This window comes from Trichococcus flocculiformis (assembly GCF_963662535.1).
GTDB classification, from domain to species: Bacteria; Bacillota; Bacilli; order Lactobacillales; family Aerococcaceae; genus Trichococcus; species Trichococcus flocculiformis.
On record NZ_OY759718.1, the window covers coordinates 1,524,900 to 1,755,585 of the forward strand.

The following is a 230,686-nucleotide window of genomic DNA, read 5'->3' on the forward strand; positions in this document are numbered from 1 at the left end:
CTTTGTTGTAGTTTTTTGTGATTTCTTGTAAAATGGTAAATATACTAAAGAAAACTGGGGTGTCGCTATGAGTTCGAAAGATGAAACGATGTTGTTCAATTTTGATGACAATCTTAAAAAGAATGTACAAGAGACATTAGCCCTTGTTTATGACGCATTGGAAGAAAAAGGATACAACCCTATCAACCAGATTGTGGGATATCTGCTTTCTGGAGATCCAGCTTATATCCCGCGTCATAACGATGCCAGAAACCTGATCCGTCGTCACGAACGTGATGAAATAATGGAAGAATTAGTAAAAAGCTATCTTTCTGGAACAGGCAGAGTCATCCAATGAGGCTTATGGGCTTGGATGTCGGATCCAAAACGGTAGGAGTGGCTATCAGTGATCCGATGGGATGGACGGCGCAAGGGATAGAAATCGTCAAAATCGATGAAGCTAATGGAGAGTTTGGCCTTGCTCGTATTGCCGAATTGGTTAAGCAGTACGAAGTCGAGAAGTTTGTGCTCGGCTTGCCGAAGAATATGGATAACAGCATCGGGTTTCGGGCGGAAGCTTCCATTGCCTACGGAAAGTTGCTTGAAAAAGAGTTAGGCTTACCCGTCGATTACGTTGATGAGAGATTGACTACTGTCCAAGCAGAAAAAATGTTGATCAATGAAGGAAACGTTTCCCGAAAAAAAAGGAAAAAAGTAATTGACAAACTTGCTGCTGTCATTCTTTTGCAGAATTATCTGGACAGCCAGTAAAGAGAGTGGTTTTTTTGACCTGTTTGCGTTACAATATCCTTTGTTTGAATGAAAAAACAATACTTAGATAAAGAGGTGCATACCATGACTGACCATAATCACGATCACGATCATGACCATAATCACGACCACGACCATGACCACGAGCACATCACTATCGTGGATGAGAACGGAAATGAAGAGTTATTCGAAATCTTATTCACTTTCGAATCAGAAGATTTCGGAAAGTCCTATGTTCTGGTTTACCCTGCAGGAACTCCTGAAGGGGAAGAAATCGAGTTGCAAGCCTATTCTTATGTTGAGACAGAAGATGGCGGAGAAGGCAATTTGGAACCAATCGAATCGGATGCAGAATGGGATATGATCGAAGAAGTCCTGAACACATTTATGGAAGACGAAGATCTTCAATAATAATGTAAGTGACTTGTAAGGAAAACAAGGAAGGATCGGGACAAATGATATTGTCTGGATCCTTTTTTTGTTGCGGGATCGCTTTTTTGAATTTTTGGAATCCGAATGGACACGAACTGAAAATCTGATGAGAAACCTGTCCAAGATGTTCCGGATGTCTATGCAAATAGCGAAAAAGATTCAATTTAGATTGGTTTTCGTGTATAATTACGGAAGTCGAATGGCTAGTAGTGCATAAAATAGCCATATACTCAAGTAAGGAGGGCCTTATCTTTGTCACAAAATGATCAGCAAGAACCTCAAGGGCAACAAAAACTCATTCGTCCTACGTTGGAAAAAGAAGCCGTAGACAAAATGAAAATTCGCAGAAAAGAACGGTCACTAGTGCGGAAAATTGTCTTTGCAATCGTAACGATAGGAATCCTTTTAGGGCTCATCGTTGGCTTTGCAGGCTACAAATATATAACAGATGCACTTCAGCCACTGGAGCCAGAAAGTACGGAAGTTATAGAAGTGGAAATTCCGATAGGGACATCCACAAAAGGGATTACACAATTGCTGGAAGAAGGCAACGTCATAAAAAATGCTACCATCTTCAACTACTACATCAAGACGCAAAATGTTTCTGATTTCCAGGCAGGCTTTTATGAATTATCGCCTTCTATGAGTCTGGATGACATCATTGCGTCGCTTCAAGCAGGTGGCAGCCCTGTCCCGCAATCGAGCGATCATAAAATAATCGTAAGAGAGGGTAATACAATCGAAGAAATCGCAGCGGAAGTCGAAGAGAAGTCGGACTTCACTGCTGAGGAATTCTTGGCGAAAGTAAATGATCCGGATTTTTTGGCGAATGCGACTGCACGATACCCTGATATTTTGACGGAAGTCTCGCAACGCACTGATACGCGTTATCGTTTGGAAGGATACCTCTACCCGGCTACTTATGATTATCTGAACGGAAGCGGTTTGGACGAAGTCATTATGCAGATGCTTCAAAAAACGGATGATGTGATTAGGCCATATGCAGAGCAAATCGCTTCTTCAGGCTATACGCTTCATGAAATTCTGACAATTGCCTCTCTTGTCGAAAAAGAAGGTGTCACTCCGGAAGATCGTGCGAATATTGCCGGCGTATTCTTTAATCGTTTGGAAATCGATATGCCGATACAGTCGGACATCAGTATTCTCTATGCTCTGAATGAGCATAAGGAACTAGTGACTTTCAAAGACCTTGAAATAGATTCGCCATACAACCTGTATAAAAATACAGGAATGGGACCAGGTCCATTCAATAGTCCGAGCGAAGGGTCCATTCAAGCCACGTTGTCACCAGCGGATACAGAATATCTGTATTTTGTTGCAGACACAGAAACCGGTATTGTTTATTTTTCCGAAACATATGAAGAACATTTACAGTTGCAAAATCAATACGTAGATAGCGAATAAGCCGAATATAAGGCGTTTCAAAAAGAGAGGAAGTATACACCAGTGAGAAGACCTATCGTTATTGGGGTGACAGGGGGATCGGGAAGCGGGAAAACCAGTGTCAGCAGGGCCATCTTAGACAAGTTCACCGAAGTTTCCATTTTGCTGTTGGAACAGGATTTTTATTATAAAGATCAAAGCGAGCTACCGTTTGAGGAGCGTTTAAAAACAAACTATGATCATCCGTTTGCTTTTGATACGGATTTGTTCATCAAAGATCTTCAAAAATTAATCCAATACGAGAGCATTGAACAACCAGTCTACGATTACTCCAAACACACGCGAAGTGATCAAGTAATCCATCGCGAGCCGAAAGAAGTCATAATCGTTGAGGGAATCCTCATCTTAGAGGATAAGCGACTGCGCGATCTGATGGATATAAAAGTCTATGTGGATACGGACGATGATATCCGTATTATCCGCAGAATCAAGCGCGACATGGAGTCAAGAGGCCGGACTTTAGACTCTGTCATCCACCAATATCTGACAGTGGTCAAGCCAATGCATCAACAATTCATCGAACCAACCAAAAAATTTGCCGATATCATCATTCCTGAAGGTGGGCAAAATCAAGTCGCGATTGATCTGATGACTACAAAAATTGCTTCAATTTTGTCTGAAAAAGCAGACTAAAAATAAATCACAGTAATATTTTAAAAATATAATTGCTTTTACTGGAATTAAGTGGTATTTTATATTCACTATTAATTAGGCAGCCAATCAACGATATAGAGTTACAGGAAATGATTATTTCTCTTTGGATGAAATGCTGCCTGTTCTGTATATTGTGAATTGAATCATTACTTAAAAGGGGCATATTTCTTATGATCGAAAAAGCATATCCGATGACAGCTGAAGGTAAAGCTAAATTAGAAGCTGAACTTGAAGATTTAAAAGTGAATAAAAGAAAAGAAATCGTTGAACGCATCAAGATTGCCAGAAGTTATGGGGATCTATCCGAAAATTCGGAATATGAATCCGCAAAAGACGAGCAAGCTTTTGTTGAAGGCCGCATCACTACGCTAGAAAAAATGATCCGTTTTGCGGAAATCATCGAAGTGCAAAACGTCGACACTGATATGGTTTCGCTTGGACGCAAAGTGACATTCGTGGAATTACCGGATGGCGATGAAGAAACGTACATTATTGTCGGTAGTGCAGAAGCAGATCCGCTGGAAGGCAAGATTTCAAACGATTCTCCGATCGCTAAAGCTTTGTTGGGCAAGCATATCGGTGAAGAGGTTGTCATCGGTACACCAGGCGGCGATATGAACGTGAAGATCGTCAGAGTGGAGCAAGCTTAGACGCAGCAATCAAGAAGAGGGTAGGACAAAAATCATTCGGAATGATTTTGCTGTCCTATCCTCTGTTTGTTTATGCTTGATTGGTGCGTACGACTTTAGTCGTACGATCCTATCCATCCTTAGCTCACTGCCAAATTATTCAAGGTAATCTATAATAGTGTAAGCAGGTAGTCAGGCTAATATTCAGCAAAAAAGTAAACTAGTTTATGGTATACCACAAAGGAAGGAGGGCCTGAGATGAAAAAGAGTGCCCTGAAATTATTTTTGCTCATGGAAGGGTTATTGGGGTTGGCCGTCCTGTTTCAATTGGTGCAGGATACCGATTTGCTGCTGGTTTTTCTGTTCGGGCTAATCTTCATCAAATTTGGTGCCGCTAAAAGCGAGCGGCGCCAGATTCTTGGCTTGGTAGGCTGGTTTATGGTAGGCATGAGCATACTTTCCACTTTCTCGGTGTGGCTGATGCTGATTCTTCTCATACTGTTCGTTGTTATCCATGGGAAAGGAATCTGGTCTGAGTTGAAGTTGGATTCGTATGTGGACGTTCCTTGGGAAGAAAAAGCATTCCGTACTGTCAAAACGAGAGAACCGGGACAGCGGAGCGGTACCAGAAAGCGCCAGAAATGGATTGGAAACACCAGTATCGGGACGGATGTCTATGAATGGGATGATGTCAATCTGACTATATTCATGGGCGATACAATCATCGATTTAGGGAATACGCTGCTGCCGAAAGAGGAAAATATCATCCTGATCCGCAAGGGATTCGGAAAGACCAGGGTAATCGTACCGTTGGGAATCGGCGTGTCTGTTCATCATTCCACCATCAAGGGCCAGCTATCATTCAACGAAGAAGAAATTGACTTGACCAATGAAATGGTCAAATTGTACAGTCAGGGCTATGATGAGGCAAACAGAAAGATCAAAATAGTGTCCAACAGTCTGCTGGGTGATCTGGAGGTGATCTACCTATGAGGAGAAGCGCTATTTTGATTCTGTTCAGCACGATACTCGGCGTTTTTGCCTTCATCGTGGGTGGTGTTTTATTTGCCCTGAGGCCCTACTTAAGCTACCAGGAACTGATTGAGGTGGATCGTTTTTATGTGCCGGCGTTTCTTTACATCATCGTATTGATGCTGTTTGCTGCTATCGTTGTAACCTGGATCGCCCACCTCTACTTAAAAAATCAAGAAAACCGTATTAAAGACAAACTGCATTGGCTTTATCTCGGCAATTATGAGCATGCGGTATTCAACAAAAAACAGGATAAATCACTATTTTTGGATCAGTACTGCCATGCAATCCATGATGAGATCGAAATGCTCCGGAAAAAGATGTTCAGCTTGTCCCGTGAAGTCCAGCAACTGAGCGCACATCCGCAGCAGGTCGGCAATGAAACGAAAGAAGAAATACTCGAGCAGGAAAGGCATCGCATCGCAAGGGAGCTGCATGATTCCGTGAGCCAACAACTCTTTGCTGCCATGATGATGTTGTCCGCAGTCAATGAGCGAGCAGAGGCTTTTCCGGAAAAAATACAGAAACAGATGCGTCTCATCGAAGGCATCATCAACGAATCCCAGTCGGAGATGCGGGCCTTGCTCTTGCATCTTCGTCCAACCAAACTCGAAGGTAAATCCCTGAAAAAAGGGATCGAACAGTTGTTGGTGGAATTGAAGTCGAAAGTCCAAATCGCGATCAAATGGGAAATCGATGATGTCCACACGATGAGCGGCATCGAGGATCATTTTTTCCGTATTGTGCAGGAGTTGCTTTCGAACACCCTGAGGCATGCAAAGGCAAGTAATCTGGAAGTCTATCTGAAACAAACCTTTCAGGAAATCAGTCTCCGTGTATATGATGATGGCGTAGGATTCGATACCTCAATTGAAAAATCCGGCAGCTATGGCCTAATGAACATAAAGGAGCGCGTGCAAGGGATGGGGGGGAGCCTTAAGATCATCAGTTTCCCCAATAAAGGTACCGTGATCGAAATCCGCATCCCCAATACGAATATGAATAAAAACAGCGCAAGTGCTGAATAGAATAAGCAGAATTTCTGAAAAAAGTTTCTTGAGGAGGGTTCAGTTTGATACGTGTTTTGATTATCGACGATCACGAGATGGTAAGGCTGGGTTATTCGGCCTATTTATCCATCCAAGATGACATTGAAGTAGTAGGGGAAGCAGAAAACGGCTTGATTGGCTATGAAATGGCCTTGGATTTACGCCCGGACATCATTTTGATGGATCTGGTCATGGAAGTTATGGATGGCATTGCTTCGACAAAAGCGATACTGAACGAATGGCCCAAAGCAAAAATTATCATCGTAACCAGCTTCATCGATGACGAAAAGGTTTACCCGGCATTGGAGGCGGGGGCTTCCAGTTACATGCTGAAAACCTCTTCAGCGCATGAAATTGCCGCCGCAATCCGTTCCACTTACCACGGCGAGTCTGTCCTGGAGCCGGAAGTCACCGATAAAATGCTGGAGCGTTTCTCGAAAAGAAATATTCGACCGTTGCATGAAGAGCTTACCGCCAGAGAACGGGAAGTGTTACTGCTCATCGCGCAAGGCTATTCCAATCAGGATATTGCGGATCAACTGTTCATCACACTGAAGACTGTCAAAACGCATGTGTCCAATATTTTGACCAAGTTGGAAGTGGATGATAGAACTCAAGCGACAATTTACGCTTTCAAGCATCACCTGATTCAATGACTCTGAGCAAAGTGTTATAAAATGAGGCTTCCTTATGATAAGATAAATACGATAGAGAGTGGAGAGGGGGCAGGCTGATCATCCGATCAGCGACTAGATGAAAATAGAAATCAGTGAACGCGCACAAAAGTGGTTTGAACAGGAAATGGGCATTTCAGGCAAAAAAGGGGTTCGTTTCCTTGGTAAAGTATACGGCAGCAGCCAAATACATGAAGGGTTCTCCGTGGGGCTTGATGTGGATGAGCCAGTATCTCCGATCGGAAAGGCTGAATACAATGGTATTTTGTATTATGTAGAGGATGCCGATGATTGGTTTTTTAATGGCTATGATCTGCATGTCGGCTTCGACGAGAAACAACGCGAACCGGAGTATAACTTCATCGCACAAAATAAAGAGTAAAATAAGAAAAGCTGAACGGGTTCGTTCAGCCCTGAAAGAAATTTAGGAAATATGTCCACGCAACGTTCCCTACGGTCACCTTGTACTGGGGCTCTAAGGGATGAATCCCTAAGAGTCCCATGCAACTGAGCATCGAAGAGCGCAATTGCTGAGAGACTTTCTGCGTCAGCAGATTAGTCGAACAGTATGTCTTGGCTCGCAGAGACAAGAGGTTCCTTATTCTTTTTTCCGAAGGGCTAACCCGTGAAGCTGGACATCATTTTAGATGCATGAAACATGTTGCAATCTTGTGAAACACCTACGGTGATGCACTTCTGAGTTGAAAAAAATTTATAAATTCCTACATGTTTAAAAAGAGGGCACTGGATTTTTGATCCAGGCCCTCTTTTTGTCTTTGATTCAGTTCTACTATAGTTTTAGACACCCATAACGACGGGTACGATCATAGGACGGCGCTCTGTTTTTTCATACAGATAAGGTTGAATGGCATTCGTAACGGTATCCTTTAATTTTTTCTCGGAGATTGCATCAGACCCCTTCAGCAAAGAAAGCACCTCTTGTCGGACGATGGTCTGCGCTTCATGAATCAGATCGCCTGATTCGCGCATATAGATGAATCCTCGGGACAGGATATCCGGTCCTGCCAACAGATCTTTATTGCGGAAATCGACAGTCAACACTACGACCACCAGACCATCTTCAGAAAGGACACGCCGATCGCGCAACACGATGTTTCCGATGTCGCCGATGCCTTTTCCGTCAACGTATACATCGGCAGCAGTGAAGTTGCCCGCTCGTCTTGCGGAATCAGCTGTCAAAGCAAGGATTTCGCCATTATCGGATATGAAACAGTTCTCAGCCGGAATGCCGACTGATTCTGCTAATTCTGTATGAATCTTCAACATACGATACTCACCATGAACCGGCATGAAATATTTAGGTTTCATCAAGGTCAGCATCAGTTTTTGTTCTTGTTGGCCACCATGTCCGGAGGTGTGCACATTGTTTACTTTTCCGTGAACAACGGCCGCTCCAGCTTCCAAAAGCAGATTGATGACGCGGTTGACGCTTGTTGTGTTGCCTGGAATCGGTGAACTTGAGAAAATGACAGTATCGCCGGGTTGGATGGAAATCTGTCTATGTGTACCATTGGCGATTCGGCTCAAAGCAGCCATCGGTTCACCTTGAGAGCCCGTACACATAATCAGCACTTTATCCGCTGGAAGACTGTTCAGTTCGCGCGTTTCGATGAAAAGATCATCCGGAGCCACGATGAAGCCCAACTCTCTGGCTGTGCGGAAGTTCGTCTCCATGCTGCGTCCGAATATTGCGATTTTCCGACCGGTTTCGAGCGCGACTTCAGTCACTTGTTGCAGTCTGTAGATATTGGACGAGAAGGAAGCAAAAATGATTCTTCCTGAAACTTTTTGAATGATGTTTTTAAGGGATTGACCTACGATTTGCTCTGATTGAGTAAATGTAGGTGTTTCTGCATTTGTGCTGTCGCTCAGAAGCAAAAGCACACCTTCTTCTCCGATTTTTGCCATCTTATGGATATTCGCCGGTTTGCCGTTCGCAGGTGTGAAATCGAATTTGAAATCACCTGTGAATACAATGTTGCCTGGAGGAGTCTTGACCACGATCCCCATGGTATCCGGTATGCTGTGGGTTGTTCCAAAGAAGCTGATGCTGGTTTTACGGAATTTGATGACAGAATCTTCATTGATTTCGTGCAGGACCGCATCCCTGAGTAAACCGTGCTCATCCAGTTTATTGCGGATCATGGCGAGTGCCAATTTGCCTGCGTAGATTGGGACATTCAATTCTTTCAAAAGAAAGGGAACACCACCGATGTGATCTTCGTGTCCATGAGAAATGAACAAGCCTTTGATTTTGGTTTGGTTTTGCACCAAATAACTGTAGTCGGGTATCACATAATCAATGCCAAGCAGATCATCTTCGGGAAACATGATCCCGGAATCAAGAATGATGATTTCATCCTGGAATTGTATGCCATACATATTTTTGCCGATTTCCCCTAAACCCCCGAGGGCAAATACGCCGACTTCATTATTTTTTATATTAGGTTTCATACATTGAACTCCGTGATTTTAAAATCAGGATTTTTTTGCTCATATTCTAAATGGTTGCCTTCCAAAGGCTGGATGAATTCAATGTTGTAGGGGGTATTTTGTTCGACCAATCTTCTGGCTATTACGATGTCGGATGCCTCCACGTAAAGAGATTCCGTGTTTTCTCTGGTAGGTGCATCAAATTTTGCTGGTTGGTATGTTACTTTAAATATCATATAGTTCACTCCATTTTTCTTTTTGTTTTTGATAGTACTGTACTTAAAAATTACAATCTTAGTTTGTTAACTTGGTCAATAGTTGTATTTTTTCATACAATCGGTACTGTAAGTTTACCACAATTAAGGCATTTAGTATAGAAATGACTAGCAAAATCATTTTTGCAGAAGTGCAAGCCTTTCCATTAGTAAGGCAATTCTCTTTCGTTTTTTTTATCAAAAGGAATCAATATTTTTGTAGACTAAAATAGCGAAATTGGCTAGACTAAATAGGAAGGATTTGACAAGACTAGAGAAAAAAGAGTAGAAGCTTTTTTTTTGCTTGAAAAAATCTGAAGAATCGTTTCTATTAAGGTAGGTGTATCGAAATGTCTTTGATTTGGCGTTATATCAGTCGGTATAACAAATTATTTTTAGTGAATGTATTGGGAGCTTTTGGATTCGTGTTTGTGGAGCTGGGCTTACCCACAATGCTTGCACGTTTGATCAATGAAACGGTGGCTGGCGGAGGCAAGGAGAACATCCTTCGCACGACTGTTTTTATGGTCGGCTTAGTTTTGATCGGTTTTGTTGGAAGGGTCATCGTCGCCTATGCAACCGGAAGAATCACAACAAATATGGTAGCAGATATGCGGAATGACATGTACCAAAACATCCAAACATTTTCTCATGAAGAATATGATCGCATCGGCGTGTCGTCATTGGTGACGCGGGTTACCAATGACGCTTTCATTCTGATGCAATTTGCCCAAATGCTGTTGCGTATGGGTTTGATGACTTTCATTATGATGTTCGCGAGTGCTTTTATGATAGCGCGCACGAGTCCGGAACTATCGGTTATCCTATTGCCGGCTTTTCCGGCACTGCTTGTGATGATCTTGGTGATCGGCAAGAAATCGCAACCGTTATCTGAGGCGCAACAGCAAAATCTGGATGACATAAATGGCAACTTAAGGGAATCGCTTTCCGGCATGCGTGTCATTAGGGCCTTCGTAAAAGAAGCTTTTCAAGCTGAACGTTTTGAGGGAGTCAACAACGCATACAGCTTAGTTTCAAAAAAACTGTTTCGTTTGATGGCCTGGAATCAGCCGGTATTTTCACATGTGATCAACTTGATCATCATCGCCATCGTGTGGTTTGGGTCCGAGCAAATCGAGGGAGGCAGCCTCCAGTTAGGTGATATGACAGCTTTCATCGAATACAGTTTCCATGCCTTGTTTTCGTTTCTGAATTTCGCTGTCGTCTTCATGATGTATCCACGCGCCTCAGTTTCAGCGAAGAGGATCCAGGAAGTGTTGGACACAACCAGCAGTATTTCCCCTAACGAAGCAGGTATAACGGAAACCCGTACTCGGGGTTATCTGACTTTTGAAGCAGTCAGTTTTGCGTATCCGGGCAATACCGGAACACCGGTGATCAAAGATATTTCCTTTTCGGCGGAACCAGGTCAAACAATCGCTTTCATCGGTAGCACTGGAAGTGGCAAATCAACGTTGATTCAGTTAATTCCGCGTTTTTATGATGTCACAAAAGGGCGTATCCTGATTGATGGGCATGATGTGCGCGACTATAATCTGAAAGCTCTGCGCAAAAAAATCGGTTTTATTCCACAGAAAGCTTTGCTTTTCACCGGAACGATATCTGAAAATCTTCGCTACGGGAAGTGGGATGCCTCAAAAAAAGAAATCGAAGAAGCGTCCGATATTTCCCAAGCCAAAGAATTCATTGCGCGCAAACCAAAACGTTTCGATGAGCATTTGGCAGAGGGCGGAAGCAATCTTTCTGGGGGACAAAAGCAGCGTCTATCGATTGCCAGAGCCATCGTCCGCAAACCGGATATTTATATATTCGATGACAGCTTCTCGGCTTTGGACTACAAGACGGACGCTATCTTGCGCGCACGGCTCAAAAAAGAGACCGGGAAAGCAACGGTAATCATTGTAGCTCAACGCGTCAGCACGATTATGCACGCAGATAAGATCATTGTGATGAACGAGGGCGAGGTCGTAGGCCAAGGAACCCATAAAGAGTTGTTGCGGAAATGTGAAATCTATTATGATATTGCATCCTCTCAAATGAGCAAGGAGGAACTCGCATGAAAAAAGTGGACAAAAAAACGTTGCTTCGGGTATGGGACTACCTCAAATTTTATAAAATGAAGTTTTTTGGATCCATCCTTTTGAGCATAACCATGACGATACTGAATGTACTGGAACCTTTCATCATCGGATTTGCCATCACGGAAATCGGCAGAAATGTATCGGATATGTTGAAAGGCGTGGAAGGTGCCGGCATCAATTACGATTATTTGTCGAAAGTGCTGCTCATCTATTTTGTTCGGGCGCTGCTTTACCAAGGTACCAATCTCTACTCGCAATTGTTCATGACGGATGTTGTTCAGGACGCCATGCATGATCTGCGTAAGGATCTGAGCAATAAATTGAACCGTTTACCGATTGCCTATTTTGACCGTAACCAATTCGGGGACATATTGAGCAAAGTGACGAACGATGTCGACTCCATCGCCAATGCGTTGCAACAATCCTTGCTGCAGGTGCTGAATGCTGTTTTGGGGATCACCTTCGCACTCATCATGATGTTCACGATCAGTTGGAAATTGGCTCTTACCATGGTCGTGCTGATTCCGTTGGCGAGCACCCTTTCAAAAAAAATCACGCAGCTGTCGCAGCCGTATTTCCGCGGACAGGCGAAATATCTGGGGCAACTGAACGGATTTGTTCAGGAATCGCTCACTGGCTTCTCCATCATCAAGCTTTACGGTAAAGAAGAGGACGCTTTTGATGAGTTCCGTTCGATCAATGAATCCTTGAAAAAGAATGGTTTCAAGGCGGCCTTCATCTCAGGCTTGATGTCTCCAGCCGTGGCATTCGTCACCAATGCCTCCTATATCATCATCGCTGTGCTCGGGATTTTGCAAGCGATGGCTGGAGCGATGACAATCGGTAATGTGCAGGCCATGGTTCAGTACGTCTGGCAAGTGAACCAGCCGATTTCGACAATCACACAATTATCGGCCATCATCCAATCGGCCACTTCTTCCATCCAGCGCGTCTTCGATCTTCTTGATCAGGAAGAGGAGGTGCAAGGTCCAGTGAAAGTGAGTTTGCCGAAGGAAATCCGTGGGGATGTCACTTTTGAGAATGTTTCCTTCAGCTATGACAAAGAAAATCCGCTGATCAAGAATTTCAACATAAAAGTCAAAAGCGGGGAAACAGTGGCGATCGTCGGTCCGACAGGCGCCGGCAAAACTACGATGATCAATCTCCTGATGCGCTTCTATGAGGTGGATTCGGGCGCCATCAAAATAGATGGCTACGACACGAAAGAACTGACCCGTGCTGACTTGCGTTCCCAGTTCGGCATGGTGCTGCAGGACGCTTGGCTCTATAAGGACACGATTACAGGAAATATCCGTTTCGGAAAACTGGATGCAACTTTTGAAGAAGTTGTCGATGCAGCGACTACAGCTAATGTCCATCATTTCATCCAGACTTTGGGTGCAGGCTACGATACCGTCATAAACCAGGAGGCCTCCAATATTTCCTTGGGGCAAAAACAATTGCTGACGATTGCCCGCGCTTTTATCGCCGATCCTAAAATCTTAATACTTGACGAAGCGACTAGTTCCGTAGATACTAGACTAGAAGCTTTGATCCAGAAAGCGATGAAACGCATCATGCAAGGCAGAACAAGTTTTGTGATCGCGCACCGGCTTTCCACCATCCGCGATGCCGATTTGATTCTCGTCATGGACCAAGGCGAAATAATCGAACAGGGCAAACACGCAGAATTGCTGGAAAGAAAAGGGTTTTACTACGATTTGTATACGAGCCAATTCAAAAACGATTCAGAACAAGAGGAGCAAAAAATTTGAAAAACAAAAAATTCATTTTCTTTGATATCGACGGAACATTGCTGAATGATGAAAAGATGCCACTTGATAGCACTGTCCAAGCGTTGCGCCAACTACAAAAGAACGGGCATGAAATCGCGATAGCGACAGGGCGAAATCTATTTCTGGCGCGAGAGGTCATCGATACGTTCCAATTGGACAATTACATCGTCTGCAACGGCGCTGCAGGTTACTTCAAGCATGAACTAAAGTATGAAAATAAATTGGATTTGACTGCATTCGAAAAATTGCTGCAAGTTTCCGATGAGAGTGGTCATCAGGTGGTCTACGAATCAGCGCATGCGCTGGCTCGTCGCCATGAATCAATCGAGAACAACGCAAACGAAGCGATGCGCAGCATCGAGTTCGAAGTCCCTGACCACGATGTGTCTTTCTATCAAAACAATCCGCTTTATCAAGCACTTTTGTTCTACAAAGAAGAAGAGAAAGCAATCTATGAAGACGGCACTTTTCCGGAATTCCGCTTTGTGCGTTGGCACGACGCCGGCGTCGATGTGTTACCGAATCCGGGGTCCAAAGCACAAACTGCTCTGTGGATGGCGAAACACCTGGGTTTTGCGCATGAAGATACCATTGCTTTCGGGGACGGAAACAATGATTATGAACTCATTTCCAGTGTCGGCTATGGTGTCGCGATGGGAAATGCGGTCGCTCCCGTCAAGGAAGTCGCCAAATTTGTCACAAAAGATTGCAATTCGGGCGGAATTGCCTACGCACTTGAAAAATTAGGCTTGATATAGAAGCGAAAATAGGGTATCATATCATTCATAAGGCGTTTTTGCCGAACGCGATTGATACCCTGTTATTCTGGGGGCGTAGCTCAGTTGGGAGAGTGCTTGACTGGCAGTCAAGAGGTCGTGGGTTCGAGCCCCATCGTCTCCATCAAATTAAATTAACAGACCCTAGGAAATTTGATACAGAGCCATTTCTGTGTTTTCTAAGGTCTGTTTTTTTTTGATCATGCAATGGATTATGTAAGACTAAAAATTCATATATGCATAAATATTCATAAGCACGGGTGTATCAATAACTTAAAGAGGCTAGCTAGAGGGAAGAGATGAAATGATGAGAAAAACAAAATATTATATAACGACGAGGACGAATCGGAAAAATTTCCTTTTGAAATACGGTGACTGGATGTTTAAGTATGTTCCGGAGAGCAAAACCTGGGAAGCATCTGATTATTGGTACGAAGAAATTATCATGAACGCTTCTGCAGATTTTGAGGAGATAACCGAGGAGCGCGCGAAAGAGATAATCGCGGACGACGGTGTCTTTTAAATTTGAACACAAAAATGAGTAGCTAATTTTTAAAATTAGCTACTCATTTTTGTGTTCAAATTTAAGTGGAGCAACCTCTATGGAAACTCCATATTACAATTATTGGCAAAAAGGGGAGGCGGGGGCACAGAGCGGTTTAAGTGTGTGTGTATATCCGCGAATGGAACTTTCCAAACTGCCACGCGCATCACAATCGCGAGATAAACGCTCGCTGGACAAGCTATGAGTGTTCCCGGAAGATCGGTATTTCAATGCCGATATAGTTCACCTGTTTATTTTTGCTTCTTTTTCAAGTACTCCGCACGTAATTTTTCAAGTTGCTGCTTTTTGTCAAATTTGGCAGGCGTCTGTTTTTCATGATACTTCGTCACAGCTGCCTGACCTTTGTAATCTAATTGATATTTCCCCATTTTGTTCACCTACTTTTCTTGACCTTAAAGATAATCTCTTCAACAAATAGATTATACCTTATTTTAGTGAAGTTAACCTTATTACTTTATTGTCACTGAATATAATGAATTCACTCTACTGAAGTCGGTAGGTGGTCGGCTATCTAAATGTTATTTTTTTGTCCAAGCCTATTTCTGCTGCAGTCCAATCGAAATATACAGTTGTCGTGACAATTGGCTTTATTCGTAGGGCTTCCAGTTTCAAAAAGTAGTTGACATTATTCCCTGCAGAACGTAATGTGTGAATAATATATTATATTTGGATGAAGAGAGGATGAGGATTCGGGTGAAGAAATCGGTTTTGACTTTCCGCAATGCCAAGCAGAAGAATGAGCGTTTGACGATGCTGACTGCCTACGACTATTCCACTGCCAAACTGATCGATGCTTCGGGCATCGACTCGGTACTGGTGGGGGATTCGTTGGGGATGGTGATGTTGGGCTATGAAGACACCTTATCGGTAACGATGGAGGATATGATCCACCACACCAAAGCTGTCGCCAGAGGGGTAAAGGACGCCTTGGTCGTAAGCGATCTGCCGTTCATGTCTTATCAGACATCCGTCTATGATGCGGTCGTCAATGCCGGCAGGCTGATCAAGGAAGGCCGGGCACAGGCAGTCAAACTGGAAGGTGGTCTTGAAGTCTGTCCGCAGATCAAGGCAATCGTGGAAGCTTCCATACCAGTCATGGCGCATCTCGGTTTGACGCCGCAATCCGTCAATGCTTTCGGTGGATTCAAGGTCCAAGGCAAAGATGAGGAAGCGGCGCGTAGTCTGATCGAGCAGGCGAAGGCTGTCGAAGCGGCTGGCGCCTTTGCGGTGGTGCTGGAATGCATCCCAGCCAAATTAGCTGAGTTGATCACAAAGAGCATTTCGATACCGACCATCGGCATAGGCGCGGGGAACGGCTGCGACGGCCAGGTGTTGGTCTATCAGGACATGCTGGGACTCTATTCCGATTTCACGCCGAAATTCGTCAAGCGTTATGCAGAAATAGGGCCGCAGATGGAGAACGCCATCGAAGACTATATATCTGAAGTGAAAAGCGGCGCGTTTCCGGCAGCGGAGCACACCTTTGCGTTGTCAGATGCGGTCATCGAAAAATTATATTAGAGGAGTAATCACGAATGAAGATTGCAGCAACGGTTGAAGAAATCCGCAGTGCCGTGAAGGCCTGGAAAAAGGAAGGGTTGTCGGTTGGCTTTGTTCCGACGATGGGCTATCTCCATGAAGGCCATCAAAGCTTGATGCAGAAAGCCGTCAGCGAAAATGATCGGGTGGTCGTCAGTATTTTTGTGAATCCGATGCAGTTCGGCCCATCCGAAGATTTGGAAAGCTATCCAAGAGATCTGGAAAAGGATGCCTCTTTGTGCGAAGCCAGCGGAGTGGACCTGATTTTCCATCCCGAGCCGAAAGAAATGTACCATCCCGATTTCAGCAGCTTTGTGGATATGCATGGTCTGACGGAGAGTCTATGCGGGAAAAGCAGACCGGCCCATTTCCGGGGCGTCTGCACAGTCGTGACAAAGCTATTCAACATCGTGCAGCCGGACTGTGCCTATTTTGGACAGAAGGACGCCCAACAATTGGCGGTTATCCAGCAGATGGTCCGCGACCTGAATCTGGACGTCACCGTCATCGGCTGCCCGATCATCCGGGAAGCGGATGGATTGGCTAAAAGTTCGCGCAACAGTTACCTGTCAGCAGATGAGCGTAAGGCCGCACTGGTGCTGAGCCAAGCGCTCGAAGTCGCCAAGCAGTTGCTTGCGAACGGAGAACAGAATGCTGCCATAATCCGCAATGCGATTTCGGAAACGATCCAAGCGGAGCCGCTGGCGAAGGTCGACTATGTGGAGTTGGTGGATGCGCGTACGCTGCAGCAAGTGGACAGCGTCGAGCGACCTGTATTGGTGGCTTTGGCGGTTTATATCGGAAAAACGCGTCTGATTGATAATTTTATCACGGAATAAGTGGGGGAAAAACAATGCAACTCAATATGCTGAAAAGTAAAATACACCGCGCCGTCGTTGTCCAGGCGGAGCTTTCCTATGTGGGCAGCATCACTGTCGACAAGGACTTGTTGGATGCTGCAGGACTGATCGAATATGAAAAAGTCCAGATCGTCGACATCGACAACGGTGCAAGATTCGAAACGTATGTCATCGCAGGCGAACGCGGCTCGGGCATGATATGCTTGAACGGTGCCGCCGCCCGCTGCGTTCAGGTGTCGGATAAGATCATCATCATGGCTTACTGCCTGATGGATGAACTGGAAGCGAAGGAACACAAGCCGCTTGTGGTGTTTGTGGATGAGCAGAATGCCATCACAACAGTCACGCGCTACGAAGAACACGGCAGACTCAGTATGTAGACTATCCGTACAGGGACAAAAAAGCGCAACCGCATCCGGCCAATAGGCCATGATGCGGTTGCGCTTTTCCTATTTCACGGATTGCAGCGTAAATTGAATATCTTTGATGGAGAGTTTCAGTTTTTCGTATTCCTCATTATCCAGCGGCAAAGGGATCTGTTTCTCCAAGCCGTTCCTGCCGATGATGCAAGGCATGCTGAAGGCCGCTTCGCCGTGGCAGTTGTATAAGCCATTGACAGTTGCGGTCACAGGGAAGATGCTTTTCTCGTCCAGCATGACAGCGCGGGCCAAGGCCGCTGCGACTTCCCCGATGCCTGAATTGGTCCAGCCTTTCCAGTTGAAGACATCAGATGCCGTGTGGACCACTTCTTGGCTGACGAATTCCTGGTCCAATGGTATCGCGGGCATTAATAAAGCATCGCTTTGGGAAAGGGTGAGCGCACCCACAGTCGTGCTGCTGAAAGCCGGGAAGGCGGTACTGCCGTGTTCGCCCATGATGTAGCCGCTGACGTTCTTTGGATCGACCTGATAGTGGGCAGCAACAATCTGACGGTAGCGGAAAGTATCCAAAGTCGTTCCGGTGCCGAAAATCTTGCCTTTCGGATAGTTGAACTCATTTTCGGCGATGTAGGTGATTGTATCGACCGGATTCGTTATCAGGATGATGATGGCATCTTTTGTGTACCGGGTGATGCCTGTCATGATTTTGCGTATTTCAATGGCATTCTCTTTGCCCATCAACGCTCTTGGCGGCATATCTTCACCCGGGCGCGGCTTCTCACTGACGCCCGCGGAAATGATGATGATGTCGGCATCGGCGCAATCCGCGTAATCGCCGGCGTATATTTTACTGTTTGTCCGGTAGCTGGCGGCCAACGCATGGCGGTGGTCAAGAGCCTCGCCTCTTGCCGTGTCCTTGTTGCTGTCGATCAGGATGATATCGGAAAATAAGTTGAGGTGACTGCAGTCGGTCAATACCTGGGAACCGACATGGCCGACCCCGATGATGGCTAATTTTGTCTGGATCATAGGTCACATTTCCTTTCGTTTTGAGATGTTGTCATTTATGGCTTGGTGCATTTCCGCAACAGAATAGAAGGTTGGCTCCAGCACCATTTTTTCATCCTCCTGCTTGCGGCGATGGTTGTACCACAAGGTAGTCCAACCGGCAGCCTGACCGCCGATGATATCCGTTTCATACGTATCCCCGATGAAAAGCAGCTCGCCGGGAGTTGCGTTCAAAGACTCCTGAACATGCGCGAAGGCTTCGGCATAGGGTTTTGGGCAACCGATATTTTCGGAAATGAAGATGCGTGCTGGCGGCACCCATCGCTCCAGATTCAAGGCGTTGAATTTTTTCATCTGGTGTTTTTCAGGACCGTTTGTGAAGACGGCAATTGGTATATTTCTATTTTCCAGTTCATTCAAAAGCCGCTCGATACCGGGACTCAACACAATCTCCCCTTGCCTTTTTTGATAGGATTTCTGGAAGTGCATCGCTTCTTCGGCGGTGAGCGGAAGACCCAAGTCGGCGAATGTATGCTGTGTGCGCATGATGTGTGACTCGGCTAGCGTCAGCTCCCCGCTGGAGAATAGGTCGAAGGCGTTGTCACAATGCTCGCGGAAAAGAGCGAAGCTGGCTTCGTTACTGTAGTTGTTCCTAAAGCTGTAATCTGCCAATGTTTGGAAGAACGGCCTTGATGTGTCGTATAGGGTATCATCCAAATCGAATAGAATAGTAAACATTATTGAAACAGTTCCTCCCTTTTGTTATTAAAGTCAGTATAGCATCCAAAATCGGTATTTAAAATGAAATAAAACAAGGACAGCCAGTGCGTGAAGGGTACTGGCTGGCTGAGCAAAGCTCTTTTTGTTGCAAATTAAAATTACGTACAGTATAATAGCATACAATAATGTCATACGATCATACAATAATGGAAGAGGCTGCGGACATCAAGAGTAAAATGCCCATTTGAAAGGGGTGTTCGCCGAAATACAGCATTGGCTGTGTTGGGGTCAGGATTAAGAATCCTGGCACTGTCAGAACGATTTGCCCAAAATCGTTTGTGGAGTACTTTCGGTATTGCGGGCAGAAGGAAGCTGGATTATAGGGCCTTTTGCTTTATAGTCTATTTTTTTGCACAAAAACGGACTGAATTATCGTTGTTATGACGCTCTATGGGTAGAAAGGTGGACAAAAACGTAGTTGGACAAGAGGGTTGTTTAATTTTTTTGAGCATGTAAATAGGACTATAAACATTAGGAGGAACTAGAGATGAAAGTAAAAACATGGAAAACAACAATGGCGGCTTTGATGGGTTTGTTTATTTTAGCGGGTTGCGGTAACGGAACTACTGAGGATTCATCGGCAGCAGATGGTTCGGCTGAATCGGATGCATTCGTAGTCGGAATGGAAGCGGGATATCCGCCTTTTAACTGGACACAAAATGATGACAGCAATGGCGCAGTGAAAATTGATGGCGCTGACGGTTACGCAAATGGCTATGATGTTCAGATGGCCCAAAAAGTGGCGGACGGCTTAGGCAAGGAATTGGTCATCGTCAAAACAGAATGGGATGGTCTGGTTCCGGCATTGGTTTCATCTAAAATCGATGCAATCGTTGCAGGTATGTCTCCGACAGATGAACGCAAAGAAGCAATCGATTTCTCGGATTCCTACTATACAACTGAATTGGTAATGGTCGTAAAATCTGATGGGGCTTATGCAAATGCAACAACTTTGGCTGACTTCGCTGATGCAAAAGTCACTGCACAGTTGAACACGTTACACTATGGCGTCATCGATCAGATTGAAGGCGTGCAAAAGCAACCGGCAATGGATAGTTTCACATCTATGCGCGTCGCATTGGAGTCAGGCACAATCGATGCTTATGTCTCGGAACGCCCGGAAGCAATCAGCGCTTCAGCAGCCAATTCAGCTTTTAAAATGATCGAATTGGATCAAGCGGATACGTTTGAATTATCCGTGGCTGATTCAGAGATCGCAATCGGCTTGATCAAAGAAAGCGAATTGAAAGATCAGATCAACGAGATTCTGAGCGGTATCACCGAAGAAGAACGAATCCAAATGATGGAAGAAGCAATCAAAAACCAACCATCAGCTGAATAATTCTGGTGGATGGGACATCAAAAAGGGGCATAAATTAAATGGAGTTTAGTTGGGTTATCCGCATCATCGAAGAAAACTGGAGACAGTTTTTATCAGGTGCGTGGACAACATTATATATAGCTTTAATCGGGACCATCATTGGGTTGGGAATCGGTCTTATGATTGGTGTCATCCGTACGATTCCGGTTGCTGAATCGGGATGGAAAAAACATGTGTACAATGTGGTGAATTTTTTGCTGTCATGCTACATCGAAATTTTCCGTGGTACGCCGATGATCGTTCAAGCAATGGTCATCTATTATGGCGCGGCTCTGGCGTTTGATATTGACATGAACCGTATCTTCGCAGCGTTGCTTATCGTATCGGTCAATACAGGTGCTTACATGTCGGAGATTGTCCGCGGTGGAATCATTTCCATCGACAAAGGGCAATTCGAAGCAGCCCAAGCAATTGGGATGAACCACCTGCAAACGATGCGCAATGTCGTCATGCCTCAGGTCATCCGGAATATCTTGCCGGCGACAGGGAATGAATTCGTCATCAATATCAAGGATACGTCCGTGTTGAACGTCATCTCCGTTTCGGAATTGTTCTTTACGACCAAATCGATTTCCGGAAATAATTTCCGTTATTTCGAATCATTCTTCGTGGCTTCACTCATTTACTTCGTCATGACCTTCACGGTGACACGCATTCTGCGTGCCATCGAAAGAAAAATGCAAGGCCCTGATAATTATCAGATGATGGGTGCGGGTCAAGACCAATTGACTACACCAGAATTAATGGCTCGCAAAAAACAAGCAGAAAGAGACAGAGCAAATTAATTGCCACGGGAGGAATCATTTGATGGAAAAAGTAATCGACGTACAGCATCTGAAGAAGAACTTCGGTCAGCATGAAGTGCTGAAGGACATCGATTTCAGTGTGAATAAAGGGGAAGTTGTTTGTATCATCGGTTCATCAGGGTCCGGTAAATCGACGCTATTGCGCTGCATCAATCTACTTGAAAAACCGACAGCGGGAGAAATCATCTACAACGGCGAGAACGTTTTGGACTCGAAGCATGATATCTTCAAGTACCGCAGTAAATTAGGGATGGTATTTCAGCAATTCAATTTGTTCAACAATTTGGATGTGCTGCATAATTGTACTGTAGGACCTGTGAAGATTCTGAAAAAGTCCCAACAGGAAGCCGAAAAAATCGCCATGGGTTATCTGGAGCAGGTCGGAATGGGTAAATTCATCAATGCCAAACCGGAGCAGCTGTCAGGCGGCCAAAAACAACGCGTTGCCATCGCCCGCGCGTTGACGATGGAGCCGGATGCGCTATTGTTCGATGAGCCGACATCGGCTTTGGATCCGGAGATGGTGGGCGAAGTATTGAAAGTCATGAAGGATCTTGCCAACAGCGGCTTGACGATGATCGTCGTGACGCATGAAATGGAGTTTGCGAGAGAAGTTTCCGATCGCGTCATCTTCATGGATCAAGGCGTTATTCTGGAGCAGGGAGCCCCTGAAGAAATCTTCTATCATCCAAAAGAGGATCGGACGAAGCAATTCCTGGAGAGATATCTTACAAAATGAAAAAAAGAAGAACGGTTCTGCACTAAATGCAGGTCCGTTCTTCTTTTTTATTCATTTCTTCCTATTCGATGATGATGACATCGTCTGCAACTGCAAAGGGTGCCTGTTCATTGATGTGATCGTAGAACATAACGCCGTTAAGATGATCGATTTCGTGCTGAACTACAATGGCCGCATAACCTTTGTAGCGGGCTTTGTGCGTGGCTCCTTCAGCATCCTGGTAAGCTACCGTAATACGGCTATGCCTGACGACAAAGCCTGGTACTTCACGGTCCACTGAAAGGCAGCCTTCTCCACCTTTTAGGCAGGCACTTTCAATCGAGTGGCTGATGATTTTAGGGTTGAACATAATTTTAGCCAATTCCGGAGGATCATCTTCGTATTCTCCTGGTATCAGCAAAGCAACGATGCGTTTGGATACGTCGATTTGTGGTGCTGCCAAACCAACGCCTGCGCGCAAGTTGAGTTCCTCGGCAATTTTTTCATCCTGACTGTTCGAAAGGAACTCCATCATTTCTGCGGCGATATTTCGATCTTCTGCAGATAACGGAAAAGTGACCGGGTCGGCTGACCTGCGCAATGTAGGATGACCTTCACGGATGATGTTATCCATCGTGATCATGCATGCATTCCTCCTTTTACTGGTTTTTATATTGAAATGATTGGACTTGCAAACTGCAAAACACTTCACGTTACATAGTACACGTTTCGAAAAAAAAAAGCTAGACTCATCTTTTCTCTTGTAATATAGAATGGGTATGTGTAAAATAGAAAAATGAAAAAATGATTACACAATGGTGTGAGGTTTTTTTAACTCTATAGCGAAAGAAGAGATGATTTTTATGACAGCTGCTAAAGATTATATTGAAAAAGTCTATAAAAAGGTTGAAGATAGAGGCCCGCATCAAAAAGAATTCTTACAGGCGGTAAGAGAGTTGTTCGATACGATCGAGCCTGCTTTGGAAAAAAATCCGCACTATATAAAATGGAACATTCTTGAAAGAATGGTGGAGCCTGAACGCATCGTTTCCTTCCGGGTTCCTTGGATGGATGATAAAGGGGAGGTTCAAGTCAACAAAGGATTCCGCGTCCAATTCAATTCGGCTATCGGACCCTATAAAGGCGGTCTGCGCTTTCATCCTACCGTCAATGAGAGCATCCTGAAATTTTTAGGTTTTGAACAGATCTTCAAAAACAGCCTGACCGGATTACCGATCGGCGGCGGAAAAGGCGGATCCGATTTCGATCCTAAAGGCAAATCCGATGCTGAAGTGATGCGTTTCTGTCAATCATTCATGACTGAGCTGCAAAGACATATCGGCCCTACGCTGGATGTTCCTGCTGGCGATATCGGTGTTGGTGGACGTGAAATCGGCTATATGTATGGCCAATACAAACGCTTAAACGGTGCTGAAACAGGTGTTCTTACCGGTAAACCAGTCGTCATGAACGGAAGTTTGGCGCGTACAGAAGCGACTGGATACGGCTTGGTGTACTATACACAGGAAATGCTGAAAGCAAATGGTAAATCGTTTGCCGGTCAAAAAGTAGTTGTTTCCGGAAGCGGAAACGTAGCTATCTATGCTATCCAAAAAGTTCATGAATTTGGCGGAACTGTTGTAGCTTGTTCCGACTCGAACGGTTATATCTACGATGAAACAGGTATCGATGTCGAATTGCTACAGGATATCAAAGAAGTTCGTCGCGAAAGATTGACGGTCTATGCTGCCGAAAAAGCGACAGCGGTTTATAAAGACGGCAGCGTTTGGGACTTCGATCTTAACTATGACATTGCTTTGCCTAGTGCAACACAAAATGAAATAGATAAAGAACAGGCTGAGAGATTAGTCAAAGCTGGCGTTTACTGTGTCAGCGAAGGCGCGAACATGCCGAGTACGTTGGAAGCTGTGGAAGTCTATGCGGACAATAATATTTACTATGGTCCGGCTAAAGCGGCCAATGCAGGGGGAGTCGCCACTTCGGCACTCGAAATGGCGCAGAACAGTGCTCATAGCCATTGGACATTCGAAGAAGTTGACGGTAAGCTACAGGCTATCATGGCAAACATATTTAAGACAGCTGAAAAAACAGCTGAAGAATATGGCATACCGGGAAATTATTTGGCAGGCGCCAACATCGCGGCGTTTGTGCAAGTTGCCGATGCCATGATTTATCAAGGCTTAGTGTAATAAAGCGCAGTACAAATTCAAATAAAAAAGGTCATTTCTTAATTGAAATGGCCTTTTTTCTGTTCATGAGATGAATGAGGAGTTATTTTAATCAAATTTTCATAGTGATGAGATTGTGATTTCATGAATGAATGGAACAACTGGATATGATCCGAGAAAAGATAAAAAATCAACTGTGAAAAACGGAAGAAAATCGATATTTAAAAAGAGGTAGTTGTAACGAATGGACTGTTATACTTTTGAAAGCCCATGCCATCAATGCTTGCTGTTTTGTGTAACAACAGTTTTGTTTTGGTTATAATACAGAATCTTTGTATCTGATTGCGACAATCTGTAAATATACATAATAATGATGTTTCAATATAAAACAAAATAGCGTGATTTTATCCTCGTTAAAAAATGAACAATAAAGAATTGCTAAACGCTTACAATTAAGCAGTGGTGGATTTTCTGTGCACAAAAAATGAAAACTGTCCTTTTACCTTGCATATATCTCGGATGCGTGGTAAATTATTCATGTAACAACTGTGAATTGATACAGTTGAAATCATCTGTATAAACCTCATCCAAAGAGATGAAATATCAAGGGAATAGAGAGGAAAGTGTTAGCATGGCTACAAAACAAACAAAAATCGACATTGACGCATTACTAAGCAGCACGAACACAGATTTTCGCATGGTCCAAATCATGGACGAAGAAGGGAATATTGTAAACCCTGATCTAATGCCAGATCTTTCTGATGAACAATTGGTTCAATTCATGACAGATATGGTATGGTCCAGAATTTTACATGAACGTTCAACTGCGTTGAATCGTCAAGGTAGATTAGGTTTCTATGCGCCGACAGCCGGCCAAGAAGCGAGCCAGTTAGGAAGTATTGCAGCAATTGAAAAAGAAGATGTATTGTTGCCTGGTTACCGCGATGTTCCTCAATTGGTCAAGCATGGATTACCATTGACGCAAGCTTTCCTTTGGTCGAGAGGTCATGTGGATGGCAATAAATATGCTGACGACATCCAAGCTTTACCACCGCAAATCATCATCGGCGCACAATATGTGCAAGCTGCAGGAGTAGCATTGGGATTGAAGAAACGCAACAAGAAAAATGTTGCCATCACATATACTGGTGACGGCGGAAGCTCGCAAGGGGATTTCTATGAAGGAATCAACTTTGCCGGCTCCTACAAAGCACCTGCCATCTTCTTCATTCAAAATAACGGATGGGCGATTTCAACGCCTCGCCACGTGCAGACCGCTGCTCAAACTTTAGCGCAGAAAGCTATGGCTGCCGGAATCCCTGGTATCCAAGTCGACGGGATGGACATCTTGGCTGTCTACGCGATAACCAAAAAAGCAAGAGAATATGCTGTTGCCGGAAATGGGCCTGTCTTGATCGAAACAATCTGCTACCGCTTCGGTCCGCATACTTTATCAGGTGACGATCCGACACGTTACCGTGACACTGCTGAATTGGAAGGCTGGCAAGCAAAAGATCCATTGATCCGCATGCGCAAATTCTTGACGGCAAAAGGTCTATGGTCTGAAGAAAAAGAAAATGAAGTCATCGAATCAGTCAAAGAAGAAATCAAAGATGCCATCAAGGAAGCTGACCAAGCTCCTAAACAAAAAGTATCTGACTTCTTGAAGAGCATGTTCGAAGAACCAAATCAAACTTTAGCAGAACAAATCGCATACTACGAAGCAAAGGAGACTAAATAATCATGGCACAATTAACTATGATCCAAGCCATCACTGATGCGCTTGCAATTGAACTTGAAAACGATCCAAACGTTCTGATCTTCGGAGAAGACGTTGGTAAAAACGGCGGTGTATTCCGTGCGACACAAGGACTTCAAGAGAAATTCGGCGAAGATCGCGTGTTTGATACTCCTTTAGCTGAATCCGGTATCGGTGGTTTGGCATTCGGTTTGGCCTTAGAAGGTTTCCGTCCTGTTGCGGAAATTCAATTCTTCGGTTTTGTTTTTGAAGTAATGGATACAGTTGTAGCGCAAGCTGCACGTACACGTTACCGCATGGCAGGCACGCGTAATCTGCCTATCGTTTTCCGCTCTCCTTTCGGTGGCGGTGTTCATACACCTGAATTGCACTCGGATAACTTGGAAGGCTTGATGGCCCAATCACCAGGTTTGAAAGTGGTTATCCCTTCGAACCCATACGATGCAAAAGGTTTGTTGATTTCAGCTATCCGTGACAACGATCCCGTTGTCTTCTTGGAGCACATGAAATTGTACCGTTCATTCCGTGATGAAGTTCCTGAAGAAGCGTACACGGTTCCTATCGGCAAAGCTGCCATCACAAAAGAAGGATCTGACGTGTCTGTCATCACTTACGGCGCAATGGTCCGCGAAGCTATCAAAGCTGCAGAAACACTTGAAAAAGAAGGCATTTCGGTTGAAGTAATCGATTTGCGTACGGTTGCTCCACTTGATATCGAAACGATCATTGCCTCAGTTGAAAAAACAGGCCGTGTCGTGGTTGTCCAAGAAGCGCAGCGTCAAGCTGGTGTAGGCGCAATGGTCATGTCCGAAATTTCTGAACGTGCAGTGTTATCGTTAGAAGCTCCTATCGGACGTGTAGCTGCTCCAGATACTGTCTTCCCGTTCGGTCAAGCAGAAAACATTTGGTTACCGAATGCTACTGATATCGAGAATAAAGTAAGAGAAATTTATCATTTCTAAGAGCTGAAAGCTTGGACAAATACAATTCCATATCCCATAGAATTGTATTTGTCCGCTTTTGTGCGTCGGAAATCAAAAAATAGACAAATGAAGGGAAGTTAAGAAAATGTCTTTTAAATTCAAGTTGCCTGCTCTAGGCGAAGGTATCATGGAAGGTGAAATCGTTTCTTGGTCAATCAAAGAAGGCGACACCATCAATGAAGATGACACATTATTAGAAGTTCAAAATGATAAATCAGTCGAAGAAATCCCATCCCCAGTATCTGGGAAAGTTTTGAAGATTGTTGCACCGGTAGGTACGGTTGCGGTCATCGGAGATGTATTGGTGGAAATCGACGCTCCAGGTCACGAGGATGAAGGTTCTGCAGCTCCTGCACCAGCAACAGCTTCAGCGGCATCAACTCCAGCAGCACCTGCAGCTTCAACAGGCGGACTGTTCCAATTCAAATTGCCTGCTCTAGGCGAGGGTATCATGGAAGGCGAAATCGTTTCTTGGCCTATCAAGGAAGGCGATATGATCAACGAAGATGACACCTTGGTTGAAGTTCAGAACGACAAATCTGTTGAAGAGATCCCATCTCCAGTGACAGGTAAAGTTGTCCGCATCGTAGCGCCAGTAGGTACAGTTGCGGTCATCGGTGATGTATTGGTTGAAATCGATGCTCCAGGCCAAAACGGTCCGGCTTCAGCAACACCAAAAGCAGCGGCAGCACCTGCAGCAGCTTCAAATGCACCAGCCTCATCAGGCGTAGTTGCAGCAGCAAATCCAAACAAACAAGTCTTGGCTATGCCGTCTGTTCGTCAATACGCACGCGAAAAAGGCGTCGACATCACTTCGGTTGTGCCGACTGGAAAAGGCGGCCGTGTACTGAAGGAAGATATCGATAACTTCAGCGGAGTAGCTCCAGTGGCAGCAAAAGCTGTAGCTCCAGCAGTCCAAGCTCAAGCTTCAGCACAAGCAGCAGTCCAAGCGGCTCCTGTAGCAGCTGCTCAAGCAACACAAGCGGCAGCACCGGCTCAACCATTCTCTTCCAATATGGGCGAAGCGGAAACACGCCAAAAGATGTCTCCGATGAGAAAAGCGATTGCGAAAGCAATGGTCAACAGCAAGCATACAGCGCCTCACGTAACCTTGTTTGATGAAGTTGAAGTGTCCAAATTATGGGATCACCGCAAGAAATTCAAAGATGTTGCTGCAGCGCAAGGAACAAAACTTACTTTCTTGCCGTATGTCGTTAAGGCTTTGGCAGCGACTGTACGTGACTTCCCTATCCTGAACGCTTCAATCGACGATGCTACACAAGAAATCGTATTGAAGAACTACATCAATATCGGTATCGCTACAGACACAGACAGTGGTCTATACGTGCCGAACGTTAAAGATGCAAATACAAAAGGCATGTTCAAAATTGCCGATGAAATCAACAACATGGCTGCTCAAGCCCACGACGGCAAATTGGCAGCTGCAGACATGAGAAACGGTTCTGTAACTATCAGTAATATCGGTTCTGTTGGCGGCGGATTCTTTACGCCAGTCATCAACTACCCTGAAGTGGCCATCCTAGGTGTTGGGACGATCGCGCAACAAGCTATCGTCAATGCAGAAGGCGAATTGGCAGTCGGTCGCGTTATGAAACTTTCATTGAGTTTCGACCACCGTATCGTTGACGGCGCAACTGCTCAAAAAGCAATGAACAACATTAAGAGATTATTGGCTGATCCAGAATTATTATTGATGGAAGGGTGAAAATAGACAATGGTAGTAGGCGATTTCGCAGTTGAATTAGATACAGTTGTTGTTGGAGCGGGACCTGGTGGCTATGTAGCTGCCATCCGCGCTGCACAATTAGGACAAAAAGTAGCAATCATCGAAAGAGAATGGATCGGAGGCGTTTGTTTGAACGTCGGTTGTATCCCTTCAAAAGCATTGATTTCTGCTGGACATCATTATCAAGAAGCTTTGGATTCTTCTGTTTTCGGCATCACAACTGAAAATGTGAAACTGGACTTCTCGAAAACGCAAGAATGGAAAGACAACAAAGTCGTCAAAACATTGACTTCCGGTGTCGAGTACTTGCTGAAGAAAAACAAAGTTGAAATCATCCGTGGAAATGCATTCTTCAATGACGGAGAAACATTGCGTGTCTTCACCGAAGATGCAGCACAAACATATACTTTCAAAAATGCGATCATCGCTACCGGTAGCCGTCCGATCGAAATCAAAGGTTTCAAATTTGGCGGACGCGTTATCGATTCCACTGGCGGATTGAATTTGACCGAAGTTCCTAAGAAATTAGTCATCGTCGGTGGCGGTGTCATCGGTACTGAACTGGGCGGAGCGTACGCTAACCTAGGTGCTGAAGTGACTATTCTTGAAGGTTCTCCGCAAATTTTACCGACATTCGAAAAAGATATGGTCAAATTCGTTGAAAAATCATTCCAAGAAAAAGGTGTCACAGTCGTCACGAAGGCAATGGCTAAAGAAGCCATCGACAACGGAGACAGCGTAACCGTTAAATATGAAGCGAACGGTAAAGAAGAGGTTATCGAAGCTGACTACGTAATGGTTACTGTCGGTCGCCGTCCGAATACGGATGACTTGGGTCTTGAAGTAGTCGGAGTTGAAATGACCGACCGTGGTTTGGTCAAAGTCGATAATCAAGGCCGTACAAATGTAAAACACATTTTTGCGATCGGCGATATCGTTCCTGGTGCTGCTTTGGCTCATAAAGCCAGCTACGAAGCTAAAATCGCGGCTGAAGCAATTGCGGGACATCCCTCTGCAATTGATTACCGTGCTATGCCAGGGGTTGCCTTTACGGATCCTGAATTAGCTACTATCGGCTTCACTGCTGCCGAAGCAAAAGACAAAGGTATGGATGTCAAAGCATCCAAATTCCCATTGTCAGGTAACGGACGCGCATTGTCATTGAACCAGACAGAAGGCTTTGTTCGTTTGGTTACGACAAAAGAAGATAACGTTCTTGTCGGCGCGCAAGTTGTCGGTGTGAATGCCAGCGAAATCATTGCTGAGCTTGGGTTGGCGATTGAAGCTGGAATGAACGCAGAAGATATCGCGTTGACGATCCACGGTCATCCATCCTTATCCGAAACAATCATGGACGCTGCCGAATTGGCTTTGGGCATGCCGATCCACATCTAATTCCAAAATAGTAACAGGTAAAGAGAATCCGGATCCGGATTCTCTTTATTTTTTTTGTCAGGTATAATATAGTAGAAACAAGAATAGATGGAGGGAATAAGATGCAACATTATGACTATCCGTTCGAAGTGGAGTGGTCCAAAGAAGAGATTGTTAAAGTCATCTCCTTGTGGAATGCTGTCGAGCGCGCTTATGAAAGTGGAATCAGTAAAGAGGATTTTATGCAAGCTTACCGTGAATTCAAAACGGTGCTGCCTTCAGTCGGGCTGGAAAAGAAATACGGCAATCAGTTCGAGAAAGAATCGGGTTATTCTTTGTACAAAGTGCTACAGGAAATAAAGAAAAGTGAAAAGAATAAAATCTTTCTAGGGGAGCGTTAAACGACTGGATAAGTCGCGGGTAGAGGAGCGGTAGAAGGGAGGAGCCGGATGGATCAGATCGATAGAAGGCATAGCCTGATCAAGTCTTGGTTACATGAAGCTGCAGACTTGCTGCGGGAATCGTTCAACAAGGAGCTTGAGATTAAAGAAAAAACATCGCGAACGGATCTGGTAACAAACATGGATCGGGAAATCGAGGTGTTCCTGTATGAAAAAATCACTGCGCATTTCCCGGATGAGCGTATTTTGGGAGAAGAAAGCGTAGGACACGATATACAGGATCTGGATGGAATTGTCTGGATCATCGATCCAATTGATGGCACACTTAATTTCATCAAGCAGCGAGCGAATTTTGCCATCATGATCGGCATCTATAAAGACGGTGTTGGTCATTTAGGCTATATTTATGATGTCGTAAGAGACGAGCTCTATTTTGCGATACGCGATAACGGGGCTTATTGCAATGATCGTAGACTGCCGCGGGTGGAGGAGCTACCGTTATCGGAAGGGCTGGTCGCAATCAGTAATCGATTGGTTGTTTCCGATGCGGACGAAGCGCGTAGAATCGCCAGAAACAGTAGTGGGTTGCGCGTCAATGGCTCTGCCGGACTGGAAACGGCTTGGGTTGCTTCTGGAAAATTAGTGGCTTATATCGCGCCTTCCTTGGCACCGTGGGATATAGCGGCAGGGTTGGTCATAGCTGAAGAGGTAGGTTTGGTCTATAGACAAGTTACGGGAGAAAAAATAAATCTGCTCCAGAATAATGCGGTAATTGTAGCCAATAGCTTTGCTTTCCTGGAAATTCAAAATGAATGGCGCTTCATTTTTGGGCCTCATTGAGTATAAATTGAAGTGGACAAGATACAGATCAGTGTATTTTGTTCACTTTTTTTGATTGACGAAAGATGTTAGAATTCCTCACATAAAAAGGCAAGGGTTATGCGATTCTATTATCATATGTTGAAAAAAGATATAATTTTTCTCAGAAAGAGAATGAGACTAAAAATAATAAATGTGAGAAAGATGATTAAAATGATAAAAAAATGAGTATATGAGAGTTTTTTTAATGCTTTTTAATGAGAACGAATCTCATTTTGGTATCGGCGGAAGGTGGTTCTCTCATTTTTCTAATGAAAAATCTTACAAATCTATGTAAGGTTTCTCCGATTGTCAGTGCTTGTCTGCGGTATTTTTTTTAGCTAAAACATTTACATTTGATTAAATTATGGTTATAATCTTCGTATTAAGTGAGATGTATGTGAAACAGATGATAAACGGGGGTTATAAAATGTCAGATTTTAATCAAAATGCCATAGCTTCTTTTAGTTTGCATGGTCATCAATATGAATACTATAAATTAAAAAAATTAGAAAATAATGAAAAAATAAAAATTTCTAAATTGCCTTACTCGATTCGAGTTCTTCTGGAATCGTTGTTACGTCAAGTGGGAGAAAGCGGCATCAAAGAAGAACATGTTGTCACTTTATCTAACTGGAGTGCAACGGAAACGAATGAAGGCGAAATACCTTTCAAACCATCCCGCGTTATCCTTCAGGATTTCACAGGGGTACCGGCAGTCGTTGACTTGGCTTCATTAAGAAAAACGGTTCATGATTTAGGCGGAGATCCAGCGCTCATCAATCCGGAAGTGCCTGTTGATCTGGTCATTGATCATTCTGTGCAAGTTGATAACTTCGGGTCACCACAAGCCTTGATCGCGAACATGAAGATGGAATTCCTGCGTAATCAAGAGCGTTATCAATTTTTGAGTTGGGCCCAAAAAGCCTTCGACAATTACCGGGCTGTGCCGCCCGCTACCGGTATTGTCCATCAAGTCAATATTGAGTATTTGGCGTCAGTCGTCACGGAAAAAGAAATAGACGAAAACAGAAGCTTGGTTTTTCCTGATACATTGGTGGGTACGGATTCCCATACGACGATGGCGAACGCTCTAGGAGTATTGGGTTGGGGAGTCGGCGGAATAGAAGCGGAAGCCAGCATGCTTGGCGAGCCTTCCTTCTTCCCGGTTCCTGAAGTAGTGGGTGTACGTTTCATCAATTCGCTGCAGGAAGCAGCAACCGCAACTGATCTGGCCTTGAAAGTGACTCAGACGTTGCGCGAAATGAAAGTAGTCGGCAAATTTGTCGAGTTTTTTGGTCCTGGGTTATCTTCCATGACTTTGGCAGATCGTGCGACCATTGCCAACATGGCACCTGAATATGGTGCGACTTGCGGCTTCTTTCCGGTCGACGATGAAGTGCTTAACTACTTAACGCTGACAGGCAGAGATGAAAAGCATGTTTCTATAGTAGAAGCATATGTTAAGGCAAACGACTTATACTACCGTGTCGAGAATCCGGAACCGGAATATACTACAGTCGTAGAAATAGACTTGAGCACAATCGAGGCCAATGTTGCAGGTCCGAAGCGTCCACAAGATTTGGTACCTGTGTCAAAATTGAAAATAGATTTCCAGAGATCATTGATTGCGCCAAAAGGCAATGCCGGATTTGGACTATCCGAAGAGGATGCACAAAAAGAAGTTTCATTTGTCCTCGATGGGGAAGAAGTGAAAATGAAGACGGGAGATGTAGCGATTGCTGCCATCACAAGCTGCACGAACACATCTAATCCATATGTAATGTTGAGTGCCGGATTATTGGCGAAACGAGCAGTCGAGTTGGGGTTGAACGTGCCGAAATACGTCAAGACTTCGTTGGCTCCAGGATCCAAAGTAGTTACCGCCTATTTGGATAATGCTGGTTTACTTCCTTACCTGGAAGAACTGGGCTTCAATACTGTCGGGTACGGTTGTACGACATGTATCGGAAATTCAGGGCCGCTTTTGCCGGAAGTGGAAGAAGCAATCAAAAACAGTGATTTGTTGGTTTCTAGCGCACTGAGCGGAAACCGTAACTTTGAAGGGCGGATTCATGCTTTGGTCAAAGCGAACTATTTGGCATCACCGCCATTGGTAGTCGCTTATGCGCTGGCTGGTACGATGAACATCAATCTGAAATCCGATCCGATCGGAAACGGTAAAGATGGTCAACCCGTCTACTTGGCTGATCTGTGGCCGGAAAGACATACTGTGGAAGCGATGATCCGAGATTTTGTAACACCTGAGATATTCAAAGCAGAGTATTTGCATGTTTTTGATGATAATGCTGAATGGAACGCAATCGAAACAAATGATGATGCTTTGTACCAATGGGAAGAGGGATCGACTTACATTGCAAATCCGCCATTCTTCAACAATTTATCGCCTGAACCAAAAGCGATTGAATCCTTGAAGGAATTGGCAGTTTTGGGTAAATTCGGTGATTCGGTTACGACCGATCATATTTCTCCAGCAGGAAGCATCGGAGTCAATACACCGGCGGGGCAATATTTGTCTTCGAAAGGTTTGGGAGTCCGCGATTTCAACTCATACGGAGCTAGACGTGGAAACCATGAAGTAATGATGCGTGGAACGTTAGCAAATATCCGTATCCGCAATCAATTGGTCCCTGCCAAAGAAGGCGGTGTCACTATCTACTGGCCGACAGGTGAAGAGATGAGTATCTTTGATGCATCCGAAAAATACCGCGAAGAGAGTGTTGGGCTGATCATCCTTGCCGGTGATGATTACGGAATGGGTTCATCCCGTGATTGGGCTGCCAAAGGTGTCAAGTTGCTCGGGGTCGAAGCGGTCATCGCGAAGAGCTATGAAAGAATCCACCGTTCGAATCTTGTCATGATGGGCATATTGCCTTTGCAATACCAAGCGAGTCAAGATGCAGAAAGCCTCGGGCTGGACGGATCGGAAAAAATTACGATTGATTTGAACGATAGTGTCGGTATCCATGCCGAAATTCCTGTGACGGCAGTCAAATCAGATGGTCAAGAAATCAAATTCACGACTATTGCCCGTTTTGATTCTGAAGTGGATATGACTTACTACCGTAACGGAGGCATCCTGCCGATGGTAATCCGTAAAAAAATGGGGCTTGCTTATTAAGCAGCAAGCCATCCAATTTGCTGAAGAGAGGTTTTTGAGAGGAGAGAAAAATCATGGAAGTACATAAAGGATTAGCAGATGTTGTCGTATCAGAAACCTCCCTAAGCGCAATTGTTGAGGGACAATTATCCTATTCAGGATATAATATCGACGAATTAGTGGAAAAAGATGCATCGTTTGAGGAAATCATCTTTTTGTTGTGGAATTCAAGAATGCCTAGCCGTGAAGAATTTGCTCAGTTGCAGCACGATCTTCACACGCATATGGCCTTATCTGAAAGTGTCATTGCTTGCCTGAAAATACAGTGCCGTCAGAATCTGCACCCGATGAGTGTCTTACGTACGACGGTCTCATTATTGGGCGTATTCGATCCGTATGCGGAAGATATGGATGAACGTTCTGTCTATATTCAAGCAATCTCGATACAAGCAAAAATTCCGACGATTGTCGCCGCATTCGCACGATTACGCAAAGGTTTGGATCCGATCGCGCCTCGCGAAGACCTTTCGTTCGGAGCCAACTTCCTGTATATGTTGACAGGCGAAGAAGCGAATCCGGATTTGGTCAGAGCGTATAATCATTGTCTGGTACTCCATGCCGATCACGATCTTAACGCATCAACCTTCACCGCACGCGTTGCAGCTTCTACGCTGACGGATGTCTATTCGTGTATCACAAGTGCCATCGGAGCTCTCAAGGGTCCCTTGCACGGCGGAGCGAATGAGCGCGTATTCGATATGCTTTCCGAAATCGCTGAATCCGAAACCAGAGATGTTGCTGGCTACTTGAAAACAAAATTGGACAATAAAGAAAAAATCATGGGATTCGGTCACCGTGTCTACAAAACGGAAGATCCCCGCAAGAAACACCTGAAACGCATGGCAAAGGAATTGACCCAGGAATTTGGGAAAGAAGATTTATATGATCTTTCTTGCGAAGTAGAGGACTATCTGTTGCAGGAAAAAGGCTTGATTCCGAATGTGGATTTCTACTCTGCCACAGTTTATCACTGCTTTGGGATAGAACATGACCTCTTCACACTGTTGTTTTCGATGAGCCGTGTTGCCGGGTGGTTAGGACATGTATTCGAGCAGAAACGTGAAGCGACTTTGATCCGTCCACGTTCAAAATACGTGGGACCCGTTAATCTGACCTATATCCCTTTGTCTGAAAAAGAAACTATTGGAGGTACTGCGCAATGACAGTTGGCGAAAAAATTGTTATGAATGAAACGGGTTTGCATACACCTGATTTTCCGATCATCCCTTTCATCGAAGGGGATGGAATCGGTCCGGAAATTTGGCAAGCATCCAAAAAAGTATTTGAGGCTGCAGTTGAAAAGGCCTATGGCGATTCCCGTAAAATAGTCTGGAAAGAAGTGCTTGCGGGCGGAAAAGCTTTTGATTTGACCGGTTCATGGTTGCCCGATGAGACCATGGATGTCATCAGGGAGCATTTGGTGGCCATCAAAGGACCGCTGACGACACCGATCGGCGGAGGGATCCGTTCCTTGAATGTCGCTTTGCGCCAGACGTTGGACCTATTCGTTTGCTTGCGTCCTGTCCGATATTTTGAAGGCGTACCGACCCCTTTGAAACACCCTGAAAAAACTGACATGGTCATCTTCCGCGAGAATACTGAAGATTGCTATGCAGGGATCGAGTTCGAAGCACAAAGTGAAGAAGCGAAACGGATCATCGAAATTCTGCAGACCCAATTCGGTGTGGATAAAATCCGCTTCCCTGAGACATCGGCAATCGGTGTCAAACCGGTTTCGATCGAAGGTTCGGAACGGTTGATCCGCAGCGCCATCCAATATGCCTTGGAAAATGGCCGTACTTCGGTGACGTTGGTACACAAAGGCAACATCATGAAATTCACGGAGGGCGGTTTCAAGAAGTGGGGCTATGCTCTAGCGGAACGCGAATTTGGCGATAAAGTCTTCACTTGGGCCCAATATGACGCCGTAAAAGCTGCGGACGGCAGAGCGGCAGCTGATCAAGCTTACGAAGATGCGGTTGCGGCAGGCAAGTTGATCATCAAAGACCGGATCGCGGACATCTTCCTGCAGGAGATTTTGATGAACCCTGAGAACTATGATGTCATCGCGACCTTGAACCTGAACGGTGACTACATTTCCGATGCATTGGCTGCTCAAGTCGGCGGAATCGGGATTGCGCCAGGAGCGAACATTAATCAGAACACAGGCCATGCCATCTTTGAAGCGACTCACGGTACCGCGCCGGAATATGCTGGTTTGGATGAATTGAACCCTTCATCGGTGTTGCTATCAGGCGCTATGTTGTTCGATTACATCGGCTGGAATGAAGTCAGCGACTTGATCACCCGTGGCATCGAGAAGACGATTGCGAACAAAACGGTCACACGCGATTTCTATTACCTGATGAAGGATGAAGCTGCCCAAAAAGTCAGCTGCTCCGGATTCGCGGAACTGGTCATCGAAAACATGTAGGAACCCTTCGGAAAAGCAGAGGCATAATCACTCCGGATTATGCCTCTTTTTGCGGACAATTCCAGAAACGAGACAGCTTCTAGAATCCTTGCCGGCTAAAGACATCCATGGTGCAGTGGCAGCCGGAAGAAAAACTTTTTTGAGAAAGCCGTTACATTGAACTTTTTTCTTTCCAAATGGTTCTGGAGGTGATAGACTGGACAAGTTGATAGTTGTCTTCATGAGTTTTCAGCGGGTTTTCACCTATTCCGCAAATGAAAGCTGATGGGAAGTTCAAATTCAGAATTGTGATCGACTATATAATGGCAGTAGCAGTTGGCATATCAAACAGCAGTGAAAAACAAGTAAAATTTTGGAGGAAAACAACAAATGGAATTTAGAAAAGATATTCGTAATGTTGCAATCATCGCCCACGTTGACCATGGTAAAACAACATTAGTAGATGAATTGTTGAAACAATCGGATACATTGAATGCTAGAACCGAGCTTATGGAACGCGCAATGGACTCCAACGATCTTGAAAAAGAACGCGGAATCACAATCTTGGCGAAAAATACAGCCGTACAATACAAAGGCACGCGCATCAACATCATGGATACACCAGGCCACGCGGACTTCGGTGGAGAAGTAGAACGTATCATGCGTATGGTTGATGGTGTAGTGCTTGTTGTCGATGCTTACGAAGGTACGATGCCGCAAACGCGTTTCGTATTGAAAAAAGCTTTGGAGCAAAAACTGATCCCTATCGTCGTAGTAAACAAAATCGACAAACCGACTGCCAGACCGGCTGAAGTTGTGGATGAAGTCCTGGAATTATTCATCGAATTGGGCGCTGATGACGAACAATTGGAATTCCCGGTTGTCTATGCCTCTGCAATGCATGGTACTTCAAGCATGTCAGATGATCCAACTGAACAAGAAGACACAATGGATAACGTTTTTGATGCTATCATCGAACACATCCCGGCTCCAATCGACAACTCTGCTGAACCATTACAATTCCAAGTAGCTTTACTTGACTACAGTGACTTTGTTGGCCGTATCGGTATCGGACGCGTATTCCGTGGCACAATCAAAGTTGGGGACCAGGTATCCTTACTTAAATTGGACGGCACATTCAAGAACTTCCGTGTATCAAAACTGTTCGGCTACTTTGGTTTGGACCGCATCGAAATCGAAGAAGCAAAAGCGGGCGATTTGATTGCCATTTCCGGTATGGAAGATATCTTCGTTGGTGAAACAGTGACTCCTGTTGATCATCGTGAAGCTTTGCCGGTTCTGCACATCGACGAGCCTACATTGCAAATGACTTTCCTTACAAACAACTCTCCTTTCGCAGGCCGTGAAGGTAAATGGGTCACTTCCCGTAAAATCGAAGAGCGTTTGATGAAACAATTGCACACTGACGTATCATTGCGTGTTGATCCTACCGACTCTCCTGATGCTTGGATCGTTTCCGGACGTGGCGAATTGCATTTGTCCATCCTGATCGAAAACATGCGTCGTGAAGGCTACGAATTACAAGTATCCCGTCCAGAAGTTATCATCAGAGAAGTTGATGGCGTAAGATGCGAGCCGTTTGAACGTGTTCAGATCGACACACCTGAAGAATACATGGGTTCCGTAATCGAAACAATCAGCCAACGCAAAGCTGAAATGCAGGATATGCAAAACAGCGGCAACGGCCAAGTCCGTATCATCTTCCTTGTTCCGTCACGTGGATTGATCGGTTACTCTACTGAATTCTTATCCATCACTCGCGGATATGGTATCATGGCGCATACGTTCGAAGCGTATTTGCCAGAGTTGCCAGGAAAAATCGGCGGACGCAGCAAAGGCGCACTTGTTTCTACTGAAACAGGCAAAACAACAACCTACGGCATCATGGGCGTTGAGGATCGCGGAACGATCTTCATCGAGCCTGGTGTGGATATTTACGAAGGTATGATTGTCGGCGAAAACGCTCGTGATAACGATATCGCTGTAAATATCACAAGAGCGAAGCAAATGACGAATATCCGTTCCGCAAATAAAGATTCTACTAACGTAATCAAACGTCCGCGTACATTGACGCTTGAAGAATCGCTTGAGTTCATGGGAGAAGATGAGTATTGCGAAGTAACACCTGAAAGTGTGCGACTGCGTAAACAAATTCTGGATAAAAATGAGCGTGAAAAAGCTGCTAAACGCAAGAAAAAAGCAGAATAAACCTATAACAATTTCTAAGAAAAGCTGAACGGGTTCGTTCAGCCCTGAAAGAAATTTAGGAAATCTGTCCTACTGAGCATCGAAGAGCGCAATAGGACAGATTTATCTAATTTCCGAAGGGCTAACCCGTGAAGCTGGACATCATTTTAGATGCATGAAACATGTTGCAATCTTGTGAAACACCTACGGTGATGCACTTCTGAGTTGAAAAAATTTATAAATTCCTATATGCTGAAAAAAGTGTTCGTGGCAATGGTTGCCACGGACCTTTTTCTCTTTGATCAGCCAGAAGCGACTGGTTGTAGGCGACAGCCTATTTGTTTGGTATAATATACTTGAATGACCATATGTTTTTTGTATCGACCGCAAGAGCTGCGGGGGAGTTCATGATAGAATGCATTAACTTTTGATGGGAGGAATTAAAATGGATAGCATCAATAAAACAACTGCTTTGGAAATCTTGATGCAAGACGCTGAAAAGATCTACAAATTAATCAATAGCCAAAAAGAACACCTTTGTTTTGCGAACTGTCCGGCCTTTGAGGATGTGGTGGATACGCAAATGTACGGATTCTCACGTGAAGTTGATTACGCCGTAAAATTGGAGATCATCTCGAAGGAAGATGGACACAAGATATTGAGTGACTTGGAGGCTTCCTTGAACGCCATGTACACGAATTATTTTGATCAATCGAAAAATGATTCCGCCGACAAAGGGGTTTAGTTGTCCATATGATTAAAAATGCAATCAAGAAAAAATTCTCCTGTATGGATTGGCGCCTGCTGATTCCGTACATCATCCTGTCGGGTTTCGGGATTCTGATGGTTTACAGTTCCAGCAGTTATCGAGCCATGACTGATTACAACAATTCGGAATATTTTTTTTATAAGCAAATCATTTTTGCTTCATTGGGTTTGCTGGGTGCGCTGATTGCTTCCTTTCTGTCCAAACGAATATTCAAAAATGAGAAAACTTTGCGTTATGGTTTGAGAGTTCTTTTCGCCATATTGGCTTACTTGCTTTTATGGCCGGGTACCGCAACAAAAGGCGCGCGCGGCTGGATTTACTTCGGGACAATCGGGTTCCAACCTGCGGAATTCATGAAATTGAATCTGATTCTTTATCTGTCCTGGTTCATTTCCAAACACCAATCCCGCATCAATGCTGTTTTTTACGATACGATGAAGAAACCGCTCCTGATAACGGCGGCAGCAGTGATGATGGTGTTCCTGCAGCCCGATCTTGGGGGTGCTGCCATCATCGCCTTTATCTGTCTGGTCATGTTCCTCCACTGCGGCATCAAAGTCAAATATGGCATTATGACTTTCGGGGCTATCGGAGCGATATACGGACTGATCATCGTCGTGGTGAGGACATTCGGAAGCAGCATCCCTTTCTTCCATTCCTATCAGATAGAAAGGATCACATCATTCATCGATCCTTTTGCCGACATACAGGATTCCGGTTATCAAGTAGTGAATTCTTACTACGCTTTGAGTAGGGGCGGCCTTTTCGGTGTAGGCATCGGTGAAAGCATCCAGAAATCGGGCTATCTGCCGGAACCACACACCGATTTCATCTTGTCCATTGTAGGGGAAGAGCTAGGCTTGGTGGGAGTGGCGTTCGTTTTGGTGCTGTTTTTCTATATGGTCTATCGCATTTTTAAGAATGCGATCAAAATCAAAGATCCTTTTGCCCAACTGGTCTGTACCGGGATCGGTACGATGTTCCTGATACAGGGAGTCATCAATGTCGGAGGTGCGACCGGCTTGATGCCGTTGACTGGAGTCACTTTTCCGTTCGTCAGTTATGGCGGATCCAGCTTGTTGGTATCGGCCGTTTCGATTGGACTGGTCAACAATATGTACATCAATGATCAGATTTCCAAACAACCAAAATAAACAATAAAAAGAGCCGATTTTCGGCTCTTTTTATTTGAGTGGTTGCTCCGGTGGATAAACGTCCGGAATGCTTTTTGTATCTGACGAAAATAGAGTATAATAGTAGGTACCATGGTATTCTTTACCATATTCAACAATCAGAATTCACAAGGAGGGGTAGGCGTGAAATTTTCCATCAAAGTAGTGTCATTGTTCATTGTATTTATATTCATAGCTTATGCACTCCCTCTTTATTTGGACAATGATGAACGTATTGCGCCAACTTCAAGCATCGCGAGGAACGAGCAAACGGCCATTGATGAAAATGAAGGGTATCCTTTGCCGGTTACCGGCTATGAATCCTACATCGGTCAATCTATTACAGCCTACACAGCGAAGCACGGGCAGCCGAATCGCATTGGAAGAGCCTATGATGACAGTGAATGGTGGGTATTCGGGACAAATGCTGCGGACTATATCCAGATTGGTGTCAAGGAGGATGTCATCCGCTCCCTGTATATTTTGGGAAGCAAAATCGAAACGGGTATGTACACAATCGGTATGACCCAGGATAATGTACTCGATGAGGGTTATCTGGCAAGAGATTTTCATCTTACTGTCGGTGATACGCCTTATGAATTAGCTCTATCGAAGCAACAAAAAGAAAGTACGCCGTTGATTCAGTTCGAGAACGACAGCTTTGTTATTTTGCTGTTTGATGATGTGACGAAGACAGTTTATGGGATGTATTTCCTTTCGAATGAGGCATTGTTGGATTTGGAATATTATTCTGTCGTTTCGGAAAAGGCATACGAAGTCGAGCATGATGACTGGGAGCGAAACATGGCTGCGGATTTGGAAAATATCCTTCAAATCAAAAGTATATTGGGCATATTGCGGGAGCGCAGGGGGCTGACGATGTTCGAGGAATCCGAAGAGTTGATTATCGCTGCAAACGAGCTTATGCCGAGTGAAACAGACATCAATGATTTTACGGCAGCCTTCACTTTATCGGATCAACGCATCGAAAGAAAGTTAGTAGATGTTGTCCCGGATAGACGAACGGCCTTTGTTTTTGATGATGACTGTTACAGTGTTCCCGCGCTTTTTCTGAAGGCTCTACAAGTGGATAATGTGATTTTCGACGACTATCTGACTCGTTACGCTGTCACAAGCAATGAGCACTATCAGTTGATCCTATTGAGCGAACAGCCTATCGGACCCTAAATAACGGTTGAGTCAGCCGCATTTTCGAGCTATACTACAAAGTAGACGTCATCAACATACACGAGGCAGGAGAATCAGATGATAATCAATGAAGAATACTTCGCGTTGGAAGACCAAACACTCCAGCTGGTGGAAACAATCTGCAGCGGAGAAACTATGGCATCTTATAAGGAAGCAAGGCGACTTCTTTCACAAAATAAAGCGGCTAACGCCAAGATTAAGGCATTCAATGAAGCGAAAGAAGCATACGAGAGGGTAGAGGCCTATCCTGATTTTGCGCCGGATTATGCTGAAATAAAACAGCGCGTTTACCAAGCCAAACGAATCATGGACTTAGATGAATCAGTCTATCGCTTTCGGACAGCGGAACGCGAATTGCAATTGCTTTTGGATAAAGTTTCCGAGCGGTTGGCGCATGCCGTTTCACCAGATATATTGGTTTCTGCAGGAGACCCATTTTTTCAATCAGGGGATTCTAACATGCCTGCAGCTTGCCAGATACATATTTCCAGTAGGGGGTAAACATATGAGCTTAGAAGTGACCAAAAGGCAAGGCATCGTCGTCTGGGTCTATACCTTGAGACAAATCAAAAATTTAAAGAGATACGGTTATATCCATTATGTTTCCAACAGAATGAAGTATGTCCTGTTGTATGTCGACCAAGAAGAGGCGCAAACCACGGCCGAAAAATTGAACAGTCTGCATTTTGTCCGGAAAGTGGAAGTGTCGCATCGTCCTGAGATCGACATGACCCTGAAGAATGCTCTTCCTGACAGGAAAGATCGTAATAATCCTGAAGTGGAATACCACGAGTCGGCTTTTGAAACAAAGACTTATTCTTTTTAGTGGTGATCGGAAATAAAAAATACTTTTTGTGGGTGAGTGCAGATGCGGGTTATCGCAGGAGAATATAAAGGACGCAGATTAAAAAGCGTTCCTGGCAGCAATACGCGGCCAACAACGGATAAGGTCAAAGAGTCCTTGTTCAACATCATCGGTCCGTTTTTTGAAGGCGGAGTCAGCTTGGACATGTTCGCGGGCAGCGGGGGTTTATCGATCGAAGCAGTATCCCGCGGGATCGATCGAGCGGTGTTGTTCGAAAAGAACCGAAAAGCAATTGATACGATCAAGGAAAATATCGCAATCACGAAAGAAGCGGAGAAATTCACTATTTATGCAGGTGATGCGCGGAAAAATCTGCGTGTCTTCGCGGTGGAAAATCCGAATATACAATTTGCGCTGGTCTTTCTTGATCCGCCGTATGCTGATGAAAAGACAGTTGCTGACATCACTGAAATGATCGCCCTGCAATTGGTCAATGAAGAGACCGTATTTGTCTGTGAAATGGCAAAAGAAAATACGTTGCCTGAACAGATCGGCCCGTACGGAAAATGGAAGCGTGCGGTTTATGGGACCATCGCTATCGAAATGTTCGACTACAATCAGGAAGGGTGATCCCATGAAAAAAACAGCGCTATTTGCGGGGAGTTTTGACCCTTTGACGAACGGGCACATCGATACGATTTCGCGTGCAGCGATTGTTTTCGACGAAATCGTTGTTGCAGTATCGACCAACACATCCAAGCAGTCTTTATTTGACGGTGAGGAAAGAATCCGGTTGGTCGCAGAAGCTTTGCGTGACTTTCCGCAGGTCCGCGTCGTCCGCCATACCGGGGGGCTTACCATTGAAATGGCAAGGGATGTCGGTGCCTGCGCACTTTTGCGAGGGGTGCGAAACGTAAAGGACTTCGAGTATGAACACAGCATCGCCTCGATGAACAAGCTGCAGGCCCCGGATCTGGAGACGGTGATCCTGTTGTCTTCGGAAAACTATCGCTACCTCAGTTCCAGCCTGATCAAGGAAGTCGCGATGTTCGGCGGGGATGTATCCACCTTGGTGCCGGCCAACATAAACGCCGCTATCCTTCAGAAATTCCAGGACAGCGCGTTCAAGGGTAAAAAAATATCGGAGTGAATCGAGCATTTACATAAGGTTAGGAGCGGAGCCGTTGGGTTCTTTTCCCAACCTTTTTTGTTTTGGTGAGCAGATGGATCATTTTTTCGGACGGCTGAATGTTTCTGCGTCTTTTCGCGTATGTTGTCAATGGATGCGAAAGGAGGGATAGTTTGGATGCTATTCGGGAATGGCTTGCTTGCCATAAACAGGAAGTGATCCGGTTTGCCGTTTTGTTTATGTTTATCGCCCTATGTCTCTTTGGCTTGGGCAGATTGATATACGGAAGCACGGCAGAAACCGACACTGGGGAGCTGCAGTTGGATGAAACCTACCTGGCGGCAAACGCTGCTGAGTCTAATCAGTCGCCAGAACAGCCGGAAGAGTCGGAGTCGGTCCAGGAAATCATCATCGTCGACATCAAAGGGGCCGTAACAAATCCGGGTGTATACCGGGCTGAGACCGACATGCGCGTCATTGACATCATTGATTTGGCGGGTGGCTTGAGTGAAACCGCTGATGCCGACACAGTGAATCTATCACAGCGTGTTGCGGATCAGATGGTCATCTATATTCCTGCTGTCGGGGAAGAAGCGGATCGGCCGATTACGGTGGCGGAAAATCCGCTGGCCGAACAAGAGAGCGGAAATGGGGTGGCTGGAACCGAGAAAGTGGACATCAATACGGCGGATGCGGTATTGCTGCAAACATTGAATGGCATTGGTGAAAAAAAAGCCGCGCTCATCATCGCGTACCGTGAAGAGAACGGCTCTTTCCAGACGATCGAGGATATAATGGAAGTTTCAGGAATTGGTGAAAAAACCTTCGAGGGGTTAAAAGATCTAATCACGGTCGGCGCAAAATAAAATTGAATCAAGAGAGAAGCTCTTGTATACTTAATTTTATATATGGATGGAGGTAACTACTGCATGGAAAGAATTCCTTGGAATCAATATTTTATGGCACAAAGCGTATTGCTCTCGCTGCGGAGCACATGTAAACGCTTGGAGGTCGGAGCCACAATCGTCAGGGACAAGCGCATCATAGCCGGAGGATACAACGGGAGTGTTTCCGGCGATGTGCACTGTATCGATGAGGGCTGCTATGTCGTGAATGGGCATTGTGTCCGCACTATCCACGCGGAAATGAATGCAATCCTCCAGTGCGCCAAATTCGGCGCCCAGACAGAGGATGCGGAAATATATGTGACGCATTTTCCTTGTCTACAATGCACGAAGATGATTTTGCAGGCTGGGATCAAGAAAATCTACTATTTGGAAGACTATCACAATGACTCCTATGCCATTCATCTTTTGGATGCAATGGATATTCCTTATGAACAAGTCCCCCTCGATCCGGATTATTTTTATCAATTACTGAAACGAAAAGATCAACAAGATGATGACTCTGCTGCTTGTTGCGGTCATCATGACTGACCATTAAAGGCTATCTGCTTTTGCCTGCCTTGCTCGTCTTCCCGATAACTATTATTGGGTTCAACAAAAATAATTATTTTGCCTGGTTACTGCTAATCGTTATGTTTGTTCGACTCATTTTAATGCAAGAAAAGAGTCTGAATATTATTGCTGGCGCGGTTGTGATCGCAACACTTGCAAGCTTGTTGCTCCATTACTGGTCAAATGCATCTGAGTTCACTTATGCGGAAGCGGAGAGAATCAGAACGGCTGCGCTCCAGTTGGACCCGAACGATATGCGGATCAACGGCGATTTGTTGACAGGGGAAGCCTTGTTGCAATCGGAAGACAAGGAAGAAACCGTTTATTTCTATTACACGATCGAAACGCAAGAGGAGAAGTTCAATTGGGAACAACAGCGATTTCCCCAGCAGGTCGTTGCCACAGTCCGGCTGGAGGAGCCGGAAGCTGAACGGAATCTGCACCAATTTGATTTTGAGGATTATCTGAATGCGAAAAGCATCCATTGGGTCGTCACGGTCGAAGCGATGCAGTTCCGGAGCGAGGATCGTTCTTTCCGGGCCTGGCCAAGCAGCATCAGGAGATCCATCATCTTGATGTTGGAAAAGTTGCCTGCTGTCCAGACGACCGACTACATCCAAACCATGTTATTCAATCAGTCGCATGCTATTGCGGGGGACACTTTGGATGCCTATCGCGGGATCGGTTTATTGCATCTTTTTTCCATCTCCGGTATGCATATCCAACTCTTGTTGACCCAGGCGCGCTTTATCCTGCTGCGGATGAAAGTCAGCCACGAGACTACAAATAAGCTGCTGGTTGTGTTTCTGATCGCTTATGGCGTATTGACCGGATGGGGAATCGGTGTCTTCCGGGCTATCTTCACGCATTTTATTCTTTTGATGGGGAAAATCACTGGGCATCGGATTGAAGCGAAGGATGCCTTTGCGCTTACGGTGATGATTGTTGTTTTATACAATCCGCTGCTGATTTATTCGGCAAGTTTTCAATTGAGCTATCTTTTGGCCGGAGTATTGTATTTCGTGGCTCCGGTCAGCTCGGAATGGGAAATGAACGGGCTATTGAAGGACGTCTGTTTGACGGCACTGATGACATTGGCGTCCTTTCCGGTCGTCGCCTATCATTTTTTTGAGGTTTCGTGGCTCGGGATTTTTGTGAATGTGATCTTTTCGTTCTTTTTTTCTTGGTTGCTTTTTCCGCTGTTTTGGTTGTTGTTCTTTGTCGTGCTTTTTTTTCCGGGAACTCCGTTGCTGGGATTGCTTTGCACCGTGTCCGATAGCTTGCTCACCTTGCTGGAAAACTTCGCTGGAGCAGCCGCGGATTTGGATTTCGCGTCATTGGTTACTGGAAGACCACCCGCTGTTTATTTTGCGCTGGTCTGGATCGCTTTGATTCTGCTCTTGCTGAGCGTTGAAAAGAAACAAAGGGATATCCGGGTGCTCGGTTTCCTGATGGCGGCGGTCGGTTTGTTTTTTTTCGCCCATCAGCTTGATCCTTCCGGAAAAGTCGTCATGCTTGATGTGGGGCAGGGGGATGCCATTTTGATCATAACGCCTTTTCATCGTCGGGCTGTGCTTATAGATACGGGTGGCATGCTGACTTTTGAAAAAGAAACCTGGCAAGTCCGAGAAACAGCGACCACCGCCGGCGAAAAGCTTGTGTCGATCATAAAAGCGGAAGGCGTGAAAAAATTGGACAGGGTCTTTCTGACGCATGCCGATCAGGATCATGTCGGTTCGTTGCGGGAACTAGCCGTAGGGTTGCCGATCGATGCGGTTTATTTCCCTAAAGGAGCGGAGGGGAATGCGGCTTTCGCCGCAGTGCTCCTTGAACTGCAAAGCCAGCATCAAGTGGGTCTCTTCCCTTTATTGGGCAAGGTCGATCTAGAGATTGATGCCGATTTTGTTTTTCACATCCTGGCACCTTTAGCGCCGGGTGAAGGCGGAAATGAGGATTCATTGGTCATCCAAACCAGCATAGGCGGTTTGGATTGGTTGTTCACAGGCGATCTCGGAGAAGAAGGTGAAGAGGTGCTGATGCGGACTTATCCTGATCTGAAGACCGATGTCCTGAAAATAGGTCATCACGGTAGCGCAACATCCAGTTCGGAAGGTTTCTTGGATCATGTCCAACCTGAATTGGCCTTGATATCGGCTGGAAAACAGAACCGGTATGGACATCCGGATGCGCAAATACTGGAACGTCTGGAATTGCGGAATATCCCTATATTTCGTACGGATCGACAGGGCGCTATCCACTTTTTGTATGGGTCAGAAGAAACAGAATGGCGAACCATTTTGGAGAACAAAAAATAAAAATGATGAATGGTGGTCCAAACGTGAATTATACAACGGAGATGTCCAAAATAAAAAAAGGTCAGCTTCAGCCGGTCTATTTATTTTTGGGCAAAGAAGATTTTTTTATAGAAGAAGCGAAGCAGCTGTTGCTGCGTACGGTGGTTGACGAAGCCGACAAGGATTTGAATGTCGGCATATTCAATATGGATGGGACGTTGTTGGATCGGGCTCTTGAAGATGCGGAGTCGCTGCCTTTTTTTGGGGAAAGACGTTTGGTCATTATCGAGAATCCGCTCTTTTTGACGGCCGAAAAATCCAAAAATGGACTGGAACATGATCTTGGTTGGCTGGAGAGCTATCTGGAGAATCCGGCGCCTTCAACGGTTCTGGCTATTTTTGCGCCTTACGAGAAATTGGACAGCAGAAAAAAAATAGCAAAACTTTTGACGAAGAAGGCTGTCACTGTGGATGTTTCTCCATTAGCGGAGAAAGAAGCCCGTAAATTTTTAGGGGACATGATCAAAAATGAAGGTTACCAGATGAACCGCGACGCACTCGAATTGTTTTACGAGCGGATCGAAAATCAACTGTCGCGGGGAATGAGAGAGTTGCCCAAGCTATTTCTTTCTGGATCTGAAGAAAAAAAAATCACCAAACAAATGGTGATCGACTTGATTCCTCGAAATCTGGAACAGAATATATTTGAATTGGTGACACAGGTTCTGAACAAGAACACGTATCTGGCTATCCAGATCTATCGGGATCTATTGCTCCAAAAAGAAGAACCTATCAAAGTCAATGCTATCCTTTTAGGGCAATTCCGGTTGTTGCTGCAAGTGAAGCTGCTTTCAAAAAATGGGTACCAACAAACCGACATCACCAAAGTATTGAAGGTCCATCCTTATCGTGTGAAACTTGCTGTCCAACAAGTGAGGCACCTATCCGAAAAAGTCCTGGCGGATGCTTTTCAGGGATTGGTCGAGACGGAATACAACATGAAGACAGGGCAAGGGCTGAAGGAAATACAATTTGAGTTATTTCTGATCCGCTACGCAAACGCAATGCCCAAGCAGTGAAAAATCATACGAAAAAGACCGAAGACGGACCAGCTAAGCGGGTCTGTCTTCGGCCTTACGTTTTGAAGTCTCTTAAATCAAAAAATTATTTTGCTAATTTTTTAGTTAAACGAGAAATGTCGCGAGACGCTTTGTTTTGATGAATTAAGTTTTTAGAAGCTGCTGAATCGATAGATTTAACTGCTGCCTTCAATAATTCTTCGCTATTTTCAGCGCCTTCTGCTACTGCAGCTTCAAATTTCTTGATAGCTGAACGCATAGCGCTCTTTTGAGCGTTGTTTTTTAGGTTAGCTTTTTCGCTAGTGCGAACACGTTTGATTGCTGAATCGATATTTGGCATTGGGTTCACCCCTCTTTCCTTATTTCTATAACTATTAGGCTGTTTTGCCAACATGCCATATTATACATAATTTTGAGGGGTTGTGCAATAAAAAATGAAAGAGATTCCCTTTTATTCCTTGCGACACGGAATTTCTGTACACATATTTCGTAATTTTTGCGTCAGAATCAGCTAAGGCCATGGTAAAGACTCCAGAGTGTACGAAAGTATGTTTGGGTGGTAAAATAATTGTAACAGTGAGTGAAGAGGTGAATCAGCTATTATGAAAGATCATTTTGAATTAGTTTCCCCATACAAACCAAGCGGGGATCAGCCGGAAGCCATCAAAGAGCTTGTTGATGGGTTGAATCTGGGCAGACGGGCGCAAACGTTGCTGGGTGCTACGGGGACCGGCAAGACTTTTTCGGTAGCAAACGTCATCCAAGCAGTGAACAAGCCAACGCTCGTCATAGCGCATAATAAAACGCTGGCAGGTCAACTGTATGGCGAATTGAAGGAGTTTTTTCCGAATAACGCCGTCGAGTATTTTGTCAGCTACTATGACTATTATCAACCCGAAGCGTATGTTCCCTCGAGTGACACTTATATAGAGAAAGAATCCAGCGTAAACGATGAAATCGATAAACTTCGTCATTCTGCCACCAGTTCCTTGTTGGAAAGGCGCGACGTGATTGTGGTCGCTTCCGTTTCCTGCATCTATGGTCTGGTGAACCCGTTGGACTACAAAGAGCATACGCTATCGTTAAGGCAAGGAATGGAGATGGAACGGAATGAACTATTGCGCAGGCTGGTTGAAATGCAGTTTGAACGCAATGATATCGATTTTCGGCGTGGAACGTTCCGTGTGCGCGGGGACGTTGTTGAAATTTTTCTGGCATCCCGCGACAATGAGGCCATTCGAGTCGAATTTTTTGGTGATGAAATCGATCGGATCAGAGAAGTGGATGTGCTGACCGGAGAAATCAAGAACGATGTCGACCATTTTCCTGTTTTCCCAGCCACTCACTTTGTGGCGAATGAAGAAAAAACCTTGCATGCCGTCGATATGATTCGGGCAGAATTGAAAGATCGCCTGAAGGTGCTGCGCGCTGAAAATAAACTATTGGAAGCCCAACGGTTGGAGCAACGCACCAACTACGACATGGAAATGTTGATGGAAATGGGATATTGCAACGGAATCGAAAATTATTCCAGACATATGGACGGGCGTGCTCCCGGAGAACCTCCGTATACGTTGCTTGATTTTTTCCCGGATGATTATTTGACCGTCATCGACGAGTCGCACATCACGATGTCTCAAATTCGCGGCATGTACAACGGTGACCGTTCGCGAAAGGAACAGTTGGTGGCGTACGGCTTCCGTCTCCCGAGTACTTTGGACAATCGCCCATTGACGTTGAAGGAATTCGAGGAGCGGGTCAACCAGATCATTTATATTTCAGCGACCCCTGGCCCATACGAGTATGAACAAAGCCCATATGTTGCCCAACAGATCATCCGTCCCACCGGTTTATTGGATCCGATTGTGGAAGTGCGGCCAATCAAAGGTCAGATCGATGATCTGATCAGTGAAATCAATTTGCGCGTCGAACGGAATGAGCGGGTCTTCATCACAACTTTGACGAAGAAGATGTCCGAAGATTTGACTGATTATCTGAAGGAAGTCGGCATCAAGGTAAATTATCTGCACAGCGAAATCAAAACGATGGAGCGCGCGGAAATCATCCGTAATCTCCGTTTGGGAGAATTTGATGTGTTGATCGGTATCAATCTGTTAAGAGAAGGGCTGGATGTTCCCGAGGTTTCGCTCGTTGCCATCTTGGATGCCGATAAAGAGGGTTTTCTGCGCAGTGAACGTTCACTTGTTCAGACAATTGGTCGAGCAGCAAGAAACGAGAACGGAAAAGTAATCATGTACGCAGACCGCATAACAGATTCCATGGAGCGGGCGATTAACGAAACCAACAGGCGCCGTGCGACGCAGGAAGCCTACAATGTTAAGCATGGTATCACGCCAAAAACAATCATCAAAGAAGTGCGTGATCGCATCCGTATCTCTCACGCTCCTGAAGAAGGCGACGGTGACGTAAGCATTCTAAGCATCTATCAAGCAATGACGATGGAACAACGCCGCGAAGCACTCGATCAACTGGACCGGGATATGCGGGAAGCGGCAAAAGCCCTCAATTTTGAAAAAGCTGCCGAAATCCGTGATATGGTGTTGGAGCTGAAAGCCGAATACAAAGGATTATAAAAAAGTGATTTTCACTTGCAATCGGTAAGGAATTACGATAAAATAGTCCTTGTATTATATATACGACCTTCAACTTGGTTAAACGATTCACCAACGTTCTACTCAGTTAAAGGTAACTTTATGAAAGAGGTGAAAAAAATGGCAATTTCAAAAGAACTTAAAAATGAAATCATCAAAGAATACGCTATTCACGAAGGAGATACTGGATCCCCTGAAGTGCAAATTGCAGTTCTTACGTATGAAATCAACCACTTGAACGAGCATGCACGCGTTCATAAAAAAGACCACCATTCTTACCGTGGTTTGATGAAAAAAGTTGGACACCGTCGTAACTTGTTGGCTTACTTGCGCAACAAAGACGTTGCACGCTACCGTGAACTGATCCAAAGATTAGGTTTGCGTCGTTAATTTCGTGGCCAAGACATATTAAGCGAGATTCCACTGTGAATCTCGCTTATTTTTTGGGATTTTTCGGACAATGAGTGCAAAAATGCTGAGCAATCAGCTATAATGGAATGAGGCTCCCGCTCTACAGACCGCTACTATACAAATGTGAGCTTATAAGCGTCGGTAGGTTGACATTTGTCTAGTAGTTGGTAGATGGGAAGCATCGCAAAAGGAGAATGATAACATGTCAGAAAAAAAAGTGTTCCAAATGGACTGGGCAGGTCGTTTGCTGCAAGTCGAAATCGGCCAATTGGCTAAGCAAGCCAATGGTGCGGTATTGGTCAGATACGGGGATACTGTCGTATTGACGGCTGCTGTCGGTTCAAGAGAACCAAAAGATACCGATTTCTTCCCATTGACTGTGAACTATGAAGAAAAAATGTATGCAGTCGGTAAAATACCTGGAGGATTCATCAAGCGTGAAGGTCGTCCAAGTGAAAACGCAACATTGACTGCACGTTTGATTGACCGTCCGATTCGTCCGATGTTCCCTGAAGGGTTCCGCAACGAAGTGCAGATCACAAACGTTGTTATGTCCGTTGAACAGGATTGCGCACCGGAAATGGCTGCCATGTTCGGTTCCTCATTGGCATTGGCGATTTCCGACATTCCGTTCTACGGACCGATCGCTGGAGTGAATGTTGGCCGCGTGGATGGCGAATATGTTTTGAATCCAACCGCTCCACAAAATGAAGCATCCGATATCGAGTTGACCGTAGCCGGTTCGAGAGTTGCCATCAACATGGTTGAGAGTAGCGCTGCGATGGTTAATGAAGAAGATATGCTTGGGGCATTGATGTTCGGCCACAAAGCAATCCAGGAATTGTGCGATTTCCAAGATAAAATCGTAGCCGAAGTCGGCAAGGAAAAAATGACCGTCAAGCTTTTGACTTTAAACCCTGAACTTGTGGCGGAAGTGACCACTGCTTACGGTGAAAAAATGACGACAGCCATCATGACAGAAGAAAAATTGGCTCGTGAAGCCGCTATTGAAGATGTGAAAGCTGAAGCAATCTTGTTCTTCAACGAAAAGTATCTGGATGACGCCAACTTTGCTCAAATCTCCAAAGAAGTACGCCAAATCGTGGAAGACATGGAAAAAGACGAAGTGCGCCGTTTGATCACAGTCGACAAAATCCGTCCAGATGGCCGAAAAATCGATGAAATCCGTTCATTGGCTTCCGAAGTCGGCTTATTACCGCGCGTACACGGTTCCGGCTTGTTCACGCGTGGACAGACGCAAGCGTTGTCTACTTGTACATTGGCTCCACTGGGCGAACATCAGATCATCGACGGCCTTGGCATGGTCGACAGCAAGCGATTCATCCACCATTACAACTTCCCGCAATTCTCGGTCGGCAGCACTGGTAGAGCAGGAAGTCCTGGACGCCGCGAAATCGGCCATGGTGCTTTGGGTGAACGTGCGTTGAAACAAGTTATCCCGACAGAAGCCGAGTTCCCTTACACAATCCGTTTGGTTTCGGAAGTATTGGAATCCAACGGGTCCTCTTCACAAGCAAGCATCTGTGCCAGCACGTTGGCAATGATGGATGCGGGTGTGCCGATCAAAGCACCGGTAGCGGGTATCGCGATGGGCTTAGTGATGGAAGGCGAAAACTATACAGTTTTGACGGACATCCAAGGACTTGAAGATCACTTGGGCGACATGGACTTCAAAGTTGCCGGAACAAGCGAAGGTATCACTGCGTTGCAGATGGACATCAAAATCCAGGGGATCACAGAACAAATCCTGACTGAAGCGTTGATGCAAGCGAAGAAAGCGCGGATGGAAATCCTTGCTGAGCTGACCAGCACGATTGCAGCCCCACGCGAAGAACTGTCCCAGTATGCTCCGAAGATCGAAATGATGCAAATCAAACCAGATAAGATCAAAGTCGTCATTGGTAAAGGCGGAGATACAATCAACAGCATCATCGAAGAAACCGGCGTGAAGATCGACATCGATCAAGAAGGTAACGTGAGCATCGCTTCAGCTGATACTGCGATGATCGCCCGCGCTAAACAAATCATCGAAGAGTTGACGCATGAAGTCAAGGTCGGTGAAATCTACGAGGGTACTGTAAAACGTATCGAAAAATTCGGTGCATTCGTTGGAATCACAAAAGGCAAAGATGGCATGGTCCATATATCTGAATTGGCTAACGAACGTGTCAAAGAAGTTGAAGATGTCCTAGCCATCGGAGACAAAGTGAAAGTCAAGGTCATCGAAATCGACAGACAAGGCAGAATCAATCTTTCCCGTAAAGCGTTATTGCCTAAGGAAGAAAAATAAACTGCTGGTTATAAATTGAAACGGTTCAGAACACTCTTCTGTAAAGAAAAACTTCTAAAGGCTGTTTTGAAGCGGAAAAACAGGCACTCCCCCACAAAGGGAATGCCTGTTTTTTGTTGGCGGTAGACTTGGGCCAGATAAGTGATAAAAAGCTTGCCACAATTATTCTAATAATCCTGACTTGTAGAGTAATATTGATTAATTATAGATTTTAATATTAAATCAATGAATTTTTTTCATAAAAGCGTTATTATAAGGTAAAGAGAAACATATTTTTACGCCAACAGTAAACAGATATATTTTTTACCTATATCGTCCTCGTTAATGTAAGCGCTTTTAAATCTTTTGTGTAGTTCGTGAAGCTTCTGTGTAAGTTTTTGTAACAAAGAATGGTATCATCAATATTATCGAAAAACCTGTTGCTCAATCACAAATAAGCACAAAATCGATACTCGGACAGCGCGAAGAAGCAGAGAAATCAAACGGAGCAAGTAGCAAAGTGGCTGATCTGGTTCCGTTAGACAGAAGGAAACAACAATAAAACAGTAAAGGATGAGTGCAATGGTGCCAGAATCTATTTTCTCGCAGGGTCAAATGCCGACGCTTAAAGAAGTGTTGGCTTCAAGGGAACAACGTGCCTTTTTTGAAGAGGAAATCAGCAAGACGAACGCAAATCAGACATTGATTTCCCTTAAATGCAATATTCCTGGACCCGTTAAATATAATGCCATCGTAAGACAGATTTCTGAAATCGGTATCCAAGAAGTTAAAAATGCAATCCAAAAAAATAAATGGAAAGTCACTTATGAAAAATTGATGGATTTGGATACAGGACCAGAATACTTTGTTGTCGTTGATACCTATCCAACAGCCGTGAAGCAAGCCGCCATCATGATAGAAGACGGCAGTTTACTCGGGCAGCTGTTCACGATCAATGTATTCTATCTCGAAGAAGGCAAGATGATCGAGGTGCAGCGAATGGAAATTGGCTATGAACCGAGAAAGTGCATGATTTGCGGGGATGAAGCCTTCGAATGCGAAAATAAGAATGTACATACCAGGGAAGAAATCCAGAAAAAAATCGAATCCATTCTGCAGGAGGATGGGAGAGTCCGTTTGGATTAATAGCCTTATTAATACCCGTATTTCCGTTTTAGACAAATAAAGGCAAAGCTTATGAGCGTCTAAACGGATAAAACTAAATCAGTATCCATTTCGCATTCCAATCAGAGACCTTCGATAAGGACTCTGATTGGAATGTTTTTTACGTAAATAAAAAATAGATTAAAAAATTCTAATAAAGTGTGGTAAAATGCTTAAGTGAAGGATCTTTAAATCCTAAAAAATAGGTAATACAGAAAATGAATGAGTGAGGGATCAATGATGAAAGAGTATAATGTTGCCATTGTAGGTGCTACGGGTGCCGTTGGAGAAAAAATGCTGGGCTTGTTGGAGAATGCTTCTTTTCCGATAAAAAGTCTGAAGTTGTTGGCTTCTAAACGTTCTGCTGGGAAAGTTAAGACATTCCGAGGACAGGAACTGCAGATTGAGGAAACGACTGACGAGTCATTTGAAGGCATCGACATTGCATTATTCAGCGCTGGGGGTGGCATAACGAAGCAATTCTCCCCTGCCGCGATCAAAGCTGGAGCCGTTGTCATCGACAATACGAGTGCTTTTCGTATGGATCCGGAAACGCCATTGGTAGTTCCTGAAGTGAATCCGGAAGACTTGCGCAAACATAAAGGACTGATCGCTAACCCAAACTGTTCCACTATTCAGATGGTGGTAGCTTTGCAACCACTCCGTGAAAAGTTTGGTTTGGATCGTGTCATCGTTTCCACGTATCAAGCGGTAAGTGGCGCAGGATTGCATGCATTGGAAGAATTGAAAGCTCAAACCCAAGCAGTCCTGAACGGTGAAGAGCCGGTTGCGAATATTTTACCTTGTGGTGGCGATAAGAAGCATTTCCCGATCGCATTCAATGCTTTACCGCAAATTGATGTGTTCAGCGAAGGCGGCTACACGTATGAAGAGTGGAAAATGATCAATGAAACTAAAAAAATCATGGGAGACAACGAAATTAAAGTCTCTGCTACCTGTGTGCGTATCCCTGTAATGTCCGGACACTCGGAATCCGTCTATTTCGAAGTGGACGACAAAAACGTTTCTGTCGCAGATATCTGGGAAGTGTTGAAAGATGCTCCAGGAGTTGTGCTTCAGGATGACACAGCTAATCAAGTTTATCCCACAGCACGTGAATCAGTCGGAAAGAATGAAACATTTGTCGGACGTATCCGTAAAGATGTGGATGTCGACAATGGTTTCCATATGTGGGTTGTTTCCGATAATCTATTGAAGGGCGCTGCTTGGAATTCTGTGCAGATTGCGGAAAAAATGATTGAAATGGGTCTACTGTAGAACCTTTGAATAACGGATGAGCAAAGCCTCGTCAACTGAAGAATCGGATATGACTGGGCCTGTCAAAGGATGGACTGGGAAGGGTGTTTGGTTAAACCTCGTTCCCGTTCCGTTCCTTTTGGCAGGTCTTTTTTGTACTTTCAGAAAACCGGAACAGAAACTGAAGCAAATGCTACAATTTTGCCGATAATCATGTATAATATAACAGAGAGGATATCGGTCACGTTTAGCCGGATGCGAAGAAAACGCATTCGCTTGTAGACTCTGAAGACAATTCGGCAAAGTAGCTGCGCTGATTTTCAGGGACGAAAATACGGAGGAAGGCATTCAAACGATCAATATAGATAACAGCATAGAAAGCTGAAAAATAAGAGGTGGTACAATGAGTAAAGTAAGAATAATTTCTCTCGGAGGTGTGAGAGAAAGCGGTAAAAACATGTATTTAGTGGAAGTGGACGATTTAATTTTTGTATTGGATTGCGGTCTTCTTTATCCGGAAAATGAATTATTGGGAATTGACGTCGTCATCCCTGATTTTACTTACCTGGAGGAAAACAAAAATAAGATAGCGGGTATTTTCCTGACGCATGGTCATGCGGATGCCGTAGGAGCATTGCCTTATTTGTTGCAGAATATCGATGCACCCGTGTTCGGTACAGGATTGACGATTGCGTTGGCTAAATTGGCGGTCGACTCCACCGGATTGGCTACGGGATTTGAGGATTATCACGTTATCGATGAGAACACCGAAATTGAATTCGAAAACACCAGTGTCCGGTTCTTCAGAACCACGCATACCATCCCTGATTCTGTAGGGATCTGTGTGAAGACGGAAGAAGGCAGTGTCGTCTATACAGGTGATTTCAAGTTTGATCAAAGTGCATCCCCGATGTATCGGACCGATTACGGCAAAATTACGGATATCGGAGAAGGCAAAGTATTGGCGCTGTTGAGCGATTCCGGTGATGCCGAATCGACTACGGAAAACGTCAGTGACCGCAAGATTGAAGAAGAAATGCTGGATACTTTCATCAACGCTGAAGGCCGTATCATCGTCTCCTGTGTTGCAAGCAACATTTTGCGCATCCAGCAAGTTTTTGATGTCGCTCTCCAAGCGAATCGTAAAATCTTTTTGACAGGACCAACTTTGGTTGAAACAGTCGATGTCGCCATGAAACTGGGGAAACTGGTCTTGCCGACTCCAGATCTGCTTGTGAATGTGAAGAACATCAATGATTACCGTGATGGTCAAGTGTTGATTCTGGAAACCGGCAACAGTGGGGAACCCTTGGAAGCTTTGCAGCGGATGTCCAAAGGCAGACACAAGCAAGTGAACCTTAAAGAGGGTGATTTGGTTTACATCACGACTACACCTTCAACAGCTATGGAAACGACAGTCGCAAAAACCAAAAATTTGATTTATCGTGCCGGTGCGTCCGTGCGTGAAATATCCGGAACATACAAAGCATCCGGACATGCTTCGCCGAACGATCTGAAATTGATGATCAACCTACTGAGACCTACTTATTTCGTGCCTGTCCAAGGTGAGTACCGAATGCAAGCTGCACATGCCCAATTGGCGAATGAAGTCGGCATTCCGTTCAAAAATATTTTCATCCCTGGTAAAGGTGACGTGATCGAATATGCCAAAGGCCGTATGCACATGACGGGACAGGTCCCAGCCGGGAATGTTCTGATCGATGGGATCGGGGTTGGCGATATCGGCAACATTGTCTTGCGCGACCGTAAACTATTATCGGAGGATGGCATCTTCGTGGTCGTTGTGACGATCTCCAGAAGATTGAACAAAATTTTGTCGGGTCCGGAAATCGTTTCGCGTGGCTTCGTCTATATGAAGGCGAGCGAAGAGCTTGTCAAAGAAAGTTCGAATATCGTCCGGGAAGTAGTGGAAGATAACCTGCACACGAAAGACTTTGATTGGGCCAAGTTAAAACAAGAGATACGTGATTCGTTGAGCCGTTATCTTTTTGAAAAGACGAAGCGCAAACCGGTCATTTTACCGATCATCATGGAAGCATCCAATTATCAGAAGAAGAGCTGATGCCCGTTTGCCGTAAAGGCAATGAAACGGATCGTTGTTGAAAAGGAGAGATTCATCTTTATGGGTTCTAATAGTACGAAGGCTTGGATCGAGGCAGCTCTGTTTGCTGTCCTCGCAATCGCCTTGGCATATGTGGCCATGCCATTTGGAGAATACACTATTGTTTTTGCTTTGTTGCCGTTGCTTTTCATTTCTCTCCGCAGAGGAATATTGCTTGGACTGGTTTCTGGAATACTGACCGGCCTCGTTTTGTTTGCGCTCAAAGGAGAGGGAGCGGATGTTGCTGCAGATATCCTGAACCAAGCCGCACCGTTCGTTTTCGTGGGCATCGCCGGTTTTTTCGCGAAATTCACGCAACGCACATTGAACAATAAACGTTTCCCGAATGCAGCCTTGAATATAGTGACGGCATCCTTTTTCGGAACGCTTGTCTATTTTGTCTGGGCGCTGATCTCGGACATATTCCTCAGTGAGGAAGCAGTTCCAGCTGGTGTTTCTGCTTTTGCGCATTTTCTTCCGGGACAAGCGCTATCGTTTGCGGCAACTTTTGCCGTCAGCGCAGTCGTTCTGGTGTTGATTGCAAAATTCGCTCCTAAAGCGTACATTCCAAAAGGCAGCCGTTTCCTGAGCAGAAAAGAAAAATCGAAACTATTAAATGATTAAAACAGAAAGGCGAAGGACGGATTTGAATTATCCGGTCTTCGCCTTTCTGTTTTTGTGGGCTCGTGTGCTATGATATGTAGGTAACATGTTTTGTCATTTTATTGATTTGGAGTGGTCTTATGGGTATTTGGTCAATGATATTTACGGCAATCATCGTTTTAAATACAATTGGTGCAATCATCACCGTCTTTAAAGAAAAAAGAGATGTCGCTGCCACCTGGGCCTGGCTGTTGACGTTAAACCTCTTGCCGGTGGCGGGTTTCATCATCTACCTCTTTATAGGGAAAAAGATGTCAAAAGAAAACATCTATGATATGCGCACGCAAAAAAGCTTGGGCATGTCCCAGTTGGCGAAGGTCCAGATTGAAATGTTGGAGGATGAGGATCTGGCGCAAGGTTTGGTCGAAACCGACTATGCACAAAAAACAGCTATCCTGTTCCTGGAAAGTGATGAATCCATTTTGACGAAAGGGAATAAAGTTGAAATATTCAAAACTGGCGCAGATGTTTTCGATTCCCTTGTGCAGGACATCTATAAAGCAGAAGATCATGTGCATATGCTTTATTATACTTTTCGCTCGGACGACTTGGGGAAGCGGATTCTGGCGGCGTTGGAAGACAGGGCGGCAGCTGGCGTTGAGGTTCTGGTCGTTTACGATGCAATGGGCTGCAGAGGGAATGATCCGAGATTTTTCAATAATCTTGAAAAATTAGGCGGAAAGACGGAAGTATTTTTTGGTTCAAAAATACCTTTCGTTAATTTGCGGATGAACTATCGGAATCATCGCAAAATAATGGTAGTGGATGCAAAAGTTGCTTATCTCGGCGGGTTCAATATAGGCGATGAGTATCTAGGGAAAGGGGAACTCGGCGAATGGAGGGATACGCATATGAAAATAGAAGGCAATGCAGTCTTGACGCTTCAGAGCCGTTTCTTCATGGACTGGAATGCGGTTGCCAAAGAAAAGAACAGGAAAGATTATGCAGAAGCCTATTTCCCGATCGCCGATAAAAAAGGTAACACGGCCATGCAAATTGTGGCAAGTGGACCGGATGACGAAGATCAGACGATCAAGATGGGTTTCTTGAAGATGATCAGCCAAGCTAAAGAATCCATTTATATACAGACTCCTTATTTTATACCTGACGAGAGTCTGCATGAAATGCTCAAAATCGCAGTCCTATCCGGTGTAAAAGTCAAAATCATGATACCCTCGAAGCCGGATCATCCTTTCGTCTATCGGGCAACGGAGTATTTTGCCAAAGACATCGTTGAGTACGGTGCGGAAGTCTATATGTACCAGAATGGTTTCCTACATTCAAAGGTGATGGTGGTCGATGATGAAATTGTATCGGTAGGCACGGCAAATATGGATGTGCGCAGTTTCAAATTGAATTTTGAGATCAACGCTTTTATTTACGATCGTGACGTAGCTGAAGAATTAATCGCAAATTTTGATGAAGATCAGAAGAATTGTATCCGTGCAACCCATGATTATTTCGCAAAACAGTCGAAGGGGCGGAAATTCAAGCAAGCTTTTTCCAGATTACTCTCACCGATACTGTAGACCGAAAGCGTATGGAAATTGATCGACAATCAGAATTCAGAAGAAAGGCCCACAAGCAGTCAAAACAAGCGAGAATGCAATTGTGTGAGATGCATTCTCGCTTGTTTCAGTTGTCATAGTTTTTTACGTTAATGACTTTACCTTGTGCTCCTGATTTCTATAGATGGGTATGCCACCAACTGATGGAATTTAACCAAGTTGGATAGCCAAGACTTGACTGATGTTCAGTAGATAAGTCACTTTTTTATCGGCAGTTGTGAACATGATTTGTCTTTTTGGAGTTACGCGGGAATTGAAAGAACCCCAAACGAGTGATCTGGTATACGATTTCGGTCCATGCTTTTCTTCAATCACGACATACACAGGGTGGTTATTTTCAAAAGCCTGGTTAGCAAAACGGATAACTTGATGAATCGGCATTACTTTGTCCAAGATGGCTTCATTGATGGAATGGACGGATGAGAGCGGGCGCAAGTAGGATTTATTTGAAGGATTCTCATTATTAGTGGATACTGGGTAGATGTAGTTTTGCATGTATGTTCCTCCGAACGTGTGTTTGTCTTGTGTCTTTATTATAAGAACATCTGTTCTTGTTTGCAAGCTTTTTATTTTGCGATCGAACAAAAATTTGGGAGTGCAGATATGTAACTCCACCCACAATTATGTCATATCGGCCGAAAATGCCCCTATTTCTTGCATTTTCGAGTAAAGTAGTAGTATGGAAAAGAACGTGTCGGGAGCACATTAATTTTGCAGGCGAGGGGAAAATTACATCTATTATCCGGCGGAATTATCGAAAAAAATAGGCTATATAAAAGACTCTCCAAGAAGGTTCTGGATCGGTGCAGCGTGCTTGGAGAGTGCTGTTCACAAAATGTTCATTTAATATTTTTGAAGAAATTTCAGAAAGTTTCTTCCTATTAATGAAACTGTAATGATTGTTGAAACCACTGGGAATTGCGTATAAATAGATTTGAACGGCCTTTACATTAACTGTATAATGAAAATACTGACCGGAAAGTTTTTTTCCTAAGGAGAATCAAATGAAGGACGGAGGTGGAATGAAAGATGCAAATATTTGATGAAGTAAAAAAGATTGAGCAGGAAGCAGCTGATCTGGAATTGGATTACCAGAATAAGCTGCGCAAACTGGAACAGAACACGCAAGATAAAATAGGCGAAATGAAAAGGAATATCGAAAAGGAATTAGCTACTTTTCAATCCGAAGAACTTGCGAAAAAATCAGAACAACTGGCAATTCTTAAGAACGCTTCCGCAGAAAGTGAAAAATCGGAAATCGAGAAGTTGCAAACTCGGTTTAAAGCGAAAGAAGAAGAACTTGTGAATGCCGTAATTGGGGAGGTGATGAGGAAATATGGCAATCGCTAAAATGAAAAAAGTTACTCTCATTTCTTTTCACGAAAAAAAAGAGCAGTTATTGACGGCTATCCAGACATTGCAAAGCTTAGAAGTCATCGATTTGCCTGCTGCAAAAGAAAATTTACAATCCTTATCGCCTAAAGAACGAGAGTCAATTGAGCAAAACATCAAGAAAACCGAAAGTTATCTGGAAAATGTCACGGAAGCCTTATCTTTCCTGAAGTCGTATCTGAAGAAAGAGTCTTTGATCAAACAGTATACAAATCCTAGACAATCCTTGTCTTTGGAAGAACTGGAAAAGGCTGTGGGCGAATTTTCTTCCGACAAAGTTCTGGATAAAGTGTTGGGTCTGAAAGCCGAACAAAAGAAACTCGAAGATGCTAAAAAACATCTTTATGAACAAGAGGATTTCCTGCTTTTATGGAAAAAATTATCATTCAATCCGAGAGATACAGCAGTATTTGAACACATCGCAGTCAAAGTGGGCACGATTCCTCAGACGCTCTCCAACGATTACATCACAAACGTGACTTCCAATCCCTTGGTCTATACGGAAGAAATCTTCCAGAACAAAGATTCATTTGGAGCGGCGATTTTCTATGATCCGTCACATGTTATTGATGTAAACGCTTTGTTGGACAGCAATCATTTCCAAGCTTTAACATATGAGTATGATTTGCCGCCTGCAGAGGCATTGGCCGATGTTCAAAGCCGCATACAGGATAACCGTGAAGCAAACAAACAGCTGTTGGCGGATCTTTCCGAAATGAAAGCAGAAGAGTGGCAGTTGATGCTACTGTCCGAATTTTATTATGCAAAACTGCAACGGATCAAGAGCCAACAATTATTGATCAATGAGAAACATCTCTTCGTAATCCAAGGATGGCTTGAGGAAGATAAAGTCAATGAAATCAAGCTGGCGTTGACTGATACTGTCGCAGAGAATGAATATGCATTGACGGTTGATGATGCTGACACTTCGGACATTTCGGTCATTCCAACCGTTTTGAAGAACAATAAGTTGATCACTCCTTTTGAGAATATCACGGCCATGTACAGTTTGCCGAAATATGACGAAATAGACCCCACACCACTATTGACACCTTTCTATCTTTTGTTCTTCGGAATGATGATTGCGGATGTCGGATACGGTCTGTTGCTCCTTATCGGAACATTGCTGGCATTGAAGTTCCTGAATTTCAATAAAGGTATGCGGAACAATCTGCTGTTCTTTCACATCCTTTCCTATCCAGCCATACTGTGGGGGCTAGTTTACGGCTCTTTCTTCGGAGTTCAATTGCCGTTTGTACTTTTATCTACGAGTAATGACGCCAATACGATCCTGTTGATATCGGTAGTATTCGGTATTGTTCAGATCATGTTCGGTTTGGGGATAAAAGCCTATCTGTCCTTGCGCGACAAAAATCCGCTGGGCGCGATTTCCGACAGCATCGGATGGTTGGGTATATTTGTGGGACTTATCTTTATCCTGTTCGGACAGATGCTTTTCCCTAGTCAGATTCTTGTGACCGTTGGTGCTGCAGTTGCCATCACAAGTGCGGTCGCGATCGTGCTTGCTACAGCCATGGCATCAGACAACAAGGCGTTGGGCGCAGGTGCCGGTTTGTACAATCTCTATGGTATTACCGGTTACATCGGCGACATGGTCAGTTACACACGTTTGATGGCGCTGGGTGTGGCTGGTGGCAGTATTGCGGTTGCCTTCAATATGATCATCGACTTCTTGCCAGTGGGGGCAAGATTCACCATTGGTGCGGTTTTGTTTGTGCTACTCCACAGCGTCAACTTCGGTTTGTCCATGCTTAGTGCTTATGTGCATGGTGCACGGCTTGTGTTCGTCGAATTTTTTGGGAAATTTTATGAGGGCGGCGGAAAAGCTTTGGAGCCGTTGAAGACAGAAGAAAAATACATTAACTTAAAAAATAAAAAAGAAGCTTAGTTACTGGAGGAATTATAAAATGGAAAATATGACATGGTTACAATATTTCATCGACAACAATGGTGGTATGATGTTCGCGGCTTTAGGCGTTGCTTTGGCGGTTGGCTTGGCTGGTACGGGTTCTGCTAAAGGGGTTGGTATGACCGGTGAAGCGGCTGCTGCATTGATCAAGGAACAACCTGAGAAATTCGGTAAATCATTGATTCTGCAACTGTTGCCAGGTACGCAAGGGTTGTACGGTTTCGTTATCGGATTCCTGATTTATCTGCAAATGTCACCTGAAATGACCGTCGCACAAGGTTTGTACTATCTGATGGCTGGTCTTCCTATCGCAATCACTGGTTTGACTTCAGGTATCGCGCAAGGCCGTGTATCTACTGCCGGTTTGCAAATCTTGGCTAAGAGAGAAGACCAAAATACAAAAGGGATCATCTATGCAGCCATGGTTGAAACGTATGCAATCCTAGGATTCGTTATCTCATTCTTGATGGTATTGAACGCTTAATTCTCAAAAGCTCCAGAAGAATGAAAGAAAAAGTAAGGAGATGAGAAAGCGTGAAAGATCTACAATCCTTGTCTGAACAGATTCTTAACAAGACAAAAGCAAAAGGACAAAGCAAGCTGGAGGCTGCTGAAAAAATTTCTATCGCAAAGATAGAAGAGAGCAGATTGACTCTGGTTGAACAACAAAAGGCGCGCAAAGCTGCCATTTTGAAAAAAGTTGGCAACGATTTTGATCGTGAGCAACAAACGTTGAAGAATAAAGAACGCAATGCTGTTTTGAAAGAGAAACAGGTCATCTTGAAATCGGTCTTCCAACAGGCTTTAGAAAAAATGAACACGTGGGATGAAACCCATTTTGCGCAATTCCTGAACGGTGTGCTTGCTCAGGCTGGCGATTCGAAAGCCTACAGCATTGTTCCGGGCGCAAAATCGATCGCCCACTTTAAAGGGAATGCGTTGCAGCAGCTGTTGGTCAAATATCCAGCTGTCAAGATTTCTGAGGAGTCCATTCCGAATAAAGCCGGATTCATCCTGCAGGAAGGCGGAGTCGATTACAACTATTGCTTCGATGATCTGATCGAAGATGTAAAGAACGACTTTGCAGCAGAGCTGGCGACTTTAGCATTCCAAGACGAAAAGTAAAGGAGGGGCACTATGCAAGAGATTGATTACAAAGGCGTCAATACGATACTTCGCACCTATGAATTAAAATTATTGGCGGAAGCGGATTACGATCGGATGCTGAAAGCCTCTTCTCTAAAAGATGCCTTGGATGTTCTGAAAGGTACCGGTTATGAGTTTGATGAGAAAGAAACACTGATGAATAAAAATTTTGAAGGTTTTCTCATAAAACACCTGGCGGAAGTCTATCAGGACTTGTTCAGCATCACGCCGGTTGCTGAGATTGTGGAATTATTCGCGTTGCGCTATACCTATCACAACCTGAAAGTGTTGCTGAAACAACGTTTTTCGGGTGAAGATCTGGAGCAGCTGTTGATCCCTATCGGCAAATATTCCATAGCCAGTCTGAAGAAATTGGTCGAAACCGGCGACGGCAACGACGAACATCCGATTCTGATAGAAGGGGTTCAAGAAGCGCTCCGCGATTTCGATGAAGGGCATCGTATCGAAGCGGCTACTATCTTTATGGACACTTATTATTTCAGGCATCTGCGTTCCATCAGCGACAAACTTCAACATCCGAGCATCGCGAAAATGGTAGATGGCATGATCGATCTCTATAACCTTTCGACCATTATCCGAAGTCTGAAACAAAATAAGCCCCGCGGTTTTCTCTATACGGTTTTATCCAGTTCAGGTTCAATTTCGAAACGCGATTTGATTGAAGAATCGATCAACGGACCAAGCGCGGTCATGCGCAAGCATTATTTCAGCAAAGAATACGGCGCGCGCTTATCCAATATGATTTCCGATACAACAAATGAAGTAGACACACAGAAGCTGGATAAACTCGTTGATGAACTGACCTATGAATTGATTGCGGAAGGCTTGTACCAACCGTTCGGTCCGATTCCTTTGTTGGGTTATCTGTTTGCCAAAGAGAAGGAAGTCACTAATATCCGCTTGATTTTGGTAGGCAAAGACAATCAGATAGATGAACAAATATTGAGAGAAAGGATGCGACCTATATATGGCTCATAATATTGCAGTTGTGGGAGACAAAGATTCCATCCTTCCTTTTAAGATTTTGGGTTTCGCTGTATTTGCATGCCATAATGCCCAGACTGCCCGTGAAACGGTAGATCGTCTGGCGATGGAGAATTATGGGATCATTTATCTGACGGAAGAAATGGCAAAAGAAATACCTGAGACAGTGAGTAGGTATGACAGCAGAGTCCAACCAGCCATCATTCTGATTCCGAACCATAAAGGTACGTTGAATATCGGAAAAACCCGCATTCAGGAGAATGTAGAAAAAGCAGTTGGACAGAATATCTTATAATTTGGAGGGGACTTTTTTGAAAAATGGAAATATAATAAAAGTTTCCGGACCTTTAGTTATGGCGGAAGGAATGGAAGAAGCGAATATCCAAGATATTTGCCGCGTCGGCGAATTAGGATTGATCGGTGAAATCATCGAGATGCGCAATGATGTTGCATCTATTCAAGTTTACGAGGAGACTTCCGGTATTGGTCCAGGAGAACCGGTAATCACGACAGGAGAGGCTTTATCTGTTGAATTGGGACCAGGTATCCTGTCGCAGATGTTTGACGGGATTCAGCGTCCTTTGGATACGTTCCGGGAAATCACGCAAAGTAATTATTTGGTGCGTGGAACGGATATTCCATCACTGAAAAGAGAGAACGTCTGGGAATTCAAAGCTACGAAGAAAGTCGGCGATTATGTCGTAGCAGGGGATATTGTCGGTACCGTGCAAGAAACGAAAGTGATCGAGCACCGAATCATGGTTCCGTATGGCGTCTCCGGTAAGCTGACTGCCATTCAGGACGGCAGTTACACGTTGGATGAAACGGCTTATGTCGTTGAAACCGAAAATGGCCCGAAAGAAATGACTATGCTGCAAAGATGGCCGGTACGACGCGGCCGTCCTTTCAAACAAAAAATGAATCCACACACACCAATGGTTACCGGACAACGGGTCATCGACACCTTTTTCCCGATCACTAAGGGTGGAGCAGCAGCTGTTCCAGGGCCTTTCGGAGCAGGAAAAACCGTTGTACAGCACCAAATCGCAAAATACAGTGATGTGGATATCGTCATTTACGTCGGCTGCGGTGAACGCGGTAATGAGATGACGGACGTATTGAATGAATTTCCGGAATTGATCGATCCGAACACAGGTGAGTCATTGATGGAACGAACAATCCTTATCGCCAACACCTCCAATATGCCAGTTGCGGCGCGTGAAGCATCGATTTATACAGGCATTACGATCGCGGAATATTTCCGTGATATGGGTTACAGTGTAGCGATCATGGCTGATTCGACATCCCGTTGGGCGGAGGCCTTGCGTGAAATGTCAGGCCGTCTGGAAGAGATGCCTGGTGACGAAGGGTATCCAGCCTACCTAGGAAGCCGAGTAGCTGAGTATTATGAACGGGCAGGGCGAGTATTGGCTTTAGGATCGGAAGATCGTGAAGGAAGCATTACGGCCATTGGAGCGGTATCGCCTCCTGGTGGTGACACCTCTGAGCCGGTAACGCAAAATACATTGCGCGTCGTCAAAGTATTCTGGGCGCTCGATGCCACTTTAGCACAAAAAAGACATTTCCCATCCATGAACTGGTTGACTTCCTATTCCCTTTACAATACCGAAGTCGGGGAATACCTGAATAATGCCTTACAGACAAAATGGTCTGAAATGGTTCAGCATGCGATGAACCTTCTGCAGGAAGAGTCGGAATTGGAAGAAATCGTCCGCTTGGTCGGTATCGAATCCTTGTCCGAGAAAGACCGTATGACGATGGCAATCGCGGAATCGTTGCGTGAGGATTACCTCCAGCAGAACGCTTTCGATGATGTGGATACGTATACTTCCCGCGAGAAACAATTGGCGATGCTGGATATGATTCTGAGCTTCGAAACAGAAGCACGTGAAGCAATGCGTTTAGGCGCGTACTTCAATGAAATCATTGAAGGTACAGTTGAATTGCGTGATCGGATTGCTAGAAGTAAATACATCAAGGAAGATAATCTTGCCGAAATGGAAAACATCAAGGCGGATATCAAAAAAAGATTGCATGAAATTGTTGCGGAAGGAGGGATGACGCGCCATGCTTAAGGAATATAAAACAGTAACCGAAGTTGTAGGCCCGTTGATGGTTGTTGAGCAGATTGAGGGAGTCAAATTCGACGAGTTGGTTGAAATACAAATGCAAGACGGCGAAATCCGTCATGGTCAAGTTTTGGAAGTCAGCAAAGATAAAGCGATGGTGCAAATCTTTGAAGGCCCAAGCGGTATCAACATTAAAGACACGAAAGTCCGTTTCCGTGGAAAACCTCTTTCCATAGCTGTTTCTGAGGATATGGTAGGTCGGGTCTTCGATGGAATGGGGAATCCGATTGATGGCGGTCCGGAAATCATTCCGGAAATGAGCCTGGACATCAATGGTCAGGCGATCAACCCCGTTGCGCGTGATTATCCGGATGAGTTCATCCAAACGGGAATTTCGGCCATCGACCATCTGAACACACTCGTAAGAGGTCAGAAACTTCCTGTGTTCTCCGGTTCAGGTTTGCCACATAAAGAATTGGCTGCTCAAATCGCTCGTCAAGCGACGGTGTTGAACAGCGATGAAAAATTTGCGGTTGTATTTGCAGCAATGGGGATCACTTTTGAAGAAAAAGAATATTTCATGGAAGATTTCCGCAAGACAGGAGCGATCGATCGTTCCGTCATGTTCATCAATTTGGCGAACGATCCAGCCATCGAACGGATTGCCACACCTAAAATGGCTCTGACAGTCGCGGAATATCTGGCCTACGAAAAAGACATGCACGTTTTGGTCATCATGACTGACATGACCAACTATTGTGAGGCTTTGCGTGAAATTTCGGCAGCACGTCGTGAAGTGCCGGGTCGCCGTGGTTATCCCGGATACCTGTATACGAACCTTTCCACCTTGTACGAGCGTGCAGGCCGTATCATCGGCAAAAAAGGTTCGGTGACTCAAATCCCGATTCTTTCCATGCCGGAGGATGACATTACGCATCCAATCCCGGATTTGACGGGTTACATTACGGAAGGCCAAATCATTCTTTCACGTGAATTGAACAACTCAGGCATCAAGCCGCCGATCAACGTGTTGCCTTCGCTTTCACGTCTGAAAGACAAAGGTACGGGTGAAGGCAAGACAAGAAAAGACCATGCTCCAACCATGAACCAGTTGTTTGCGGCTTACGCAAAAGGAAAACAAGCTAAAGAATTGGCTGTCATCCTTGGAGAGTCCGCCTTGTCCAAGACGGACAAACTGTATGTGCAGTTCACAAAGCGTTTCGAAGAAGAATACATCAGTCAAGGGTTCTATACGAACCGCACAATTGAAGAGACTTTGGCTTTGGGCTGGGAACTGTTGTCCATCCTGCCGGTAACGGAACTTAAGAGAATCAAGAGCGATATGATCGATGAGTTTATGCCGAAGGGAGAGTGATCGTCCATGGCAAGATTGAATGTAAAGCCCACCCGGATGGAACTGTCCAACTTGAAATCGCGTCTGGTGCTATCCACCCGCGGCCATAAACTGCTGAAGGATAAGCAAGATGAATTGATGCGTCAATTCATCAATCTGATTCGAGAAAACAACATTCTGAGGGATGAAGTCGAAAAAGAATTGACCGCCTCGATGCGTTCTTTCGTGGTAGCGAAGTCGCTTCTGAATGAGGCTTTCATTGAAGAACTGTTCGCTGTACCCGCTACGGCGGTTGAGTTGGACATTCAAGAAAACAACATCATGAGCGTCGTCGTTCCCCAAATGAATTTTTCAATGGTTGATCAAGACGATAAATCCACAGATTTACAGTACGGTTACGTCAACTCGAACGGTGAACTGGATGATGCGATCAAAAAGATTGAAGACATCCTTCCGAAATTACTTAAATTAACGGAAATCGAAAAAACATGCCAACTTCTTGCCGATGAGATCGAAAAAACAAGAAGGCGTGTAAATGCATTGGAATACAAAATGATTCCGCAATTGCAGGAGACGATCCGTTACATCCAAATGAAGCTCGAGGAGAACGAACGGTCGAGTATCGTCCGCATGATGAAAGTCAAAGACATGGGCGTTTCTTGATGCCTCCAGAACAAGACAGGGATACCCTTGTCTTGTTCTTTTTTGACATATAGGAATTTATAAAATTTTCCAGAGTGAAAAGTGCATCACTGTAGGTGTTTCACAATTTTGTAAAATGTTTCATGCATCTAAAATGATGTCCAGCTTCACGGGTTAGCCCTTCGGAAAAAAGAATAAGGAACCTCTTGTCTCTGCGAGCCAAGACATACTGTTCGACTAATCTGCTGACGCAGAAAGTCTCTCAGCAATTGCGCTCTACGATGCTCATTTGCATGGGACTCTTAGGGATTCATCCCTTAGAGTCCCAGTACAAGGTGACCGTAGGGAACGTTGCGAGGCCAGATTTCCTAAATTTTTTTCAGAACTGAACGAACCCGTTCAGCTTTTCTTGTCTTTCCGGCGCTTGTGAGAGGCGAGCGCATTCCATCCAAGGGGTGCAGTTGTTGGAAACGGTAACTAATAAAATGTTGGCGGAAGACTCCGGTAAAGGTTTTAACCTTGATGAAATTGTGTTAAACTATGAAATAATAAACAGAACGCCGCATTAGGCTGTACGATGCTATAATAATATAATTGGATGGTGGGCATTAAATGACAGAAAAAGGATTGTTGATTGTCTTATCCGGACCTTCGGGAGTAGGCAAAGGGACTGTGAGACAAGCAATTTTTTCTCGTGGTGAACGGGAGTTCATCTATTCGATTTCCGCTACGACCCGCAAAGCGCGTGAAGGGGAAGTGGATGGCAAAGATTACTTCTTCAAGGAAAGAGAAGAATTCGAGAGAATGATCGCCGATAATGAACTGTTGGAATATACCGAGTATGTGGGGAATTACTATGGTACGCCAATCGACTATGTAAGAAGAACATTGGACACAGGAAAAGATATTTTTCTGGAGATCGAAGTTCAAGGCGCCATGCAAGTGAAGGAACGGATGCCGGAAGGGATATTCATCTTCTTGACGCCTCCTGATATGACGGAATTGGAGTCACGGATCGTAAATCGCGGTACGGATGAATCGCCGATCATCAAACAAAGAATGGAAAAGGCTATTGAAGAGCTCAGTTTGATGCGGTATTATGATTATGCGGTAGAAAACGACACAGTAGAGAACGCGGTCCAGAAAGTGCTTGGCATCATCCAAAGCGAACACTTGAAAGTCTCACGGATTCTGGATACCATCTGTGCGGATGAAAGGGAGTAAAATAATATGATGTTATATCCTTCGATCGATAAATTGTTGGAGCAAGTGGATTCAAAATATTCAATGGTCATTCTTTCCAGCAAAAGAGCGCATGAATTGCATGGTCGCTCAGAACCATTATTGGATCATTACCAGTCATACAAGAATGTCGGACGTGCGCTGGAAGAAGTAGTTGCCGGCGAGTTGGAAATCGATCCGAATTCCATCATCCCTGAAAGATAACCGAATAGGAATGAAAAAAGACTACTGTTTTTGAACTTCAAAATCAGTAGTTTTATTTTTTTGATGCCGAAAAAATCCGAGAAGACTTTATCGGTATAATTTAGTAAGATAGTGGTTAGAAAAAGGAATGGGAGGGTTTTACGTGCAAATTGCAAAAGTGATTGTGGATATACCTGCCATGCAGACCAATCGTCCCTTTGATTATGCGATCCCTCCTGCTATGGAACAAAAGTTGGGCAAAGGGATGCGCGTTGAAGTGCCTTTCAACACTCGCGTCATCCAAGGGTTCATAACGGAAATTTCTGATCACACCGATTTTGAAGGGGAACTGAAAGAAATCATCCAACCATTGGATATCGAGCCGGCATTGACCGAAGAGTTGCTGCTGTTGGGCGAGGAAATGGCGGAAACCGTTTATGCCTATCGGATCCATTGTTATCAGACGATGTTGCCGCCTTTGATGAAGGCGAAGTACGAAAAAGAAATTGAGGTTGTCGATGAATTGGACGAGGAGACTTTCTACGGACTTTTTCAAGGGAAAAGCAAAATGAGTTGGGAAGATGCCGTCGACCGCGGCATTTTGCCGCAACTGATCGAATTGAAGCGAGCCGGGAAGATTGAAGTCAATTACATCCTCAAAAACCAGGCGAAGGCAAAAACGGTGCAGGTTTATTATTCCGATCTGGAAATGGGCAGTCTGGAAGATGCATACCACAGCCTGAAAAAATCAGCCAAGCAACAGCAAGCTCTGTTGGCGGCAATTATGTCCATGAACGGAACTCCGCTGACATCGAAAGAATACAAGGAACAATTCGATATCGGGCCAAGCACGATCCGGACAGGAGTGGAAAAGGGGTGGCTTAAATCAGCGGACCGGGAAATTCTCCGGGATCCCTTTAAGGATAGACAGTTCAAGCAAACGGGAGCGTTGCCCCTATCCGATGAACAAACGGCAGCTTTCCGGATGATGGCTGCCAGCATCAGAGAAGAACGGCACGAAGTTTTTTTGTTGCAAGGCGTTACGGGAAGCGGTAAGACCGAAGTCTATCTTCAACTGATTGCTGAAGTGATCAACCAAGGCAAGACGGCCCTGATGCTTGTGCCCGAAATTGCTTTGACTCCGCAGATGGTCAACCATTTCAAGAGCCGCTTCGGAAACCGCGTGGCCGTGATGCACAGTGCGTTGTCATCGGGAGAGAAGTACGATGAGTGGCGCAAAATTCACCGCGGTGATGCCGATGTCGTTGTCGGCGCGCGTTCTTCCATTTTCGCCCCGGTTCAGAATCTTGGCATCATCATTATGGACGAGGAACACGAGAGCACCTACAAACAGGACGAAAACCCGAAGTACCATGCCCGGAATGTAGCGATTTGGCGTGGGCAGCATAACCGTTGTCCGGTTGTTCTGGGTAGTGCGACACCTTCATTAGAGTCGCGGGCCAGGGCACAAAAAAAGGTATACACCTTGGTCGAATTGAGAGGGCGTTTCAACCAACGCGCATTGCCCCAAGTCGAAATTGTCGATATGCGTGATGAGTTCAAAGCGAACAACCGCAGCAGCTTTTCCATGCTGCTGCAGGAAAAGATTACGGATCGGCTACAGAAAAAACAGCAGATTGTGCTGATGCTGAACAAAAGAGGTTATTCCTCTTTCATCATGTGCCGGGATTGCGGCTTTGTCCTTGAGTGCCCGAATTGTGACATCAGTCTGACTTTGCATATGGACAGCAAAACGATGAAATGCCATTACTGCGGCCACGAAGAAGCAATCCCCAACACCTGTCCGAAATGCAAAGGCCACAATTTTCGTTATTACGGAACAGGAACCCAGAAAATCGAGGAAGAACTGCAGACGCTCTTTCCGGAGGCGCGCATTTTGCGCATGGATGTGGACACCACCCGCAAGAAAGGCGGCCATGAGGCTATCCTCTCGGCTTTCGGGAGAGGCGAGGCCGACATCCTGCTGGGTACGCAGATGATTGCGAAAGGATTGGACTTTCCGAACATCACGTTGGTTGGTGTCATCAACGCGGATACTTCATTAGGATTACCTGATTTCCGGTCTTCGGAAAGGACGTTCCAACTGTTGACTCAAGTCAGCGGTCGTGCGGGCCGCGCCGAATTGTCCGGGGAAGTAATCGTACAGTCGTTTAATCCGGATCATTACGCCATTCTGTTTGCCCAACAGCACAACTACGAAGGCTTTTACCGTACTGAGATGTCGCTTCGTCATAAAGCAGGGTATCCACCGTATTTTTATACGGCGCTCATAACTGTCAGCAACCCCGACGAAAAGAAAGCACAGAAGAAAATTTATGAAATCCATGAGATCCTTCAAAAAAAACTTGAGCCTGACACGATCATGCTTGGGCCATCAAAGGGATCGATCGCGCGAGTGAACAATCGGTATTATTTTCAGATATTAGTGAAATACAAACAGGAAACTAAACTACATCCGGCATTGAAACAGATTTTGGATGAGTCACAAAAAGAAAATGCACGCGGTCTCTATATTTCGATCGATTCAGAGCCGGTCAATTTCTTCTAGGAGGTATACAAATGGAAAAAATCATTTTTATGGGTACCCCGGAATTTTCAGTGCCCATTTTAGAGGCTTTATTACAGCATGAGTATGACGTGATCGCAGTTGTCACACAACCGGACCGCCCGGTAGGCAGAAAGAAAATATTGACACCGTCTCCGGTGAAGGAAGCCGCGCTGAAGCATGGCCTGCCGGTTTATCAGCCGGAAAAAATTTCTGGCTCGCCAGAAATGGAAGAGCTGATTGCCTTGAATCCTGACCTGATTGTGACGGCGGCTTATGGGCAGTTTCTCCCGGTCAAACTGCTGAACGCTCCGCGTTTCCGCTCCATCAATGTGCATGCTTCTTTATTGCCGAAATATCGCGGCGGCGCACCGGTCCATTACGCCATCATCAACGGGGAAAAAGAGACCGGAGTCTCGATCATGTACATGGAGAAGAAAATGGATGCAGGGGCTGTGTTGGCGCAGAGGGCCATCCCCATCACCGAGCAGGATGATGTCGGGACGATGTTTTTGAAGTTGAGCGAACTCGGCAAGAATCTTTTGATCGAAACGTTACCTGATTTTTTCCAAGGCAATCTCGTGCCGCAAGAGCAGGATGAATCCGCAGCCACTTTTTCGCCGAACATCAAGCGCGAAGAGGAACGCATCGATTGGTCCAAAACGGCTGCACAAGTGGCCTTCCAAGTCCGTGGCATGCGTCCGTGGCCAGTGGCGCATACGCTTTTGGATGGGCAAAGGATCAAAGTATGGGCTGGACAAGCTGTCGAAAATAGTACGACCCATGACCCGGGAACAGTATTCGCAACAGACAAGGAAGCCCTCTATGTGGCATGTGGGGAAGGCACCGTCTTCAAAATGACGGAACTCCAACCTGCCGGGAAAAAACGCATGTCAGCGGCAGACTACCTGCGGGGCAGCGTCTGCGAAATCCATGAAGGTACAAGGTTTGAAGCGGATGGACAATAAACTTAAAAATAAAATTAAGCACACAGTACGCTATCTGGCTGTTGATATATTGGAGAGCGTAGAGACTGAAGGCGCGTATTCCAACCTGTTGCTGAACAAAGTCATTCAGTCCGAAAAGTTGTCGCCGAAAGATGCAGGCCTGTTGACCGAGATTGTCTACGGCGTCATCCAACGGAAAATGACCTTGGATTATGGCCTTTCGTCATACATCAAAGATCCCAAAAAACAGCTCTCTTGGGTCAACAACTTATTGCGTGTCTCCGCCTATCAGATGGTTTATTTGACGAAGATTCCGGATCACGCTGTCCTTTTCGATGCCGTAGAGATAGCGAAAGTTAAGGGCCACGCGGGCATCGCCAGTTATGTGAACGGCGTACTGCGGAATGTGCAGCGGAGCGGGCTGCGTGACTGGAAAACGATCAGCAATGTCAAGAAACGAATCAGCGTAGGGGCTAGCATGCCGAAATGGCTAGTCGCTTATTTCATCGAAAAAATCGGTATCGAGGAAACCGAAAAGATGGCGTTCTCCTTATTGGAGGATCCGTTCGTCTCGGTCAGACTGCAATCAAATGAACTGTCCCGGGAAGAGGCTGTCGAACTGCTGAAAACGGATGGCTACGATGTGATCCCAAGTCCTATATCGCCGGTAGGCATCCGGATCCGCGGTGGAAAAATCGTTGACTCGCCGCTATTCAAAGAGGGCGTCCTTACGATTCAGGACGAATCGAGCCAATTGGTCGCGCCGGTCGGAGAACTTGAAAAGGGTTTTCTGGTTTTGGACAGCTGTGCCGCGCCGGGTGGGAAGACGACGCACATGGCCAGTTATCTTTCAGCGCCGGATAACGGAAAAGTCATTGCACTGGATATGTATGAGCACAAGATAAGTTTGATCAACCAAAATGCCGAGCGCCTGCATGTGTCCGATCGCATCGAAACCCGCGTTCTGGATGCGAAAGAAGCCGTTAAAGCATTCGCACCGGAATCCTTTGATGTCATTTATGTTGATGCACCTTGTTCGGGGCTGGGATTGATGCGCCGGAAGCCGGAAATCAAATATGTGAAAAATGCACAGGACTTTTTGGATTTGCATCAAGAACAAATTCTGATTCTGAACTCGGTCAGTTCGTTGTTGAAAAAAGGTGGACGTTTAGTATACAGTACATGTACACTGACTACAGAAGAAAATCAAATTTCTGTACGGACATTCCTTGAAAATCATGCTGAATTTGCAATTGTCCCGATACGCTCCGAATATTTGGATAAAAAATCTTTCACTGCTGAAGGATTCGTGCAAATTTATCCGCATGATTATGGAACGGATGGATTTTTCATCAGCTGTATGGTAAAAAGGTAAATGATAAGAAAGAATTGAGGGGAAAGAATGCAGATAGCCTTCAAAAGTGATAGAGGCCTAAATAGAGCAATCAATCAAGACTATGTTAGTTATTTCATGAATGAAGCCGGACAACCGCTCATGATCGTATGTGATGGTATGGGTGGCCATAAAGCTGGTGACGTCGCCAGTGAAATGGGGGTATCCCATCTGGGAGCAGCCTGGAAAGGGTCCTGTTTCACGAACAGCGAAGAATTGTCCCGTTGGTTGATCGCCAACATTCAGCGGGTAAATGATCTTGTTTTTCAAAAATCATTGGATTACAGCGATCTGGACGGGATGGGAACGACTTTGGTAGCCGCAGCCATTGTAGGCAAGGAAATCGTTTTTGCTAATATCGGGGATAGCCGGGCTTATGTCTACAGAAATTATAAACTCCGCCAAATTACAGAAGACCATTCTTTGGTGAATGAGTTCATCAAGTCAGGTGAAATAACCCCGGAAGAAGCGCAGCATCATCCAAGAAAGAACATTTTGACGCGATCGTTGGGTGTTTCCAGGAAACTGGATATCGATATCATCGCCATGCCGCTTGTGCAGGGGGACCTGTTATTGCTATGTTCCGATGGACTGACCAACATGATGGATGATGAAGAGATCGCCCAAATGCTGAAGGAATGGCTTCCTCTTGAAGAAAAAGTCCTTTCCTTGGTCGATAAAGCGAATGCTGCTGGCGGCCTGGACAACATCACAGTGCTTTTGGCTGATTTTACGCATAGAGAGGGGGAACCGTTGTGGAGGCAGGAAAGAAATTAGGCGGCCGCTACAAAATTGTCAGGCATATCGGAAGCGGTGGGATGGCGAACGTTTATCTGGGACACGATCTGATTCTGGATCGGCCAGTAGCCATCAAAGTGTTGCGATTTGACTTCCGTAACAACACGGACGCTCTACGTCGTTTCCAGCGTGAAGCTCTTTCGGCCACGCAATTGATTCATCCGAATATTGTAGGTGTATATGACGTAGATGAAGAAGATGAATTGCAGTACATCGTGATGGAATTTATCGATGGCACGGATCTGAAAAAATACATCGACATCCAAGGACGTGTTTTGCCGGAAAAAGCGATCCATATCATGCACCAAGTTTTGTCGGCTGTGGCGTTGGCACATAAAAATCGGATTATTCACAGGGACATCAAGCCACAAAATATTCTGATCGATAATCAGGATCGCATCAAAATTACTGATTTTGGTATTGCAGTCGCGTTGTCGGAAACATCAATCACTCAGACGAATACGCTGTTGGGATCCGTTCATTACTTGTCCCCGGAGCAGGCCAGAGGCAGTATGGCCACTTCCAAATCGGACATATACGCTTTGGGCGTGGTGTTGTATGAATTGCTCAGCGGATCAGTCCCTTTCGATGGAGAGTCGGCTGTCAGTGTCGCTCTGAAACATTTTCAAGAACCGATGCCATCCATCAGGGCAAGCCAGCCGGAAATACCGCAGAGCCTTGAAAATGTTATTCTGAAGGCCACTGCCAAGGAACCGCTCGATCGTTACGCTACCTGTGAAGAAATGATGGCGGACCTCGATACCTGTTTGAGCGAGGAGCGTAGGAATGAAGCACCGTTTATGCCAACATCGCTGTTGCAGGAAACCAAAGTGCTCACGCCTTTATCCGCTGAAGTAGTGGCTAAAGCGGATATCGAAAAAACGATCATTTCGCCACCACAGAGCGTGAAAACTGAAGCGATCCACGAGTTCGAGCCAGGGCGAGAAGCAGCTGGAGGCAAGAAAAAACGGAAGAAGTGGCTATTTTTTCTTTTTGCGGTGTTCCTTTTGAGCCTGATCGGCAGTTTTTTCCTTTTCTTTTACAATAACCAGGAAGCAGATGCCGTGACTGTGCCGGATGTGTCCAATATGGACCAAGCTAGCGCACGTCTTGCTTTGGAAGATGTCGGGTTGGTATTAGGAAATATAACGGAAGAATACAATGATGAAATAGAAGAAGATGCTGTCATTGAAACATCACCAAAAATCGGTTCATCCGTTGCAGCCGGTGATGAGATCGATCTTATCATCAGTCTGGGCGAGGAATTGTTCACGCTTCTCGATTATGAGGGCCAAGAATATGAACGTGTATTCGAAGACTTGCGTAAAGAAGGCTTCACGATCGAAAGGACTCATGAATTCAGCAGCGAAGTAGCAGAAGGCAATATCATCAGCCAAAACATTGAGCCTGGCGCGGAGGTAAAACCTAGCGAAACTACGCTCTCATTTCTGGTGAGCGACGGAAATGAATCTTATACGATGCGCGATTTATCGGGATACACGAGAAAAAGCGTCGAGGATTATGCAGGGCAATACGGACTTTCGTTGACGATCACGGAAGCTTATTCAGACACGATTGCAGCAGGTCTGGTTGTAAGTCAAAGTCTTGCCGGCGGATCCGCGTTTGTATCCGGTGATGCCTTGAGTGTGGTGATTTCAAGAGGCCCTGAAGAACCACAAGTGGTTTCCTTCAGCCGTACCATCACAATTCCCTATCTTCCGGCAACCGTATCGGAATCCGCTTCTGAGAGCAACAATGGTCAAGGTAGTGAAAATGCCAACAGCAATGCGAATGTCAGCAGTACTTCTAAAGAACCGAACCATATCGTCATTTATGTGCAGGACGAAGATCATACACTCAGTGATGTATTCCGTGAGTTCGATATTTCAGCAGATGAAGTTGTGACATTAAACTTCCGCATTCTGGAAGGCAGCTCTGCTTCCTACCGGATCGAAAGGGATGGCGAAGTCATCAGCGAAGCTTCTGAATTGACGCAATAGAATTGTATAGGCTACAAAAAATGACAAACATCAAAATGGTTTGTCATTTTTTTGTAGAACAGTGTAGAATAGAGAGAAAGAATCAAACTAGGAGGCGTTGTCGATTTGCAAAAAGGACAAGTCAGGAAAGCAATAAGCGGATTTTATTATGTGTATGTGGATGGTCAAACGTATCAGACGAGAGGGAGAGGAAACTTCCGCGTGAAAAACATGGCTCCGCTTATTGGGGATTTTGTCGATTTCGAAAGTGACAACTTAACGGAGGGCGTTCTGTTGGACATCTACCCGAGGAAAAATGAATTGGTTCGTCCGACGGTGGCGAATGTCGATTGCGGTGTCATTGTGATGTCGGCGATCGAACCGGATTTTTCTTCCTATTTGGTGGATCGTTTCTTGGTTTACCTGGAAGCAAATAACATCAGTCCCATCATCTACGTTACAAAAATAGATCTGTTGGACGACAAGGCTAAAGCTGACATGCTTCAGTATAAAACCTATTATGAAGCAATCGGCTATACGATGATTCTATCGGATTATCCGGATACATCTTCTTTGGATGAACTGGTCCAGACCATGGGTAAAGGGATGGCTGTTTTTATGGGCCAATCAGGCGCCGGGAAATCAACTTTGTTGAACCAACTGATGCCCGAATTGGATTTGTTGACAGGTGAAATCTCGACCGCTTTGGGCAGGGGCCGCCATACGACGCGGCATGTCGAGTTGCATCCGGTTGGGGAAGCGCTGATTGCCGATACCCCTGGTTTCAGTACAATCGACTTGATCGACATTGAAGCGGTCGATCTGCCTTCTTTTTTCCCGGACTTTGAAGCGCTGCGCAATCAATGCCGATTCGCCGGCTGCATGCACATCAACGAGCCGAATTGCCGGGTGAAAGAGGCTGTTGCATCCGGAGAAGTGGCTCCGTACAGATACGAACACTATCTGCAGTTCCATGAGGAAATTGTAGGCCGCAAACCGATGTACATAAAAAAAAATAAGAGATAAGGTGCGTGTGAACATGAAAATTGCTCCATCCATATTAAGTGCTGATTTTGCGAATTTAGAAAGAGATGTCAAGTTAGTCGAACAAGCGGGTGCCGATTACATTCATATTGATGCAATGGACGGTCAATTTGTCGCCAACTTAACTTTGGGTCCAAATATTGTACAGGCAATCCGACCGCATACAAAATTACCGTTGGATTGTCATTTGATGGTGAGTACACCTGAAAAATTGATACCGGCTTTCGCCAGAGCCGGTGCCGATATCATAACGATCCACGTGGAAGCTACTGACCATATCCATGGCGCAATCCAGATGATCAAAAATGAAAATATAGCAGCTGGTGTCGTCATCAATCCGGGAACAAGCGTAGAAGCCATAAAACCCGTTTTGGGCGATGTTGATATGGTGCTCGTCATGACCGTCAACCCGGGCTTCGGTGGCCAAAGCTTCATCGAAAGCACCTTGGGTAAAATTGAAGAGTTAGCTACCTTGCGCGAAAAACATGGCTATCATTACGAAATCGAAGTCGACGGCGGGATTACCCACGAGACGATCGTCAAATGCATCAAAGCAGGGGCTGATGTATTCGTAGCGGGTTCTTACATCTATGACGATGAAAATCCATCCGCTGCCATCAGTAGACTGAAGGATGCCTGCCACAATGCAGTCTGAGAAAGTTGTGATTGTGGTCGGTGGTGACCTGACGGATGTCGCAGCTTTGGTCCGCCGTTATGCGACAAGTCATCGGATGGTGGGCGCAGACCGCGGAGCTTTGAAGCTTGCCGAACTGCTCCCGCATTTTGATGCGGCAATCGGTGATTTTGATTCTGTCACCCCTTCAGAAATGGAAGACATCAAAAAGAAAAGTCTTGTCTGCCGTGTACTCCCGGCACAAAAAGATGAGACGGATACTGAGGCGGCTATTGCTTATGCGATTGAAATGTTCAATCCGGAGGAAATCATTCTTTTGGGAGCTTTCGGAGGGCGTCTGGACCATCTGATGAGTAATTTGTGGTTGGCATTCCATCCACTTGTGAAACAGATGACGGGTAAGGTCAGTTTAATCGACCGCCATAATACGCTGCGATTTTATCTGCCGGGTAATTATGTGCTAAAGAAAGAAGAGGGGAAAAAATACTTGTCGTTCATCGGCATGACTCCGATCAAAGAACTGAAGCTGACTGGAGTTGCCTATCCGTTGAACGGAAAAGATTACGAGTACCCGATAGCTTTGGTCAGTAATGAATTCAAGGACACAGAGATGACGTTTTCTTTTGGATCTGGCCTATTGGCAGTCATCCAAAGCTCTGATAAGCGCGAATAAGGAAAGTGGCCACAACAATTGCGGCCACTTTCCTTAATTTTAGGACGGGAAATAAAAAAAGATGAGCTGGAATCATGACATGGTCCCGGGCTCATCTATATTTTTATACTCTTTCAACTTTACCAGATTTCAAAGCTCGAGCAGAAACCCAAACTTTTTTAGGTTTTCCATCGACTAAGATACGAACTTTTTGTAAGTTTGGTTTGAAAGTACGTTTTGTGTAGTTCATAGCGTGGGAACGGTTATTACCTGAACGGCTTTTACGTCCTGTTACGAAACATTCTTTTGACATTTTCTTTCCTCCTTTGCTGTTACAGAAGCAAAGCTTCTTTCCAATTCATACACTTGATTAATTTATCATAATTTAAAAGTGAATGCAACTGTTTTAAAGGAAAAATACTTGACAGCTGTTTTTTTAATGATGTCATCATCAAATGTCTGTACTATGTTGTCATTGAAAAGGCACTAGTGCTGGATAAGAAAACTGGAAAACGGTGGGAAATCAATAAGAATTGCCGCAAATCGACCGTAAATGAGAAATTTAATCGCAAAAAGTTATTTCTTTTGTATAAAATATGCTATCATAATTTATAATTACGATTGTGTGCATACATTAAGGAGGCTATTATAAATGGCAGTTAAAATCCAAACACAATATGGAATGGTTGACTTATCGAACGACGTGATCGCTACGGTAGTGGGCGGAGCCGCGACAGATAATTATGGAGTTGTCGGCATGGCGAGCAAAAATCAAATCAGAGATAATATCAGTGAAATATTGAAAAAAGAGAACTACTCACGCGGTGTCGTTATTCGTCAAGAAGATAATGGAGTTGCTGTTGATGTTTATATCATTGTACTCTACGGCACTAAAATTTCAGAAATTTGCCGGAATGTGCAAACGCAGGTCAAGTACAACCTTGAAATGATGTTGGGATTTTCCGCAAATACAGTGAATGTGTTCGTCCAAGGCGTAAGAGTTTTAAAGGACTAAAGATTACAGATCACCATTTGTTATATGGTGAAGGAGGATTATAAGGTGAAGAGAACTGAATTAACAGCGGAAGACTTTAAGGCGATGGTCGCAATCGGCGCCGAACGCCTTAGCGAGAATGCAGAATATGTGAATTCTTTGAATGTGTTCCCTGTTCCGGACGGAGACACAGGTACAAACATGAATCTATCATTCACATCTGGAGCTGAACGCGTAAGGCTGTCGAATGCTGCGACAATTGATCAATTAGGAGCGGACTTGGCTAAAGGTTTATTGATGGGGGCGAGAGGGAACTCAGGCGTCATTTTATCTCAGCTATTCCGAGGATTTTCAAAAGCGATCGAAGGCAAAAAAACTTTGAGTACAATTGATTTTGCGGAGGCCTTTTCCCACGGCGTCGAGACAGCTTATAAAGCGGTCATGAAACCTGTGGAAGGCACCATTTTGACGGTTGCGCGCGAATCTGCAAAAGCCGGTATGAAAAAAGCAGAACATACGGATGACATCATCGAATTGATGGGAACAGTCCTCAAGGTGGCGCAGATTGCGTTGGATAAGACACCCGATCTGTTGCCTATACTGAAAGAAGTAGGCGTGGTCGACAGTGGCGGACAAGGGCTGGTGTACATTTACGAAGGATTTATGGAATCGTTGACCGGAGAAAAAGTGAAGTCAGCTGAAAAGGTTGTCTCACAAGCGGATGTCACCGAAATCGCTCACCAAGAAAATTATCATAACGTTTCGCACGCAATTGCGTCAGAAGATATTCAATTCGGTTATTGTACAGAAATCATGGTCAAATTAGGCGAAGGTGAAACCGTTACGGACACTTTTGATTATGACACATTCCGTAATCATCTGAACGAACTTGGAGATTCCTTATTGGTCGTAGCAGACGAAGAAATCGTGAAGGTCCATGTACATACCGAATACCCTGGGGAAGTCATGAACTACGGCCAAAAATTCGGCTCACTGATGAAAATAAAAGTGGACAATATGCGCATGCAACATGATGCAGTCCTTGAAAAAGCCGATACGCCTGCCAAAAAACTTGAAAAAATTCCTTATGGCGTGATAGCTGTTGCTGCCGGCGAAGGTGTGCATGCCCTGTTCAAGAGCATGGGTGTCACCACAATCATCAATGGCGGACAAACGATGAACCCAAGCACGGAAGATATCCTCAAGGCGATCGAAAGTACAAATGCCGAAAAAACAATCATTTTGCCGAACAACAAAAATATTTTCATGGCTGCAGATCAGGCTGCCGAAGTTTCTGATGCGGATGTTGTAGTAGTGGCTTCAAAAACGATCTCGCAAGGTCTGTCAGCTATGCTTGCCTTCAATGAATCAGAAGACTTGGAAACCAATAAAGCCAACATGACTGCCGAACTGGAAAATGTTGTCAGCGGGCAGATCACGAATGCCGTGCGCGACACAGTCATAGATGGATTGGCCATCACCAAGGACGACTTCATGGGAATCGTCGACGGGAAAATCCTGACGGCCGACAAGGACAGAAAAGCCGCAACGATAGCAACCCTGAAAAAAATGATCACGGATGACAGCGAAATCGTGACCATCATTTTCGGGGCAGACAGCGATGAGAACGAAAGCAAAGAGATTGCAGCGGTCATCGAAGCGGAATATGACTTCTTGGAAGTCGAAGTGCAAGAAGGAAATCAACCGGTATACAGTTATCTTCTTTCTGTAGAATAATCTGAAAAAGCTGAACGAGTTTCTCTGTTCGGCTTTTCTTTTTCAAAAAACGGTTGATCTGAGAAATGTCCTGCTCCCAGAAGAAAGGAGGCGAACGGATGGAAGCGGAAGACAACAAGCAATTGGATATTTATGATCCAGTCGGGGAGTTGCCCCATGTAGGACCGAAGAGGGTTGAGGCGCTGCATTCGTTGGGCATTGATACGATCTATGATCTGATCACACACTTTCCTTTCCGTTATGAGGACATAAAAGTCAAAACATTGGACGAAATCGAAGATTCGGACAAAGTGACGCTGAAAGGACAAGTCGTGACGGCTCCGGTCGTCCACCATTACGGTTTTAAAAAAAGCAGGCTATCATTCAAATTAGCCATCGAAGATGCCATCATATCGGTTACCTTCTTTAATCAGCCTTACCTGAAACAAAAAATCATGCTTGAGGATGAGGTTGCGATTTTCGGTAAATGGGAACGCGCACGCCAAACTTTGGCAGGGATGAAGATCCTCGGCAGTTCGAACGGACAGGATGATTATGCCGCCATTTATCATGTCAACAAGACGATCAAACAGCAGACCATCCTGAATCTGATCAAACAGGCGATCGAACTTTATTCCTCGGTCATTCCCGAGATACTTCCGCAGCATTTGCAGCAGACTTATCACCTGATGACCCACAGGGAAGCCATCCGGGCGATGCACTTTCCCAAAAATGATGAAGAATCCGAGCAAGCGAGACGGCAAATCATCTATCAAGAGTTTTTCCTTTACCAAGTGCGCCTGCAGATGCTGCAGCGGAGCCGCAAAACGAATAACCGAGGCATTCCGATCCTTTATGACGTGGACAAGCTCAAGGGATTCATAGCGACTTTGCCGTTCGAACTTACGGATGGGCAAAAGAAGGTCGTCAACGAAATATGCCGGGATCTGCGCAAACCTTATGAAATGAACCGTCTGTTGCAAGGGGATGTCGGCAGCGGCAAGACGATCGTAGCGGTAATCGCCCTGATGGCTACCGTCCTGGGCGGATACCAAGGGGCTTTCATGGTTCCCACTGAGATTTTGGCGGAACAGCATTATCGCACCTTGCAGAGTCTGTTCGAATATACTGATGTCTCCGTCGCCCTGCTTACCGGCAGCACGAAGGCAAAGGACCGAAAAGAATTGTTGAACCGGCTTGCATCAGGGGACTTGCATATCCTCATCGGGACGCACGCACTGATCCAAGAAGATGTCGTTTTTGCCGACCTGGGCCTGGTCATCACCGATGAGCAGCACCGTTTCGGTGTCCAGCAAAGGCACAAGCTGAATGAAAAAGGGAACAACCCGAATGTTTTGTATATGACTGCTACGCCGATCCCGAGGACGTTGGCGATAACCACGATGGGCGAAATGGATGTTTCAGTGCTTGACCAGATGCCTGACGGCAGAAAACCGATCAAAACGATCTGGAACAAATCGGACAAGATCGAAAATGTACTTGAGTTCATTCGAAAACAGATGGATAATGGACAACAGGCGTACATCATCACGCCTCTGATCGAGAAATCCGAATCGCTGGATGTCAAGAATGCGGAAGATGTGCATCAAGCCGTGACGGCCTATTACAAAGGAACGTACCAAATCGGTCTGTTGCACGGCCGTCTCAAGTCCGAAGAAAAGGATCAGATCATGCGCAGTTTCCAAAACAACGAGCTGCAGATCCTGGTATCGACAACAGTCATCGAGGTCGGCCTGAACGTGCCGAATGCGACAGTGATGGTCATCCAAGATGCCGACCGATTCGGATTATCGCAACTCCACCAATTGCGTGGTCGAGTGGGCCGGGGAGACAAAGAATCCTATTGCGTGTTGGTTGCCGATCCGAAAACCGATAACGGCAAGGAGCGCATGCGCATCATGGTGGAGTCGACTGACGGTTTCTACCTGAGCCAACGGGATTTGGAACTGCGCGGACCGGGTGATCTTTTCGGAAACAAACAATCAGGCTTGCCCGATTTCAAATCCGGAGATATTGTACGTGATGCCGTCATCCTGGATATTGCGCATAATGACGCTATCCAAATCACACGCGAACCAGACTTTGAAAGCAATCCAAACTACTTAAGTTTGCGGGAAGCAGTCGAACGCGAAAAAGAGAAGTTGAAGAGACTACAGTGAAACTAACAAAAGTGAGGTATACGATTTATGAAAATCGCTGTCGATGCGATGGGCGGGGATTTTGCGCCACAAGCAATAGTAGAGGGCATTTTAATGGCCAGCAAAGAATTTAATGATCTGGAGTTTTTGCTTTTTGGCGACGAAGCCAAAATACGTAAGGCTTTAGGGGATCAATATGCCGAAGGTGGAAAAATCACAATCGTGCATACGACCGAAAAGATCGAGAGCGATGACGAACCCGTCAAAGCAATCCGTAGAAAAAAACAAGCTTCGATGGTGCTTGCTGCTCAAGCAGTCAAGAACAAGGAGGCCGACGCTTTATTTTCGGCAGGGAATACCGGTGCGCTTTTGGCAGCCGGATTATTGATCATCGGCCGCATCAAAGGGATCGACAGACCTGGCTTGATGCCGATTCTGCCAGTCATCGGGAAAGAAAATGGACAATTCCTGTTGATGGATGCTGGCGCAAACGCTGACTGCAAACCGGAGAATATCTACCAGTTCGGCCTTTTGGGCTCGTATTATGCCAAGTTTGTGCAAGGCATCGAAAATCCAAGAATCGCTTTGTTGAACAATGGTGCCGAAGCAACGAAGGGCAGCGAACTATCCAAAAAAGCCTATGTATTGTTGGAAGAGGACTCTGAACTCAATTTCACAGGTAATATAGAGGCACGGGAAATTTTGCTTGGCGCTGCGGATGTTGTCGTGACGGACGGATTTACAGGGAATGCAGTTCTAAAAACAATGGAAGGTACGGCAATGTCCTTGCTGAAGTTGATCAAAACCCAATTGCTTTCAGGCGGTCTGAAGACTAAAATCGGCGGTATGCTGATCAAGGATTCCTTTTCGGAGATCAAAGATACGATGGATTATTCGAAGCACGGAGGAGCTGTGCTGTTCGGATTGCGGGCGCCTGTCGTCAAGACACATGGATCTGCGGACAAAGTCGCTGTCTACCACACAGTGAAACAGATCCGCAAAATCATCAGTTCCCACGTCATTGATGATGTCGTGAAGCACTTTGATGCAATGAATGACAAGTCCGTAAACCAAATCCAGCCAAAATAAAAAAATATAGACAAAAGATTGGCATATGGGTAGAATAGATGTGAGCCTTTACAAAATATTTCCAGTAAATATGATGTAATTGGTTATGGAACGATAATGGAGGTGTAACGCTTGGCAGATACAACTACTTTTGAGCGAGTAGCCAAGATGGTTATTGAACGATTCGGTGTCGATGAAGCAAAGGTTACGAGAGAGTTGACTTTCCAAAACGACCTTGGAGCAGACTCATTGGATATTGTTGAACTAGTTATGGAGCTGGAAGATGTCTTTGCAGTGCAGATTTCCGATGAAGATGCTGAGAAGATAATCACAGTAGGGGATGCAGTTGACTACATCGATTCTCAAAAATAAGGATCGCAATAATTTAACGACAAAAGCAACATTGACGGTTCTCCAATGCCAATGTTGCTTTTTTTTCAGGCCAAGATGGATGATTATGGCAGAAATATGAAATGAATTAAAAATGGATGAAATGGCGGTTGTTTTTGGATGTGCTTAAACGTATAATGTTAGAAGATATTTCCTCAAGTTTGTTATATAAGCATGAGAGGGGGCGCACGATGGGAATTGGAAGACCTTTGTTGGAGATAAATGCTTTGCATACTGCATTCCGGATGGATGATAACTATTATGATGCAGTCGATGATGTTTCCTTCAGTTTGGGAAAAAATGAAATTTTAGCGATTGTAGGAGAGTCCGGCTGCGGGAAAAGTACCCTCGCAACAACGATCGTCGGACTCCATAATAAGGTGAATACGCGGATTTCTGGAGAAATCATCTATCAGAACCTGAATCTCATCGATCTGAATGAGACGCTCTATAATCGCATAAGAGGAAACGACATCGGGATGGTTTTTCAAGATCCTCTATCGGCCCTCAATCCTTTGATGACGGTGAGCGAACAGATAGAAGAAGTGCTGCTTTATCATTCCAAGATGACAAAAGAGGAGCGTGAGCTGCGTGTGTGCGAACTATTGACCCAAGTTAAGGTGGATGATCCGAACGCAACGGCCGCTCGCTACCCGCATGAGCTGTCTTGGGAAGCGCGCCAGCGGGTTGGAATCGCCATCGCAATTGCTTGTGAGCCTCCAATCATCATCGCAGATGAACCGACGACTTCTTTGGATGTAACTGTGCAAGCTCGAATATTGGATTTATTGAGCGAGGTGAGGGACGAAACGGGTGCCGGAATCATCTTGATTACCCATGATTTGGGTGTCGTAGCCGAGATTGCGGATAGGGTCGCTGTCATGTACGCAGGGCAAATTGTTGAATCGGCCGGTGTTGTCGATCTTTTTACGGATCCAAAGCATCCTTATACCCGATCTTTGTTGCGCTCGATGCCGCAAATGAACGAGACGTGCGATCCGGATGCTGGAGAACTCTATGTGATCCAAGGGGATGTTCCATCTTTGCAACAGTTGCCAAAAAAGGGCTGCCGTTTTGCCGAGCGAATTCCTTGGGTCCCGTTTTCTGCACATGAAGAGTCACCAAAAATGCATGAGGTTTCCAAAGGTCATTTTGTCAGATGCACGTGCCATGAGTCCTTCCAGTTTGAAGGGGAGAGTGATTAAGATGGGACACTTGGAAATCAAAAATTTGAAGGTTCATTACCCGATCAAGAGCGACTTCTTATTCAAGAAAAAGAGCCTTGCAGCAGTTGACGGCATCAGTCTGTTGATGGAAGAAGGGAAAAATTACGGTTTAGTGGGGGAATCAGGGTCCGGCAAGTCCACAGTCGGAAGAGCGATTGTCGGGTTGGAGCGGATCACTGCCGGTCAAATCATTTATGAAGGCATTGACGTGACCGCTGCAATAAGAAAAAGAAAATCGCCCCACAAACGAAATATCCAGATGATTTTTCAGGATTCGAGTGCGAGCTTGAACCCCAAAAAATCAATCGGACAAATCATTTCCGAACCTTTGCATAATTTTGAGCAGTTTTCCCTGCAGGAGGAGAAGAAACGGGTCCTGGAACTACTGGAAATGGTAGGGTTGCCGGAAGATGCACTGCAAAGGTATCCTCACGAATTCACCGGGGGTCAAAGACAACGCATTGCGTTGGCACGAGCGGTTGCGCTGCGGCCAAAATTTGTCATAGCTGATGAACCCATTTCAGTATTGGACCTGTCCGTTCAGGCGCAAGTGCTGAATTACATGAAACGCATCCAGGAAGAGTACAAACTCAGTTATCTTTTCATTTCCCATGACCTTGGCGTCGTGAAGCAGATGTGTGATGAGTTGGCAATCATGTACCGAGGAAGGTTCGTGGAATACGGAGACAAGCAAGACATCTATCGAAATCCTCAACATATCTATACGAAAAGACTCCTTTCCGCAATTCCGAATTTGGATCCAGGCAATCGGGAGTTACATAAGCGTCTACGGCGGGAAATAGAATCAGAATACGAACAAAGTATGGCGAGCTATCTGGCAAAGGACGGTCGTATCAGCGACTTGGTCCCATTTTCGGAAACGCATCGGGTTGCCGTTAAACCATCGAAGGGGGAGTGGTAGCCATGTGGAACAAAATTCTGAGACGCTCCTTGCTTATCATTCCGCAATTGCTGGCGTTCAGCTTGTTGGTGTTTGCGTTGGCACAATGGATGCCAGGAGATCCGTTGACTGGGCGCATCATTCAGGGGATGGATCAGGGCAGCATGACCGCAACTCTGGGTAACCCTTGGTATGTTCGTTATCTGCAGTGGATCGGGAATATGCTCAACGGGGATTTTGGCCTCAGTTATACCTACTTGATGCCTGTGGAAGTTCTGATAGGCGCGCGGCTGAGTAACACACTTTTTTTAGCAACGGTCTCTCTTTTGTTGTCTTACTTGATCGCAGTTCCGCTTGGCATTTATGCAGGACGTTTTAATGACTCCATGGGTGATAAAGTCATTCGGTTATTGAACAGCATCAGTTTTGCCTTGCCCATTTTTATTGTAGCCTTGGTGTTGGTTTGGCTTTTTGGATTCAAACTGGAATTATTTCCGACGCGGGGGATGCCGTTGTTGCCGGAATCTCAGAGTGCGATTGTCTCTATTTGGAACAGGCTCTATCACGTAGTCTTACCGGCATTGACTTTTGCCCTCTCGGCATCCGCAGGCAATATCCAACGGTTAAGATCAGGCATCATCGAAGCCAAACAAGAAGATTATGTACTGACAGCCCGCTCGAAAGGCGTTCCGGAGAGCATGGTTTATCGGAAGCACATTTTTAGGAAAGCGAGTATGCCGGTAACGTCTCTGTTCGGCTATGACATTACCGGTTTCATTGGGAGCAGTATTTTTATCGAGTACATCTTCTCCTACCCGGGGATTGGCCGATTGTTCATCAGTTCTTTAGAATCACGCGATTTCAGTGTCATCGTTGTCTTGTTGCTGACTTATGGGCTGGCTGCTTTGGTTGGCACCTTAGTATCTGACATCATTTTGACCATTGCGGATCCGCGCGTCAGGATGAGGTAGTAAAAGTAAAAAGGGGGGATATGTTGAATACGGAGGAAGAAAAGAAAGCAGGAAGAATGGAAGAGCTGAAGACGGAGATAGCTTCCTTTGCGGCAGGAGAGAACCGTTCGAGCCACGAAATGAATGAGGAAGCAAGGACGGTTGTCGATTTCCGCAGTTTGCTGAAAGAATTCCGAAAAGATAAGTTGGCGGTTATTGCTTTAGGAACGCTCAGTTTACTCTTGCTACTGGTTTTTGTGGGATCCGTTTTTTTTGATGCGAGCCAAGTCATGCAGGTAGATCTATTGAACAGGTACGCCTCACCGGGCAAAGGACATCTGTTGGGTACGGACGAAGCGGGACGGGATGTGCTGGGGCAGCTGTTGCTGGGAGCCCGCACCTCACTGATGGCGGGCACCGCTGTGACAGCCCTGAATGGATTCATCGGAATCGGATTGGGTCTGCTTTCCGGCTATTACGGCGGTTTATTGGATAGACTGCTCATGCGCTTTATAGATTTCATCATGGTACTCCCGGCAAGTGTGCTGGTTCTCGTGCTGATGACCACCCTATCGGAGTACAATCTCTTTACGTTCATTTTACTTATGAGCGCATTTAGTTGGGCAGGGAAATCAAAGGTTTTTCGAAACCGAACGCAATCTGAAACCAAACGTGACTATGTGCGGGCATCCAAAACAGCAGGGACAAACGACTTGCTGATCATGTTCCGTGAAATCTTGCCTAATTTTGGTTCACTTGTCATCATCAACACGACTATGTCATTGGCAAGGAATATCGGGATGGAAACAGGTTTGAGTTTTTTGGGTTTTGGGTTGCCGTCAACCGTGCCAAGCCTTGGCAATTTGTTACGTTACGCAATCTCTCCGACCGTCTTTGAGAACTATTTATGGGTATGGTTACCAGCATCCACATTCATCTTTGCAATGTTGTTGTGCATCATTTATGTCGGACAGGCATTGCGGCGTGCGGCCGATGCTAAACAAATGCAAGCATAATAAGGAGGATGAGAATGCTTAATAAAATGATTGTATCGTTCTTCTTGGCTGCGTTGCTGGGCGGTTGCGGAAATGAGAACATTCTATCGAAAACGGATGGGAACGTGTCCGATTCATCCGTTGTCATACAGGAATTCGACACTGTCATGAACAACGACGATCCTGCCATCACCGGAGGAATGTTGAAATACGCGCTGGTTGCTGAATCTTCCTTCCAGGGTATCTTCAACCCGGTTTTTTCTGAAGATTCTTATGACGAGGAACTAATGGGCTTTTCACATGAATCCATCTTTTCTTATGATGAGGATTTCCAGCTTACCCAGGCCGGCATGGCCACTTTTGTTGTAAATGAAAATTTAAAAACAGTGTCGATCACTTTGCAGGATAATCTGAAGTGGTCTGACGGGGCGGCACTCACGGTAGATGATATTCTTTATGCCTATGAAGTAATCGGGCATCCGGACTATCCCGGTTCTCTTTATGGAGAGGCCTTTGCGAATGTTCTGGGCATGACCGAGTATCATGAAGGTACGGCTGATGCGATCAGCGGAATCGAAGTTTTGGATGATACGCACCTCACCATTGCTTTTAAAGAATTGAATCCATCCATTTTTCAGGCCGGAGGAGCCTTATGGAGTCAACCGCTGCCGAGGCACCAAATTGAAAGTATCCCTGTTTCGAAAATGGCTGGCTCCGCTCAACTGCGTGAACAACCTGTTGGGACAGGTCCATTTCGGGTCAAAGAAATCGTTCCGGGAGAGTCGGTCCTTTTTGAAGCCAATGAATATTATTGGAAAGGGAAACCGAAGTTGGATCATATCCTCGTGGAAGTTGTGGGTTCGGCGACGATTGTATCCGAAATGGAAGCGGGGAATTATGACGTCGCAATCATGCCGACGAGTTCTTACGAAACCTATAAAGATTTTGATAATATAACCTTGCTGGGCAGAGAAGAATTGGCGACAACCTATATCGGGTTCAAATTAGGATCCCGAGATGTTGAAGCCGGCGACAACAGCCTGAATCTGAGTTCCAAAATGGCGGATGCGGCATTGCGGCAAGCGATGGCATATGCGCTCGATAACGAATTTGTCGCTGCGGTCCTTTTCGATGGACTGCGGCAACCGGCAAACGGTATGATTCCATCCGTATTCGAAGGCGTCAGTGCTGATGAGGCGGTTGGCTTCAGTTATGATCCGGAGAAGGCTGCAAGTCTGTTGGATGAGGCTGGCTATCTGGACAATGACGGCGATGGTTTCCGGGAAACGCCGGAGGGAGAGCAACTCGAAATCAACTTTGCGGCAGTTTCAGGGGGAGATGCGGCTGAGACCGTTGTTGCTTACTATATCCAACAATGGCAAGAAATCGGTTTGAATGTCTCGCTCGCCACGGGTAGATTGATTGAATACCAGAAGTTTCATGATATGCTTGCCTCCGATGATTCGTCTATTGATGCCTATCAGGCAACTTGGGACATAGGCATGGATCCTAATCCGACCGAAATGTTCAGCGGCACAAGTGCTCTCAACTACACCCGCTGGTCCAGCGAAAAGAATGATTCTTTGGTGGATCAGCTCAACGTTGCGAGTGCTTTGGATAAAAATGCGCGTATGCGGATCTACCGACAATGGCAGGCGTTGCTGTTCGAGGAAGCACCTGTCATCCCTACTTTCTGGCAGACACAGATTTTTGCCGTCAACAACCGCGTAAAGAACTTCAATATCCGTTATGGTGCAACCAGAGGATGGGAAACCATCGAACTGACATCGGAAGAACCTGTCCGGTAATGTGCATGCAAACAAAATTTCTTAAATGAGCAAGGGCCGGACTTTTGTCCAGGCCTTTTTTTTCAGCATGGAGGGATTTATAAAATTTGTTCAACTCAAAAGTGCATCAACGTAGGTGTTTCACAAGTTTGGAAAATGTTTCATGTATCAAAAATGATGTCCAGCTTCACGGGTTAGCCCTTCGGAAAGAAGAATAAGGAACCTCTTGTCTCTGCGAGCCAAGACATACTGTTCGACTAATCTGCTGACGCAGAAAGTCTCTCAGCAATTGCGCTCTGCGATGCTCAGTTGCATGGGACTCTTAGGGATTCATCCCTTAGAGCCCCAGTACAAGGTGACCGTAGGGAACGTTGCCTGGACAGATTTCCTAAATTTCTTTCAGGGCTGAACGAACCCGTTCAGCTTTTCTTAGTTACGGGTGGACTTTCCGGAAACTAAATTTTCGTGCTAATAGTACACATTTGTCGTATAATCAAAAAGGACGCTATTTTCAAAAGTACTTTGATAATAATGAGTCCATTCAAGGAAAGGAGGGAATGAATTGGAAAAAATAGTCAAACAAATAGCAACTGATTTCTCCATTGTTTTCAGGAACGAGAAACTTTTGCATGAAGCATTTACCCATTCATCTTATGTGAATGAGCATCGTCATCTGGCACTGCAGGACAATGAGCGGTTGGAATTTCTGGGAGACGCGGTCCTGGAAGTCATCATCTCCGATTATTTGTTTCATACTTATGACACGTGGCATGAAGGCAAAATGACCCGTCTGCGGGCGCAAATCGTCTGCGAACCTAGTTTATCTGCTTTCGCGAAGGATTGTCACTTCGACTCTTATATCCGTTTGGGTAAAGGGGAAGAGAATATGGGCGGAAGGCAACGACCAGCGTTGCTGTGCGATGTATTCGAAGCGTTCATTGGGGCCGTTTACCTTGATCAAGGAATCGAAGCCGCCAGAAAGTTCATTAGCCAAGTCATGATCACCAAGTTAAACGAGGATGCTTTTTCACATGTGATGGATTATAAGACCGGCCTCCAAGAAGAACTACAAAAAAACGGGGATGTGGATATCCAATATATTCTTCTGAGTGAAGACGGGCCCGCACATGCAAAACAGTTCGATGTGGAAGTGCGGGCATTCGGAAAAGTGATGGGTCAAGGTCAAGGCCCTAGCAAAAAAGCAGCTGAACAAAAAGCGGCACAAAACGCTTTGGAATCTCTAAAAAAATGAAAAGCAAGTTTCACCGGAAAGGATGTTTTCTTTGCATCTTGAAAGAATAGAAATGTCGGGTTTCAAATCATTCGCCGACAAAACCGTAATCGAATTTGATGAAGGTGTGACAGCGGTAGTAGGACCGAACGGAAGCGGCAAAAGCAACCTTTCTGAAGCTGTCCGTTGGGTATTGGGGGAACAATCCGCAAAAAATCTGCGCGGCAAAAAAATGGATGATATCGTGTTTGCCGGGTCGCAGACACGCAAGCCTGTCAACATTGCCGAAGTTACCCTCATCCTGAACAACGAGGACGGATTTCTGCCGCTGGAATTCAGCGAAGTAAGCATCACCAGAAGATACAACCGCAATGGCGACAGTGACTGTTTCATCAATAAAAAGCCATGCCGATTGAAAGACATAACGGAATTATTGATGGATTCAGGCATCGGAAAAGATTCTTTTTCCATGATTTCGCAAGGGAAAGTGGAACAGATTTTTCAGAACAAACCTGAGGACAGAAGAGTCATATTCGAAGAGGCTGCCGGAGTAGCCAGATACAAGAATCGTAAAACGAGTGCTGAACGAAAGCTGTCCCAAACGGAAGAGCATCTGAATCGGGTTGAGGACATCCTGCATGAAATCAACAGCCAACTCGCTCCTTTGGAAATCCAAAGAAAAACAGCTTTGGATTTCCAGGAGAAAAAAACGTTATTAAGCGAGATTGAAATTGCTTTGACCGCTTCTGAAATTGAGAGGCTGAATGCGCAGTGGCAAATGAGCAAACGCGAGCTGGCTGATTATGACCGAAAAATTAGCATGGAAGAACAATCGCTTGCGGTCACGCAGGCTGCCTTGAAGAAACTCAAGCAAAAGCTGGATGCTTGCGACGAACAGTTGGAAACACTGCAGACCGGTTACGTAACAGTCATCCAGAAATTGGAACAGCTGGAAGGTCAAAAGCAGATTTTCCAGCAACGGGCAATGTACTCATCTAAAAATCAAGAAGAGCAAGCCCAAATCATCGCTGAAAAAGAGGCACTGATCAAGACTGAAAAAGCCAATCTGGCAGCTTTACGGACTGAACTTGCGGCGAAAGTGGAAGTAAGGAAAAATCTCTCTGAAAAAAGAGCGAGCCTTTCCGAAAAGGAAGCACAGCTGACGCAAAATAAGGCGGAGCTTGTCCAACAACTCCGGAATGATTACATCAACAAGCTGCAGGAACAATCCAGCAACCGCAACACAACCGTCCATCTTGAAAAAGAAATGACGCTCGCAACCGAACAAGAGCACCGTTTCCTTTCGAAAGGCGACGAACTCAGGAAGCATCTGCGCCAACTAAAAGCGAAACAGCAAGCGTTGAATGAGGAATACGTCACGTTTGTTGAAGAGAACGCCAATCTGGAATCGGAACTGCAGGACTGCAAACAGAATAGCTTCCAGCTCGTATCCAAACTCCAACAACTGAATGCGGAGTTGGATACCGTAACCCGGAATCTGCAGCAGGCGGAAGCAAGGCGTGAGAGCCAGCAGGAGTTGGACGACAGCTATGCCAGTTATTATCAAGGCGTAAAGGAAATGCTGCGGAGAAGGGAAAGTGTTCCGGGTATCCGTGGTCCCGTCGCCGAATTGATCCAAGTTCCAGAAAAATACACCTTGGCCATAGAAATTGCACTGGGAGCCACTATGCAGCACATCGTAGTAGCCGATGAACGCACTGCATCACAGTGTATCGGCATTCTGAAAGCCCAACACTTAGGGCGCGCCACTTTTCTGCCGATGACAGTCATCCAGGGCAAGTCCTTGCCCGCGTCTGTGCGGGCGACATTAGAAGCCAGCCCCGGATATATCGGCATCGCGAATGAGCTGATCGGTCATGAGGAAATGTACAAAGCGATCGTCAGCAGTCTGTTGGGGACAACGATCGTAGCGTCAAATATCCAGGACGGCCTTCAGATTTCCAAAAAATTGCAGAGCCGTTATCGGATCGTAACCCTGGAAGGGGATGTCATCCATGCCGGTGGATCGATGACGGGTGGCGCGACGAGGCGTCAACAAGAAGCGTCCTTATTGGCCCGCAAAAATAATCTAAATAAGCTGACCGAATACGTGCAACAGCTGTCCGTACAATACAATCAGCTGAAACGGGAGCAAGAAAAATGGTCGCTGCAGCAACAAAGCTTGCAGGAACAATTAGATGACAAACGCCAAAAAGCGACAATCAAACAGTTTGAACTGCAGCAAAGGGAATCTTCCCTGCAGCAAGTGACAGCCGAAATTGCGACGAAAGAAAAAGAATCGGCTGCGCATGAATATGAAAAGCGCATGTTTTATGAAGAGCAAGAAGATAGACAAACGCGATTGGCTCAAGCCCAAAAAAATTTGCTTATCCTTAACAAAGAAATCGATCAGCTTCAAAAGGATATAGCGGAATCCAGCTTGAATGAAGAGGAACGCTTGAAACTGCTGCAGGACGTTCAGGTGAACCGCCAGCAAGCAGATCAGGAGCTTGCTGTCCTGCAAGAGCAGGAAAAGCAATTGCGGCGTGATGTGAAACAGTCGACCGAACGCATCCAAACGGAACAGGAAGCCATCAGCTCATTGAAGGGCAAACAAGATCAAGTCGCTAAGCTGGCCGATACGGAGACGCTCACCATCCAAGAGATCACAACGCAGCTGAAGTCCGCCAGTGCAGAAAAAGAGCGATTCGATGCAGAATTAAGACAATTACGGGAGCAAAAGAAACAAACCGAACAAAATCGTGCTCTTCAGGAAACCGAACAGAACGAAAAAAATAAAAACCTCCAAAAACTATGGAGTGAGCACGCCAAACTGGAGACAAACGCTGGACGCTACGAAATCGCCATCGACCACCACCTTGCGCACTTGAGCGAGGAGTACGGTCTCAGCTTCGAAGCTGCTAAACAAGACCATCACTTGACCCAAGAGCCCGAAGAGGCAGCCCGACAAGTTAAAAAGCTGAAAAAAGACATCGAGGAGTTGGGTCCAATCAATATGGGGGCGATTGAGGAATATGATCGCATTTCCGAAAGATTCATTTTCCTTTCGGAACAGCAAACGGATCTGCTTTCTGCCCGAGGGAATCTCCTGAATACGATGAACGAAATGGACGATGAAGTCCGGTTGCGTTTCAAGGAGACTTTCATCCAGATCAAAAAGCAATTCGAAAAAACCTTCCCGAAATTATTCGGCGGCGGCAAAGCGACGTTGGAGCTGACTGATCCGAACGACCTGTTGGAAACTGGAATTGAAATTGTAGCGCAACCGCCAGGCAAAAAACTTCAGCAACTCAGTCTGCTCTCAGGAGGGGAAAAAGCCTTTACCGCGATCGCACTCTTGTTCGCCATCATCGAGGTCAAACCGGTACCATTCTGTATTTTGGATGAAGTGGAGGCTGCCTTGGATGAAGCGAATGTGTCCCGTTTCGGGAAATACTTGGCGGCATCCACCGAATTGACCCAGTTCATCGTGATCACCCACCGCAAAGGCACGATGGAAGAAGCGGATGCATTGTACGGTGTGACCATGCAGGACTCCGGCGTATCCCGCTTGGCATCGGTAAAATTTGAAGATTACGAAGACATAGGTTAAGGGGATGAAGATAAATGATTAAATTGATAGCACTTGACTTGGATGGCACATTGCTGAATCCTGACAAAAAAATCAGTGAAGCGAACAAACTAGCAATCCATCGTGCCAGGGAAGCAGGCGTGAAAATCGTCCTTTGTACCGGACGCCCACTCATGGGCATCAAAGCTTACGTGGACGAACTGGACTTGCTTCAAGCAGAAGATTACTCGATCACTTATAACGGCGGCTTGGTTCAAAAAAATAAAACATCGGAAATCATTTCCCAAAAAGTGCTGAACTACAGTCAAATCGTGGAACTCTATGATCTGAGCAAGGAACTGAACATCCCGATGAACATGCTGGATCTGGAATTCGTATACGAACCGGAATACCCGCAAGGCAGGGAGTCCTTGTACAAGAGCCTGCAGAGTTCAAGCTTGCCGTTCGTTGAGAAGAAAATCGAAGACTTTCAGGAACAGGATGCGTTCAATAAAGTAGTTTTTTGCATCGCACCTGCTGTACTGGATGAAGCAATCGCGAAGATACCGGCGTACTTCTACAGCAAGTATTCGATGATGAAATCGCGCCCGCTTCTGTTTGAAGTCATGCACCCTGAAGTTGATAAAGGCAACGGTATCGCAGCTTTATGCGATCATCTTGGAATCACTGCCGATGAGGTCATGGCTTGCGGAGATGAAGAGAACGATTTGGCGATGCTGGATTTTGCGGGTGTAAGCGTCGCGATGGGCAACGCACCAGATAAAATCAAGGAACGGGCTAGTTTTATCACGAAAACAAACGGGGAAGATGGCGTTGCACACGCCATCGAAACGTTCGTCTTTGCGTAATTTCAGACTGGCATAAGAGAGGAAGTGTTCAAATGGGATTATTCGATCGAATAAAGCGCGCATTTACAGGTGAAGATGTTGTTCAGACACCGGTAACTGAAGAAAATAAGATTGTCATCGATAAATTCGATAAAGGCATGGAAAAGACACGCAAAAGCTTTTCAGAGAAGATGAATGAACTATTCGCCGGTTTCCGGGAAGTAGATGAAGAGTTTTTTGACGATTTGGAGGAAACGCTGATTTCCGCAGACGTCGGGTTTGATATGACGTTGGCACTATCGGATGTACTGCGTGATGAAGTCAAGATGAAGAACGTGCGCACGGGAGAACAAGTGAAGAATGTCATCATCGAAAAAATGGTCGAAATCTATGAAAAAGGCCAGACGGAATTGCCTACCATCAAAATAAATGAAAATGGGCCGACCGTCATTCTTTTTGTGGGCGTAAACGGAGTGGGGAAAACGACTACCATCGGAAAATATGCTTACCAGTTGAAGAACCAAGGGAACAGCGTCTTGTTGGCGGCCGGGGATACTTTCCGAGCCGGCGCTATCGAACAGCTGGAGGTTTGGGGGCAACGTGTAGGCGTGCCGGTTGTAACAAGCGATGCAAAAAGCGATCCGGCTTCCGTCGTATATGACGCCCTGAAGCAAGCCAAAGAAGAAAATTATGACTACCTGTTGATCGATACGGCAGGAAGACTCCAGAACAAAGTGAACCTGATGAAGGAATTGGAGAAAATCAATCGGATCATCGCAAGAGAAATACCCGGCGGCGCAACCGAAACATTGCTGGTGTTGGATGCCACGACCGGTCAGAACGCTTTGATACAAGCGAAGCAATTCAAGGAGACGACCGATGTCACCGGTCTGATTCTGACGAAATTGGACGGAACGGCGAAAGGCGGGGTCATCCTGGCGATTCGTCAAGAAATGGACATCCCCGTCAAATTCGTCGGGTTGGGTGAAGGCCTGGATGATCTGCAGCCCTTTGATCCGGAGCAGTATATTTACGGATTGGTAAAGGATCTGCTTGAGAAAAAATAAGGAAATAGATCGTCCTGCCTCGTAAGGCACGTTTCATAGTAAGTGCCGACAGAAGCATGGTCAGGCCGGCAATCGCATCGGGATTGCCGGCCTGATTTTGCTTTTTGTTGTGGTGACACTGCTTCAGTGCAATTTATGGTTGACTAAGCTTGGCAAAATCGGTAATCTAATGAAGTGTAAAGATTTTTTCTTGACAATCCGTACGAGAAGGAAGGTATTCTGATGGAACTGGAAAAAACCAATAATATGAATACTCTTTATGAATTCTATAATGTCCTGTTGACAAACAAACAGAAAGGCTATCTTTCTTTGTATTATGGTGATGACTATTCGTTGGGCGAAATCGCTGAAGAGTTCGAGGTCAGCCGGCAGGCAGTGTACGACAACATCAAGCGCACCGAAAAGATTCTGATGGATTATGAACAGAAGTTAAAGCTGGCGCAAAACTATAGACTCCGGAATAAAAAGTTGGATGAATTGGCGAATTACGCCGAAGAAAAATATCCCGACGACAGATCCTTGCAAAGGCTGATCGCAAATCTGGAAGAACTGGATGACAAAGATGAATAAACAGTAAGGAAGTGGAAAATATGGCATTTGAAGGATTGTCCGAGCGTCTCCAAGGCGCGATGACCAAAATCGGCAAAAAAGGCAAGATTACGGAAGCCGATCTTAAGGAAATGATGCGTGAAGTACGTCTGGCTTTACTGGAAGCCGACGTGAATTTTAAAGTAGTAAAAGATTTCGTCAAAAAAGTGAATGAGCGAGCGTTGGGCTCTGATGTGCTCGAGTCACTTTCACCGACACAACAAGTCATCAAAATCGTCAACGAAGAGTTGACGGAATTGATGGGTGGGCAGCAGGAACCGTTCCAATTTTCTGCTAAACCTCCAACCGTCGTGATGATGGTCGGCTTGCAGGGTGCAGGTAAAACCACAACTGCCGGAAAGCTTGCCAACTACATGAAGAAAAAAGAAAATAAGCGCCCGATGCTGGTAGCAGCCGACGTTTATCGCCCGGCAGCGATCAATCAATTGCAGACTTTAGGCAAACAATTGGATTTCCCGGTTTATGCGTTGGGAGCGGAAGCGAATCCGGTCGATATTGCGAAGCAGGCCGTTGAACAAGCCAAACTCGATGGCCGCGATCTGGTCATCATCGATACGGCGGGACGATTGCACGTGGATGAAGTATTGATGACAGAGTTGAAGAACATCAAAGCTGCCGTCAATCCTACCGAGATCCTATTTACCGTGGATGCGATGACGGGGCAAGATGCCGTCAACGTAGCGAAATCTTTCAATGAACAGCTCGGCATAACCGGTGTCATTTTGACTAAATTGGATGGAGATACACGCGGGGGGGCTGCGCTGTCAATCCGATCGGTAACCGGAAAGCCAATCAAATTTACGGGTCAAGGTGAAAAGCTGGAAGATTTTGAACCATTCTACCCTGAACGCATGTCTTCCAGAATTTTGGGTATGGGCGATCTGATGACATTGATCGAACGCGCGCAACAAGATTTTGATGAGACGAAAGCAGCAGAAATGGCTGCAAAAATCCGCGAGAACACTTTCAATTTCAATGACTTCATCGAGCAGATGGATCAGGTCACCAACATGGGGCCGCTTGAGGACCTTCTGAAGATGATTCCGGGCATGAGCAATGTTCCCGGATTGGATCAAATGAAGATAGATCCGAAAGATGTAGCCCATATGAAGGCAATTGTACTTTCGATGACGCCCGCTGAACGCGAAAACCCTGAAATTCTTTCACAGAGCAGACGCAGACGGATCGCGAAAGGTTCTGCAAGATCATTGGCGGAAGTCAACCGTCTGATCAAGCAATTCAACGAATCCAGAGACATGATGAACAAGATGTCCAAAGGTAATTTTGCAGGGATGGAAGGCCTCCTTGGACAAGGCCCTAAAGGCAAAATGGGCAAGCTGGCCATGCAGCAAATGGCCAGACGGATGAACAAAAAGAAGAAAAAGAAAAAATAATTCCAAGTGTAAAGAGAAAACACTTTACAAGCAAATGGAAAACTGGTAATATATAAAAATGTGAGATATAGATATATGGAGGTGTTATATAAATGGCAGTTAAAATTCGTTTAAAACGTATGGGTTCTAAAAGAAACCCGTTTTACCGCGTCGTTGTAGCTGATTCACGTTCTCCACGTGATGGACGTTTCATCGAAAAAGTAGGTACATACAATCCAGTTGTTGAACCAGCTGAAGTTAAATTTGACGAAGAGTTAGTTTTGAAATGGTTAGCTGAAGGTGCACAACCTTCTGATACAGTTCGCAACTTACTTTCTCAACAAGGTATTATGAAAAAATTCCACGACTCTAAGTTAGCTAAATAAAAGGGTGGTTTAAATGCCTGAAATTTCAGATTTAATCCTGACAATTGTCAAACCTTTGATCGTCCACGATGATAAGATGTCCATCGAAATCAAAGAGACAAGTGAGTTCATGGAATATCATTTGCATCTTGATGCCGAGGATGTCGGCCGTGTGATCGGCAAACAGGGACGTGTCGCCAGAGCGATCCGTACAATTGTATACAGTGTCAGAACCAAAGGCACAAAACGTGTCCGCCTTGTGATCGAAGGGGCCGAATAATCTGCTCTAATTGCGGATTCGGTCGTTTCCGATCGGTGGATGCCTAACTTAATAGCGAATAGATAGAAGCGGATGATGATACAGTAGTAGCACTTATCCCTTCTATTTTATTATGTACAGAAATGTTGACAGTACGATTTATGTAAGGAGAGGTGAAAAATGGAAAAATTTTATGATGTCGGAAAAGTTGTGAATACCCAAGGCCTAAAGGGTGAAGTGCGTGTCATTTCCAGCACTGACTTTGCGGATGAACGCTACAAGAAAGGGTCTACGCTTTACCTCTTCCGCGACAACAGTGAGCCGATTGCTCTGAAAGTAGCCAGCCACCGGGTGCACAAGAATTTCAATATGCTGACATTCGAGGGCTACAACCGGATCGAAGAGGTCGAGCCGTTCAAAGGCGGAACCCTGAAAGTTTCGGAAGCGCAGTTGGGGGACCTGCCGGATCATGAGTTTTATTATCATGAAATCATCGGATTATCCGTCGTAAGTGATGCCGGTGAAGAATTGGGTACAATAAAAGAAATTTTGCCGCTAGGGGCTAATGATGTTTGGGTTGTATCCAGACCAGGCCAAAAAGATTTATTGGTTCCGTATATCGCATCGGTAGTGGAAAAGGTATCTTTGGAGGAAAACAAGGTTACCATCCACCTGCTAGAAGGAATGATGGACTGATGAAGATAGATGTATTGACGTTGTTTCCGGCGATGTTTGAAGGCCCTATGTCCGAGTCGATTATCGGAAAGGCCATTGAGAGTGGCCGTGTTTCGATCACTTGCACGAACTTCCGCGATTATTCCGAAAACAAACACAATTCCGTCGATGACTATCCCTTCGGAGGCGGCGCAGGCATGTTGTTGCGCGCGCAACCGATCGTCGATGCGTTGACGGACATCGAGGTTCATTCGCCCGAAACCAAAAAAAGAATTGTCCTTTTGGATCCGTCCGGAAAAACCTTCAATCAGGATCTGGCGGAGGAGTTCGCCGAGGAAGAGCACCTAGTCTTCATCTGTGGTCATTACGAAGGTTTCGATGAGCGCATCAAGCAGCATGTGACAGATGAAATTTCAATCGGGGATTATGTTTTGACGGGTGGCGAACTCGGCGCAATGGTCATGATCGATGCGACGGTCCGCCTCTTGCCTGCGGTATTGGGCAATGAACAGTCGAACAAGACCGATTCCTTCTCGACCGGTTTGCTTGAGCATCCCCAATATACGAGACCCCGCGATTTCCGCGGAGATGTCGTCCCTGAAGTGCTTTTCAGCGGCAATCACCAGAAAATCGCTGATTGGCAAGAAAAAGAATCTTTGCGCAAAACTTGGCTGAGACGTCCGGAAATGCTTGAAAAGATCACTTTGTCGAAAAAACAGCAAACCTGGTTGGCTGAAATTCTTCTCGAAGAAAAAGCTGACAATTAAGCGCAATCGTGCGCCTTGAAATTTAAACAATGTAAACGAGAAATACTTTACACGTCAAAAATATTGTGGTAGAATTCTACAGGTGAGCAGAGAGACTGCTCCATAATACGATATTCCGCTGTGCAGAAGGATTGTGTATGAATGTCGGTTGGAAGGAGAAAAAAACATGAGTCAATTACCATTGATCGAAGCAATAACACAAGGACAATTACGTAGTGATATCCCTGCATTCCGTCCTGGAGACACTGTTCGCGTCCACGCTCGCGTAGTCGAAGGAACAAGAGAACGTATCCAATTATTCGAAGGCGTAGTCATTAAACGTCGCGGATTCGGAATCAGCGAAACGTATACAGTACGTAAAATTTCCAACGGTGTCGGTGTGGAACGTACATTCCCATTGCACACTCCTCGTGTAGCTCAAATCGAAGTTGTTCGCTTCGGTAAAGTGCGTCGTGCAAAACTTTACTACTTGCGTGCATTACACGGAAAAGCTGCTCGTATCAGAGAAAAACGTCGTTAATATCCCGCATGACATATGGAAAGGTCTGGACTTCGGTTCCGGACCTTTTTTGTATAGTGCGATAAGCATAATTCTTGGGGGAAATGTGCTATACTTGTAGCACCATATACGAAAAGAGTGATAGTTTTGACGATATTAGCCGCGCTTGATCAAAAATTCCAAGAAAAAGGCATGCCACTGAAAAGTCATCCCATCCAAAATGGCCAGTATTTGTATCAAGGGAAATTCAATCTCGATAAGGACCATTCTCTGCCGTTCGGTGTAGTCATCGCCAAAGATGAGGCAGAAAGTGATTTTCAGATCAGCTACAGAAAATTAGCTTATCTGAATAATTATGCTGATAAAGTGAAGCTTTTGGAACTGATCAATGAATTGAACCAAACCAAGACTTTTTATTATACACTTTGCCTGGCGGGCGATGGAGAGATTTTCCTTCGGCTTTTGGGCCGCTCGACAACAGATGTCAAACCACTATATGAAATGCTTGTGATCGGATCGAACATCGCAAAGGTCATGACGGCAGAATTAAAAAGTAAATTTCCGTCGCTGGGAAGCGAATAAGTAAGGGCTCGAATGTCAGGCGGAAACTGCAGGAGGAAATATGAAACAAAAATTAATCGCTTTAGATCTAGACGGTACCACGCTCAACAATCAGTCGTTGCTGAGCGTTCGGACCAAAAATGTGTTGGCACGGTTGCAAAAAGATAACCATCTGGTCATGATCGCAACTGGTCGTCCATACAGAAACAGCAAAGAATTTTATGAGACACTCAAGATGACTACCCCGTTGGTGAATTTCAACGGTGCCCTATGCCATAATCCAACCGACAGTAATTGGCGTAATTACTACCATAAAACACTCAATAAAGATTTCGCGATGGATCTCATCGAACAGCGTGAAGAGATGGGCATCGATTTTATCTGCGTAGAAGGCAAGGAGACGCTTTTCGCATCCACCGCCACGCTGCCATCGAACGAATATTTCCCGAAAAATTTGCTGGCGACGCAGATCACTTCTAAGGACACGTTGTCGGAAAATCCGACTTCCATGAATGTATTTTCCGAGGAACGGAATTTGCATGCTATCCGTGACCGGATTTTGGCGCGTTATGGGAATTCCATTGAAATCCGTACATGGGGCGGTACGATGCCTTGCCTCGAAATCGTATCCGCTGGTGTCCAAAAAGCGCTTGGCGTGGAAGTGGTCGCGAATAATTACGGTATCAAGCGGGAAGATATTCTTGCCTTCGGTGACGAAGACAACGATATGGAGATGATTCGCTTTGCGGGACATGGCGTTGTTATGCAAAATGGTATTGGGGCATTAAAGCGCATTGCAGATGATGTAACCACGCATACGAATCATGAGGACGGCTTGGCAATCTACCTGGAAAAATATTTTTGCCTGTAACAGCCGATCAGAGCTGAAAAAGAGGGATAAATGTGATTTTGATCGAAAGAAAAATCATAAATGATATACCGATTCTGGAAATCGTTGAAGAAGACAAGAAACAAGAAACGACTCCGCTCGTGTTCTTTTATCATGGCATCACAAACCAAAAGGAGAGAGGTTTGGAGCCCGGATATGCATTAGCCAGCAACGGCATGCGGGTGATCATCCCCGATGCCTATCGTCATGGTGAACGCAAAGAGGAAGCCTATGCTGGCGAACCGGCAGCAGAATTCTGGTCGGTAGTCCTGAAAAATATAAAAGAGCTTCCTGACATTGTGGAAGCCTATGTTGAAGCGGGATTGGCAAAAAGAGAAACTGTTTCGGTCACGGGCCTTTCGATGGGAGGCATCACGACCTGTATCGCTTTGACGCAATATCCATGGATCCATTCGGCAGCCTGCTTGATGGGCAGTCCGGATCCGATCGGGTTGTCCCATTGGGCACTGCAGTCCCGCTGGGCGGAAGGTCTGCCTCCGCTCGATGACGAGAAGGTCAATGCGTTGATGGCGCCTTTTGAAAACCTGAGCCTCAAAGAACATCCGGAATCGCTCGTTGACACGCCGTTTTACATCTGGCACGGTACCGCCGACGAGAGTGTGCCGTACGAGCAGATGGAGCAGTTCGTCAACTCCATCAGCGGAGAAGCCTATGCAGATAACATTTGTTTCCGGTCGACAGAAGGTGCCGGACACCGGGTTCCTTACGCTATTTTTGAGGAAATGGCAGTATTTTTAGGTAACGTATATTCGCATTGAATTTCTATGCACAAACTGTTATTATCTAATTAATCCAGAAAGGTAAGAGGTGTTTGCAATGACTGAAGAGACAACTCCCCAATTTTCGCAAGAAGAATTGGAAAGCATAAAAGAACGCGTCTTAGCGGCGCTTGAGCAAGTGATAGATCCGGAATTAGGAATAGATATCGTCAATTTAGGTTTGATTTATGAAGTGGAACTGGAACAGGATGGATTCTGCCTGATCAAGATGACACTCACAACGATGGGCTGCCCATTGGCGGATGTCATCACCGATGAAATTCATCGTGCTTTGAAAGACGTTCCTGAAGTAACCGAAACACAAGTGAAATTGGTGTGGTATCCTGCCTGGACGACAGACAGAATGTCCCGATATGCACGCATCGCGTTAGGGATCCGATGATAAGAAGAGCAACAAAGGAAATCACCTTTGTTGTTCTTTTTTTTCGGGTTATCATTTGACCAATTCTGACCATGGTCGTATACTTGTCCTATAAAAGATATATCAATAGATTTTTTGAGGAGGTCCTAGCATGGAAATGGAAAAAATGACGACAGCCCTGCAGCAGGCAATCGCAGAAGCGCAACGTATCGCCATGGTGCGCAAGCACCAGACCATCGATGTCGCCCATCTGTGGAAAATATTTCTGCAGCCGGATAGTTTTGCGCGCAATTTTTATATCGATTCAGGAGTGGCAATCGATGCATTTGAATCAGCCGTTGATAAGGAACTGGATAAATCAGTGGTGATTGAGGGCACTTCCGTCCAGTACGGGCAAACATTCAGCCAGAATCTGTACAATCTCTTTCTGGAAGCAGACCGCAAGCGGTCGGAGTTGAAGGATGATTTCATCGCCACTGATACGGTGCTTTTGAGCTTGATGACACTGAAAAATCATCCATTGACCAAATTTTTGGTTAATCTAGGCCTGACGGAAAAAATCATCGCGGAAAAAATCAAGGATATGAGAGGGGGAGACCGAGTGACTTCGCAGAATCAGGAAGATCAGTATGAAGCATTGGAAAAGTATGGCATAGACCTCGTGCAAGCGGTGCGTAGCGGAAAACAAGATCCGGTAATCGGCAGGGACGAAGAAATCAGGGATGTCATCCGCATTTTGTCGCGGAAAACAAAAAATAATCCGATCCTGATAGGTGAACCTGGCGTAGGCAAGACCGCCATTGTGGAAGGTTTGGCTCAACGGATTGTGAAAAAAGATGTACCGGATAATTTGAAAGACAAAACAATCTTTTCGTTGGATATGGGCTCATTGATTGCGGGAGCTAAGTACCGTGGGGAATTCGAGGAACGCCTTAAAGCGGTATTGAAGGAAGTGAAGAAAAGCGACGGCCGCATCATCCTTTTCATTGATGAGATCCATACGATCGTCGGGGCAGGAAAAACCGAGGGGAGTATGGATGCCGGCAATCTGCTGAAACCTATGCTGGCCAGAGGCGAATTGCACTGCATCGGAGCGACCACTTTGGATGAATACCGTCAAAATCTGGAGAAGGATAAGGCCTTGGAGCGAAGATTCCAAAAGGTGTTGGTGAAAGAACCGACAGTTTCTGATACAATCAGCATCTTGAGGGGGTTGAAGGAACGTTATGAGATCCACCACAGCGTCAACATCCATGACAACGCCCTTGTTGCGGCCGCGACCTTATCCGATCGTTACATCACTGACCGGTTTCTGCCGGATAAAGCGATCGATCTTGTCGATGAGGCTTGCGCGAACATAAAAGTGGAAATGAATTCGATGCCTACCGAGTTGGATCAGGTGAGCCGCAAATTGATGCAACTGGAGATAGAAGAGGCGGCCTTGAAAAAGGAATCCGATGATCAGAGCAAGAAAAGATTGGCGGCTCTGCAAGTCGAGTTGGCTGATCTGCGCGAAGAATCAAATGAGTTGCGCATGAAATGGGGTAATGAAAAAGAAGAAGTCGAAAAGCTGCGTGCCAAACGGGAGGACCTGGAGGACGCGCGCAGACAATTGGAGGATGCCGAGGCCAATTATGATTTGGAACGGGCGGCGGTTTTGCGCCACGGCAGTATCCCTCAGATGGAAAAAGATTTGGCGGCTCTTGAAAAAGAAAATGCAACCCGAAGGAATAAAGCAGGCAATCTAGTCCAGGAATCGGTCACCGAGAACGAAATCGCGACAGTGGTGGGACGGATGACCGGCATCCCTGTGACGAAGCTGGTTGAAGGTGAAAGGGATAAACTCCTGAAATTGGAGGAAACGCTGCACAAGCGCGTCATTGGCCAAGAAGAAGCAGTAGAAAGTGTCACGAATGCTGTTTTGCGTTCGCGTGCTGGCCTCCAATCGCCGAACCGTCCGATCGGGTCCTTCCTTTTCTTGGGACCGACAGGAGTCGGGAAAACGGAGTTGGCCAAAGCCTTGGCTGAAAATTTGTTCGACTCCGATGAACATATGGTTCGGATCGATATGAGCGAATACATGGAAAAATTTTCGGTTTCTCGACTCATCGGGGCACCCCCTGGCTATGTCGGCTACGAAGAGGGCGGCCAATTGACGGAAGCGGTCCGCCGAAGCCCCTATACGATCATTCTATTGGATGAAATCGAAAAGGCGCACCCGGATGTCTTCAATATTTTACTCCAAGTATTGGATGATGGACGTTTGACCGATTCGAAGGGACGTCTGATTGACTTCAAAAACACCGTCCTGATCATGACCAGCAACATCGGGTCGCAGCTCTTGCTGGAAGGCGTCCATCCCGACGGCACCATTCCGGATGCTGTTGCGAATGAGGTCATGAAAGTATTGAAGAGTTCGTTCAAGCCGGAATTTTTGAACAGAATCGATGACACCATTCTGTTTACGCCTTTAAGCAAAGAAGATGTCAAAAAGATCATCGTGAAAATGGTTAAGGAGCTATCCAGCCGATTGGTGGATAAACAGATCCAGCTTTCCGTTTCTGATGAGGTGACGAGTTGGATAGCGGAAAATGCTTACGATCCGATTTATGGCGCGCGGCCGCTCAGAAGATTCATTTCAGCCGAAATCGAAAATCCCTTGGCGCGGGCCATCATAAAAGGGGAAATTCATGAAAATCAGTCTGTGACGGTGACTTTGGTAGGGAATCAGGTCGGATTCCAGACCGTCGATTTCGATGAATTTCAACAATAATTTGACATGTCTACAAACAGAGAGGAAGTCCTGAAAGGGATTTCCTTTTGTTATTTCTGTATTTGCGGTAAAATGATAGTATAAATTTTCTTATTTTTATGCGTACGACCGTTTGTTGTTTCTTTCGGAACAAAGCAGAAGGAGGCGTTCATATTGCTGTTTTTGGTCATCGGATTTTTGTGTCTGGTTTTTATGCTGTTCACTTCGAAGTATTATCTCTTCGGAGCTGCGGCGATCCTGAGTTTTTTGTTGTATTTCCTGTATTTTGGTAGTGGGAACTGGCTGACGTTGCTACTGTTCCTGTTTGGAATCATGTTATTGGTTGTTGAATTGTTCATACCTGATTTCGGTCTTGTAGGAGTCGCGGGTTTCTTGATGGTCGTAGCCGGCCTGTTTTTGAACAATGAACGCATTTTGGAAAGTGTACTGGACGTAAGCTTGGCAATCATCATTTCCGGTGTGGCCACGTCAGTGCTTTTGAAAAAAGGTTATAAATTCTTGCCGGATCGCAGTAAATTAATTCTGGACACGTCTCTGAACCGGGAGCGCGGGTATTCGTCCAGCAAAGACTATTCCGAATTCTTGGGAATGATCGGAACAGCCACGACGACGCTGCGGCCAGCCGGAAAAGTTGCAATCGGAGGTGTGGTGCTCGACGTAGTCAGTGACGGAAAGATCATATTTGAAGGAAAACAGATTCGGGTTATCCAGGTTGAAGGGGTCAAAATTACAGTTAAGGAGTTGGATGAAGAATGACAGAAGGCTTGATAGGACTCATCTTTATTGCATTGTTTGTCGTACTGGTTTTATCTTTGTTTTTCCGCTTTGTGCCGGTCGGTCTATGGATCACAGCCTACTTTTCGGGAGTGAAAGTCAAAATTTCAAATTTGGTCGGGATGCGCTTGCGGCGAGTGGTTCCTTCCATGATCGTACAACCGATGATTAAAGCGACAAAAGCGGGGCTGATCATTGATATAAATGAATTGGAGGCGCATCATCTTGCTGGTGGAGATGTCAATATGGTCATCGATGCGCTGATTGCGGCGCAACGTGCCGATATTGATTTAGGTTTTGAAAAAGCGGCGGCCATCGATTTGGCTGGTCGTAATGTGTTAGAAGCAGTGAAAATGAGCGTCAATCCAAAAGTCATCGAAACACCGATCATCGCGGGTGTTGCCATGAACGGGATTGAAGTAAAAGCCAAAGCGAAAGTAACGGTACGTGCCAACATTGAGCGTTTGGTCGGTGGTGCTGGCGAGGAAACAATCATCGCCCGTGTCGGCGAGGGGATTGTCACAACCGTCGGCTCTGCCAAGATGCATACTTCCGTCTTGGAAAATCCGGACTCCATTTCCCAAACAATCCTGAAAAAAGGGCTTGATTCGGGTACCGCTTTTGAGATACTGTCCATTGATATCGCCGATGTTGATGTCGGCCGTAACGTAGGCGCCAAATTGCAGGCGGAACAAGCAGAGGCGGATAAGCGGGTTGCGCAAGCCAAAGCAGAAGAGCGCCGCGCTTTTGCGGTCGCAGAAGAACAGGAAATGATCGCAGAGGTGCAAAGGATGCGGGCGAAAGTGGTCGAAGCCGAGGCGGAGGTGCCGTTGGCGTTGGCTGAAGCACTGCGCAACGGAAATATAGGCGTGATGGATTATTATAAAATGAAAAATATCATAGCGGATACTGAAATGAGGAGCAGCATTTCAGAGTTTCCGGCAGATAGAAGCGAACCGGAATGACTAGCCTAACCTTTCTTTTACCGATCTTGTTGCCGATTCTTTTCCTGGTGTTCTTTCTCTCTGTGCTCATATCGATAGTTAAACGGATAAACCGTTTGGCGGAGAATGCCAGACTTCGAGCTGGGACTTCCCAGGCAACTGTCTTGCATCAGACAGTTCGCCAGTCATTTGATGGTGCCGGAAATGAGAATGCGAAACAACTGATCAAAAAAATGGCTACATTGAAGCCTGAGCAGGTCTATGGCTTTTTTCAGGAGCGTTTGCCCGAAAAATATTTGCGGGAAGTCAGCCGGATTTTGACCCACAGAAATTGGCGGAGGGAAATCCTGATTTTCGTAAACCGCGAAAATTTGTGGGAGTTGCTGTTGCGGACGAATCAGTCAAAAAAAGGCAGCGACCACAATGGTGCGAAACCTGCAGCTGAAATCGATGAGGAAGAAGCGTTTACGGACTATAATATGGATCCTACCGTGGGGTTGGCTGATGACTTCACCGTCTTTTCTGAAGATGCTAAAGAATTGAAAACTGCTAAAAGAATGGAGAAATCCACTATTCAGAACAGGAAGAAACGTTCCAGCAATCAAAAAGCATTGATGCGAGCTGTCATTGCCAAAGAAATACTCGATAGGCCGGACTTTGACCGCTAATAGGAAAGTGAAGGAGACAGATGGATGCCCAGAGAAATCGGATTGAACACTTTAGCATACATGCAAAAAGCTGCAGACAATAAAGTGGAACAAAAAGAAATATTGAAGGAAATCAAGGAAATGGGTTTCCCTTTTGTGGAAGTCAGAAGAGAATACATTTTGTCCGGTAAAACGGAAATGAAGGAAATAGCCCAGCAAGCCGCTGACCTGAACTTGAAGGTGTTCTATTCCGTACCAGCAGAACTATTTACAGCAGGCGCGCTGAATGCACAACTAGGCAGCTATTTTGAGGAGGCCGCTCTTTTGAACGCAGTCCAGCTGAAACTGACTTTAGGGGAATTCCAAGGACTCACATCCGTGCTGGCTGAAAAATTACGGGAATTGTTAACGAATTTTTCAGTCCATTTGACAGTCGAAAATGATCAATCCATTGGGAAGGGCAGCCCTGATGTCCTGATGGCGTTTATTGCTGAAGCTCGTAAAGCATCATTGGACATCGGATTGACTTTTGACACGGGTAATTTCGTGTATATCGACATCGATCCCTTCGTTGCAGCGAATGCAATGAACGAAGCGGTAACCTATATACATATCAAAAATGTTGGCTATGCAGCTGAAGGGATCGTTTTGTCCGGGCTGGAAACCGGCTTGGTGGATATGCGCCGTCTTTTGTCGTGTTTTCCGGATTCAGTGCCGGCCAGCATCGAATATCCATGTGGAGGCGGCGAAGAAGCAACTGAAACCATGCGCGCTGACCGCAATAAGCTCCGCTCTTGGTGACGCACTTCGACTAAACCGTTAGGGCCGTTTCGAGGGGTGGGTGAAAGTCATCCATGAGTCGTGCGAATAACGAAAAAATGCAATCCGGAAGCTTCGGATTGCATTTTTTAATAGTGAACACAAGAAAATAGTGTGTGACTATGGTATACTGATTGCCGGATATCTATAAGAAAGAAGTGAATACATTGACTGAACCAGCGATTCGTTATCGCCTTATCAAAAAAGAAAAACATACAGGTGCGCGTTTGGGAGAGATCATAACGCCCCACGGTACTTTTCAGACACCTATGTTCATGCCGGTAGGCACTTTGGCCACCGTAAAGACAATGTCTCCTGAAGAATTAAAGACAATGGGCTCCCAGATCATCCTGAGCAACACGTATCACCTTTGGCTCAGACCGGGCTCCGATTTGGTGGAAGAAGCAGGAGGCCTGCATAAATTCATGAATTGGGACAGAGGGATCTTGACCGATTCAGGTGGCTTCCAAGTCTTCTCGTTAAGCCAGAACAGACAGATCACCGAGGCCGGCGTACATTTCCGCAATCATCTGAATGGTTCGAAAATGTTTCTGTCACCCGAAAAAGCGATCCACATCGAAAATCAGCTAGGTGCCGATATCATCATGAGCTTTGACGAGTGCCCTCCTTACAGCGAAAGCTATGATTACATCAAAGCGTCTGTCGAAAGAACGACAAGATGGGCAGAGCGAGGCCTCGAAGCCCACAAAAAGCCCGATCAACAAGGCTTGTTCGGCATCATCCAAGGTGCAGGCTACAAGGATTTAAGGCTGCAGAGCGCCAGAGAACTGATTTCTTTGGATTTTCCAGGTTATTCGATTGGTGGACTTTCGGTCGGCGAAACGAAGGAAGAGATGAATGGTGTGCTGGATTACCTGACGCCAGTCATGCCGGAGAACAAACCGAGGTATCTGATGGGCGTAGGTGCACCGGATTCCTTGATCGATGGAGTCATCCGCGGAATCGACATGTTCGACTGTGTGCTTCCGACTCGAATAGCGCGAAATGGTACTTGTATGACAAGCAGCGGCCGTTTGGTCATCAAGAATGCGAAATATGAACGGGATTTCCGACCATTGGATGAAAAATGCGATTGCTATACATGCAAAAATTATACACGTGCGTACATTCGTCATTTAATCAAAGCTGATGAAACATTTGGCTTGCGCTTGACCTCTTATCATAATCTCCATTTCTTGATAAACTTGATGAAAAATGTGCGCCAAGCCATCATGGATGATAATCTATTGGAATTCAGGGAAGCATTCGTGGAAGAGTACGGCTTCAACGTTGAAAATCCGAAGAAGTTTTAGATTTTGGGTGGTAGTCTAACTTAAAGTTTGGTAAAGTGGAGGATAGATAGAAATAATCCACAGATGGAGGAAAATGTATGGATACAGTAATCATGATTGCCTTTTATGGGGTATTGTTCGGCGTAATGTATTTCATCCTGATCAGACCACAAAAGAAACAAGCACAAAAAACACAGGATATGCTGAGTCAAATCAAGCCAGGGGATAAAGTAGTCACCATCGGCGGCTTGCACGGAATTGTTGAAGAAATCAATTCTGCTGATAACACAGTCGTATTGGATTGCGAAGGGATTTTTCTGACTTTTGAAAAACGCGCTATTTCACGCATTTCGAAGGTTGCCACAATCACAACGGATGATGCGATTGTCGAAGATTTCACAGCAACAGAAACAGAGCAAACACAAGAAGACAATAACGAAGAGTAAAGCGATTTGATCCATCGGAAAGGAGGGGCGGCGATTGCCTACTATATCAGAGAAACAATATGATCAATTGGAGCCATGGTTCAAATTGAAAGCAACTGAGTTCAATAAACTGGGCTACGAAAACATCCAAGTCGACGATATCTATCGCTATTTCAAGGAATTTTCTTGGAAGCATACTGTCCCTCCACATTATTACCAGCAGATCCGGGATATCATGAAAACGACGGTAAACCATTACTTTGATTTTGTTGCTTTAGAAGCGCAAGTCTATAAGGTCTCTTCATTAGATGAAATCAATTTTGATGATTTCCTATAAATCGTTTCCCGTAAAAAGCACAATACTGCAGAGTATTGTGCTTTTTTGAATACCTGATTTTCTGGCGATCGCTAGTAACATTGATTTAGTTAAGCGGAACAATGATGGATGATTCGGAATGCCGGGCAAATTTTCGTATAATGGTCTTGCGAGGTGATTGAATTTTTTGATGACATCATCAAGTCGGGACATTTTTGGTCCTGTGAAATAAACAAAAATTATTTTTAGCGCTCAAATATGAATCTCTAATTACAAAAAAGAAGGTTTGGATTATTAGCAGGCGGATTTATTCGGTTCAGCGGTCTCGGAATGGCGCAAATTAATTAGATAGGGACGTCTAACGACCACGTCGTTTTTCGCTGCGGAAAAAAATTCAAAAAAATTTTTTTCGGATAAAATCCGAACAATGATAATTATTTCACAATAAGAAAGTTGAGATGAAGACTGTTTCCATAAACTATTTGTGAAAACGAGCAGAGGCATAAAAACCTATTGAACACGCTTACAATGGCTGTTCCGGAAATAAGTGAAAAATATCACATTTATCCGCTTTACAAACGAAATTCCATGAAATATAATAAGCATGTGAAAAGGATAACATATATTTTTAGGAGGATCTCACATGAGTAAAGAAAAAGTAGTTTTAGAGGAGAAAAAACCCATGATGACTGCCAAAGAAGAAATCAGCAACTACACTGCAAAAGCCCAAAAAGCTTTGACTCTGTTTGAAGATTATACCCAAGAACAAGTCGACCACATCGTCCACGAAATGGCATTAGCTGCAATGGAGCAACATATGCCACTTGCAAAAATGGCAGTTGAAGAAACAGGCCGTGGCGTTTATGAAGATAAATGTATCAAAAATATGTATGCCGCTGAAAATATCTGGCACTCAATCAGAAAAAATAAAACAGTCGGTATCATCGAAGACAACAAAGTAGATCAAATCATGAAAGTTGCTGCTCCTGTAGGTGTTGTTGCCGGTATCATCCCAACAACCAACCCAACTTCGACAACAATCTTCAAAGCGATGATCTGTATGAAAACAAGAAACCCGATCATCTTCTCTTTCCACCCAAGCGCAGAAAAATGTTCAGCTGCAACTGCAAAAGTTGTTTACGATGCTGCCATCAAAGCGGGCGCACCTGCTGACTGTATCCAATGGGTAGAAGGCGTATCAATGGAAAAAACAGCTGAATTGATCAACCATCCAGAAGTTGCTGTCGTATTGGCTACTGGTGGAGCTGCAATGGTTAAAGCTGCTTATTCTACAGGTAAACCAGCATTAGGCGTTGGCCCTGGTAACGTTCCAGCTTACATCGAAAAAACAGCAAACATCAAACGTGCTGTAAACGACATCATCGTTTCAAAAACATTCGATAACGGTATGATCTGTGCTTCAGAGCAAGCTGCAATCGTCGACAGCGAAATCTATGATGAAGTCAAAAAAGAATTCCAACTGCACAACGTATACTTTGCTAAACCTGAAGAAATCCAACAATTGGAAGATGTCGTGATGAATGATGCCAAAACTGGCGTAAGACCGAATGTTGTCGGTATGCACGCTCGTAAGATTGCTGAATTGGCTGGATTGAACGTTCCTGCAAACACTAAAATGCTAGTCGCTGAATTACCAGGTGTCGGAGCAGAATACCCAATGTCAAGAGAAAAATTATCTCCAGTATTGGCTATGATGAAATCAGACAGTACAGAGCATGGTATCCAACTGTGCAAACAAATGCTTGATTTGGGTGGCTTAGGTCACTCGGCTGCACTGCATACTCGCCGCAATGACTTGATCGAGCGATTCGGAAAAGAAATGAAAGCTTGTCGTGTGCTTATCAACTCTCCATCTTCTCAAGCCGGTATCGGTGACCTGTACAACAATAACATCGCTTCATTAACTTTGGGTTGCGGATCTTACGGCAGAAACTCAGTTTCTCATAACGTTTCTGCATTAGATTTGTTGAACGTGAAAACTGTTGCTAAAAGGAGAAATAATATGCAGTGGATTAAATTACCAGAGAAGGTTTACTTCGAAGAAAATTCAGTTAGATACTTACGTGACATGAAAGATGTCGAAAGAGTCTTCATCGTCTGCGACGACGGCATGGTCAAATTCGGCTATGTGGATGTAGTCATCGAACAATTGAAGCAACGCAACAACAAAGTATCTTACGCAATCTTCTCGGATGTTGAACCTAACCCGACAACAAACACTGTAAACCGTGGTACTGAAAAAATGCGTGACTTCCAACCGGATACAATCATCGCAATCGGCGGGGGTTCTCCTATGGATGCTGCCAAAGCGATGTGGTTGTTCTATGAGCACCCAGAAAGTGACTTCTTCGGCGCTAAACAAAAATTCTTGGATATCCGCAAACGTACTTACAAGATCAAGGATATGGAAAAAGCGAAACTTGTCTGCATCCCAACTACCTCAGGTACTGGTTCGGAAGTAACGCCATTCGCGGTTATCACAGACAGCGAAACACACATCAAATACCCATTGGCTGATTACGCATTGACTCCTGATATTGCTATCGTGGATCCACAATTCGTATACAGTGTTCCTAAATCTGTAACTGCAGATACCGGTATGGACGTATTGACGCATGCCATCGAATCTTTTGTTTCCGTATTGGCAAACGACTACACTAAAGGTTTGAGTTTACAAGCAATCAAATTGGTATTCGAAAACTTGAGAAATTCATACAATTACGGCGACCAAGAATCACGCGAAAAAATGCACAATGCTTCTACTATGGCTGGTATGGCCTTCGCGAATGCGTTCCTGGGTATTTCCCACTCGATCGCACACAAAATCGGCGGTCAATGGGATCTGATCCACGGCCGTACGAACGCTATCCTGTTGCCGCATATCGTCCGCTACAATGCGATCGATCCGCAAAAACATGCGTTGTGGGCTAAATATGAGTACTTCCGTGCAGACGAAGACTACGCTGAAATCGCTCGCTACCTAGGTTTCAAAGGCAATACGACTGCTGAATTGGTTGAAGCTTTGGCGACTGAAATCACTAAATTAGGTCAAGACATCGGCATCAAGATGAACTTCCGTGAACAAGGCATCACTGAAGAAATGCTTGAACGCGATGCAGACCGCTTAGCTGAATTGGCATTTGAAGACCAATGTACAACAGCTAACCCTAAACAACCATTAATCTCAGAATTGAAAGAAATCATCTACGCAGCCTACAAAGGTTAAGAGAATATAATGAAAAAGCCGGGACGCGCTCCCGGCTTTTTTGCTTACAAAAAATAACTTGGCATTACGGAGTCCGTCGAAATATAAGGGCTTGTCCATCTTGCCCAATGGGTTCCGCTGATTTGTCGTCCATCATCCTTACTAGGTTTTCAAGCCTAATATATACTGAAATGGAAGGGCTTATTTTAAGTTTTAGCCTTGCAATCGATCCAATTAGTCGTATAATATGAAATATAGTTTAGGTTAACCTAAAAAGGAGGGGGCGTATGACGCCGCACAAAGAAGATTATTTGAAAGTAATCATGGAATTAGGTGGAGACAAACAGCTTGTCAATAATAAACAAATTGGGCAGGCCTTATCCGTTTCTGCCGCTTCTGTTACCGAAATGTCAGTCAAATTACTCAAGGATGGCCTGATCAGCCACATCCCGTATCAGGGTGTGCAGATCACCGAAAAGGGACAATTGATAGCAAATAAGCTGATTCGGAAACATCGACTTTGGGAAGTATTCCTCTCGGAAAAATTGGATTTTAATTGGGACGAAGTGCACGAAGAGGCCGAACTGCTTGAGCATGTATCCTCAGATCGACTCGTCGACAGACTGGATGCTTATTTAGGATTTCCTAAATATGATCCGCATGGGGGTGTAATCCCCGACAAAGAAGGGCGGATTGAGGTTTATGAAAGCAAACCATTGACCGAATTGGAAGTCGGTACCCGCTTTATCATCAGGGAAGTGGATGACGATCAAGAATTCCTGGCGTATTTGCTCCAAAAGAATGTAAAGTTAAGCGTACCTTATCTGCTGACAAATGTGGAGCCGTATGAGGGTCCTTATAGCTTTGAGACGCAGAATCATCAGTCCCACCAAATCAGTTTCAAAGCAGCAAGTAAAATTTATGTGCAATGAATCCGGCTAAAGTAAGGAGAACAGTATGCAGATTGGGATCTTGACATTTAAGGAGCCCGAAAATGATAAAAGCAGGAAGATCATCCATGTGGATATGGATGCCTTCTACGCTTCGATTGAAGAAAGGGACCACCCGGAACATCGCGGTAAGCCGATTGTCATAGCGAATCACCCAAGAGAAACCGGTCGCAAAGGGGTAGTGACCACGGCTAACTATATCGCCAGGAAATTTGGAATCCATTCGGCTATGAGTGCGCAAAAAGCATTTGAACTCTGCCCTGAAGCGATCTTTATTTCTCCGCGAATGAATCACTATAAAATGATTTCCCGACAGATCAGAGGCATATTTGCGCGCTATACCGATTTGATTGAACCTTTGTCATTGGATGAAGCCTATCTGGATGTCACCCAGAATAAGCAGAATCTGTCGAGTGCGACTGTGATTGCCCGAAGAATTCAAAGGGAAGTCTGGCAGGAAACCGGTCTTACTTGCTCGGCAGGGGTTTCCTACAATAAATTCATCGCAAAGATTGCTTCCGATTATCAGAAACCGGCTGGCTTGACTGTGATCACACCGGACGAGGCCGCCCGTTTTTTATGGGAGTTGCCCATCGAAAAGTTTTATGGCGTCGGCAAGAAGACCGTCGAAAAGATGAAACTGTTGGGTATTCATGCCGGAGAGGATCTTTATCTTTTTGATCAAAGTGAATTGATTTCACAATTCGGCAAGCATGGATATGTCCTCTATCAACGGGTCAGAGGCATCGACAACCGAGCCGTGGAGCCCGAAAGGGAAAGGAAATCGATCGGGAAAGAACATACTTTTATACAGTTCCTGTCTGATGAGGATCAGGTCAGGGTGGAGCTGAAACAAATCGCTCAGGCTGTCCATGTTGCGCTGCATAACAGCAAGCTGCACGGTCGGACGATGGTATTGAAAATCCGCTACGCCGATTTCGATACCCTAACGCGCAGAAAAACTCGGGTCGATCATTTTTCCCAAGCTGAGGATATTTTTCAACACGCCTGGGAACTTTGGCTGGACCATGGCACCATAGAACGGCACGTACGTTTATTGGGGATCACCATCACTCAGCTTGATCCTATCCATTACGAGAACATCCAGTTGCCGTTATGGAATACAAAGCACTTATAGCGGAAAGTAGTTATTACATTATAAAGGGGAGATAAAAACCATGTTAGAGTCATTCAGTCAATTAAATCCAATCATGCAAGCGTTCATAGCAGGCTTGTTCACTTGGGGGTGTACCATCATCGGCGCCTCATTTGTATTTTTTTTCAAATCTGTTAACCGAAAAGTCCTTGATGTCATGAGCGGTTTCGCTGCAGGAGTCATGATCGCAGCGTCGTTCTGGTCATTATTGGCCCCATCCATCTCTCATGCAGAAGAGAATGGCTACGGAGTTTGGTCATGGGTCCCGGCATCAATCGGATTCCTTTTGGGGGGCATATTCCTGCGCATGACCGATAAAATCGTTCCCCATCTGCATTTGGGTGAACCGATGGAAAACCGCGAAGGGCCCCAGACACAGGCTTCCCGAAATCTGTTGCTGTTCCTTGCCATCACAATCCATAATATCCCGGAAGGATTGGCAGTTGGAGTGGGGTTTGGAGCGGTTGCAGCCGGTATATCCCAAGATAACACGTTATTGAGCGCCGTTGGATTGGCGATCGGTATCGGAATCCAGAACATACCCGAAGGATCTGCTTTGTCCATGCCGATCCGAGCCGATGGAAACAGCAGGCTGAAAGCCTTTAATTACGGCCAACTTTCTGCTATCGTTGAACCGATTGCGGCCGTTATCGGAGCCGCCGCCGTCATATCGATGAGCGCGATTTTACCGTATGCGCTCGCATTTGCAGCCGGAGCCATGATCTTTGTTGTCGTCGAGGAACTGATTCCGGAGTCGCAAACGAACGGAAACAGCGATATTGCAACGATGGGACTTATGGTCGGATTTACGGTCATGATGATTCTTGACGTTGCTCTAGGATAATGAAGTATACATTAAAAGGCCTTCCAAATAGAAGGCCTTTTAATGTATACAAAACAAAATGACATCGCTCGCTTGTAGTTGTATTAATACACTGTTTCATGATACGATGAACAATGAATAATACAGTTTTTATCAGATTTTTCTACAGAGAAAGGTGAGCAACCGCAATGAGGATATCTTTTCACGGGCAATCTTGCGTATGCATTGAAACAGCGGAAGGGAAGCATTTACTGATCGATCCGTTTATAACTGGAAACCCACTTAGCGACCTGGATCCGGACACGGTTCCTTGCGACGTGATCCTGTTGACGCATGGACACGGTGATCATATCGGTGATACAGAGCGGATCGCGCACAGAACACATCCGCTGATCATTTCGACAGTTGAACTAGCAGACTACTTTTCCGAAAAAGGATTCCGCACCCATGGCATGCAACCCGGAGGAGGGCATTCGTTCGATTTCGGCTATGTGAAACTGACGCAAGCAATCCATGGGTCGGCCTTGCCTGTCAATGGCTTGCCGTATACGTTTGGATTGGCAAGCGGCATCCTCCTGCATGCTGAAGGGAAGACAATCTATCATGCCGGCGACACAGCACTGTTTTCCGATATGAAGCTGATAGGGGAAGATTATCCGATTGATGTGGCGTTTCTGCCGATAGGGGACAACTACACAATGGGGCCGAAAGACGCCACCAAAGCAGTTACGTTTTTGAAACCCCGAATTGCGGTTCCGATCCACTACAACACTTTTCCGTTGATCGAACAGGATCCGAATGAGTTCCTCGCCCTTCTGGATGATGGGGTCGGCCTGATAATGCAACCTGGGGAATCCATTTCACTATAATTGAGAAAGTAAGGGAGTAGACTATGGCAACGAAACATGAGCAAATCATTCAATACATCGAAACGATGCCGGTCGGAGAAAAGCTTTCCGTCCGTACGATAGCTAAAAATTTGAACATGTCTGAAGGGACAGCTTACCGCGCCATCAAAGATGCCGAGAACATCGGATTGGTTTCAACAATCGAACGGGTAGGCACCATCCGGATCGAACGCAAATCGAAAGAAAACATCGAAACGCTAACTTTCGGGCAAATCTGTAAAATCATCGATGGTGATATTTTGGGCGGCAAGAAAGGCCTTGATAAGACCTTGAGCAAGTTCATCATCGGTGCGATGCAACGCGAAGCGATGGAGCGATACATTTCACCAGGATCGCTTATGATCGTCGGTAACCGGAATGATATCCAGGAATTCGCGTTGGAAAAGGGCGCAGCCGTCCTTATCACGGGGGGGTTCGATACAGATGAGAGCATCGTCCATTTGGCGGATCAGGTCGAAATGCCGATACTGCGTACGACCTATGACACTTTTACCGTAGCGACGATGATCAACCGCGCCATGACGGACCAGCTGATCAAAAAAGAAATTATGCTGGTGGAGGACATCTACACGCCGATTGATGAGACGAAATTTCTTTCATTGGATGATACTGTTTTCCAGTATCGCAACCTCAATACAGAAAGCACCCATTCACGGTTCCCGATCGTCAATCACAACATGCGACTTGTGGGCATCATAACTGCGAAGGATATCCTTGGAAAAGCAGATACGCTTTCGCTTGAACGGGTAATGACCCGCGATCCGATAGTCGCAAAAACGCACATGAGTGTAGCGAGCGTGGCTCACCGGATGATCTGGGATGGCTTAGAGGTGATGCCTGTGGTGAAAGATAACTTGCAGCTGCTCGGTATCATTTCCCGCCAGGATGTTATGAAAGCCATGCAGCTTGCACAGCGTCAGCCGCAAGTAGGCAATACGATTGAGGACCAAGTCGTTGAAAACTTGTCTTTGATCAGCTCTGAAGAAGGGACTGCTTTACCTTCCTATAATTTCAGAATCACACCACAAATGACGAATAGCCTGGGAACGGTGTCGTTCGGGGTATTGAGTGAAGTGTTGGCGAGCACGACCAAGAAAATCTTGTATACCTTACAGAAACGGAATGCAGTAATCGAGCAGATGGACATCTATCATTTGAAGATGATACAGATAGACAGTGTCATTGAGATTCGCTCGAAAATGTTGGAGTTGGGCAGAAGATCCTCCAAACTGGATGTCGAAGTTTATTTAGAAAATTCTCTGGTCGGCAAAGCAATCGTCATTTGCCAACTGATGGAAAAATCCTAGGAGGGAAGCGAATGGAAAACCCGATTTATGCAGATATAGTCGACAAGATTCAAGCGTATGCCACCATCATCATCCATCGTCATCTGCGTCCGGATCCGGATGCGTTGGGTTCGCAGAATGGTCTCGCCAGTTTGATCAGGCAAGCCTATCCTGAGAAAAAAGTATTTGTTGCCGGCGAAAACGAAGATAGTCTCTCGTATCTCGGCAGTATGGACAGCATCCCGGATGAAGCCTACGAGGGTGCCTTGGTGATCGTCACGGATACCGCGAATCAACCAAGAGTCAGCGATAAACGTTATGTTAAAGGGGAGTATTTGATCAAAATCGATCATCATCCGAATGAAGACCCCTATGGAGATATTTGCCTTGTGGAGACCCAAGCCAGCAGCAGCAGTGAAATCATCGCAAAAATTTCCTTTTCAACTGGTGATAAGCTGCCGATGAATGACGCAGCTGCGCGTCTGCTGTATGCCGGCATTGTAGGCGATACCGGCAGATTCCTTTATCCGGCGACTACGGCAATGACCATGAAAATAGCCTCCAAACTGATGCAATTTGATTTTTCCGCGTCGGATATCAGTCAAATGATGAATACAAATTCTCTGAAAACAGCCAATTTATCAGGTTTCGTTCTGCAGAGTTTAACAATCAACGACGTTGGGGTAGCCAGCATTATCCTTTCCCAAGAAATTCTTGGGAGATTTGGTGCTGTCGACAGTGACACCGCACCGGTTGTTCCTTTGCCGGGCACTGTAGAGGGCGTTTTGTGTTGGGGGATTTTTGTGGAGCAACCGAACGGGACCTATCGTTGCCGTTTGCGCTCAAAAGGTCCGATCATCAATGAAGTCGCCAAACGCCATGGCGGAGGCGGTCATCCGCTTGCAAGCGGAGCAAATGCGAAAGATGAGTCAGAAATAAACGACATCATTTTGGAATTGGAAGAGTTGGCGATCGAATGGCAGAATACGCATTGATGAAGCTGACTTGAATCGAAAAAGGCCGGGCAGAAGCGAAATAACGCTTTTGTCCGGCCTTCAGTTTTATTCGTTGTCCTGTTTTTCTTTATAACTTTGACTCCAGTTGAATTCAGTCCAGTGGAAGCCGTCCTGTTCAAGTAAAGCGTCACTTTCTTTTGGACCCATCGAGTGGCTCTCATAAGCGAAAAGGGTATCCGTACAATCTTCTTGGTCATCCCAAACTTTGCGGATTTGATCAACGAAATGCCAAGATTGCGCGACTTCATCCCAGTGGGAAAAGTTTGTTGGATCGCCGTTCAGGCAATCCAATAAGAGGCGTTCATATGCTTCAGGGCTGTTTGCCTGCGTTTCTTCATCGTAGATGTGATGCATACGAATATTTTTCATCTCAGTTCCTTGACCGACACGCTTGGCGTTCAGGCGTAAGGAGAAGCCTTCCAACGGCGAAACATGGATGGTCAGCACATTCGGTTCAGCGATTTCGTCGACGCCTTCTGTAGGGAAGATGTTCATCGAGACGTGTTTGAACTGGATATGGATGTATGTCTCTTTAGAAGCCATTTGTTTACCGGTTCGGATGTAGAAGGGAACACCTTTCCAACGGAAGTTATCGACTAATATTTTGCCGGCCACAAAGGTTTCGGTTGATGAAGCAGGGTTGACGTTTGGTTCCTCCCGGTAGGCTTGCAAAGCTTTTGCAGGATTTCCGGCATACTGGGCCCTGATAAAGTTGCGGTTGACCTCTTCGGGTGTGTTGTACAGACGAAGAGAACGAAGAGCTTTAATTTTCTCGGAACGCACATCCTCGCCTTGCAAGGAAAGCGGCGGTTCCATAACCAACAAAGCAACAATCTGAAGGATATGATTTTGCACCATATCGCGCAAAGCGCCATTGTTGTCGTAATAAGCGCCGCGTTCTTCCACGCCGACAGTCTCGGAGAGGGTGATCTGGACATTGTCGATGTACTTGTTGTTCCACAGCGATTCGAAAATCATATTGGAGAAACGGACCGCAGAGATGTTCTGCACCATCTCTTTACCCAAATAATGATCGATACGGAAGATTTGATTTTCATCAAACGACTTGCGCAACTTCGTGTTCAATGCATCCGCAGATTCGAAATCCCGCCCGAAAGGTTTCTCTATGATCAGACGGTTGAACCCGTCTTGCGTAAGTAACTTCTGTTCTTTCAGTTTTTCGGAAATGGTGCCGAAAAACTCCGGAGACATCGCCAAGTAAAAAATGCGGTTCCCTGACAGTGAATACTTGGCATCCAAAGATTCGGACAAGTCCTTCAACTTGATGTAGTGTTCCGCGTCATTGACGTTGTGTGCGATATAATAGAAATGAGCAGCGAAAGAAATTGCATCTTCCTTATCCTCGATCAAATCTTTGATGGAATCCAAGACCACTTCACGGAAATGTACATCAGACCATTCTCGTCTCGCTGTTCCGATAACGGCAAAATTATCCTTGATGAATCCTTTTTTGTATAAGCGAAATAATGACGGATACAGTTTGCGGTGAGCCAAATCACCAGTCGCTCCGAAAATAGTGAACAAAGCAGTATTTTGGGTAATCATTACATGCCCCCCTTTAGTATTATGATTAGATTTTATTCATTATATCATTATACTATTATCATTTAGCCTTGGCAACGAAAGAAAGTGTCTGTTTTCATGAGTGTGGTATGTTCTAGAGAGTGTTTTCGCATAAGTTTGTAAATATGTTGCCAATAAATTTATGGGTCCTCCTTTCACATTCTTATTTGAAATTAAGGTTTAAACCTTCTGGATGTGTTATAATGGTAGGGCATAAAATACGCAGAAGAAAAACAAGAGGTGTAAACGTGGAATTTAAAGACTTTCAATTGAAGCCATTTTTGCTGGAGGCAATCAGCAAATTGAATTTCAAAGAACCGACAGATATCCAAAAACAAATTATCCCGATCATTCGGACTGGTAAGAGTGTCATTGGCCAATCGCAAACAGGAACAGGCAAAAGCCACAGTTTCTTGCTGCCTTTGATCGATGCCATCGATCCAGCAAAAAATGAAGTTCAAGTTGTCATCACTTCACCTAGTCGTGAATTAGCTGAACAATTGTACCAAACGGCCACCCAACTCATTTCGAATGCGCCAGAGGAAATCCGTATCGTCAGTTACGTAGGCGGTACAGACAAGAAACGTCAAATGTCGAAACTTATCAACAATCAACCGCACATCGTCATCGGAACTCCGGGCAGGATCCTCGATCTGGTCAACGAGCAAGCGTTGAAGATCCATACTGCATCCAAAATGGTCATTGATGAAGCGGATATGACACTGGATTTGGGCTTCCTGCATGATGTCGATCAGATTGCCGGACGTTTGCCTGAGAAACTGCAAATGCTGGTTTTCTCCGCTACGATTCCAGAGAAACTGAAGGGTTTCCTGAAGAAATACGTCGAAAACCCTGTTATTGTTCAGTTGAAACCGGAACACATCATTGCGCCAGCAATCGATAATCTGTTGCTGTCGACTAAAGGGCGAGCAAAAATTGATGTTCTGTACCAAGTGCTGACAATGGGAGAACCATATCTGGCGTTGATTTTTGCCAATACAAAACAAAATGCTGAGGAAATCGCTGATGGATTGAGACAACGTGGCATCCAGCCAGCTGTCTTGCATGGCGATGTTCCGGCTCGTGAACGCAAACGCATCATGAGAAGAGTCCATAATCTGGAGTACCAATTCATGGTGGCTACCGATTTAGCGGCAAGAGGCATCGATATCGAAGGCGTTTCGCACGTCATCAACTATGAATTGCCGAAGGACATGGAATTCTTCGTACACCGTACGGGCAGAACGGGACGCAGCAACTTAAAAGGAACAGCGATTACTCTTTACGCGCCGGGTGAAGAAAAGGCAATCGATGAACTGGAGAAGTATGGCGTTGTTTTCAAACCAGTCGCTATCGAAAAAGATCAGCTTGTTGAGACCTATGAAAGAAAACGCCGTGAGATGAGAAACGCTCCGAGTCAATTGGAACCCGATCACCGCATCCGCGGAATGGTAAACAAAGCTAAGAAACAAGTGAAACCTGGCTACAAACGTAAATTGAAAGAAAATATCGCCAGCCAGCAGAAGCGAAAAAGAAGAGCCAGCAAAACCCGCAGCCATGGGTAAAACATAAGAAAAGCCAAACGGATTCTTTAGTGGCTTACTTATGCAGCTTGCCAACAATATAATCAAAGAGGCCGCAGCAGATGATCGAAAGATCATCTTGCTGCGGCCTCTTTTTGGGGAGGACCAGTCGTCTCTGAAATTTGCGGGTTTCCTGCTAATCTTTGAGTGCTTTGTAGAAATAGAAAATTCCGATCAGCACGATTGCTTCATCCTGTACCAGCGGATAGAGGCCGAATCCGTTCAACAAGCTGAAGAACAGCACCGGAACAGCGGCTGCTACCAACGCCATCTTCAGGACTTCGCGGAAAAGGAGTTTTTTCCGCATAAATCCTGTTAATACATTCGCGAATAGCGCGATAATCAATAATGTAAGGAGTACACTGAATGAAGAAATAAAAAAACTGAACAAAAACATGATAACGCCGGAAAAGAACTGATTGCTCGAAAAATTATGCAACAATTTCTTGAAAGACTCGTCCGTAATGCCATCGGCCTGTTCATACGGTAATCTGAATGGGACATCTTGAGCGTAAAGGATGAAGGCTTCCTTAGAAAAGACAAGACTCAAAATCAGATCAGGCGATGCTATTTCTTTTTCGAGTTCTCTTTGTGTGTATACTTCCTGACTGTCGAAAGCCAGCAGGACGGTGTCCGTTTTATAGATAAAACCTTTATCCTTAGGTTCGTCCAACAGTAGGGCGCTGTCAGCAATAGTGAATGAAGGTATTTTGTTCGCTATCACACCCGCATCCGCCGAAAATTTTTCCAGGATGGCGTATCCATCCAGAAACAAGGGGATACTGACCGAAAGTGAGAGCAAGCAGAAGAGGAAAAAGGCCGAGCTCTTTTTTAACGTTTTGGCAGCCAGTAATTGTTTTGGCTCCATAAAACTATTTTTGACTAAACTGACGATTGAGATTGTGATCACCGCTTTCTGCATCATACTTACACAGTCTATCGAAAATGGATGCATTTAGCAATCACAAATTGTTACGGCTTCGAGGCATTATTTTTGATAAAGTAAGCAATTGATGATACAGTGAAGTCAGTCAGAAATCACCAAACAATTTTAGGAGGAATTTAACATGGCTTTTACATTACCAGCACTACCTTATGCGTACGACGCTTTGACACCATATATCGATGAGGAAACAATGCACTTGCATCATGAGAAACACCACAATGCGTACATCACAAACGCGAATGCAGCATTAGAAAAACATCCTGAGTTAGCCGACAAAACAATCGAAGAATTATTGGCTGATTTGAACAGCATTCCGGAGGACATCCGCACAGCAGTAAGAAACAATGGGGGTGGACATGCAAACCACAGCCTATTCTGGACAGTTTTAGCACCGAATGCAGGTGGCGAACCTACGGGAGCTGTCAAGGATGGAATCGAAGAAGCATTCGGCAGTTTTGATGCCATGAAAGAAAAATTCTCCGCAGCCGCTGCAGGCCGTTTTGGATCCGGTTGGGCTTGGTTAGTAGTTTCTGATGGTAAATTGGAAATCACCTCCACTCCAAACCAAGATTCACCGATCAGCGAAGGCAAAACGCCGATTTTGGGTCTTGATGTATGGGAGCATGCTTATTACTTGAACTATAAGAACGTGCGTCCTGAGTACATCAAAGCATTCTGGAATCTTGTAAACTGGGATGAAGTCAACCGTCGTTTAGCGGCTGCAAAATAACCGAAAAAAGATATTGCAATCCAATCAAAGGATTCAGGGCACCCGCTCTGAGTCCTTTTTTCATACAGTCATAATATTGTGATGACTGAAAAACTGATTTTGTGGATTTTTCGAGTGCGATTGTTTTACTTTCCGGATGTTATCCATTAATATACATCTTGTAAGATGTATATGAGTAGTGAAAATAAATTTGGAAAGGAGACGCTGTCGGATGGAGGAATCTATTTTTGAAAGACCGCTTGAAGATCAGCTTTGTTTCGAGGTTTATCGAGCAGCGAATGATTTCAGTAGAATGTATAACCGCGCTTTGAAAGAGTTCCGTTTGACATTCCCTCAATATCTTGTGCTGTTGGTTTTGTGGGACGATAATCGGATATTGATCAAGCACATCGGGGAGCGGTTAGGGATGGGGATCGGAACATTGAACCCTATATTGAACCGACTTGAGAAACAGGGTTGGCTCACAAAGGAACCATCGCTTCTGGATAAACGCGCTATCATTGTTGCCTTGAGTGAAAAAGCCGTCACTTCAAAAAAAGCAATTCATGTTGCTATATTGTCGGAAGTGAAAGCTTGTAACCTGGAAGGTATTGATGGCCCGTTTTTGATGAGGCAGTTGAAGCTGCTCAACAACGCTATGAGCCAGGCCGATACCGGGAGTGTCTAAATCAGAACAGTAATTAAATGTGAATAATCGAGTCATTTTTCATTCATTATATAAAACGATAAATAAAAAAAAGGAGATGAATTAATGTTTTTAGCTTGGAAAGAAATTAAACATTCAAAGACAAGATTTTCTTTAATAATAGGCGTGATGGTGCTGGTGTCATATTTGGTGTTTTTCCTGGTAGGTCTTGCCTATGGATTGGCACAGGATAATCGGACCAGCATTGATAAATGGGATGCGGACGGAATCATTCTGACTGATGAGTCAAATACGAACATCAATATGTCCATGATGCCAAAAGGTGCCATCAATGAGGTGGAGGCAGATGAAGCAGCTGTGATCGGCATAGCCCCAAATGTCATCAGGAAAAAAGGAACATCAGGCGATGATGCAAAAATAAATACAACTTTTTTTGGTATCGAATCGGATCAATTCCTGATGCCTGAAGTCATCGAAGGAAAAGCTTTCGAAAATGATGACGAAGTTGTTGCAGACATCAGTCTGAAAGAGGAGGAGGGCATAGTCATTGGGGACACCCTTCAGTTGGCTGGATCGGACAAGGAAGTCGAAGTAGTCGGCTTTACTGAAGATGCTAAGTTCAGCGTTGCACCTGTTCTGTATACGACAGTCTCATCGTATCAGGATGTGCGTTTTGAGCAGATTGACGAGTCTGAGGAGGGCCGCGTCAGCGCGATTGTTGTCCGGGGAAGCGATGGTACGGTCGAAGGGGTGGACACTGGAAATGAAGACCTGATAGTGTATCCGATTGCGGATTACATCAATGAAATTCCGGGATATACTGCTCAGGTGTTGACATTTGGGTTGATGATCGGCTTTTTGGTTGTTATTGCTGCAGTAGTAATCGGCATTTTTATCTATGTCCTTACCATGCAGAAATCGAGTATGTTCGGCGTTATGAAGGCGCAAGGAATATCCAGCGGCTATATCGCAAAATCAGTCGTCGTCCAGACATTCCTGTTGGCTGCAATCGGTGTCGGCATTGGCTTAGTGTTGACAGGAGCGACAGCACTGGTCTTGCCTCCTGCTGTTCCATATCGCACAAATCTATATTTTTTGAGTGGCATAGCTTCCTTGTTGGTCATTATGGCTATGATCGGCGGCGTGTTTTCCGTTAGAGCGGTTGTAAAAATAGACCCATTAAAGGCAATTGGATAGGAGAGACAGCAGATGAAATTAATAGAAATGATAGATGTTTCCCGATCATTCGGTGAAGGGGAATTAAAGATAGATGCGCTGAAAAAAACGAACATAGCCATCGAAGCCGGTGAATTTGTTGCAGTCATTGGCCCGAGTGGGTCAGGAAAGAGTACTTTTTTGACTATTACAGGAGGGCTGCAGACCCCAACTTCCGGTAAGGTCTTGATAAATGGGAATCCATTCAGTGAAGTAAACGAGAAAAAACGAGCCAAACTTAGATTTGAAGAAATCGGTTTTATTCTGCAAGCCTCAAACCTAGTCCCGTTTTTGACGGTCCAAGATCAGCTGCACTTGGCCAATAAAGTTGAAGGCAGTAAAGTTGATAAACAAAAACGCGATGAATTACTAAAAGAATTAGGTATATTCGAATTGAAGAATAAGTTTCCGAGTGATCTCTCCGGCGGTCAAAGGCAAAGGGTCGCAATAGCGAGAGCCCTATATCATGATCCGTCTGTCATCCTTGCCGATGAACCAACGGCCAGTCTGGACACTCAGAAAGCATTTGAAGTTGTCGAAATTCTTGCCCGAGAAACAAAATTAAAGAAAAAGGCGACCATTATGGTTACACATGATGAACGTTTGATAGATTATTGTGATAAAGTATATGTAATGAAAGATGGCATCTTGTCCGAAAGAATCGGCGGATAAACAAATAACGGAATGGAGGAAGAGAAGATGGACAGCATCAAATTGTATTTCCTGACATTTTTTGTGTTCTTTTTAGTGGATATAGTCTGGTTAGGAGTATTGTCGAAAAATATTTACAGCAAGTACTTGGGGCACCTCATGGCTCCGAATGTTAATTGGGTGGCAGCGATAATATTCTATTTCTTGTTCATCGGTGGACTCGTATTTTTTGTGATCCATCCGGCACTTTTGAAAGAAAGTCTACAGTTTGCCATTTTGGCAGGTGGCTTTTTCGGACTGATCGCTTATGCGACGTACGACTTGACTAATCTGGCTACCATAAAAGATTGGCCGGTTATTATCACCGTAATCGACTTGGCCTGGGGAACTTTTTTGAATGCCGCGACAGCTGGGATCACTTACATTGCGGCGCAAAGATTTCTCTATAAATGAATAAAGTTTTAGATGTGGACGGAGGAAGAACGATGAATATTTCAACCCTTGATAGCGAGAGGCTTTACAATTCTTTTTTATCGGGTGCGCATGAAGTCATAAAGAACAAGAACAGTCTGAACGAAATCAATGTATTTCCGGTCGCTGATGGAGATACTGGCAGCAACCTTTCCTCAACCATGCATGCGATCATCATGGACGCAAAAATCTCGGGATCCGTCAAGGAAACGATGAACAGTATAGCTGATGCCGCTTTGACTGGTGCAAGAGGAAACTCGGGCATCATTATTGCCCAATACATCAACGGGATTTTTCTCAGTCTGATGGATGACGAGATGATAACCATTTCTTCATTTGCAGAAACGGTCAAAAATGCGGTCCCTTATGCCTATCAGGCTATTTCCAATCCGGTTGAAGGAACGATCATCACTGTCATTCGTGAATGGGCTGATGCTGTATATAGCCATAAAGATCTTTCGGCAACGTTTTCAGAATTGTTTTCAAAGTCGTTGATTACAGCCAACAAATCTTTGGAGGCGACAACTTCACGTTTGAAAGTGCTCCAGGATTCCAAAGTCGTCGATTCCGGTGCGAAAGGATTTGTCTACTTTCTGCAAGGATTTGCAACATTTTTGCACACCGGAAAGTTGGATTTGAAAGTCAGCGAAGAACAGGAAGATCTTTCTTTTAATGAAGAATTGATCCACGGCCAAGGGGAAATTCGCCATCGCTATTGTACTGAAGCGCTATTGTCCGCGGACTCTATCGATCTGGAAGCGTTGAGGTCGGAATTGGCACTCTATGGCGATTCTTTGATTGTGGCAGGCAACAATCATAAAGCCAGGATCCATATCCATGCCAATGCTCCGGAGCAAGTGTTCCAAGTTTTGCGCAAGAAAGGCATCATCTTGCAGCAAAAGGCGGACGACATGATCAGGCAGAATGAATCAGCTTTTGACAGAAAATACGCTATTGCGTTAATCACCGATTCTATCGCGGACGTTCCGCAAGAAATACTCGATCGTTATCAAGTGCACATGTTGCCGCTCAACCTGAATTTTGACAATACTTCCTATCTGGATAAGGTAACCATGACGCCTGAACTTTTCTACCCGTTGTTGGAAGTGGCCGTCGAGTATCCGAAAAGTTCACAGCCGAATCCGATCATTGTCGAGAAATATTTGGAAACCGTGCTCGCGCATTACGATCAGGTCATTGTTGTGACTGTTGCGAAAGAGCAGAGTGGAACCAACAGTGTGTTTCGGAATGCTGTCTCCAAGAAACTGCGTGAAGGCAAAAAAACCGCTGTTATCGATTCGAAACGGAATTCCGGTGCGCAAGGGTTACTTGTCATGAAAGCAGCAGAAATGATTGCCGCAGGAACACCTTTCGACGAAATCGTATCCGCCATTGAAAAATTGAGGGATCGGACGAACATTTTCGTCAGCGTCAACAATTTGAAATATATGGTAAGATCCGGCCGACTAAGTAAAGTTTCAGGGATCGCAGCGATGTCGATCAATCTCAAACCGGTCGTATCCATCGACACAGAAGGTAAAGGTTCCATCGCGGAGAAGGCATTCAGCGAAAAAGGCAATGAAAAGAAATTGTTCAGATTGTTGGGAAAAATAAACACACAAGAGAAGGTTACGCGGTATGCGATTGTGCATGCCAATAATCCCGAAAAGGCTGAAGTATATCGGAAGCGCAGTGTCGCTTTGCTCGGCAAAGAACCGGAGTACATCATGAATATTTCAACAATCGTCGGAATGAGTGCCGGTGTCGGTACTGTGGCGATTTCTTATATGTGTGAGGAGGAACTATAAGGTTTCCCGTGGTTCTCTAAATGAAAAAAAGATAAGAAAAGCGGCCGGGATATCCCAACCGCTTTTCTTATTTATTTTTGCGATATTTTCTCAATAATAAGGCACCAGCGATGGAAATCACGCTGATGGACAAGCCAGTCATCAGATAAGGGGTACGGTACGCAAATACAACCGTATGTTTGCCCGGGCTGATTGGTACTGCCAGTAAGCTATTCAGAGCGGTAGTTGTTTCTGCAGTTGTCCCATCGATTGTGACCTCCCAACCTTCGCTGTAGGGGATCGTCGTCAACAATATTTCATCTTCAGCCTCGATCACGACAGAACCTGTAATGCGTGTCTGGCTGAACGAAGTGATCGTCATGCCTTCCGCTTGTCGCGCTGAAATGGTTTCCTCGAACAGAGCTTTGTTCAATTCGTAAAGTTTCAGGTCCTGTACCCGTATCGAGTCCTCGAGCAGTTCGATCGTGAAGGTAACGTTCTCCCCCTGCTGGTTGCTTGCGATGTTGATGATCTGATCATTGCGATAGGTCGTATAGTAATCCAGCTTCACATTATTCACATAAAGGTTTGCGTTATCATCGTCGATGCCGGCATCCAGGATCAGATAATAAGGATTGCCGCTGGTAGGGGTGAACTGGAATTCGATCCTTGAGACTGCACCATCCACAGACCGATAGTAGGTTGTGTTCTGCGCATCATCGGCAGCGGATGTGACATTCTGGAAAACGTTGGAATCGAACGGGCGCAATGAAAAATATGGTTTGATACTTTCCTGATTGTTGAAGGCGTCCAACAGTTGTTCCTGCATCAATAGGGGCTGATCATCGATCAACTCTAGACCCAATATGCTTTCGGAAACACCGAATGCCAGTGACAACGCGTATGGATTCTCAAAAGTGGTGGTTCGATCGGTCTCGGAATAAGGACTGTATTGGGTCAAATCCGGGCGGGTGGAGTTGCGTTTCAACCGGTACACGCCGTCATTGAGGTCATAAAATGTTTCCGGCAACTTCTTATCCTGGATGAAGTATTTCACACCGAAAAGCGCATCCGTAAACAATGTCCCGGTTGAGTATACGATAAACCCGTTGCCGTCCGGAAAGCCCAATGATCCGAACAAAGCGGGAATCTCTTTTTCAAAAGTGGAGCTGAAATGATTGATTCCTGCATAATTGGCTTGGAAGCTGTCGTTTTTGGAACGTTGGAACGTTTTTTCGATCCGGTAGAATGTGTCTTCGGGTGTGCGCACATCCGCCAGCATCGTATTCAGATTCGTTTGATAATCAGAGAATTCGTCCTGTTTGACGTAGCCCAACCGGAACAGGTCGATGGCTGCATTTGCCGTCATCTCTGCAGTCACCACGAAAAGCAATGTGTAGGTCAGCCATTTTCTCGGTTGATCCCTGAGCATCAGCAACACTAGGACAAGGACAGAAACGACTGCACTGATCAATACTTGTACAGGCTCCAAAAATTCAAAATCCTTTTTCAGCACATAGATGGCGGTGGCCGCATTCGCGATCAAAAGACAGCAGGCCAGCGAAAAGGGAAAAGGACGATAAGTACGCAACGCCCGAAAACCGTTCAGCAGAAAAAAGAAACATACGGTGAACGAAAAACGGTAAGGGTACCAGATCGGATATTGTCCGGCATGCCAAATTTTATTCAGAAACTGGACGTTCATCGCCAGAAAAAAGAGGGCGGTTAACGCCAGCGAGGTGAACCGTTCTTTTTTTGAGAAACCGGGATGAAAAAAATAATAGATGTAGGCTGTCAGCGCGACAGTTCCGATAAAAAGATTGGGGTGTCCGCTGGGCATTTGGTCAAAATTGAACGCTCCGATATAAAACTTCGAAACGACTTCGAAGGGATCATAGGCGAAACGCCAATCGATCAGCTTGTTGGCATAGCTTGCCTTGCTTCCCAAGAGCGAATAAAAGGTGGGCAGTAGCAGGACGGCAGCAAAGCCAGCTCCCAACAAAGAATAACCGATGAATCGGGCTGATTGTGTGAAGAAATGCTTCAGCTGCGCTTTCAGGTTGTTGGTGCTGACAAGTTCTTGTCTGGAAAATGCGAAAAGGTAATAGAAGACAAGGAAAACACAGATCATGAATCCGATGTAATAATTAGAAAGCAGCATCACTGCGAGAAATAAGCTGTAGTAAAGTCCGCTTTCACCGGATAGCAGTTTCTCTAAACCCAGAATGATCAGAGGCAGGAAAACAAGCCCGTCCAGCCACATGACGTTCAATTGATTGACGATGACGTAACCCATCAGGGCATAGCTCACTGCGAAGGACGGCACCAACAAGCCTTTGCCTTCGAACCGGGAAATCAACAGATGAGCAAAAGTCAGTCCTGAAGCCGAAACCTTCATCAGGATCAAAATGGTCACCGCCAAAGGCAACTGGGACTGCGGGAAAAGCAGAAAAATGAGATTGAACGGACTTATCAGATAGTAAGCCCACAGGCCCAGCATCTCGCCGCCGAATGATTTTGTGAACGAAAAGAAAAGGGCGGAAGGATCGGACAATAAGGTAGTGCGATAATAACTGAAAAAATCCACATATTGCTGGCCGAGATCGACTGTCAACAAGGTGCTGTTGCCGAAAGGATAAACGCCCATAGTGGCATAAATGACCATCATTACAAACAAGGGCAGTAAGAACGAAAGGAAAAGCATATTTTTTTGCGGGGATAGGGTTGTGAAACGCTTCAGCATGCTGCACATTCCTCCTTAAAATGAAATTTTTTTGCGTTCCTGCAGATTCGCCTGACTATGAGTGAACGCTCGGGATAGTTGAAGCGGAAATTTCACAAGTGCTTCTGCTATTTTAGCATATCCCGCTGGTTTTATGAAGAATCCGAGCATGTGTCCGAGTATCCGGACAGGTCACATCTTAAAAATTTGTTGCGTCGTTTGTAATGCTTGCTTTTTTTGCTATAATAGGTTGTCGAACTATGGTTTTAGGAAGGTGCAAAATTGGAAGATAATACCCAAAACAAAAGAAAGAGAAAATCGCATATCCCATTTCGGTTGAACCTGCTCTTTTTTATCGTGTTCTCGCTGTTTTCGGCGGTGATATTCCGATTGGGATACCTGCAGATCGTTCGCGGCGATGAATTTGAGGCTATCGTAAAACGTACGGAAACGACACTTGTGACGGAATCGGTGCCGCGCGGTTTGATATACGACAGAGACGGCAACATCCTTGTGGGCAATGAACCACAGCATTCCATAACCTACACAAGAGGAGCAAACACGACAGCCGAGGAAATGGCAAAGGTTGCCGCTGCGTTGGCGGGTTTGATAAACGTCAGCTTTGAAGAACTGACGGAGCGTGATCTGAAGGATTATTGGATAGCCATAAACAACGAAGTGATGTTGAAGCGTCTGTCGGATGATGAAAAGCTGTTGCCTGGTTCCGAATTGTATGAAGTGGAGCTAGCGAAAATAACGGCGGAAGATATTGCTTATTCGGATGAACAAAAAGAAATTGCCGCAATCTTCAAGCGAATGAACAGCGCGTATGCCTTGTCGACCACCAGCATAAAAAATAAGGATGTAACGGATGAAGAACTTGCCCAAGTGAGCGAAAATTTGTCCGGTCTGTCCGGAGTGGATGTCGCGACGGATTGGGTCAGGATCTATCCCGAGTCCGACTTGCTGAAGAGCATATTAGGAGGGGTGACCAGCGAAAAAATCGGTTTGCCGAGCGACAAAGTCGCCACCTATTTGGCAAAAGGGTACGCCAGAAATGACCGTGTCGGGAATTCCTATTTGGAGCAAGAATACGAGTCGGTGCTCTCAGGCACGAAATCACAATGGGAAACGATCACGAATCAATCAGGTGAGGTTGTGACGCGGGAGGAATCCTATGAAGGAAAAGCCGGGGATAATCTGGTCTTGACCATCGATATCGATTTTCAGAAGGAAATCGAACAGATCGCTACCGATTTCCTGAACAGCAATGTCGATTCTTACAACAACCGGGTGTATATAGTGGCATCGGATCCGAATACAGGTGAGATTCTGGGTATGACCGGCAAACAACGCTCGACCTCAAACGAAATTGTGGATGATGCATTGGGTGTCATTAATGCCAGTTACGGAATGGGATCGGCCATTAAGGGCGCGATGGTGCTGACCGGATACATGAGCGGTGTCATCAGTACGGATAACAATGTCCTCGTCGACGAACCGCTGCAATTCCCAGGTTCGAAATTGAAAAAATCAGTGTTCAACCCGAACGTCGGCAGCCAAGTAGCCATAAACGATATCGAGGCATTGGCCCGCTCGTCGAATATTTACATGGTCAAATTGGCGATGCTGATGGGGGGACAAGTAAACTATGAATCAGGAGACACCTTGAATATTTCCGCAGACCTGATCAATGAGCTGCGCAGTTACTTCGCCCAGTTCGGTTTGGGTGTGAAGACGGGGATTGACCTGCCGAATGAAGGCAGCGGATTGGTGGGGTTCGATCAGACCGCAGTTAACGTTGTCGACCAAGCATTCGGACAGTACGATCTCTACACGACCCTACAATTGTCGCAATACATCAATACCATCGCTAACGGCGGTACCCGATATGCTCCTCAATTAGTTTCAGAAATTCGCAGTACGGATGCGAACGGAGCGCTGGGGGCTTTGGAAACGACTCTGGAGACAAAAGTGATGAATCTGGTTGATGTCGATGCGCAAGCGATGGAGCGTGTCCAGCAAGGGTTTTACCAAGTAACCCACAGCGAGAACGGGACGGCTTATTCGACATTCGGGAAAGATCCGAACGACGTCGCCGCCAAAACAGGGACCGCGGAGGCCATCTATGGTGGCACCAATGATAATCTGAAGGGTGAAATTGTATTCAACTCCACCTTTGTCGGTTACGCACCCTTCGACAATCCGGAAATCACCGTAACCGTAGTGGTTCCTTATCTCAGCACGGATACGGGCCGGGCTACACCGATTGCCAAGAAAGTTTTCGATGCGTACTTCAATACTGGGGACTACGCAACGCCAGCGGAATAACCATCGGCTGACGATTTCAAATGGACACAAAGAAGGAGCCGGAACAAGGATATTGCAATCCTTGTTCCGGCTCCTTCTGTCTTTGTAGAGTGGGTCATTATTCCAGTGTGATCATATCGGCGATGACTTCATAGCCCATGTCCTGGGACAATTGGTACTCTCCGATATTTATTTTCGTGACAAGATTCCGTTCATTCAGGTATTGTTCAAAGACAGCCCGATCGGTAATGAGTCCCGCACTGACCAGATTGTCGATGACGACGGACATCGGTTGTCCGGAAGTGATGACAAATGTGACGGGAGTGTTTGCGGCAGGGGCAGCTGAACTTTCAGCAGTACTCGCGACTTCAGCCGGAGCACTGGATGCCACTTCGGCTCCTTCACTAGGCGCACTGCTTGTTGCTGCTTCATTGAGTTGCTTCTGCAATTCCAATTCCGCCAAAGTACTTTCATATTTCTCTTGATAATCCGTTGAATCGGCAGTTGCTTCTCCGTTGAAGGTGCTGCCAGGAAGGGCTTCCGGATAGAAAAGCTGGAAGCCGGCCAACAGTACGGCAGACAACAAAAAACCGATGGATATAAAACGAAGCTTTTGTTTGTTCACTTTATTTTCTCCTCTATACGATTGATTGCTCTATGTAGTTATCGACAACGAGTTGCACGGTGGTGATAGGGACGGACAGTTGTTCTGCAATCTCATCGAATGTTCTTCCGCTTGTATACAAAGTGATGATATGCTGCTTAGTCAAGTTGTGTACTTTTTTGATGTTCTGCGAGTCTTCGGAGACGGGAATTTCTTTTCCTAATTCCTCTTCCACAGCGATGAGTCGTCTTTTCAATTCATGGATTTCTTCCGTTAATTGTAATGTGTATTCACTCATCTCATCTACGAATTTGCGATCATTATCCTTGACGAAAAATGATGCAAACAGCAATATGATTGCGATTGTCAGCAAGACAATCACGATGGTCCATTGTTCCATCTTTGTCACCTCAATTCTTCTTTTTGACGCCTGATAACATTCTAATGAAATTCGTTTGTTTCTGCAACCTTATCTGGAATTTAATTGGAAGAAAGCTGAAAAAATCGAATGTCCGCATAACTTGTTCAAAAAATAGTGGCATTATTTTTTCGGAAGTGATACAATGAGAAACGCAGAAGATGATTCGATCTTCAATTTTTTTATGTTTGGAGGGAAGAATATGCGGTTAAATATTACATTGGAATGTACGGAGTGTAAAGAACGTAATTACTTATCAAAGAAAAACAAACGTAACAACCCGGACCGTCTTGAAGTGAAAAAATATTGTCCACGTGAAAGACGCGTGACTTTGCATCGTGAAACAAAATAATTAAAATGACAACAGGATATCCTGTTGTTTTTTTATTTTTTCCGGAAGGCTTATTTTAAGCAGAAATAGTGTGCGACAGATTGTTTCTTGAGGAGGTTATTGGATGAAAGAATATATAAGAAAAGAAATGCTTGGGAAACTGAGGGATTTGCCCGCCCAGGATCGCATTCGGATGGAAAAAGAATTGACAAAAGCAGTCTGCTCCAGTCAAGAGTGGAAAGCTTCAAAGACGATAGGCGTCACATGGTCCAATTTTCCGGAAATCGATACACATACAATCATTAAAAACGGACTTGAAGAAGGCAAACGGATGGTTGTTCCCTATTCCGGCAAGAATCGTGTGATGACTTTTCATGAATACTCGCCGGATGTCGCGATGGCAAAAAGCAAATTCGGTATCATGGAACCTGTCGATAAGAGCAATCCGGTTCCGCCTGGAGAAATCGATCTGCTGCTCGTTCCTGGATTGGCATTTTCAGAAACAGGTTTCCGTATCGGGTTCGGCGGCGGTTATTATGACCGCTATCTGGCTGCGTACAACGGACATACCTTGTCAGTGTTGTTCCCATTCCAATTGTTTAAGAATCCGCATTGGGAAATTGAAGCTTTTGATGTGCCGATCCAAAAGTTGTTGCTGGCAACAATCTAGTTTAAAATAGGATCATAATGAAAGGACGTGTCATGATGCGGTCATATAATACCAGAAAATCCTATTTGCCGGATAAATTCTCAGTAACACATTTGTTCTTGGCCATTCAGATTGTTATCTTCCTGCTGATGACCTTGAACGGGGGAAGCACCAATGTACTGACGCTTATTCTTTTCGGCGCCAAATTCAATCCAGCCATCGCGCAAGGGGAGTGGTGGCGTTTGATAGCACCTATGTTCATCCACATAGGCTTCACGCACATTTTGGTCAACAGTATCACCCTGTATTACTTAGGTACACAGATGGAAAGTCTCTATGGCTCTTTGCGTTTTGCGCTGATTTATCTCCTGAGCGGCTTGATGGGGAATCTGATGAGCTTCGCCTTCAATGATTCGATTTCCGCTGGTGCAAGCACCTCGCTTTTCGGGTTGTTCGCTGCAGCCATTGTTCTGGGCCGACAGTTTCCTTACAATTTGGGGATTCAGCAAATGGCCCGTAGTTTCACAATGCTTATTTTCCTGAATTTCTTCTTCGGCTTTTTTTCCGCAGCTGTCGATAATTTTGGCCATCTTGGCGGAGCGCTGGGAGGCGCGTTGGCGGCCGTATTCATCGCAATGCCAAGAACTTCCAAAAGCCAAAACGGACAAAGGTTGCTGTTTCTGATCATTTACTTTGTGAACGCTATATTCTTTGCTTACACGGGTTTTATGCGGGCCGGTTTTGCGTTATACTAGATATAATTTAAATAATTGGAGGAAATGTCATGTATAAAAAATTTATCGGAATAGATTTAGGCGGTACTTCAGTAAAACTGGCTATCTTGACAGCAGAGGGCGATATCCAGCAAAAATGGACCATCCCTACGAACATCAATGATGAGGGAGCGCATATCGTACCTGATATTGTTGCTTCGATCAAACACCATCTGGATCTTTATAAAATGACTGCAGACGATTTTCAGGGTATCGGTATGGGGTCGCCAGGAGCGGTGGACCGTGAAGCAGGCACTGTAGAGGGGGCCTTCAACCTGAACTGGAAAACGCTGCAGCCTGTACGTGAAGTAATCGAGCGTGAAATAGGCATCCCTATTTTTATAGACAATGATGCAAACGTTGCCGCGCTTGGGGAAAAATGGCGAGGCGCCGGTGCTGATGATCGTGACGTCGTATTTGTGACACTTGGCACAGGTGTCGGCGGCGGAATCATTGCGGAAGGCAATCTGATACATGGTACTGCAGGTTCAGGAGGAGAAATCGGCCACATGACAGTCGAACCGGGTGGATTTGACTGTACCTGCGGAAAGAAAGGCTGTTTGGAGACCGTCGCCAGCGCAACAGGCGTCGTCAAATTGGCCCGCAAGCATGCTGAAGAATATGCCGGCAACGCGCAGCTGAAATTCATCATCGACGATGGCCAGGAGATTACTTCCAAAATGATTTTTGATTTGGCAAAAGAGGGAGACGAGTTGGCTGTACTAGTAGTCGATCGCGCTGCCTATTATCTGGGTTTGGCCTGCAGCCATATCGGCAATCTTTTGAATCCGGCTTATATCGTCATCGGTGGCGGTGTATCAGCAGCCGGGGAATACCTTTTGGAGCAAGTAAGAACCTATTTCGCTGACTTCACATTCCCGAACGTCAAGAAAACGACGCATATAAAATTAGCCGCGCTTGGGAATGACGCAGGGATAGTTGGGGCATGTTACCTCGCACTGATGGAAACCAGCAAATAAATCAATCCAGGCAGAAAATCTCTGGAAACTTTTCGGATAGGAAAATGCGGGAGGATGGGGAATGGCATGATAAAAAGGCGACTAGCACCAATCATTCTCTCGCTATCAAGTATTCTTATTCTGACTGCCTGTGCACAGCGACTATCGTATCCTGAGCAATCCGGGGTAAGTGAACAAAGCCTGTCTTCCGGCCCCGACATCCGATCGATTCCTAAGGATGAATTCCTATACACGGTAGGTTGGTTGGACGATACGACTATTCTTCTTGCATTGGAATCAAATGGAGAATACGGTTTGTACAGTCATGACCTGGACACAGGTAAAGAACAGCCGATCCGAACTTTTTCAGATCGGCTTGTTTTTGTCGCGCTTTCCGCAAATGGTCGGCGAATTCTGGTGCAAGTCGCAAATCAACGGGGAAATAATGTTATGATGATCGACAAGTCAGGTAATGCCCTTGCCGAAATTCGTTTTTCCGAGGGACTATTGACGGGTGTTTCCTGGAATCCGGCAAACGAAGGAAAGTTGTTTCTGTCCGCTCAAAAAACAGTGGGCAGTTTGGAAAATTATCTGTGGGATTTATCTTCCGATGAAGCAATGGTGGCACTGCCGGTCACTGGGGAAATGCCGGTTTGGTATTCGGAAAATATGTACCTCCAAAAGAAAACCGCAAATGATGGCGTCTCTGCATTGGTGTTGAGCGACGTTCGTTTTCCCGGCAAAGATACTGTCATCGATCAGGAAATCCTTGCTTACGGTTTGGAAGACGAATCCGTATGGGTAGTGACACCTTCCGATTTCAATGCGGAAGAGTTGTTTGTGGTTTCTTACTATCCGCTTCTGATTGCTCAAGGTTATGTTGCCTTGCCGCGCATCGCAGATGGGAGCAGGCTGATCATCCCGGAATTCGAAACAGGGCGTGACTCGGATGAGATATTTGCTTTGCTTCCGAAACAGGAGTCGGACATCGCTGCCGGCATCACCTTTGAACTCGCAAAAATTGATTTTCCCGAAAACGCTTTGAAGGTGCTGACTGAAGTCGAACGAATGGCTCCGATTTCTGTTTCGCCAGAAGGGAGCTACGTGCTTTATGGGGAGCGTTATGAGTATCTGTACGATGTGGAACGCAATGGCTGGATACAATTGTCGGAATAGAAAAAAAGTCGTTAAAACTGTAGCAATGCGCCTTGCACAAGTGTAAAATATGAGAGCAAGATTATCGAAAGGATGGATTTATTTTGAATTTAACAGGAATTGATATTTTTAATATCGCACTATGGATATTCATCATCGGATATGCCATTTATCAAGCTTATTTTTATTTCCAAAGAAAGAATGCAGCGACAACACTGACTGCAGAGGAGTTCAGAAAAGATCTGCGGAAAGCGCAATTGATTGATGTCCGCGAAAGAGCGGAGTTCGAAGCAGGCCATATTTTGGGAGCGAGAAATATCGCTTATTCCGCCTTCAAGCAACGCTATCCAGAAATCCGCAAAGATCAGCCGATCTATCTGTATGACCAAAACGCCATGTTGAGCGGACGTTGTGCGGCAATTTTGAAAAAGAATGGCTACAAAAATATTTTCATCCTGAAAGGCGGCTATGCCGGCTGGGATGGAAAAGTCAAAAAAGGCATCTGAGTCGATTGAAAAAGGTTCCCGGAATCCGCTAATGGATTCCGGGAACCTTTTTGATTGTTTTTTCCTACATATTTAGGAACAAATAGTACAGAGCGGAAAGGAAAGTTCCTCCGACCATGGTAAGTAACATGATCCAAATGATGAATTTGCTGAATTTATTGAATTTTGAAGAGGTAGCACCCGTTTTCTTTGTCAACATTATTCCCACCTTTTGTTTTTTACATGGCATAGTTTACAACATTAAAATGTAAAAGTAAATGTTGAGAACCGAGGGGAAGAAAAGAAAGCCATTATTTTCAATTGTTTGCTTTCCATTTAAGTAAATTTTTGTTAGGATTAAGATTATAGAATGATGTGTTTATCATGAAGGGAGAATTTATTTATGTCAAAACAGCAAATTGGCGTTGTCGGGATGGCCGTAATGGGCAAAAATCTAGCATTGAACATTGAAAGCAGAGGTTATTCTGTATCTGTATTCAACCGCTCCGGCTCAAAGACTGAGCAAGTGATCGCGGAAAATCCAGAAAAAAAACTGGTTCCTACTTATACAATCGAAGAGTTCGTTGAATCTTTGGAAAAACCAAGAAGAATCATGATGATGGTAAAGGCAGGGGAGGCAACTGACAAAACGATTCAATCGTTGCTGCCTCATTTGGATAAAGGAGATATCCTGATCGACGGAGGGAATACTTTCTACAAAGATACAATCCGCCGCAGCAAGGAGTTGGAAAATTCAGGCATCAATTTCATCGGAACGGGTGTTTCCGGCGGTGAAGAAGGCGCCTTGAAAGGTCCTTCAATCATGCCAGGAGGACAACGTGATGCCTATGATCTTGTTGCACCGATTTTAGAACAAATTTCCGCAAAAGCTCCAGATGGTGAGCCGTGTGTAGCGTATATCGGCAAAGATGGTGCCGGACATTTCGTTAAGATGGTCCATAACGGAATCGAGTACGGGGATATGCAATTGATTGCGGAAGCCTACGACATCATGTTCAAATATCTTGGCATGTCAGTGGAAGAAATCGCGGCAGTCTTCATCGAATGGAACAAAGGCGAGCTGGACAGCTTCCTGATCGACATCACTGCTGATATCTTGACTAAATACGACCCTGCAACAGGCAAGCCAATGGTTGAGATTATTTTGGACCGCGCCGGCAACAAAGGCACGGGTAAATGGACTTCCCAAAGCGCTTTGGACTTGGGTGTGCCGTTGCCATTGATCACCGAATCCGTTTTTGCCCGCTACATCTCCGCTTTGAAGACAGAACGTGTCGCTGCCAGCGAAATTCTGACCGGACCTGCCGCTGCAACTGAAGAAGGTTTGGACAAAGCGGCGTTTGTTGAGAGTATCCGCAAAGCGCTATACTTCAGCAAAATTATGAGCTATGCGCAAGGCTTCGCTCAATTGCGCGTTGCCAGCGAAGAAAATGATTGGGATCTGAATTACGGCGAAATCGCTAAAATTTGGCGCGCAGGCTGTATCATCCGTGCGCAATTCCTGCAAAACATCACGGATGCTTACGAGAAAAATCCTGAATTGCAGAACTTGTTGTTGGATGACTACTTCGTAGAGATCACGAAACAGTACCAAGGAGCTGTACGTGAAGTGGTTGCAACGGCTGTGACTGCAGGAGTTCCGGTACCGACATTCTCATCTGCGGTAGCTTATTTCGATTCTTACCGTTCAGCTGTCTTGCCAGCGAACATCATTCAAGCGCAACGCGATTACTTTGGAGCGCATACTTACGAGCGCACCGATAGAGCGGGTGCTTATCACTTTGAGTGGGATAAAGAAGTGGAAGTTCCACAAGACTAAAGGGATAAAACGCCATTTTGGCCAACAATTACGTCATCCGGAGCTGTGCTTCGGATGACATTTTACTATCAGGATCATTTAATCAGGAAAAATTCCCGACAGTGTGTTAAAATAAAATGAAATTGTAATGGCATGTTGTTATTATTCAAATGAGACATTAGGGGAGAATTCTATGGAAAATAGAGACAAACAAAGAATATTGATTATCGAAGATGAAAAAAATCTGGCGCGTTTCATCGAGCTTGAGTTAAAACACGAAGGCTACGAAACGGAAATTTGCTACAACGGTAGAGCCGGCCTTGAAGCTGCCATGAACCAGGACTGGGATGTCATCCTATTGGATCTGATGTTACCGGAACTGAATGGTATCGAAGTTTGCCGTCGCTTGCGCCCGGTCAAAGATACGCCAATCATCATCATGACTGCCCGCGATTCCGTAATTGACCGCGTATCCGGTTTGGATCATGGAGCGGATGATTACATCGTGAAGCCATTTGCCATCGAAGAACTTTTGGCAAGGGTGCGCGCTTTGCTGCGTCGCATCGATATCGAAGAAGAGCAGCGCAAGGTTAAACAGACGACAGTCACTTATCGTGATTTGACGATCGAAAAAGAAAATCGTGTCGTACGTCGAGGCGACGAGCACATCGAATTGACAAAACGCGAATACGAATTATTATTGATCCTAATGGAAAACATAAACGTTGTCCTTTCAAGGGATGTATTGCTGAACAAAGTATGGGGATACAAAACAGAAGTGGAAACAAACGTAGTCGATGTATATATCCGATATCTGCGCAACAAAATCGATGTAGCCGGCCAAGAAAGTTATATCCAAACGGTTCGTGGCACCGGATACGTCATGCGCTCATAATACTATGCGCAGAATCAATTATATGCCAACCAAAAAAAGAGGAAATCCCAAGTCCATTCGGTGGAAATGGGGTTTTCTTTTAAGTATCGCTTTCTTCCTGCTGTACTTTCTGTCCGCTTTACTCATGCTGAATGTCTATACAGGTTATCATTACGATGAACAAAAAGATGAAGCCGAGAACCTTCTCTATTCGGTCCAAACTGCCTTATCTGAAATTGACACGAAGTTGTCCGTCAACAGTGTCGAAAGCATGTTCGAGAAAATTTCTGTTTCCACCGTGACGAAAGGCCTTCAGTCTGTCGGTAATTACCCGTTTTTGGAGGATCTCAAGAACAGAGGGGCGAACATACGCGTATTTGATACAGAGGGACAGCTGCTCTATGAAACACAGAAGAGCTATACGACATTCATAAAAAATCCCGATACTTATTTACGCGAGACGAAACTGAATAATCTTGAAGCGTTTGTCGCAGGTGGCCCGATCCTAAGTAAGGAAGAGTCCTTTCTGTTGGGATATGTGCAGATCGTTTTTCGATTGAATGATTATCACACTGTGGTCTCGCAGATGAAACAGTATTTCTGGTTAGTGACGGCGATTGTGCTTGTTTTGTCAGCAGCTGCCGGCTACGGCATCGCCATTTACTTCTTCAGGCCGATCAAACAGATGGTCGACACGATGGATGCGATCGAAGAGGATACATTGTCAGAGACCCGGATTAAAATATCGAAAAGTAAGGACGAATTTACCGATCTTTCTGTCCATATAAACGGTCTCTTGGACAAGATGGCATTGTATGTTACTCAGCAAAAGCAGTTTGTGGAGGATGTATCGCATGAGCTGCGCACCCCTACGGCTATTGTTGAGGGCCATCTGAAATTACTGAACCGTTGGGGCAAGGAAGACCCGCAAATCCTGGATGAATCCCTTGCCGCCTCCTTGACTGAAATCCAGAGAATGAAGACTTTGGTCCAGGAGATGCTTGACCTTTCAAGAGCGGAACAAGTAGAAATCCACTATAAAAATGAAGTTACGCCGATCCGGAATGTCGTGCTGCATACGTTCCACAACTTTAAGATGCTGTATCCGGATTTTGTTTTCAATCTGGATGATGATTTGAATCGCGAGATTTACGTGAATATCTATCGCAACCATTTTGAGCAGATACTTGTGATATTGATGGACAATGCCGTTAAATATTCGACCGACCGGCATGAAATCCATCTTTCGATTTCCGAATCCATGTCCTACGTCCAGATTGCTATCCAAGATTTTGGCGAGGGGATGTCCCAGGAAGATCAGCAAAAGATTTTTTCGCGTTTTTACCGTGTCGATAAAGCCAGGTCTCGGAATAAGGGCGGGAACGGCTTGGGCTTGTCGATTGCAAAAGAATTATTGGAAGGCTATAAAGGCGATATCACTGTCGAAAGCGTATTGGGCCATGGATCTGTTTTCCGAATCCAATTGCCGATTCTGAAGAATTATGTACCGGACGAGGAGCTGTAGACGTTGGATAGTAAAACATTTGCCTCGTGCCAAAAATAAACTACAAAAAAGCAGGAAGCCAGCTCATGTGTGAGCCGCTTCCTGCTTTTCTTTTATAGTTGTGCAGTGCTTAAGATCTGGTCTGCTTGCCTGCGTTGCGACCTTTTTTGCCACCAGTTTGTTGATTCTTAGCCGGCAGAGCCTTAACAGATTGCGTTGAGGTTGACTGTGACGCTGGTTTGGCCATCTTCACATTCTTCTTGATTGGACGATCTTTCATTTCTTCTTCGACTTGCTTCTGGATTTTAGGTTTGATCATGTGATTCTGAAGCGCAGTCTGGGCTGCAGCGAAAATACCGCCAGCTAACCAATAAAGAGCCAATCCTGCTGGTGAAGACCATGAGAACATAAGAATCATGATCGGATTCATCAGCATCATTGATTTCATCTGTGACTTGGTTTCCTGAGGCATGCCGATTGTGGAAACGTAGCCTTGGATCACATAGGCCACACCCGCCAGGATTGCCAACAACGGACTGCTGACACCAAGGTTGATGCCAAGGAATGTGCTTTGGGAGATTTCCGGCGTCAGGTTGACGGCCTGATACATAGCTGTAAAAATCGGCATCTGGATAAGAATCGGTAAGCAACCAACGCCGCCTGTCATGCTGATGTTGTTTTCCTTGTACAACGCCATCATTTCCTGCGAAACCGCCGCTTTTTCTTCAGGCGATTGTGCATTTTTTTGACGGAATTGGATATCTTCCAATTCTGGTTTGATATACTTCATTTTCTCTTGTTGTACCATCGTTTTTTTGATTTGGCTAAAGTTCAAGGGCATGATGGCCAAGCGGACAATGATTGTGATGGCGATGATGGCCAGCCCATAATTGCCGTTAAGCATTTCTGCCAGCATAACGATCAAATTGCCTGTAGGTACTACCAAATAGTCGTAAATGAAGCCGGTTGGATTTTTATTCTCATCATATTGCATGCAGCCTGTCAGGACCACTAATAAGGCCATCATTTCTGCGGAAAGCAATAATTTCTTTTTAAGTTTCATCGTTCACGTTCCTTTACAATTTTTCGATAACATTACCACTATACCTGAAGGGGGAAATATATTCAATTGGTTACGCGAAAACTTATATAATTCTCAATGTTGGCGTCTTCAAGTATGGAGCAGCTATCTACTTTGCCGCTTGGCGAGGGACTGCGTTTGACTGCCGCGATGAAGGTATCGATCTTATCGCCAGGTCCGACAGCTTCGATATAGACGCTTCCGTCGGCCTCGTTCCTGACGATGCCGGTAATGCCGATCTGGTCAGCCACCATTTTTGTCATGTAACGGAACCCAACGCCCTGTACCCGACCGCTTACGGTCATCTTGATTTTTTTCATTCAGATTACCTCCAGATTCTAGGATAAGCATACGGTGCAACTTGTAATTTCAGTTTACCGTCTTCGCCAAGAAGTTTCAATCACGATACCTTGCGCGGGAATTTTTTTTCGAGCTGTGCTATACTTTTTGCAACAAAGAAGGTGATAGCGTGTACCAGGTGATACGGACTGAGGGAGAATATGAGCCTTGGTGGTTTTTTGAAGACTGGATGGATTTCATTGTGGAATCGACAGACTACGCCGATTTCCAGGAGGCAGTCGCTGCCTATGAGCGGGCTGCGGAAAAATTATCGGTCGTCTACCCATTCCAAAAAACAAAAGAAACCTACCTGACTGCCTACTGGTCAGACGGAGAAATCCGTTTTTGTGAAAATTGCGATGACGATGTGCAACTATATCATGGACTGATGCTTCTGCAGGATGGGAAAAAACTTCTTCAAGAATGATCGACCAAATTCCAAAAAGCTTCTGTTGCCCGCATTGACGGAAAACAGAAGCTTTTTGTCCGCGTGGATTGATTAAAAAATAGCCTCGAAAAGGGTTCATTTTGTAGTATAATGAACCGATACGGGTAATCAAACGAACAATCTATGGACCGCTGTTTTATGCAAACGGGCAGTGGTTTTGAGTAAAGATAAAAAAGGAGTTGGCATGTTTGGCGAAACGAACGACGACAACAAGAAAGAAAAAGAAGGCCACCGGGCAAAAGATATCTTACGAGCTCATCGGCGTGCTGTTTCTTTTTAGTGCAGCCTTAGGGATCGGGCAACTCGGTTTTGCTGGTATAGCGCTGGCGAATTTTTTCCGTTTTTTTGTCGGTGAAACCTATCCGGTCAGCTTGGCGCTCTTCGGTGCCTATGGTCTGTACCTGATTTTGAGAGGGAAAGGACCAAAAATAAGAAAGAATTGGCTGATCAGTGGCATCCTGCTTTATTCAGCAGCGCTGCTTTATCTCCATTCACAGGCTTTTATGACAATCGTTGCGGAGGGCGCGTCGGTCGTGTCCCTTACGCTTGCACGTTTTTTGACCGATGTCAGGCAAGCTGATACGGCTTCGGAGATGGGCGGGGGCTTAATCGGAGCAGCCTTTTATAGCGGAACCTATTTTTTGGTTTCACAATGGGGCACCTACATCATTATCGGCCTGCTTGTATTTTTTGGTGTGGCGGTCCTATTCGGCTTTACGACGCATGATGTCATGGAAATTGTGCGCAAAGTTGCTTTGATCTTCGGACACAACAGCAAACGAGCGGTGCTTTACACGAAAGATAAAGTGGCCAGCTCGATCATCGATTCGAAAACAGTGAAGAAACCGACCAGATCAAATAGTGTTCCGGTCGACAAGAAGCCTTCGATAGTCGAAAAAGCCAAAAATCAGATCAAAAGCGAATCGGCCGCGAAGCAATTGATGAAGGAAGAAGCGGAAGCTCTGAAAGCTTCGGAAAAGGAAACACTCTCCGCGAAAGAACACGAACCCGTTCAGCTGAAAATCGACAGTTTCCAGCAGCAACTTGAAAAAGCAGCCGAACACAAACATGCGGATAATGAAAAGAGCGCGTCCTCCCAGCAGGCTAATCTGGCAAAGACCACGGCTGCTGGCGATGAGGAAGACAACAATAGTGAGTTGGAGTTTGAAATCACTGCCGAGCAGGAGAATAGGGATTACCATTTGCCACCGGTCACCCTGTTGAATGAAATCAAGGCAATCGATCAATCGAATGAGTATGCGACAATCGAAAAAAATGTCAAAAAGCTGGAAGAGACGTTCGCGAGTTTCGGGGTGGAGGCCAAAGTCACCAAAGCGAACCTGGGGCCTGCCGTGACCAAATATGAAATCCAACCAGCTGTAGGGGTGAAGGTCAGCAAAATTGTAAGCCTCAGTGATGATTTGGCTTTAGCTTTGGCAGCAAAAGATATCCGTATCGAAGCGCCGATACCCGGAAAATCCTTCATTGGTATAGAAGTGCCGAACAGTGAGGTCAGCGTCGTCTCCTTCCGTGATGTCATGGAAGGTCAGAAGCACACCGATAAGCTGTTGGAAGTACCATTAGGCCGGGATATCTCGGGCGTCGTACAAAGTGCGAATCTGACGAAGATGCCCCATCTGCTGATTGCGGGTGCGACCGGAAGCGGAAAATCCGTCTGCATCAATGGCATCATCACAAGCATATTGATGAAAGCCAAGCCAAACGAAGTGAAGATGATGATGATTGATCCGAAAATGGTCGAACTGAATGTCTATAACGGAATTCCTCATTTGCTGACACCAGTTGTCACAAATCCGCGCAAAGCGGCGCAAGCGCTCCATAAAGTTGTGACCGAAATGGAACGAAGATATGAACTATTCGCCGGTACTGGTATGCGCAACATCGACGGATACAACAATCTGATTGTCGAATATAATTTAGAAAACGGGGAAAATAATCCCACATTGCCATATATAGTGGTCATCGTGGATGAATTAGCCGATTTGATGATGGTAGCAAGTAATGAGGTTGAAGATGCGATCACCCGATTGGCTCAGATGGCGCGAGCGGCGGGAATCCATATGATTTTGGCTACGCAACGACCAAGTGTCGATGTCATCACCGGGATCATCAAAGCAAACGTTCCTTCCCGGATTGCATTTGCCGTGTCCAGTTCTATTGATTCGAGAACGATAATCGATGGCTCCGGGGCAGAGAAATTATTGGGCAGAGGCGATATGCTCTTCCGTCCGATGGGGGAAAATAAACCGATTCGTGTGCAAGGGGCGTTCATATCCGACGAAGAAGTCGAGCACATTGTCACTTTCGTCAAAAATCAGCAAGAAGCGAACTATGTCGAGGAAATGATGCCGACCGAAACGGTGGCAACCGCAAGCGATGAACCGGAAGATGACCTCTTCGGGGAAGCGGTAGAATTCATCAGATTGGACGAAACAGCAAGCATTTCCAAATTGCAACGGAGGTTCCGGATCGGTTATAATCGCGCAGCGCGGCTGATCGACGAGATGGAAGCGAGAGGGATTGTCGGGCCGGCCGATGGAAGCAAGCCCAGAAAAGTGAACATTAATGAGAATATATATGAAAATGATGCGGATTTACCCTATGATTCTGAGGTTTAACCCAGACCATACCTACAAATATATGGATATTAAATGAAAAAACGATTACAAAACAAATCAATATCGTTTATTTTTTAGAGAATACATGATATGATATTTTTTGTAAGAAGCTTGTACTTACAAGTTCAAAAATTTGAAGTTTATTGGAGGGGTCATGGTGAAGAAACAAAAATATGTTAGTTTATTGGCATTGGGTTTAGGTGTCAGCACAATCCTGGCAGCTTGTGGCGGAAACGGCGACACGGCTGACAGCAGTGCAACAAGTTCCAGCACCGCAGGGGGAGCGGAAGATAACTTCACTGTCGCAATGGTTACCGACATCGGCGGTGTGGATGACAAATCATTCAACCAAAGTGCATGGGAAGGCCTTGTTGCCTGGGGCGAAGAGAACAGCAAAGAAAAAGGGATTGATGGATACGATTATATCCAATCAAATGCCGATTCGGAATTTGTGACGAACTTGAACACTGCCGTGAACAGTAATTTTGATCTTGTGTTTGGTATCGGTTATAAGTTGAAATCAGCGATGCAGGATGTGGCAACCCAGAATCCTGATACTTTGTTCGCCATCATCGATGATGTCATTGAAGGCGAAAACACAGTATCTATATCATTTAAAGACAATGAAGCTGCTTTCTTGGCGGGTGTTGCCGCTGCAAAGACAACCAAAACCAATCAATTAGGCTTTATCGGCGGACAAGAGAGCGCAGTAATCGATCGCTTTGAAGCTGGATTCGTAGCGGGTGCCAAGTCCGTAAATCCTGAAATAGATGTGAAAGTTGAATATGTCGGCTCGTTCGGCGATGCTGCAGGCGGGAAATCAAAAGCTGCGGCAATGTACGCGAGCGGAATCGATGTCATTTATCAAGCTGCCGGAGATTCCGGAAATGGCGTGTTCTCAGAAGCTAAAGACATTGTAAAAGCTGATCCTTCAAAAGAAATTTGGGTAATCGGTGTTGACCGTGACCAAACAGAAGAAGGTTTGTTGACTCTTGATGACGGCACTGAAAGAAACCTTACTTTGACTTCAACGTTGAAGGGTGTAGGCACTGCAGCTAAGGATATCGCTACATTAACGATGAATGATGAATTCCCTGCAGGAGAAGTATTGAATTTCGGTTTGGCTGAAGAAGGCGTTGACCTCACTGATGGCCAATTGGGTGAAGAAGCTTTGACTGCAGTCGAAGATGCTAAATCACAAATTCTGGATGGAACACTTACTGTTCCGGAAGCTCCAGAAAACTAATCACTTTTAAAATCTTTAAAGAAGCAACTTGATTCCGGTTAAGGATATTGAGTTGCTTCTCTTTTTTCGGTCATAGACCGCTTATTAAAGAGCGTTCCTCAAAGGAAACAAATGTTTATCTTTCGTGATAAACAAAAGTGGATAGGATTTTGGAAATACCTTATAATAGTCGTGAAAGGGTGTTTTAAGGCATTATCTTTTATAAGGGTGTCTCACTGCTGTATGAAGGAATGCATGCATTCAATATTAGTAAGGGGTGGAATCAGCATGGCAGAAGAAAATTATGTCATTGAGATGATTGGCGTAACAAAAGCTTTTGGCAATTATAAAGCAAATGATGATATATTTCTCAGTTTGAAAAAAGGTGAAATTCACGCTTTGTTAGGTGAAAATGGCGCGGGCAAGTCAACCTTGATGAATATTCTCTCTGGCCTTTTGGAGCCGACAAGTGGAGCGATCAAAGTCAAAGGGCAAGAAGTCAAAATCAGTTCCCCTGGTGTTGCCGATAAATTAGGTATCGGAATGGTGCATCAACATTTTATGTTGGTCAAGGACTTCACGGTTACGGAGAACATTATTCTAGGCAGCGAACCGAGTCGACTCGGCGTTTTAAATAAAAAGGCAGCTGCTGGCGTGATAGAAGATCTGTCCAACAGGTACCGCTTGGCAGTCAATCCGTCCGCAAAAGTCGAAGATACTACTGTCGGGATGCAACAAAGGGTCGAAATTCTGAAAACTTTGTACCGTGGGGCGGATGTCCTCATTTTTGATGAACCAACAGCCGTGTTGACACCCCAAGAAATCGATGAATTGATGTCGATTATGAGGGAATTGACGAAAGAAGGTAAGTCAATCATCCTGATCACGCATAAACTGGATGAAATCAAAGCCGTTGCCGATCGTTGCACGGTTATCCGCAAAGGCAAGAGCATTGGTACTGTCGATGTGAAACAGACTTCCCAACAAGAGTTGGCGGATATGATGGTAGGGCGTTCCGTTCTCTTCCGCACAGTCAAAAAGCCTTCGCAGCCGAAACAAGCTGTTTTGGAAATTGAAGGATTGACGGTTAAAGAGAGCCGTGGTCTGGAAGCAGTACGCAATTTGAACCTTACAGTACGGGCCGGTGAAATCGTTGGAATCGCCGGAATCGATGGGAACGGTCAGAGCGAATTGATCCAAGCCATCACAGGCCTTAGAAAAGCTGAGAGTGGAACCGTCAAGCTGAATGGCGAACCTATCACGAACTTGGCTCCACGTAAAATCACCGAGGCCGGGCTGGGGCATATTCCTGAGGACCGACAAAAGTTCGGCCTGATTCTCCCGATGCGTCTGGATGAGAACATCGCCTTGCAGACTTATTATCAGGAGCCTTACAGCAAAAACAGCTTTCTCAACGATAAAGCAATCGAAAACCATGCCATTGAACTGATCAAAGAGTTTGATGTGCGGACCCAAAGTGAAAAATCTACGGCAAGCTCATTATCCGGCGGGAACCAACAAAAGGCGATCATCGCCAGGGAAGTCGATCGGAATCCTTCGTTACTGATCGCAGCCCAACCGACCCGGGGATTGGATGTGGGCGCAATCGAATTTATCCATAAACGTTTGATCGAGCAGCGGGATAAAGATAAGGCAATCCTACTGATGAGCTTCGAATTGGATGAAATCTTGAATCTCTCCGATATCATCGCCGTGATGTTTGAAGGTGAAATTGTGGCCTACGTCAAGCCGGAGGAAACTTCCGAACAAGAACTCGGGCTATTGATGGCCGGCTCTTCTTTGGAAAAAGCACGGGAAGATTTAGAAAAAAACAAGGACGAGGAGGGAAGTCTTCATGAATAATCAACAAGGAGCCACTCGCATCCAAGGGATTATCGTACCTTTACTTTCAGTCATATTAGGTCTGGTAATCGGGGCAATCGTCATGTGGTCTTTCGGTTACGATGCCATCGCAGGCTATTCAGCCATGCTGAAGGGTGCATTCGGATCGCCGTTTTACATAGGAGAATTACTGCGTGAAGCTACTCCTTTGATTCTGGTCGCATTAGGTTTTGCTGTTGCCAACACAGCCGGGTTCTTCAACATCGGTGTGGCAGGTCAAACTTTGTTTGGCTGGTTGGCATCCGTCAGCGTCGCCCAAATATTGCCTGATTTGCCTAAAATGATCTTGTTGCCGTTGTGTATTTTAGCTGGCGTTGCAGCTGGAGCTATATGGGCGGGCATTGCCGGAGTCTTACGTGCCTATTTCAACACTAGTGAAGTAATAGTCACCATCATGCTCAATCATACGGCTTTATACATCAATAACCACATCGTGAGGAATGTTTTGACGGATTCCGGTGACTCTACAGCCAGAATCACAGAAAATGCCAGTCTGAGAGTACCGTTCTTGTCGGAACTGACCCGCAATTCGACACTGCATGCCGGTATCTTCATTGCTCTCATCATGATTGCGGTGGTATGGGTGTTGATGAAGAAAACAACATATGGTTTTGAATTCCGTTCAGTCGGATTGAATCCTGATGCGGCTGATTACGCAGGGATGAATGCCAAAAAGAACATCATTTTGGCCATGCTAATCAGCGGCGGATTGGCCGGTTTAGGAGGAGCAATGGAAGGGTTGGGAAATTTCCAGAACATGTTTGTTCAAGGAGCAATGCCGGCCGTCGGATTCGATGGCATGGCAGTAGCCTTATTGGGAATCGGTAGCCCGATTGGAATCCTTTTTGCTGCACTTCTGTTCAGTACCTTGAAAATTGGCGGAACCAGCATGCCGCTAATGTCCGGAGTGCCGGTAGAGATTGTCGATATTGTGATAGCATCGATCATCTTCTTCGTCGGCGCGAGCTATATCATCCGACTATTGGTCAACAAACTGCCCAAAGTCAATAAAAAGGAGGTGGCGTGAGATGGATTTGCTAGCGGTTCTATCTATTATCGTATCTTCGGCCTTGATCTACTCAGCGCCTTTAATTTTCACCGGCCTTGGCGGAACTTTCTCAGAACGGAGTGGTATCGTCAACGTGGGTTTGGAAGGCACGATGGTAATGGGGGCATTTTCGGCCATCGTCTTTAATCTGAACTATGCCGACAATCTTGGCAAAATGACCCCTTGGATTGCGTTGCTGGTGGCTGGGGCAGTCGGCATCTTCTTTTCAATCATCCATGCAGTTGCCACCATCAACTTAAGAGCGAACCATATCGTTTCCGGAACCGTCATCAATATGCTTGCCCCTGCTTTGGCGGTGTTTTTGACTAAGGTTCTTTATGAAGGAAAAGGACAAACAGCCTTCATCGTCCAAAATTTCGGAAAGACAAGTTTTCCTGTTTTGAAGGATATCCCGATCATCGGGCAGATATTTTTCACGAACACATCAGCTCCAGCGTATGCAGCAATCGCAACAGCGCTTGTCTGTTACTTCATCATCTTCAAGACGACTTTCGGTTTGCGTCTGCGTTCAGTCGGTGAACACCCACAAGCGGCAGATACATTGGGAATCAATGTCTACGTGATGCGGTACGCCGGCGTGTTGATTTCCGGCTTTTTGGGTGGCGTGGGCGGCGCCATTGTCTCCCAGTCGATCAGCTTGAACTTTTCCGGATCCACAATTGCCGGTCAAGGATTCATTGCTATGGCAGCCATGATTTTCGGTAAATGGAATCCTATCGGAGTGATGGGCGCAGCGATTTTCTTTGGTTTTGCCCAGAGTTTGGGAGTCATCGGCAGTTATATTCCGGTCATCCAGAATATCCCTTCCGTCTATCTCCAGATTGCACCTTACGTCATCACGATCATTGTGCTTGTAGGTTTTATCGGCAAATCAAGAGGCCCGGCCGCTAATGGTACGACTTACATCAAATCAAAGTAATCTCTGAAAGTGAGAAGGGTTGGCTCATCGAGCCAGCCTTTTCTTTTTGCGCCAATCTGGGGAGTTGATCAAGGCTAGCTTAATTGAAAAAAAGTCTGAATTAGAGTATAGTTTTCCCTATCGACAAATAAAATAGCTTACAGGACGTGAAATGGATGGAATATAAATTAAAGCAAGGCGTTACGGTCTACATCGAGCCTTCCGACAAATACAAAACCGTATTGATCCAATACAAATTCAGGACGATCTTCAGTGGTAAGACTGCGACAGAACGTTCTTTGGTGAAGAATATGCTGGAAACGAACAGTAAACAGTATCCAAGTCAAAATGAGATGGATTTGAAAATGGCCAGCCTTTATGGGGCGACGCTGCATACACAATCACAGCGCTTCGGCAAGCAGCATGTCGTGACGATGAGCCTGTCCGTCGTCAATGACAAATTCATCGGGGGCGACGATACACTTTTGGAAGAGGCGTTCGCTTTTCTGGAGGAAATCATCTATGGACCCAATGCCAAGGATGGTAAGTTCCATGAGAAGACTTTTCTGAGGGAAAAGGAAAACCTGAATAATTATTTCGAGTCGCTGATCGAAGACAAGTCAGCTTATGCGCGTATGCGCTTGAACCAAGAGCTGTTCGCAGGGACGGATCAAGCCTATCAAGGTATCGGTGATGCCAGTTTCCTTGAGGATATCACTGCGGCCAGTCTGTTTGAATGCTACGAAGAGATGATTGGATCGAATCAACTGGATATCCTTGTTTCTGGAGACGTCGCGCCGGAACGGGTATTGAATATACTGGCTGGACAGAATTTTTCCGACAGAAAAGAGATCGAAAAAGAGGTGTTCTGTTTCCGCGAAAAGAACACGGAACCCGTCATTTCGAGCGAAGCCCAGGATATCAATCAGGGCAAGCTGTTTTTCGGCTTCTCTTCACCTGTTTATTACATGAATGATCATTATTTTGCCGGTCTGGTTTTTGATGGCTTATTTGGGGGATTTCCGCATTCCAAACTGTTCCAGAATGTCCGGGAAAAAGAAAGTTTAGCTTACTCGGCTTCAAGCGGCTTGGATTTTCTGCGTGGAATCATGACTGTCGGTACCGGTATTGAGTTCGATAAACGAGAGCAAGTTGAAGAAATTGTTTTGGCACAATTGAAGGATATGCAAGCGGGCGATTTCTCGGATGCATTGATCGCCCAAACGAAAAGCATGCTGATCAACCACTACAAACAAAATGATGATTATCAGGGCAGAAGCTTGGCGAAACAGTACCAGGATATCCTCATCATCGAAAACCCGCTTTCGCAGGAGCAATGGATTGCCGGTTTGAATGCGGTGACGAAGGAACAGATCGTTGCTGTTGCGGATAAAATGACTTTGCAAGCGATATTTTTCTTGAAAGGCGAGGCTGAAAATGAATAAAGTACACTACGAGGCTCTTAACGAAACAGTCTATACGGAAGTTTTGGATAATGGATTACAGGTGGTTCTGATTCCAAAAAATAAATATTCAAAAACTTATGGTATCTTCACAACCGATTTTGGCTCGATCGATAATCAGTTTATACCGATAAACGGAGATAAGGAAATCAAAATTCCGGACGGTATCGCACATTTCCTTGAGCATAAACTGTTCGAAGGTGAAGTACATGATGCTTTTGAAGACTTCGCTAAGTATGGCGCTTCAGCGAATGCTTTCACTTCATTCACGCGGACAAGTTATCTCTTTTCGGCCACGGATAATATCACAGAAAATACGAACAGCCTGCTTGATTTCGTGCAAGACCCGCATTTCACGGCAGAAGGCACTGAAAAGGAAAAAGGGATCATCGCCCAGGAAATCCGCATGTATGAGGATAATCCGGGATGGCAACTTTTTTACGGTCTGCTCCGTAATATGTATCCCGAACATCCGCTTTCCGTCGATATAGCCGGAACGGTGGACAGCATCCAAGCAATTACGCCGGAATTGCTCCAAATCTGTTATGACACGTTCTACCATCCATCCAATATGAACATATTGATGATCGGTAATTTCTCTCCCGAAGAAATGATGGATACGATCAAACAAAACCAAGCTGGCAAGACGTTTCTTCCGGCCAAACCGATCCAGCGCACTTTGCCGCCGGCCTCGGTCCAGGACATCATTGCGTACAAAGAAATCGAAATGGATGTGCAACGTCCGAAAGTGATGCTTGGGGTGAAAGGCTTGGATGCAGATGTTACCGGTAACCAAGCCGAAAAATACAAAATCTATGGTTCACTGTTGTTGGAATTGCTTTTCGGCCGGAGTTCCTCGCATTTTATTGAGCTCTACGACAGCGGTTTGATCGATGACAGCTTTGGCTACTCCTTCAACTTAGATCGCTCTTTCCATTTTATGGCTGTCGAATCCGACACGGAACAACCGAAGCTGCTGGAAGAAAAGCTGAAGCGGATTCTTTTGGAATGGGAAACGGATGATAACCTGACGAATGAGAAGTTTGATTTGCTGAAGAAGAGCATGATCGGAGAACAGCTACAGGCCTTCAATTCTTTGGAATATATCGCGAATCACTACAGCACCTTGCTTTTTTCTGGAGCCGAACTTTTTGAAGTCGTTCCATTGATCGAAGAAACCAGTCTGGAGGATATCCGTAGATTCGCTCAAGGGTATTTAAAAGAGCAGAGCATGAGCACTTACGTGATCGTTCAGAAGGGAGCGACGCAGCGATGAAGGCTGCTTTGGTGACCGGAGCCTCCGGTGACATCGGAACCTCCATCGCAAGGGACCTCGCAGGTTCGGGGTGGTCTTTGTACCTGCATTATCATTCTAATCAAGAAAAGATCAATCTGCTGCTGTCTGAACTTCAAACTGCCTATCCTGGGCAGGAATTTTATCCGATTTGCCTGGATTTGACCGATGAAGCTGAAGTAACAAAGCTTGCTGACCATATATTTTCGCTCCAAGCGATTGTTTTTGCACATGGCCGGACCGAATATGGCTTGCTTCAGGATATGACTTCCATGCAAATGGATGACTTGTGGGAAATGCATGTCAAGATGCCTATCCTGATCATCCAGACGCTGTACGAAAAAATCAATCGTTCCGGTAACGGCCGCATTGTCTTCATCAGCTCAATCTATGGAGAAGTCGGCAGCGGTCTGGAAGTGCTCTACAGTACCGTCAAAGGGGCGCAGATTGCATTCGTCAAAGCATACAGCAAAGAAGTCGCCTCAATGGGAGTAACAGTCAATGCCATCTGTCCGGGAGCAATCGATACGCAAATGAACACGCATCTGCAAAAAGATGAAAAAGAGGCTCTGCTTGAGGAAATCCCTTTGGGGAGGATGGGAAGACCGGATGAAATCAGTTTCTGGGTATCCCAACTTCTGAAGGATGATAGTCGCTACATGACTGGACAGGCCATTTATGTATCGGGTGGATGGCTCAGGTAATAAAGTATTGGAACTCCTAGTGAAGGAATTTTATGGTATAATATCCAGGGTAACTCGGGGATTTGCAAGTGAAGGCAGGTGAAGAAATGGTTCAAATTGGTGAAATCCTAAAAAGTGCTAGACTTTCCAAAGGGTACACATTGGATGATCTACAGCAAATGACTAAAATACAGAAGCGGTATCTGATTGCGATTGAAGAAGGCGATTACGAGATTATGCCGGGTAATTTCTATGTGCGGGCCTTCATCAAGCAATATGCGGACACCGTTGGATTGGATGGCGATCGCTTGTTGGGGGACCATGCAAGTGTGATTCCGGAAATACATGGCGGTGTTCAAGTGGAGGATTCCGGCTCATTTTCTCCCACTCGTTCCGAGACTAAACGAGCCTCAAAAAAGACGAATTTTAATTATGGAGGCTCCGTCCAGAGCCAGTTGCCGACATTATTGTTGGCTGTTGCCGTAATCGCCATCGTTCTAGTGATCTGGAAGGCTACCTTGAGCGATGACGGTGAGCAGATTCAGACCGAAGTGGCATCCAATATCAGTCAGACAACCTTGGCATCGCAAGAAACGGTTTCAAGCAACACAGAGCAGACAGACAGTGCCGTTGTCGCAGAACAAACAGCGCAGGTGACCCTGGTATCGTCCGCCGATGGTTATGCGGAATATGACATCACCAGCTTGTCGCTGCCCTCAGAGTTGAAAATCTCGGCGGTGGCAGGAGGCAGTTCTTGGATCAGCGTAAGCGTAAATGGGATTGTACAAGAGCCTTCGGGCATCGTGGACAGTGAAAATCCGTTGACGGTTGCACTCCCGTTGAACACAAGCGAGATAGAAGTGGTCGTCGGCGTGATGCCGGCAACAATCATCGAACTGGATGGCGCAGTTGTTGCGATGCCAGCCGATTATCAAGAGATTCAGACCCAAACCTTATCCTTTACCGTCAAAAGTGTGGAATAAGTCAGGGTACATTAAAGGAGTTGCAGAAGTTGAATTTACCTAATAAATTGACAGCGTTGCGGATTTTGATGATTCCGCTGTTCATGATCATCACCTTGTTTCCATTCGATTGGGGTACGCTTGCGGTTGCCCAATCACAGATTGCCGTAAATCAACTGATAGGGGCAATCATTTTTGCCATCGCCAGTTTTACGGATTGGTTGGATGGTTACATCGCCAGAAGGGATGGGTTGGTCACCAACTTCGGGAAATTTGCTGATCCATTGGCGGACAAGATGCTTGTCGCCACTGCCATGATTGTGCTTGTTGGACAAGGATTGGCTCCTTCATGGGTCGTCAGCATCATCATCAGTCGGGAATTGGCGGTTACAGGCTTGCGTCTCTTGCTTGTGAAGGAAGGCGAAGTCATGGCAGCAGCCTGGCCGGGAAAAATCAAAACAGCGACGCAAATGGTAGCCATCATTTTGCTGTTCTTGGATAATTTCCCATTTCAGGCAATCGGTATCCCGGTTGCGGATATCATGCTGTATCTTTGCTTAGTTTTCACCATCTACTCAGGGGTGGATTATTTCATCAAGAATAAGCATGTTTTTGTCGGCTCCATGTAGTTTTTATTAAATTAAGAAGGGCGGGGTTGCATCAGGTTGCGATCCGAACAAAAGGAAACGTAATTCTTTTGTGCCCTTCTTTTTCTTTATCTTTTTTATGCAATTGAATTTTTTGTTGTATTTAAGCGAATACTATGGATGTGAGGGATCAGATATGAATGCAGAAATCATTTCAGTCGGAACGGAATTGTTGATGGGGCAAATAGTGAATTCGGATGCGGCATTCATCGCCAAGCAATTGACCGGTTTGGGCATCGACTCGTATTTCCAGACAGTTGTCGGAGATAATCCGGGGAAAATAAAAGAAGTGATCAAAATTGCTGAATCGCGAAGCGACTTGTTGATCTTCACAGGAGGACTCGGCCCCACTCAAGACGACTTGACTAAACAGACGGTGGCGGACCATCTTGGGGAAGAGCTTGTCATGGATAGAACTGGATTGATGCATATCCGGCAATGGTTTGAACGCTCTGGAAGAAGCATGACGCAGAACAATGAGCGTCAAGCATTGGTATTCAGGGACGGTATAGTCTTCCCAAACCCAATCGGACAGGCGCTCGGTACCTATATTGAAAAAAATGAGAAGGGTTACCTGCTGTTGCCGGGCCCGCCAAGAGAACTTGAGCAAATGTTCCGGCAATCCGTGACGCCATTCCTGTCCGATAAATATGAAGATCAGCAAGTCATCTTATCGAAGACCCTCCGCTTTTTTGGAATCGGTGAATCTACCTTGACAACGCTATTGGATGAAATGATCCGCAATCAGACCAATCCTACGATAGCACCCTATGCCGGGAAATACGAAGTGACCTTGAGAATCACCGCAAATGCCGCAACAGAGGCGGTATGCGAAAAGTTAGTGGATGAAACAAAAGCGGAAATATTGGCGATCGTCGGTGAACACCATTACGGTGACGGCGACGAATCAAGCTTGGCTGAAGTGGTAGGAAAGAAACTTTTGGAGAGCAAACGCTCCCTCAGTGCAGCAGAAAGTTTGACCGGAGGGCTTTTTCAATCGGAACTTGTCAAAGTTCCTGGCATAAGCGAGGTCTTCGCGGGAGGCATCGTATCTTATCAAGCTGAGGCGAAACAACGGGTTCTTGGCGTTCCGGAGCATGTCATAGAAACTTATGGAATGGTGAGCCCGGAGTGCGCGGTTGCGATGGCGGAATGCGCGCGCGAATTGTTTGACACCGATCTGGCCATTTCGTTCACAGGCGTAGCCGGACCTGATCAAATGGAGAATAAGCCGGCCGGGACGGTGTGGATTGCCTTAAGCAAAAAAAATGGACCGACCGCCGTCCAAGGTTTTCGATTTTCCCGCGATCGTCTCGGGAACAGGGAGCAAACCGTCCTGCAGGGGTTTGATATGATCAGGCGGCATTTGATGGATTCTGATTTAGAAAGATAAAAAAACGAACATCTGTTCACTTTATTCTTGCTTTTTTACACAGAAAAGGATAGTATTACGTTGTGGTGTTAATGCATGCAAATGAAAGCTTGGAGGAAACAATTGATGGCTAATTTAAATGATAATAGACAAAAAGCCTTGGATGAGGCTCTGAAAAAGATAGAAAGAAACTTTGGGAAAGGTTCTGTCATGAAACTTGGGGAAAAAGTGGACACAAAAATTTCCACTGTACCAAGTGGCTCATTGGCACTTGATGTTGCGTTGGGAGTAGGCGGTTATCCTAGAGGCCGTATCATCGAAGTGTACGGTCCTGAATCATCAGGTAAGACAACAGTCGCCCTCCACGCGATTGCTGAGGTACAAAAAAAGGGCGGCGTTGCTGCATTTATTGATGCTGAGCACGCTTTGGATCCAAAATATGCTGCAGCTTTGGGTGTGGATATTGACGAATTGCTGCTTTCCCAACCGGACACAGGTGAACAAGGTCTGGAAATCGCTGATGCATTGGTTTCATCAGGTGCTGTCGACATTGTGGTCATCGATTCGGTTGCCGCATTGGTTCCGCGTGCTGAAATTGAAGGCGAAATGGGAGACTCCCATATGGGTCTGCAAGCACGTCTGATGTCCCAGGCTTTACGGAAACTGTCCGGATCGATCAACAAAACAAAAACGATTGCCATCTTCATCAATCAGGTCCGCGAGAAAATCGGTATCATGTTCGGTAATCCGGAAACGACTCCCGGTGGTAGAGCGCTTAAATTTTATGCTACTATCCGACTGGAAGTCAGAAGAGCGGAACAGATCAAGAGCGGAACAGAGATCATGGGTAACCGCACAAAAATCAAGGTAGTCAAAAATAAAGTTGCGCCGCCATTCAGAACTGCTGAGGTGGACATCATGTACGGCGAAGGCATTTCTCAAGTCGGCGAAATCATCGATATGGCTTCAGAGAAAGATATCGTCAACAAGAGTGGCGCTTGGTATGCCTATAAAGGGGAACGCATCGGGCAGGGTCGCGAAAATGCCAAAAAATTCCTGCTGGAGCATCCAGAAATGCGGGCTGAAATCGAGAAACTTGTTCGGGATGAATATGGCATAGGTGACAAAAAGGCTGTAGAGATAATTGCAGAAGAAAAAGACGAAATGATTGAATCGATCGATCTATTGGACGAGTAAACGATGTTTTCAAAGAGGCCGGGATAAAAATCCAGGCCTCTTTCTTTTTTTAGACGAAAAAGGACAACATTGGAACAGAAAAACATGTATTTTGTTGATGTTACCGTTTTATCGTTGACATGTCAGTATTCTACGTTTAGAATGAATTTATGTGTATCGCTTCATTCTGCACATTGTAAAATCAATTTTTATTCATTTTTTTGACAACAAAATTAAATAGATACGGAGGTGAAACTATGGATATATGGACTTTAGCCTTCGCTATCATAGCTTTAATTGTTGGTGTCGTTGTCGGATATTTATATCGAAAATCGAATCACGAAAAAGAAATAGCTGGTGCCAAAAATACCGCTTCCCAAATTCTTGAAGACGCTCGTAAAGAAGCAGAAACAACGAAAAAAGAAGCTATGTTAGAGGCGAAGGATGAGAACCACAAATACCGCTCTGAAATAGAAGATGAATTGCGTGAAAGACGCGGTGAGGTTCAAAAACAAGAAAATCGATTGATCCAAAGAGAAGAAAATTTGGATAGAAAAGATGCCAGTTTATCGAAACGTGAGCAATCTATCGAGTCAAAAGAGGATAATCTTGTCAAAAGACTAAACGCTTTAGTTTCTGAGGAAAATCGCATTCAAGCATTGGTGGAAGAGCAACAGCATGAACTGGAAAGAATCGCTACATTGTCCCGTGAGGAAGCAAGACACATCATCATGGACGAAACAGAAAATCAACTGTCGCATGAAATTGCGGTCATGATCAGAGAATCTGACCAAAAAGCGAAAGATGAAGCAGATCGTAATGCGAAAAACATTATCCTGCAGGCAATTCAGCGAAGTGCGGCCGATTTGGTTTCGGAAGCAACGGTTTCAGTAGTTACTTTGCCTAACGATGATATGAAGGGCCGGATCATTGGCCGCGAAGGAAGAAACATTCGGACTTTGGAGACCTTGACAGGTATTGACCTGATCATCGACGATACGCCCGAAGCGGTCGTATTGAGCGGATTTGATCCTATCCGAAGAGAAATTGCGAAAATGGCTTTGGAGAAATTAATCCAAGATGGACGTATCCATCCTGCAAGAATTGAGGAAGCAGTTGAGAAAGCCCGTAAGGATATGGATGAGCGCATAAGAGAAATCGGCGAACAAGCAACTTTTGAAGTTGGTATCCATTCTTTGCATCCTGATCTGATTAAAATTTTGGGTCGGCTGCATTTCCGCACTAGTTATGGGCAAAATGTCCTGAATCACAGCATCGAAGTCGCAAAACTTTGCGGTGTAATGGCTGGAGAACTAGGCGAAGACATCAATTTGGCCAAACGTGCAGGGTTATTGCATGATATCGGAAAAGCTCTCGATCATGAAATAGAGGGTTCACACGTTGAAATCGGCTCAGAAATCGCTCAGAAATACAAAGAAAATCCGGTTGTGATCAATGCAATTGCCTCCCATCATGGCGATGTTGAAGCGAACTCAATCATATCAGTATTGGTTGCATCTGCTGATGCTTTATCTGCTGCTCGTCCGGGCGCAAGAAGTGAATCTCTGGAAAACTACATCCGCCGTTTGGAGAAACTGGAAGGAATTGCAAACAGTTTCGAAGGCGTTGCCAGCAGTTTTGCTATCCAAGCGGGCAGAGAAATCCGCGTGATGGTCAAACCAGACCAACTTGACGATTCTCAAGCTATACGTGTAGCTCGTGAGATTAGAAAGAAAATCGAAGAAGAACTAGATTATCCGGGACACATCAAGGTTACGGTTATACGCGAAACAAGAGTAATTGAATATGCCAAATAATGAAAAACCAAACGGGACAGCTTTTTGTCCCGTTTTTTGCTTTTTATGACCATACTGTTTGCTGGACAAGGGCGCAACGGCTTATCGAAACAGTCAAAATATGTTACTATAAAAAGACTAGAATTGAGAGAAGAGGCTGAAGATGAAAGTATTATTTATTGGAGATGTCGTAGGTTCAATCGGCAGACAGATGCTGCAGGATACACTCCCACAACTGAAGAAACATTATCGTCCGCAAGTGACCATCGTAAATGGAGAGAATGCAGCTGGCGGCAGAGGCATAACGGAAAAAATCTATAAAGAATTTTTGCAGACCGGTGTCGATGTCATCACCATGGGGAACCATACGTGGGATAACCGTGACATATTCGAATTCATCGGAACAGCCAACAAGATGATCCGTCCGGCTAATTTCCCGGAAGGGACTCCTGGCATCGGTTGGACGATCATAAAAGTGAATCAATTGAAATTAGCTGTGGTGAACCTGCACGGACGCGTCTTCATGAATAGTCTGGATGATCCTTTCCGAAAAGCGGATGACATCCTTGAGCAGGTCCGCAAAGAAACGAATTGCATCTTTGTCGATTTTCATGCCGAAACAACCAGCGAAAAACAAGCGATGGGCTGGTATTTGGACGGTCGCGTATCGGCTGTGGTCGGCACGCACACGCATGTGCAGACAAATGATGCGCGCATTTTGCCTGACGGGACAGGCTATCTGACAGACGCTGGAATGACCGGGGCTTATGACAGCATTTTGGGTGTCGAAAAAGAAATCATCATCCAGAAATTTCTGACGCAATTGCCGATCCGCCACGAAGTACCTGAAAAAGGCCGAAAACTGCTCTCAGGCTGCTACGTTGAAATCAATGACCAGACCGGCAAATGCGTAAAAATCGAAAACATCGTGATCAATGAAGATCGTCCATTTGGAGGGGAATTCTATTGACCCAAGAACTACCTATCGAAGGTCCGACAGAAGTTGAATTAAATAGTCTGATCGAGATACTGAAAAAAAATGAAGTAATCACCCGTTACCAAGAGGTCAAAGAAAATATAAAAGAGAATCGGGCGCTGGAACAATTGATTGAGGCCATCAAAAGCAAACAAAAAGAAGCCGCGGCTTTTGAACATTATGCTAAGCCAGCAGCGGCTGAAAAAACAGCCGCTGAATTAGCCGACCTCAACAAGCAATTGAAGGACAGCATAGCAGTCCAACAATACCGAGAAGCTTTATGGGATGCCAACGAACTATTGGAGAATGTCATCGGTATCATCCAACGCGGCATCGATGACGCTGTCGAAAAAGATGAAGTATGAGGATTGAAGAGATATATTGATAGAGGTGAAAAAATGCCACAGAAGACTAAAAATACGCCGATGATGGAACAATATCTATCCATAAAAAAACAGTATCCGGATGCGTTTTTATTCTATCGTTTGGGCGATTTCTACGAATTGTTCCACGATGATGCCATGAAGGCCGCAAAATTACTGGAAATAACGCTGACGAGCCGCAACAAAAATGCTGATGAGCCGATTCCGATGTGCGGGGTTCCCTATCACGCAGCGGCGGAATACATCCGGAGACTCGTGGAAATGGGGCACAAGGTCGCCGTTTGCGAACAGATGGAGGATGCCAAGCTGACAAAAGGCATGGTGAGGCGGGAAGTCGTCCGGGTTATTACCCCGGGTACATTTTTGAATGAGAATGGCAGCGAGAACAAGGCAAATAATTACTTGGCAAGTGTCTTTCGAAATGAAGCCGGCGGGTATGCGCTCGGATATGTCGATATCGGGACGGGGGAGCTGAAAGTCACCCTCCTGACCAACGAAGATGGCGTATTCAACGAGCTCCAGACGTTGCCGTTCAAAGAGATTGTCCTGGACGCAAAAACAGCTGAAGTCCTGACGGAAAAGTTGGAAAAACAGTTTGGAATCCTGGTTTCTATCCAGGAGAAGCTGATTCCGGAAACGGATGTCCACGATCTGGTTGGGGAATTGCCGCAACAGTCGGAAAAAGATGTGCTAGTTTTGTTGCTGAGCTATCTTTCGGATACCCAAAAGCGCAGCCTGTCACATCTTCAAAAAGCCGTTGCTTATCAAACCGACGCTTTTCTGAAGATGGATACCTATGCGCGGAGCAACCTCGAGTTGTCCGCATCCATCCGGACGCAGCAGAAGAAAGGCAGCCTGCTGTGGACGCTGGATGAAACAAAAACGGCTATGGGCGGGCGGATGCTGAAACAATGGCTTGAAAAGCCGCTGATCAACCTGAGCGACATACTCGAAAGGCAACGGAAAGTGGAGTCGCTGGTCAACCACTATTTTGAGCGGATGGACATCAACGATGCTTTGACATCGGTGTATGATCTGGAACGTTTGGTCGCCAGAGTATCGCTAGGTAATATCAACGGTCGTGATCTGATCCAGCTGAAAACCTCTCTGCAGCAGATTCCAGGGTTGGTCCAAGCCATCGCAACAATCGATGAACCGGATGTTTGGCAGGATGTCATCGGCAAATTGGAATCTTACCCAGAAATCATCGAACTGATTGAACGGGCAATCACGGATAATCCACCTATCCAAATCACCGAAGGCAACATTATCCGCGATGGCTACCATGAGCAATTGGATCGTTACCGCGATGCGATGAACAATGGGAAACTTTGGATAGCGATGCTGCAGAAAGAGGAAAGAGAAAAGACCGGCATCAAAACGCTGAAAATTGGCTACAACCGCATTTTTGGCTATTACATAGAAGTAACGAAGGCGAACCTTGCGGCGTTGCCAGAAGGTACGTATGAGCGCAAACAGACGCTCGCCAATGCCGAACGATTCGTCACACCTGCATTGAAAGAGAAAGAGACGCTTATTTTGGAGGCGGAGGAAAAGTCTGTCGAATTGGAGCATGAGTTGTTTGTCGCCTTGCGGGAGGAAATAAAAGGATACAGCCGACAGTTGCAGGCGCTTGCCAAATTGGTGGCGGAGATCGATGTCCTGCAGTCGTTCGCTCATGTCAGCGAAGCCTATCATTTTTCCAAGCCCGAGTTGAGCAACAGCGACCGCAATCTGTCCATCAAAGAAGGGCGCCATCCGGTTGTGGAACGCGTCATCGGCAAAGACAAATTTGTGCCCAACAGCATTTCCATGGGTGAGGACAATCATATTCTGCTGATCACCGGGCCGAACATGTCAGGTAAGAGCACCTACATGCGTCAGGTTGCGTTGATTGTCATCCTGGCCCAGATGGGTTGTTTTGTGCCGGCCGAGAAAGCCCATTTGCCGATCTTTGACCAAATATTCACGCGTATTGGTGCGGCTGATGACCTCTATTCCGGGCAGAGTACATTCATGGTCGAAATGGTCGAAACGAACCAAGCATTACGCTTCGCGACCGATAAGAGTTTGATCTTGTTCGACGAAATCGGCAGAGGAACGGCAACGTACGACGGCATGGCATTGGCGGAAGCGATCCTGCGTTACATCAATCGCACCATCAAAGGAAAAACGCTGTTTTCGACGCATTACCATGAATTGACCCAACTCGAAGACGATTTGGCGGGGACAAAGAATGTTCATGTCGGGGCAATCGAAAAAGACGGAGAATTGGTGTTCCTGCATAAACTGATGCAGGGTCCTGCAGACAAAAGTTATGGCCTACATGTAGCCAAGCTAGCCGGAATGCCGCATGAATTGATTGCCGAGGCGCAGGTCATCCTCGACTCATTGAATGAACAGCATGTGCTGCATTCAGGTTCGGACTTGTCTGTTCCGGATGATACAATTGAGCAATTGGCGTTGTTTCAGGAGAGCGCGATGCATCCGAACGAGAAGCACGTTCTCGATGAATTGTCGGACTTGGCGCTGGAGGATTGCACACCGATGCAAGCTATGCTGATGCTGGACAGTTGGAAAAAGTTGCTGAAATCGCAAAAAAGTAGGTGAGTAAGATGGCCAAAATCAGGGAGCTTTCCCAAATATTGACGAACCAAATCGCTGCCGGTGAAGTGATCGAACGGCCGGCATCGGTCGTTAAGGAATTGGTTGAGAACGCAATCGATGCCAACAGTACCCAGATCGATGTTTTCATCGAAGAAGCTGGATTAAAGAAGGTGCAGGTCACCGACAACGGCGATGGCATCGCGGCGGATGAGGTGAAACTTGCCTTTACGCGGCACGCGACCAGCAAAATCTATACGCAGGATGATCTTTTCCGCATCCACTCGCTGGGGTTTCGGGGTGAGGCTTTGCCCAGTATCGCTTCCGTCGCCAAAGTTTCGATCGAAACGGCTGTCGCTGATCAGAGCGGCACCTACTTGTCGATAAAAGGCGGCGTCATCGAGGAAGAAAGGCCGAACAAATCCCGTAAAGGGACGACGATCATCGTCGAAGATCTTTTCTACAACACGCCGGCCCGTTTGAAATACATCCGTTCCCTCCAGACTGAATTGTCGAACATCACCGACATCATGAACCGGATCGCCTTGAGTCATCCGGAGATTGCCTTCCGTTTGCATCATGAAGGCAACCAACTTCTGCACACGGCTGGCAACGGCGATCTGCGCCAGACTATCGCGGGCGTTTACGGGACACTGACCGCCAAGAAGATGAAACTGATCGAGAACGAAAATTTGGACTTCAAAGTGAAGGGCTACATCAGTTTGCCCGACACGACGCGGGCAAGCCGCAACTACATCACCTTGATACTGAACGGGCGTTTCATAAAAAATTACGCCTTGAATAAAGCGATCATCGATGGCTATGGATCCAAGCTGATGGTCGGCAGGTATCCGCTCGCTGTCATTGTGATGGATGCGGATTCCTTGTTGTTGGATGTGAATGTCCATCCTTCGAAAAAAGAAATCAGGATCAGCAAAGAAAAAGAACTCGGAGAATTGATCCAGAGCGCGGTCGCTGCTGTTTTGCGGACCGAAGAACGCATTCCGAGCGGCATCGAAAATCTGAAGTTCAAACGCCCGAGTTCAGCTGAACCGGTCCGGACCGAGCAATTGAGCGTCTCTTTCCGGTCATTCGATCAAGAGGTCGTGCAAGAAACGGAAACGAAGCTGCCGGCGATAAGCGAAAATGAGGATTTCCGGTCTTTGGAGACAGCATGGGACAACGGGCCGGTTCATAATGGAAATTCGCAACGTGAACAAGCTTTTATGGGTTCTGAAGTAGTCGCGCCTTCGGAGGGCCTGCCGCCTACAAGTGAAGAACAAGAAGTTTACGCTGTTCCGTTCACTGATCAACCAACGCAGGACCACGATGAACCGAATGCTCCACATGTATCTATCCATCCAAAAAATCCGGTTGCCCATGAAGAACCGATCATGAAAACCGTTCAGAAAGTCGAAGCGGAGGCAGAGAAGGGACCGGCGGGCAAGCGTCCGTTCCCGGATTTGCACTTTTTCGGCCAGATGCACGGTACTTACCTGTTCGCGCAGAATGAAAACGGCCTCTACATCATCGACCAGCATGCTGCCCAGGAGCGAATCAAATATGAATATTATCGTGAGGAAATCGGCAAGGTTTCCACCGATCTCCAAGGGTTGCTGATCCCGATCATCCTGGATTATCCCGCCAATGAATTCCAGTTGATCCAGGAAAATCGGGAAGAGCTGCAAGCGATGGGCTTGTTCCTCGAACCGTTCGGCCAGAACAGTTTCATCGTTGAAAAACATCCTGCCTGGTTCACACCTGGTGAGGAGGAAGACATTCTGAAGGAACTGGTGGAGATGTTTTTGGCTGAAGGTGATATCTCCATCAAAAAGCTTCGGGAAGCCACTGCCATCATGATGAGTTGCAAGCGCTCGATCAAGGCGAATCATTTCCTAAGCGACAAAGAAGCACGCCAACTATTGATAGATCTTGCCGAAACGGACAATCCTTACAATTGCCCGCACGGTAGACCTGTGTTGATTCAATTCTCCAACCAGGATATGGAGAAAATGTTCAAACGGATCCAAGACCCGCACTGAAAGCGTATCATTTCTTATTTCTGCTTAATTATTGTAAAATCAGGATAGTTAAATAACAGATAGGAGTGGAAAAAATGGTGCAAATCAATGACATTTCCGAAATGATGGGCGAACTGAACAAAGAAAGTTCGATCCAAGCCTTGGGCAGCAAAACGGGCGTTGATGCAAGTATTTTGCCGAAATTGGCTGTTGTTGCAATTCCTTTGATCCTTCGGGCATTAAGCAAAAACGCAGAGTCAAAAGCAGGGAAAGATTCCTTATCAGATGCATTGGAAAAACATAAAGGGCAGACCAAAGACGTATCCTCGATTGAAGATGTGTTCAAGAAGGTCGATACAGATGATGGCGATAAAATATTGGATCATGCCTTCGGGGACAAAGATAAAGTCGTGGATCAGATCGCTGCCCAAACAGGCATCAGCAAATCTGAGGTTGCCAAGGTCTTGGCTTCCATGGCGCCAATGATTCTGGGCATGTTGGCTGACAAAAAGGATGCCGATGGATTGGATGCCGATGGTGTGGCCAAACAGACCGACATTTTCTCCAAACAAGCTGAAGAAACAGCCACAAGCAATTTCGACATTACCGATCTCTTTCCTAAGCAGTCCGGAACGACAACTCCTTCGGCTACGGGCGGATTGGGTGGTATTTTGGGAAGCATTTTGGGGAACCTGTTCTGATCAAAGACTAAATAAACAGATAAAAAGCAGAACAAGACTTTTTTGTTCTGCTTTTTTGCATTTTTTGATATACTGGAGCAATGAAAAGAAAGGGGTCTGATACTAAGATGGACAACAAAGAGGAACTATTGAAGCGCTTGACGCCTTTACAATATGAAGTGACACAGAACGAAGCTACGGAAAGACCTTTTTCCGGCGAGTACGATGATTTTTATGAAAAGGGCATCTATGTGGATGTCGTGAGCGGAGAACCATTGTTCAGTTCTGCAGACAAATATGATGCAGGCTGCGGCTGGCCTTCTTTTGCAAAACCGATTTCCACTCTGAAGGAGCTGGAAGACCGTAAGTTGATGCGCAAACGCACGGAAGTCCGCAGTTCTCAAGCCGACTCACATCTGGGGCATGTTTTTGAGGACGGTCCTGCGGAGTTGGGCGGCTTGCGCTACTGCATCAATTCGGCAGCCATGCGCTTCGTCCCTTACGATCAATTGGATGCGGAAGGCTACTCTGAATACAAACAATTATTCGAATAGTCAGCAAAGATAAGTCCCATGGCTACCGGTCCTGGGACTTTTTGTTGCTTCATGCAGACCAAACGATTGTTCCCACATAAATGGCTGATCGGTTGTCATTTCCGTTCGGTTTTATGTTATGATAGGACCGAATGAAAATCAGGAAATGAAGAGTAGGAGTCAGATGATGTACGAATACATAAAAGGTAAATTAGTCTTTGTGGGACCGCTCTATGTGGTTCTGGAGAATGGTGGCATAGGCTACCAATTGCAGGTTGCGAATCCTTTCCGGTTCTCCGGAAGTTTGAACCAGGATGTGACATTTTACATCTATCAGGCAGTCCGCGAGGATGCAATCACCCTGTTCGGTTTCAAGGACTACACGGAAAAACAGTTGTACTTGAAATTGATCAGCGTCTCTGGGATCGGACCGAAGAGTGGCTTATCGATATTGGCGAGCGATGATCACTTAGGCCTGATCCAAGCGATTGAAACGGATAATGTGGGGTATTTGGTGAAATTTCCTGGTGTAGGCAAAAAAACGGCTGCGCAGATCATCTTGGACTTGAAAGGCAAACTCGGGGAATTGCTGCCGGATACCTATTGGCTGGAAGAGCATCCCGTCCATGAAACCACTCGCGGACAGTCTGCTGTCTTGACGGAAGCCTTGGAAGCATTGACCGGTTTGGGCTATTCGGATCGAGAAGTGAAGAAAATACTGCCGCTATTGGAAAAGGAAAACTATTCCAACACAGAAGAAGTGCTTCGTGCGGCCTTCAAGCTACTTTTAAAAGGGTGATATAGATGACAGCTGAAAACAGAATCGTTTCCGGAAATACGGAAGATCTAACAGAAGATTTGATTGAAAAAACATTACGGCCGCAAATGATGGCGCACTATATCGGCCAAGACAAAGTGAAGAATGAACTGAAAGTTTATATTCAAGCCGCAAAAGCGCGCAGTGAAGCCTTGGATCACGTGCTATTGTACGGGCCGCCCGGATTGGGAAAAACGACATTGGCGATGGTCATTGCCAATGAATTGGATGTCCGGATCCACAGCACGAGCGGACCCGCAATCGAGCGGCCAGGCGATCTGATGGTATTGCTCAATGAACTGGAAGCGGGGGATGTCCTCTTCATCGATGAGATCCATCGCTTGCCGCGGATCGTTGAAGAAGTGCTCTACTCTGCCATGGAGGATTATTATGTGGATATCATCATCGGGCAAGGGCCTACAGCCCACCCAGTCCACTTTACCTTGCCGCCGTTCACACTGGTCGGTGCCACGACAAAAGCCGGCAGTCTGTCGGCTCCCCTGCGCGACCGGTTCGGCATCGTTTCGCGGATGGAATATTACAGCCATGAAGATCTCCAGCAGATTGTCCATCGCTCGTCGGATGTTTTGTCCACGAAAATCGATGAGTCAGGCGCTGTCGAAATCGCTTTGAGATCCAGAGGCACCCCGCGTGTTGCCAACCGGCTGCTCCGGCGTGTGCGCGATTTCGCCCAAGTTTATCGCGATGGACTGATCACGAAGGAAATTGCTGATAAGGCCTTAACCATTTTAAGCGTGGACAATAAAGGGCTTGATGACTTGGACAGGCAAATATTGACGACGATGATCCGTTTCTACAATGGTGGCCCCGTTGGTCTTTCGACGATAGCAGCCAACATTGGTGAAGAAATGGAAACGATAGAGGACATGTACGAACCCTATCTGCTCCAATTGGGTTTCCTGCAGCGCACCCCGCGCGGCAGGGTAGCGACTCCGATGGCATACGACCATTTGGGGATATCGTATGATACAGAAAAATAAGTGAGGTATTTTATCAATGAGGACAAGTGATTTTGATTTTTATTTGCCGGAAGAGCTGATTGCGCAGACACCACTGCTGGATCGGTCATCATCCCGGCTTCTTTCCCTGGACTCCAAGACTGGAGCAATCACGGACAAACATTTCACCGACATGGTGGCGGAACTACAAGAAGGCGATGCGCTGGTGTTGAACAATACACGGGTGCTTCCGGCGCGACTGCATGGCGTCAAACCGGATACGGGCGGGCATATCGAAGTTCTGCTTTTGAACAATATCCAAGGAGACGAGTGGGAAACGCTCGTCAAACCAGGGAAGCGGGTCAAAGTCGGTACAGTCATCTCTTTCGGGGATGGACGCTTGACGGCCGAGGTAACGCAATCGTTGGAACACGGCGGACGCATCTTGAATTTCAAATATGATGGCGTATTTTTGGAGATTTTGGAATCGCTGGGCGAAATGCCGCTGCCGCCATATATAAAGGAAACATTGGACGACCAGGAACGCTATCAGACCGTTTACGCTAAAGAAGTCGGGTCAGCGGCTGCTCCGACAGCCGGACTTCATTTCACGGCTGATTTGCTAGAGGAAGTGGCCAATAAAGGTGTCAAGATTGTCTATCTGACGTTGCATGTGGGTTTGGGGACTTTCCGTCCGGTATCGGTCGATGATATTGCAAGCCATGAAATGCATTCGGAATTCTACCAGCTGACGGACGAGGCAGCGCAAGCGCTGAATCAGGTCCGCTCCAACGGCGGTAAAATAGTGGCGGTTGGTACGACTTCTGTGCGAACACTGGAAACGATCGGCACGAAATTTGATGGGGAAATCAAGGCGGACAGCGGATGGACCAAAATTTTCATTTCGCCAGGCTATTCATTCAAGGTTGTCCAGGGCATCATCACCAATTTCCATTTGCCGAAATCGACCTTGGTCATGCTGGTCAGCGCTTTTGCCGGCAGAGACAACGTCTTAGCTGCTTATGAGTACGCAGTCAAAGAAAAATACCGATTCTTCAGCTTCGGTGACGCCATGTTCATCAAATAGAGAAAAACGGAACGGGTTCGTTCAGCCAAAAAAACCTTCAGGAAATTGATCCCTGAAGGTTTTTTCGATTGTAATGCCGTCTTTATAAAGAATTATCGGTTATTTATGGGAGGCCGTCTTCGGCATCAACGCAGAAACAAGAACTACGATCAGCGCGGTAAAGATACCTGTCATGGTTGCGATCATAAAGTCATAGCTGCCGCCGGATAAGGCGCTACCCAGATAAACAGATACTTGCCCTAAGATAAATCCCCAAAAAATGATTGCAATATATTTCATGTCGTGTACACCTCTTCTCGAAATTCATTTTATCACTTTTTCTGAAGATGACAAGCATTACTTGTCCAACGACTTTTTCGCTTCTTGGATTTGGACGCGTACGCTATAATGATAGTATTGATTAGAAAAAGGAGGCTAGAGACATGTCTTTTGTGCATTTGCAGGTCATCAGTGCCTATTCTCTTTTACAGACGACTACCCGAATAGAGGATTTGGTCCGCAGCGCCAAGACAAAAGGCTATCAGGCCATCGCATTGACGGACCAAAATGTCCTTTATGGTCAAGTCGACTTCTTCAAACTTTGTAAAAAGTATGCTATCCAACCCATTCTGGGCATCCAACTGGATTTGCCCGGAATCATCAGTAAAGATCGCACTTTTCCGCTGGTCTTGTTAGCGAAGGATTTTGAGGGCTACAAAAAGTTGATGGCTTTGTCCACGGTCAGGAATCAGGATGTTCCGGACAAGGAATTGTTTTCTCTTTTGGACGATGATTCAAGCCGCATCATCGCGATTACACCTGGAGAAAAGGGGGAAATCGAAAGCTTTTTGAACGGAAATGATCAGCAAAACGCCAAAGCAGCCAGTTTGGCATGGAAAAAAATCTTCGGTCACGGCAATTTTTATTTGGGTGTTCAGCTCCACGAGAAAATGAAGCCAATCATTCCGCGACTGTTGCTTTTGTCGCAGGAGACAAACATTCCGACAACAGCTATGCATGATGTCAGATATCTGGAGCCGAGTGATAATTTCAGTTGCCGTGTACTGAGGGCGATCGAAGCGAACGAAAAAGTGGATTTGCAATCGGAGACTTTGGATGGCACGTACTACTTGCCGTCCTGCGGAGAAATCGAAAGGAAATTCCGGGAAGCAGATTTGGTCGAGTCGGCTGAAACAACCCAGAAAATTGCCGACGAAATTGAAATCGAGCTGCCGCTGCATCAGTCACTGCTGCCGCGCTACCCGTTGCCTCCCGGAACGACACCCCAAGCATACCTCAGAAGGCTCTGCGAAGAAGGTCTACGTCAGCGGATCACTGCCCCGGATGCAGCGTATGAAAAACGATTGGCATACGAATTGGAAGTCATCCATGAAATGGGCTTCGATGATTACTTCCTTATCGTTTGGGATGTGATGGCGTATGCCCGGAAAGCGAAGATCATGCCGGGAGCTGGTCGGGGTTCTGCTGCCGGTTCGCTCGTCTCATACGTCCTGCGCATCACCCATGTCGATCCAATCAAATACAATCTGCTGTTTGAGCGATTTTTGAACAAGGAACGCTACAATATGCCGGATATCGATCTGGATTTTCCGGATAATCGTAGGGATGATATTCTGCATTATGTCCGGGATAAATACGGTTCGGACCACGTTGCCCAAATAGCCACATTTGGAACGCTGGCGGCAAAAATGTCTTTGCGTGATACTGCACGGGTATTCGGACTCACGGTTGCAGAGGCGCAAGCCTGGTCGAATGCGATCCCGAATCAATTGGGCATCAGTCTGGCGGAGGCAAGGCAGAAGTCAAAAGAATTGCAGAACCTGATCAGCACGAACGATGTGAACCGTTTGTTGTACGAAACAGCTGAAAAGATTGAAGGCGTTCCGCGGCATGTTTCCACTCATGCGGCAGGCGTCGTCATCAGCGACAATCCGTTAAGGGACATTGTGCCTTTGCAGAAAAAAAACAGCGAGCTGTATCTGACGCAATACACGATGGGCAACATCGAAGAAATCGGCCTTCTCAAAATGGACTTCCTTGGGTTGAAAAATCTGACGATACTGAACGATGCGGTGCAGTTGGCCAGCGCGGCATGCAAAGAGAGCATCAACATTTGGGAAATACCGATGGATGATGATCGCACGCTCGAAATATTCCGAAAAGCGGATACGAATGGGGTGTTCCAGTTCGAATCCCCAGGCATAAAAAATGTGTTGCGCAAGCTCGGGCCGGAATCGATCGAAGACATTGCCGCAGTCAATGCGCTTTACCGACCCGGTCCGATGGAACAGATTGATCTTTTCGTTTCGCGGAAAAAAGGGCTGGCCGCAATCGATTATCTCCATCCCGATCTGAAGTCGATCCTCGAGGTAACCTACGGGGTAATGGTCTATCAGGAACAGGTCATGCAGGTGGCTTCACGGATGGCCGGCTTCAGCTTGGGGGAAGCGGATATCCTCAGAAGGGCGATAGGTAAAAAACAAAAATCGGCCATTGATGAAGAAAGAAGACACTTCATTGAAGGTTCGCTGCAGCAAGGGTATTCCGAGCAGACAGCCGAGCAAGTGTACGATTACATCGAGCGTTTCGCCAATTACGGGTTCAACCGTTCGCATTCGGTGGCCTATTCCTTCATAGCCTACCAACTCGCTTATATGAAGGCGCACTTCCCGGAAGCATTTTTTGCCGCTTTGCTGAATTCCGTCAACCAACACTCGGATAAGATGAGGGAATACTTCATCGAACTGAAAAGACGCAACATCAGCATTTCCTATCCGGACATCAACACAAGCAACTGGAAGTTTGCCCTTCAGCAGCAGACGATTCAATTCGGCTTGGGCGGGATCAAGGGCCTCAGACGCGATTTCATCCAGGAAATCATCAAAGAGCGCCAAGCTCACGGGCACTACAAGGATTTCGTGCAATTTTTAAGAAGGATACATCCGAAGTGGCTGAAGAACGAAAATATCACACCGCTCATCTTCAGCGGGGCTTTCGATAGTTTCGGGCATTCGCGTGCGACGCTCTTGCAGTCGCTGCCGGGTATGCTGAACAGCATCGATTACAGCGGGAACAACATCGATCTGTTTTCGATACTGGAACCGAAATATGTCGAAACGGAAGAAATGCCATTATTGGAATTGCTGGATTTGGAAGAAGCCGCGTTGGGCCATTCTTTAAAAGGCCATCCGATCGACCAGTTCGGCAAATTATACAACAATGGTGCTGTTGCGTACGTCACCGAGCTGGCATACGACAAGAAAATGCGCACGATGGGCTTGATCAAAGACATCCGCAGAATCCAGACGAAGAAGGGCGATCCGATGGCTTTCGCAAACTTGACAGACAGTACCGGCGAAATCAGCATCACGATTTTCCCCGAGTACTATATCCGATTCATGAAACTGCTGAAGACAAACCAGTTGCTTGTCGTCGAAGGCAAGCTGGAGCGGTCGAAACAAGCCGACAAAACGAATTTTTTGGTCACGCACATCTGGGATGCCGAAGCTTATCAGGAAATGATGGGTCAAAAAAAGGAAAATGTCTTCATCCGTTTGACGGCGGAAAACAACAAGCCTGAATTGTTCAATAAAATGTATCAGGTGCTGGGGAATCAGCGAGGAGATCATCCTGTTATCCTTTACAATGAAATTACCAAACAAACAATGCGTTTATCAGCAGAAAATTGGGTCGCTATTTCTATTGGATTGCTTGAATCACTGAAGGCTGTTTTTGGAAACGAAAATGTAGCTGTCAAATGAAAATAAAAAGTTGATATCCGTACATTGTTTTCATAAAAGCATAAGCTGCCAAAACGGCTAATCCGTTTTGGATGGATGCATCTGCATCGGATTAGCCGAATACGGGCGGTAGTAATAACAATTTGCCTAAATGTGGCGATATTCCGCACAAGAAGCCATTATTTTTCATTGTTTCTTTTTTAACAATCAAAAAAACGTGAAATTAAAAGACATTTTCATAAAAAGATGATAAGATAGTGAAGGACAAATTCAAAAAATATTTAACGCATGATTTTTTTTGGAAATTGAGAGTTTTTAACTTTATTGATGAGGTGAAGTCTAATGAAACGTATTGCAGTATTAACAAGTGGTGGAGATGCACCAGGAATGAATGCCGCTATTCGTGCCGTTGTGCGCAAAGGCATTTATGACGGTTTGGAAGTATATGGCATCAATTATGGTTATGCAGGTATGGTAGCCGGAGATTTCCGTCGTCTGACGATTGATGATGTCGGAGACACAATCAGCCGTGGGGGTACAATTTTATATTCTGCCCGCTATCCGGAGTTCGCAAAACTTGAAGGACAGCTTAAAGGGATCGAGCAGTTGAAGAAATTCGGCATCGATGGCCTGATCGTAATCGGTGGGGATGGATCTTACCGTGGAGGAGCAGCGCTTACTAAATTAGGGTTCCCGACAATCGGTATCCCAGGAACAATCGACAATGATATTCCGGGTACTGATTACACACTTGGTTTTGATACTGCTATCAATACAGTATTGGAATCTGTGGACAAAATCAGAGATACCGCAACAAGCCATATCCGTACATTCGTTGTTGAAGTAATGGGCAGAAACGCCGGAGACATCGCTTTATGGACCGGTATCGGCAGTGGCGCGGAATCCATCGTCATTCCCGAAAAAGAATTCACAATGGAAGAAGTAGTTGCTGAAATCCAGGAAGGCAGAGCGCGCGGCAAAAAACATACAATCATCATGTTGGCTGAAGGCGTAATGTCAGGGAATGAATTTGCAGAGAAACTTTCCGAATTCGAAGAATTCCACACACGTGTCACTGTTCTGGGCCACGTGCAACGCGGAGGATCCCCTTCAGCGAAAGACCGTGTACTGGGAAGCCTTTTCGGTTACAACGCCGTTAAAATGCTGGAAGAAGGCAAAGGTGGAATCTGCGTAGGCGTCAAGGGTGATGAAGTTGTTTTCAATGATATCATCGATACGCTTGAGAACCAAAAACACTTGCCATTGTTGTCACTTTACCAAATCAACAAAGAAATTTCTTTCTAACGAAAAGTTTACTTACGTTTTACAAAATATAAAATGAGGTGCTTATTTTCTATGAAAAAGACAAAAATTGTATGTACAATCGGACCTGCCAGTGAATCTGTAGAAACACTCGTCAAGTTAATCAATGCCGGTATGAATGTTGCCCGCTTAAATTTCTCGCACGGGGATTTTGAAGAACATGGTGCCCGTATCGTCAATATTCGCGAAGCTTCAAAAATCACAGGTAAAATGTGCGCTATCCTTTTGGATACAAAAGGTCCTGAAATCCGTACAAACAACATGAAAGACGGTATCGTGTCATTGATCGCCGGCGAAACAGTTAGAATCTCCATGACAGAAGTTGAGGGTACAAAAGATAAATTCTCAATCACTTACCCAGAATTGATCAACGATGTTGTTGTCGGAAACCATATTTTATTGGATGACGGCTTGATCGACCTTGAAGTGACTGAAATCGACAGAGAGAACAATGAAATTGTTACTTTGATCAAAAACTCAGGCATTCTGAAAAACAAAAAAGGTGTCAATCTTCCAGGAATCAAAACGAATTTCCCGGGAATTACACAAAAAGATACGGAAGATATTATCTTCGGAATCGAAAATGACGTCGACTTTATCGCAGCGAGCTTCGTGCGTCGCGCGAGCGATGTATTGGCTATCACTGAAATTTTGGAAAAACACAATGCAACCCACATCCAAATCATCCCTAAAATCGAGAACCAAGAAGGTCTTGATAACATCGATGAAATCTTGAAAGTTTCTCAAGGTCTGATGGTTGCCCGTGGTGACTTAGGAGTAGAAATCCCTACGGAAGAAGTTCCTATCGCACAAAAAATGTTGATCAAAAAATGTAACGCTTTAGGCAAACCAGTCATTACAGCAACTCAAATGCTGGATTCCATGCAACGCAACCCACGTCCTACACGTGCTGAAGCAGGGGACGTTGCCAACGCAATCTTTGACGGTACTGATGCAGTTATGCTATCCGGAGAAACAGCTGCTGGGGATTACCCGGTTGAAGCCGTTACGACAATGGCTACAATCGCTATCCGTACGGAAGAAGCGATCGTTGGACAAGATGCATTTGCTTTGAAAGCATACAGCAACACAGATATGGCTGAAGCAATCGGTCAATCGGTTGGACATACAGCCCGCAACCTCAACATCCAAACAATCGTTGCCGCTACTGAATCTGGACATACAGCGCGCATGATCTCTAAATACCGTCCGAAATCACACATCGTTGCAGTCACTTTCTCGGAGCGTCAAAGACGTGGATTGGCACTTTCATGGGGTGTGTATCCATTCGTAACCGAAAAACCTGATTCAACTGATGAAATGATGGAATTGGCTGCAAAAGTTGCCAAAGAAGAAAAATTCGCTAAAGAAGGCGACTTGATCATCATCACTGCCGGCGTACCAGTAGGCGAACGCGGAACAACAAACTTGATGAAGATCCAATTGATCGGAACCAAATTGACTTCCGGCCAAGGTATCGGCGACAAATCTGTCATCGGAAAAGCTGTTGTAGCTCTTTCAGCTGAGGAAGCAATCGCTAAAGCTACAGAAGATTGCATCTTGGTGTTGAAGAACTCCGATAAAGACTATACACCTGCATTTGAAAAAGCTGCAGCAGTAATCGTTGAAGCTGGCGGCTTGACAAGTCATGCTGCTGTTGTTGGTATCGCAAATGGAATTCCGGTAATCGTAGGAGCAGAAAATGTGACTGCATTAGTGCAAGACAACGAATTGATCACAATCGATTCTCGTCGTGGCATCATCTACCGCGGTGCAACTACTACCATCTAAGCTGAACTAAATTAGAGAGCATCTTTGGGTCTGGGACGAGAGTCTCGGACCCATTTGCTTTGTTTGAATCCTATCTTCCTGATGATTCCATCGGCAAATAGGAAAATATGCTCAAATATAACAAATATGTCAAGCGCGGGATAACGACACTTTGGAAATCATTTTGTGATATGATAAAATGGAAGAAATACAGCGACGGAAGGACCGTCTGGAGGAGAATTATGAGTAAAGTATTAGGTACAATCATTACGGGTGTGATCGTGGACGAGAACGAAAAGAGTGTCTTCGTTCAGAAGGACGGCATCACTTACAGATTGGATAAAGATGAATCGGAAACAGCATTGCAATTGGGGGACACTGTTAAAGGTTTCGTATACGAGGGCATGAACAAGCAACTTCGCATGACCTTAAAAGAACCAGCTAGCCAAGTAGGAAAATACGGCTGGGGAACAGTTGTGGCAGTCCGGAAAGATTTGGGCGTGTTTGTGGATATCGGCCTTGACGACAAAGAAATTGTGGTTTCTTTGGATAACTTGCCCGACATCAAAGCGCTATGGCCAAAAAAAGGAGATCGATTACTGATTGCCTTAGAGCAAGACAGCAAAGACCGTCTTTGGGGAATCATTGCTGATGAACCGGTATTCCGTTCCATTTCCCGTACTCCGGGTGAGGAATTGAAAAATAAGGACGTCACCGGAACCGTCTTCCGTTTGAAATTAGTAGGAACGTTCATCCTGACGGATGATCATTACATCGGATTCATTCACCCATCCGAGCGGGAGATTGAACCGCGCTTGGGCGAAGTCGTCAGCGGTCGGGTTGTCGGAATCAGTCAACACGGCATGCTGAATCTGTCCTTGAAACCGCGTGCTCACGAAGCAATCAGTGAGGATGCAGCCATGATTCTGGTGTTGTTGGAGCAGAGCCCAACGCATAGCTTGTCTTATTGGGACAAGAGTGATCCAGAAGCAATCAAAGAATACTTTGGTATCAGCAAAGCGCAGTTCAAAAGGGCTTTGGGCCATTTGTTGAAAGCCAGACTGATCATCCAAGAAGACGGACACACTAAATTAATCAAAAAGGATTAGGTCTTCAGCCTGTCCTTAAAGGAGCCGACAGCAGTGACGGAATTGTCATTAAATACCATCAAAAAACAATTGCAAGAGGCAGGATTCAAGCTCACTCCGCAACGAGAAGCGACTGTCAGCGTGCTGCTGGAAAAGGAAAAAGAGCATCTCAGTGCGGAGGAAATTTTCCTGCTGTTGCGGCTTAAGCATCCCGACATTGGCCTTGCCACGGTCTATCGGACTTTGGAAATCTTGACGGAGCTGAACATCACCTACAAAGTTGTGTTTGAAGACGGGTTATCTCGCTACGATTTAAGAAGGACCAGCAATGAACATTTCCATCATCACCTTTTGTGCATAGAATGCGGCAATATCGAGGAAATACACGAAGATTTGTTGGGTGAGGTCGAAAAGGATGTCGAAGCGCGCTATCAATTCGTGGTTAAGGATCATCGTTTGACTTTTCATGGCATCTGCCGGGATTGCCAACAAAAAATGAGGAATAAATAGACTCAAAAAGATGAAATGGGTTAAAGGTTATGGAAGAAGAAATTAATGCATACGGGCGTTATTTAAGGATTGAGCGAGGTCTTTCGGATAACACGATCACCAGTTACCAACGAGACCTCAGAAAATATAGCCATTTTTTGGAAAAGAATGAGATTCATGCATTCGGAGATGTCACCAAGCCGGATGTACTTTTGTATCTTCAATTCTTGAATGAAGAAAAATTGGCCACAGCCTCAATCGGGAGAATGATCACGAGTCTCCGGAAATTCCATCAATACTTGAAGCAAGAGGGATTAATCGAAAACGATCCGATGGTCACCATCCAATTACCGAAAAAACAGCAAAAATTGCCGAAAGTGCTCTCGATGGATGAAATCGAACGTTTGATGGCTGCTCCGGATGTCAAAACAGTCTTAGGCTTGAGGGATCGTGCCATATTGGAACTGTTGTATGCCACCGGTCTTCGTGTCAGTGAACTCATCCACATTACGATGAGTGAAATCCATCTGGATATCGGGTTCATCCAAACAATCGGGAAGGGCGATAAAGAAAGAATTGTTCCGTTGGGGGAGGAAGCCGCCTTCTGGATTTCGGAATATTTGTCGGACAGTCGACCAGCTTTGGCTCACGGAAGGAAAGAGAAGGCTTATTTGTTCCTGAATTTCCACGGCAACGGATTCACACGACAAGGAATCTGGAAAAATCTAAAACAAACCGTGCGGGATGCCGGCATCAATAAAAATGTATCTCCGCACATGTTGCGCCATTCTTTTGCAACACATATACTGGAAAACGGAGCCGACCTGAGGATTGTGCAGGAACTATTGGGGCATGCTGACATTTCTACTACCCAGATTTATACGCACATTACGACAGAGAGAATGGCAGAAATTTATCAAAAATATCATCCTCGTGCTTGAAGTTTACTTGCTCAAGGAAGCTGAGGATCCGGGAGGAATAAAATCATGAAATTTAATCGCATCCATTTGATCGTTTTGGATTCAGTCGGCATAGGGGAAGCGCCGGATGCCGATAAGTTCGGCGATGTTGGATCGGATACGCTTGGACATATCGCAGCAGTCGCTGGGCTGGAAATTCCTAATCTGGAAACATTGGGATTGGGAAACATACGCGAACTCAGCGGCGTAAAGTCTGACAGCGCGTCACTTGGCTACTATACAAAACTCGAGGAGGAGTCCGTCGGTAAAGACACCATGACAGGCCACTGGGAAATCATGGGACTGAACATCCAGTCTCCATTCCGCGTTTTTCCTGAAGGTTTTCCGCAAGAATTAATCCAGAAAATCGAATCTCACACAGGCCGGAGAATTATCGGAAACAAACCGGCCAGCGGGACCGAAATTCTGGATGAGTTTGGTGAGCACCAAATGAAGACCGGCGATCTGATCGTCTACACATCAGCGGATCCGGTGTTGCAGATTGCCGCCCACGAAGACATCATTCCGCTTGAGGAATTGTATGCAATCTGCGAATATGTCAGAGAGATTACATTAGAGGATCCCTACATGATCGGAAGGATCATCGCCAGACCGTATATCGGAACTCCCGGACATTTTACCCGCACAAGCAATCGACACGATTACGCCTTGGATCCGTTCGGGAAAACAACGCTGGATTACTTGAAAGAATCGGGTTATGATGTCATTGCCATCGGTAAAATCAATGATATCTACAACGGCCAAGGCATAACGGAATATGTCCGTACGAAAAGTAATATGGACGGCGTGGACCAGTTGCTGAAAGTCATGGAAAAAGATTTTCGGGGTTTGAGTTTCCTGAATCTTGTCGACTTTGATGCGCTCTTCGGACACCGCAGAGACGTGAATGGTTACGCTAAGGCAATCGAAGACTTTGATGGGCGTATCCCTGAAATAGTGACTGCTTTAGCGGATGATGATTTGCTGTTGATCACCGCAGATCATGGTAACGATCCAACATTCCCAGGGACAGACCATACGCGCGAATATGTTCCATTGTTGGCTTATTCGAAAAAAATGGCGGGTCGCGGCAAGATGAATCAAGGCAAATTTGCGGATATCGGAGCGACCGTATCCGATAATTTTCAGGTGGCCGCTACTCAAAATGGCCGTAGTTTTTTGGATGAATTGAACTAGTGAGGTGTGTGGATATGACAAATAATCAAAATAATATACGAATAGCCGCCAAATTTTTAGAAGAAAAAGGTTTATTGGAACCTGAATTCGGTTTAATTTTGGGTTCAGGCTTAGGCGAGTTGGCCGAAGAAATCACAGATGCAATTGCGATTCCTTATGAAGAAATTCCTTATTTTCCGATTTCGACAGTTGAAGGGCACAAAGGCCAACTTGTTTATGGAAATCTGAGCGGGAAAAAAGTCATCGCGATGCAGGGGCGCTTCCATTTCTATGAGGGGTACGGGCTCGAAGCAGTTACTTTTCCGATAAGGGTAATGAAGCAACTGGGCGTTCACTCGTTGGCGCTGACAAATGCCGCAGGTGGCATCAGTTATGCCTTTACACCAGGAGATCTGATGCTGATCACGGATCACATCAATCTGACGGGCCAAAACCCCTTAATCGGACCGAATGACCCCGAGCAAGGACCGCGTTTCACAGACATGAGCCAAGCCTATGATGCCGAATATCAAGCGAAAATAAAACAAGTCGCTTCGCAGATGGGATTGGATTTGAAGGAAGGTGTTTACCTCGGACTGACAGGTCCGACTTATGAAACACCAGCAGAAATCCGGATGTGCCGTGTACTCGGGGCAGACGCTGTCGGTATGTCCACCGTGCCGGAAGCCATTGTGGCTCGTCATGCAGGTTTGCGCATTTTCGGTATTTCCTGTATAACTAATTTAGCTTCAGGCATGCAAGCAACCCTGAATCATGAAGAAGTCGTCGAAACGACCACCCGAGTCAAAGAAACATTCAAAACATTATTGAAGAATACGTTGACTGCTCTGTAACAAACGGGTAAATACAAAGTGAGAAGGAGATCGAAGTGTTCATTTCTTATAATCAATCATATGAAAAAATAGCTATGGGACTACTTTCTTATGTAACAGATCTAAAAAATGTGGCGAGGCTGAAGCCAGAAATGGAAAGCTACATCGAAAATGTTGATAGGAAGCTCTTCTTGTGGAAAGATGAAGTGACTGATAATATTGTTGCTCTGATAGGTGTGGAAATAAGCGAGGCAATGGTGCTCGTCCGTCATATTGCCGTTTCCCCTTCATTTCGTAGTGAAGGGATTGTTCATCGGCTGTTGGATGGACTGCAACAACACTACCCTACAAGCACAATCAATGGCACGCTGGAAACCGCGCCGTTCATCGCCAAGTGGAACCAGAAACAACTGAACCGAAGTGATGAGGAATCGAGTGGATCATTGTGAGCGAACAAAATGAACTCACCCTCATATTGCCGGATTTTGAGGGACCATTGGATCTCCTCCTGCACTTAATCAAAGAGCTCAAAGTTGATATTTTTGATATTCCGATTACGGAAGTGACTTTTCAATATTTGCGTTACTTAGACACGATGCAGGAGATGAAATTAGATATCGCCGGCGATTATTTGTTGATGGCTGCGACATTGTTGGAAATTAAAAGCCGTATGTTGCTTCCGAAAAAAGAAGTGACTTTCGAAGAGGAATTTTACGAAGAGGGTGAAGATCCAAGGGAAAGCCTGATCCAACAATTGGTGGAATACAAGCAATTTCAGGAAGCCGCCAAAGCGCTTAAAACGATGGAAGAGGAGCGCGGCTTATATTTCACGAAGCCCGCAACAGACCTGGAGGAGCTTCAACAAGCGATTCCGCTTGCCCCGGGCGAAGTTTCAGCTGCAGACCTTATCGCTGCACTTCAGAAAATGTATCAGAAATTGCAAAAAAAGAAGCCGCTGCAGGCCAGAATGGAGCAGGAACAATATACGGTGGATCAGACGATGACTTGGATCATGGAGAAGTTGGACAACCTGCCGCATGATTCTGACCAGAGGCTGCCCTTTACGGATTTCTTTGAAGTGCAGACCAAAGCGCAGATCGTGAATACATTTTTGGCGATGCTGGAATTGGTCAAAGAAAGAAAAATCAATTTTTCGCAGGAAAGCACCTATGGAGAAATTTATATATTACGTAATATGGGAGTTTTAGCAAATGAATAAAAAAGGGGCACTGGAGAGTCTGCTGTTTGTGGCAGGGGATGATGGCTTGAGTATGGATGAGATCACCTCTTTATTGGAGACCACCCCATTGGAAGCTCAAAATCTGTTGACCGAAATGCGGGCGAGTCATAACGACAACATCCATTCCGGTTTGACGCTCATTGAAACCCGCAAAAGATACCAACTCGCCACAAAAAGAGAGTATGCGGAACTCATCAAAATGTACGCTGTTTCGCCATTCGCGACCCACTTATCGCAAGCTGCCCTGGAGACGCTGGCGATCATCGCATACAAGCAACCCTTGACGCGGATGGAAATCGATCAGATCCGCGGCGTGCAGTCAGCAGGACTGGTCCAAAGGTTGTTGCTGAGAGGCTTGATAAAGGAAATCGGACGTTCCGAAACACCGGGAAGACCGATCATTTACGGAACGACCGACTATTTCATGAATTATTTCGGACTGACCACAATTGATGATCTGCCGAATGTGGATGAATTATTCCAAATGCAGGATAATGAATCTTTTGATCTTTTTGATTTTCCTATTGATGAAAATCAAGATAGCCAACTTGCTTTTTTCAAAGCAGATTCCGTCATACCGGAACAAGAATGACCGACAAAAACAAATAAGAATAATAGGTGAATAAATGGAAAGATTACAAAAAGTTATTGCTCATGCAGGAATAGCATCAAGACGAAAAGCCGAAGAACTGATCACTTCTGGTGCAGTCAGCGTAAACGGGAACAAGGTGACAGAATTAGGGGTCAAAGTTTCAAAAAATGACAGGGTCGAAGTGAACGGCATGCCAATCTATCGAGAGCAGCCTGTTTACTACTTGTTCTACAAACCCAAGAATACTCTCTCATCCGTGAAAGATGATAAGGATCGGACTGTTGTTACCGATTTCTTCGATGTTAAGGAGCGGATTTATCCCATCGGAAGATTGGACTATGATACAACTGGACTGCTTCTTTTGACCAATGACGGTGAGTTTGCGAACCTGTTGACTCATCCGAAATACCACATCGACAAAACTTACGTCGCTAAAGTTGGTTCTATCCCTACGCGCTCTGATCTGAACAAATTGGAGAACGGGGTACTGATCGACGGGAAAAAAACATCTAAAGCGCGGGCTAAGTTGATTTCGGCCAATTCCCAAAAAAATACAGCAATCGTTGAATTGACCATTCATGAAGGTTGGAATCATCAAGTAAAAAAAATGTTTGAAAAAATCGGTTGCCCTGTCGAAAAACTGAAAAGGGAGTCATTTGGATTCCTTACCCTCGGTGATCTAAAACCTGGGCAACACAGAGAGCTGAAGGCGTTCGAAATAGAGAAGCTTAAGAATATGGCTCTTGCCAACGAAAAGGCATCAAAAAGGTAGTTTTCTTACACAACGGGAGAGGATGATCACGATGACAAATTCCAGCGGGAAAATATTGATTGTGGATGACGAAGAGCGCATCCGAAGACTGCTGAAACTCTATCTGGAAAAGGATGGCTACGAAACAGCCGAAGCAGAGGATGGTACAACTGCGGTGGAAATGATCCTGAATAACCATTACGATTTGGTTTTATTGGATATCATGCTTCCTGGGATGACTGGCATTGAAGTAGCGAAAGTTGTCCGTAAGGAAAAAGAAATACCGATCATGATGATCACTGCCCGCGGCGAAGAAAACAATCGCGTAGAAGGTTTTTTGTCCGGAGCGGATGATTACATTGTGAAGCCGTTCAGCCCAAGGGAAGTCATGCTGCGCGTCGCTGCCATCCTGAAGCGGACCAAGCCTTCAGAATCGGAATCGAGCACAATCGAATACCCAATGCTGAAGATTTTTCCTGATGCCAGAAAAGTTTTGGTAGACGAAGTGGCCATCAATTTGACTCCAAAAGAATTTGAGTTGCTACTTTATCTTTCAAAGTCCCCGGAAAAAATTTTCACGAGGGAAGTTCTTTTGAAAGAAGTCTGGAAATACGAATTTTTCGGCGATCTACGTACGGTGGATACGCACGTCAAGCGGTTGCGCGAGAAACTGTTGAAGCAATCTAAACCTGTTTCGAAAATGATAGTCACCGTTTGGGGGATGGGTTATAAATTCTCTCCGAATGATGACCATGCGGCAAACGATGCACAATGAGAAGGACGAGCATATTCCTCAAATCATGGGTCCTTTTGACTTTTTTGACTGTAACCATCATGACTTTGATGTATATCGGCCACGCAATCATCAGTGTGAACTCAATCGAAGATACCTATAATAAACTACTGCAGGAAAAGATTACCGCATATAAGGACTCGATCATGTCCGATCCTGAAGGTTATCTCACGCAAGCCAGTGCTGGGCAATCGTTTGATCCCGAAATGTCCTATTACATCAAAATAGCAGATCAGAGCCGTTTCGTCATACAAAACCCGGAACTGGAAGGGCAGTCCGAATTGCTTCTGGAGAATATTTTAATGAATGATCAAATTCTGGATGCAATCGACAGTAACGTAGATGATTTCAGCAGAATCACCATCAAAGACGAGGAAAACAATCCTTTACTTCTGATGGTTTTTGTTCATAAATTTGAGCTGCAGGGACAATCCGGAATGCTCGTCATCGGTTATGATTTAGATGAATTTCAGACCTACCAACTGAACGCAAAAAGTATCACGCTACTGCTGTTGACCGTATATTTGATGGGGACAATCATCTATTATCAGCACCTGATCCGGAATGTTGCTGAGCCGTTGGGGATTATGACGGATATCGCCTTCAAATACTCACGGAATGATTTTTCTAAGCGGATTACGTTCGAATCTTATGACGAGATTTCTGGTTTAGGAACTGCCATGAACAAGTTGGGAAAGACCCTTCAGGCTACGATGCTGATGAACAGGGAAGAACGCGAACTGTTGAATCATCTGTTTGACTCGTTGCCTTCTGGAATCCTCTACTTTGACCAGAATTTCCAATTGAAATTAGTTAACGGACCAGGGCAAGATTTTCTGGATTTTTGGCGAAGAGTTGACCCGGATGCCGAGGCTAAAGCGATGCCGCATCAGTTCAAAGAAATGGTGCAGTACGCTTTCAAAACAACAGCCGGATCGGAAGCGGATCTCAGTTGGTCACAGCGGCATTATAACGTCAAGGTGACACCGGTTATCCAAGCAGATCTGCAAAAAACCACTGGGGTGCTGATCGTGCTGCAGGATGTGACGAATGAAAGGCAATTGGATATTATCCGCGGAGATTTCATCACGAATGTATCCCACGACTTGCGGACACCTTTGCAGATGATCAAAGGCTACAGCGAAGCCATTATCGACAATATCGCTGAAAGCAATGACGAAAAGATAGAAATGGCTCAAATCATTTTGGATGAAACGACCGAAATGAACAAGATGGTGAACAATCTTCTGGATCTATCACGTATGCAAGCGGGTTATGTTGATCTGAACAGGCAGAATGTCGATCTCGCGGATTTCTTCGATCATTTGGCAAGTAGGTTCGAGAACAGTTTTAAAGAAGCCGCTATCCAATTCACTTATGAGCTTGCAGATGGCATCAAAACTTATGCTTTCGACGAAGAGAAAATGAATCAAGTATTTTACAATCTGATCGATAATGCGGTACGATATTCGGCCGAAATCGGCAAACGCAGGCAAAAATTCATACATATCACAATCCGCATGGATGATGTGTTGGACAACGTCATCTTTGAAGTCAGCGATAACGGGATCGGTATCCAAGCGGAAAGTCTGCCGTTCATTTTCGAGCGATTTTACAAAAATGATAAATCTCGGACATATTCGAAGCAAAAAGGGACTGGCATCGGACTTTCAATCGTGAAAACAATTGTGGAAGCGCATGATGGAGAAATTGAGGTCCATAGTGAGCCCGGTGTAGGGACGACTTTCTTGGTGCGGCTTCCATTCCACGCTGTTTGAGAAGAGTGGCCGGATAATACTCTCAAAAAAAACATCTCGAAACCGTAATAACGTGCTTGACAAGCGCTCTTGCATCGCTTATAGTTTATGTATAACAAATATAAATATGATTCGTCTTCAGGGCAGGGTGAAATTCCCGACCGGTGGTGAAAGTCCACGACCTCGCAGTGTTACATTGCGGGCTGAACTGGTGTAATTCCAGTACCGACAGTACAGTCTGGATGGGAGAAGATGGGGTTTCTTTGAATTGCAATTTCAAAGGCTCTATTTTTATGTGTCCATTTGAGGATGATAAGAATAGGGTCTTTTCTATTTGGAGAAACCCATCTCTGAGACAGTCAACAGGGAGGATTCATTAACATGCAACAAAACAAAACAAAAAGATTGGTCGGTATTTCACTATTTGGGGCATTGGCATTTGTGCTGATGTTCATCGCTTTTCCGGTAATTCCAGCATTTTCGTATCTGAAGATCGACTTCAGCGACTTACCGATTCTGCTTTCATTTTTCCTTTACGGTCCAGCCGGCGGAATCATCTCCGCTGTCATCCGATCTATTTTGCACTACCTTCAAACAGGCGGGGATATGGGCTATCCAATCGGGGACTTCGCAAGTCTGTTGGCGACGCTCTCTTACACTTTGCCTGTCTACTACCTATTGAATAAAGCTAAAACAAAAACAGCCGTTATTATGGCGCTATTGACAGGCACCTTGGTGTTGACGGTTGTCTTATCAATAGCCAATTGGTTCATCATCACTCCTTTATATATGTATCTTTTGAACTTTGAGACGGGATCCGTCAAAGAATTAGTATTGGCTGGTATTTTGCCGTTCAATATCATCAAAGGACTTGTCGTAAGTGCGGTCATCCTTTTGGTGATGCCGAAGTTGAAACCTTGGTTGGCGCATAATAAAGTTCCGTTTGCCCAGTAAGAATTTGCGGTTTATGATTTTGCTTTTCCAAGAAAAAGAGGCTGCATCCGAATCAGTGATGATTCCGGGTGCAGCCTCTTTTCGATTATCCCTGTAGCAAAGAGAGTTCAGAATCACTGTTCTGTTGCAGGGAAAGGTGATTCTGAACGCAAGATGGCACCGGTTGGGCATTTGCGATAGGCAGCCAGAAACGCTTCGAAGCGTTCGGCAGGTATCGGAGCATTTCCCGCATTCGCATCCATTTTCGTAAAAGCTATCCCTTCGGAAGTGTAGTCGAAGAGATCCGGTGAAATTATTTGGCAAAGTCCACAAGCGATGCAGTTATCCTGATTTACTTTGGTATAATACATACAGTAACCTTCTTTACAAAAATTTGGTGGTGATGATATGAAAGATTTGACATACATAGAGTATCTTTTTTTGGATTGTATTTCAACCGGGCGCCCCATCAAGGAAGCGACTCTTTTTTATACCCTGATCGGCAAACGGACCGTGTCCACCATGCTCCAGTGCCGCCAATATGATCTGGAAGCCTATTTCACTGTCATGCCGGGCATGAAACCGACAGCCTTGAAAAAGGGTCTCGAGCGTTTGGTTTCGGATGGACTGATCAGCGGAAACGAGGGCGAGGGCTTTCTGCTCAGCGAAGCAGGAAGCGCGAAGAAAGCTGAGTTTTTCAGCCGTCACGCGCATTTTTCTTTAGGAAGCCAACTGGAATTTGCCCTCGTTCAGAGTGTTTTGCGTCGTCGGATGCTGTTTCTGATCCAAGTCCTTTCCGAAATGCTGCACAAAAATAAACATTACTATCCCGTTGAGCGGGAAGCGAAGGAGCAGCTGTGGATGAAGCGCTTGTTGACGCAGCAGGCCGGAGATAAAGCCGCTTTTGCAAGCGCTTATGGGGAAGAATGGCGTAGCTATTTGTCACGGCTGCCTGAAAGGGATGCCGGGCTCTTTGTGCTGCAATTTGAAGGCGCTGACCACTTGAGGAAAACGACCGGTCAAATGGCTGGACTGTTATCGTTCGAGGAAGCCGAAGTGAAAATACTGCTGCACCAAAATTGGCTGAGGTTGTACGGCACTTTGGAAAAAGAACCGGAAAATTTTCCTGTCCTTGCTTCTGTCATGCAGATGACGATAAAGGAAAACGGCTTGGCTTCCGCCAGCGCCGAAACGACCATGGGATATTTCATGCACGGGCATGGCATGGCGGAAATCATTTCGATGCGGGGATTGAAACAGAGCACGATCCAAGATCACTTTGCCGAAATCGCCCTGATCTATCCGGAATTCCCTACACAAAGATTTTTGGATAAGGAGAAGATGCAGTATCTGCAGCAACTCGTGGAACACAAGGTACGTGTTGACTACCGGGAAATCCAAAAAGTATTTCCCGAAATCACCTTTTTCGAGTCCAGGCTGATACAAATAAGAAGTGAGGTTGCGGCTAAATATGGATGAAGCACAATTGAAATCAGAACTACAGAAATACTTCGGCTACCCGGCATTCAAAGAGGGCCAATTGGATCCCATTCTATCAGTTTTGGCCGGCAAACATACGTTGGCCACATTGCCGACGGGAACAGGAAAATCGTTGATATACCAGCTGAGCGGCTATCTTTTGGATGGAATGGTCGTTATCGTTTCGCCATTGTTGTCCTTGATGGAAGACCAGGTCGCCCAGCTGAAATTCATGGGTGAAAAAAGGACGGCCTCATTAAACAGCATGCTGCAGTTCGAAGAAAGGCAAAAATTACTGAGCAACCTGGATCAAATCAAGTTTTTGTTTCTTTCTCCGGAGATGCTTCAGAACCAATTCGTAATGAACCAACTCAAACAGATTCCGCTTGCTTTGTTTGTGGTCGATGAGGCGCACTGTATTTCCCAATGGGGATTGGATTTCCGCTCCGACTATCTTTTTCTGGGAGCAGCAAGACAAGCCTTGGGCAATCCATTGACGTTGGCGCTCACCGCTACAGCGACATCAGCCGTGATGGGTGACATCATCGGATCTTTGCATATCGATGGGAACGCTTTGAACGTATTTGAAGGACCGGTAGACCGTGCCAACATTTATTATAAGGTCGCTGCAATGCCTCCAGAAGAGAAAAATGAACATCTCCTTGAGCTTTTGAAGAGATACCCATCTCCAGGTATTGTTTACTTCTCCAGTAAGGCACAAGCTGATGCGGTAGCTTTCATGATCCGAAAAAAAACAAGTTTGCGCGTAGAAGCCTATCATGCCGACCGGACAAATGAAGACAGAATCACCATCCAACATCAATTCCTTCAGGATGAGTTGGACCTCATTTGCGCCACAAGTGCCTTCGGAATGGGAATCAATAAGGCGAACATTCGCTATGTGATTCATTACCACATGCCGAATTCGTTGGAAGAATATGTGCAGGAGATAGGCAGAGCAGGGCGCGACGGGCAACAGAGTACGGCTGTCCTGTTGTATTCGGAAACGGACTACAACTTCAAATTGAAGATGTTGCAAGGTGATTTTCCTAGCGATTTTACGATTGAGAGTGCAATCAAAAATAAAGCAGTCAATCCCGATTATGGCAGTCCGACTGAGCAAACGTTGCTGCAGCACATCTTGCGTCAGCAGCTCACGAAGGAGGAAGCGAAGCAATTTATAGCGGCCCGGCGAGAATTAAAGCAAAATTTGTTGAAGCGCATGAAGGGGTTCGCCGAGACCGATAATTGCAGACGTGCGTACATCTCCGCTTATTTCGGGAAAAGCAGTCTGGTCAAACCTAGCCACTGCTGTGACAACTGTGGCATAGAGGAACCGCCTTTAGTGGGTACCATAAGGTTTGGGAATGCGTTTCCAACGAAGGCAGTCCCACACTGGGAAAAAATCGTTTCTGACCTTTTTCTTTTATAAAATTTAACCCCAAAATTACGGAAATGTGCTACAATTAGCATGAATCACTTATAGGAGGAACCCGAATGGATAAAAAGAATCGCAATCGCAATAATGGAGAGCCTTGGTCACGTAAATTCGGCGAAGATGAAAATCTGAAGAGCCGGCAGTATTCGCGTTCGGCCAGAAATACAAAAAATAAAGAAGTAGCACCTCTATTAAAAGTATTGCTGTTTCTCTTTTTGGCTATTCTGATTATTCCTTTTGCAACCATCTATTATAATAACCAGAATCAAAATACTCCCGTACCCAAGAGCGCTGAACAAGTGATGATCAACAAAAGAGTAGCCAGTTCCAGTGTCGAGAGCAGCGAAGAAGTATCTTCTGAAGAGCCCGAAGCATCCAGTGAAGTCGCTGAGAGCGAAGCAGAACCGGAATCAACGATTGTGGAAACGCCAAGTTCCAGCACTGTACCCCCAGTGGTCGAAACGCCTGTTGAAACAGTCGAAGAACCCGCAACAACAAACGGAGCGTACAATAATTCCTACACCATCAAAGCAGGCGATAACCTTTATCGGATTGCTGTGAACCATAATATGACATTGGATGAGTTGATGCAGGCTAACGGTTTGAGCAGCACAGAAGCGCAAATCGGTATGGTATTGAACGTTAAATAATGGAAGCCGTCTGATAAGGCGGCTTTTTCAATGAAATCAGATAGAACAAAGTCGGAGGTTTAATGTGAAAAAAATGAATATTGCCATAGATGGTCCCGCATCGGCCGGTAAAAGTACCATCGCGAAGAAAGTTGCGGAACAATTGGGATACATCTATCTGGACACAGGTGCGATGTATCGAACGTTGACTTATGCAGCTTTATCCAACGAAGTCGATCTCCAGGATGAAGAGGCATTGCATACGTTATTGAAAGGGATCAGGATAACTTTTTTGACTGCCGAAAACGAAATGCAACGCGTGTTTTTGAATGATGAGGACGTGACCGATTCGATCAGATCGGAGGAAGTGACCCAAAACGTCTCCTTGGTTTCCTCGTTTGCGAAAGTGCGTGAAGAGATGGTTGCTCGCCAAAAGAGTATCGCACGCTCCGGCGGGGTCGTAATGGACGGCAGGGACATAGGTACCGTCGTATTGCCTGATGCGGAAGTCAAGATTTTCATGACAGCAACTGCAGAGGAAAGAGCGCTGCGACGCTATAAAGAAAACATAGCGAAGGGTATGACCACTTCCTTGGAAGAACTGACGGAAGACATGAAGCGCCGCGATCATTTGGATAGCACAAGGTCGGTTTCACCATTGAAAAAGGCGGAAGATGCCATCGTTCTGGACTCTACACATTTGGAAATCGACGAAGTCGTTAAGCAGATTCTCGGCATTATCGAAGTGAGTCTAAACCCCTTACAAACATTGGATTAACAATACTAGACGATTTTAAGCAAAAATGTTAGAATGATTATATGCAGTATTACGCTTTCAAAAATATGGAGTCAAGGATTAGTTCCTAAGCCGGAAGGCGAGGGAGTTAAGGAACCTAGCCAATCGGTTGCCGCAGACTTTTAGGAGGAATAGTTACATGTCAGATTACATTGAAAACCCAGAGTTAAATGAAGAAGAGTCCAACAACGTTGAACAGACTATGCAAGATGTGTTGGATGAAGCATTATCCATTGAAGTGGGTGATACTGTCAAGGGAGAAGTTTTAAGCATCCAAGATAGACAAGCCATCGTAGGAATCATCGGGGGCGGAGTTGAAGGAGTTATTCCTTACAACGAATTATCCGCAAAACCATTCGATGAAGTTACAGAAATCCTAAACGTAGGTGACGTTGTGGACCTGGTTGTCATCAAACAAATCAAAGACAAAGAAAACGGAAGTTTCTTGCTTTCGAAGCGTCGCATTGATGCTAAAATCGTTTGGAAAGATATCCAAGATAAATTTGAAAACAACGAAATCATCGAAGCGCCAGTCAAAGACGTCGTTAAGGGCGGATTGGTTGTTGATGTCGGCGTTAGAGGTTTTGTTCCGGCGTCAATGGTTGAAGATCATTTTGTTGAAGATTTCAGTTCATATAAAGGTAAAGTAATGACATTCAAAATTGTTGAACTTGAACCTAGCGAAAACCGCTTGATTTTATCACATAAAGCGGTTGTAGAAACCGAAAAAGAAGCTAATAAAGGTAAACTGATGGATGAATTGGTAGCCGGAGACATTGTCGAAGGGACAGTCGCTCGTCTGACCAACTTTGGTGCATTCGTTGATCTTGGTGGCGTGGATGGTTTGGTCCACATCTCTCAAATTGCTCACGAGCACGTGAAGAATCCTGGAGATGTTTTGGCGATCGGGCAATCGGTCAAAGTCAAAATCTTATCAATCGACAAAGAAAATGGCCGTGTATCGTTAAGCATCAAAGACACGTTAGCTGGTCCTTGGGATGCGATAGCTGAAAAAGCTCCGATCGGTGCTGTATTGACTGGTGTTGTCAAACGCTTGACAAGCTTTGGGGCATTTGTGGAAGTTTTCCCGGGCGTTGAAGGTTTGGTGCATATTTCCCAAATTTCACACCAACACATTGCGACTCCGCATGAAGTGCTTCAAGAAGGCCAGGAAATTCAAGTTAAAGTATTGGATGCAAAAGAAGACGAGCAACGTCTGTCTCTAAGCATCAAAGCTTTGGAAGAAAAAGCTGCTAATGAATCAACAGCAGATGATGAAAGAAAAGAGAAAAAAGATAAAAAAGATAAAAAAGTTGAAGAATACGTAGCTGATGATTCAGACGGAAACTTCACATTAGCAGATTTATTAGGCGACAAACTTTCGGGTTTGAAAGACGATTCTGAAGCCTAATCAGCAAGGAAAGTGAACATGTGAGGGCATGGAATTCCATCCATGCCCTTTTTTTGTTGTTATTATTGATGGATGTATGTTATAAATGACATGGATGAAAACATTGATAAGACCAGATACAGTGAGCAAATACCCAAAAAGTTTTGTGATGTAGAGGAAAAGAAAGGCGGAGGTTAGATGCCAAATCCAGTAGTAGCCATAGTAGGCAGACCAAACGTAGGAAAATCAACAATATTCAACAGACTGGCAGGAGAGAGAATATCCATCGTAGATGATGTCTCTGGTGTTACGCGCGACAGAATTTATGCAAAAGGAGAGTGGCTTGGCAAGACATTCAACATCATCGATACAGGCGGAATCGATATCACTGATGAACCTTTTATGAGCCAAATCAAATTGCAAGCGCAAGTAGCAATTGAGGAAGCGGATGTCATCATCTTTTTGACAAGCGTCAGAGAAGGTGTGACGGATGCAGATGAGAACGTCGCAAGAATCCTTTACCAATCCGATAAACCTGTCATATTGGCGGTAAATAAAGTGGACAATCCGGAAATGCGCGCCGAGATATTCGATTTTTACAGTTTGGGATTGGGCGAACCCTATCCTGTTTCAGGAAGCCATGGCTTAGGTCTTGGAGATCTACTTGATTCGGTTGTAGCGAATTTTCCATCCGAAGACGAGAATGCGGAAGAAGAAGATATCATCAACTTCAGCTTCATCGGCCGTCCGAATGTCGGCAAATCATCTTTAGTGAATGCCATTTTGGGGGAAGAGCGCGTAATCGTTTCTAATATTGCCGGTACAACCCGTGACGCTATCGATACGATGTTCGTTGATGAAGAAGGCACGAAATTCCGGATGATCGATACAGCCGGAATCCGGAAAAAAGGCAAAGTCTATGAATCCACAGAAAAATACAGCGTCATGCGTGCAATCCGTGCCATCGAGCGTTCGGATATCGTCATGGTCGTACTGAATGCGGAAGAGGGTATCCAGGAACAAGACAAAAAAGTTGCCGGGTATGCACATGAAGCAGGCAAAGGAATCATCATACTGGTTAATAAATGGGATACTTTAGAAAAAGATAATCATACAATGAAGGAGTTCGAGGAAAAAATCCGTAAGGAATTCCAGTACCTCTCTTATGCACCGATCATGTATGTTTCCGCTGTGACGAAACAAAGATTATCTACTATCCCTGCTAAAATCAAGGAAATCAGCGAAAATCAAAATCGCCGTATTTCTTCATCCTTGTTGAATGATGTCCTGATGGATGCTGTCGCACACAATCCAACGCCGACTGACAAAGGTCGTCGTCTGAAAATATACTATATGACGCAGGTAGCTGTAAAACCGCCGACATTTGTTGTTTTTGTCAACGATCCAGAATTACTGCACTTCTCATATGAGCGTTTCCTTGAGAACAGAATCCGTGATTCGTTCGATTTTGAAGGAACACCATTTCACTTGATAGCTAGACAAAAAAAATAAATTACCTTCACAAAGGCATTAAATCCACTATAATCGTTGCAGTAGCACGGTTTGTGTGCTATTCTTTATTAGAAATATCTTTTCAATTTGACTGCGGTATTTCAGAACTATTTTTGGACCACTCAAAAATAGTTTTCCCATGTTTTGTTGTGTTATCAAAGAAAGCATGTATTCTTCTTCTTTAAAGGAGGTGAAAGGACAACATGGCAAACAAAGCTGAGTTAATCGAAAGAGTTGCTGGAAAAACAAACTTGACTAAAAAGGATGTTACAGCAAGCGTTGATGCATTATTTGAAGTGATTCAAGAAGCATTAAAAGATGGTGAAAAAGTTCAAGTTATCGGTTTTGGTAATTTTGAAGTTCGTGATCGTGCAGCTCGTAAAGGACGTAATCCTCAAACTGGGGAAGAAATCCAAATCGAAGCAAGCAAAATTCCTGCATTCAAACCAGGTAAAGCATTGAAAGATGCAGTTAAATAATTCGTGAAAATGAAGTTGGGGCCTTATGGGGCCTCAGCTTTATTTTTTTTGGCGGAAAATGATGATAGTAATCTGGGCAGGGTGTTCGCTGTGTTGGACAGAGAAAGGTCCGAGGAACAAATAGATACAGATGTCGAACTTTATGATAAAATGTAAAAGAAGAGCACTAGCAAGAAGAGCGTATTGAAGGAGCAGTTGACGAATGAATAAAGAAGCACAGGCAATGATAGAAGCCATTCAACAGAATGAATTGGAGGCGGCTGTCCAACTGTTCAAACAATCAGTTGAACAATCCGTCCTGGAGAACAACAGCGCTGATTTAGCCGAATTGGCAGAAACGATGCACGCCTTAGGCTTCTTGAGTGAAGCAAAAGAGGCATATGGCGCATTGAATTACCTAGCACCGCAAATACAAGAGTGGAATATCGCTTTAGCAGAGATCGCCATCGATGAGGATGACTACGACAAAGCTTTGGATATTCTGCTCACGATCGATAAAGAAAGTGATGTGTACCCGCAGGCTTTGTTGACGATGGCTGATGCTTACCAAGTACAGGGCTTGTATGAAGTCAGCGAAAAGAAAATATTTGAAGCGATGGCGTTGTTGCCGGATGAACCGATATTGGATTATGCACTGGCACAGCTTTACCACTCAATCGGGGAGTACAAGAAGGCGATTCCGATTTATGAGGAGCTTGCATTCGGGAACGGGGAAATCGCATCCGCAACGCAGTTGCATTTTTTCCTGGGCGATTGTCACAATGCTATCGGCGAATTCGAAACGGCGCTCCAGTACCTGGAGCGCATACCGGCTGATGAACATTTTCCGGACAGCTATTTCCAACTCGGCTTCACTTATTTCCAACTCAAGGAATACGCGCGTGCCATCAGCATTTTTAATAAATTGCTCGAAACGGATAATGCTTACCTGAGTGCGTATTTGTACTTGGCAAATGCGCTTGAGGCCGAATTGGAGTTGGAAGAAGCGCTTGCTGTGGTGGAACAAGCCATCAGGATGAACCCTTATCAGCATGAATTTTTCACGACAGCGGCCAAGTTGCAATTGAAATTGAACAGGGAGCAAGATGCGGAACGTAATTTGCTGGAAGCGGCAGCGCTTGAGCCGGACCTTTCCAGTATCCATTTGGCCTTTTGCAACTTGTTGCTGAAGCAAGAAAGGTTCGAAGAATTGATAACGTACATTGCTGACCGTGCAGAACAGGAAGACAACGATCCGCAATACAATTGGTTGCTTGCAGCGAGCCACAATGCCTTGGAGGACTACGCTTCGGCAAACAAAGAATATGAAGCGGCTTATCCGCATTTTGCTGATAATGAGGCGTTTTTGCTGGGGTATGCAGCGTTCCTGAGAGAAGAAGGAAACCGGGATAAGTTGAGTGAAGTCATTCACCAAGGTTTGGCGCTTTACCCTACTAATATGGAGTTGCTTCAACTCCATGATGAACTGCATCATTTCGATCAATAAGTCGTCAACCCATCGGATAGGAGGTTTTAAAATGATGAATCCTACTTTGGAGGAGAAAAAAAATTTTATTTCTTGGTTTATTCAGAATTATCAATTGAAGCGCAGAGAGTCTCTTTGGATACTCAATTATCTGCTCAATCATGAGATTTTATTGAAGAATATCCATCTGATTGAGGAAGTTCATACAACGAACAGAGGAATGGGGTTTGCGGTAGTCGGAAATCCGAAAGAGGCCTTCATGTACTATAAGGACGGAAAGACATTCGAAGATCCCGAACAGGCATTCCATGACTTGCGCTTGAATTGGAAAGAGGACTTTTATCTGGAGTTGTTCTTTGATCAGTCTTACCAGGTGCTCTCATTTTTTGGGGTTTTGGAGGACAATCCATATCTCCAAGAATCCGAAATTTTTGATAAGGATCTGGAAGAAATCGTAGACAAATCCCTGGAAAAATTGGCGGTGAAGGATCGCATCCATTATCTGAAAAAGCAGATCGATATCGCGCTTATCCAATACGATGAAAACAGCTTCAGGAAGTTCACGAAAGAATTGAAAGACTTGGAAGAAAAAAATATGATCTGATAAAACGCGGATATGGCGCGGCATAATTGTGCCGGCAGCGTTAAACGGAAGGGAACGTGTAGAATGAAAATTGTAGTTTCGGGATTTAAAGGCAAGATGGGGACCGCCTGCACAAATATGGTCCTGCGCCAGGAAGACTTTACTTTGGTCGCTGTATATGATCCTTTCGCAACAGAAAAGCAACTGGATGAATTGCCGCAATATGCCGGTAATCCTGTGAGAGTATTCCGGGACAAAGCGACCCTGGTAAAGGAAGTTGAAGCTGATGTATGGATTGACTTTTCCAGACCGGATGCAGCCTATGACAACACACGTTTCGCACTTGAAAACGGTATGCGCCCCGTAATCGGTACTACCGGCTTTTCCACGGAACAACTAGAAGAATTGACCAACTACTCTAAAGAAGTGGGTCTGGGCGGCTTGATTGCCCCGAATTTTGCGATCGGCGCTGTTTTGATGATGGAATTCGCAGCAAAAGCAGCAAAGTATTTCCCGGATGTGGAAATCATGGAATTGCATCACGAGAACAAATTGGATGCGCCAAGCGGCACAGCCATCAAAACAGCCGAATTGATCTACGCAGTGAGAGGCGACCATCCACAAGGTCATCCAGAAGAAAAAGAATTGATTGAAGGTGCAAGAGGGGCTGATTACCATGGCATGAAAATCCACAGCGTCCGTTTGCCGGGCTTAGTCGCGCATCAGCAAGTGCAATTCGGCAGTGCCGGAGAAGGTTTGATCATCCGTCATGATTCTTATGACCGCGACTCCTTCATGAACGGTGTTGCGCTATCCTGCAGAAAAGTAATGGAAATCGATCGCCTGATCTACGGATTGGAAAACTTCCTATGATTATAGAAGCACCGGAATTTCAAAAAGCGATACCGATCATTGAAGCCATTGAACGGGCTGGATATGAAGCCTACTTTGTTGGAGGAAGTGTACGTGACGCGCTGCTGCACCTGGATATTTCGGATGTCGACATCGCCTCAAGCGCAATGCCTGAAGAAATTCAGCGTATTTTTCCGATCACTTTTGATGTAGGCATCCAACATGGAACGGTGTTGGTTTTACATGAGCGGGAGACTTACGAAATAACAACTTTCCGGACAGAATCGAAGTATGAAAAATTCCGCAGACCGGAAAAAGTCGAGTATGTGCGCAGCCTGCAGGACGACTTGAAAAGGCGCGACTTTACGATCAATGCCATAGCGATCGATCGGCACGGAAATATTAAAGACTTCTTCAGTGGGCAGGAGGACTTGGCCAACAAATTAATCAGGGCAGTCGGCAATCCGGAAGAACGCTTCAGAGAGGATGCCTTGCGCATGATGCGCGCAGCCAGATTTGTCAGCCAGTTGGATTTTGAAATCGAACAGGCGACGAAGGAAGCCATTGTCGAGTACCACCCGCTGCTTTCAAAAATCGCGGTGGAGCGTGTGCGTGAAGAGTGGAACAAACTCCTGATCGGAAGGAACCGCAAAGGTGGGATCAAGTTTTTTGTGGAAACGCGTCTATTCCAGATGTGTCCGGGCTTACAAAATAGGGAAAAAGCATTGATCGACCTGGCCTTGTTTCCGCTGCAATTCAAAGGTACAACGATTGCTTGGACTGTATTGATCCATTTTCTTGATCTCAAGGATGAAGTGATCGAGCCCTTTTTACGCCAATGGAAGTGTTCCCGTAAGGAAATCATGGACATTCGTGTTGGTGTGCAGGCGTTGAAAAAACGGCTGCAACAATTTTGGGACTATCCACTTCTGTTCGAAACAGGGATCGAAATCGCCCTGGAGATAGAAGCCATTATCGAGGGGTTCGGCTTGCCGAACCAAAGTGAAAATCTGATCGAATTGAATGTTTCCATGCCGATCCATACGCTGAAAGACTTGGCACTGGACGGAAAAGAGTTGCTTTCATTATTGGGTATCCAACGTGGCGGTCCTTTCGTCGGTGAAATATTCGAAGAATTGAAAACGCTGGTCTTGGCCAATAGACTGGAGAATACCCCATTCGCACTAAGGGACTTCATTACAAAAAGAAGGATGATTTATTTGGATGAGACATTCGAAGTTGACTATACCGTCGGGAAAAAAGATTTAGCGATTGAAGTCGGTTCGGGTACGTTGCCTGTTTTGGCTACACCGGCATTATTGGCCATGATCGAAAATGCTTGTATGGGGATCGTGAAGGAGCACCTCGCAGAAGGGGATACCACAGTAGGGATACACTGTGATCTGCATCATAAAAAAGCCTCTCCAGTCAATGCAGAGATAACAGTGACGGTCAGAGTGACGGAACATAGAGGAAATAAATATTTTTTCGAATGCGCAGCCCGTTCACAAGGCCAAGAAATTGCATCAGCGAAGCACACGAGGGCCGTCGTCAACGCGAATGAATTCATGGAGAGCCTTTAGCAGCTCGACTTACTTTTTTTCCGTCATTAGAAAGGTATTTGTACCTACTTTATAAAAAATATGATAAAATAGTTATATATTCAAAAAGTAAATATATCAGGAGTGATTTCGATGAAAAAAGTAATGACAGGTTTGAGATTTATTTTCAGAAACGGCGAAACATGGACAATCAAGCGTGAATATATCGGAGATTTATGGATCAAGCAAGTCACAACGAGCTACGGTCGAATCGGAAACAGTGATTTCCAAGAAATCCATCCTTGCGAATCTTTGCGTATCGAAATCCACCAAGAAGCAGATCACGTCAACACAAGTGACATCAATCTGGGCGGACTTGAGCAAGGCATGTTCGATCGCGTTGCTAGCCATCAAGACATCGAAAAAATGGATATCCTGTACCAAGATGAGGATCACCCAAAATCCGACGTCATCGTTGAAGTCGACCGCATCTATTTCCCTTACAAAGCATTGGACACTGACGGATTCGACAATGAATACCAATCTTCATTCGTTTCATCCGAAAACAAATTATATATCGTAATCGATCCGGAAAAAAATGTGAAAGACATTTATCCTGACATCGTTTAATGCATCCAACAAAATGGGTCCTTGCCGGCAAAGCAAGGGTCCTTTTTTTGATATCTGACAGCTAATCTGCCCTGGCAGGCCATCAAAAAAATCCGATAATTGTCGTTTATGCGGTAACATTACCCGCGACATAGGATATAATGGGTTAAGCTGCATACAAAGCACGACTCGATCGGAAAGGCTCGTGTTTTTATCAAGAGATATTATCAGGGAAAGTCTTGCAGAAAGAAATACCGGAACAGGAGAAGCTTCTGTTTATTTAGGAGATTATTTTTATGAAGAAAACCTATGCCATTGTCGATCTTGAGACAACGGGATCCAGCTTCAAACGAGGGGATCGGATCATTCAATTCGGATGCACCTTGCTTCAGGCCGACGAAATAATTCAGGAAATCAATATAACCATCAATCCCGGCAGGAAAATACCGGATATCATTGAGAAGTTGACCGGAATCAAGAATAAGGATGTAAAAGAGGCCCCTTATTTTGAAGATGTATGTGACTTCATCTACAACACGTTGGAGGGTTGCATCTTTGTGGCGCATAACGTACATTTTGATTACCATTTTTTGGACAGTTCTCTTCGGGAAGTCGGAATGCCGCCGCTCTCGCTGCCCGCAATGGATACAGTAGAGTTGACGAAGATCCTTTATCCAACCTTGTCCAGCTATCGGTTAGGAGACTTATCGAACTACTTCGTTCTGACGCATGATAATGCCCACGATGCCGCAAGCGATGCTCACGCCACTGCGGAACTCTTTTTACAATTGAAAAAAAAAGCCAATAACTTACCGTTGGTCACACTGGAAAAATTAAATTTTTTGTCAGCGCATTGTCAGGTGGACAACGACTCCTTTTTCCATGAAAGTTATGAGACCGCCAAAGAGATACGCTCTCCGCTCCCGCAGCAAATCTACGTCAAAAATGGATTAGCGTTAAAGGAAAAGGAAATACTCTCGGAACAGACTGCTTACAGAGAAAAAGAAGTGACTGACTTCTCTAAAGTGGCCGTAAGGTTGATGGAAAATCAAGGGCTGGAAATTCGTGCGGAGCAGCTAGAGATGATGCAATCACTTTTTAGCTTCCACCAGGCAGAAACAGCCCTAAATCTGGCGATCGAAGCTGCGCCTGGCATCGGAAAAACCTTGGCCTATCTATTGCCTGCAGCTTATCAGGCTACACCAAAAAACAAAGTGCTCATCAGTACCTCGACGTTGCTTTTGCAAGAACAGATCATGGATGACGAAATAACCCGTTTGCGCAAAATGCTGCCCTTCGAGTTGCAGGTCAGCTCATTGAAGGGTAAGACGAATATCATCCATCTGGAGAAATTAGCTGCTTTGGCTTTAGGGTCTCTCACCAAAAGAGAATCGTTGATCATGATGAGTGTCTTTGTCTGGTTGACCGAAACGGAATCCGGCGATATCAGCGAATTGAGCCAAGCACAGAATTTTGACTTCTTATGGGAAAAACTGACATTTGAGAGCCACGAGGCCCCTTTAAAAGGGAAATGGGCCAATGATGATTTCTTCGCCTTCAATAACAAAAAAGCAGAACAATCCAGTCTGATCGTCACGAACCATTCCTTTTTGAGTCATCACATCGATGGTTTGGCTATTTTTGACCAAACTGAGTCTATAGACTTGGTTCTCGACGAAGCGCATCAGTTTCCGCGCGTCTACCAAGATGCGCACAAAAAAACGGTAGCCTTGTCCATTCTGAAACGCCGTTTGAAGCGATTCGGCTACTTCCTGAGGGACTTTCGAGAGGCGATAGAAAAGGATGCCAATGGCGATTCTTTGGACTATGATTTGTTCAATCTGGAATTCGCGATCGATCAATTGTACCAGGAATGTGCCTATTCAGAAGAAGTATTGATGCGTTCGCTTATCCACGAGGTTGGAGAAAAAGGCGAAGTTTATCTTGATGAGAATTTTCAACTTGAGAACGGAATGAAGAATATATACAAGAAAATTCACCGGTACATACTGGAGGCCAGACTAGCTGCGATGCGTTGCCTGGACAAATCCTGCTTGAGGAATGATCCGGTCATGTGGCCGCGCGCAAAGGCGTTGCTGGATGACTTGGACACGGTACAGGTCAATCTGCAATATTTTTTCCAAGAGCGCGCAGGTACGTATCATGTGCTGCACTTTGCTTGGGATAAGGATCTGCTTTCACTGGAAATCGAAACAAACCAGATTGATTATTCCGGAGAAATCCATTCTAAAATCAAGGACCGATTCAAAAGGACAGTATATTTAAGTTCGACACTTAAAGTGGATAAATCGCTTGATTATTTCAAGAACAAAATCGGTGAAGCTGAATTGCAGGAAGGGCATTTTGATTCACCCTATAACTTAAGTGAGCGGTTGCGGATTTTCCTTCCGGATGACATTACAGCCATTACGTGCTTGGATGATAAACGAGCAGCCAGCCAGATTGTTTTAACGTTGCGGGAAATCGTACTCCCGCAACAGCGCAAAGCTTTAGTTCTGTTTACATCCAACCGCTTGCTCGAAGAGGTCCATAACCAACTCAAAAATGTTGTATCTGCTGAATTTGCTGGGACGGAAATACTGGCTCAAGGATTTTCCGGTAGCCGAAGAAGGATGCACAATCGATTCATGTCAGCCGATGCGGCAATCTTGCTGGGCTCGGCTTCGTACTGGGAAGGCATAGATTTTTCAGATCAGGCAGTCGAAATTCTGGTGATCACCAGACTGCCGTTCGATCCCCCGCATCGCCCTGAAAATGTTGCGTTTCAAGCCTACCATCAGGATCAAGGAAAGAAGGCGTTCTATGAAGAATTTCTGCCGCGAGCGATGATCCGTCTGAAACAGGGTATCGGCAGACTCGTGCGCTCCAGGAATGCCAGAGGTGTCGTCATTTGCCTGGACGACAGATTGATCAAAAGTAATTATTCCAAACGTATGCAACTAATGCTTCCGGAGGGCGTAGGGATCAAAGTAGCCGATCATGATGAAATAAAGACGGAAATTCAGGAATTTCTGAAAAAATAATGCGGTGGGATATTCCCTCAGCTTGCAGTTTAAGGTATCATTAATAATTAGGTGAGATTGCAATAAGGTTTCAAACAAAGATAAGGAAGTGGAAGATGTGAAGAAGAATATCATTGTTGGGGCGATTGTGATTCTTTTCCTGATGATCGTCAGTTCCTACACGATATTTTACCGAAGCCAGCAACCGATGCTGCAGGCGCAGAAAGAAGCAACCGCCATTGCCGAGGAGAACGCCAACATCCAAAAAGTCCAAGATTTTTATTGGTACAATGGATCAGAGACGTATTTTACACTGGCTGGCATCGATGGCAACAATGAAGAATTATATGTCATCATTAAGAAAGACGGCGGTGAAACCACTGTCCTGAACACTGCGGAAGTCGTCACCGAAAGTGAAGCTAAATCAATCACTCAGGCGGATAAGAAGCCTGAACGGATTCTGGAGGCAAGACTGGGGATAGAGAACGAAGAACCGGTTTGGGAAGTCACCTACAAAAATGCAAATGATACGATTGGGTACTATTTGATATCCGCTATTTCTGGTAAATGGCTCAAAGATATAGAAAACATATAAATTGGAGTGATTGAGATGGTAAAAATTTCTGAAAGAATGAATAAAATAAGCGAATCCCCTACATTGGCGACGTCAGCTAAAGTCAACGTCATGAAAGCGCAAGGAAAGGATATCCTTAACTTGACAGTAGGAGAACCAGACTTCGATACGCACGCTTCCATTCTGAATGCCGCAGTAGAAGCAATCCAATCAAACAAAGCAAACCACTACACCCCGACTGCCGGTATCCTGCCATTGCGTCAAGCGATTGTGGATTATCATCAGAAATATGACGGAGTCACTTACGCCGTCAATCAGGTCATCGTGACTGAAGGGGCCAAAAATGCTTTGTTTGCTTTATTCCAAGTCATTCTTAATCCCGGAGATGAAGTCATCGTTCCTGCGCCATACTGGGTAAGTTATACCGAACAGATCAAACTGGCTGGCGGCGTCAACGTTCTTGTCGAAACAGCACCTGAAAAAGGCTTTAAACTCACTGTGGAAGATCTGGAAAAACATCGCACCGAAAAAACGGTTGCTTTGCTTTTAAATTCGCCGTCGAACCCGACCGGTATGATCTACACGCCTGAAGAATTGAAGGCGATCGGCGAGTGGGCGGTTGAACACGACGTCTTGATCATTGCCGATGAAATATACTACCGACTGACTTATAACGGGAACAACGCCATCTCAATCGCTTCACTTTCAGAAGAAATCAAGAACCAGACCATCATCATCAACGGTATATCCAAAACCTACGCCATGACGGGCTGGAGAATCGGATATGCAATCGGAAATGCGGAAATCATCAGTAAAATGATTGAGCTATCCAGTCATTCGACAAGCAATCCTGCCGGACCGAGCCAATATGGCGCGTTGGCTGCATTAACCGGACCGCAAGACTTTGTAGAGGAAATGCGCGCAGCGTTCGAAGCACGCCTGAACTTCTTCTATCCGCTCGTAGCGAGCATCCCTGGGTTTAAGGTAACCAAACCTCAAGGAGCTTTTTACCTGTTCCCGAACGTGAAGGAAGCCGCCGAAATGTGCGGGTTTAAAGAAGTCAAAGACTTTACATTGGCTCTGATCGAGGAAGCAAATGTCGCGTTGGTTTCAGGTGATGGTTTTGGATACCCTGATTACGCCAGAATAAGTTACACTGTCAGGGAAGAACTACTTGCAGAAGCAGTAGATCGCATCAAAAAATTTATCGAAACCCATAAAAAGTAACCTTTTTTGGGAAAAGGAGTAGACCATATTGACACTTATCACAATGGACCAAGCGAAAGCATATGTAGGGCAAGAGATTTCCATCGGTGCTTGGGTAACCAACAAAAGAAGCAGCGGGAAAATCGCTTTCCTGCAACTTCGTGACGGCTCCCATTATTTCCAAGGCATCGTTTTGAAAAACGATGTCGGCCAAGAATTGTTCGACGTAGCAAAATCACTGACGCAAGAAACTTCTTTGATCGTCAAAGGCATTATCCAGGAAGATACCCGCTCGAAGCTTGGATACGAATTGCTCGTAACCGGCATCGAAGTGCTGGGAGAAAGCCAAGACTATCCGATCACGCCTAAAGAGCACGGAACAGATTTCCTGATGGACCATCGTCATCTATGGCTGCGTTCATCCAGACAGCACGCCATCATGAAGATCCGTAATGAAATCATCCGCGCAACTTATGAATTCTTTAATCAAGAAGGATTCATCAAGGTGGACCCGCCGATTCTGACCGGCAGTGCGCCGGAAGGGACGACCGAGCTGTTCCACACCAAGTATTTTGATGAGGAAGCTTACTTGTCCCAGAGTGGGCAGTTGTATATGGAAGCAGCTGCAATGGCCTTCGGAAAAGTATTTTCATTCGGGCCGACTTTCCGGGCCGAAAAATCGAAGACACGCCGCCATCTGATCGAATTCTGGATGATGGAGCCGGAAATGGCCTTCATGCATCAGGACCAAAGTCTGGAAGTCCAAGAAAAATATGTCGCTTATCTGGTCCAGTCGGTGCTGGATAATTGTGATATCTACTTGGATACGCTGGAGCGCGACAAAGAATTGCTGAAAAAATATACACAATTACCTTATGAGCGCATCAGCTACGACGATGCTGTAGCTTTATTGAACGCAAACGGATTTGATGATATCGTCTGGGGTGACGATTTCGGCTCGCCTCACGAAACCTTTATCGCAAATCAGTCTGATAGACCTGTATTCATCCTAAATTACCCGAAAGCAATCAAGCCTTTTTACATGAAAGAACATCCGGATCGTCCGGAAGTCGTTCTGTGCGCGGATATGATCGCTCCGGAAGGGTACGGTGAAATAATCGGCGGCAGCGAACGTGAAGTGGACTATCAGCGCTTAAGCGAACAGATAGAAAAGTTCGGCCTGAGCAAGGAAGACTATTCATGGTACCTGGATCTGCGCAAATACGGTTCAGTACCGCATTCCGGATTCGGATTGGGACTCGAAAGAATGGTTACCTGGATCTCCGGAACCGAACATATCCGTGAGTCGATTCCGTTCCCTCGTCTACTGAACAGAATCTACCCATAATAACAGGGGATGTCACGAGTCTGAATGCAATCAAAACAGAATGGGAGTGGGGCAAATAGCAGCTATTTGTTCCGCTTCCTTTTACTCTGAAGGAGTTTATCAATATAATGTCATACAACGAATTAACCAAATGGATCGAATCTGGCCAGACGCTGATTCCAAATTTTTTGCTGCAGAATTACAAAAGGATCGGGCTTACCGATACAGAATTCATTTTTGTGCTCCAGCTGAAAGCTTACATCGATAAGAACATCCCGTTTCCGAATCTGGCGTTGATTGCTGAAAATATGGGTATTGCCGAAAAGAATGTCTTTTCCTTGCTGCATAATCTGATGCAGAAGCAAATGATTTTGATGGAGACGAAAAATGATCTCGCCGGCAAAGTGGAGGACTCCTATTCCTTGGATCCGATCTATCAACGGCTATTTCAATTGATGGAACGTTCCGAGAAAAAGCAGCCCATCCAGCAGCAGGAGAAGAATATCATGACCATGTTCGAGCAGGAATTCGGGCGGAACTTATCGCCCATCGAGATGCAGACCATTGCAAGCTGGATCGATATGGACCACTATCCGCTCGAATTGATCGAATCAGCTCTAAAAGAAGCGGTATTGAATCGCGTTTACAGCCTGAAATACATCGACCGCATTCTATTGGCTTGGGAGAAGAAAAACATCAAAAGCGTAAAAGATTTGGTCCAACAGCAATCGACGCGGCCTCAAAGCAATCAGGATAAGTTTGATGAAAAAGCGAGAACGGATGCACCGATGGAAGTGCCGTTGTACAATTGGCTGGACACTGACGCGGACGCATAGATGGGGTGAAATATGTTATCGAAAAGAAAGACGGTAGAAGCGCTGGATGAAATGGCGGCGCTGTTCCCAAATGCGCAATGTGAATTGCTGCACCGGAACGTGTTTCAGCTGTTGATTGCGACACTCCTCAGCGCCCAGGCAACAGATGTTTCCGTCAACAAAGTTACGCCAAGCCTGTTCGACCGCTTCCCCACGCCCGAGGCTTTCGTTGCGGCCCCGCTCGAGTCGATCATGCAAGAAATCAGGACAATCGGTTTATACCGGACCAAAGCTGCCAATATCCAAAAATGCTGCAAAATGCTGCTGGAGGACTTCGGCGGCGAAGTGCCGCGCACGCTTGAGGAACTGACCAAGTTGCCCGGAGTGGGGCGCAAAACAGCAAATGTCGTCATGAGTGTCGGTTTCCATATCCCAGCAATCGCGGTGGATACCCATGTGGAACGGATATCGAAACGTCTGCGCATAGCTCCTCAGAAAGCATCGGTTTTGGAAGTGGAAGAGTTACTGATGAAGAAGATTCCGAAGGAACGCTGGTCTGATGCCCATCACCAGATGATTTTCTTCGGCAGGTACCATTGCACAGCCCGAAATCCTAAGTGTGAAGTTTGCCCCCTGCTTTCGATGTGCCAGGAAGGGCAGAAGCGTTTGGGTTTGAAATGAAACGGATCCGAGTAGCTTTCGGCATCCGGAACAAAAAAACAGCCAGCTCCTTTATCAAATCGGGAGCTGGCTGTTTTTTTAAATACATATGAATTTATAAAAATTTCCAGAGTGAAAAGTGCATCACCGTAGGTGTTTCACAAGTTTGCAAAATGTTTCATGCATCTAAAATAATGTCCAGCTTCACGGGTTAGCCCTTCGGAAAAAAGAATAAGGAACCTCTTGTCTCTGCGAGCCAAGACATACTGTTCGACTAATCTGCTGACGCAGAAAGTCTCTCAGCAATTGCGCTCTTCGATGCTCAGGCGGACAGATTTCCTAAATTTCTTTCAGGGCTGAACGAACCCGTTCAGCTTTTCTTATGGATTCTGGTTTGTTTCTTCGTCATCTTGTGCATCGGAGGATGCTTGATCGTTTTCCGCTGAAGAGCTGGATGATGAAGATGATGAGGAGTCGCTTGATGCCTTGTCTTCATCTTCGTCATCCTCTTCGGATGATTCTTGCGCCGGATCGGCGATGGTCAACTGGATGGAAGAAGCCGGTGAGGTGCTTGAACCGACTTTAACAATCAGGGAAATCGTAATTGTGCCTTTATCAGGATTAGCAATGACGACTTTGGTATCTGTTGTCGCTTCGGAAGCACCGCCTGCCGTCACTGTGAATTGTGCTTGTGCATTGGAATCGATGCCGCTGGCTGAGTATTTATCCCATTCTATGGTCAGTTCGTCTTTATCTGCATTGTAGCTGGCTTTCAAGCCGGATGGCGCCAACAATGTCACGCCATATTTCTTGGAAATGGCAGTAGGTTCTGTTCCTTTTACGAAAAGCTCCGTGGCAATCAGGTTGCTCGGCGTATTTGGACCGGGCTTCATGATCGGATCCGTGTATTTTTCGATCGAGACTTGACTGACTGATGTGGGCAGCGTCCAATCGGCATAATCGGTGTTCTCGGATACGTAGGACATCAACTCACGATAAATATCACGCGTCAGACTTTGCGTCTCGTAATCCAAAAAGTTTCCGTATTCCTTGGAATTGTCATAACCGACCCAAACCGAAATGGAGTAGCTTGTAGAATAGCCGGCAAACCAAGCATCCGGAGCAGCATAAGGCACGTTTGTCCCGCCGACTGCGGCCAACTCCTCATCTGTGTAGTTGGTTGTCCCTGTTTTGCCGGCCTGAGGCAAACCGGATATCTGGGCGTTCTTTGCTGTCCCTTCAGTGATGACGTCCTTCAGCATATCGGTGATCATGTAGGCTGTGGACTCTTTCATCGCCTCCGTTCCGTTCGGTTCGAAGGTGAATTCTTCTCCTTCCGCAGTCGTTACGGATTGAACCGTATAAGGCTCGTAGTATGTGCCTCCGTTGGCGAAGGCTGCATAAGCCGCGGAAAGCTCAATCGGTGTCGCTTCACCACCGATGGCATTGGATTCGACCAAATACTCTTGGCCATCGTTCGTGATCGTAATGCCTAATTTCTGCAGAAAAGAAAAGGCATTATCCGCACCGACTTCCTGGAAAGTCTTCAGTGCTGGGATGTTGCGCGAATCAACCAATGCTTCGCGGACAGTCTGATCACCTTTGTACTTGTTGTCGTAGTTGTTGATTTCACTGCCGTCCGAGTAACTATATGCTTCATCAACGACCAATGTACCGGTAGAGTAATCCAGGTATTCGATGGCCGGTCCGTAGACAGCTAATGGTTTCATCGTCGAACCGATACTGCGTTCGAGGGTGGAGGCGCGATTGAGCCCTAGCTGCACATTCTGGTTGCGTCCGCCGATGACTGCCTGGATGGCGCCGGTGTTGACATCTACCATTGAAACGCCGGTCTGCAGCAGATCATCCGGGAATTCGATGTAATCGTAGGTGTTCACGATATCGTACAAACGTTGCTGGGCATCCATATCGAGGTTGGTTGTGATTGTCAGTCCGCCTTCGTAGACATCCAGGCCGGTTTTCTCCTTGACTTCATCGATGACGAGCTGGATATATGGATCGATCACCAGTGATGTATTGACGTCACCGGAGTGATCGAGTATGCTGCCCTGAATTTGGACTGTCTTCGCCTCGGCGCTTTCTTCGGCGGTGATTTTTTCGTTCTCGACCATCATGTCCAGAACAAGGTCGCGTCTGGCTTGCGTATCCTCTGAATTGTTGATTGGGTCATACAGCGAAGGAGCTTGCGGCATGCCCGCCAAAGTGGCTGCTTCAGCAAGCGTCACATCGGTGATGGATTTGCCGAAAAAGTATTCAGCGGCCGTGCCCATGCCATACACGTTGTTTGACATATAGACTTTGTTTATGTAGAACGCCAAAATTTCGTCTTTTGTATATTCCCGTTCCAGCTGCATGGACATCCAAGCTTCCTGAGCCTTCCGCTCCAGTGTCTGGTCTTCGGAACTGGTTGAAAAAAAGGATAATTTAATCAATTGCTGGGTGATGGTGCTTCCGCCTTGCGAGATCCCGCCCTGCTGAAGATTCGCGAACAGCGCACCGAGGATTCGGATCGGATCGACACCCTTATGATCGTAGAAGCGTTGATCTTCTATCGATACGATGGCATCCTTCAAAACTTGCGGAATCTCCTCTGCTGTCACGACCGTGCGGGTCTGTTCGCTGCCGCCGATCGTCTTGATTTCCTCGCCGTCGGGACCCAGGATAACTGATGCTGCTGGTCCGGCCAATTTCTCCTCGGTCAGTTCGGGGGCGGAAGAGACGTAGTAGAAGAACAGGCCAGCGCCCGAAGCGAGTCCGATGATACCTAGGGCAAAAATACCGAAGATAATTTTTTTCCAGAGCGGCATCCCGTTTTTCTTCGCTTTCTTTGTTGCTTTCACAGTACTTTTGCGAGGGCTTTTTGTTTTTCCGTTTTTCTGTTTGTTGTTTGCGCGTGATCTTGTATGATTGCCTTCATTCGGCATGTGGTTCACCTCTTAAGTTATTTGATAGTGCGTTCAAGCATTTTGTCCACTGCATCCAGATAATCCAATCGGGGATTGAAGCCGTATGCCACTTCTATCCCGTTTTCCTCAATAAATACCAAAGGGATCGATTTACGGCCATTATTCAATGTATTCTCCCAAAAGTCAATCAAATAGGAACTGTTCAGTAAGAAGACACGGTTGAAGACAGAAAACCGGATCAGTACGAACGTGATTCCTTGCTGTTGGATACACCTTTTCATATGGACGATTTGATGCTCGTGGAAGTTGCTCAAGGGTATGGCTGTCTTGCTTTTTGTTTCTTTAGCCTCAAAGTCCAGATATAGCCCTTTGTAAACACCGTTATAGTCGGTAGTGGAGGACTGACGATAGTAGGCTTCTTTGATGACGGCGGCACTTCTTTTGGGGTAATCCACTTTTACGACTTGGATAGGCGTCGGTTTTTTATGGATGACAGCTTTTCCTGATGAAAGGTAATGCTCATTGCTGCTGTTGATTTCTTCTTCAAGCGTCATACCCCGGTTGCTGTATATGAATTCTTTTTTCTTTGCAGTTTTCGGTAACCGCGACTCGGCATGGAACTTTTTGCCGTTCGGATAATTTACGGCCACTGGCAATCACCCCCATTGAATGATTATACCAAAAACACACGGTGAAAGAAATCTAAGAAAGCGTTAAAAATCATTGGTTGAAGCGTGGATAACAGGCGTCTTTTTTGGACGAAAACGGAATAATTAAGCACTTTATGTTTACAACATCACTTTTCTAGTGTAGTATTGGAGAGTGTGCAATATCAAATTAATTGCAATAAAATCAATATTTTTGGAGGAAAGTAAATGACTGCAAACTGGGAAAAAACAGGCACTAACGATGGTGTCTTAACATTTGAAATTTCAGAAGAAATCATCAAACAAGAAATGGATAAAGTCTTCAACAAAGTGAAAAAGAACGTTTCTGTTCCTGGATTCCGTAAAGGTAAAGTTCCTCGTCACGTTTTCAACAATATTTATGGTGAAGAGTCTTTATTCGAAGACGCATTGAACGGCGCTTTGCCGGCTGCTTATTCGCAAGCTATCGAAGAAGCTGGACTGGATCCTGTTTCTCAACCAAAAATTGACATCAAGAGCATGGAAAAAGGCCAGCCTTGGGTTATCGCTGCTGAAGTTACAGTGAAACCTGAAGTGAAGCTTGGAGAATACAAAAATCTTAAAGTTGAAAAACAAGACCGCGTCGTTACCGATGAGGATGTTGAAAACAACTTGAAAGAAAAACAAGAACGTCAAGCTGAATTGGTGCTTAAAGAAGAAGGCGCAGAACTTGGCGACACAGCTGTGATCGACTACGAAGGATTCGTTGACGGTGTGGCTTTTGAAGGCGGCAAAGATCAAAACCATTCTTTAGAGTTGGGTTCTAAGCAATTCATCCCAGGCTTTGAAGAGCAATTGGTCGGCGTAAAAGCTGGAGAAGAAAAAGAGGTTGTCGTGACTTTCCCTGAAGACTATCAAGCTGAAGATCTTAAAGGAAAAGAAGCTACTTTCAAAGTAGTTGTACACGAAATCAAAACAAAACAATTACCGGCTTTGGATGACGAATTCGCAAAAGATGTCGACGAAGAAGTAGAGTCATTGGACGAATTGAAAGCAAAAATCCGCAAGGAATTGGAAGAAAGCAAAAATGCTGCAGCTGACGAAGCTGTTCAGGATTTAGCTTTGAGACAAGCCGTGGACAATGCTGAAATCGTTGAATTGCCGCACGTAATGGTTCACGATGAAGTACACCGTCAAATGGATCTTTTCCTGAATGATATGCAACGTCAAGGAATCTCTCCTGAATTGTACTACCAAATCACAGGTACTACAGAACACGACTTGCACGTTCAAATGGAAGCTGATGCAGATGTACGCACGAAAACATCTCTAGTGTTGGAACAAATCATCAAAGATGAAAACATCGTCGTTTCTGAAGAAGAAATCGCTGCAGAAATCGAAGAGTTGGCGAAACAATACAACATGGATGCAGACCGTGTCCGCGGATTGGTCAGCTCTGATATGTTGACTAACGATATCCAAATGAAGAAAGCGATGAGCATCATCACTGATTCAGCAATCGAAGAATAAGAAAAGTTGAAACAGAATAAAGAGATCGGGACATTGTCTTCCATAGTCAGTGTCCCATCTGTTTATATTCAGGGATATATTCGGGCTGTAACCCCCACTAGGTAAACGAATCATATTCTTTTTCAATTTTTCCTTTCTGTGTTAAGATGTAAACCGTTCGAAAGCGGTCAACCGGATTGCCGCGCTACTGAAAATGGCGGATTCTGGTAAGTTCAGCTGGATCGGAAAGTAAGTATTTAGGGAGGAGAATGATTGTGTTCCATGATGAAAGTGTCGGGACAATACATTGTTCATTCTGCGGAAAATCTCAGGACCAAGTGAAAAAGATCATTGCGGGGCCGGATGTATATATTTGTAATGAGTGTGTAGATCTGTGCAAAGAGATCATCGAAGAAGAAATCTATGCACCAAGCGAAGCGGTATTCACCGAGGTACCAAAACCGCAGGAAATCCAAAAGATTTTGGGCGAATATGTGATTGGCCAAGAAAAAGCCAAACGGACGCTATCTGTAGCCGTCTATAATCACTACAAACGCATCGGCCAAATGAGCATGATGTCAGAAGATGATAATGTAGAGTTGCAAAAAAGTAATATTTGTTTGATAGGTCCGACAGGTTCGGGCAAAACATTCCTTGGCCAAACATTGGCGCGCATCCTGGATGTCCCATTTGCGATTGCAGATGCGACAAGTTTGACGGAGGCTGGCTATGTTGGTGAGGATGTCGAGAATATCCTGTTGAAGCTGCTTCAGGCTGCCGATTTTGATGTCGAGCGTGCTGAACGGGGAATCATCTACATCGACGAGATTGATAAAATCGCCCGCAAAGGTGAAAATGTATCGATCACGAGAGATGTGAGTGGCGAAGGGGTTCAACAGGCGTTGCTTAAAATTTTGGAAGGCACTGTTGCGAACGTTCCACCGCAAGGCGGCAGAAAACACCCGCAACAAGAGTTCATCCAAATCGACACGACGAACATTCTTTTCATTGTCGGTGGTGCCTTCGATGGCATCGAAACCATCGTGAAAGAGCGTCTTGGCGAAAAAGTCATCGGCTTCGGCTCCCCTCAAGCCAAACATTTGGAAGACAAGAGCATTATGCAGCAGATCATCCCGGAAGATTTGTTGAAATTCGGCCTGATCCCGGAATTCATCGGCCGTTTACCGATTATGGCTGCATTGGAAAAGTTGACGGAAGATGATTTGGTTCATATTCTGACACAACCAAAGAACGCTCTGGTTAAACAATACAAGAAATTGCTTGAGTTGGATGGCGTCGAATTGGTGTTCGAAGATGACGCATTACGGTCAATCGCCAAAAAAGCACTCGAAAGAAATACAGGTGCCCGCGGATTGCGCTCCATCATCGAAAACATCATGCTGGACATCATGTTTGATATCCCAAGCAGAGATGAAATCGTGAAATGCGTCATAACGGACAACACCGTCAATGGCATCGGTGCGCCGTTGCTGTTCGATGAAGACGGCAAACAGATCAACTGAACATGAGCTTGCGTTTGAAGTCCGGCGAATCAGACAATTTTTAATCTGATTTCCGGATTTTTTCGCCTAGTCATGGCAGTCGATTGCAAGAAGGGTTTTAAGCGTCGGTTTTATTGCAGACGGCTTTGAGAAGGAGTGAAAACAAATGCATGTAAAAGAAGCAGAAATCGTAATGAGTGCGGTCGATCCGAAACAATACCCAGACACCGGTTTTGCTGAAATTGCTTTGGCGGGACGGTCCAACGTGGGTAAGTCTTCGTTCATCAACAAGTTGATCAATCGTAAAGCGTTAGCGCGGACATCCAGCAAACCGGGAAAGACCCAGACTTTGAACTTCTATTTGATCAATAATTCATTTTATTTTGTGGATGTTCCGGGTTATGGTTACGCGAAAGTTTCGAAGACGGAACGGGCGAAATGGGGCCAGATGCTGGAGACGTACTTTACACAACGGGACACATTGCGTCATGTCTTTTTGGTTGTCGATTTTCGTCATGAACCAACCGAAGACGATATTCAGATGAAGGATTTTATCGAGTATTACAATCTTCCTTATTCGGTCATCGCGACCAAATGCGATAAAATACCGCGCGGGAAATGGAATCAACATTTTTATCGCATCAAGAAAGCGTTGAATCTTCCGAGCGATGAGTCCTTGATCATGTTCTCAAAAGAAACGGGAGAGGGTTTTGAAAAGGCCTGGACGTTGATTGAAGGAATATTGGCTGAGTATAATGAAGCTGCGCAGGACTAACAAAAAAACAATGGGCAACATCCTACTATTGGGTGTTGCCCATTCTTCGTCCATTCGTTATGATGGGTTAGACAAGGTGCTTGTCGTCGAACGAATAGGACATAGGAGGGCAATATGGGGACTGAAGAAAAGCTGAGCCGTTACACGACTGAAGAAAAAAGTTGGATTATGCAGGATTGGGCGAATTCGGCATATTCCATTATGATCACAACAGCAGTATTCCCTTTGTATTTCAAGTCGATCGCGGAAAGTGGCGGATTGGCGGATGCAGACTCGACAGCTTATTGGGGGTATGCGAATGCGGCTGCCACGCTGGTTGTGTCGCTGCTTGCCCCTGTATTGGGAGCTGTCGCGGATTACAAAGGCTTTCGCAATCCTTTGTTTACGGGCTTTACGTTGGCCGGCATTTTCGCAACGATTGGGTTTGTATTTGTGCCTGCTGCAAATTGGCTGTTTCTGTTGGGATTGTACATGTTATCTGTGATTGGTTTTTCCGGAGCGAATATTTTTTATGACGGCTCCTTGATGGACGTGACGACCGATGAACGGATGGACCGCATATCCTCGGCGGGATTCGGCTGGGGCTATATCGGCAGTTCCATCCCTTTCGTCATCTTCATTTTTTTCCAATTGACCGGCATTTTGCCATTGAGCACGAGCGGCATTGTGAAGGGCGGCTTCATCCTGACTGCGGTTTGGTGGTTCATCTTCACCATCCCTTATTGGAAGAATGTCAAGCAGAACTATTACATCGAAAAAGAGCCGCATGTGGTCCGCAAGAGTTTTGTCAGATTATGGGAAACGCTGAAGAACATCAAGGAATACAGACAAGCCTTTTTATTTTTGTTGGCTTATTTCTTCTACATCGACGGAGTTGGGACCATCTTCAAGATGGCGACTGCGGTTGGATCGGATATCGGGCTCTCTTCGAATGAACTGATCGTTGTCATGCTGGTGGTCCAGTTCGTTGCTTTCCCGTTTTCCATCCTGTACGGCCGAGCATCCAAGCGCTTCGGCAACAAGAACATGATTTTTGTGGGCATTGTAACCTATATTTTTATCTGCATTTATGCGCTGCAGTTGGACTCGTTGCTGACATTCATCATTTTGGCGCTGCTTGTGGGCACAGCCCAAGGCGGCGTGCAGGCGTTGAGCCGATCCTTATTCGGTCAATTGATCCCGAAAGAGCAAGCGAACGAATTTTTCGGATTCTATAACATCTTCGGGAAATTTGCGGCTGTGGTCGGTCCGCTGCTGGTCGGACTCATCTCGCAGCTGACAGGAAACTCGTTGGATGGCGTTTTTACCCTGATCATCCTGTTCGTGATCGGCGGGATACTGCTGTTCTTTGTACAAGTTCCGGATCCGCAAGCAAAGCAGCAGAGTTGACCATTTGAATTAATGTTTGCATGTGTGCCGAAAATGTGTTAAAATCTAATTTGCATCTTTATGCTCGTTTTTATAAAATGAAGACATTTCTTCAAGGTGGGAGACATTTGGCAGAACGTATTTCAGAAGAAAAATTAGCGCAAATCAGAACCGAAACGAATATTGTTGATGTCGTCAGCCAATATGTACAACTTAAAAAAAGAGGCAAGAATCATTTCGGATTTTGCCCGTTCCATGACGAGAAGACCCCTTCTTTTTCTGTTGCAGAAGAAAAACAGATTTTCCACTGTTTCAGCTGCGGAAGAGGAGGGAATGTTTTTACCTTTTTGATGGATGTCGAGGGCGTTTCGTTCGTTGAGGCAGTCATCAAGACAGCCGAATTAAGCAACATTGCCTTGGATTTCTCGTACGAAAGCCATGCACAGGATAATCCGCTGCAGTCAAAAAAGGAAAAACTGATCCAAATCCACGAGGAAGCAGCTGCCTTTTACCATCAGGTCCTGATGAATACCGTCACGGGGCAAGCTGCGCTTGATTACATGATCCAACGCGGTTTCACCCCGGAGACACTAAAAGAGTATCAAATAGGGTTTTCCCCTTCCAATCGGACGGCGCTCTTTCAAATGCTAAAAGCGAAGGCATTCGATGAAGGACTCCTTCAGGAAAGTGGTATATTCACGGATAGACAAGGCCAGAACGAACTTTTTGATCGCTTCTCGGCCAGGATCATTTTCCCATTGCGGAACGCTAAAGGAAAGACGGTCGCTTTTTCCGGCAGAATTCTGCATGCTTCCCCAGCGGATGATACAGGTTATCATGAAGCAAAATATTTGAACAGCCCCGAAACACTTTTGTTCAACAAACGGGATTTCCTTTTCAACTTCGATAAAGCCCGCAGTGAGATCCGAAGGCATTCAGAGGTGATCCTTTTCGAAGGATATATGGATGTCATATCCGCTTGGCAAGCGGGTGTGAAAAATGGCGTCGCCTCGATGGGGACCAGTCTGACGGAAGAACAGAACCGGATATTGACGAAGACCGCCGATAAAATAGTCATTGCCTATGACGGTGATCGGCCTGGTGTCGAAGCGACCAAGCGCGCCATAGAGATACTGGAACGCAACAAGCACTTCGATATCTCCATTTTCCCGCTGGAAGCAGGCATGGACCCTGATGAATACATCCAGCAGAAAGGTCCGGAGGCATTCGCCAAGGCACTGAACAATAACAGGGAGACAGTCATTCAGTTCTATTCGCGCTACCTCAAGATGAATCTGAACCTGGATTCCGAAAAAAATCGCATCACCTATATCGAAACCATGCTTAAGGCATTGGCTCCCTTGGATTCATTAGTCGAAAGGGAGCTCTACATGAAGGACATCGCGGATGAATTCAGTATTCCGATCGATATCCTGCAGAAGCAATTGAAGGGTTATCAGCAAGAGGTGCTCCAGCAAAGGCCTGAGCGCGAGCCGGTCAGGAGAACCGCGCCGCATGATGCCGCTCCTCACGCGATGTATCCAAGCACGAACAAACGCAAAGTGACACAGGCAGAACAAAGCGAAAAGCAGCTGCTTTACCGTCTGTTTCATTTCGAGGAAGTCTGGTCGTATCTGAATGAAATTGATGCGGATTTCAATTTCATCCATGATGACTACCAGACAATCTACATTTTGTATGAAGAGTTTTTCAGACAGAATGGGTTGGTCGGCAATATCGATCAATTCTTGGACCGCATCAATAATCCGGCTCTTCAAAACGTGATTACGGAGATTGAATGGTTCCAATTGGATTCGGAAGTCACCTATCAGGAAATTCAGGATCTCGTCCATATCATCCGGGACAAGTCGTCTTTACAGGACCAACTGACCAAGAAACAGGCAGAAATGAAGGAAGCGCGAAAGAAAAATGACAATGAACGTCTGAAGACAATCATGTTGGAAATCGTTTCGCTCTCAAAAGAATTAAAAGCAACAAAGAAATAGCCCGCATCGAATGGAGGAATCATTTTATGGCAATCGAAAAAAATGATCAAGGTTTAACGATAGAACAGGTAACCAAAAAGCTGATCGCAGAACATAAATTACTGGGGTCCGTCTTCTACGACGAATTGGCTGATAAGATAGCTACACCTTTCCAATTGGACGCGGATGACATGGATAAACTCATACAAAAAATGGAAGACGGCGGTGTCAGTGTCGTAGACGCAGACGGCGGCCCGACAGCGCGTCAACTTGCCAAAGAAACAGTGAAGCCAGAAAAAGCAGCCACATCCAAAAAGGACGAAGAAGAAGACCCGATGGCTGTGCCTCCCGGAGTGAAAATCAATGACCCTGTCCGTATGTACTTGAAGGAAATCGGCCGCGTGCCTTTGTTGAACGCAGAGGAAGAAGTCAATTTGGCCTTGCGCATCAAAGACGGCGATCAAGAAGCAAAACAGCAATTGGCTGAGGCCAACTTGCGTCTGGTTGTTTCCATCGCGAAACGTTATGTCGGTCGGGGCATGCAGTTCCTGGATCTGATCCAGGAAGGCAATATGGGTCTGATGAAAGCTGTCGAAAAATTTGACCATACGAAAGGTTTCAAATTCTCCACCTATGCCACTTGGTGGATTCGTCAAGCCATCACCCGTGCCATCGCCGACCAAGCCAGAACGATCCGTATCCCTGTGCATATGGTTGAAACGATCAATAAATTGGTCCGGATCCAACGGCAATTACTGCAGGATCTTGGGCGCGAACCGACACCTGAAGAAATCGGCGCCGAGATGGATCTTCCGACCGAAAAAGTCAGAGAGATCCTGAAAATTGCTCAGGAGCCTGTTTCCTTGGAAACGCCTATCGGGGAAGAAGATGATTCTCATTTGGGCGACTTCATTGAAGATCAGGAAGTCTTGAGTCCAGCTGAGCATACTGCTCAGACACTTCTGAAGGAACAACTTGAGGAAGTGTTGGACACATTGACCGACCGCGAGGAAAACGTTCTTCGTCTGCGCTTCGGTCTTGATGACGGGAATGTCAGGACATTGGAGCAAGTAGGGAAGGTATTCGGCGTAACCCGCGAGCGGATCCGTCAAATCGAAGCGAAAGCTTTACGCAAACTGCGTCATCCGAGCCGTTCGAAACAATTAAAAGATTTTCTTGAGTAATAAGCATCTGACCCGAGTTATTGCACTCGGGTTTTTCTTATGCCGTTTTCCGAGTGATATCAGGTTTTATGGGATATCTGGAAGGGAATTGTGCTAAAATAGTACTATCAGCAAAAATGGAAAGGGAGGGATGAGGTTGAATATTCAACAATTATCCGTAAGACTCGAGACAGTCGCAGGCTTTGTGCCGAAAAATGCGAGACTGGCCGATATAGGCTCGGATCACGCCTATTTGCCTTGTGTTTTGGCGGCGCGCGATGTCGTCAGTTACGCATTGGCAGGGGAAGTTGTGAAAGGCCCATTCGAATCGGCAGCGGAACAGATCAAAACATCAGGAGTCGGCGATAGCGTCAGCGCTAGGCTTGGCGATGGCATGGATGTAATTGAGACGACAGACGATATCAACGTCGTCACCATCTGCGGGATGGGTGGGGACTTGATTTCCAAAATTCTGGAAAAAGGCAGACTGAAAGATAAACTGGTCGGTGTGGAACGATTGATTCTTCAGCCCAATAACGGAGAAAAGAAACTGCGTGAATGGCTGATTGGCCATCAATACAAAATCATCGACGAAACGATATTGGAAGAAAATGGTAAGATTTATGAAATCCTCGTTGCCGAGAAGGCAGAGTCGCCAGAAAACTACACCGATTTAGAATATAGCTTCGGACGTTTCCTGCTTCAGGAAAAAAATGGTATTTTCCGCAAAAAATGGTCAGCCGAAATCGATAAATGCCAATACATATTGGACAGTATGCAAAAAGCAAGCAATGATCTGAATGAAAAAGAACAGCAAGTGATCAATAAAATCAATGAAATTAAAGAGGTGCTGAAATGACAAGCATTACGGGTTATGAATTCATCGAGTTATTTGAATCGCATGTTCCGACTTGGTTGGCAGAGGACGGGGATCCAGTGGGACTCCATTTGGGAGACCTAAGCCGTCTGGTCCGCCGTATTTTGGTGACACTTGATGTCCGTCCCGAAGTCGTCCAAGAGGCCATCGAGAAGAAAGCCGATTTTATCTTTTCCCATCACCCGCCGATCTACCGACCGTTGAAAAATCTGGATGTATCCGACAAGCAAACAAAAATGTACGTTGATTTGCTCAAGCATGACATCAGTGTCTATGCGGCCCACACGAATCTCGACAATGCGAATAACGGGATGAACGATTGGCTTTCTGAAGCATTGGGGTTGTTGGACGTTGAAATCATGGATGTCACAAAGCGTGTGCCTGTGAAGAAAATATCCGTATGTGTACCGAATGCCGAATGCAATCGTGTCCGCTTGGCTATGGCCGATGCGGGAGCGGGCAACATTTCCGATGAATATAGTCATTGCTCATTTGAGGCGCAAGGCGTTGGCCGATTCACTCCCATGGAAGGTGCTAAGCCTGCCATAGGCCATATAAACGAACCAGAGGAAGTCCAAGAGAAAAAGATTGAAATGATCGTCGAAGATAAATACTTAGCTGATGTCTTGGAGGCGCTGTATGAAACGCATCCTTACGAAGAGCCCGTCTACGAAGTATACACAATCAATAATTTCCAACGCGAATACGGCTTAGGAAGGGTCGGTAATTTGGCTTTGCCGATGTCTTTGCGCTCCTTCATCCAGTACGTCAAGGATGTTTTCCAGATCGAGGGCATGCGTTTCATAGCAGCTGATTTGGATCAGACAATCAGTCGTGTTGCCATCTGCGGCGGGGATGCCGGCAAATATTACCGGAAAGCAATCAAAAAGGGTGCGGATGTGTACATCACTGGCGATGTCTACTACCACACGGCCCACGATATGCAGGCTGATGGACTGACCGTCATAGACCCAGGCCATCACATCGAGCAGATTTGTAAACCGAAATTATTGGAATTATTCACTGAATGGAAAAAAGAAAATGAGTGGGATCTGGAAGTCATCGCTTCCGAAATCAACACGGATCCTTTTATTTTCGATAGTCAATTGTGAAAGGATGTCAAAGCATGCAAGAAAAATTAGTGGACCGTTTCTTTAAATACATAAAATTCGAGACAAGATCGGATGAAAAAAGTCTGACAGTGCCCTCAACCCAAAATCAGGTGGATTTCG

Annotated in this window: 209 protein-coding genes, 1 tRNA gene, 2 pseudogenes and 2 riboswitches (1 of these 214 running past the window's edge); of the genes and pseudogenes, 191 read left to right on the plus strand and 21 right to left on the minus strand. The window is 45.4% G+C overall.

Annotated elements, in window-relative coordinates:
* The first annotated feature begins 67 nt into the window (after nt 1–67).
* From ACKPCD_RS07360 to ACKPCD_RS07405, 10 genes and pseudogenes are all read left to right on the plus strand, one after another.
* Nucleotides 68–337: an IreB family regulatory phosphoprotein gene (locus tag ACKPCD_RS07360; RefSeq protein ID WP_068560171.1), complete on the plus strand. Its 270-nt coding sequence runs from the start codon at nt 68–70 to the stop codon at nt 335–337.
* Complete coding sequence (ruvX, locus tag ACKPCD_RS07365; RefSeq protein WP_068560174.1) at nt 334–750, plus strand: Holliday junction resolvase RuvX; 417 nt, start codon at nt 334–336, stop codon at nt 748–750. Before ACKPCD_RS07360 ends, ruvX begins: the two co-directional genes overlap by 4 nt.
* An 84-nt stretch (nt 751–834) precedes the next feature.
* Nucleotides 835–1,161 (plus strand): DUF1292 domain-containing protein, encoded by a 327-nt coding sequence (locus ACKPCD_RS07370; RefSeq protein ID WP_068560177.1) that lies wholly within the window; start codon nt 835–837, stop codon nt 1,159–1,161.
* Between the two features lie 273 nt (nt 1,162–1,434).
* Nucleotides 1,435–2,607, plus strand: a complete 1,173-nt coding sequence (gene mltG / locus ACKPCD_RS07375) for an endolytic transglycosylase MltG (protein WP_086988572.1) — start codon at nt 1,435–1,437, stop codon at nt 2,605–2,607.
* Between the two features lie 30 nt (nt 2,608–2,637).
* Nucleotides 2,638–3,279, plus strand: a pseudogene (gene udk / locus ACKPCD_RS07380) (uridine kinase); the annotation flags it as partial.
* 191 nt (nt 3,280–3,470) lie between these two features.
* The gene (gene greA, locus ACKPCD_RS07385; RefSeq protein WP_068560186.1) at nt 3,471–3,950 is read left to right on the plus strand and encodes a transcription elongation factor GreA; all 480 of its coding nucleotides are present in this window, start codon (nt 3,471–3,473) and stop codon (nt 3,948–3,950) included.
* Nucleotides 3,951–4,187: 237 nt separating this feature from the next.
* On the plus strand, nt 4,188–4,922 hold the full coding sequence (gene liaF / locus ACKPCD_RS07390; protein WP_068560189.1) for a cell wall-active antibiotics response protein LiaF: 735 nt from the start codon (nt 4,188–4,190) through the stop codon (nt 4,920–4,922).
* A complete protein-coding gene (locus ACKPCD_RS07395) occupies nt 4,919–5,989 on the plus strand; it encodes a sensor histidine kinase (protein WP_321434514.1) in 1,071 nt (356 codons plus the stop codon). The genes liaF and ACKPCD_RS07395 overlap by 4 nt, the downstream gene beginning before the upstream one ends.
* 44 nt (nt 5,990–6,033) lie before the next feature.
* Complete coding sequence (locus tag ACKPCD_RS07400) at nt 6,034–6,666, plus strand: response regulator transcription factor (protein ID WP_321434515.1); 633 nt, start codon at nt 6,034–6,036, stop codon at nt 6,664–6,666.
* Between the two features lie 97 nt (nt 6,667–6,763).
* Nucleotides 6,764–7,066 (plus strand): HesB/YadR/YfhF family protein, encoded by a 303-nt coding sequence (locus tag ACKPCD_RS07405; RefSeq protein ID WP_068560198.1) that lies wholly within the window; start codon nt 6,764–6,766, stop codon nt 7,064–7,066.
* Nucleotides 7,067–7,482: 416 nt separating this feature from the next.
* Here ACKPCD_RS07405 and rnjA read toward each other — a convergent pair whose 3' ends face one another.
* The gene (rnjA, locus tag ACKPCD_RS07410; protein ID WP_086988576.1) at nt 7,483–9,159 is read right to left on the minus strand and encodes a ribonuclease J1; all 1,677 of its coding nucleotides are present in this window, start codon (nt 9,157–9,159) and stop codon (nt 7,483–7,485) included.
* Complete coding sequence (locus ACKPCD_RS07415; protein WP_086988577.1) at nt 9,156–9,374, minus strand: DNA-directed RNA polymerase subunit epsilon; 219 nt, start codon at nt 9,372–9,374, stop codon at nt 9,156–9,158. Before ACKPCD_RS07415 ends, rnjA begins: the two co-directional genes overlap by 4 nt.
* A gap of 368 nt (nt 9,375–9,742) precedes the next feature.
* Between ACKPCD_RS07415 and ACKPCD_RS07420 the strand changes: the two genes are divergently transcribed.
* The 5 genes from ACKPCD_RS07420 to ACKPCD_RS07440 all read left to right on the plus strand — a co-directional run bounded on the left by ACKPCD_RS07420 (nt 9,743) and on the right by ACKPCD_RS07440 (nt 14,589).
* Complete coding sequence (locus ACKPCD_RS07420) at nt 9,743–11,473, plus strand: ABC transporter ATP-binding protein (RefSeq protein WP_086988578.1); 1,731 nt, start codon at nt 9,743–9,745, stop codon at nt 11,471–11,473.
* Entirely contained in the window at nt 11,470–13,269 is a 1,800-nt protein-coding gene (locus ACKPCD_RS07425; RefSeq protein ID WP_321434516.1) for an ABC transporter ATP-binding protein, read from the plus strand. The genes ACKPCD_RS07420 and ACKPCD_RS07425 overlap by 4 nt, the downstream gene beginning before the upstream one ends.
* Nucleotides 13,266–14,048 carry a Cof-type HAD-IIB family hydrolase gene (locus ACKPCD_RS07430; protein WP_072763709.1) on the plus strand — a complete coding sequence of 261 codons (783 nt, stop codon included), beginning with the start codon at nt 13,266–13,268 and terminating at the stop codon, nt 14,046–14,048. The genes ACKPCD_RS07425 and ACKPCD_RS07430 overlap by 4 nt, the downstream gene beginning before the upstream one ends.
* A 69-nt stretch (nt 14,049–14,117) precedes the next feature.
* Nucleotides 14,118–14,190 (plus strand) — tRNA-Ala (locus ACKPCD_RS07435).
* A gap of 180 nt (nt 14,191–14,370) precedes the next feature.
* Nucleotides 14,371–14,589 carry a hypothetical protein gene (locus ACKPCD_RS07440; protein ID WP_068560214.1) on the plus strand — a complete coding sequence of 73 codons (219 nt, stop codon included), beginning with the start codon at nt 14,371–14,373 and terminating at the stop codon, nt 14,587–14,589.
* A gap of 272 nt (nt 14,590–14,861) precedes the next feature.
* Here ACKPCD_RS07440 and ACKPCD_RS07445 read toward each other — a convergent pair whose 3' ends face one another.
* A complete protein-coding gene (locus ACKPCD_RS07445) occupies nt 14,862–14,999 on the minus strand; it encodes a hypothetical protein (RefSeq protein ID WP_086988380.1) in 138 nt (45 codons plus the stop codon).
* Nucleotides 15,000–15,312: 313 nt separating this feature from the next.
* Here ACKPCD_RS07445 and panB point away from each other — a divergent pair, with 313 nt between their 5' ends.
* From panB to panD, 3 genes are read left to right on the plus strand one after another with little or no spacing between them, the layout of a single operon-like run.
* Entirely contained in the window at nt 15,313–16,152 is an 840-nt protein-coding gene (gene panB, locus ACKPCD_RS07450; protein ID WP_369813502.1) for a 3-methyl-2-oxobutanoate hydroxymethyltransferase, read from the plus strand.
* A 14-nt stretch (nt 16,153–16,166) separates the two neighbouring features.
* Complete coding sequence (gene panC, locus ACKPCD_RS07455) at nt 16,167–17,009, plus strand: pantoate--beta-alanine ligase (protein ID WP_321434517.1); 843 nt, start codon at nt 16,167–16,169, stop codon at nt 17,007–17,009.
* Nucleotides 17,010–17,023: 14 nt separating this feature from the next.
* Nucleotides 17,024–17,410 (plus strand): aspartate 1-decarboxylase, encoded by a 387-nt coding sequence (panD, locus tag ACKPCD_RS07460; protein WP_068562522.1) that lies wholly within the window; start codon nt 17,024–17,026, stop codon nt 17,408–17,410.
* A 69-nt stretch (nt 17,411–17,479) separates the two neighbouring features.
* Here the strand turns inward: panD and ACKPCD_RS07465 are convergent, their stop codons facing one another.
* On the minus strand, nt 17,480–18,439 hold the full coding sequence (locus ACKPCD_RS07465) for a lactate/malate family dehydrogenase (RefSeq protein ID WP_321434518.1): 960 nt from the start codon (nt 18,437–18,439) through the stop codon (nt 17,480–17,482).
* A gap of 3 nt (nt 18,440–18,442) precedes the next feature.
* Complete coding sequence (locus tag ACKPCD_RS07470; protein WP_068562524.1) at nt 18,443–19,156, minus strand: HAD family hydrolase; 714 nt, start codon at nt 19,154–19,156, stop codon at nt 18,443–18,445.
* Nucleotides 19,157–19,340: 184 nt separating this feature from the next.
* A riboswitch (Lysine riboswitch) is annotated at nt 19,341–19,495 on the plus strand.
* 217 nt (nt 19,496–19,712) lie between these two features.
* Here ACKPCD_RS07470 and ACKPCD_RS07475 point away from each other — a divergent pair.
* Both ACKPCD_RS07475 and ACKPCD_RS07480 read left to right on the plus strand, forming a co-directional pair.
* Nucleotides 19,713–21,364: pseudogene (locus tag ACKPCD_RS07475) on the plus strand (ABC transporter substrate-binding protein/permease).
* Nucleotides 21,365–21,383: 19 nt separating this feature from the next.
* Nucleotides 21,384–22,124, plus strand: a complete 741-nt coding sequence (locus tag ACKPCD_RS07480) for an amino acid ABC transporter ATP-binding protein (protein WP_369813501.1) — start codon at nt 21,384–21,386, stop codon at nt 22,122–22,124.
* A gap of 61 nt (nt 22,125–22,185) precedes the next feature.
* On the opposite strand, the gene def is transcribed toward ACKPCD_RS07480, so the two are convergent.
* Nucleotides 22,186–22,746, minus strand: a complete 561-nt coding sequence (gene def / locus ACKPCD_RS07485; protein ID WP_321432854.1) for a peptide deformylase — start codon at nt 22,744–22,746, stop codon at nt 22,186–22,188.
* 220 nt (nt 22,747–22,966) lie between these two features.
* Between def and gdhA the strand changes: the two genes are divergently transcribed.
* The 22 genes from gdhA to holA all read left to right on the plus strand — a co-directional run bounded on the left by gdhA (nt 22,967) and on the right by holA (nt 49,130).
* A complete protein-coding gene (gene gdhA / locus ACKPCD_RS07490; protein ID WP_321432855.1) occupies nt 22,967–24,313 on the plus strand; it encodes an NADP-specific glutamate dehydrogenase in 1,347 nt (448 codons plus the stop codon).
* Nucleotides 24,314–24,923: 610 nt separating this feature from the next.
* Nucleotides 24,924–26,033, plus strand: a complete 1,110-nt coding sequence (gene pdhA, locus ACKPCD_RS07495; RefSeq protein WP_068562530.1) for a pyruvate dehydrogenase (acetyl-transferring) E1 component subunit alpha — start codon at nt 24,924–24,926, stop codon at nt 26,031–26,033.
* Nucleotides 26,034–26,035: 2 nt separating this feature from the next.
* A complete protein-coding gene (locus tag ACKPCD_RS07500; protein WP_321432856.1) occupies nt 26,036–27,013 on the plus strand; it encodes an alpha-ketoacid dehydrogenase subunit beta in 978 nt (325 codons plus the stop codon).
* Nucleotides 27,014–27,119: 106 nt separating this feature from the next.
* Nucleotides 27,120–28,760: a 2-oxo acid dehydrogenase subunit E2 gene (locus ACKPCD_RS07505; protein WP_321432857.1), complete on the plus strand. Its 1,641-nt coding sequence runs from the start codon at nt 27,120–27,122 to the stop codon at nt 28,758–28,760.
* Between the two features lie 9 nt (nt 28,761–28,769).
* Nucleotides 28,770–30,176: a dihydrolipoyl dehydrogenase gene (gene lpdA, locus ACKPCD_RS07510; RefSeq protein ID WP_068562533.1), complete on the plus strand. Its 1,407-nt coding sequence runs from the start codon at nt 28,770–28,772 to the stop codon at nt 30,174–30,176.
* Between the two features lie 101 nt (nt 30,177–30,277).
* Nucleotides 30,278–30,556 (plus strand): UPF0223 family protein, encoded by a 279-nt coding sequence (locus tag ACKPCD_RS07515; protein WP_321432858.1) that lies wholly within the window; start codon nt 30,278–30,280, stop codon nt 30,554–30,556.
* Nucleotides 30,557–30,604: 48 nt separating this feature from the next.
* Nucleotides 30,605–31,396, plus strand: coding sequence for an inositol monophosphatase family protein (locus ACKPCD_RS07520; RefSeq protein ID WP_321432859.1), 792 nt, complete (start codon nt 30,605–30,607; stop codon nt 31,394–31,396).
* Between the two features lie 448 nt (nt 31,397–31,844).
* Nucleotides 31,845–34,556: an aconitate hydratase AcnA gene (gene acnA, locus ACKPCD_RS07525; protein ID WP_321432860.1), complete on the plus strand. Its 2,712-nt coding sequence runs from the start codon at nt 31,845–31,847 to the stop codon at nt 34,554–34,556.
* A 53-nt stretch (nt 34,557–34,609) separates the two neighbouring features.
* Nucleotides 34,610–35,758 (plus strand): citrate synthase, encoded by a 1,149-nt coding sequence (locus tag ACKPCD_RS07530; protein WP_288924524.1) that lies wholly within the window; start codon nt 34,610–34,612, stop codon nt 35,756–35,758.
* Entirely contained in the window at nt 35,755–37,029 is a 1,275-nt protein-coding gene (gene icd, locus ACKPCD_RS07535) for an NADP-dependent isocitrate dehydrogenase (RefSeq protein ID WP_288924523.1), read from the plus strand. The genes ACKPCD_RS07530 and icd overlap by 4 nt, the downstream gene beginning before the upstream one ends.
* A gap of 369 nt (nt 37,030–37,398) precedes the next feature.
* Nucleotides 37,399–39,237, plus strand: a complete 1,839-nt coding sequence (gene typA, locus ACKPCD_RS07540) for a translational GTPase TypA (RefSeq protein ID WP_086941691.1) — start codon at nt 37,399–37,401, stop codon at nt 39,235–39,237.
* A gap of 424 nt (nt 39,238–39,661) precedes the next feature.
* Nucleotides 39,662–39,961, plus strand: coding sequence for an Fpa/YlaN family protein (locus tag ACKPCD_RS07545; protein WP_068562191.1), 300 nt, complete (start codon nt 39,662–39,664; stop codon nt 39,959–39,961).
* Nucleotides 39,962–39,969: 8 nt separating this feature from the next.
* Complete coding sequence (ftsW, locus tag ACKPCD_RS07550) at nt 39,970–41,139, plus strand: putative lipid II flippase FtsW (protein ID WP_068562190.1); 1,170 nt, start codon at nt 39,970–39,972, stop codon at nt 41,137–41,139.
* A 162-nt stretch (nt 41,140–41,301) separates the two neighbouring features.
* Nucleotides 41,302–42,345: a CAP-associated domain-containing protein gene (locus ACKPCD_RS07555; protein WP_068562189.1), complete on the plus strand. Its 1,044-nt coding sequence runs from the start codon at nt 41,302–41,304 to the stop codon at nt 42,343–42,345.
* 78 nt (nt 42,346–42,423) lie between these two features.
* On the plus strand, nt 42,424–42,867 hold the full coding sequence (locus ACKPCD_RS07560) for a YlbF/YmcA family competence regulator (RefSeq protein ID WP_321432861.1): 444 nt from the start codon (nt 42,424–42,426) through the stop codon (nt 42,865–42,867).
* Between the two features lie 4 nt (nt 42,868–42,871).
* Nucleotides 42,872–43,192 carry a YlbG family protein gene (locus ACKPCD_RS07565; RefSeq protein ID WP_068562187.1) on the plus strand — a complete coding sequence of 107 codons (321 nt, stop codon included), beginning with the start codon at nt 42,872–42,874 and terminating at the stop codon, nt 43,190–43,192.
* Between the two features lie 42 nt (nt 43,193–43,234).
* Entirely contained in the window at nt 43,235–43,801 is a 567-nt protein-coding gene (rsmD, locus tag ACKPCD_RS07570; RefSeq protein WP_321432862.1) for a 16S rRNA (guanine(966)-N(2))-methyltransferase RsmD, read from the plus strand.
* Between the two features lie 4 nt (nt 43,802–43,805).
* Nucleotides 43,806–44,321: a pantetheine-phosphate adenylyltransferase gene (gene coaD / locus ACKPCD_RS07575; RefSeq protein ID WP_068562185.1), complete on the plus strand. Its 516-nt coding sequence runs from the start codon at nt 43,806–43,808 to the stop codon at nt 44,319–44,321.
* A gap of 152 nt (nt 44,322–44,473) precedes the next feature.
* A complete protein-coding gene (locus ACKPCD_RS07580; RefSeq protein WP_321432863.1) occupies nt 44,474–45,166 on the plus strand; it encodes a helix-hairpin-helix domain-containing protein in 693 nt (230 codons plus the stop codon).
* A 63-nt stretch (nt 45,167–45,229) separates the two neighbouring features.
* Nucleotides 45,230–45,736 carry a ComE operon protein 2 gene (locus ACKPCD_RS07585; protein WP_068562184.1) on the plus strand — a complete coding sequence of 169 codons (507 nt, stop codon included), beginning with the start codon at nt 45,230–45,232 and terminating at the stop codon, nt 45,734–45,736.
* Between the two features lie 122 nt (nt 45,737–45,858).
* On the plus strand, nt 45,859–48,072 hold the full coding sequence (locus ACKPCD_RS07590) for a DNA internalization-related competence protein ComEC/Rec2 (protein WP_321432864.1): 2,214 nt from the start codon (nt 45,859–45,861) through the stop codon (nt 48,070–48,072).
* Between the two features lie 23 nt (nt 48,073–48,095).
* Entirely contained in the window at nt 48,096–49,130 is a 1,035-nt protein-coding gene (gene holA / locus ACKPCD_RS07595; RefSeq protein ID WP_276646500.1) for a DNA polymerase III subunit delta, read from the plus strand.
* 85 nt (nt 49,131–49,215) lie between these two features.
* Here holA and rpsT read toward each other — a convergent pair whose 3' ends face one another.
* Nucleotides 49,216–49,470 (minus strand): 30S ribosomal protein S20, encoded by a 255-nt coding sequence (rpsT, locus tag ACKPCD_RS07600; protein ID WP_068562182.1) that lies wholly within the window; start codon nt 49,468–49,470, stop codon nt 49,216–49,218.
* Nucleotides 49,471–49,732: 262 nt separating this feature from the next.
* On the opposite strand from rpsT, the gene uvrB reads away from it, so the two are divergent.
* From uvrB to cls, 8 genes are all read left to right on the plus strand, one after another.
* Nucleotides 49,733–51,724 carry an excinuclease ABC subunit UvrB gene (gene uvrB, locus ACKPCD_RS07605; protein ID WP_321432865.1) on the plus strand — a complete coding sequence of 664 codons (1,992 nt, stop codon included), beginning with the start codon at nt 49,733–49,735 and terminating at the stop codon, nt 51,722–51,724.
* A gap of 138 nt (nt 51,725–51,862) precedes the next feature.
* Nucleotides 51,863–52,132, plus strand: a complete 270-nt coding sequence (gene rpsO, locus ACKPCD_RS07610) for a 30S ribosomal protein S15 (RefSeq protein WP_068562194.1) — start codon at nt 51,863–51,865, stop codon at nt 52,130–52,132.
* A 223-nt stretch (nt 52,133–52,355) separates the two neighbouring features.
* Nucleotides 52,356–54,464, plus strand: coding sequence for a polyribonucleotide nucleotidyltransferase (pnp, locus tag ACKPCD_RS07615; protein ID WP_288927345.1), 2,109 nt, complete (start codon nt 52,356–52,358; stop codon nt 54,462–54,464).
* 561 nt (nt 54,465–55,025) lie between these two features.
* On the plus strand, nt 55,026–55,589 hold the full coding sequence (gene citX / locus ACKPCD_RS07620) for a citrate lyase holo-[acyl-carrier protein] synthase (RefSeq protein WP_068562179.1): 564 nt from the start codon (nt 55,026–55,028) through the stop codon (nt 55,587–55,589).
* A 255-nt stretch (nt 55,590–55,844) separates the two neighbouring features.
* Entirely contained in the window at nt 55,845–56,885 is a 1,041-nt protein-coding gene (locus ACKPCD_RS07625) for an aspartate-semialdehyde dehydrogenase (RefSeq protein WP_086988400.1), read from the plus strand.
* 382 nt (nt 56,886–57,267) lie between these two features.
* Nucleotides 57,268–58,947: a ribonuclease J gene (locus tag ACKPCD_RS07630; RefSeq protein WP_321432866.1), complete on the plus strand. Its 1,680-nt coding sequence runs from the start codon at nt 57,268–57,270 to the stop codon at nt 58,945–58,947.
* A gap of 60 nt (nt 58,948–59,007) precedes the next feature.
* Complete coding sequence (locus ACKPCD_RS07635; protein WP_321432867.1) at nt 59,008–59,610, plus strand: energy-coupled thiamine transporter ThiT; 603 nt, start codon at nt 59,008–59,010, stop codon at nt 59,608–59,610.
* 119 nt (nt 59,611–59,729) lie between these two features.
* The gene (gene cls / locus ACKPCD_RS07640) at nt 59,730–61,178 is read left to right on the plus strand and encodes a cardiolipin synthase (protein ID WP_321432868.1); all 1,449 of its coding nucleotides are present in this window, start codon (nt 59,730–59,732) and stop codon (nt 61,176–61,178) included.
* Between the two features lie 189 nt (nt 61,179–61,367).
* Here cls and ACKPCD_RS07645 read toward each other — a convergent pair whose 3' ends face one another.
* Complete coding sequence (locus ACKPCD_RS07645; protein ID WP_321432869.1) at nt 61,368–61,712, minus strand: hypothetical protein; 345 nt, start codon at nt 61,710–61,712, stop codon at nt 61,368–61,370.
* A 534-nt stretch (nt 61,713–62,246) separates the two neighbouring features.
* Between ACKPCD_RS07645 and ACKPCD_RS07650 the strand changes: the two genes are divergently transcribed.
* The 19 genes from ACKPCD_RS07650 to ACKPCD_RS07740 all read left to right on the plus strand — a co-directional run bounded on the left by ACKPCD_RS07650 (nt 62,247) and on the right by ACKPCD_RS07740 (nt 82,235).
* The gene (locus ACKPCD_RS07650; RefSeq protein WP_068562173.1) at nt 62,247–62,567 is read left to right on the plus strand and encodes a hypothetical protein; all 321 of its coding nucleotides are present in this window, start codon (nt 62,247–62,249) and stop codon (nt 62,565–62,567) included.
* A complete protein-coding gene (locus tag ACKPCD_RS07655; RefSeq protein ID WP_321432870.1) occupies nt 62,554–64,518 on the plus strand; it encodes a V-type ATP synthase subunit I in 1,965 nt (654 codons plus the stop codon). Before ACKPCD_RS07650 ends, ACKPCD_RS07655 begins: the two co-directional genes overlap by 14 nt.
* 28 nt (nt 64,519–64,546) lie before the next feature.
* Nucleotides 64,547–65,023, plus strand: a complete 477-nt coding sequence (locus ACKPCD_RS07660) for a V-type ATP synthase subunit K (protein ID WP_369813496.1) — start codon at nt 64,547–64,549, stop codon at nt 65,021–65,023.
* A 50-nt stretch (nt 65,024–65,073) separates the two neighbouring features.
* Nucleotides 65,074–65,664 (plus strand): V-type ATP synthase subunit E, encoded by a 591-nt coding sequence (locus ACKPCD_RS07665; RefSeq protein WP_276647664.1) that lies wholly within the window; start codon nt 65,074–65,076, stop codon nt 65,662–65,664.
* A gap of 12 nt (nt 65,665–65,676) precedes the next feature.
* The gene (locus ACKPCD_RS07670; protein WP_276647667.1) at nt 65,677–66,684 is read left to right on the plus strand and encodes a V-type ATPase subunit; all 1,008 of its coding nucleotides are present in this window, start codon (nt 65,677–65,679) and stop codon (nt 66,682–66,684) included.
* Nucleotides 66,674–66,985, plus strand: a complete 312-nt coding sequence (locus tag ACKPCD_RS07675; protein WP_068562168.1) for a V-type ATP synthase subunit F — start codon at nt 66,674–66,676, stop codon at nt 66,983–66,985. The genes ACKPCD_RS07670 and ACKPCD_RS07675 overlap by 11 nt, the downstream gene beginning before the upstream one ends.
* Nucleotides 66,986–67,001: 16 nt before the next feature.
* Complete coding sequence (locus ACKPCD_RS07680; protein WP_068562167.1) at nt 67,002–68,786, plus strand: V-type ATP synthase subunit A; 1,785 nt, start codon at nt 67,002–67,004, stop codon at nt 68,784–68,786.
* Nucleotides 68,779–70,155 carry a V-type ATP synthase subunit B gene (locus tag ACKPCD_RS07685; RefSeq protein WP_086988408.1) on the plus strand — a complete coding sequence of 459 codons (1,377 nt, stop codon included), beginning with the start codon at nt 68,779–68,781 and terminating at the stop codon, nt 70,153–70,155. Before ACKPCD_RS07680 ends, ACKPCD_RS07685 begins: the two co-directional genes overlap by 8 nt.
* A gap of 6 nt (nt 70,156–70,161) precedes the next feature.
* Nucleotides 70,162–70,797: a V-type ATP synthase subunit D gene (locus ACKPCD_RS07690; protein ID WP_068562165.1), complete on the plus strand. Its 636-nt coding sequence runs from the start codon at nt 70,162–70,164 to the stop codon at nt 70,795–70,797.
* Nucleotides 70,798–71,388: 591 nt separating this feature from the next.
* Nucleotides 71,389–72,000: a guanylate kinase gene (gmk, locus tag ACKPCD_RS07695; RefSeq protein WP_068562164.1), complete on the plus strand. Its 612-nt coding sequence runs from the start codon at nt 71,389–71,391 to the stop codon at nt 71,998–72,000.
* A gap of 6 nt (nt 72,001–72,006) precedes the next feature.
* The gene (rpoZ, locus tag ACKPCD_RS07700; protein WP_068562163.1) at nt 72,007–72,222 is read left to right on the plus strand and encodes a DNA-directed RNA polymerase subunit omega; all 216 of its coding nucleotides are present in this window, start codon (nt 72,007–72,009) and stop codon (nt 72,220–72,222) included.
* 127 nt (nt 72,223–72,349) lie between these two features.
* Nucleotides 72,350–74,770, plus strand: coding sequence for a primosomal protein N' (gene priA / locus ACKPCD_RS07705; protein ID WP_407702667.1), 2,421 nt, complete (start codon nt 72,350–72,352; stop codon nt 74,768–74,770).
* An 11-nt stretch (nt 74,771–74,781) separates the two neighbouring features.
* Complete coding sequence (fmt, locus tag ACKPCD_RS07710; RefSeq protein WP_321432872.1) at nt 74,782–75,735, plus strand: methionyl-tRNA formyltransferase; 954 nt, start codon at nt 74,782–74,784, stop codon at nt 75,733–75,735.
* The gene (gene rsmB, locus ACKPCD_RS07715) at nt 75,725–77,089 is read left to right on the plus strand and encodes a 16S rRNA (cytosine(967)-C(5))-methyltransferase RsmB (protein ID WP_321432873.1); all 1,365 of its coding nucleotides are present in this window, start codon (nt 75,725–75,727) and stop codon (nt 77,087–77,089) included. Before fmt ends, rsmB begins: the two co-directional genes overlap by 11 nt.
* Nucleotides 77,090–77,116: 27 nt before the next feature.
* Nucleotides 77,117–77,884 (plus strand): Stp1/IreP family PP2C-type Ser/Thr phosphatase, encoded by a 768-nt coding sequence (locus tag ACKPCD_RS07720; RefSeq protein WP_321432874.1) that lies wholly within the window; start codon nt 77,117–77,119, stop codon nt 77,882–77,884.
* Entirely contained in the window at nt 77,863–79,905 is a 2,043-nt protein-coding gene (pknB, locus tag ACKPCD_RS07725) for a Stk1 family PASTA domain-containing Ser/Thr kinase (RefSeq protein WP_321432875.1), read from the plus strand. The genes ACKPCD_RS07720 and pknB overlap by 22 nt, the downstream gene beginning before the upstream one ends.
* A 105-nt stretch (nt 79,906–80,010) precedes the next feature.
* Complete coding sequence (gene rsgA / locus ACKPCD_RS07730; protein WP_321432876.1) at nt 80,011–80,910, plus strand: ribosome small subunit-dependent GTPase A; 900 nt, start codon at nt 80,011–80,013, stop codon at nt 80,908–80,910.
* A 13-nt stretch (nt 80,911–80,923) separates the two neighbouring features.
* Nucleotides 80,924–81,583 carry a ribulose-phosphate 3-epimerase gene (gene rpe, locus ACKPCD_RS07735; RefSeq protein ID WP_321434550.1) on the plus strand — a complete coding sequence of 220 codons (660 nt, stop codon included), beginning with the start codon at nt 80,924–80,926 and terminating at the stop codon, nt 81,581–81,583.
* Nucleotides 81,573–82,235 (plus strand): thiamine diphosphokinase, encoded by a 663-nt coding sequence (locus ACKPCD_RS07740; RefSeq protein WP_321432877.1) that lies wholly within the window; start codon nt 81,573–81,575, stop codon nt 82,233–82,235. The genes rpe and ACKPCD_RS07740 overlap by 11 nt, the downstream gene beginning before the upstream one ends.
* 103 nt (nt 82,236–82,338) lie before the next feature.
* On the opposite strand, the gene rpmB is transcribed toward ACKPCD_RS07740, so the two are convergent.
* Nucleotides 82,339–82,527, minus strand: a complete 189-nt coding sequence (gene rpmB, locus ACKPCD_RS07745; protein ID WP_068562155.1) for a 50S ribosomal protein L28 — start codon at nt 82,525–82,527, stop codon at nt 82,339–82,341.
* Nucleotides 82,528–82,866: 339 nt separating this feature from the next.
* Between rpmB and ACKPCD_RS07750 the strand changes: the two genes are divergently transcribed.
* From ACKPCD_RS07750 to ACKPCD_RS07945, 40 genes are all read left to right on the plus strand, one after another.
* Nucleotides 82,867–83,229: an Asp23/Gls24 family envelope stress response protein gene (locus ACKPCD_RS07750; RefSeq protein WP_068562154.1), complete on the plus strand. Its 363-nt coding sequence runs from the start codon at nt 82,867–82,869 to the stop codon at nt 83,227–83,229.
* Nucleotides 83,230–83,274: 45 nt separating this feature from the next.
* Nucleotides 83,275–84,945, plus strand: coding sequence for a fatty acid kinase ATP-binding subunit FakA (locus ACKPCD_RS07755; RefSeq protein ID WP_321432878.1), 1,671 nt, complete (start codon nt 83,275–83,277; stop codon nt 84,943–84,945).
* Nucleotides 84,946–85,043: 98 nt separating this feature from the next.
* The gene (gene recG, locus ACKPCD_RS07760) at nt 85,044–87,104 is read left to right on the plus strand and encodes an ATP-dependent DNA helicase RecG (RefSeq protein ID WP_068562152.1); all 2,061 of its coding nucleotides are present in this window, start codon (nt 85,044–85,046) and stop codon (nt 87,102–87,104) included.
* Nucleotides 87,105–87,131: 27 nt separating this feature from the next.
* On the plus strand, nt 87,132–88,172 hold the full coding sequence (plsX, locus tag ACKPCD_RS07765) for a phosphate acyltransferase PlsX (RefSeq protein ID WP_086988416.1): 1,041 nt from the start codon (nt 87,132–87,134) through the stop codon (nt 88,170–88,172).
* Nucleotides 88,173–88,283: 111 nt separating this feature from the next.
* Nucleotides 88,284–88,523: an acyl carrier protein gene (gene acpP / locus ACKPCD_RS07770; protein ID WP_068562150.1), complete on the plus strand. Its 240-nt coding sequence runs from the start codon at nt 88,284–88,286 to the stop codon at nt 88,521–88,523.
* Between the two features lie 209 nt (nt 88,524–88,732).
* Nucleotides 88,733–89,746, plus strand: a complete 1,014-nt coding sequence (locus ACKPCD_RS07775; protein WP_321432879.1) for an ABC transporter ATP-binding protein — start codon at nt 88,733–88,735, stop codon at nt 89,744–89,746.
* Nucleotide 89,747: 1 nt separating this feature from the next.
* Nucleotides 89,748–90,689 (plus strand): ATP-binding cassette domain-containing protein, encoded by a 942-nt coding sequence (locus tag ACKPCD_RS07780; protein WP_068562148.1) that lies wholly within the window; start codon nt 89,748–89,750, stop codon nt 90,687–90,689.
* A gap of 2 nt (nt 90,690–90,691) precedes the next feature.
* Nucleotides 90,692–91,639 (plus strand): ABC transporter permease, encoded by a 948-nt coding sequence (locus ACKPCD_RS07785; RefSeq protein ID WP_321432880.1) that lies wholly within the window; start codon nt 90,692–90,694, stop codon nt 91,637–91,639.
* 119 nt (nt 91,640–91,758) lie between these two features.
* Nucleotides 91,759–92,634: an ABC transporter permease gene (locus ACKPCD_RS07790; RefSeq protein ID WP_321434551.1), complete on the plus strand. Its 876-nt coding sequence runs from the start codon at nt 91,759–91,761 to the stop codon at nt 92,632–92,634.
* 14 nt (nt 92,635–92,648) lie between these two features.
* The gene (locus tag ACKPCD_RS07795; protein WP_321432881.1) at nt 92,649–94,421 is read left to right on the plus strand and encodes an oligopeptide ABC transporter substrate-binding protein; all 1,773 of its coding nucleotides are present in this window, start codon (nt 92,649–92,651) and stop codon (nt 94,419–94,421) included.
* Between the two features lie 541 nt (nt 94,422–94,962).
* The gene (gene rnc, locus ACKPCD_RS07800) at nt 94,963–95,652 is read left to right on the plus strand and encodes a ribonuclease III (protein ID WP_068562145.1); all 690 of its coding nucleotides are present in this window, start codon (nt 94,963–94,965) and stop codon (nt 95,650–95,652) included.
* 31 nt (nt 95,653–95,683) lie between these two features.
* Nucleotides 95,684–99,244, plus strand: coding sequence for a chromosome segregation protein SMC (gene smc / locus ACKPCD_RS07805; protein WP_407702668.1), 3,561 nt, complete (start codon nt 95,684–95,686; stop codon nt 99,242–99,244).
* A 14-nt stretch (nt 99,245–99,258) separates the two neighbouring features.
* The gene (gene yidA, locus ACKPCD_RS07810) at nt 99,259–100,071 is read left to right on the plus strand and encodes a sugar-phosphatase (RefSeq protein WP_321432883.1); all 813 of its coding nucleotides are present in this window, start codon (nt 99,259–99,261) and stop codon (nt 100,069–100,071) included.
* A gap of 32 nt (nt 100,072–100,103) precedes the next feature.
* Entirely contained in the window at nt 100,104–101,117 is a 1,014-nt protein-coding gene (gene ftsY, locus ACKPCD_RS07815) for a signal recognition particle-docking protein FtsY (RefSeq protein WP_068562142.1), read from the plus strand.
* Between the two features lie 222 nt (nt 101,118–101,339).
* Nucleotides 101,340–101,687: a putative DNA-binding protein gene (locus ACKPCD_RS07820; RefSeq protein ID WP_068562141.1), complete on the plus strand. Its 348-nt coding sequence runs from the start codon at nt 101,340–101,342 to the stop codon at nt 101,685–101,687.
* Between the two features lie 20 nt (nt 101,688–101,707).
* Entirely contained in the window at nt 101,708–103,120 is a 1,413-nt protein-coding gene (ffh, locus tag ACKPCD_RS07825; RefSeq protein WP_068562140.1) for a signal recognition particle protein, read from the plus strand.
* A gap of 92 nt (nt 103,121–103,212) precedes the next feature.
* Nucleotides 103,213–103,485, plus strand: coding sequence for a 30S ribosomal protein S16 (rpsP, locus tag ACKPCD_RS07830; protein WP_068560440.1), 273 nt, complete (start codon nt 103,213–103,215; stop codon nt 103,483–103,485).
* A 13-nt stretch (nt 103,486–103,498) separates the two neighbouring features.
* Nucleotides 103,499–103,744, plus strand: coding sequence for a KH domain-containing protein (locus ACKPCD_RS07835; RefSeq protein ID WP_068560443.1), 246 nt, complete (start codon nt 103,499–103,501; stop codon nt 103,742–103,744).
* A 159-nt stretch (nt 103,745–103,903) separates the two neighbouring features.
* A complete protein-coding gene (gene rimM / locus ACKPCD_RS07840) occupies nt 103,904–104,419 on the plus strand; it encodes a ribosome maturation factor RimM (RefSeq protein WP_086988424.1) in 516 nt (171 codons plus the stop codon).
* Nucleotides 104,419–105,165 (plus strand): tRNA (guanosine(37)-N1)-methyltransferase TrmD, encoded by a 747-nt coding sequence (gene trmD, locus ACKPCD_RS07845; protein ID WP_068560449.1) that lies wholly within the window; start codon nt 104,419–104,421, stop codon nt 105,163–105,165. Before rimM ends, trmD begins: the two co-directional genes overlap by 1 nt.
* A gap of 166 nt (nt 105,166–105,331) precedes the next feature.
* The gene (rplS, locus tag ACKPCD_RS07850; RefSeq protein ID WP_068560452.1) at nt 105,332–105,685 is read left to right on the plus strand and encodes a 50S ribosomal protein L19; all 354 of its coding nucleotides are present in this window, start codon (nt 105,332–105,334) and stop codon (nt 105,683–105,685) included.
* Nucleotides 105,686–105,811: 126 nt separating this feature from the next.
* On the plus strand, nt 105,812–106,246 hold the full coding sequence (locus tag ACKPCD_RS07855; protein WP_232309292.1) for a hypothetical protein: 435 nt from the start codon (nt 105,812–105,814) through the stop codon (nt 106,244–106,246).
* A 40-nt stretch (nt 106,247–106,286) separates the two neighbouring features.
* Complete coding sequence (locus tag ACKPCD_RS07860) at nt 106,287–107,096, plus strand: Cof-type HAD-IIB family hydrolase (protein ID WP_321432884.1); 810 nt, start codon at nt 106,287–106,289, stop codon at nt 107,094–107,096.
* Nucleotides 107,097–107,128: 32 nt separating this feature from the next.
* Nucleotides 107,129–107,893 (plus strand): prolyl oligopeptidase family serine peptidase, encoded by a 765-nt coding sequence (locus tag ACKPCD_RS07865; RefSeq protein ID WP_086988426.1) that lies wholly within the window; start codon nt 107,129–107,131, stop codon nt 107,891–107,893.
* Between the two features lie 58 nt (nt 107,894–107,951).
* The gene (locus ACKPCD_RS07870; RefSeq protein WP_086988427.1) at nt 107,952–108,296 is read left to right on the plus strand and encodes a metal-sulfur cluster assembly factor; all 345 of its coding nucleotides are present in this window, start codon (nt 107,952–107,954) and stop codon (nt 108,294–108,296) included.
* A gap of 130 nt (nt 108,297–108,426) precedes the next feature.
* On the plus strand, nt 108,427–111,048 hold the full coding sequence (gene clpB, locus ACKPCD_RS07875; RefSeq protein WP_321432885.1) for an ATP-dependent chaperone ClpB: 2,622 nt from the start codon (nt 108,427–108,429) through the stop codon (nt 111,046–111,048).
* A 153-nt stretch (nt 111,049–111,201) separates the two neighbouring features.
* Nucleotides 111,202–111,804 carry an NfeD family protein gene (locus ACKPCD_RS07880; RefSeq protein ID WP_068560468.1) on the plus strand — a complete coding sequence of 201 codons (603 nt, stop codon included), beginning with the start codon at nt 111,202–111,204 and terminating at the stop codon, nt 111,802–111,804.
* Entirely contained in the window at nt 111,801–112,787 is a 987-nt protein-coding gene (gene floA, locus ACKPCD_RS07885) for a flotillin-like protein FloA (protein WP_068560471.1), read from the plus strand. The genes ACKPCD_RS07880 and floA overlap by 4 nt, the downstream gene beginning before the upstream one ends.
* On the plus strand, nt 112,784–113,434 hold the full coding sequence (locus ACKPCD_RS07890; RefSeq protein ID WP_321432886.1) for a hypothetical protein: 651 nt from the start codon (nt 112,784–112,786) through the stop codon (nt 113,432–113,434). Before floA ends, ACKPCD_RS07890 begins: the two co-directional genes overlap by 4 nt.
* A gap of 24 nt (nt 113,435–113,458) precedes the next feature.
* Complete coding sequence (locus tag ACKPCD_RS07895; protein ID WP_086988431.1) at nt 113,459–114,214, plus strand: sugar phosphate isomerase/epimerase family protein; 756 nt, start codon at nt 113,459–113,461, stop codon at nt 114,212–114,214.
* 185 nt (nt 114,215–114,399) lie between these two features.
* Nucleotides 114,400–115,545: a tRNA guanosine(34) transglycosylase Tgt gene (tgt, locus tag ACKPCD_RS07900; protein ID WP_068560477.1), complete on the plus strand. Its 1,146-nt coding sequence runs from the start codon at nt 114,400–114,402 to the stop codon at nt 115,543–115,545.
* A 77-nt stretch (nt 115,546–115,622) separates the two neighbouring features.
* On the plus strand, nt 115,623–115,970 hold the full coding sequence (gene yajC / locus ACKPCD_RS07905) for a preprotein translocase subunit YajC (protein WP_068560480.1): 348 nt from the start codon (nt 115,623–115,625) through the stop codon (nt 115,968–115,970).
* A 34-nt stretch (nt 115,971–116,004) separates the two neighbouring features.
* On the plus strand, nt 116,005–116,286 hold the full coding sequence (locus tag ACKPCD_RS07910; RefSeq protein ID WP_068560483.1) for a post-transcriptional regulator: 282 nt from the start codon (nt 116,005–116,007) through the stop codon (nt 116,284–116,286).
* Between the two features lie 622 nt (nt 116,287–116,908).
* Nucleotides 116,909–119,512 (plus strand): bifunctional acetaldehyde-CoA/alcohol dehydrogenase, encoded by a 2,604-nt coding sequence (gene adhE / locus ACKPCD_RS07915; protein WP_321432887.1) that lies wholly within the window; start codon nt 116,909–116,911, stop codon nt 119,510–119,512.
* A gap of 266 nt (nt 119,513–119,778) precedes the next feature.
* Complete coding sequence (locus tag ACKPCD_RS07920; protein WP_086988434.1) at nt 119,779–120,423, plus strand: metal-dependent transcriptional regulator; 645 nt, start codon at nt 119,779–119,781, stop codon at nt 120,421–120,423.
* A gap of 25 nt (nt 120,424–120,448) precedes the next feature.
* A complete protein-coding gene (gene dinB / locus ACKPCD_RS07925) occupies nt 120,449–121,579 on the plus strand; it encodes a DNA polymerase IV (protein ID WP_276641815.1) in 1,131 nt (376 codons plus the stop codon).
* Between the two features lie 40 nt (nt 121,580–121,619).
* Entirely contained in the window at nt 121,620–122,441 is an 822-nt protein-coding gene (locus ACKPCD_RS07930; protein WP_086988436.1) for a ZIP family metal transporter, read from the plus strand.
* Between the two features lie 167 nt (nt 122,442–122,608).
* Complete coding sequence (locus ACKPCD_RS07935; protein ID WP_321432888.1) at nt 122,609–123,289, plus strand: metal-dependent hydrolase; 681 nt, start codon at nt 122,609–122,611, stop codon at nt 123,287–123,289.
* 23 nt (nt 123,290–123,312) lie between these two features.
* Nucleotides 123,313–124,635 (plus strand): DRTGG domain-containing protein, encoded by a 1,323-nt coding sequence (locus ACKPCD_RS07940; protein ID WP_321432889.1) that lies wholly within the window; start codon nt 123,313–123,315, stop codon nt 124,633–124,635.
* An 11-nt stretch (nt 124,636–124,646) separates the two neighbouring features.
* Complete coding sequence (locus ACKPCD_RS07945; RefSeq protein ID WP_321432890.1) at nt 124,647–125,609, plus strand: DHH family phosphoesterase; 963 nt, start codon at nt 124,647–124,649, stop codon at nt 125,607–125,609.
* A 66-nt stretch (nt 125,610–125,675) separates the two neighbouring features.
* Here ACKPCD_RS07945 and zwf read toward each other — a convergent pair whose 3' ends face one another.
* Nucleotides 125,676–127,196: a glucose-6-phosphate dehydrogenase gene (gene zwf, locus ACKPCD_RS07950; RefSeq protein ID WP_321432891.1), complete on the minus strand. Its 1,521-nt coding sequence runs from the start codon at nt 127,194–127,196 to the stop codon at nt 125,676–125,678.
* 266 nt (nt 127,197–127,462) lie between these two features.
* Between zwf and ACKPCD_RS07955 the strand changes: the two genes are divergently transcribed.
* Nucleotides 127,463–128,779, plus strand: coding sequence for a DEAD/DEAH box helicase (locus ACKPCD_RS07955; protein ID WP_370684628.1), 1,317 nt, complete (start codon nt 127,463–127,465; stop codon nt 128,777–128,779).
* Nucleotides 128,780–128,933: 154 nt separating this feature from the next.
* Here the strand turns inward: ACKPCD_RS07955 and ACKPCD_RS07960 are convergent, their stop codons facing one another.
* Nucleotides 128,934–129,722: a DUF1189 family protein gene (locus ACKPCD_RS07960; protein WP_321432892.1), complete on the minus strand. Its 789-nt coding sequence runs from the start codon at nt 129,720–129,722 to the stop codon at nt 128,934–128,936.
* 142 nt (nt 129,723–129,864) lie between these two features.
* Between ACKPCD_RS07960 and ACKPCD_RS07965 the strand changes: the two genes are divergently transcribed.
* The 6 genes from ACKPCD_RS07965 (at nt 129,865) to ACKPCD_RS07990 (ending at nt 135,264) form a co-directional block, all read left to right on the plus strand.
* Entirely contained in the window at nt 129,865–130,473 is a 609-nt protein-coding gene (locus ACKPCD_RS07965) for a superoxide dismutase (RefSeq protein ID WP_068560515.1), read from the plus strand.
* Nucleotides 130,474–130,684: 211 nt separating this feature from the next.
* Entirely contained in the window at nt 130,685–131,140 is a 456-nt protein-coding gene (locus ACKPCD_RS07970) for a MarR family winged helix-turn-helix transcriptional regulator (protein ID WP_276641801.1), read from the plus strand.
* Between the two features lie 84 nt (nt 131,141–131,224).
* Nucleotides 131,225–132,316 (plus strand): ABC transporter permease, encoded by a 1,092-nt coding sequence (locus tag ACKPCD_RS07975; RefSeq protein ID WP_086990468.1) that lies wholly within the window; start codon nt 131,225–131,227, stop codon nt 132,314–132,316.
* A gap of 12 nt (nt 132,317–132,328) precedes the next feature.
* Nucleotides 132,329–133,006, plus strand: coding sequence for an ABC transporter ATP-binding protein (locus ACKPCD_RS07980; RefSeq protein WP_068560523.1), 678 nt, complete (start codon nt 132,329–132,331; stop codon nt 133,004–133,006).
* A 27-nt stretch (nt 133,007–133,033) separates the two neighbouring features.
* Nucleotides 133,034–133,438 (plus strand): DUF2177 family protein, encoded by a 405-nt coding sequence (locus tag ACKPCD_RS07985; protein WP_321432893.1) that lies wholly within the window; start codon nt 133,034–133,036, stop codon nt 133,436–133,438.
* A 32-nt stretch (nt 133,439–133,470) separates the two neighbouring features.
* Nucleotides 133,471–135,264, plus strand: a complete 1,794-nt coding sequence (locus ACKPCD_RS07990; protein WP_321432894.1) for a DAK2 domain-containing protein — start codon at nt 133,471–133,473, stop codon at nt 135,262–135,264.
* A gap of 67 nt (nt 135,265–135,331) precedes the next feature.
* On the opposite strand, the gene ACKPCD_RS07995 is transcribed toward ACKPCD_RS07990, so the two are convergent.
* Nucleotides 135,332–137,986 (minus strand): YfhO family protein, encoded by a 2,655-nt coding sequence (locus tag ACKPCD_RS07995; RefSeq protein ID WP_321432895.1) that lies wholly within the window; start codon nt 137,984–137,986, stop codon nt 135,332–135,334.
* A 261-nt stretch (nt 137,987–138,247) separates the two neighbouring features.
* Here ACKPCD_RS07995 and ACKPCD_RS08000 point away from each other — a divergent pair, with 261 nt between their 5' ends.
* Entirely contained in the window at nt 138,248–140,296 is a 2,049-nt protein-coding gene (locus ACKPCD_RS08000; protein WP_321432896.1) for a peptidoglycan D,D-transpeptidase FtsI family protein, read from the plus strand.
* Nucleotides 140,297–140,393: 97 nt separating this feature from the next.
* On the opposite strand, the gene ACKPCD_RS08005 is transcribed toward ACKPCD_RS08000, so the two are convergent.
* Both ACKPCD_RS08005 and ACKPCD_RS08010 read right to left on the minus strand, forming a co-directional pair.
* Entirely contained in the window at nt 140,394–140,900 is a 507-nt protein-coding gene (locus ACKPCD_RS08005; RefSeq protein WP_321432897.1) for a hypothetical protein, read from the minus strand.
* A gap of 13 nt (nt 140,901–140,913) precedes the next feature.
* The gene (locus tag ACKPCD_RS08010) at nt 140,914–141,288 is read right to left on the minus strand and encodes a DUF6115 domain-containing protein (protein ID WP_321432898.1); all 375 of its coding nucleotides are present in this window, start codon (nt 141,286–141,288) and stop codon (nt 140,914–140,916) included.
* Nucleotides 141,289–141,499: 211 nt separating this feature from the next.
* On the opposite strand from ACKPCD_RS08010, the gene rpmG reads away from it, so the two are divergent.
* The 6 genes from rpmG (at nt 141,500) to ACKPCD_RS08040 (ending at nt 145,670) form a co-directional block, all read left to right on the plus strand.
* Nucleotides 141,500–141,649, plus strand: coding sequence for a 50S ribosomal protein L33 (rpmG, locus tag ACKPCD_RS08015; RefSeq protein ID WP_068560829.1), 150 nt, complete (start codon nt 141,500–141,502; stop codon nt 141,647–141,649).
* 103 nt (nt 141,650–141,752) lie between these two features.
* On the plus strand, nt 141,753–142,298 hold the full coding sequence (locus ACKPCD_RS08020) for a 5-formyltetrahydrofolate cyclo-ligase (protein ID WP_321432899.1): 546 nt from the start codon (nt 141,753–141,755) through the stop codon (nt 142,296–142,298).
* A 35-nt stretch (nt 142,299–142,333) separates the two neighbouring features.
* Entirely contained in the window at nt 142,334–143,032 is a 699-nt protein-coding gene (locus ACKPCD_RS08025; RefSeq protein WP_321432900.1) for a rhomboid family intramembrane serine protease, read from the plus strand.
* A 29-nt stretch (nt 143,033–143,061) separates the two neighbouring features.
* Nucleotides 143,062–144,030: an ROK family glucokinase gene (locus ACKPCD_RS08030; protein WP_086990459.1), complete on the plus strand. Its 969-nt coding sequence runs from the start codon at nt 143,062–143,064 to the stop codon at nt 144,028–144,030.
* Nucleotides 144,031–144,096: 66 nt separating this feature from the next.
* The gene (locus ACKPCD_RS08035; protein WP_321432901.1) at nt 144,097–145,185 is read left to right on the plus strand and encodes a TolB family protein; all 1,089 of its coding nucleotides are present in this window, start codon (nt 144,097–144,099) and stop codon (nt 145,183–145,185) included.
* Between the two features lie 83 nt (nt 145,186–145,268).
* Complete coding sequence (locus tag ACKPCD_RS08040; RefSeq protein WP_083546410.1) at nt 145,269–145,670, plus strand: rhodanese-like domain-containing protein; 402 nt, start codon at nt 145,269–145,271, stop codon at nt 145,668–145,670.
* 64 nt (nt 145,671–145,734) lie between these two features.
* Here the strand turns inward: ACKPCD_RS08040 and ACKPCD_RS08045 are convergent, their stop codons facing one another.
* Nucleotides 145,735–145,899, minus strand: coding sequence for a DUF4044 domain-containing protein (locus ACKPCD_RS08045; RefSeq protein ID WP_321432902.1), 165 nt, complete (start codon nt 145,897–145,899; stop codon nt 145,735–145,737).
* A 153-nt stretch (nt 145,900–146,052) separates the two neighbouring features.
* Between ACKPCD_RS08045 and gndA the strand changes: the two genes are divergently transcribed.
* The 3 genes from gndA (at nt 146,053) to ACKPCD_RS08060 (ending at nt 149,867) form a co-directional block, all read left to right on the plus strand.
* Nucleotides 146,053–147,489, plus strand: a complete 1,437-nt coding sequence (gndA, locus tag ACKPCD_RS08050) for an NADP-dependent phosphogluconate dehydrogenase (protein WP_068560544.1) — start codon at nt 146,053–146,055, stop codon at nt 147,487–147,489.
* Between the two features lie 172 nt (nt 147,490–147,661).
* On the plus strand, nt 147,662–148,363 hold the full coding sequence (locus ACKPCD_RS08055; protein WP_068560548.1) for a response regulator transcription factor: 702 nt from the start codon (nt 147,662–147,664) through the stop codon (nt 148,361–148,363).
* A gap of 22 nt (nt 148,364–148,385) precedes the next feature.
* Nucleotides 148,386–149,867 carry a HAMP domain-containing sensor histidine kinase gene (locus ACKPCD_RS08060; protein WP_178137781.1) on the plus strand — a complete coding sequence of 494 codons (1,482 nt, stop codon included), beginning with the start codon at nt 148,386–148,388 and terminating at the stop codon, nt 149,865–149,867.
* 109 nt (nt 149,868–149,976) lie between these two features.
* On the opposite strand, the gene yidC is transcribed toward ACKPCD_RS08060, so the two are convergent.
* Both yidC and ACKPCD_RS08070 read right to left on the minus strand, forming a co-directional pair.
* Nucleotides 149,977–150,909, minus strand: coding sequence for a membrane protein insertase YidC (gene yidC, locus ACKPCD_RS08065; RefSeq protein WP_288924661.1), 933 nt, complete (start codon nt 150,907–150,909; stop codon nt 149,977–149,979).
* A 62-nt stretch (nt 150,910–150,971) separates the two neighbouring features.
* A complete protein-coding gene (locus ACKPCD_RS08070) occupies nt 150,972–151,247 on the minus strand; it encodes an acylphosphatase (protein ID WP_321432903.1) in 276 nt (91 codons plus the stop codon).
* Between the two features lie 149 nt (nt 151,248–151,396).
* Between ACKPCD_RS08070 and ACKPCD_RS08075 the strand changes: the two genes are divergently transcribed.
* From ACKPCD_RS08075 to queA, 23 genes are all read left to right on the plus strand, one after another.
* A complete protein-coding gene (locus ACKPCD_RS08075; protein WP_068560554.1) occupies nt 151,397–151,693 on the plus strand; it encodes a DUF1033 family protein in 297 nt (98 codons plus the stop codon).
* 209 nt (nt 151,694–151,902) lie between these two features.
* On the plus strand, nt 151,903–154,353 hold the full coding sequence (locus ACKPCD_RS08080; RefSeq protein ID WP_321432904.1) for a DNA translocase FtsK: 2,451 nt from the start codon (nt 151,903–151,905) through the stop codon (nt 154,351–154,353).
* Nucleotides 154,354–154,510: 157 nt separating this feature from the next.
* Complete coding sequence (locus ACKPCD_RS08085) at nt 154,511–155,599, plus strand: BMP family lipoprotein (RefSeq protein ID WP_068560835.1); 1,089 nt, start codon at nt 154,511–154,513, stop codon at nt 155,597–155,599.
* A gap of 267 nt (nt 155,600–155,866) precedes the next feature.
* Complete coding sequence (locus ACKPCD_RS08090; RefSeq protein ID WP_321432905.1) at nt 155,867–157,441, plus strand: ABC transporter ATP-binding protein; 1,575 nt, start codon at nt 155,867–155,869, stop codon at nt 157,439–157,441.
* Nucleotides 157,434–158,507, plus strand: coding sequence for an ABC transporter permease (locus ACKPCD_RS08095; protein WP_086990596.1), 1,074 nt, complete (start codon nt 157,434–157,436; stop codon nt 158,505–158,507). The genes ACKPCD_RS08090 and ACKPCD_RS08095 overlap by 8 nt, the downstream gene beginning before the upstream one ends.
* Nucleotide 158,508: 1 nt before the next feature.
* Nucleotides 158,509–159,468, plus strand: a complete 960-nt coding sequence (locus ACKPCD_RS08100; RefSeq protein WP_321432906.1) for an ABC transporter permease — start codon at nt 158,509–158,511, stop codon at nt 159,466–159,468.
* Nucleotides 159,469–159,623: 155 nt separating this feature from the next.
* Nucleotides 159,624–160,892 (plus strand): EF-P 5-aminopentanol modification-associated protein YfmF, encoded by a 1,269-nt coding sequence (gene yfmF, locus ACKPCD_RS08105; protein WP_086990592.1) that lies wholly within the window; start codon nt 159,624–159,626, stop codon nt 160,890–160,892.
* Nucleotides 160,885–162,186, plus strand: coding sequence for an EF-P 5-aminopentanol modification-associated protein YfmH (gene yfmH / locus ACKPCD_RS08110; protein WP_321432907.1), 1,302 nt, complete (start codon nt 160,885–160,887; stop codon nt 162,184–162,186). The genes yfmF and yfmH overlap by 8 nt, the downstream gene beginning before the upstream one ends.
* The gene (ymfI, locus tag ACKPCD_RS08115) at nt 162,183–162,908 is read left to right on the plus strand and encodes an elongation factor P 5-aminopentanone reductase (protein WP_068560568.1); all 726 of its coding nucleotides are present in this window, start codon (nt 162,183–162,185) and stop codon (nt 162,906–162,908) included. Before yfmH ends, ymfI begins: the two co-directional genes overlap by 4 nt.
* Before the next feature lie 86 nt (nt 162,909–162,994).
* Entirely contained in the window at nt 162,995–163,870 is an 876-nt protein-coding gene (locus ACKPCD_RS08120; protein WP_288924558.1) for a helix-turn-helix domain-containing protein, read from the plus strand.
* A gap of 29 nt (nt 163,871–163,899) precedes the next feature.
* A complete protein-coding gene (pgsA, locus tag ACKPCD_RS08125) occupies nt 163,900–164,478 on the plus strand; it encodes a CDP-diacylglycerol--glycerol-3-phosphate 3-phosphatidyltransferase (protein ID WP_068560573.1) in 579 nt (192 codons plus the stop codon).
* Between the two features lie 154 nt (nt 164,479–164,632).
* Nucleotides 164,633–165,889: a competence/damage-inducible protein A gene (locus ACKPCD_RS08130; RefSeq protein ID WP_321432908.1), complete on the plus strand. Its 1,257-nt coding sequence runs from the start codon at nt 164,633–164,635 to the stop codon at nt 165,887–165,889.
* Nucleotides 165,890–165,994: 105 nt separating this feature from the next.
* Nucleotides 165,995–167,065 carry a recombinase RecA gene (gene recA, locus ACKPCD_RS08135; protein ID WP_068560577.1) on the plus strand — a complete coding sequence of 357 codons (1,071 nt, stop codon included), beginning with the start codon at nt 165,995–165,997 and terminating at the stop codon, nt 167,063–167,065.
* Between the two features lie 236 nt (nt 167,066–167,301).
* Nucleotides 167,302–168,861 (plus strand): ribonuclease Y, encoded by a 1,560-nt coding sequence (gene rny / locus ACKPCD_RS08140; protein ID WP_068560578.1) that lies wholly within the window; start codon nt 167,302–167,304, stop codon nt 168,859–168,861.
* Nucleotides 168,862–169,003: 142 nt separating this feature from the next.
* On the plus strand, nt 169,004–169,810 hold the full coding sequence (locus tag ACKPCD_RS08145; RefSeq protein WP_068560580.1) for a TIGR00282 family metallophosphoesterase: 807 nt from the start codon (nt 169,004–169,006) through the stop codon (nt 169,808–169,810).
* Nucleotides 169,807–170,181 carry a YlbF family regulator gene (locus ACKPCD_RS08150; protein WP_276647043.1) on the plus strand — a complete coding sequence of 125 codons (375 nt, stop codon included), beginning with the start codon at nt 169,807–169,809 and terminating at the stop codon, nt 170,179–170,181. The genes ACKPCD_RS08145 and ACKPCD_RS08150 overlap by 4 nt, the downstream gene beginning before the upstream one ends.
* 33 nt (nt 170,182–170,214) lie before the next feature.
* Entirely contained in the window at nt 170,215–172,809 is a 2,595-nt protein-coding gene (gene mutS / locus ACKPCD_RS08155) for a DNA mismatch repair protein MutS (RefSeq protein ID WP_321432909.1), read from the plus strand.
* Between the two features lie 5 nt (nt 172,810–172,814).
* Nucleotides 172,815–174,845 carry a DNA mismatch repair endonuclease MutL gene (gene mutL / locus ACKPCD_RS08160; RefSeq protein ID WP_321432910.1) on the plus strand — a complete coding sequence of 677 codons (2,031 nt, stop codon included), beginning with the start codon at nt 172,815–172,817 and terminating at the stop codon, nt 174,843–174,845.
* Nucleotides 174,846–174,919: 74 nt separating this feature from the next.
* On the plus strand, nt 174,920–175,525 hold the full coding sequence (locus ACKPCD_RS08165; protein WP_068560586.1) for a DUF937 domain-containing protein: 606 nt from the start codon (nt 174,920–174,922) through the stop codon (nt 175,523–175,525).
* Nucleotides 175,526–175,632: 107 nt separating this feature from the next.
* A complete protein-coding gene (msrB, locus tag ACKPCD_RS08170; protein ID WP_086988660.1) occupies nt 175,633–176,058 on the plus strand; it encodes a peptide-methionine (R)-S-oxide reductase MsrB in 426 nt (141 codons plus the stop codon).
* A gap of 166 nt (nt 176,059–176,224) precedes the next feature.
* Nucleotides 176,225–176,836: a Holliday junction branch migration protein RuvA gene (gene ruvA, locus ACKPCD_RS08175; RefSeq protein ID WP_086988659.1), complete on the plus strand. Its 612-nt coding sequence runs from the start codon at nt 176,225–176,227 to the stop codon at nt 176,834–176,836.
* Nucleotides 176,837–176,841: 5 nt separating this feature from the next.
* On the plus strand, nt 176,842–177,855 hold the full coding sequence (gene ruvB / locus ACKPCD_RS08180) for a Holliday junction branch migration DNA helicase RuvB (RefSeq protein ID WP_321432911.1): 1,014 nt from the start codon (nt 176,842–176,844) through the stop codon (nt 177,853–177,855).
* A gap of 16 nt (nt 177,856–177,871) precedes the next feature.
* The gene (queA, locus tag ACKPCD_RS08185) at nt 177,872–178,900 is read left to right on the plus strand and encodes a tRNA preQ1(34) S-adenosylmethionine ribosyltransferase-isomerase QueA (RefSeq protein WP_288926920.1); all 1,029 of its coding nucleotides are present in this window, start codon (nt 177,872–177,874) and stop codon (nt 178,898–178,900) included.
* 99 nt (nt 178,901–178,999) lie between these two features.
* Here the strand turns inward: queA and ACKPCD_RS08190 are convergent, their stop codons facing one another.
* Nucleotides 179,000–179,179, minus strand: coding sequence for a YjzD family protein (locus ACKPCD_RS08190; protein ID WP_068560596.1), 180 nt, complete (start codon nt 179,177–179,179; stop codon nt 179,000–179,002).
* A gap of 143 nt (nt 179,180–179,322) precedes the next feature.
* Here ACKPCD_RS08190 and dnaE point away from each other — a divergent pair, with 143 nt between their 5' ends.
* The 15 genes from dnaE to ACKPCD_RS08265 all read left to right on the plus strand — a co-directional run bounded on the left by dnaE (nt 179,323) and on the right by ACKPCD_RS08265 (nt 196,365).
* Complete coding sequence (dnaE, locus tag ACKPCD_RS08195; RefSeq protein WP_321432912.1) at nt 179,323–182,661, plus strand: DNA polymerase III subunit alpha; 3,339 nt, start codon at nt 179,323–179,325, stop codon at nt 182,659–182,661.
* A gap of 321 nt (nt 182,662–182,982) precedes the next feature.
* Nucleotides 182,983–183,945 carry a 6-phosphofructokinase gene (gene pfkA / locus ACKPCD_RS08200; protein WP_086988655.1) on the plus strand — a complete coding sequence of 321 codons (963 nt, stop codon included), beginning with the start codon at nt 182,983–182,985 and terminating at the stop codon, nt 183,943–183,945.
* Between the two features lie 51 nt (nt 183,946–183,996).
* On the plus strand, nt 183,997–185,754 hold the full coding sequence (pyk, locus tag ACKPCD_RS08205; protein ID WP_086988654.1) for a pyruvate kinase: 1,758 nt from the start codon (nt 183,997–183,999) through the stop codon (nt 185,752–185,754).
* Between the two features lie 221 nt (nt 185,755–185,975).
* The gene (locus ACKPCD_RS08210; protein ID WP_321432913.1) at nt 185,976–186,842 is read left to right on the plus strand and encodes a CvfB family protein; all 867 of its coding nucleotides are present in this window, start codon (nt 185,976–185,978) and stop codon (nt 186,840–186,842) included.
* 33 nt (nt 186,843–186,875) lie between these two features.
* Nucleotides 186,876–187,331, plus strand: a complete 456-nt coding sequence (fur, locus tag ACKPCD_RS08215) for a ferric iron uptake transcriptional regulator (RefSeq protein ID WP_068560606.1) — start codon at nt 186,876–186,878, stop codon at nt 187,329–187,331.
* Between the two features lie 29 nt (nt 187,332–187,360).
* A complete protein-coding gene (gene xerD, locus ACKPCD_RS08220; protein WP_321432914.1) occupies nt 187,361–188,251 on the plus strand; it encodes a site-specific tyrosine recombinase XerD in 891 nt (296 codons plus the stop codon).
* A gap of 45 nt (nt 188,252–188,296) precedes the next feature.
* Nucleotides 188,297–189,466 (plus strand): phosphopentomutase, encoded by a 1,170-nt coding sequence (gene deoB / locus ACKPCD_RS08225; protein ID WP_288924545.1) that lies wholly within the window; start codon nt 188,297–188,299, stop codon nt 189,464–189,466.
* A gap of 14 nt (nt 189,467–189,480) precedes the next feature.
* Nucleotides 189,481–190,299 (plus strand): purine-nucleoside phosphorylase, encoded by an 819-nt coding sequence (locus tag ACKPCD_RS08230; RefSeq protein ID WP_288924544.1) that lies wholly within the window; start codon nt 189,481–189,483, stop codon nt 190,297–190,299.
* A 170-nt stretch (nt 190,300–190,469) separates the two neighbouring features.
* The gene (locus tag ACKPCD_RS08235) at nt 190,470–190,727 is read left to right on the plus strand and encodes a GNAT family N-acetyltransferase (protein ID WP_321432915.1); all 258 of its coding nucleotides are present in this window, start codon (nt 190,470–190,472) and stop codon (nt 190,725–190,727) included.
* The gene (locus ACKPCD_RS08240) at nt 190,724–191,497 is read left to right on the plus strand and encodes a segregation/condensation protein A (protein WP_321432916.1); all 774 of its coding nucleotides are present in this window, start codon (nt 190,724–190,726) and stop codon (nt 191,495–191,497) included. The genes ACKPCD_RS08235 and ACKPCD_RS08240 overlap by 4 nt, the downstream gene beginning before the upstream one ends.
* Nucleotides 191,490–192,110, plus strand: coding sequence for an SMC-Scp complex subunit ScpB (scpB, locus tag ACKPCD_RS08245; RefSeq protein ID WP_068560618.1), 621 nt, complete (start codon nt 191,490–191,492; stop codon nt 192,108–192,110). The genes ACKPCD_RS08240 and scpB overlap by 8 nt, the downstream gene beginning before the upstream one ends.
* A gap of 34 nt (nt 192,111–192,144) precedes the next feature.
* Nucleotides 192,145–192,882, plus strand: coding sequence for a pseudouridine synthase (locus ACKPCD_RS08250; protein WP_068560620.1), 738 nt, complete (start codon nt 192,145–192,147; stop codon nt 192,880–192,882).
* Between the two features lie 31 nt (nt 192,883–192,913).
* Nucleotides 192,914–193,636, plus strand: a complete 723-nt coding sequence (locus ACKPCD_RS08255; protein ID WP_086988647.1) for a response regulator transcription factor — start codon at nt 192,914–192,916, stop codon at nt 193,634–193,636.
* Nucleotides 193,637–193,671: 35 nt separating this feature from the next.
* On the plus strand, nt 193,672–195,432 hold the full coding sequence (locus tag ACKPCD_RS08260; RefSeq protein ID WP_321432917.1) for a sensor histidine kinase: 1,761 nt from the start codon (nt 193,672–193,674) through the stop codon (nt 195,430–195,432).
* A 109-nt stretch (nt 195,433–195,541) separates the two neighbouring features.
* Nucleotides 195,542–195,669: riboswitch (FMN riboswitch) on the plus strand.
* Nucleotides 195,670–195,792: 123 nt separating this feature from the next.
* Nucleotides 195,793–196,365 carry an ECF transporter S component gene (locus tag ACKPCD_RS08265; protein WP_321432918.1) on the plus strand — a complete coding sequence of 191 codons (573 nt, stop codon included), beginning with the start codon at nt 195,793–195,795 and terminating at the stop codon, nt 196,363–196,365.
* 113 nt (nt 196,366–196,478) lie between these two features.
* On the opposite strand, the gene ACKPCD_RS08270 is transcribed toward ACKPCD_RS08265, so the two are convergent.
* Nucleotides 196,479–196,715, minus strand: coding sequence for a ferredoxin (locus ACKPCD_RS08270; RefSeq protein ID WP_086988644.1), 237 nt, complete (start codon nt 196,713–196,715; stop codon nt 196,479–196,481).
* Between the two features lie 37 nt (nt 196,716–196,752).
* Here ACKPCD_RS08270 and ACKPCD_RS08275 point away from each other — a divergent pair, with 37 nt between their 5' ends.
* The 18 genes from ACKPCD_RS08275 (at nt 196,753) to nth (ending at nt 216,743) form a co-directional block, all read left to right on the plus strand.
* A complete protein-coding gene (locus ACKPCD_RS08275) occupies nt 196,753–197,823 on the plus strand; it encodes a YpbB family protein (protein WP_321432919.1) in 1,071 nt (356 codons plus the stop codon).
* Nucleotides 197,816–199,255, plus strand: coding sequence for a RecQ family ATP-dependent DNA helicase (locus tag ACKPCD_RS08280; RefSeq protein WP_321432920.1), 1,440 nt, complete (start codon nt 197,816–197,818; stop codon nt 199,253–199,255). Before ACKPCD_RS08275 ends, ACKPCD_RS08280 begins: the two co-directional genes overlap by 8 nt.
* 65 nt (nt 199,256–199,320) lie before the next feature.
* Complete coding sequence (locus ACKPCD_RS08285; protein WP_086988641.1) at nt 199,321–199,911, plus strand: LysM peptidoglycan-binding domain-containing protein; 591 nt, start codon at nt 199,321–199,323, stop codon at nt 199,909–199,911.
* A 73-nt stretch (nt 199,912–199,984) separates the two neighbouring features.
* A complete protein-coding gene (gene cmk / locus ACKPCD_RS08290; RefSeq protein WP_276647634.1) occupies nt 199,985–200,668 on the plus strand; it encodes a (d)CMP kinase in 684 nt (227 codons plus the stop codon).
* A gap of 157 nt (nt 200,669–200,825) precedes the next feature.
* Nucleotides 200,826–202,097 (plus strand): 30S ribosomal protein S1, encoded by a 1,272-nt coding sequence (gene rpsA / locus ACKPCD_RS08295; RefSeq protein ID WP_321432921.1) that lies wholly within the window; start codon nt 200,826–200,828, stop codon nt 202,095–202,097.
* 177 nt (nt 202,098–202,274) lie between these two features.
* Nucleotides 202,275–203,588, plus strand: coding sequence for a ribosome biogenesis GTPase Der (gene der / locus ACKPCD_RS08300; protein WP_086988639.1), 1,314 nt, complete (start codon nt 202,275–202,277; stop codon nt 203,586–203,588).
* 203 nt (nt 203,589–203,791) lie between these two features.
* Complete coding sequence (locus tag ACKPCD_RS08305) at nt 203,792–204,067, plus strand: non-specific DNA-binding protein Hbs (protein WP_068560639.1); 276 nt, start codon at nt 203,792–203,794, stop codon at nt 204,065–204,067.
* 202 nt (nt 204,068–204,269) lie between these two features.
* Nucleotides 204,270–205,553 (plus strand): tetratricopeptide repeat protein, encoded by a 1,284-nt coding sequence (locus ACKPCD_RS08310; protein ID WP_086988638.1) that lies wholly within the window; start codon nt 204,270–204,272, stop codon nt 205,551–205,553.
* A 31-nt stretch (nt 205,554–205,584) separates the two neighbouring features.
* Entirely contained in the window at nt 205,585–206,136 is a 552-nt protein-coding gene (locus ACKPCD_RS08315; RefSeq protein ID WP_086988637.1) for a YpiB family protein, read from the plus strand.
* Between the two features lie 63 nt (nt 206,137–206,199).
* Nucleotides 206,200–206,988 carry a 4-hydroxy-tetrahydrodipicolinate reductase gene (dapB, locus tag ACKPCD_RS08320; RefSeq protein ID WP_086988636.1) on the plus strand — a complete coding sequence of 263 codons (789 nt, stop codon included), beginning with the start codon at nt 206,200–206,202 and terminating at the stop codon, nt 206,986–206,988.
* Nucleotides 206,985–208,550: a CCA tRNA nucleotidyltransferase gene (locus tag ACKPCD_RS08325; RefSeq protein ID WP_321432922.1), complete on the plus strand. Its 1,566-nt coding sequence runs from the start codon at nt 206,985–206,987 to the stop codon at nt 208,548–208,550. Before dapB ends, ACKPCD_RS08325 begins: the two co-directional genes overlap by 4 nt.
* A gap of 111 nt (nt 208,551–208,661) precedes the next feature.
* Nucleotides 208,662–209,138 (plus strand): hypothetical protein, encoded by a 477-nt coding sequence (locus ACKPCD_RS08330; protein ID WP_086988634.1) that lies wholly within the window; start codon nt 208,662–208,664, stop codon nt 209,136–209,138.
* Nucleotides 209,139–209,413: 275 nt separating this feature from the next.
* Complete coding sequence (locus ACKPCD_RS08335) at nt 209,414–212,161, plus strand: ATP-dependent DNA helicase DinG, 3'-5' exoribonuclease type (RefSeq protein WP_321432923.1); 2,748 nt, start codon at nt 209,414–209,416, stop codon at nt 212,159–212,161.
* A 97-nt stretch (nt 212,162–212,258) separates the two neighbouring features.
* The gene (locus ACKPCD_RS08340) at nt 212,259–212,735 is read left to right on the plus strand and encodes a cell wall elongation regulator TseB-like domain-containing protein (RefSeq protein WP_086988632.1); all 477 of its coding nucleotides are present in this window, start codon (nt 212,259–212,261) and stop codon (nt 212,733–212,735) included.
* Nucleotides 212,736–212,750: 15 nt separating this feature from the next.
* Nucleotides 212,751–213,941, plus strand: a complete 1,191-nt coding sequence (locus ACKPCD_RS08345) for a pyridoxal phosphate-dependent aminotransferase (RefSeq protein WP_086988631.1) — start codon at nt 212,751–212,753, stop codon at nt 213,939–213,941.
* Nucleotides 213,942–213,984: 43 nt separating this feature from the next.
* Nucleotides 213,985–215,268 (plus strand): asparagine--tRNA ligase, encoded by a 1,284-nt coding sequence (gene asnS, locus ACKPCD_RS08350; RefSeq protein WP_086988669.1) that lies wholly within the window; start codon nt 213,985–213,987, stop codon nt 215,266–215,268.
* Nucleotides 215,269–215,375: 107 nt separating this feature from the next.
* Complete coding sequence (locus tag ACKPCD_RS08355) at nt 215,376–216,083, plus strand: DnaD domain protein (RefSeq protein WP_321432924.1); 708 nt, start codon at nt 215,376–215,378, stop codon at nt 216,081–216,083.
* A gap of 12 nt (nt 216,084–216,095) precedes the next feature.
* Entirely contained in the window at nt 216,096–216,743 is a 648-nt protein-coding gene (gene nth, locus ACKPCD_RS08360; RefSeq protein WP_276642106.1) for an endonuclease III, read from the plus strand.
* 359 nt (nt 216,744–217,102) lie between these two features.
* On the opposite strand, the gene ACKPCD_RS08365 is transcribed toward nth, so the two are convergent.
* Both ACKPCD_RS08365 and recU read right to left on the minus strand, forming a co-directional pair.
* Nucleotides 217,103–219,667: a PBP1A family penicillin-binding protein gene (locus ACKPCD_RS08365; RefSeq protein ID WP_321432925.1), complete on the minus strand. Its 2,565-nt coding sequence runs from the start codon at nt 219,665–219,667 to the stop codon at nt 217,103–217,105.
* A 17-nt stretch (nt 219,668–219,684) separates the two neighbouring features.
* Complete coding sequence (gene recU, locus ACKPCD_RS08370) at nt 219,685–220,299, minus strand: Holliday junction resolvase RecU (RefSeq protein ID WP_321432926.1); 615 nt, start codon at nt 220,297–220,299, stop codon at nt 219,685–219,687.
* A gap of 225 nt (nt 220,300–220,524) precedes the next feature.
* On the opposite strand from recU, the gene tig reads away from it, so the two are divergent.
* The 9 genes from tig to pepT form a co-directional block, all read left to right on the plus strand.
* A complete protein-coding gene (gene tig, locus ACKPCD_RS08375) occupies nt 220,525–221,805 on the plus strand; it encodes a trigger factor (RefSeq protein ID WP_288925556.1) in 1,281 nt (426 codons plus the stop codon).
* Between the two features lie 248 nt (nt 221,806–222,053).
* Complete coding sequence (gene clpX / locus ACKPCD_RS08380; protein WP_276641590.1) at nt 222,054–223,307, plus strand: ATP-dependent Clp protease ATP-binding subunit ClpX; 1,254 nt, start codon at nt 222,054–222,056, stop codon at nt 223,305–223,307.
* A 145-nt stretch (nt 223,308–223,452) separates the two neighbouring features.
* Nucleotides 223,453–224,061, plus strand: a complete 609-nt coding sequence (gene yihA, locus ACKPCD_RS08385) for a ribosome biogenesis GTP-binding protein YihA/YsxC (RefSeq protein ID WP_321432927.1) — start codon at nt 223,453–223,455, stop codon at nt 224,059–224,061.
* A 114-nt stretch (nt 224,062–224,175) separates the two neighbouring features.
* Nucleotides 224,176–225,450 (plus strand): MFS transporter, encoded by a 1,275-nt coding sequence (locus ACKPCD_RS08390; RefSeq protein ID WP_321432928.1) that lies wholly within the window; start codon nt 224,176–224,178, stop codon nt 225,448–225,450.
* A 107-nt stretch (nt 225,451–225,557) separates the two neighbouring features.
* Entirely contained in the window at nt 225,558–227,435 is a 1,878-nt protein-coding gene (dnaG, locus tag ACKPCD_RS08395) for a DNA primase (protein WP_321432929.1), read from the plus strand.
* A 26-nt stretch (nt 227,436–227,461) separates the two neighbouring features.
* Nucleotides 227,462–228,598 (plus strand): RNA polymerase sigma factor RpoD, encoded by a 1,137-nt coding sequence (rpoD, locus tag ACKPCD_RS08400; protein ID WP_086988621.1) that lies wholly within the window; start codon nt 227,462–227,464, stop codon nt 228,596–228,598.
* A gap of 136 nt (nt 228,599–228,734) precedes the next feature.
* On the plus strand, nt 228,735–229,436 hold the full coding sequence (locus ACKPCD_RS08405; RefSeq protein WP_321432930.1) for a tRNA (adenine(22)-N(1))-methyltransferase: 702 nt from the start codon (nt 228,735–228,737) through the stop codon (nt 229,434–229,436).
* A complete protein-coding gene (locus ACKPCD_RS08410; RefSeq protein WP_321432931.1) occupies nt 229,433–230,566 on the plus strand; it encodes a Nif3-like dinuclear metal center hexameric protein in 1,134 nt (377 codons plus the stop codon). The genes ACKPCD_RS08405 and ACKPCD_RS08410 overlap by 4 nt, the downstream gene beginning before the upstream one ends.
* Before the next feature lie 14 nt (nt 230,567–230,580).
* Nucleotides 230,581–230,686, plus strand: the 5' portion of a protein-coding gene (pepT, locus tag ACKPCD_RS08415) for a peptidase T (RefSeq protein WP_321432932.1). The gene runs 1,136 nt beyond the window's last position; 106 of the gene's 1,242 nt are visible here — the first part of the coding sequence; its start codon is at nt 230,581–230,583; its stop codon lies beyond the right edge, outside the window.

Coding starts and splice junctions, on each gene's coding strand:
- ACKPCD_RS07360 (WP_068560171.1), top strand. CDS start 68: ATGAGTTCGAAAGATGAAACGATGTTGTTCAATTTTGATGACAATCTT.
- ruvX (WP_068560174.1), top strand. CDS start 334: ATGAGGCTTATGGGCTTGGATGTCGGATCCAAAACGGTAGGAGTGGCT.
- ACKPCD_RS07370 (WP_068560177.1), top strand. CDS start 835: ATGACTGACCATAATCACGATCACGATCATGACCATAATCACGACCAC.
- greA (WP_068560186.1), top strand. CDS start 3,471: ATGATCGAAAAAGCATATCCGATGACAGCTGAAGGTAAAGCTAAATTA.
- liaF (WP_068560189.1), top strand. CDS start 4,188: ATGAAAAAGAGTGCCCTGAAATTATTTTTGCTCATGGAAGGGTTATTG.
- ACKPCD_RS07395 (WP_321434514.1), top strand. CDS start 4,919: ATGAGGAGAAGCGCTATTTTGATTCTGTTCAGCACGATACTCGGCGTT.
- ACKPCD_RS07405 (WP_068560198.1), top strand. CDS start 6,764: ATGAAAATAGAAATCAGTGAACGCGCACAAAAGTGGTTTGAACAGGAA.
- rnjA (WP_086988576.1), bottom strand. CDS start 9,159: ATGAAACCTAATATAAAAAATAATGAAGTCGGCGTATTTGCCCTCGGG.
- ACKPCD_RS07415 (WP_086988577.1), bottom strand. CDS start 9,374: ATGATATTTAAAGTAACATACCAACCAGCAAAATTTGATGCACCTACC.
- ACKPCD_RS07420 (WP_086988578.1), top strand. CDS start 9,743: ATGTCTTTGATTTGGCGTTATATCAGTCGGTATAACAAATTATTTTTA.
- ACKPCD_RS07425 (WP_321434516.1), top strand. CDS start 11,470: ATGAAAAAAGTGGACAAAAAAACGTTGCTTCGGGTATGGGACTACCTC.
- ACKPCD_RS07440 (WP_068560214.1), top strand. CDS start 14,371: ATGATGAGAAAAACAAAATATTATATAACGACGAGGACGAATCGGAAA.
- ACKPCD_RS07445 (WP_086988380.1), bottom strand. CDS start 14,999: ATGGGGAAATATCAATTAGATTACAAAGGTCAGGCAGCTGTGACGAAG.
- panB (WP_369813502.1), top strand. CDS start 15,313: ATGAGGATTCGGGTGAAGAAATCGGTTTTGACTTTCCGCAATGCCAAG.
- panC (WP_321434517.1), top strand. CDS start 16,167: ATGAAGATTGCAGCAACGGTTGAAGAAATCCGCAGTGCCGTGAAGGCC.
- panD (WP_068562522.1), top strand. CDS start 17,024: ATGCAACTCAATATGCTGAAAAGTAAAATACACCGCGCCGTCGTTGTC.
- ACKPCD_RS07465 (WP_321434518.1), bottom strand. CDS start 18,439: ATGATCCAGACAAAATTAGCCATCATCGGGGTCGGCCATGTCGGTTCC.
- ACKPCD_RS07470 (WP_068562524.1), bottom strand. CDS start 19,156: ATGTTTACTATTCTATTCGATTTGGATGATACCCTATACGACACATCA.
- def (WP_321432854.1), bottom strand. CDS start 22,746: ATGATCACGATGGATAACATCATCCGTGAAGGTCATCCTACATTGCGC.
- gdhA (WP_321432855.1), top strand. CDS start 22,967: ATGACAGCTGCTAAAGATTATATTGAAAAAGTCTATAAAAAGGTTGAA.
- pdhA (WP_068562530.1), top strand. CDS start 24,924: ATGGCTACAAAACAAACAAAAATCGACATTGACGCATTACTAAGCAGC.
- ACKPCD_RS07500 (WP_321432856.1), top strand. CDS start 26,036: ATGGCACAATTAACTATGATCCAAGCCATCACTGATGCGCTTGCAATT.
- ACKPCD_RS07505 (WP_321432857.1), top strand. CDS start 27,120: ATGTCTTTTAAATTCAAGTTGCCTGCTCTAGGCGAAGGTATCATGGAA.
- lpdA (WP_068562533.1), top strand. CDS start 28,770: ATGGTAGTAGGCGATTTCGCAGTTGAATTAGATACAGTTGTTGTTGGA.
- ACKPCD_RS07515 (WP_321432858.1), top strand. CDS start 30,278: ATGCAACATTATGACTATCCGTTCGAAGTGGAGTGGTCCAAAGAAGAG.
- ACKPCD_RS07520 (WP_321432859.1), top strand. CDS start 30,605: ATGGATCAGATCGATAGAAGGCATAGCCTGATCAAGTCTTGGTTACAT.
- acnA (WP_321432860.1), top strand. CDS start 31,845: ATGTCAGATTTTAATCAAAATGCCATAGCTTCTTTTAGTTTGCATGGT.
- ACKPCD_RS07530 (WP_288924524.1), top strand. CDS start 34,610: ATGGAAGTACATAAAGGATTAGCAGATGTTGTCGTATCAGAAACCTCC.
- icd (WP_288924523.1), top strand. CDS start 35,755: ATGACAGTTGGCGAAAAAATTGTTATGAATGAAACGGGTTTGCATACA.
- typA (WP_086941691.1), top strand. CDS start 37,399: ATGGAATTTAGAAAAGATATTCGTAATGTTGCAATCATCGCCCACGTT.
- ACKPCD_RS07545 (WP_068562191.1), top strand. CDS start 39,662: ATGGATAGCATCAATAAAACAACTGCTTTGGAAATCTTGATGCAAGAC.
- ftsW (WP_068562190.1), top strand. CDS start 39,970: ATGATTAAAAATGCAATCAAGAAAAAATTCTCCTGTATGGATTGGCGC.
- ACKPCD_RS07560 (WP_321432861.1), top strand. CDS start 42,424: ATGATAATCAATGAAGAATACTTCGCGTTGGAAGACCAAACACTCCAG.
- ACKPCD_RS07565 (WP_068562187.1), top strand. CDS start 42,872: ATGAGCTTAGAAGTGACCAAAAGGCAAGGCATCGTCGTCTGGGTCTAT.
- rsmD (WP_321432862.1), top strand. CDS start 43,235: ATGCGGGTTATCGCAGGAGAATATAAAGGACGCAGATTAAAAAGCGTT.
- coaD (WP_068562185.1), top strand. CDS start 43,806: ATGAAAAAAACAGCGCTATTTGCGGGGAGTTTTGACCCTTTGACGAAC.
- ACKPCD_RS07585 (WP_068562184.1), top strand. CDS start 45,230: ATGGAAAGAATTCCTTGGAATCAATATTTTATGGCACAAAGCGTATTG.
- ACKPCD_RS07590 (WP_321432864.1), top strand. CDS start 45,859: ATGCAAGAAAAGAGTCTGAATATTATTGCTGGCGCGGTTGTGATCGCA.
- rpsT (WP_068562182.1), bottom strand. CDS start 49,470: ATGCCAAATATCGATTCAGCAATCAAACGTGTTCGCACTAGCGAAAAA.
- uvrB (WP_321432865.1), top strand. CDS start 49,733: ATGAAAGATCATTTTGAATTAGTTTCCCCATACAAACCAAGCGGGGAT.
- rpsO (WP_068562194.1), top strand. CDS start 51,863: ATGGCAATTTCAAAAGAACTTAAAAATGAAATCATCAAAGAATACGCT.
- pnp (WP_288927345.1), top strand. CDS start 52,356: ATGTCAGAAAAAAAAGTGTTCCAAATGGACTGGGCAGGTCGTTTGCTG.
- citX (WP_068562179.1), top strand. CDS start 55,026: ATGGTGCCAGAATCTATTTTCTCGCAGGGTCAAATGCCGACGCTTAAA.
- ACKPCD_RS07625 (WP_086988400.1), top strand. CDS start 55,845: ATGATGAAAGAGTATAATGTTGCCATTGTAGGTGCTACGGGTGCCGTT.
- ACKPCD_RS07630 (WP_321432866.1), top strand. CDS start 57,268: ATGAGTAAAGTAAGAATAATTTCTCTCGGAGGTGTGAGAGAAAGCGGT.
- ACKPCD_RS07635 (WP_321432867.1), top strand. CDS start 59,008: ATGGGTTCTAATAGTACGAAGGCTTGGATCGAGGCAGCTCTGTTTGCT.
- cls (WP_321432868.1), top strand. CDS start 59,730: ATGGGTATTTGGTCAATGATATTTACGGCAATCATCGTTTTAAATACA.
- ACKPCD_RS07645 (WP_321432869.1), bottom strand. CDS start 61,712: ATGCAAAACTACATCTACCCAGTATCCACTAATAATGAGAATCCTTCA.
- ACKPCD_RS07650 (WP_068562173.1), top strand. CDS start 62,247: ATGCAAATATTTGATGAAGTAAAAAAGATTGAGCAGGAAGCAGCTGAT.
- ACKPCD_RS07655 (WP_321432870.1), top strand. CDS start 62,554: ATGGCAATCGCTAAAATGAAAAAAGTTACTCTCATTTCTTTTCACGAA.
- ACKPCD_RS07660 (WP_369813496.1), top strand. CDS start 64,547: ATGACATGGTTACAATATTTCATCGACAACAATGGTGGTATGATGTTC.
- ACKPCD_RS07670 (WP_276647667.1), top strand. CDS start 65,677: ATGCAAGAGATTGATTACAAAGGCGTCAATACGATACTTCGCACCTAT.
- ACKPCD_RS07675 (WP_068562168.1), top strand. CDS start 66,674: ATGGCTCATAATATTGCAGTTGTGGGAGACAAAGATTCCATCCTTCCT.
- ACKPCD_RS07685 (WP_086988408.1), top strand. CDS start 68,779: ATGCTTAAGGAATATAAAACAGTAACCGAAGTTGTAGGCCCGTTGATG.
- ACKPCD_RS07690 (WP_068562165.1), top strand. CDS start 70,162: ATGGCAAGATTGAATGTAAAGCCCACCCGGATGGAACTGTCCAACTTG.
- gmk (WP_068562164.1), top strand. CDS start 71,389: ATGACAGAAAAAGGATTGTTGATTGTCTTATCCGGACCTTCGGGAGTA.
- rpoZ (WP_068562163.1), top strand. CDS start 72,007: ATGATGTTATATCCTTCGATCGATAAATTGTTGGAGCAAGTGGATTCA.
- priA (WP_407702667.1), top strand. CDS start 72,350: ATGGGAGGGTTTTACGTGCAAATTGCAAAAGTGATTGTGGATATACCT.
- fmt (WP_321432872.1), top strand. CDS start 74,782: ATGGAAAAAATCATTTTTATGGGTACCCCGGAATTTTCAGTGCCCATT.
- rsmB (WP_321432873.1), top strand. CDS start 75,725: ATGGACAATAAACTTAAAAATAAAATTAAGCACACAGTACGCTATCTG.
- ACKPCD_RS07720 (WP_321432874.1), top strand. CDS start 77,117: ATGCAGATAGCCTTCAAAAGTGATAGAGGCCTAAATAGAGCAATCAAT.
- rpe (WP_321434550.1), top strand. CDS start 80,924: ATGAAAATTGCTCCATCCATATTAAGTGCTGATTTTGCGAATTTAGAA.
- ACKPCD_RS07740 (WP_321432877.1), top strand. CDS start 81,573: ATGCAGTCTGAGAAAGTTGTGATTGTGGTCGGTGGTGACCTGACGGAT.
- rpmB (WP_068562155.1), bottom strand. CDS start 82,527: ATGTCAAAAGAATGTTTCGTAACAGGACGTAAAAGCCGTTCAGGTAAT.
- ACKPCD_RS07750 (WP_068562154.1), top strand. CDS start 82,867: ATGGCAGTTAAAATCCAAACACAATATGGAATGGTTGACTTATCGAAC.
- recG (WP_068562152.1), top strand. CDS start 85,044: ATGGAAGCGGAAGACAACAAGCAATTGGATATTTATGATCCAGTCGGG.
- plsX (WP_086988416.1), top strand. CDS start 87,132: ATGAAAATCGCTGTCGATGCGATGGGCGGGGATTTTGCGCCACAAGCA.
- ACKPCD_RS07775 (WP_321432879.1), top strand. CDS start 88,733: ATGGGAATTGGAAGACCTTTGTTGGAGATAAATGCTTTGCATACTGCA.
- ACKPCD_RS07780 (WP_068562148.1), top strand. CDS start 89,748: ATGGGACACTTGGAAATCAAAAATTTGAAGGTTCATTACCCGATCAAG.
- ACKPCD_RS07785 (WP_321432880.1), top strand. CDS start 90,692: ATGTGGAACAAAATTCTGAGACGCTCCTTGCTTATCATTCCGCAATTG.
- ACKPCD_RS07790 (WP_321434551.1), top strand. CDS start 91,759: ATGAATGAGGAAGCAAGGACGGTTGTCGATTTCCGCAGTTTGCTGAAA.
- ACKPCD_RS07795 (WP_321432881.1), top strand. CDS start 92,649: ATGCTTAATAAAATGATTGTATCGTTCTTCTTGGCTGCGTTGCTGGGC.
- yidA (WP_321432883.1), top strand. CDS start 99,259: ATGATTAAATTGATAGCACTTGACTTGGATGGCACATTGCTGAATCCT.
- ftsY (WP_068562142.1), top strand. CDS start 100,104: ATGGGATTATTCGATCGAATAAAGCGCGCATTTACAGGTGAAGATGTT.
- ACKPCD_RS07820 (WP_068562141.1), top strand. CDS start 101,340: ATGGAACTGGAAAAAACCAATAATATGAATACTCTTTATGAATTCTAT.
- ffh (WP_068562140.1), top strand. CDS start 101,708: ATGGCATTTGAAGGATTGTCCGAGCGTCTCCAAGGCGCGATGACCAAA.
- rpsP (WP_068560440.1), top strand. CDS start 103,213: ATGGCAGTTAAAATTCGTTTAAAACGTATGGGTTCTAAAAGAAACCCG.
- ACKPCD_RS07835 (WP_068560443.1), top strand. CDS start 103,499: ATGCCTGAAATTTCAGATTTAATCCTGACAATTGTCAAACCTTTGATC.
- rimM (WP_086988424.1), top strand. CDS start 103,904: ATGGAAAAATTTTATGATGTCGGAAAAGTTGTGAATACCCAAGGCCTA.
- trmD (WP_068560449.1), top strand. CDS start 104,419: ATGAAGATAGATGTATTGACGTTGTTTCCGGCGATGTTTGAAGGCCCT.
- rplS (WP_068560452.1), top strand. CDS start 105,332: ATGAGTCAATTACCATTGATCGAAGCAATAACACAAGGACAATTACGT.
- ACKPCD_RS07860 (WP_321432884.1), top strand. CDS start 106,287: ATGAAACAAAAATTAATCGCTTTAGATCTAGACGGTACCACGCTCAAC.
- ACKPCD_RS07870 (WP_086988427.1), top strand. CDS start 107,952: ATGACTGAAGAGACAACTCCCCAATTTTCGCAAGAAGAATTGGAAAGC.
- clpB (WP_321432885.1), top strand. CDS start 108,427: ATGGAAATGGAAAAAATGACGACAGCCCTGCAGCAGGCAATCGCAGAA.
- floA (WP_068560471.1), top strand. CDS start 111,801: ATGACAGAAGGCTTGATAGGACTCATCTTTATTGCATTGTTTGTCGTA.
- ACKPCD_RS07890 (WP_321432886.1), top strand. CDS start 112,784: ATGACTAGCCTAACCTTTCTTTTACCGATCTTGTTGCCGATTCTTTTC.
- ACKPCD_RS07895 (WP_086988431.1), top strand. CDS start 113,459: ATGCCCAGAGAAATCGGATTGAACACTTTAGCATACATGCAAAAAGCT.
- yajC (WP_068560480.1), top strand. CDS start 115,623: ATGGATACAGTAATCATGATTGCCTTTTATGGGGTATTGTTCGGCGTA.
- adhE (WP_321432887.1), top strand. CDS start 116,909: ATGAGTAAAGAAAAAGTAGTTTTAGAGGAGAAAAAACCCATGATGACT.
- ACKPCD_RS07920 (WP_086988434.1), top strand. CDS start 119,779: ATGACGCCGCACAAAGAAGATTATTTGAAAGTAATCATGGAATTAGGT.
- dinB (WP_276641815.1), top strand. CDS start 120,449: ATGCAGATTGGGATCTTGACATTTAAGGAGCCCGAAAATGATAAAAGC.
- ACKPCD_RS07930 (WP_086988436.1), top strand. CDS start 121,620: ATGTTAGAGTCATTCAGTCAATTAAATCCAATCATGCAAGCGTTCATA.
- ACKPCD_RS07935 (WP_321432888.1), top strand. CDS start 122,609: ATGAGGATATCTTTTCACGGGCAATCTTGCGTATGCATTGAAACAGCG.
- ACKPCD_RS07940 (WP_321432889.1), top strand. CDS start 123,313: ATGGCAACGAAACATGAGCAAATCATTCAATACATCGAAACGATGCCG.
- ACKPCD_RS07945 (WP_321432890.1), top strand. CDS start 124,647: ATGGAAAACCCGATTTATGCAGATATAGTCGACAAGATTCAAGCGTAT.
- zwf (WP_321432891.1), bottom strand. CDS start 127,196: ATGATTACCCAAAATACTGCTTTGTTCACTATTTTCGGAGCGACTGGT.
- ACKPCD_RS07960 (WP_321432892.1), bottom strand. CDS start 129,722: ATGATGCAGAAAGCGGTGATCACAATCTCAATCGTCAGTTTAGTCAAA.
- ACKPCD_RS07965 (WP_068560515.1), top strand. CDS start 129,865: ATGGCTTTTACATTACCAGCACTACCTTATGCGTACGACGCTTTGACA.
- ACKPCD_RS07970 (WP_276641801.1), top strand. CDS start 130,685: ATGGAGGAATCTATTTTTGAAAGACCGCTTGAAGATCAGCTTTGTTTC.
- ACKPCD_RS07975 (WP_086990468.1), top strand. CDS start 131,225: ATGTTTTTAGCTTGGAAAGAAATTAAACATTCAAAGACAAGATTTTCT.
- ACKPCD_RS07980 (WP_068560523.1), top strand. CDS start 132,329: ATGAAATTAATAGAAATGATAGATGTTTCCCGATCATTCGGTGAAGGG.
- ACKPCD_RS07985 (WP_321432893.1), top strand. CDS start 133,034: ATGGACAGCATCAAATTGTATTTCCTGACATTTTTTGTGTTCTTTTTA.
- ACKPCD_RS07990 (WP_321432894.1), top strand. CDS start 133,471: ATGAATATTTCAACCCTTGATAGCGAGAGGCTTTACAATTCTTTTTTA.
- ACKPCD_RS07995 (WP_321432895.1), bottom strand. CDS start 137,986: ATGCTGAAGCGTTTCACAACCCTATCCCCGCAAAAAAATATGCTTTTC.
- rpmG (WP_068560829.1), top strand. CDS start 141,500: ATGCGGTTAAATATTACATTGGAATGTACGGAGTGTAAAGAACGTAAT.
- ACKPCD_RS08020 (WP_321432899.1), top strand. CDS start 141,753: ATGAAAGAATATATAAGAAAAGAAATGCTTGGGAAACTGAGGGATTTG.
- ACKPCD_RS08025 (WP_321432900.1), top strand. CDS start 142,334: ATGCGGTCATATAATACCAGAAAATCCTATTTGCCGGATAAATTCTCA.
- ACKPCD_RS08030 (WP_086990459.1), top strand. CDS start 143,062: ATGTATAAAAAATTTATCGGAATAGATTTAGGCGGTACTTCAGTAAAA.
- ACKPCD_RS08035 (WP_321432901.1), top strand. CDS start 144,097: ATGATAAAAAGGCGACTAGCACCAATCATTCTCTCGCTATCAAGTATT.
- ACKPCD_RS08045 (WP_321432902.1), bottom strand. CDS start 145,899: ATGCCATGTAAAAAACAAAAGGTGGGAATAATGTTGACAAAGAAAACG.
- gndA (WP_068560544.1), top strand. CDS start 146,053: ATGTCAAAACAGCAAATTGGCGTTGTCGGGATGGCCGTAATGGGCAAA.
- ACKPCD_RS08055 (WP_068560548.1), top strand. CDS start 147,662: ATGGAAAATAGAGACAAACAAAGAATATTGATTATCGAAGATGAAAAA.
- ACKPCD_RS08060 (WP_178137781.1), top strand. CDS start 148,386: ATGCCAACCAAAAAAAGAGGAAATCCCAAGTCCATTCGGTGGAAATGG.
- yidC (WP_288924661.1), bottom strand. CDS start 150,909: ATGAAACTTAAAAAGAAATTATTGCTTTCCGCAGAAATGATGGCCTTA.
- ACKPCD_RS08070 (WP_321432903.1), bottom strand. CDS start 151,247: ATGAAAAAAATCAAGATGACCGTAAGCGGTCGGGTACAGGGCGTTGGG.
- ACKPCD_RS08090 (WP_321432905.1), top strand. CDS start 155,867: ATGGCAGAAGAAAATTATGTCATTGAGATGATTGGCGTAACAAAAGCT.
- ACKPCD_RS08095 (WP_086990596.1), top strand. CDS start 157,434: ATGAATAATCAACAAGGAGCCACTCGCATCCAAGGGATTATCGTACCT.
- ACKPCD_RS08100 (WP_321432906.1), top strand. CDS start 158,509: ATGGATTTGCTAGCGGTTCTATCTATTATCGTATCTTCGGCCTTGATC.
- yfmF (WP_086990592.1), top strand. CDS start 159,624: ATGGAATATAAATTAAAGCAAGGCGTTACGGTCTACATCGAGCCTTCC.
- yfmH (WP_321432907.1), top strand. CDS start 160,885: ATGAATAAAGTACACTACGAGGCTCTTAACGAAACAGTCTATACGGAA.
- ymfI (WP_068560568.1), top strand. CDS start 162,183: ATGAAGGCTGCTTTGGTGACCGGAGCCTCCGGTGACATCGGAACCTCC.
- ACKPCD_RS08120 (WP_288924558.1), top strand. CDS start 162,995: ATGGTTCAAATTGGTGAAATCCTAAAAAGTGCTAGACTTTCCAAAGGG.
- ACKPCD_RS08130 (WP_321432908.1), top strand. CDS start 164,633: ATGAATGCAGAAATCATTTCAGTCGGAACGGAATTGTTGATGGGGCAA.
- recA (WP_068560577.1), top strand. CDS start 165,995: ATGGCTAATTTAAATGATAATAGACAAAAAGCCTTGGATGAGGCTCTG.
- rny (WP_068560578.1), top strand. CDS start 167,302: ATGGATATATGGACTTTAGCCTTCGCTATCATAGCTTTAATTGTTGGT.
- ACKPCD_RS08145 (WP_068560580.1), top strand. CDS start 169,004: ATGAAAGTATTATTTATTGGAGATGTCGTAGGTTCAATCGGCAGACAG.
- mutS (WP_321432909.1), top strand. CDS start 170,215: ATGCCACAGAAGACTAAAAATACGCCGATGATGGAACAATATCTATCC.
- mutL (WP_321432910.1), top strand. CDS start 172,815: ATGGCCAAAATCAGGGAGCTTTCCCAAATATTGACGAACCAAATCGCT.
- ACKPCD_RS08165 (WP_068560586.1), top strand. CDS start 174,920: ATGGTGCAAATCAATGACATTTCCGAAATGATGGGCGAACTGAACAAA.
- msrB (WP_086988660.1), top strand. CDS start 175,633: ATGGACAACAAAGAGGAACTATTGAAGCGCTTGACGCCTTTACAATAT.
- ruvA (WP_086988659.1), top strand. CDS start 176,225: ATGTACGAATACATAAAAGGTAAATTAGTCTTTGTGGGACCGCTCTAT.
- ruvB (WP_321432911.1), top strand. CDS start 176,842: ATGACAGCTGAAAACAGAATCGTTTCCGGAAATACGGAAGATCTAACA.
- queA (WP_288926920.1), top strand. CDS start 177,872: ATGAGGACAAGTGATTTTGATTTTTATTTGCCGGAAGAGCTGATTGCG.
- ACKPCD_RS08190 (WP_068560596.1), bottom strand. CDS start 179,179: ATGAAATATATTGCAATCATTTTTTGGGGATTTATCTTAGGGCAAGTA.
- dnaE (WP_321432912.1), top strand. CDS start 179,323: ATGTCTTTTGTGCATTTGCAGGTCATCAGTGCCTATTCTCTTTTACAG.
- pfkA (WP_086988655.1), top strand. CDS start 182,983: ATGAAACGTATTGCAGTATTAACAAGTGGTGGAGATGCACCAGGAATG.
- pyk (WP_086988654.1), top strand. CDS start 183,997: ATGAAAAAGACAAAAATTGTATGTACAATCGGACCTGCCAGTGAATCT.
- ACKPCD_RS08210 (WP_321432913.1), top strand. CDS start 185,976: ATGAGTAAAGTATTAGGTACAATCATTACGGGTGTGATCGTGGACGAG.
- xerD (WP_321432914.1), top strand. CDS start 187,361: ATGGAAGAAGAAATTAATGCATACGGGCGTTATTTAAGGATTGAGCGA.
- deoB (WP_288924545.1), top strand. CDS start 188,297: ATGAAATTTAATCGCATCCATTTGATCGTTTTGGATTCAGTCGGCATA.
- ACKPCD_RS08230 (WP_288924544.1), top strand. CDS start 189,481: ATGACAAATAATCAAAATAATATACGAATAGCCGCCAAATTTTTAGAA.
- scpB (WP_068560618.1), top strand. CDS start 191,490: ATGAATAAAAAAGGGGCACTGGAGAGTCTGCTGTTTGTGGCAGGGGAT.
- ACKPCD_RS08250 (WP_068560620.1), top strand. CDS start 192,145: ATGGAAAGATTACAAAAAGTTATTGCTCATGCAGGAATAGCATCAAGA.
- ACKPCD_RS08255 (WP_086988647.1), top strand. CDS start 192,914: ATGACAAATTCCAGCGGGAAAATATTGATTGTGGATGACGAAGAGCGC.
- ACKPCD_RS08265 (WP_321432918.1), top strand. CDS start 195,793: ATGCAACAAAACAAAACAAAAAGATTGGTCGGTATTTCACTATTTGGG.
- ACKPCD_RS08270 (WP_086988644.1), bottom strand. CDS start 196,715: ATGTATTATACCAAAGTAAATCAGGATAACTGCATCGCTTGTGGACTT.
- ACKPCD_RS08275 (WP_321432919.1), top strand. CDS start 196,753: ATGAAAGATTTGACATACATAGAGTATCTTTTTTTGGATTGTATTTCA.
- ACKPCD_RS08280 (WP_321432920.1), top strand. CDS start 197,816: ATGGATGAAGCACAATTGAAATCAGAACTACAGAAATACTTCGGCTAC.
- ACKPCD_RS08285 (WP_086988641.1), top strand. CDS start 199,321: ATGGATAAAAAGAATCGCAATCGCAATAATGGAGAGCCTTGGTCACGT.
- cmk (WP_276647634.1), top strand. CDS start 199,985: ATGAATATTGCCATAGATGGTCCCGCATCGGCCGGTAAAAGTACCATC.
- rpsA (WP_321432921.1), top strand. CDS start 200,826: ATGTCAGATTACATTGAAAACCCAGAGTTAAATGAAGAAGAGTCCAAC.
- der (WP_086988639.1), top strand. CDS start 202,275: ATGCCAAATCCAGTAGTAGCCATAGTAGGCAGACCAAACGTAGGAAAA.
- ACKPCD_RS08305 (WP_068560639.1), top strand. CDS start 203,792: ATGGCAAACAAAGCTGAGTTAATCGAAAGAGTTGCTGGAAAAACAAAC.
- ACKPCD_RS08310 (WP_086988638.1), top strand. CDS start 204,270: ATGAATAAAGAAGCACAGGCAATGATAGAAGCCATTCAACAGAATGAA.
- ACKPCD_RS08315 (WP_086988637.1), top strand. CDS start 205,585: ATGATGAATCCTACTTTGGAGGAGAAAAAAAATTTTATTTCTTGGTTT.
- dapB (WP_086988636.1), top strand. CDS start 206,200: ATGAAAATTGTAGTTTCGGGATTTAAAGGCAAGATGGGGACCGCCTGC.
- ACKPCD_RS08325 (WP_321432922.1), top strand. CDS start 206,985: ATGATTATAGAAGCACCGGAATTTCAAAAAGCGATACCGATCATTGAA.
- ACKPCD_RS08330 (WP_086988634.1), top strand. CDS start 208,662: ATGAAAAAAGTAATGACAGGTTTGAGATTTATTTTCAGAAACGGCGAA.
- ACKPCD_RS08335 (WP_321432923.1), top strand. CDS start 209,414: ATGAAGAAAACCTATGCCATTGTCGATCTTGAGACAACGGGATCCAGC.
- ACKPCD_RS08345 (WP_086988631.1), top strand. CDS start 212,751: ATGGTAAAAATTTCTGAAAGAATGAATAAAATAAGCGAATCCCCTACA.
- asnS (WP_086988669.1), top strand. CDS start 213,985: ATGGACCAAGCGAAAGCATATGTAGGGCAAGAGATTTCCATCGGTGCT.
- ACKPCD_RS08355 (WP_321432924.1), top strand. CDS start 215,376: ATGTCATACAACGAATTAACCAAATGGATCGAATCTGGCCAGACGCTG.
- nth (WP_276642106.1), top strand. CDS start 216,096: ATGTTATCGAAAAGAAAGACGGTAGAAGCGCTGGATGAAATGGCGGCG.
- ACKPCD_RS08365 (WP_321432925.1), bottom strand. CDS start 219,667: ATGCCGAATGAAGGCAATCATACAAGATCACGCGCAAACAACAAACAG.
- tig (WP_288925556.1), top strand. CDS start 220,525: ATGACTGCAAACTGGGAAAAAACAGGCACTAACGATGGTGTCTTAACA.
- clpX (WP_276641590.1), top strand. CDS start 222,054: ATGATTGTGTTCCATGATGAAAGTGTCGGGACAATACATTGTTCATTC.
- yihA (WP_321432927.1), top strand. CDS start 223,453: ATGCATGTAAAAGAAGCAGAAATCGTAATGAGTGCGGTCGATCCGAAA.
- ACKPCD_RS08390 (WP_321432928.1), top strand. CDS start 224,176: ATGGGGACTGAAGAAAAGCTGAGCCGTTACACGACTGAAGAAAAAAGT.
- rpoD (WP_086988621.1), top strand. CDS start 227,462: ATGGCAATCGAAAAAAATGATCAAGGTTTAACGATAGAACAGGTAACC.
- ACKPCD_RS08410 (WP_321432931.1), top strand. CDS start 229,433: ATGACAAGCATTACGGGTTATGAATTCATCGAGTTATTTGAATCGCAT.